At 46.3% G+C, this 230,686-nt stretch carries 218 protein-coding genes, 2 tRNA genes, 3 pseudogenes and 1 riboswitch (1 of these 224 cut by a window edge); of the genes and pseudogenes, 190 read left to right on the top strand and 33 right to left on the bottom strand.

Annotated features, from left to right (window positions below):
* From ACFVQB_RS27435 to ACFVQB_RS27290, 30 genes and pseudogenes are all read left to right on the top strand, one after another.
* On the top strand, window positions 1-96 hold the 3' portion of the coding sequence (locus tag ACFVQB_RS27435; RefSeq protein ID WP_379447057.1) for a hypothetical protein. Its footprint begins 318 nt before the window's first position; 96 of the gene's 414 nt are visible here — the last part of the coding sequence; the start codon falls outside the window, past its left edge; it ends in the stop codon at window positions 94-96.
* Entirely contained in the window at window positions 86-424 is a 339-nt protein-coding gene (locus ACFVQB_RS27430; protein ID WP_379447056.1) for a hypothetical protein, read from the top strand. Before ACFVQB_RS27435 ends, ACFVQB_RS27430 begins: the two co-directional genes overlap by 11 nt.
* A 232-nt stretch (window positions 425-656) precedes the next feature.
* Window positions 657-1,334, top strand: a complete 678-nt coding sequence (locus ACFVQB_RS27425; protein ID WP_379447055.1) for an HAD family hydrolase — start codon at window positions 657-659, stop codon at window positions 1,332-1,334.
* On the top strand, window positions 1,331-1,858 hold the full coding sequence (locus ACFVQB_RS27420; RefSeq protein WP_379447054.1) for a hypothetical protein: 528 nt from the start codon (window positions 1,331-1,333) through the stop codon (window positions 1,856-1,858). The genes ACFVQB_RS27425 and ACFVQB_RS27420 overlap by 4 nt, the downstream gene beginning before the upstream one ends.
* A 38-nt stretch (window positions 1,859-1,896) precedes the next feature.
* Window positions 1,897-2,745 (top strand): adenylyl-sulfate kinase, encoded by an 849-nt coding sequence (locus ACFVQB_RS27415; protein WP_379447053.1) that lies wholly within the window; start codon window positions 1,897-1,899, stop codon window positions 2,743-2,745.
* Between the two features lie 364 nt (window positions 2,746-3,109).
* Window positions 3,110-3,676: a histidine phosphatase family protein gene (locus ACFVQB_RS27410; RefSeq protein ID WP_379447052.1), complete on the top strand. Its 567-nt coding sequence runs from the start codon at window positions 3,110-3,112 to the stop codon at window positions 3,674-3,676.
* 37 nt (window positions 3,677-3,713) lie between these two features.
* Window positions 3,714-4,226, top strand: coding sequence for a nucleoside deaminase (locus tag ACFVQB_RS27405; RefSeq protein WP_379447051.1), 513 nt, complete (start codon window positions 3,714-3,716; stop codon window positions 4,224-4,226).
* Entirely contained in the window at window positions 4,223-4,600 is a 378-nt protein-coding gene (locus ACFVQB_RS27400; protein WP_379447050.1) for a hypothetical protein, read from the top strand. Before ACFVQB_RS27405 ends, ACFVQB_RS27400 begins: the two co-directional genes overlap by 4 nt.
* A 46-nt stretch (window positions 4,601-4,646) precedes the next feature.
* Window positions 4,647-5,228 carry a GNAT family N-acetyltransferase gene (locus tag ACFVQB_RS27395; protein WP_379447049.1) on the top strand — a complete coding sequence of 194 codons (582 nt, stop codon included), beginning with the start codon at window positions 4,647-4,649 and terminating at the stop codon, window positions 5,226-5,228.
* Window positions 5,203-5,841, top strand: coding sequence for a Type 1 glutamine amidotransferase-like domain-containing protein (locus ACFVQB_RS27390; RefSeq protein ID WP_379447048.1), 639 nt, complete (start codon window positions 5,203-5,205; stop codon window positions 5,839-5,841). The genes ACFVQB_RS27395 and ACFVQB_RS27390 overlap by 26 nt, the downstream gene beginning before the upstream one ends.
* Before the next feature lie 18 nt (window positions 5,842-5,859).
* On the top strand, window positions 5,860-6,753 hold the full coding sequence (locus tag ACFVQB_RS27385; RefSeq protein ID WP_379447047.1) for a PhzF family phenazine biosynthesis protein: 894 nt from the start codon (window positions 5,860-5,862) through the stop codon (window positions 6,751-6,753).
* A 27-nt stretch (window positions 6,754-6,780) separates the two neighbouring features.
* Window positions 6,781-7,506 (top strand): annotated as a pseudogene (locus ACFVQB_RS27380) (aminoglycoside adenylyltransferase domain-containing protein); the annotation flags it as partial.
* 30 nt (window positions 7,507-7,536) lie between these two features.
* Window positions 7,537-7,971 carry a cytidine deaminase gene (locus ACFVQB_RS27375; protein ID WP_379447143.1) on the top strand — a complete coding sequence of 145 codons (435 nt, stop codon included), beginning with the start codon at window positions 7,537-7,539 and terminating at the stop codon, window positions 7,969-7,971.
* Window positions 7,972-7,989: 18 nt separating this feature from the next.
* The gene (locus tag ACFVQB_RS27370) at window positions 7,990-8,445 is read left to right on the top strand and encodes a GNAT family N-acetyltransferase (protein WP_379447046.1); all 456 of its coding nucleotides are present in this window, start codon (window positions 7,990-7,992) and stop codon (window positions 8,443-8,445) included.
* A gap of 65 nt (window positions 8,446-8,510) precedes the next feature.
* Entirely contained in the window at window positions 8,511-9,308 is a 798-nt protein-coding gene (locus tag ACFVQB_RS27365) for an inositol monophosphatase family protein (RefSeq protein WP_379447142.1), read from the top strand.
* Between the two features lie 45 nt (window positions 9,309-9,353).
* Window positions 9,354-9,956 carry an HD domain-containing protein gene (locus ACFVQB_RS27360; RefSeq protein ID WP_379447045.1) on the top strand — a complete coding sequence of 201 codons (603 nt, stop codon included), beginning with the start codon at window positions 9,354-9,356 and terminating at the stop codon, window positions 9,954-9,956.
* A gap of 43 nt (window positions 9,957-9,999) precedes the next feature.
* The gene (locus tag ACFVQB_RS27355; RefSeq protein WP_090894908.1) at window positions 10,000-10,449 is read left to right on the top strand and encodes an NUDIX hydrolase; all 450 of its coding nucleotides are present in this window, start codon (window positions 10,000-10,002) and stop codon (window positions 10,447-10,449) included.
* Window positions 10,450-10,469: 20 nt separating this feature from the next.
* Window positions 10,470-10,802 (top strand): HIT domain-containing protein, encoded by a 333-nt coding sequence (locus ACFVQB_RS27350; protein WP_379447044.1) that lies wholly within the window; start codon window positions 10,470-10,472, stop codon window positions 10,800-10,802.
* A gap of 202 nt (window positions 10,803-11,004) precedes the next feature.
* Window positions 11,005-11,781 (top strand): hypothetical protein, encoded by a 777-nt coding sequence (locus ACFVQB_RS27345; RefSeq protein WP_379447043.1) that lies wholly within the window; start codon window positions 11,005-11,007, stop codon window positions 11,779-11,781.
* 65 nt (window positions 11,782-11,846) lie between these two features.
* Window positions 11,847-12,551: a hypothetical protein gene (locus ACFVQB_RS27340; RefSeq protein ID WP_379447042.1), complete on the top strand. Its 705-nt coding sequence runs from the start codon at window positions 11,847-11,849 to the stop codon at window positions 12,549-12,551.
* A gap of 70 nt (window positions 12,552-12,621) precedes the next feature.
* Entirely contained in the window at window positions 12,622-13,044 is a 423-nt protein-coding gene (locus ACFVQB_RS27335) for a hypothetical protein (protein WP_379447041.1), read from the top strand.
* Between the two features lie 27 nt (window positions 13,045-13,071).
* A complete protein-coding gene (locus ACFVQB_RS27330) occupies window positions 13,072-13,632 on the top strand; it encodes a GNAT family N-acetyltransferase (RefSeq protein WP_379447040.1) in 561 nt (186 codons plus the stop codon).
* A 114-nt stretch (window positions 13,633-13,746) separates the two neighbouring features.
* Entirely contained in the window at window positions 13,747-14,244 is a 498-nt protein-coding gene (locus ACFVQB_RS27325) for a PH domain-containing protein (protein WP_379447039.1), read from the top strand.
* The gene (locus tag ACFVQB_RS27320; protein WP_379447038.1) at window positions 14,241-15,776 is read left to right on the top strand and encodes a PH domain-containing protein; all 1,536 of its coding nucleotides are present in this window, start codon (window positions 14,241-14,243) and stop codon (window positions 15,774-15,776) included. Before ACFVQB_RS27325 ends, ACFVQB_RS27320 begins: the two co-directional genes overlap by 4 nt.
* Window positions 15,777-16,050: 274 nt before the next feature.
* Entirely contained in the window at window positions 16,051-16,830 is a 780-nt protein-coding gene (locus ACFVQB_RS27315; protein ID WP_379447037.1) for a Cof-type HAD-IIB family hydrolase, read from the top strand.
* 102 nt (window positions 16,831-16,932) lie between these two features.
* Complete coding sequence (locus tag ACFVQB_RS27310) at window positions 16,933-17,103, top strand: YHYH domain-containing protein (RefSeq protein WP_379447036.1); 171 nt, start codon at window positions 16,933-16,935, stop codon at window positions 17,101-17,103.
* Between the two features lie 123 nt (window positions 17,104-17,226).
* Complete coding sequence (locus ACFVQB_RS27305) at window positions 17,227-17,388, top strand: hypothetical protein (protein WP_379447035.1); 162 nt, start codon at window positions 17,227-17,229, stop codon at window positions 17,386-17,388.
* Window positions 17,389-17,390: 2 nt separating this feature from the next.
* On the top strand, window positions 17,391-18,053 hold the full coding sequence (locus ACFVQB_RS27300; protein ID WP_379447034.1) for an HAD family hydrolase: 663 nt from the start codon (window positions 17,391-17,393) through the stop codon (window positions 18,051-18,053).
* A gap of 55 nt (window positions 18,054-18,108) precedes the next feature.
* Window positions 18,109-18,627: an NUDIX domain-containing protein gene (locus tag ACFVQB_RS27295; RefSeq protein ID WP_379447033.1), complete on the top strand. Its 519-nt coding sequence runs from the start codon at window positions 18,109-18,111 to the stop codon at window positions 18,625-18,627.
* A gap of 161 nt (window positions 18,628-18,788) precedes the next feature.
* Complete coding sequence (locus ACFVQB_RS27290; protein WP_379447032.1) at window positions 18,789-19,370, top strand: hypothetical protein; 582 nt, start codon at window positions 18,789-18,791, stop codon at window positions 19,368-19,370.
* A gap of 60 nt (window positions 19,371-19,430) precedes the next feature.
* Here the strand turns inward: ACFVQB_RS27290 and ACFVQB_RS27285 are convergent, their stop codons facing one another.
* Window positions 19,431-20,591 carry a glycosyltransferase family 4 protein gene (locus ACFVQB_RS27285; protein WP_379447031.1) on the bottom strand — a complete coding sequence of 387 codons (1,161 nt, stop codon included), beginning with the start codon at window positions 20,589-20,591 and terminating at the stop codon, window positions 19,431-19,433.
* A gap of 335 nt (window positions 20,592-20,926) precedes the next feature.
* Between ACFVQB_RS27285 and ACFVQB_RS27280 the strand changes: the two genes are divergently transcribed.
* Genes ACFVQB_RS27280 through ACFVQB_RS27270 form a run of 3 tightly spaced genes read left to right on the top strand, consistent with a single transcriptional unit; the run spans window position 20,927 to window position 22,353 of the window.
* Window positions 20,927-21,493, top strand: coding sequence for a DMP19 family protein (locus tag ACFVQB_RS27280; protein WP_379447030.1), 567 nt, complete (start codon window positions 20,927-20,929; stop codon window positions 21,491-21,493).
* A 29-nt stretch (window positions 21,494-21,522) separates the two neighbouring features.
* Window positions 21,523-22,059, top strand: a complete 537-nt coding sequence (locus ACFVQB_RS27275; RefSeq protein WP_379447029.1) for an AAA family ATPase — start codon at window positions 21,523-21,525, stop codon at window positions 22,057-22,059.
* Between the two features lie 9 nt (window positions 22,060-22,068).
* On the top strand, window positions 22,069-22,353 hold the full coding sequence (locus ACFVQB_RS27270) for a hypothetical protein (protein ID WP_379447028.1): 285 nt from the start codon (window positions 22,069-22,071) through the stop codon (window positions 22,351-22,353).
* A 109-nt stretch (window positions 22,354-22,462) separates the two neighbouring features.
* On the opposite strand, the gene ACFVQB_RS27265 is transcribed toward ACFVQB_RS27270, so the two are convergent.
* Entirely contained in the window at window positions 22,463-23,236 is a 774-nt protein-coding gene (locus ACFVQB_RS27265) for a sporulation protein (RefSeq protein WP_379447027.1), read from the bottom strand.
* A gap of 225 nt (window positions 23,237-23,461) precedes the next feature.
* On the opposite strand from ACFVQB_RS27265, the gene ACFVQB_RS27260 reads away from it, so the two are divergent.
* From ACFVQB_RS27260 to ACFVQB_RS27170, 19 genes are all read left to right on the top strand, one after another.
* Entirely contained in the window at window positions 23,462-24,133 is a 672-nt protein-coding gene (locus tag ACFVQB_RS27260; RefSeq protein ID WP_379447141.1) for a class I SAM-dependent methyltransferase, read from the top strand.
* A gap of 59 nt (window positions 24,134-24,192) precedes the next feature.
* Window positions 24,193-24,633, top strand: a complete 441-nt coding sequence (locus ACFVQB_RS27255) for a cupin domain-containing protein (protein WP_379447026.1) — start codon at window positions 24,193-24,195, stop codon at window positions 24,631-24,633.
* A gap of 20 nt (window positions 24,634-24,653) precedes the next feature.
* Window positions 24,654-25,196 carry a hypothetical protein gene (locus ACFVQB_RS27250; protein WP_379447025.1) on the top strand — a complete coding sequence of 181 codons (543 nt, stop codon included), beginning with the start codon at window positions 24,654-24,656 and terminating at the stop codon, window positions 25,194-25,196.
* Complete coding sequence (locus ACFVQB_RS27245) at window positions 25,196-25,735, top strand: GNAT family N-acetyltransferase (RefSeq protein ID WP_379447024.1); 540 nt, start codon at window positions 25,196-25,198, stop codon at window positions 25,733-25,735. The genes ACFVQB_RS27250 and ACFVQB_RS27245 overlap by 1 nt, the downstream gene beginning before the upstream one ends.
* Before the next feature lie 48 nt (window positions 25,736-25,783).
* Complete coding sequence (locus ACFVQB_RS27240) at window positions 25,784-26,308, top strand: YfiT family bacillithiol transferase (RefSeq protein WP_379447023.1); 525 nt, start codon at window positions 25,784-25,786, stop codon at window positions 26,306-26,308.
* 26 nt (window positions 26,309-26,334) lie between these two features.
* Entirely contained in the window at window positions 26,335-26,808 is a 474-nt protein-coding gene (locus ACFVQB_RS27235) for an NUDIX domain-containing protein (RefSeq protein WP_379447022.1), read from the top strand.
* 30 nt (window positions 26,809-26,838) lie between these two features.
* Window positions 26,839-27,360 (top strand): GNAT family N-acetyltransferase, encoded by a 522-nt coding sequence (locus ACFVQB_RS27230; RefSeq protein ID WP_379447021.1) that lies wholly within the window; start codon window positions 26,839-26,841, stop codon window positions 27,358-27,360.
* Window positions 27,361-27,610: 250 nt separating this feature from the next.
* Entirely contained in the window at window positions 27,611-28,330 is a 720-nt protein-coding gene (locus ACFVQB_RS27225) for a class I SAM-dependent methyltransferase (RefSeq protein WP_379447020.1), read from the top strand.
* 69 nt (window positions 28,331-28,399) lie between these two features.
* Window positions 28,400-29,140 carry an SDR family NAD(P)-dependent oxidoreductase gene (locus ACFVQB_RS27220; protein WP_379447019.1) on the top strand — a complete coding sequence of 247 codons (741 nt, stop codon included), beginning with the start codon at window positions 28,400-28,402 and terminating at the stop codon, window positions 29,138-29,140.
* A 289-nt stretch (window positions 29,141-29,429) separates the two neighbouring features.
* Window positions 29,430-30,119, top strand: coding sequence for a response regulator transcription factor (locus ACFVQB_RS27215; RefSeq protein WP_379447018.1), 690 nt, complete (start codon window positions 29,430-29,432; stop codon window positions 30,117-30,119).
* Window positions 30,116-31,120 carry a sensor histidine kinase gene (locus ACFVQB_RS27210; RefSeq protein WP_379447017.1) on the top strand — a complete coding sequence of 335 codons (1,005 nt, stop codon included), beginning with the start codon at window positions 30,116-30,118 and terminating at the stop codon, window positions 31,118-31,120. The genes ACFVQB_RS27215 and ACFVQB_RS27210 overlap by 4 nt, the downstream gene beginning before the upstream one ends.
* Before the next feature lie 100 nt (window positions 31,121-31,220).
* Window positions 31,221-31,976 carry an ABC transporter ATP-binding protein gene (locus ACFVQB_RS27205; RefSeq protein ID WP_379447016.1) on the top strand — a complete coding sequence of 252 codons (756 nt, stop codon included), beginning with the start codon at window positions 31,221-31,223 and terminating at the stop codon, window positions 31,974-31,976.
* The gene (locus ACFVQB_RS27200) at window positions 31,973-33,898 is read left to right on the top strand and encodes an FtsX-like permease family protein (RefSeq protein WP_379447015.1); all 1,926 of its coding nucleotides are present in this window, start codon (window positions 31,973-31,975) and stop codon (window positions 33,896-33,898) included. Before ACFVQB_RS27205 ends, ACFVQB_RS27200 begins: the two co-directional genes overlap by 4 nt.
* A 157-nt stretch (window positions 33,899-34,055) precedes the next feature.
* Window positions 34,056-34,634 carry a CDP-diacylglycerol--glycerol-3-phosphate 3-phosphatidyltransferase gene (gene pgsA / locus ACFVQB_RS27195; protein WP_379447014.1) on the top strand — a complete coding sequence of 193 codons (579 nt, stop codon included), beginning with the start codon at window positions 34,056-34,058 and terminating at the stop codon, window positions 34,632-34,634.
* A gap of 75 nt (window positions 34,635-34,709) precedes the next feature.
* Window positions 34,710-35,135, top strand: a complete 426-nt coding sequence (locus ACFVQB_RS27190) for a GNAT family N-acetyltransferase (RefSeq protein WP_379447013.1) — start codon at window positions 34,710-34,712, stop codon at window positions 35,133-35,135.
* Window positions 35,136-35,176: 41 nt separating this feature from the next.
* Window positions 35,177-35,614 carry a GNAT family N-acetyltransferase gene (locus ACFVQB_RS27185; protein WP_379447012.1) on the top strand — a complete coding sequence of 146 codons (438 nt, stop codon included), beginning with the start codon at window positions 35,177-35,179 and terminating at the stop codon, window positions 35,612-35,614.
* A gap of 78 nt (window positions 35,615-35,692) precedes the next feature.
* Complete coding sequence (locus ACFVQB_RS27180) at window positions 35,693-36,115, top strand: hypothetical protein (protein ID WP_379447011.1); 423 nt, start codon at window positions 35,693-35,695, stop codon at window positions 36,113-36,115.
* Between the two features lie 190 nt (window positions 36,116-36,305).
* Complete coding sequence (locus ACFVQB_RS27175) at window positions 36,306-37,526, top strand: RtcB family protein (protein ID WP_379447010.1); 1,221 nt, start codon at window positions 36,306-36,308, stop codon at window positions 37,524-37,526.
* 214 nt (window positions 37,527-37,740) lie between these two features.
* Window positions 37,741-38,919 (top strand): DUF4272 domain-containing protein, encoded by a 1,179-nt coding sequence (locus ACFVQB_RS27170; RefSeq protein WP_379447009.1) that lies wholly within the window; start codon window positions 37,741-37,743, stop codon window positions 38,917-38,919.
* Between the two features lie 111 nt (window positions 38,920-39,030).
* Here the strand turns inward: ACFVQB_RS27170 and ACFVQB_RS27165 are convergent, their stop codons facing one another.
* Window positions 39,031-40,071, bottom strand: coding sequence for a LacI family DNA-binding transcriptional regulator (locus tag ACFVQB_RS27165; protein WP_379447008.1), 1,041 nt, complete (start codon window positions 40,069-40,071; stop codon window positions 39,031-39,033).
* A 707-nt stretch (window positions 40,072-40,778) separates the two neighbouring features.
* On the opposite strand from ACFVQB_RS27165, the gene ACFVQB_RS27160 reads away from it, so the two are divergent.
* The 9 genes from ACFVQB_RS27160 to ACFVQB_RS27120 all read left to right on the top strand — a co-directional run bounded on the left by ACFVQB_RS27160 (window position 40,779) and on the right by ACFVQB_RS27120 (window position 53,670).
* On the top strand, window positions 40,779-42,155 hold the full coding sequence (locus tag ACFVQB_RS27160; RefSeq protein WP_379447007.1) for an ABC transporter substrate-binding protein: 1,377 nt from the start codon (window positions 40,779-40,781) through the stop codon (window positions 42,153-42,155).
* Window positions 42,156-42,271: 116 nt separating this feature from the next.
* A complete protein-coding gene (locus tag ACFVQB_RS27155; RefSeq protein ID WP_379447006.1) occupies window positions 42,272-45,199 on the top strand; it encodes an extracellular solute-binding protein in 2,928 nt (975 codons plus the stop codon).
* Window positions 45,200-45,274: 75 nt separating this feature from the next.
* Window positions 45,275-46,186: a carbohydrate ABC transporter permease gene (locus ACFVQB_RS27150; RefSeq protein ID WP_379447140.1), complete on the top strand. Its 912-nt coding sequence runs from the start codon at window positions 45,275-45,277 to the stop codon at window positions 46,184-46,186.
* 2 nt (window positions 46,187-46,188) lie between these two features.
* A complete protein-coding gene (locus ACFVQB_RS27145; RefSeq protein ID WP_024628250.1) occupies window positions 46,189-47,052 on the top strand; it encodes a carbohydrate ABC transporter permease in 864 nt (287 codons plus the stop codon).
* 11 nt (window positions 47,053-47,063) lie between these two features.
* Window positions 47,064-48,530, top strand: coding sequence for an SMP-30/gluconolactonase/LRE family protein (locus tag ACFVQB_RS27140; protein WP_379447005.1), 1,467 nt, complete (start codon window positions 47,064-47,066; stop codon window positions 48,528-48,530).
* Window positions 48,511-49,131, top strand: coding sequence for a YIP1 family protein (locus ACFVQB_RS27135; RefSeq protein ID WP_379447004.1), 621 nt, complete (start codon window positions 48,511-48,513; stop codon window positions 49,129-49,131). The genes ACFVQB_RS27140 and ACFVQB_RS27135 overlap by 20 nt, the downstream gene beginning before the upstream one ends.
* Before the next feature lie 14 nt (window positions 49,132-49,145).
* Window positions 49,146-51,731 carry a DUF5696 domain-containing protein gene (locus ACFVQB_RS27130; RefSeq protein ID WP_379447003.1) on the top strand — a complete coding sequence of 862 codons (2,586 nt, stop codon included), beginning with the start codon at window positions 49,146-49,148 and terminating at the stop codon, window positions 51,729-51,731.
* Window positions 51,728-52,627, top strand: coding sequence for a carbohydrate ABC transporter permease (locus tag ACFVQB_RS27125; protein WP_379447002.1), 900 nt, complete (start codon window positions 51,728-51,730; stop codon window positions 52,625-52,627). The genes ACFVQB_RS27130 and ACFVQB_RS27125 overlap by 4 nt, the downstream gene beginning before the upstream one ends.
* Window positions 52,628-52,659: 32 nt before the next feature.
* The gene (locus ACFVQB_RS27120; protein ID WP_379447001.1) at window positions 52,660-53,670 is read left to right on the top strand and encodes a carbohydrate ABC transporter permease; all 1,011 of its coding nucleotides are present in this window, start codon (window positions 52,660-52,662) and stop codon (window positions 53,668-53,670) included.
* A gap of 222 nt (window positions 53,671-53,892) precedes the next feature.
* Here ACFVQB_RS27120 and ACFVQB_RS27115 read toward each other — a convergent pair whose 3' ends face one another.
* Complete coding sequence (locus ACFVQB_RS27115) at window positions 53,893-55,290, bottom strand: chymotrypsin family serine protease (RefSeq protein WP_379447000.1); 1,398 nt, start codon at window positions 55,288-55,290, stop codon at window positions 53,893-53,895.
* A gap of 251 nt (window positions 55,291-55,541) precedes the next feature.
* Here ACFVQB_RS27115 and ACFVQB_RS27110 point away from each other — a divergent pair, with 251 nt between their 5' ends.
* From ACFVQB_RS27110 to ACFVQB_RS27060, 11 genes and pseudogenes are all read left to right on the top strand, one after another.
* The gene (locus ACFVQB_RS27110; protein ID WP_379446999.1) at window positions 55,542-56,033 is read left to right on the top strand and encodes a hypothetical protein; all 492 of its coding nucleotides are present in this window, start codon (window positions 55,542-55,544) and stop codon (window positions 56,031-56,033) included.
* 289 nt (window positions 56,034-56,322) lie between these two features.
* On the top strand, window positions 56,323-57,285 hold the full coding sequence (locus ACFVQB_RS27105) for a glycosyl hydrolase (protein ID WP_379446998.1): 963 nt from the start codon (window positions 56,323-56,325) through the stop codon (window positions 57,283-57,285).
* Between the two features lie 325 nt (window positions 57,286-57,610).
* Window positions 57,611-58,129, top strand: a complete 519-nt coding sequence (locus ACFVQB_RS27100) for a GrpB family protein (RefSeq protein WP_379446997.1) — start codon at window positions 57,611-57,613, stop codon at window positions 58,127-58,129.
* A 56-nt stretch (window positions 58,130-58,185) separates the two neighbouring features.
* Window positions 58,186-58,722 (top strand): hypothetical protein, encoded by a 537-nt coding sequence (locus ACFVQB_RS27095; protein WP_379446996.1) that lies wholly within the window; start codon window positions 58,186-58,188, stop codon window positions 58,720-58,722.
* Between the two features lie 205 nt (window positions 58,723-58,927).
* Complete coding sequence (locus tag ACFVQB_RS27090) at window positions 58,928-60,505, top strand: extracellular solute-binding protein (protein ID WP_379446995.1); 1,578 nt, start codon at window positions 58,928-58,930, stop codon at window positions 60,503-60,505.
* A 45-nt stretch (window positions 60,506-60,550) separates the two neighbouring features.
* Window positions 60,551-61,498, top strand: a complete 948-nt coding sequence (locus ACFVQB_RS27085) for an ABC transporter permease (RefSeq protein ID WP_379447139.1) — start codon at window positions 60,551-60,553, stop codon at window positions 61,496-61,498.
* A 52-nt stretch (window positions 61,499-61,550) separates the two neighbouring features.
* Window positions 61,551-62,423 carry a carbohydrate ABC transporter permease gene (locus ACFVQB_RS27080; protein WP_379446994.1) on the top strand — a complete coding sequence of 291 codons (873 nt, stop codon included), beginning with the start codon at window positions 61,551-61,553 and terminating at the stop codon, window positions 62,421-62,423.
* Window positions 62,424-62,495: 72 nt separating this feature from the next.
* Window positions 62,496-64,922 carry a helix-turn-helix domain-containing protein gene (locus ACFVQB_RS27075; RefSeq protein WP_379446993.1) on the top strand — a complete coding sequence of 809 codons (2,427 nt, stop codon included), beginning with the start codon at window positions 62,496-62,498 and terminating at the stop codon, window positions 64,920-64,922.
* A gap of 30 nt (window positions 64,923-64,952) precedes the next feature.
* Window positions 64,953-66,470, top strand: a complete 1,518-nt coding sequence (locus tag ACFVQB_RS27070; protein ID WP_379446992.1) for a sulfatase family protein — start codon at window positions 64,953-64,955, stop codon at window positions 66,468-66,470.
* Between the two features lie 6 nt (window positions 66,471-66,476).
* A complete protein-coding gene (locus tag ACFVQB_RS27065; protein WP_379447138.1) occupies window positions 66,477-66,704 on the top strand; it encodes a rhamnogalacturonan lyase family protein in 228 nt (75 codons plus the stop codon).
* A gap of 234 nt (window positions 66,705-66,938) precedes the next feature.
* Window positions 66,939-67,766, top strand: a pseudogene (locus tag ACFVQB_RS27060) (formylglycine-generating enzyme family protein); the annotation flags it as partial.
* Window positions 67,767-67,802: 36 nt separating this feature from the next.
* Here the strand turns inward: ACFVQB_RS27060 and ACFVQB_RS27055 are convergent.
* The 3 genes from ACFVQB_RS27055 to ACFVQB_RS27045 all read right to left on the bottom strand — a co-directional run bounded on the left by ACFVQB_RS27055 (window position 67,803) and on the right by ACFVQB_RS27045 (window position 70,375).
* Complete coding sequence (locus ACFVQB_RS27055) at window positions 67,803-68,909, bottom strand: MFS transporter (RefSeq protein ID WP_379446990.1); 1,107 nt, start codon at window positions 68,907-68,909, stop codon at window positions 67,803-67,805.
* An 88-nt stretch (window positions 68,910-68,997) separates the two neighbouring features.
* A complete protein-coding gene (locus ACFVQB_RS27050) occupies window positions 68,998-69,528 on the bottom strand; it encodes a TetR/AcrR family transcriptional regulator (protein WP_379446989.1) in 531 nt (176 codons plus the stop codon).
* A gap of 76 nt (window positions 69,529-69,604) precedes the next feature.
* A complete protein-coding gene (locus tag ACFVQB_RS27045; RefSeq protein ID WP_379446988.1) occupies window positions 69,605-70,375 on the bottom strand; it encodes a DeoR/GlpR family DNA-binding transcription regulator in 771 nt (256 codons plus the stop codon).
* Window positions 70,376-70,631: 256 nt separating this feature from the next.
* Here ACFVQB_RS27045 and ACFVQB_RS27040 point away from each other — a divergent pair, with 256 nt between their 5' ends.
* The 5 genes from ACFVQB_RS27040 (at window position 70,632) to ACFVQB_RS27020 (ending at window position 75,054) form a co-directional block, all read left to right on the top strand.
* Window positions 70,632-71,597: a metallophosphoesterase family protein gene (locus ACFVQB_RS27040; RefSeq protein WP_379446987.1), complete on the top strand. Its 966-nt coding sequence runs from the start codon at window positions 70,632-70,634 to the stop codon at window positions 71,595-71,597.
* A 42-nt stretch (window positions 71,598-71,639) separates the two neighbouring features.
* A complete protein-coding gene (locus ACFVQB_RS27035; RefSeq protein WP_379446986.1) occupies window positions 71,640-72,497 on the top strand; it encodes a DMT family transporter in 858 nt (285 codons plus the stop codon).
* Between the two features lie 78 nt (window positions 72,498-72,575).
* Window positions 72,576-73,457: a glycoside hydrolase family 43 protein gene (locus ACFVQB_RS27030; RefSeq protein ID WP_379447137.1), complete on the top strand. Its 882-nt coding sequence runs from the start codon at window positions 72,576-72,578 to the stop codon at window positions 73,455-73,457.
* Window positions 73,458-73,718: 261 nt separating this feature from the next.
* Window positions 73,719-74,270 (top strand): nucleotidyltransferase family protein, encoded by a 552-nt coding sequence (locus ACFVQB_RS27025; protein WP_379446985.1) that lies wholly within the window; start codon window positions 73,719-73,721, stop codon window positions 74,268-74,270.
* Between the two features lie 52 nt (window positions 74,271-74,322).
* The gene (locus tag ACFVQB_RS27020) at window positions 74,323-75,054 is read left to right on the top strand and encodes a YdcF family protein (RefSeq protein WP_379446984.1); all 732 of its coding nucleotides are present in this window, start codon (window positions 74,323-74,325) and stop codon (window positions 75,052-75,054) included.
* A 98-nt stretch (window positions 75,055-75,152) separates the two neighbouring features.
* Here the strand turns inward: ACFVQB_RS27020 and ACFVQB_RS27015 are convergent, their stop codons facing one another.
* Window positions 75,153-75,500 carry a helix-turn-helix domain-containing protein gene (locus tag ACFVQB_RS27015; RefSeq protein ID WP_379446983.1) on the bottom strand — a complete coding sequence of 116 codons (348 nt, stop codon included), beginning with the start codon at window positions 75,498-75,500 and terminating at the stop codon, window positions 75,153-75,155.
* Between the two features lie 1,046 nt (window positions 75,501-76,546).
* On the opposite strand from ACFVQB_RS27015, the gene ACFVQB_RS27010 reads away from it, so the two are divergent.
* From ACFVQB_RS27010 to ACFVQB_RS26930, 17 genes and pseudogenes are all read left to right on the top strand, one after another.
* Window positions 76,547-77,104 (top strand): DJ-1/PfpI family protein, encoded by a 558-nt coding sequence (locus tag ACFVQB_RS27010; RefSeq protein WP_379446982.1) that lies wholly within the window; start codon window positions 76,547-76,549, stop codon window positions 77,102-77,104.
* A gap of 40 nt (window positions 77,105-77,144) precedes the next feature.
* Complete coding sequence (locus ACFVQB_RS27005) at window positions 77,145-77,666, top strand: hypothetical protein (RefSeq protein WP_379446981.1); 522 nt, start codon at window positions 77,145-77,147, stop codon at window positions 77,664-77,666.
* Window positions 77,667-77,748: 82 nt separating this feature from the next.
* Complete coding sequence (locus ACFVQB_RS27000; RefSeq protein WP_379446980.1) at window positions 77,749-78,630, top strand: TIGR01777 family oxidoreductase; 882 nt, start codon at window positions 77,749-77,751, stop codon at window positions 78,628-78,630.
* 262 nt (window positions 78,631-78,892) lie between these two features.
* The gene (locus ACFVQB_RS26995; protein WP_379446979.1) at window positions 78,893-79,894 is read left to right on the top strand and encodes a beta-ketoacyl-ACP synthase III; all 1,002 of its coding nucleotides are present in this window, start codon (window positions 78,893-78,895) and stop codon (window positions 79,892-79,894) included.
* The gene (locus ACFVQB_RS26990) at window positions 79,884-81,179 is read left to right on the top strand and encodes an ATP-grasp domain-containing protein (protein ID WP_379446978.1); all 1,296 of its coding nucleotides are present in this window, start codon (window positions 79,884-79,886) and stop codon (window positions 81,177-81,179) included. The genes ACFVQB_RS26995 and ACFVQB_RS26990 overlap by 11 nt, the downstream gene beginning before the upstream one ends.
* On the top strand, window positions 81,176-82,171 hold the full coding sequence (locus ACFVQB_RS26985; RefSeq protein ID WP_379446977.1) for an NAD-dependent epimerase/dehydratase family protein: 996 nt from the start codon (window positions 81,176-81,178) through the stop codon (window positions 82,169-82,171). The genes ACFVQB_RS26990 and ACFVQB_RS26985 overlap by 4 nt, the downstream gene beginning before the upstream one ends.
* Window positions 82,165-83,025, top strand: coding sequence for an MBL fold metallo-hydrolase (locus ACFVQB_RS26980; RefSeq protein WP_379446976.1), 861 nt, complete (start codon window positions 82,165-82,167; stop codon window positions 83,023-83,025). The genes ACFVQB_RS26985 and ACFVQB_RS26980 overlap by 7 nt, the downstream gene beginning before the upstream one ends.
* Entirely contained in the window at window positions 83,022-84,338 is a 1,317-nt protein-coding gene (locus ACFVQB_RS26975) for a F390 synthetase-related protein (RefSeq protein WP_379446975.1), read from the top strand. Before ACFVQB_RS26980 ends, ACFVQB_RS26975 begins: the two co-directional genes overlap by 4 nt.
* A 71-nt stretch (window positions 84,339-84,409) precedes the next feature.
* Window positions 84,410-85,330, top strand: coding sequence for an SDR family oxidoreductase (locus ACFVQB_RS26970; RefSeq protein ID WP_379446974.1), 921 nt, complete (start codon window positions 84,410-84,412; stop codon window positions 85,328-85,330).
* Between the two features lie 51 nt (window positions 85,331-85,381).
* Window positions 85,382-85,963 (top strand): DJ-1/PfpI family protein, encoded by a 582-nt coding sequence (locus ACFVQB_RS26965; protein WP_379446973.1) that lies wholly within the window; start codon window positions 85,382-85,384, stop codon window positions 85,961-85,963.
* Entirely contained in the window at window positions 85,960-86,541 is a 582-nt protein-coding gene (locus ACFVQB_RS26960) for a GNAT family N-acetyltransferase (protein ID WP_379446972.1), read from the top strand. The genes ACFVQB_RS26965 and ACFVQB_RS26960 overlap by 4 nt, the downstream gene beginning before the upstream one ends.
* A pseudogene (locus tag ACFVQB_RS26955) lies at window positions 86,538-87,423 on the top strand (protein kinase family protein). The gene ACFVQB_RS26960 and the pseudogene ACFVQB_RS26955 overlap by 4 nt, the downstream one beginning before the upstream one ends.
* Before the next feature lie 233 nt (window positions 87,424-87,656).
* Window positions 87,657-88,352 carry a GNAT family N-acetyltransferase gene (locus ACFVQB_RS26950; protein ID WP_379446971.1) on the top strand — a complete coding sequence of 232 codons (696 nt, stop codon included), beginning with the start codon at window positions 87,657-87,659 and terminating at the stop codon, window positions 88,350-88,352.
* An 80-nt stretch (window positions 88,353-88,432) separates the two neighbouring features.
* Window positions 88,433-88,576 carry a hypothetical protein gene (locus tag ACFVQB_RS26945; RefSeq protein WP_379446970.1) on the top strand — a complete coding sequence of 48 codons (144 nt, stop codon included), beginning with the start codon at window positions 88,433-88,435 and terminating at the stop codon, window positions 88,574-88,576.
* 4 nt (window positions 88,577-88,580) lie between these two features.
* Window positions 88,581-88,967: a hypothetical protein gene (locus tag ACFVQB_RS26940; RefSeq protein ID WP_379446969.1), complete on the top strand. Its 387-nt coding sequence runs from the start codon at window positions 88,581-88,583 to the stop codon at window positions 88,965-88,967.
* A 254-nt stretch (window positions 88,968-89,221) separates the two neighbouring features.
* Window positions 89,222-90,046, top strand: a complete 825-nt coding sequence (gene murI, locus ACFVQB_RS26935) for a glutamate racemase (protein WP_379446968.1) — start codon at window positions 89,222-89,224, stop codon at window positions 90,044-90,046.
* A gap of 32 nt (window positions 90,047-90,078) precedes the next feature.
* The gene (locus ACFVQB_RS26930) at window positions 90,079-90,630 is read left to right on the top strand and encodes a histidine phosphatase family protein (protein WP_379447136.1); all 552 of its coding nucleotides are present in this window, start codon (window positions 90,079-90,081) and stop codon (window positions 90,628-90,630) included.
* 69 nt (window positions 90,631-90,699) lie between these two features.
* Here the strand turns inward: ACFVQB_RS26930 and ACFVQB_RS26925 are convergent, their stop codons facing one another.
* Both ACFVQB_RS26925 and coaA read right to left on the bottom strand, forming a co-directional pair.
* The gene (locus ACFVQB_RS26925; RefSeq protein ID WP_379446967.1) at window positions 90,700-91,062 is read right to left on the bottom strand and encodes a DUF423 domain-containing protein; all 363 of its coding nucleotides are present in this window, start codon (window positions 91,060-91,062) and stop codon (window positions 90,700-90,702) included.
* A 59-nt stretch (window positions 91,063-91,121) separates the two neighbouring features.
* Entirely contained in the window at window positions 91,122-92,051 is a 930-nt protein-coding gene (coaA, locus tag ACFVQB_RS26920; RefSeq protein WP_094938087.1) for a type I pantothenate kinase, read from the bottom strand.
* 193 nt (window positions 92,052-92,244) lie between these two features.
* Between coaA and ACFVQB_RS26915 the strand changes: the two genes are divergently transcribed.
* From ACFVQB_RS26915 to odhB, 11 genes are all read left to right on the top strand, one after another.
* Window positions 92,245-93,030 carry a DUF3891 family protein gene (locus ACFVQB_RS26915; protein WP_379446966.1) on the top strand — a complete coding sequence of 262 codons (786 nt, stop codon included), beginning with the start codon at window positions 92,245-92,247 and terminating at the stop codon, window positions 93,028-93,030.
* Between the two features lie 356 nt (window positions 93,031-93,386).
* Entirely contained in the window at window positions 93,387-93,896 is a 510-nt protein-coding gene (locus ACFVQB_RS26910; RefSeq protein ID WP_379446965.1) for an 8-oxo-dGTP diphosphatase, read from the top strand.
* 29 nt (window positions 93,897-93,925) lie between these two features.
* Entirely contained in the window at window positions 93,926-94,294 is a 369-nt protein-coding gene (locus ACFVQB_RS26905; RefSeq protein ID WP_379446964.1) for a YybH family protein, read from the top strand.
* Between the two features lie 168 nt (window positions 94,295-94,462).
* Window positions 94,463-94,885: a GNAT family N-acetyltransferase gene (locus ACFVQB_RS26900; protein WP_379446963.1), complete on the top strand. Its 423-nt coding sequence runs from the start codon at window positions 94,463-94,465 to the stop codon at window positions 94,883-94,885.
* Window positions 94,886-95,051: 166 nt separating this feature from the next.
* Window positions 95,052-95,570, top strand: coding sequence for a GNAT family N-acetyltransferase (locus tag ACFVQB_RS26895; RefSeq protein WP_062320254.1), 519 nt, complete (start codon window positions 95,052-95,054; stop codon window positions 95,568-95,570).
* On the top strand, window positions 95,567-95,929 hold the full coding sequence (locus tag ACFVQB_RS26890) for a cupin domain-containing protein (protein WP_379446962.1): 363 nt from the start codon (window positions 95,567-95,569) through the stop codon (window positions 95,927-95,929). Before ACFVQB_RS26895 ends, ACFVQB_RS26890 begins: the two co-directional genes overlap by 4 nt.
* A gap of 228 nt (window positions 95,930-96,157) precedes the next feature.
* On the top strand, window positions 96,158-96,502 hold the full coding sequence (locus ACFVQB_RS26885; protein WP_379446961.1) for an NUDIX domain-containing protein: 345 nt from the start codon (window positions 96,158-96,160) through the stop codon (window positions 96,500-96,502).
* A gap of 331 nt (window positions 96,503-96,833) precedes the next feature.
* Window positions 96,834-98,126 (top strand): S-layer homology domain-containing protein, encoded by a 1,293-nt coding sequence (locus ACFVQB_RS26880; protein WP_379446960.1) that lies wholly within the window; start codon window positions 96,834-96,836, stop codon window positions 98,124-98,126.
* Between the two features lie 708 nt (window positions 98,127-98,834).
* Window positions 98,835-101,819, top strand: a complete 2,985-nt coding sequence (locus tag ACFVQB_RS26875) for a DUF5704 domain-containing protein (RefSeq protein WP_379446959.1) — start codon at window positions 98,835-98,837, stop codon at window positions 101,817-101,819.
* Between the two features lie 678 nt (window positions 101,820-102,497).
* Window positions 102,498-105,371, top strand: a complete 2,874-nt coding sequence (locus ACFVQB_RS26870) for a 2-oxoglutarate dehydrogenase E1 component (RefSeq protein ID WP_379446958.1) — start codon at window positions 102,498-102,500, stop codon at window positions 105,369-105,371.
* Between the two features lie 5 nt (window positions 105,372-105,376).
* On the top strand, window positions 105,377-106,612 hold the full coding sequence (gene odhB / locus ACFVQB_RS26865) for a 2-oxoglutarate dehydrogenase complex dihydrolipoyllysine-residue succinyltransferase (RefSeq protein WP_379446957.1): 1,236 nt from the start codon (window positions 105,377-105,379) through the stop codon (window positions 106,610-106,612).
* A 129-nt stretch (window positions 106,613-106,741) separates the two neighbouring features.
* On the opposite strand, the gene ACFVQB_RS26860 is transcribed toward odhB, so the two are convergent.
* The 4 genes from ACFVQB_RS26860 to mnmL form a co-directional block, all read right to left on the bottom strand.
* A complete protein-coding gene (locus ACFVQB_RS26860) occupies window positions 106,742-107,719 on the bottom strand; it encodes an alpha/beta fold hydrolase (protein WP_379446956.1) in 978 nt (325 codons plus the stop codon).
* An 83-nt stretch (window positions 107,720-107,802) separates the two neighbouring features.
* Window positions 107,803-108,780: a type I phosphomannose isomerase catalytic subunit gene (locus tag ACFVQB_RS26855; protein WP_379446955.1), complete on the bottom strand. Its 978-nt coding sequence runs from the start codon at window positions 108,778-108,780 to the stop codon at window positions 107,803-107,805.
* A gap of 187 nt (window positions 108,781-108,967) precedes the next feature.
* On the bottom strand, window positions 108,968-109,552 hold the full coding sequence (gene mnmM, locus ACFVQB_RS26850) for a tRNA 5-(aminomethyl)-2-thiouridylate-methyltransferase MnmM (RefSeq protein WP_379446954.1): 585 nt from the start codon (window positions 109,550-109,552) through the stop codon (window positions 108,968-108,970).
* 1 nt (window position 109,553) lies between these two features.
* Window positions 109,554-110,507 carry a tRNA modification radical SAM protein MnmL/YtqA gene (mnmL, locus tag ACFVQB_RS26845; RefSeq protein WP_379446953.1) on the bottom strand — a complete coding sequence of 318 codons (954 nt, stop codon included), beginning with the start codon at window positions 110,505-110,507 and terminating at the stop codon, window positions 109,554-109,556.
* A 272-nt stretch (window positions 110,508-110,779) separates the two neighbouring features.
* Here mnmL and ACFVQB_RS26840 point away from each other — a divergent pair, with 272 nt between their 5' ends.
* Together ACFVQB_RS26840 and trmB are read left to right on the top strand one after the other, a co-directional pair.
* Complete coding sequence (locus ACFVQB_RS26840) at window positions 110,780-110,980, top strand: hypothetical protein (RefSeq protein WP_062320234.1); 201 nt, start codon at window positions 110,780-110,782, stop codon at window positions 110,978-110,980.
* Between the two features lie 152 nt (window positions 110,981-111,132).
* Entirely contained in the window at window positions 111,133-111,882 is a 750-nt protein-coding gene (gene trmB, locus ACFVQB_RS26835) for a tRNA (guanosine(46)-N7)-methyltransferase TrmB (RefSeq protein ID WP_379446952.1), read from the top strand.
* A gap of 115 nt (window positions 111,883-111,997) precedes the next feature.
* On the opposite strand, the gene ACFVQB_RS26830 is transcribed toward trmB, so the two are convergent.
* Window positions 111,998-114,244, bottom strand: coding sequence for an AraC family transcriptional regulator (locus ACFVQB_RS26830; protein WP_379446951.1), 2,247 nt, complete (start codon window positions 114,242-114,244; stop codon window positions 111,998-112,000).
* Between the two features lie 401 nt (window positions 114,245-114,645).
* Here ACFVQB_RS26830 and ACFVQB_RS26825 point away from each other — a divergent pair, with 401 nt between their 5' ends.
* The 3 genes from ACFVQB_RS26825 (at window position 114,646) to ACFVQB_RS26815 (ending at window position 118,143) form a co-directional block, all read left to right on the top strand.
* Window positions 114,646-115,551: an ABC transporter permease gene (locus tag ACFVQB_RS26825; protein WP_379446950.1), complete on the top strand. Its 906-nt coding sequence runs from the start codon at window positions 114,646-114,648 to the stop codon at window positions 115,549-115,551.
* Window positions 115,552-115,640: 89 nt separating this feature from the next.
* Complete coding sequence (locus ACFVQB_RS26820; RefSeq protein ID WP_371121667.1) at window positions 115,641-116,480, top strand: carbohydrate ABC transporter permease; 840 nt, start codon at window positions 115,641-115,643, stop codon at window positions 116,478-116,480.
* Between the two features lie 109 nt (window positions 116,481-116,589).
* Window positions 116,590-118,143 (top strand): ABC transporter substrate-binding protein, encoded by a 1,554-nt coding sequence (locus ACFVQB_RS26815; RefSeq protein ID WP_379446949.1) that lies wholly within the window; start codon window positions 116,590-116,592, stop codon window positions 118,141-118,143.
* Between the two features lie 83 nt (window positions 118,144-118,226).
* On the opposite strand, the gene ACFVQB_RS26810 is transcribed toward ACFVQB_RS26815, so the two are convergent.
* The gene (locus ACFVQB_RS26810; protein ID WP_379446948.1) at window positions 118,227-119,375 is read right to left on the bottom strand and encodes an MGDG synthase family glycosyltransferase; all 1,149 of its coding nucleotides are present in this window, start codon (window positions 119,373-119,375) and stop codon (window positions 118,227-118,229) included.
* Between the two features lie 50 nt (window positions 119,376-119,425).
* Window positions 119,426-119,953, bottom strand: a complete 528-nt coding sequence (locus ACFVQB_RS26805; protein ID WP_109999523.1) for a phosphatase PAP2 family protein — start codon at window positions 119,951-119,953, stop codon at window positions 119,426-119,428.
* A 713-nt stretch (window positions 119,954-120,666) separates the two neighbouring features.
* Here ACFVQB_RS26805 and ACFVQB_RS26800 point away from each other — a divergent pair.
* The 9 genes from ACFVQB_RS26800 (at window position 120,667) to ACFVQB_RS26760 (ending at window position 129,518) form a co-directional block, all read left to right on the top strand.
* A complete protein-coding gene (locus ACFVQB_RS26800; protein WP_099854876.1) occupies window positions 120,667-121,905 on the top strand; it encodes a glycosyltransferase family 2 protein in 1,239 nt (412 codons plus the stop codon).
* Between the two features lie 311 nt (window positions 121,906-122,216).
* Entirely contained in the window at window positions 122,217-122,711 is a 495-nt protein-coding gene (infC, locus tag ACFVQB_RS26795; RefSeq protein WP_024628309.1) for a translation initiation factor IF-3, read from the top strand.
* Window positions 122,712-122,735: 24 nt separating this feature from the next.
* On the top strand, window positions 122,736-122,936 hold the full coding sequence (rpmI, locus tag ACFVQB_RS26790; protein ID WP_062320217.1) for a 50S ribosomal protein L35: 201 nt from the start codon (window positions 122,736-122,738) through the stop codon (window positions 122,934-122,936).
* A 77-nt stretch (window positions 122,937-123,013) separates the two neighbouring features.
* Window positions 123,014-123,373, top strand: a complete 360-nt coding sequence (rplT, locus tag ACFVQB_RS26785) for a 50S ribosomal protein L20 (RefSeq protein WP_017689664.1) — start codon at window positions 123,014-123,016, stop codon at window positions 123,371-123,373.
* 577 nt (window positions 123,374-123,950) lie between these two features.
* Window positions 123,951-124,991, top strand: a complete 1,041-nt coding sequence (locus ACFVQB_RS26780) for a BMP family lipoprotein (RefSeq protein WP_379446947.1) — start codon at window positions 123,951-123,953, stop codon at window positions 124,989-124,991.
* A 342-nt stretch (window positions 124,992-125,333) separates the two neighbouring features.
* Window positions 125,334-126,872 (top strand): ABC transporter ATP-binding protein, encoded by a 1,539-nt coding sequence (locus ACFVQB_RS26775; protein ID WP_379446946.1) that lies wholly within the window; start codon window positions 125,334-125,336, stop codon window positions 126,870-126,872.
* Window positions 126,865-127,944, top strand: coding sequence for an ABC transporter permease (locus tag ACFVQB_RS26770; RefSeq protein WP_379446945.1), 1,080 nt, complete (start codon window positions 126,865-126,867; stop codon window positions 127,942-127,944). The genes ACFVQB_RS26775 and ACFVQB_RS26770 overlap by 8 nt, the downstream gene beginning before the upstream one ends.
* Window positions 127,945-128,907 carry an ABC transporter permease gene (locus ACFVQB_RS26765; RefSeq protein WP_379446944.1) on the top strand — a complete coding sequence of 321 codons (963 nt, stop codon included), beginning with the start codon at window positions 127,945-127,947 and terminating at the stop codon, window positions 128,905-128,907.
* Window positions 128,908-129,128: 221 nt separating this feature from the next.
* Window positions 129,129-129,518, top strand: a complete 390-nt coding sequence (locus ACFVQB_RS26760; RefSeq protein ID WP_379446943.1) for a hypothetical protein — start codon at window positions 129,129-129,131, stop codon at window positions 129,516-129,518.
* 6 nt (window positions 129,519-129,524) lie between these two features.
* Here the strand turns inward: ACFVQB_RS26760 and ACFVQB_RS26755 are convergent, their stop codons facing one another.
* On the bottom strand, window positions 129,525-129,968 hold the full coding sequence (locus tag ACFVQB_RS26755) for a GNAT family N-acetyltransferase (RefSeq protein ID WP_379447135.1): 444 nt from the start codon (window positions 129,966-129,968) through the stop codon (window positions 129,525-129,527).
* A gap of 601 nt (window positions 129,969-130,569) precedes the next feature.
* Here ACFVQB_RS26755 and ilvB point away from each other — a divergent pair.
* The 4 genes from ilvB (at window position 130,570) to ACFVQB_RS26735 (ending at window position 135,758) form a co-directional block, all read left to right on the top strand.
* Window positions 130,570-132,321, top strand: a complete 1,752-nt coding sequence (gene ilvB / locus ACFVQB_RS26750) for a biosynthetic-type acetolactate synthase large subunit (protein WP_076289932.1) — start codon at window positions 130,570-130,572, stop codon at window positions 132,319-132,321.
* A complete protein-coding gene (ilvN, locus tag ACFVQB_RS26745; RefSeq protein ID WP_379446942.1) occupies window positions 132,318-132,800 on the top strand; it encodes an acetolactate synthase small subunit in 483 nt (160 codons plus the stop codon). The genes ilvB and ilvN overlap by 4 nt, the downstream gene beginning before the upstream one ends.
* A 300-nt stretch (window positions 132,801-133,100) precedes the next feature.
* Window positions 133,101-134,093, top strand: a complete 993-nt coding sequence (gene ilvC / locus ACFVQB_RS26740; protein WP_024628318.1) for a ketol-acid reductoisomerase — start codon at window positions 133,101-133,103, stop codon at window positions 134,091-134,093.
* Between the two features lie 123 nt (window positions 134,094-134,216).
* Window positions 134,217-135,758: a 2-isopropylmalate synthase gene (locus tag ACFVQB_RS26735; RefSeq protein ID WP_379446941.1), complete on the top strand. Its 1,542-nt coding sequence runs from the start codon at window positions 134,217-134,219 to the stop codon at window positions 135,756-135,758.
* Between the two features lie 230 nt (window positions 135,759-135,988).
* On the opposite strand, the gene ACFVQB_RS26730 is transcribed toward ACFVQB_RS26735, so the two are convergent.
* Entirely contained in the window at window positions 135,989-136,969 is a 981-nt protein-coding gene (locus tag ACFVQB_RS26730) for an aldo/keto reductase (protein ID WP_379446940.1), read from the bottom strand.
* 231 nt (window positions 136,970-137,200) lie between these two features.
* Between ACFVQB_RS26730 and leuB the strand changes: the two genes are divergently transcribed.
* The 15 genes from leuB to zapA all read left to right on the top strand — a co-directional run bounded on the left by leuB (window position 137,201) and on the right by zapA (window position 158,063).
* Entirely contained in the window at window positions 137,201-138,286 is a 1,086-nt protein-coding gene (leuB, locus tag ACFVQB_RS26725) for a 3-isopropylmalate dehydrogenase (protein ID WP_379446939.1), read from the top strand.
* A gap of 273 nt (window positions 138,287-138,559) precedes the next feature.
* Window positions 138,560-139,099, top strand: a complete 540-nt coding sequence (locus tag ACFVQB_RS26720) for a peroxiredoxin (RefSeq protein WP_091001071.1) — start codon at window positions 138,560-138,562, stop codon at window positions 139,097-139,099.
* 357 nt (window positions 139,100-139,456) lie between these two features.
* Window positions 139,457-139,873: a hypothetical protein gene (locus ACFVQB_RS26715; RefSeq protein WP_024628323.1), complete on the top strand. Its 417-nt coding sequence runs from the start codon at window positions 139,457-139,459 to the stop codon at window positions 139,871-139,873.
* A gap of 443 nt (window positions 139,874-140,316) precedes the next feature.
* On the top strand, window positions 140,317-141,420 hold the full coding sequence (locus ACFVQB_RS26710; RefSeq protein ID WP_113051616.1) for an ATP-binding protein: 1,104 nt from the start codon (window positions 140,317-140,319) through the stop codon (window positions 141,418-141,420).
* Window positions 141,421-141,547: 127 nt separating this feature from the next.
* Window positions 141,548-142,516 carry an AAA family ATPase gene (locus ACFVQB_RS26705; protein ID WP_379446938.1) on the top strand — a complete coding sequence of 323 codons (969 nt, stop codon included), beginning with the start codon at window positions 141,548-141,550 and terminating at the stop codon, window positions 142,514-142,516.
* A gap of 3 nt (window positions 142,517-142,519) precedes the next feature.
* Entirely contained in the window at window positions 142,520-143,635 is a 1,116-nt protein-coding gene (locus ACFVQB_RS26700; RefSeq protein WP_379446937.1) for a DUF58 domain-containing protein, read from the top strand.
* Entirely contained in the window at window positions 143,632-144,948 is a 1,317-nt protein-coding gene (locus ACFVQB_RS26695; protein WP_379446936.1) for a hypothetical protein, read from the top strand. Before ACFVQB_RS26700 ends, ACFVQB_RS26695 begins: the two co-directional genes overlap by 4 nt.
* Window positions 144,949-145,031: 83 nt before the next feature.
* Window positions 145,032-145,988 carry an aldolase catalytic domain-containing protein gene (locus tag ACFVQB_RS26690; protein ID WP_379446935.1) on the top strand — a complete coding sequence of 319 codons (957 nt, stop codon included), beginning with the start codon at window positions 145,032-145,034 and terminating at the stop codon, window positions 145,986-145,988.
* A gap of 407 nt (window positions 145,989-146,395) precedes the next feature.
* Window positions 146,396-148,522 carry a bifunctional diguanylate cyclase/phosphodiesterase gene (locus tag ACFVQB_RS26685; RefSeq protein ID WP_379446934.1) on the top strand — a complete coding sequence of 709 codons (2,127 nt, stop codon included), beginning with the start codon at window positions 146,396-146,398 and terminating at the stop codon, window positions 148,520-148,522.
* A 142-nt stretch (window positions 148,523-148,664) separates the two neighbouring features.
* Window positions 148,665-148,738: transfer RNA gene (locus ACFVQB_RS26680), tRNA-Pro, on the top strand.
* Between the two features lie 11 nt (window positions 148,739-148,749).
* Window positions 148,750-148,820, top strand: a tRNA-Gly gene (locus ACFVQB_RS26675).
* A 483-nt stretch (window positions 148,821-149,303) separates the two neighbouring features.
* Complete coding sequence (gene abc-f / locus ACFVQB_RS26670) at window positions 149,304-151,196, top strand: ribosomal protection-like ABC-F family protein (protein ID WP_379446933.1); 1,893 nt, start codon at window positions 149,304-149,306, stop codon at window positions 151,194-151,196.
* A gap of 459 nt (window positions 151,197-151,655) precedes the next feature.
* The gene (pheS, locus tag ACFVQB_RS26665; protein WP_024628331.1) at window positions 151,656-152,690 is read left to right on the top strand and encodes a phenylalanine--tRNA ligase subunit alpha; all 1,035 of its coding nucleotides are present in this window, start codon (window positions 151,656-151,658) and stop codon (window positions 152,688-152,690) included.
* Window positions 152,691-152,762: 72 nt separating this feature from the next.
* Complete coding sequence (gene pheT / locus ACFVQB_RS26660) at window positions 152,763-155,216, top strand: phenylalanine--tRNA ligase subunit beta (RefSeq protein WP_379446932.1); 2,454 nt, start codon at window positions 152,763-152,765, stop codon at window positions 155,214-155,216.
* Window positions 155,217-155,354: 138 nt separating this feature from the next.
* Window positions 155,355-158,063 (top strand): cell division protein ZapA, encoded by a 2,709-nt coding sequence (gene zapA, locus ACFVQB_RS26655; protein ID WP_379446931.1) that lies wholly within the window; start codon window positions 155,355-155,357, stop codon window positions 158,061-158,063.
* Window positions 158,064-158,167: 104 nt separating this feature from the next.
* On the opposite strand, the gene ACFVQB_RS26650 is transcribed toward zapA, so the two are convergent.
* On the bottom strand, window positions 158,168-158,551 hold the full coding sequence (locus ACFVQB_RS26650) for a cupredoxin domain-containing protein (protein WP_379447134.1): 384 nt from the start codon (window positions 158,549-158,551) through the stop codon (window positions 158,168-158,170).
* 214 nt (window positions 158,552-158,765) lie between these two features.
* Window positions 158,766-159,131, bottom strand: a complete 366-nt coding sequence (locus ACFVQB_RS26645) for a phage holin family protein (protein WP_053780442.1) — start codon at window positions 159,129-159,131, stop codon at window positions 158,766-158,768.
* A 187-nt stretch (window positions 159,132-159,318) separates the two neighbouring features.
* Here ACFVQB_RS26645 and ACFVQB_RS26640 point away from each other — a divergent pair, with 187 nt between their 5' ends.
* The 4 genes from ACFVQB_RS26640 to ACFVQB_RS26625 all read left to right on the top strand — a co-directional run bounded on the left by ACFVQB_RS26640 (window position 159,319) and on the right by ACFVQB_RS26625 (window position 164,211).
* Window positions 159,319-161,688: an endonuclease MutS2 gene (locus ACFVQB_RS26640; protein WP_379446930.1), complete on the top strand. Its 2,370-nt coding sequence runs from the start codon at window positions 159,319-159,321 to the stop codon at window positions 161,686-161,688.
* A gap of 73 nt (window positions 161,689-161,761) precedes the next feature.
* Window positions 161,762-162,181 (top strand): DUF350 domain-containing protein, encoded by a 420-nt coding sequence (locus tag ACFVQB_RS26635; RefSeq protein ID WP_236703290.1) that lies wholly within the window; start codon window positions 161,762-161,764, stop codon window positions 162,179-162,181.
* 120 nt (window positions 162,182-162,301) lie between these two features.
* Window positions 162,302-162,868, top strand: a complete 567-nt coding sequence (locus ACFVQB_RS26630) for a hypothetical protein (RefSeq protein WP_379446929.1) — start codon at window positions 162,302-162,304, stop codon at window positions 162,866-162,868.
* Between the two features lie 128 nt (window positions 162,869-162,996).
* Window positions 162,997-164,211 (top strand): MFS transporter, encoded by a 1,215-nt coding sequence (locus ACFVQB_RS26625; protein WP_379446928.1) that lies wholly within the window; start codon window positions 162,997-162,999, stop codon window positions 164,209-164,211.
* 61 nt (window positions 164,212-164,272) lie between these two features.
* Here ACFVQB_RS26625 and ACFVQB_RS26620 read toward each other — a convergent pair whose 3' ends face one another.
* Window positions 164,273-165,493, bottom strand: coding sequence for an NAD(P)/FAD-dependent oxidoreductase (locus ACFVQB_RS26620; RefSeq protein WP_379446927.1), 1,221 nt, complete (start codon window positions 165,491-165,493; stop codon window positions 164,273-164,275).
* A 96-nt stretch (window positions 165,494-165,589) separates the two neighbouring features.
* On the opposite strand from ACFVQB_RS26620, the gene ACFVQB_RS26615 reads away from it, so the two are divergent.
* The 7 genes from ACFVQB_RS26615 (at window position 165,590) to ACFVQB_RS26585 (ending at window position 169,831) form a co-directional block, all read left to right on the top strand.
* Window positions 165,590-165,823: a hypothetical protein gene (locus ACFVQB_RS26615; RefSeq protein WP_379446926.1), complete on the top strand. Its 234-nt coding sequence runs from the start codon at window positions 165,590-165,592 to the stop codon at window positions 165,821-165,823.
* Between the two features lie 35 nt (window positions 165,824-165,858).
* Entirely contained in the window at window positions 165,859-166,254 is a 396-nt protein-coding gene (locus ACFVQB_RS26610; protein ID WP_379446925.1) for a spore coat protein, read from the top strand.
* A 158-nt stretch (window positions 166,255-166,412) separates the two neighbouring features.
* Window positions 166,413-166,913: an Lrp/AsnC family transcriptional regulator gene (locus tag ACFVQB_RS26605; RefSeq protein ID WP_024628343.1), complete on the top strand. Its 501-nt coding sequence runs from the start codon at window positions 166,413-166,415 to the stop codon at window positions 166,911-166,913.
* A gap of 13 nt (window positions 166,914-166,926) precedes the next feature.
* Window positions 166,927-168,135 carry an aminotransferase class I/II-fold pyridoxal phosphate-dependent enzyme gene (locus ACFVQB_RS26600; RefSeq protein ID WP_379446924.1) on the top strand — a complete coding sequence of 403 codons (1,209 nt, stop codon included), beginning with the start codon at window positions 166,927-166,929 and terminating at the stop codon, window positions 168,133-168,135.
* Between the two features lie 189 nt (window positions 168,136-168,324).
* Window positions 168,325-168,546, top strand: a complete 222-nt coding sequence (locus ACFVQB_RS26595; RefSeq protein WP_323374397.1) for an aspartyl-phosphate phosphatase Spo0E family protein — start codon at window positions 168,325-168,327, stop codon at window positions 168,544-168,546.
* 159 nt (window positions 168,547-168,705) lie between these two features.
* Window positions 168,706-169,257 carry a hypothetical protein gene (locus tag ACFVQB_RS26590; protein WP_379446923.1) on the top strand — a complete coding sequence of 184 codons (552 nt, stop codon included), beginning with the start codon at window positions 168,706-168,708 and terminating at the stop codon, window positions 169,255-169,257.
* A 37-nt stretch (window positions 169,258-169,294) separates the two neighbouring features.
* Window positions 169,295-169,831, top strand: coding sequence for a bifunctional adenosylcobinamide kinase/adenosylcobinamide-phosphate guanylyltransferase (locus ACFVQB_RS26585; RefSeq protein WP_379446922.1), 537 nt, complete (start codon window positions 169,295-169,297; stop codon window positions 169,829-169,831).
* A gap of 105 nt (window positions 169,832-169,936) precedes the next feature.
* On the opposite strand, the gene ACFVQB_RS26580 is transcribed toward ACFVQB_RS26585, so the two are convergent.
* Window positions 169,937-170,548 (bottom strand): DedA family protein, encoded by a 612-nt coding sequence (locus ACFVQB_RS26580; RefSeq protein ID WP_024628348.1) that lies wholly within the window; start codon window positions 170,546-170,548, stop codon window positions 169,937-169,939.
* A 226-nt stretch (window positions 170,549-170,774) separates the two neighbouring features.
* Between ACFVQB_RS26580 and ACFVQB_RS26575 the strand changes: the two genes are divergently transcribed.
* The 8 genes from ACFVQB_RS26575 to ACFVQB_RS26540 all read left to right on the top strand — a co-directional run bounded on the left by ACFVQB_RS26575 (window position 170,775) and on the right by ACFVQB_RS26540 (window position 178,278).
* Entirely contained in the window at window positions 170,775-171,356 is a 582-nt protein-coding gene (locus ACFVQB_RS26575) for a cob(I)yrinic acid a,c-diamide adenosyltransferase (RefSeq protein ID WP_379446921.1), read from the top strand.
* Window positions 171,353-172,336: an RluA family pseudouridine synthase gene (locus ACFVQB_RS26570; RefSeq protein WP_379446920.1), complete on the top strand. Its 984-nt coding sequence runs from the start codon at window positions 171,353-171,355 to the stop codon at window positions 172,334-172,336. Before ACFVQB_RS26575 ends, ACFVQB_RS26570 begins: the two co-directional genes overlap by 4 nt.
* A gap of 312 nt (window positions 172,337-172,648) precedes the next feature.
* Complete coding sequence (locus tag ACFVQB_RS26565; protein ID WP_379446919.1) at window positions 172,649-173,020, top strand: arsenate reductase family protein; 372 nt, start codon at window positions 172,649-172,651, stop codon at window positions 173,018-173,020.
* Window positions 173,021-173,417: 397 nt separating this feature from the next.
* Complete coding sequence (locus ACFVQB_RS26560; RefSeq protein WP_379446918.1) at window positions 173,418-174,311, top strand: 5'-3' exonuclease; 894 nt, start codon at window positions 173,418-173,420, stop codon at window positions 174,309-174,311.
* A 5-nt stretch (window positions 174,312-174,316) separates the two neighbouring features.
* The gene (locus ACFVQB_RS26555) at window positions 174,317-175,423 is read left to right on the top strand and encodes a phosphodiester glycosidase family protein (protein ID WP_379447133.1); all 1,107 of its coding nucleotides are present in this window, start codon (window positions 174,317-174,319) and stop codon (window positions 175,421-175,423) included.
* Between the two features lie 29 nt (window positions 175,424-175,452).
* A complete protein-coding gene (locus tag ACFVQB_RS26550) occupies window positions 175,453-176,148 on the top strand; it encodes an MOSC domain-containing protein (protein ID WP_379446917.1) in 696 nt (231 codons plus the stop codon).
* Between the two features lie 66 nt (window positions 176,149-176,214).
* On the top strand, window positions 176,215-177,093 hold the full coding sequence (locus ACFVQB_RS26545) for an ROK family protein (RefSeq protein ID WP_379446916.1): 879 nt from the start codon (window positions 176,215-176,217) through the stop codon (window positions 177,091-177,093).
* Between the two features lie 183 nt (window positions 177,094-177,276).
* Entirely contained in the window at window positions 177,277-178,278 is a 1,002-nt protein-coding gene (locus ACFVQB_RS26540; RefSeq protein ID WP_379446915.1) for an HRDC domain-containing protein, read from the top strand.
* 96 nt (window positions 178,279-178,374) lie between these two features.
* Here ACFVQB_RS26540 and corA read toward each other — a convergent pair whose 3' ends face one another.
* A complete protein-coding gene (corA, locus tag ACFVQB_RS26535) occupies window positions 178,375-179,310 on the bottom strand; it encodes a magnesium/cobalt transporter CorA (protein WP_053780458.1) in 936 nt (311 codons plus the stop codon).
* A 453-nt stretch (window positions 179,311-179,763) separates the two neighbouring features.
* A riboswitch (SAM riboswitch) is annotated at window positions 179,764-179,888 on the top strand.
* 229 nt (window positions 179,889-180,117) lie between these two features.
* Here corA and metA point away from each other — a divergent pair.
* The 6 genes from metA to ACFVQB_RS26505 all read left to right on the top strand — a co-directional run bounded on the left by metA (window position 180,118) and on the right by ACFVQB_RS26505 (window position 187,069).
* Window positions 180,118-181,035, top strand: a complete 918-nt coding sequence (gene metA, locus ACFVQB_RS26530) for a homoserine O-acetyltransferase MetA (RefSeq protein WP_113051738.1) — start codon at window positions 180,118-180,120, stop codon at window positions 181,033-181,035.
* 24 nt (window positions 181,036-181,059) lie between these two features.
* The gene (locus ACFVQB_RS26525; RefSeq protein ID WP_379446914.1) at window positions 181,060-182,244 is read left to right on the top strand and encodes an aminotransferase class I/II-fold pyridoxal phosphate-dependent enzyme; all 1,185 of its coding nucleotides are present in this window, start codon (window positions 181,060-181,062) and stop codon (window positions 182,242-182,244) included.
* Entirely contained in the window at window positions 182,241-183,434 is a 1,194-nt protein-coding gene (locus ACFVQB_RS26520) for a trans-sulfuration enzyme family protein (protein WP_379446913.1), read from the top strand. Before ACFVQB_RS26525 ends, ACFVQB_RS26520 begins: the two co-directional genes overlap by 4 nt.
* Window positions 183,435-183,677: 243 nt before the next feature.
* The gene (gene mqnC, locus ACFVQB_RS26515; RefSeq protein WP_379446912.1) at window positions 183,678-184,814 is read left to right on the top strand and encodes a cyclic dehypoxanthinyl futalosine synthase; all 1,137 of its coding nucleotides are present in this window, start codon (window positions 183,678-183,680) and stop codon (window positions 184,812-184,814) included.
* 267 nt (window positions 184,815-185,081) lie between these two features.
* Window positions 185,082-186,059, top strand: a complete 978-nt coding sequence (locus tag ACFVQB_RS26510) for an aldo/keto reductase (RefSeq protein WP_379446911.1) — start codon at window positions 185,082-185,084, stop codon at window positions 186,057-186,059.
* Window positions 186,056-187,069: a zinc-binding alcohol dehydrogenase family protein gene (locus tag ACFVQB_RS26505; RefSeq protein ID WP_379446910.1), complete on the top strand. Its 1,014-nt coding sequence runs from the start codon at window positions 186,056-186,058 to the stop codon at window positions 187,067-187,069. The genes ACFVQB_RS26510 and ACFVQB_RS26505 overlap by 4 nt, the downstream gene beginning before the upstream one ends.
* Window positions 187,070-187,174: 105 nt before the next feature.
* On the opposite strand, the gene ACFVQB_RS26500 is transcribed toward ACFVQB_RS26505, so the two are convergent.
* From ACFVQB_RS26500 to ACFVQB_RS26485, 4 genes are all read right to left on the bottom strand, one after another.
* Complete coding sequence (locus ACFVQB_RS26500) at window positions 187,175-188,080, bottom strand: YitT family protein (protein ID WP_379446909.1); 906 nt, start codon at window positions 188,078-188,080, stop codon at window positions 187,175-187,177.
* 110 nt (window positions 188,081-188,190) lie between these two features.
* Window positions 188,191-189,429, bottom strand: coding sequence for a cation:proton antiporter (locus ACFVQB_RS26495; RefSeq protein WP_024629027.1), 1,239 nt, complete (start codon window positions 189,427-189,429; stop codon window positions 188,191-188,193).
* Window positions 189,430-189,433: 4 nt separating this feature from the next.
* The gene (locus ACFVQB_RS26490) at window positions 189,434-189,928 is read right to left on the bottom strand and encodes a cation:proton antiporter regulatory subunit (protein ID WP_379446908.1); all 495 of its coding nucleotides are present in this window, start codon (window positions 189,926-189,928) and stop codon (window positions 189,434-189,436) included.
* Window positions 189,929-190,241: 313 nt separating this feature from the next.
* Window positions 190,242-190,646, bottom strand: coding sequence for a hypothetical protein (locus ACFVQB_RS26485; RefSeq protein ID WP_063564231.1), 405 nt, complete (start codon window positions 190,644-190,646; stop codon window positions 190,242-190,244).
* A 180-nt stretch (window positions 190,647-190,826) separates the two neighbouring features.
* Here ACFVQB_RS26485 and ACFVQB_RS26480 point away from each other — a divergent pair, with 180 nt between their 5' ends.
* From ACFVQB_RS26480 to ACFVQB_RS26405, 16 genes are all read left to right on the top strand, one after another.
* Window positions 190,827-191,771, top strand: a complete 945-nt coding sequence (locus tag ACFVQB_RS26480; protein ID WP_379446907.1) for a putative sporulation protein YtxC — start codon at window positions 190,827-190,829, stop codon at window positions 191,769-191,771.
* A gap of 426 nt (window positions 191,772-192,197) precedes the next feature.
* Window positions 192,198-194,135 (top strand): threonine--tRNA ligase, encoded by a 1,938-nt coding sequence (thrS, locus tag ACFVQB_RS26475; protein ID WP_379446906.1) that lies wholly within the window; start codon window positions 192,198-192,200, stop codon window positions 194,133-194,135.
* Between the two features lie 181 nt (window positions 194,136-194,316).
* Window positions 194,317-195,090, top strand: coding sequence for a 3D domain-containing protein (locus ACFVQB_RS26470; protein ID WP_379446905.1), 774 nt, complete (start codon window positions 194,317-194,319; stop codon window positions 195,088-195,090).
* 112 nt (window positions 195,091-195,202) lie between these two features.
* Complete coding sequence (locus ACFVQB_RS26465) at window positions 195,203-195,388, top strand: hypothetical protein (RefSeq protein WP_379446904.1); 186 nt, start codon at window positions 195,203-195,205, stop codon at window positions 195,386-195,388.
* 172 nt (window positions 195,389-195,560) lie between these two features.
* The gene (liaF, locus tag ACFVQB_RS26460) at window positions 195,561-196,616 is read left to right on the top strand and encodes a cell wall-active antibiotics response protein LiaF (RefSeq protein ID WP_379446903.1); all 1,056 of its coding nucleotides are present in this window, start codon (window positions 195,561-195,563) and stop codon (window positions 196,614-196,616) included.
* A 3-nt stretch (window positions 196,617-196,619) separates the two neighbouring features.
* Window positions 196,620-197,657, top strand: a complete 1,038-nt coding sequence (locus ACFVQB_RS26455) for a HAMP domain-containing sensor histidine kinase (RefSeq protein ID WP_379446902.1) — start codon at window positions 196,620-196,622, stop codon at window positions 197,655-197,657.
* Window positions 197,654-198,316, top strand: a complete 663-nt coding sequence (locus tag ACFVQB_RS26450; RefSeq protein ID WP_379446901.1) for a response regulator — start codon at window positions 197,654-197,656, stop codon at window positions 198,314-198,316. The genes ACFVQB_RS26455 and ACFVQB_RS26450 overlap by 4 nt, the downstream gene beginning before the upstream one ends.
* Before the next feature lie 147 nt (window positions 198,317-198,463).
* Entirely contained in the window at window positions 198,464-200,152 is a 1,689-nt protein-coding gene (locus tag ACFVQB_RS26445; RefSeq protein ID WP_379446900.1) for a S1C family serine protease, read from the top strand.
* Between the two features lie 193 nt (window positions 200,153-200,345).
* Window positions 200,346-201,035: a response regulator transcription factor gene (locus ACFVQB_RS26440; RefSeq protein WP_063564239.1), complete on the top strand. Its 690-nt coding sequence runs from the start codon at window positions 200,346-200,348 to the stop codon at window positions 201,033-201,035.
* A gap of 1 nt (window position 201,036) precedes the next feature.
* Entirely contained in the window at window positions 201,037-202,497 is a 1,461-nt protein-coding gene (locus ACFVQB_RS26435; RefSeq protein WP_063564240.1) for a sensor histidine kinase, read from the top strand.
* A 68-nt stretch (window positions 202,498-202,565) separates the two neighbouring features.
* Window positions 202,566-203,519 (top strand): 4-hydroxy-3-methylbut-2-enyl diphosphate reductase, encoded by a 954-nt coding sequence (locus ACFVQB_RS26430; protein WP_379446899.1) that lies wholly within the window; start codon window positions 202,566-202,568, stop codon window positions 203,517-203,519.
* A gap of 231 nt (window positions 203,520-203,750) precedes the next feature.
* The gene (aroF, locus tag ACFVQB_RS26425) at window positions 203,751-204,815 is read left to right on the top strand and encodes a 3-deoxy-7-phosphoheptulonate synthase (RefSeq protein WP_379446898.1); all 1,065 of its coding nucleotides are present in this window, start codon (window positions 203,751-203,753) and stop codon (window positions 204,813-204,815) included.
* A gap of 414 nt (window positions 204,816-205,229) precedes the next feature.
* Window positions 205,230-206,654 (top strand): type I glutamate--ammonia ligase, encoded by a 1,425-nt coding sequence (gene glnA / locus ACFVQB_RS26420; protein ID WP_379446897.1) that lies wholly within the window; start codon window positions 205,230-205,232, stop codon window positions 206,652-206,654.
* A gap of 233 nt (window positions 206,655-206,887) precedes the next feature.
* Entirely contained in the window at window positions 206,888-207,976 is a 1,089-nt protein-coding gene (serC, locus tag ACFVQB_RS26415) for a 3-phosphoserine/phosphohydroxythreonine transaminase (RefSeq protein WP_379446896.1), read from the top strand.
* Window positions 207,977-208,113: 137 nt separating this feature from the next.
* On the top strand, window positions 208,114-208,578 hold the full coding sequence (gene trmL, locus ACFVQB_RS26410) for a tRNA (uridine(34)/cytosine(34)/5-carboxymethylaminomethyluridine(34)-2'-O)-methyltransferase TrmL (protein WP_053780483.1): 465 nt from the start codon (window positions 208,114-208,116) through the stop codon (window positions 208,576-208,578).
* Between the two features lie 169 nt (window positions 208,579-208,747).
* Window positions 208,748-209,002: an AbrB/MazE/SpoVT family DNA-binding domain-containing protein gene (locus ACFVQB_RS26405; RefSeq protein ID WP_024629045.1), complete on the top strand. Its 255-nt coding sequence runs from the start codon at window positions 208,748-208,750 to the stop codon at window positions 209,000-209,002.
* Window positions 209,003-209,096: 94 nt separating this feature from the next.
* Here ACFVQB_RS26405 and ACFVQB_RS26400 read toward each other — a convergent pair whose 3' ends face one another.
* Both ACFVQB_RS26400 and ACFVQB_RS26395 read right to left on the bottom strand, forming a co-directional pair.
* Window positions 209,097-209,528, bottom strand: coding sequence for a GNAT family N-acetyltransferase (locus tag ACFVQB_RS26400; protein WP_379446895.1), 432 nt, complete (start codon window positions 209,526-209,528; stop codon window positions 209,097-209,099).
* On the bottom strand, window positions 209,525-210,442 hold the full coding sequence (locus ACFVQB_RS26395) for a serine hydrolase domain-containing protein (protein ID WP_379446894.1): 918 nt from the start codon (window positions 210,440-210,442) through the stop codon (window positions 209,525-209,527). The genes ACFVQB_RS26400 and ACFVQB_RS26395 overlap by 4 nt, the downstream gene beginning before the upstream one ends.
* A gap of 463 nt (window positions 210,443-210,905) precedes the next feature.
* On the opposite strand from ACFVQB_RS26395, the gene ACFVQB_RS26390 reads away from it, so the two are divergent.
* The 7 genes from ACFVQB_RS26390 (at window position 210,906) to ACFVQB_RS26360 (ending at window position 222,139) form a co-directional block, all read left to right on the top strand.
* Entirely contained in the window at window positions 210,906-211,670 is a 765-nt protein-coding gene (locus ACFVQB_RS26390) for an alpha/beta hydrolase (protein ID WP_379446893.1), read from the top strand.
* Window positions 211,671-211,681: 11 nt separating this feature from the next.
* Complete coding sequence (locus ACFVQB_RS26385) at window positions 211,682-212,641, top strand: ABC transporter permease (RefSeq protein WP_062320079.1); 960 nt, start codon at window positions 211,682-211,684, stop codon at window positions 212,639-212,641.
* An 18-nt stretch (window positions 212,642-212,659) separates the two neighbouring features.
* Complete coding sequence (locus ACFVQB_RS26380; protein WP_076289886.1) at window positions 212,660-213,562, top strand: carbohydrate ABC transporter permease; 903 nt, start codon at window positions 212,660-212,662, stop codon at window positions 213,560-213,562.
* 54 nt (window positions 213,563-213,616) lie between these two features.
* The gene (locus ACFVQB_RS26375; protein ID WP_379446892.1) at window positions 213,617-215,215 is read left to right on the top strand and encodes a type 2 periplasmic-binding domain-containing protein; all 1,599 of its coding nucleotides are present in this window, start codon (window positions 213,617-213,619) and stop codon (window positions 215,213-215,215) included.
* A gap of 137 nt (window positions 215,216-215,352) precedes the next feature.
* Window positions 215,353-217,518 carry a beta-glucosidase BglX gene (gene bglX / locus ACFVQB_RS26370; protein WP_379446891.1) on the top strand — a complete coding sequence of 722 codons (2,166 nt, stop codon included), beginning with the start codon at window positions 215,353-215,355 and terminating at the stop codon, window positions 217,516-217,518.
* A gap of 133 nt (window positions 217,519-217,651) precedes the next feature.
* On the top strand, window positions 217,652-221,023 hold the full coding sequence (locus tag ACFVQB_RS26365; protein ID WP_379446890.1) for a GH36-type glycosyl hydrolase domain-containing protein: 3,372 nt from the start codon (window positions 217,652-217,654) through the stop codon (window positions 221,021-221,023).
* A 99-nt stretch (window positions 221,024-221,122) separates the two neighbouring features.
* Complete coding sequence (locus tag ACFVQB_RS26360; RefSeq protein ID WP_379446889.1) at window positions 221,123-222,139, top strand: LacI family DNA-binding transcriptional regulator; 1,017 nt, start codon at window positions 221,123-221,125, stop codon at window positions 222,137-222,139.
* Between the two features lie 344 nt (window positions 222,140-222,483).
* Here the strand turns inward: ACFVQB_RS26360 and ACFVQB_RS26355 are convergent, their stop codons facing one another.
* Both ACFVQB_RS26355 and ACFVQB_RS26350 read right to left on the bottom strand, forming a co-directional pair.
* Entirely contained in the window at window positions 222,484-223,548 is a 1,065-nt protein-coding gene (locus ACFVQB_RS26355; RefSeq protein ID WP_379446888.1) for a phosphodiester glycosidase family protein, read from the bottom strand.
* A complete protein-coding gene (locus tag ACFVQB_RS26350) occupies window positions 223,545-223,955 on the bottom strand; it encodes a hypothetical protein (protein ID WP_063564256.1) in 411 nt (136 codons plus the stop codon). The genes ACFVQB_RS26355 and ACFVQB_RS26350 overlap by 4 nt, the downstream gene beginning before the upstream one ends.
* 441 nt (window positions 223,956-224,396) lie before the next feature.
* Here ACFVQB_RS26350 and ACFVQB_RS26345 point away from each other — a divergent pair, with 441 nt between their 5' ends.
* From ACFVQB_RS26345 to ACFVQB_RS26335, 3 genes are all read left to right on the top strand, one after another.
* Window positions 224,397-225,053 carry a response regulator transcription factor gene (locus ACFVQB_RS26345; RefSeq protein WP_379446887.1) on the top strand — a complete coding sequence of 219 codons (657 nt, stop codon included), beginning with the start codon at window positions 224,397-224,399 and terminating at the stop codon, window positions 225,051-225,053.
* 142 nt (window positions 225,054-225,195) lie between these two features.
* Window positions 225,196-226,419, top strand: a complete 1,224-nt coding sequence (locus ACFVQB_RS26340) for an aminotransferase-like domain-containing protein (protein WP_379446886.1) — start codon at window positions 225,196-225,198, stop codon at window positions 226,417-226,419.
* A 242-nt stretch (window positions 226,420-226,661) separates the two neighbouring features.
* A complete protein-coding gene (locus ACFVQB_RS26335; protein WP_379446885.1) occupies window positions 226,662-227,288 on the top strand; it encodes an FMN-dependent NADH-azoreductase in 627 nt (208 codons plus the stop codon).
* Between the two features lie 95 nt (window positions 227,289-227,383).
* Here the strand turns inward: ACFVQB_RS26335 and ACFVQB_RS26330 are convergent, their stop codons facing one another.
* Window positions 227,384-228,229 carry a DUF2161 domain-containing phosphodiesterase gene (locus ACFVQB_RS26330; RefSeq protein WP_379446884.1) on the bottom strand — a complete coding sequence of 282 codons (846 nt, stop codon included), beginning with the start codon at window positions 228,227-228,229 and terminating at the stop codon, window positions 227,384-227,386.
* Window positions 228,230-228,590: 361 nt separating this feature from the next.
* On the opposite strand from ACFVQB_RS26330, the gene ACFVQB_RS26325 reads away from it, so the two are divergent.
* Entirely contained in the window at window positions 228,591-230,486 is a 1,896-nt protein-coding gene (locus ACFVQB_RS26325; RefSeq protein WP_379446883.1) for a PrkA family serine protein kinase, read from the top strand.
* The last annotated feature ends 200 nt before the right edge of the window (window positions 230,487-230,686 follow it).

Genomic DNA, 230,686 nt, shown 5'->3' with positions numbered 1-230,686 from the left:
TTTGTCATTACATCATCGTATGGATTAAGTGGCTGGGTATTGGCTAAAAAGGTTGAAATAATAACAAAGATGCGGAATGAACAAGATGAAGAATAGATTTGGTTACGAACCCAACATGATCCGTAAATTACCAGTAGTAATGAGTCTTGTCATTTTAGTTGTCATTATGATTATTGCCAATCCAACCAGAACCGATTTTTATACATGGCTGGAAAGTGAGTATGGTATACATGTCTCCTACGACATCAATGAAACGACGTATACACAGATCACGAACGGCCAGGAAAAGAATCTTATTTTAAGTAGCGGACATATACAGCGTGTGGGAATCTTTACTACGTATAATGAGCTTTTTACGGATGCTAAGGGTAATGAGATTAACATTAAAGCCATTGGTGTAATGTACATGTTCTTTAAAAGATAGTTGGCTTCTGTTCTATGATGATGGAAATGTTTTATCGACATACCACGCTTTTGTATGATGCAAACATGCAGAGTAGCGTGGTTTTTGTGTTGAGCAGAATACGTAAGGGGGGAGGATTACGTTATTTGGTTCATTCGCAAATTCCACATTATGGGTTATGATGTACCTACAGAGAAAATTTAACATACATAGGAAGTTTTTCGGATTAGCGCATTCCAGTGGGAGGGATAGAATGAAAGCCATTTTTCTTGATTTTTATGGGACAGTTGTTCATGAAGATGATGATATTCTTCCAGTGATTTATAAAAAGGTCCAAGCATCTGCGCAGGTTGAATGTACAACGGATGAAATCGGTGCTTATTGGTGGAAGGCTTTTTCAACGTTGTTTTATGCAAGCCATGGCAGCCAGTTTACCACGCAAAGAATGCTGAATGTGCAATCTCTGGCAGAAACGCTTCTCCATTTCAAATCGAATCTACGGGCCGAGTCGCTAAATCGGGAACAGTTAGCTCATTGGCGTAACCCGGGCATATTTGATGATTCGATCCCCTTTCTGCAATCGCTTCAAGTCCCTGTATATATTTTGTCCAATATCGATACTGATGACGTGAGAGCTGCAATGAAGGCGCATAACATTGAAGTGGCCGGAGTGATTACCAGTGAGGATGTTCGATCGTATAAGCCAAGATCAGAGATGTTTGATGAAGCGATCAATTGGTATGGTTTGCAGCGAACTGAGGTGATCCATATTGGGGATTCTCTGACCAGCGATGTACAAGGAGCGCAAAATGCGGGAATTAAGGCTATCTGGTTGAATCGAAAAGGAAAACTCAAACCGCAACAGATTACACCGGATTATGAGTGCAAAGATCTTGCCGAAGTTGTGCATATGTTAAAGGCTGGGATATGAAAAAGTTAACCGCGTTGTCAGTATTATTTCTATTTTTAATCGCCTGTCAGGAAAAAACAACCCATGAAGCTGTGCAGAAACCAACGATTCCAGTGACGGAAAGTGTTACTGAAGAAACAATCGAGCAGAAGGATCATGAAGCAGAAGCACCCAAAGAAGAGAAAGGCATTCCTCCTGTTTACCTTGATGAAACGAACTATACAGGTGATGAACTGGAAATCGTCAAACTTATGAATTCCCGCATGCGTTATTTATGGGAAGGGGATGAACAGGGATATATGAGCCTCATTGATCCACAATCGCCAGTCTCAGGAATGTCAGGCTCAGGCTTGTCAGGTTTTAAAGTTCGCAAGATCATCTCTATGAGCGATATCAACATTCTAGAGCAAAAGAAGCTTTATGAAGCACTTGTGATGGTTACTGAATTAAGAGAGAACGAGGAAGAGGTCAGTTCTAGCATGGTGTTTTGGAAAAAGAAAGCGGATGGCGATGCTGCGAAATGGATTTTTGCAGACATCGATTAACAACAACTGAATGAAATGAAGTAAAGGGTGATGATATCATGACAAGACAATTGATACTTATTGAGGGATTACCGGGTTCAGGAAAGTCGACGATTGCCAAGATGGTATCCGAGATTCTGATTGAGCATGGCAAAAAGGTGCGACTAGTCCAGGAAGGGAACCTGGATCATCCTGCTGATTATGATGGTGTGGCCTTTTATTCTGCAGAAGAGTTCAGGTCTTTGGTGGATGCTCACGAGGCATGTAAACATATATTGGAGAGCAGAGCTACAGCCTATAAAGAGGGTTTCCTGATTCCTTATCGCAAAATGAAAGAGGAATTTGGAGTGGATTTCCCTGATCATGTGGTGCAGGAGATATTTAGCAAAGATATTTATGAACTGCCTTTTGAACAAAATGTGAAGCTGATCATCGAAAAATGGCGGGGTTTTACCGAAAGCGTGATAAGCGCGGATGATAATTCCGTCACCATATTCGAATGTTGTTTTATTCAAAATCCACTGACCATAGGTTTAGTGAAATACAATCAATCCAGAGAAGAAAACGTGCAATATGTTTTGGAATTGGAGCGCATCGTTCAACCATTAAATCCGCTACTGATCTATATACATCAGCAGGATCTGGCATATACCTTTGACAAGGCAATCCAGGAAAGACCCAAGGAATGGTCAGATGGATTCATTCAATATTACACGAATCAAGGATTGGGACTCGCGGAAGGATACCATGGTGTTGAAGGTACAGTGAAGGTTCTTCAGGCAAGAAAAGAGTTGGAGACCGAGATTTATCAGTTACTGAAGATGGATAAACACTGGCTGGACAATTCGGAATATAATCGCGCTGCTTGCCAGAAGGAATTGGAGAAGATTTTGAAAATTTCACTTTGAGATACAAAGTACAAGTACGAGATTTCTTCGTGCGGTAATACATTACATAACGGAGGTTTATTTTCATGTTATTTCTCGAGGCAACACTAATCGTCATTACCGTTCTATTGTTCATCATAGGTGTAAGGAGCAAACGCAAAACATGGATTAGATGGGGTATAGGGAGTTTAACTTTGTTAATTGTACTTTTTATTCCATCGTTTGTTAATGGATTTGTGGAGGGGGTGTCCTCTGGCTGGTCGGCAAAGTAAACCTGGATGCATTTAAAATGATGGAGGTTTATCCGGTATTTCTGAAAAAGGATCTATGCAATCTGCATGATACAGAGCGAATTAAGCATTACGTTCAGAAATAGGAGGAGCTTGTGGATATCACATTTATTCGTCATGGTCACGCTGAACATTTGCTTCATTATCCTCATCAGCTAAATCAGTTGCATCCGGGACTTACCGAACAAGGAAAGAGGCAGGCGATTAAATTACGAAAGCAGATTAAAATCTTACCGGAAGACATCGTTTTAGTGAGTCCTACGAAACGAACGATAGAAACGGCATCCCTCTTAACATCAAGCGATAAACTGACAGTCTGTCCACTCGTTGGCCCGAGAATGTTCCCTCAAAATCCGGAGTTCCCCGTTCTGCGCTGTGATCAAATCTATTCGAAAGACGAATTAAATGCTCAGTATACGGGGTTACGAATTCTTGATTTTGAACTTCATTGCTGGGTGGATGGAATTAATCGAATGGAAGAACATCAATTTGAGGTTTATGCTGGACAGCTAATTCAATGGTGCAGGGAGCAGGGCGGGAGTACTTTTATCATTTCACATGATGGTACGATAACGAGTTTTAGAGCTTTTCTTGGAGAGCAGGGGTTAACCCGAAGTGACTTTCTAGGCGAAGCAGGGCATTACACGATTAGAGATCTCTAATATAGAAGGTCAATATCTACACTAAGGGGGATTTTTCGTGAGATTATCGGACTATGAATATTTAGTTTTGGCTCTGGAAGAGGTAGATCAGGCGTTAATAGAGGGGACATATCCGATCGGTGCGATAATTGTGGATGTGGATGGGAATGTCGTGAGTAAAGGAAGAAACCGAGTCTTCTCCGAATGTGATCCGACCGCACACGCTGAAGTCGATGCTATTCGTCAGGCAGGGCAACATTTGCTGGATGTAAGTAAGAAGCGATACACGAAGAATGACCTGACCCTCTACACTACCTGTGAACCCTGTCCCATGTGTTCATGCACCATATTAATGTCGGGGATCAAAAAGATCGTATGGGCGGCGGATGATGAAGGGTATGGCGGGCTTAGACGTTTTAAGGAGGGCCCTCATTTTATCCATCTGTTCGACACACTATCCTGTGTTGCAGCGCCATATCTTGATTTGGAAAATAGACAACGGGCATTGCTTGCCCAATGGAATATTGGAAGAGGTTTGCTTAATACAGAGTGGGAGACTGCCAAACAATGAAATCCATTCCGATCTCCATTTTACTAGCCAGTGCCATTCTGGGAATATCGTTTATAGTTGGCTGCCTGTTGCTATCAAATCAGGGGAGAGCTAGTGAATCGGCTCAGGCAGTGGAACAGGAAGTGCCGAACAACAATAAAATATTAATGACGATCCAAGAAACGGCGGAGTATCTGAGTATGACTAAAGAACAGGTGATGGACATTATTAAGGCCGAACAAGGGAGTTTCTCGGCATCGGGTTTCTTTGACGGAAAAATGTTTCCTTTCATCAAGGTTCAAGATCAATTTTTGGTTAGTAGAGTCGAGTTGGAATTGTGGGCTCAGGATGCATCTTCAAGTCATAGAAGATATATTAATGGGCAGATGCAATAGTCCTATGGGAACGACGGCATAAACAAACAAAAGGAGATAATTTGAAATGGAGTTCGCGGGACAAAAGATAAGAATAACACCTGTCACAGAACAGGATCTCGACTTTATCTGCAAACTTGAATGTGATGCGAGTATATGGATTTTTGAGGAGACCGTTGAAACGGATGCTGACAAAGTTCGCGATAAATATCGTAGTCATTTCTCCACTGCAGATGAAAAACCGTATGCCTATGATTTCATTATTCGTCGTTTGGAAGATTCCGAAGGTGAACCAATTGGTCTTATCCAGATGTGGGGCTATGTAGATCATAGAAAAAGCTGGGAACTCGGATTCGCGCTGCTTCCGAATTATGTAGGGAACGGCTACGGGAGTGAGGCTACGAATCTTTTATTAAAATTTGCATTCAGGGGATTACACGCCCATAAAGTGGTAGGTATGTGCAATGCTCAAAATGTCCGATCGGCTTCACTGATGCAGCATGTGGGTATGACACGTGAAGCCGTGTTCAAGGAAGAACTTTGGTGGAACAATCAATGGACGGATCAATATTTCTTCTCCATTTTAGAAAAAGAGTTTAGTGAACGAAGAGGGAGGAATTCAGATGACCAAGCTGGTCCTGTTAAGTGATTTATATTTCGAATCTAACCATGAACTAAATCAGAGAATATGGAGCTTGTTCAACTCTGATCAGCCCTCCATCGGTTATGTACCTTCGTGTTCCGACCCGGGACGGAAATATTTGGAGCATACTGTACGTTACTATAATCAACTGGGAATCGAAACAATTGATTATTATGATCTGGACCTGGAGTACGAGGAAAACAGATTTAATACCATTTTTGAAACCGATGCGATTCATTTATCTGGAGGGAATACATTTTATTTTCTAAGTTTATTACAGAAGAGAAATGCATTGGGATTGTTGCGTTCCTATGTGAATAAGGGCGGCATTCTGATTGGAGTTAGCGCAGGTAGTATTCTAACTACACCAACGATTGAAATTGCTGGATATGGCAAAGATGCAGACGAGAACCATGTTGGATTAATGGACAAGCAGGCTTTGGCGCTCGTTGATTTTGAATTTTCACCACACTGGGATGGATCGGAAGAGGCTTTGGATTCATTAAGAGATTACGCGCTTGCCAACTCTACAACAATCTATGCTTGCAAAGATGGCGGCGGGATCGTTATCGATGGTGAAGTGGTAGAGTCATATGGCGATGCACGTCGTATAAACTGAAAATAAGGTGGGTCTACAATGAGTGAAATCACTGTGTATCATTATGATGCTTTTTCGACAGTTCCTGGTAAAGGAAATCCTGCCGGGGTCGTCTTTCATGCCGATTCGCTCAGTGAGGAAGCGATGCAGCAGATTGCGCATAATGTTGGTTTTAATGAAACGGTCTTCGTGATAAGTTCCGAGGTAGCAGATGTTAGATTACGATATTTCACACCAGGTCATGAGATTAATCTGTGTGGGCATGCCACGATGGCATCCATGTATGGATTAAACACTAGAGGGCTACTGGAGGATAAGCAGTCCATCACCATTGAGACTAATGTAGGCATATTACCGATTCAGTTCCAGCAGGATGGCGATACGATCAACATCGAGATGAAGCAGGATCAACCCCGTTTCATGCCATTCCAAGGTGACATAGAAAAGCTGGCAAATTCCATAAATCTAACCATGGATGATATTGATCTATCCACACCCATCGTCTATGGAAGTACGGGCACTTGGACTTTGTTAATACCGATTCGCAAACTGAGTTCTTTCCAACAAATGAAACCGGATTCTTCTCTATTTCCTGAGATATTAGTTGAAAATCCAAAAGCTTCTTTGCATCCCTTTACTCTGGAAACCCGCGATTCAGATGCTCTAATGCATGCCAGACATTTTTCCTCGCCCTTTTCGGGTACTACGGAAGATCCGGTTACAGGAACAGCATCCGGTGTGATGGGTGCCTATTATTTGGAGTATCTGAATCCTGATATGGATCAGGCTCATTTTGTTGTGGAGCAAGGCCATGAGATTAACAGAGATGGGAAAGTTCATGTTAGTGTGGTCAGAGATGGGCATGTCATGGATGTCAGAATTAGGGGAACGGCTGTTTTTGTAGAGGAAATGAAAGTGGAATTGGATACGTAACAATATATTATGAGGGAGTGGCTTTAGGTGGATGAACAGGCGGTACTACATAGAGTTACTCATTTATTAGAAGAAGAATGTTCGGATTCCCTGGTGGGAATTTATTTGCACGGGTCCATGGCTATGGGGTGCTTCCATCCCAATCAAAGCGATATCGATATATTGTTGGTATGCCGGGAGCAGCTGTCTGTTGATACCTATCGAAGTATTGCGAAGAGATTGATGTACATCGAAGATGAAATGCATATTGTCACAGGGTTTGAACTTAGTATTGTTTTGGAGTCCACGGTTGCTAATCTGACGTTTCCGACTCCATTTGAATTTCATTACTCTGCGTATCACCGCGAAAATTATAGAAATGATGATCAATATCTATGTGGTGGATACGAAGATCCAGATCTGGTGGCTCACCTGGCCGTTATTTATGACCGTGGAATAGTGCTTGTCGGCAAACCTATTAAGGAGTTATTCCAGCCCGTAAAACGTGAATATATGCTGGCCTCTATTACATCTGACGTTGGTTCAGCTCTGGAAGAAATAACGGAGAATCCTGTCTACTATGTTTTGAACCTATCACGGGTTCTATTGTATGTGAAAGATTCGGTCATATACTCCAAGCGAGAAGCAGGCGAGTGGGCACTCATTCATATTTTACCGAAATACAAAGAAGTCATCTCACAATGTCTCGCAAAGTATAACGGAGAGCGGGAAAGCGTGAATTTAAGTGATGATTTGCTTCTGGATTATGCGAAGTATATGTTGAACGAGATAAAAGGAGACATCATGATGACCATAACGACAGAGGATTTGGAACTGATTGAAGCAGCAAAGAACGTAATTTCGCGTTTGTATCAGGAGGGCAAGCATCACGTCGGGGCAGCAGTACGAACTCGATCTGGAGAAATATTTACGGCGGTACATCTGGAAGCCTATATCGGTCGTGTCTCGGTATGTGCGGAAGCGATTGCCATAGGTAAAGCCATTTCGGAAGGGGAACATGAATTCGAAACGATCGTGGCCGTAAGACATCCCGAAGTTGATCCCAATGATCCAACGAACGGAGCGGAACTCCAGTTAGATGTGGTATCTCCTTGTGGTATTTGCAGAGAACTGATTAGTGATTATGGGAGAGACACTCAGGTCATTTTGCAGGGAGAAGAGGGTTATTCTAAAACAGCGATTGGGCAGCTATTACCACAAAAATATACAAGAACATAATAAGGAAGGTAGATCGTAATGTTTGAAATTGTTGATATTCGGCAAAAGCCGGACATGCTGCAGGCAATTGTGCAATATTTTTGGAAGCAGTGGGGCTTGGAATCAAGCTATCATTTTTACCGGGATTGCATAGAGCGTTCCGTGGAAACCGAGAGTGATGTACCCAGATTTTATGTACTGTTGGATGGTGACAGAATTGTTGGGGGATATGCTCTGTTACGAAGTGATTTGAATAGTCGGCAGGATCTCTTTCCGTGGTTCGCGTGCCTTCATGTTGATCCAGAATACCGTGGGCAGAGCCTGGGTGGGCAGCTACAGAATCATGCAATTAATGAGGTGAAGGTGAAGGGGTACGACAAGCTGTATTTATGTACGGATTTGACGGATTATTATGAAAAAAATAACTGGGCGTATATCGGTAAAGGATATTTGCTTGATGATGAAGAGACTCGGATCTATGAAATTTGCATATAATGAGCGCTTTAATAACAAAAGAAAAAGGAAAACACGGATCAAGTAACCGAAACGGAGTGATAGTCATCGAACAAACCATTCGATTAGCCCAAGAGATTGCGGAGAAAGCCATTCGAAGAGCAGGGAAGGTTGCTAAAGATCAGTTTGATCAGATCACCTGTGCAGAGGAGAAGGGTATCTTTGGCGACGTAGTTACTGAAGTAGATCATGAAGCAGAGCGGATGATATGTGATGAAATTAGCATTCGTTTTCCCGATCATGAGATCCATAGTGAAGAGCGGGGGCATAACGGACAGAAGAGTGACTGGCTGTGGATGATTGATCCGCTAGACGGAACAAACAACTTTGCCATTGGTCTACCGCTATTTTCCGTTTCCATTACATTAATGTATCGTTCAGAACCCGTTCTCGGGGTTATATACGAACCTCTGGTGGATCGTTTGTTTGTGGCATCACGTGGGAATGGAGCAAGTTGTAATCTGAACCCCATCGGAGTCCAAAAGAAAGAGCAGATTCATAAAGGGACCATTGGCTGGATTCAGGGGCATCTGGTGCAAAATGAGGAGAAGGCTGTACGTCTCCGTCAACATCTGGATGTTCGCTTCAAACGAATGATGCGATTATGGGCTCCGACCTTACAGTGGTGCATGTTAGCTAAAGGGGATGTTGACGGCATTGTGCTCTACAATTCGGAAGGAGACGATTTGTATTCAGGCATATTAATGGCGAAAGAAGCAGGTGCCATTGTTATGGATTTTGAAGGTATTCCCTTTGAAGGTATGAATTCAGAGCCATATCTGATTGCCTGTCATCCGGATCATCGTGAGTATTTCCTGAGTGTCGTTCGGGAGGGAATGAGCTGATGATTAGCGAGCTTAATAAGCATGAATTCTATAATCCAAAGGAGAATGATCGTGAACGAATCATTGCAGGAGCAGATTCAATTTCTTATTGAGATTGACAAACTGAAAACGATTGAACGGAAAACGAGAATCATCCATGGCGACAGACTCGAAAATGATGCGGAGCATTCCTGGCATCTGGCGATGATGGCCTTGATTTTGCAGAGCCATTCCAATAAGGAGGTGGATATTCTCAAAGTCATTAAGATGCTTCTCGTTCATGACCTCGTTGAGATCGATGCCGGAGATACATTTGCCTACGATACGGTAGGGCATACGGATAAATATGACCGCGAGATCAAGGCAGCGCATCGATTGTTTGGGATATTGCCTGAGGAACAGGCCGAAGAACTATTGAACCTGTGGCTGGAGTTCGAGGCAAAGGAGACCAATGAAGCACAGTTTGCCTCGTCTATGGATCGGTTGCAGCCGTTGATCCACAATCATCAGAATGAGGGAGATACGTGGCAGAAATATAATATTACAAGTGAACAGGTGTTAAACAGAAATCGAGAGATTGCGAACGGCTCCGAAACATTGTGGACGTACGCACAGCAGATTATCCAAAATTCCGTAGACAATGGGATTTTGACAAAATCCAAGTCATAGAGACACATTGAACTTATCTGATTCAAGACGGGGGAGAATCTTTATGGGATATATCATGGAGTTGAGAAAGCTGGTGGGTTCGCGCCCTCTAATCATGGCTGGTTCATGTGTGTTGGTCTTCAATGAGCAGGGCCATCTGCTATTGCAAAGACGTACAGATAGTCTGGATTGGGGAACCCTTGGCGGATCATTGGAACCGGGAGAATCTTTGGAGGAAGCTGCTGCTCGTGAATTATATGAGGAAGCTGGACTGAGGGCGGGTGCGTATAAACTCATTACCGTTTTCTCTGGTCAGGACATGTATTACAAGTATCCGCATGGAGATGAAGTATATAATGTCATGGCAGTCTATGAAGCTACAGAGATTCAGGGTGAACCAACTGTCATGGATGATGAAGGGCTGGAACTTCGTTATTTTGATCTGAGCATGCCGATCCCAGAGATTAATCCGTTCACGGAATATGTGCTGAAAAAAGCGGGATATATTAACTAAATAATGAAATGAGGTCGTATATGACACAGGATTTTTATTGTGATGAAGTGCTTAGTGGTAATACCAAAGTAAATATCGTCATGGAATCAGACAAGGTGCTGGCTTACCATCATACCCGACCATACTACAAACATCATATTGTTGTTATACCAAAGATCCATATCCAATCGTTCATTTCACAGGAAGAAGAGAATAATGATGAACTTTTACTGGAGATCATGCGCGTTATCAAAAAGGTTGCTGCGGACATGGTTGTCCAGACGGGTTCTTCCAAAATCGTAACTAACCTGGGCACTTACCAGGATTCAAAGCATCAACACTGGCATGTGGTAAGCGGAGAACGTATTCAGTAGAAAAAGTCTTAAAAAAAGTCTTCCAGCAGGATGTCCGGGGGAAGATTTTGTTGGTTTTTTTATTATTATGAGAAACGAGGAGAACGGTTCTAAGCTGTAGAAATATCACTCAACAATAGAATTATCATTTTTCTCTCAGTGTTTTATTGTTGCTCTATTGATATGATTAACTCATCATTCAACTAAAGAGAGGGTAAATGACATGGATACTTTTTTAGAGCAAATCAACGAATTGCAGGAACTTCAAAAAGATTTGGTCAGTATACATCCCTTATTCAGAGAGCATTATCCCGTGGTTGTGGCATATGAAACTTTGTTATATATCTATGATTATTCGTCCAAGACGCAGCAATATGAATGGGTAAAAACCGTTCCGGATGACCTGAACATTCCCGATGAATGCCTTGCAGCATTTCCGGTGCATCACATGGATGAACGGATATGCGCAGTGGTGACGGATGCGGCGTTTCAAAATTTTGAGCAGAAAGTTTATCTCTTTCATGAATTTGTCCATTGTTATGTATATGAACAGTACACCGACATGGGTGACCGTCTTGAGATCAAACGTAAGATGGAGCAGATCAAACGTGTAACATGGGAACTTGATTATGAGTTTCCTTATGACAATGAGATGGTTGTCCAGCGGATCACGTCTTTGCTGACAGCCTTGAAGAGTAAGGATCTCTTGCAAGTGAAAGAGGCGAGAGTGGCCCTGTTCAGCTCTTTGAGTGAAGAACAAAGGGAATACTTCAACTGGCTGGAGTGGAACGAAGGTTACGCGCGATATATGGAGAATCGGATTCGGGAGAAATTGGGACTCGAAATCAATCATCTTGGGGATTCAGCCCCGTTTAATCGTCTTGTTTTCTATGAATGCGGGTCGGAATACATAAGCCTGCTCGTTAACGAACAGCCGGATCTTCATACGGATTTGGAGCAGTTATTTGAGACGATACAAACAGAGCGAGTGCAGGCTTGAGCATAGGTTACATTGATTTTCTTTTGTATGTGTAGCAGATTTTGCGAAAAAGGAGAATTATCTCTATGCCACTGCCAATGGTGCATTTAAATGTAGCTGTTCTTTTTGCTGAGTCCTTGCAAGGACATGTAGAAGAACGAGGTTCGTTCTATTTGGGGAATATTGCTCCCGACTCTATTCACATGCGCGAGGGTTGGACAAGAGCGGATAAGGAACATACTCATTTCAAACCTAAGGATAAGAATGAAGGAGATTATGTTGAGCAATTAAAAGAACGTTATTCAACCTACATTCAACAACATGCCGATGAGGGATGGAAATGGTTCGTGCGGGGCTATTTTATGCATGTCCTGACGGACTTTTACTGGTTCCGAAGTGTTCATCCTCAATTTGTGGAGCAGGTTACCATTACGGATCAAGATTCGGGAATAAAACGAACCAAGGATGAACTTGGTCGTCTGTATTACCAGGAGACTGATCAGATTGATTTTAACCTCTACCAAGAAGCGAGTTGGAGTGAAGAAGTCTGGCAGATGCTTGAGATTGCGCCTGGCTATGAGGTTGCTGATCTGTTAACCGCAGAGGAGATTCTGCGCTGGCGGGATCGTACATTTTCTTTTTTTAATGAAAGCACCAACGAACCCGGTATCGTTCCCCAATACATCACGGACGTAAAGATAAGTGCTTTCGTGGCCAATACCGCCCAGCATTTAAAAGTACTGCTCCAAGGATGGGACACCGAGTTACGGCATGCCAACATAAGCATTTAGAGCTAAATACAGATGGTTACGTTGAGAGTGAGTACTAAGTGTTTAGTTGAGCCGGGAGGTATATATGCTAATGAAAAAAGCAGGGATTCTCTTAAGTCTCTTCGGGGTGCTCCTTGCAGCCTGCAATCCTCCAAATGGAACTAATTCTAATCCGAAAGAAGCTCTACCTTCGCTCATTACATTAACCTGCAACCCAAACTTCACAACTGAACCGTGTGAGGATGTGGAATTCGAAGATCCTGTTGAGATTGGTATCGTAATCGAGGCTATAAACAAAGCGGAGCGTATATCAGGAAGTCTTGATTATAGCGTGGAGTACAAGATGAATTTAACAGATGCAGATGGCTCCTTAACCAAGTATGATTTTTCCATAGGCAAAGATCCCAAGCAGTCAGCCCTTCTGGTTAACCATGAGGATACCCACGTGGGATATATCATACCCATAGAGGATGCAAACCGAGTAAGGAAACTGATCCAGAGTCATACGGATTAACTAGCATTGAAACGGAGAGACGATCATATGAGTCACCTGATTACCATTCAACCTTTAAAATCATCGGATATGGAGAGTGCCTGCCGGGTATTCGAGACATCCATTACGAAAGCATTTACACAGGAGGGGCTGGGTTCCCTGTACCAAGACATACGGGATGAAATTGAACATAAAAAAGCGATGCTTCACTCAGCTTTGCATCATGACAACAAGCAGGAATCGAGTGTCTTCTTTCTGCTGGCCAAAAGAGAAGACACTGTCGTGGGCACCATTTCGTATGGAACTTGCGGCGAGGAGATTCAAGAATGCACAGATAACCAACTGAACCAAATAGGGGAACTGGGTAGTCTCTACGTTCTGCCAGAGGTTCAGGGTCAGGGAATTGGCTCTGCTCTCATTCAGGCTTTGGCTACTGAACTTCAGAAGCGTGAGATTACGCAATTTTGCCTGGATAGTGGGTACCGGACAGCGCAGAAGAAATGGCAGCGGAAGTTTGGAGAACCCTATGCTGTGGCAAAGAACTATTGGGGTGAAGGCACGGACCATATGGTGTGGTTATGTGATGTGAAGGATTTTGCTGTAAAATAAAATGACCCAAGAGATGACGACCTGTACTGAACAGGGGTCATCTCTTTTACTAAGTCAATCTTTCTGCATCGATAGAGGACTATTCTTCGTACAGTAAGAAAAAGGAGTGAAGATATGCAGTACATACAGAGTACACCCGAGCAACGTTTATCGCCGGATGCCATAACCATATGGAGAATCAGTGCGATTATATCGAACGGAATAGGGTTGATTGTGCTTGCAGCACTGCTGGTTCTGGATTCCATCTATGGATGGAAGGCGTGGATTGGTTGGTTGCTATGGGGAGTGACTGCCATCTCAGTGCTGTATGCGGTGTGGGAGATTTTTATCCGGCCTTCATTGTTATACAAGCATTGGTACTACGATGCGAATGAGGAGTTTTTGCAATTGAAACACGGGGCTTTGAAAAAGGTACATCAGATCATTCCCATGGCCAAAGTACAATCCGTCACGACGAATCAAGGTCCCCTTTTGAGAAAATATGGCCTATATTCTGTATCGATTGGCACGATGGGTTCATCTCATACGATCCCGGCGTTGCCAGAGGGAGTGGCGCTTGAACTGCGTAATCAGATTGCGTCCTATGCAAGGATTAACGAGGTGGATGAATGAACGAGATGAAAAGACAACACCCGTTAGCCATGCTCTGGAGTTTGTGGAAACTGGTGAAAAATTCTTTCGCATTTATCGTTTTTTTATTTATTCTCCGTCATGGCTCGGCGTCCACGTGGATTATGTATGGCAGAATCGTCTTTTATGTGGCTATCGCGTTTAGTGTGATAAGCATCATCTGGAGCTGGTTTACACTACGTTATACCGCAGATGATAAGGCTTTTCAGATCTACAGTGGAGTGTTCAATCGCACAAGAAGAACGATACCCTATACCAAAATTCAGAACGTGAACCGGCATACGTCGCTGTTTCATCGTTTGTTCCGAGTCACATCCATTCGCTTTGAGACGGGCATCAAGGGAGAAGATGCTACTTTTCAGTTGCAAGTCGTTTCACTTGCGGAATCGGATCGGCTTGAAAAGGTTGTAGCAGGGCATATGTCGGAAGCGAATGTCGCCAGTGATGCTGTAGAATCAAAAGAAGAACCAGTGACGCGACCTGAACACGTAACACCCGAAGATGATATTCCCTTGCCTGTAAAAGAGGAGCTTGAACGGAATGTCCATTATAAGTCCACCCGAAAAGATATATTCAAAGCTTCGTTTACGTCGCTAAGCTTTCTGGTACTTATTCCGATTCTGGGGTCGCTCTATTCGTCGGTGAAAGATTTCTTTCCCGATGAAAAAGTGACGGAGAGCATCCTATTAACATGGCTGGATACCTGGTGGATTACCGCATTGATCATCACAGGACTTATTGCTGTTTCCATTATGCTAGGTATTGTCAGAACCTTTGTGAAGTATGGTGATTTCCAAATCTCCTCTGATCGCAAACGTATCTACATTACGAAGGGCATGTTGGAACAGACCGCATTTTCGATTCTGAAAGAACGAGTTCAGGCGGTGAAAATCACGCAGTCTCCGATGAAAAGATTGCTAGGACTGGCAGAAGTGGAACTGACGACAGCAGGTGGTGTGGGAGAATCCGACCAGGAAGTTAACTCGCTCTATCCTTTTCTGCCTGTGAAGCAAGCTTACGATATGATCTCGGAGATTTTGCCATCCTATCAGGTTACGCAGGAGATGCAGAAGCTTCCACGAAAATCATTATGGCTGCGTATGCTGACACCAAGCTGGGTGTGGATTATTGCAACGGGGTTACTGTTTTATTTCAAACCGGTGATTCTGGGACAGAACCAGGCGTGGTGGATAATTTCCGCTATTCTGTTACTATGGATTGTCATATGCAGAATAACTGATTTTCTTCATACAAGATACGTCCTGAATCAGAACTTTATCCAGTTGCGAACCGGTGCATTAACCTCAACCCTATACATCTCCAAGCGGGAGAAAGTCATTGAGGTGCAGATCACCCGGAATCTGCTGCAACGCTGGTTTGGAGTTGCTTCGATTCAAACCGTGAATCGGGCCAAACCTGTCCTGCATCACACGCTAAACGATATTCCGCTTGAAGCCGTAGGGGCGTTTCAGTTGTGGTATATGGAGCGGAGCCAGAACGTCCAGACCCGTTAATGTAAAGGCAAGTGCAGGAAGACTACTAAGTTTACTGTGCACTTGCCTTTAATATTGAGAGGACAGAAATAACCTGAAGAAGCGGAGCTACAAGCTTTCTGTAAAGAAAGCTGCATCGAAAGCATATTCCTCGCCTTTATCCCCGGATTTTCCCCTTTGAAAATAGAAATCAAAAAAAATCTGGGGATAACAGCGATCGGAAGGTTATTCTGTCATCGGAGTGGCAAGTGTAAATATGCTTTAGTTCAATTTATATAGCTTAGGAGGTGTTCCATTGATTAAAATCGTATTTATGGACGTGGATGGTACGTTACTCAGTGAGAAGGATCGAAGTCTTTCCCCAGGTACAGAGGAATCCATTCGAAAATTGGTTTGTAGCGGCATACAGGTCGTTCTGGTCACCGGCAGACCGTATAATTTATGCGGAGATTTCAGGAAACTCGGGATTGATACCATGATTTCGGCTAACGGCGCATTGATTAAGAGCGGTGAAGAAGTGATACATAAATCGGTGCTTTCTGCACGAATGGTTAGAGAATTCAGTGAATTTGCCGAGCTGAACGGAAGCAGTATTTCTTATTTTACAGAGTCATTCGAGATGAATGGCTTATGCACAACGGATGTGCGTGTCACCGATGCATTGAGAGATACGCTCGGTCTGATGGAGTATCCCTTGAAAATCAGTTCTTTGGAACAAGAAGTGTATTGTATTTGTTTATATGCTGATCAAGCCGAAGCGGAGAAATTCCATTCTAGATTTCCTACATTAAAATTCGTGAGGTTTCATCCTTATGTGTCTAATGTACTGGAAGAGAACGAAGCATCCAAATCGATAGCGGCAGGGAAAGTGCTCGCCCACCTGAATATATCGAAAGAGGAAGCGATGGCTTTTGGCGATGGTGAAAATGATATTGATTTGCTAGAGTACGTGGGTCTCGGCATTGCGATGGGAAACGGAGGCGAGCGCGTCAAACAAAGTGCCGACTATGTCACACTGCGAGCAAGTGAGGATGGCATCACATATGCGTTGAGGAAGTTTAAAATCATAGAATAAGCAAATTTTGGAGCAATAAGGATATCCTAATTATGGGTTTTCATGTAGAATGATGGAGATGAATTAAGCCCTAAAGCATAGGGTGAGATCGAAGGGTGACTTATGAAAAAGATTGTCATTGTAATCTTGTCTCTTGTCGTACTTATTGGTGTATCTTCTTCTGCTTATGCCCATCCAGGCAGACTGGACAAACATGGTGGACATAATTGTTCCGCGAAATCCAAACAAAAGGGCCTGTGTACAGGCTACCATTATCACAAAAAGAAGAAATGAAAATGAGTTTTACAAGGTAAACCCAGCCCTGGTCCGATCTGTGGTTGGGTTTGCATGTTTATAATTCATGGTAGTCGCAGCTAACAGAATACAATAAACATTACGTTAGAGGTGAGTGGTATTATGGGGTTTATTGGGATCATTTGTGTAATTATTATGACGATCACACTCATCAGCATAGAAAGTAAAACGAAACGGTTAATTCAAGAGCAGGCCGAAACCAATCGGAAACTGGAGCAACTATTGAGGAAAGAACGTTTTACAGACCAGACAGGAGGAGCATGACGATGGATCATATTAAAGCGATTATTTTTGATCTAGACAATACGATTCTCAACAGAACAAGTACCTTTGAAGGCTTCACCCAGAGCTTGATCAACACTTATTTTGCTCATCTTGAGACTACGGATGATATTCTTAAACGAATTATTGAGCTGGATGAGGACGGTTACAAGGACAAAGGTGTGTTGTTCAACGAGTTGCTCCATGAATTACCATGGGCTGAGAATCCGCCTCACGCGGAGCTTATGGAGTTCTATGGCAGAGAGTATGTGAAAAGTGCTGTTCTGATGGAGCAGGCGCGAGAAGTGGTTCAGCATCTAAGAGGAAAATATAAAACAGGTTTAATCACCAATGGCAAGACGGAGATTCAATACGGAAAAATCGATCAACTCGGCATCCGGGATGATTTTGATCATATTATCGTTTCGGAAGAGGCTGGGGTGAAAAAGCCCGATCCTCGTATTTTTAAATTGGCATTGGATCATTTCAACCTCTCTCCCGAGCAGTGTATCTACATTGGAGATCATCCCGTCAATGATGTTGAAGGAGCGGCAAAAGTAGGCATGAGCACGATCTGGATGAAGGTCAATCAGCCTTGGCAGGACAGCATTACAACCAAGCCATTGCATGCTATTGAGCATCTTGGTGAACTAAAGGGGCTGCTCTAGAAAAGATAGTCAGATTAGTTTCAAACTACACTACATAACAGTGAGGAAGGTGCACATGGAGATCAGACAAATGGCTACGGCGTTTTTGAGTAATGGAAACGACATGTTGATGATGAAGAAGTCAGGCAGCAGGCTGTTCAATTTTGAGTTCTGGGGTGGTATTGGCGGGCATTTGGAGCACGGAGAACTTAACTCACCAATGACTGCCAGTTACCGGGAGATTGAAGAAGAGACTGGGTTCAAGCCAGAAGAAGTGAATCATTTTCGGCTTCGATATATATTGCTAGAGCTTAATGGTGGTGAATTGCGGCAGCAGTTTGTATATTTTGGTGAGACGACACATCGGGGCTTTATTCCATCAGATGAAGGGGGTTTGTTCTGGATACCCAAGGATGAGCTGCTGGATTTACATACATCCATTCTGATCAGAGCTGCGATGCGGCACTTTTTGCAAAATCAGGAGATCGACGGGATATGGATTGGGAATGTCCTGAATGGAGAAGGGGCGGCGGCTAGACCAAGGGTAGAATGGAGTATTATGCAAGACACGATATCATTTGAACCCGTTGTGTAATGTTAGACATCTTGACCGGAAACGAACGGTACCTACTTGGGATCGGAAAACCGTACGTTCAATCAGTAGGCGGCTGTTAAAAGGAGCGAGGATATTGGGCATCCCCGCTTTTTTTCATACCTCGTGTTGAAGACAGATGCTCTCTTTGGAAGGGGAAAGATATGAGATCCAACCTACAACATAACAGATGGTTCAAAGGATGTCTTCTGCTGCTGCCAACAGTTCTATTGTTATATTTGCTGGTTCAGTTATTTCCTTACACGAGTCTAATGAGACTGATCATGTTTCCCCTAATTGTGGCGATCAATGCTGGCGTTATCTTCATAGTAGCCAAAAAAACAGAAAAGAAAGTATCCCACATGTTGAAGGGTAGAGTGCAAAACACATTAATTATAATCCTAACCCTACTGGTTACCATCGTGCTATATCCTCAGGCATCGGATCGACACATTGTCGTTCAAATCAAAGATGGAATACATGCCATAAGGCATTATGAAGATATCACAACAAAGGATCTCAAGCTCAATAAAGATCAGAGTGGCAGAATTATTGGGGATTCCAATGAGCGATATGTTGTAGCGCTTTATAAATTTAGACAGGACATTCCGATAGACGGTTCATTTCACATCTATGAGAAAGCAGGAAACAGGACATTCAATCCGGTGATTATCAATGTGGAGCAAATCCCTGAGAAATTGATGGGCTTTCATAAGCTGATGTGGTGGATTATGGAACATCATTGATCTGTATCAGAATGTGCTTTAATTTTCGATAAACTCGTTAATTCTATACATGAAACCTGTTCAAGCTGTAATAATTCGGTCTTTCGTGTTTCTTTTCCGATTCTCAATGGTCTCCTCATAATCTCCGATTAACCTGTCAAAAATGTGATCCCACGAACGCTGCTCAGCAAGTTTTCGTCCTTCAATGCCCATATTTCTTAGTTGTTCCATATGATCACCCCAAAGGCATATTTCCCGAATCAGTGCATCCGCTTGGCCTGGCTCGAACAGAACACCACTTCGATGATGTGCGACTAAGTCTTTTACACCACCATCATTCGCTGCGAGAACCGGCAATCCTGAAGCCATCGCTTCCAGCACCACATTGCCAAATGTTTCTGTTGAGGAAGGAAACACAAAGAGATCTGCCGAAGCATACATAACAGCAAGCTCTTCTCCATGCAGATACCCTGTAAAGGTGACATTGGTTGGGGATTGCATACGCAGTTTGGGAAGCAAAGGCCCATCACCTACAATAATCCAGTGTACCCGGGATTGCATATATTCTGGCAACTGCTGCATGGCAAGGGTGAGGGTAGCGATATCTTTTTCAGGGGCAATTCGTCCAACGTAGAGTAAAATTAAAGGAGCTGTTATATTGTAACGGTTGCGGATATCGGAGCTCCGTTTATCTGGTGAGTACAGGCTGCAATCGATTCCTCGGGACCATAACTTCAGACGTTGAATACCTTTCGATTGCAATGAGTTTAAGGTCTCCTGAGACGGTGCTAATGTGGAGTCACAGGCCCGGTGGAACCATTGAATGTATTTCCAGTAGAGAGGAATTATACTGTTCAACCTGTAGTATTCGAGGTAACGATCAAAGTGGGTATGGTAGGAGATGACATGAGGAAGCTGATGCTTGAGCGCATATCTGAGACCGAGAAGGCCCATATTGAATGGAGTGGCGATATGCAGCAGATCTGGTTGAAAGGTTTTTAACTCTTGATGGATGGATCTCCGGTTAGGTAAGGCTATTCTACATTCCGGATAGAGGAAAAAGGGGATGTTGGTCACCGAACGGGCCGGTGCGGTGTGATTGCCTTCAATAACTGACTGCGGCGTAAGTAGCAGATGCTCAATTCCTTTGCGGTTTAACTGGTTACTTAAGCGGTGCAGCGTGCCAGCTACACCATTGGTATCCGGAACATAGGTATCGGTGAACAAGGCCAGGCGCATCATTACCCCTCCCATGACTCTTGATGAGATGATCATAACAGCGGATCATTTTCCAGAGGTCAAGTGAAGGTTAACTTTATCTGTATTTCGTGTAAAGTGTGCGTGCAGCGTGATTTGGTGTAAACATACATAGGATAAACTTATATAGTATATTCTGCTATGATATAAAGGCGTTTCTTGACACTAGTTATGAAATGCAGTAATCCAGTGTGAAATTATTCGTTCAGCATATATAGATATGTTCAACACAGCGATCGGAGGTTGTTCTGTCAACGGAGTAATAGTGTAAATATTCATTGAGTTGAACTTATATATAGAGATATACAGGAGGCAGAGAGATGAACAAATTACAGGCAGAATTGCAGCAATTATTACCCTTGGATCAGTTCGACAGCATGTCAGGTGAAGAAGTGGTGGGAAGTGTTGCCATGGATCTGTATCGTGCGGAATTTGCGACCATTCGGGAGTGTGGGCCTGAACTTCCACAAGTATTGCGAGATACCATCCTGATCATAGATCTGGATACAGAGCTGTCCATGAGTGGCATTACTGGTTTTCTTGAAAATGCGAGCGGACAGTTTCTGGGTGAAACGACGGAAGCGATGCAGCGCATAGGCAACGATGCAGATGCAGAGATCCTGAAGAATATCCAGCATATGTTATCCGAAAATGGTGTGACGCCTGAGCAATTAAGAGAAAATGTGAATGCGCTCTCCGAAGAGGATGTGACGACGACCCTGAATACGCATGGACAACAGATCCATGAGGTTTTGCAGCGCGTTGAGCTGGAAGCGGGTCATTTAAGCATGCAATCGGATAATGAAGAGGTGTTTGAACTCCTTTATCAATATGTGGATACGAACAAAGATCGCCTGAAACTGGAGTTGGAGCACCTCTTTGTCTAATTGAATCTGACACGCAGGAGGACGTCACTATGATTGTGATGATTAATGGGGCATTTGGCTCAGGTAAAACCTCTGCTGCAACCAAGCTGCAGCCGTTAATTCCGAACAGTATGATCTACGATCCTGAAGAGATTGGATACATGTTAAGAAACGTGATTGCGGATGACGTCCGAATGGAAGTGGAGAAAACGGACGATTTTCAGGATATGGAGCTGTGGAAAGTCCTTACCGTGAAAGTCGCCCGTGAAATCAGGCAGAAGTATGACAAACATCTGATTGTTCCAATGACCATCTACAAGTCAGAGCAGTTCAGTTATATCCATCGGGGTCTGAAAGAGCTCGACGCCAACCTTTTTCATTTTACCCTGATGACATCTATGGAAACATTACATGAAAGATTGTTGAAGCGCGGGGATGAGCCTGGTGGATGGACTTTTAAACAAGCGGCTAAGTGTGCGGAAGCATTCCACGGAGCACGCTTTGAAGAGTACATTCAGACGGATGGCCAAACAACAGATGATGTGGTGAATGTTATAATCTCCAAAGTGCTGTCAAACCGTAAATGAGGAGGCAAAATGATGAATATCAACAAACGATTAGGTGTGGAATCCCTGTTGGTAACTTTGCTATTCACACTGGGTTTCATGGCTTGGAATGTCGTTCAAGGAATGTTAATGACGCTGAATCATACAACTGAAATGTTGAATACCGATTCATCCGTCATGATGTTGCAGTCCAAGGTTGATTTTGGCTCGATTACCCGTTGGGATACTACTTCGATTCTGATCGCTGCCGTTGGATTTCTCTTGCTTGCTGCTGCATACTACGGACTTCGATCGGGGATACAGCGCTGGACATAGCGTTCCTGATTGTTTATTAATACAAGAATAAACATAGCCAAAAACAGTTCTACACCAATGAAAGTTGGGAGGAGAACTGTTTTTTGTTTTTGGATCTATTTTTAACAGACTATAAATGCTTGGAAATGACTTCTTCCAGACCTTGGGCGACCGAATGTGCACCCCGTGCAAGGTGTCTCTCGTAGAGATGCAGACGGACGAAGCTCTCATCCGTACCCATCGCCTCGGAGAAAATGCCACTGAGTCCACGTGCGCGGCGGTCGATCTGAAGCAACAGTTCCATTGAATCTCCCATCGGGTAGAACAATACTTCTAGCTCATCCAAATAGCCGCGGAACTTGCTCGTTGGCACGAATTCAAATTCCTGTATAAAGGGAAGATTGCCACCAAGCTTTGGAGCATAGTCGTTGGTCACTTCACGCAGCTTGAAATCAAGAATGTCAATCGCATCAAGCACGGTATTCATATCTTTTGTAGGAACTACGTGTAGTCTGTCCCGATCTGAGGGGTCTACGGCGCTCGAGATATCGAGGCCAGTCTCAACCCACACCTCTGCACGATGCAGTGTAATCGGAAGATTTTCTGGCAGATCAAATGAGAAGGATTTCTCCAGTTTGGCTCCAGGCTGTAAAATAAAACCTTCTGTGAGCAAGTATTTGGCTACAACCGCAGTTTCATTTACTTTTCGATCATTGTGCTCCCGTATGTAATGAGTCTTGATCGTAAGGTAGATTCGGTCTACATTCTGTTCCACTTCTCCGCCCTCGATGTACACGATCCCCGAGATGATCCCTCCAGGCGTAACCTCAGGTGTATGTAATTCGGTATTTACTTTGGCTGCTCCAACACCTACACTGGCTAACATTTTCTTAAAAAAAGACATTCGTTCAACCTCCACATTCTATTGGTTTGTCCAAGGCAAAAATACGACTTCGACCTTAATACGGAGCCTGTTAGAGAAGCGTTTCAATTTTTAAAAATCATTACGTTGTGAATAAATAAACTTTTTTGATAGAGAAAAAGTTAACAATTGAAACAGGAGAATCGGATTGTCCGTGTCGAATGTTGTTTAATATGGGATTTTCTTCTGGGGGGATATCTATTGGGCATGGAATGGTATGACATGATTGCGCGGCGTAACGGCGGATACAAGGGAAGAGCTGTATTTACCCTGGAAGGCCATTCGGCAGAAGATGTGTTTGAAGCGCGCTTGATGCAACAGCTGCCTCAATATAAATCTGTGCTTGATGCGGGCTGTGGTCATGGTGAATTTACATTAAAAATGTCGGCCTATACCGATCATATTACGGGGTTCGACAACTCGAAGGAACTGCTGCGCATTGCCCAGGCTGGGCTTGATGCCAGTGACGTTGAAAATGTGAAGTTTGTCTACGCCACAACCAAAACGGATATGCCGTTTGAAGACGAACAGTTCGACCTGATCTATGACCGCAGAGGCCCTACGTCCATTATTAAACATGGGAGATTGCTGCGAAAGGGTGGCGTGATCTTTGGCATTCATACTGATGTAAGTAAGGTACGAGAAAGGCTGCGCACGAATCAGTATGAAGACATCGAGATTGAGGAATTCAACGAGGCTTTAATGGTTTTTCCTGATGAAAAAGAGTTCGCTATCTTTCTTTCCGATATTCCCGGAAACCCGGATTACACACGGCCTGAGTACTATGAACAGCTGCAAGTTAAGCTGAAGGAAAATCAGATTGATGGGAGACTTGCTGTGCGTGAGCACAAATATATCTGGAAGGCCATAAGGCGTTAAAGGAAGATTATAAAATATGAATGCCTGCCTTGGTATTTCAGATCAGGGGGTGTAATGGTTTGGATAGAGAAACTTTAGAACGGAATTTAGGACCAGATAATGTGAATACCAGCTTCGAGCAGATGGCTAATGGGGAACGGAAATACAAGATGGTTTCAGCGGATGGCAGTTATTACTGCAGAACGATAGCTTCATCTCAGGGAGCGTGGCAAAATAGCCATTTTCATAACCATATAACCGAGTTCTATGTTGTGCAGTCCGGTTGGATCGCTTATGCAAATTTTGTGAAGGATCAGACTCTTGAAATCAGAGTTATGGGCGAAGGAGATCATATCATTGTGGAACCGGGAGTACACCATAATTTATATATGTCACCCAATAGCGTTATCCATACGATTAAATATGGTTTGAATACACATAGTGATTGGTCTGCTTCTCCGGAACTGGACAGAGTTACACAGACACTAATGGAGAGCGAATTACTTCAGACTTACAGTTAATCAGCTTGGGGGTTAAATACATGCGAAGAAGTACGATATTCTGGCTAACTGGCGTTGCAATTGTTATTGTAGCAGTTTTTATTGTATATAATAATTTGGCTCCCAGCGTTACAGAGCAGGATGTTAGCATGAAGGGCACGATTCGGCAGACAGCTGCGGATGAATACGAGGTGCAATTAACCATTACACGCACAAAAGTAGATAAGGCTCAGCACATGGTATATCCTCTTGTACCTGGTTGGGGTTCAATATCTTTTGATGACAAACAGGACAACCGATTTATTCGACCTACTTCCGTCGGCAGCACAGGTGCAATGGAAGAGATTCTTCGTCAAGCGTTACAGAGGCAGTCATCAACAGCGATTATTGAATTTGCTGGGTTCTCCATACCTGATGCAGCGGGCACGTATAAGATGCGTTTTACCATTCATCCTTTGGGTGAGCAGGCAGAACTGATTCGGCAACCAATGCTCTATTATGTTCATCAGGAAAAATTACTGGGCAAGGACCTGAGCTGGGTCTCAGGGGAGCCTCTGGAAATCATTAAGGAGTATGCAGAGTGATGCTAATCTATCAATGGAATGAGATTATCGTACGTTTGCTGGATGAAAAAGATGAGCAATACCTTGTTCAATGGTTGTCTGATCCTGTAGTACTTCAATATTACGAAGGCCGTGATCAGCCACATGATTTGCATTTGGTCAGAGAGAACTTTTATGGACAAGACGATGCTGAACATCGTTGTATGGTTGAATACGAGGGTAAACCTATCGGCTACATCCAGTTCTATGAACTGGAGGAGGAAGAACGAAATGAGTATGGCTATGGAGACACAGATGAAATCATCTATGGAACAGATCAGTTTATTGGAGAGGCGGATTATTGGAACCGCGGTATTGGCACACGACTAGTACAATCCATGTTGGCCTATCTGGTCAACGATAAGCAAGCCCGGAAAGTGGTCATGGACCCGCAATCGTGGAACGAACGAGCCATATCCTGTTACGAGAAGTGTGGTTTCAGGAAGGTCAGACTGTTACCGAAACACGAGCTGCACGAAGGACAGATGAGAGACTGCTGGCTGATGGAGTATGCTCCATAGGCAGTGCACTGTGTATATTTAAACTATTTAACCAAGGAGGAATGATCGATGGATTTGAGATACCCGATTGGATCATTTGAACATACAGGCGAGGTCACACCAGCGCAGCGGAAGCAGTGGATTCAGGATATTGCCGAGTTGCCGGAGCGCGCCCGCGAAGCGGTCAAAGGACTGAGTGAAGAACAATTGAGGCTGCCCTACCGGGAAGGTGGCTGGATGCTCAAACAGGTTATACACCATATGGCAGATAGCCATATGAATAGCATGGTTCGTTTCAAGCTGGCATTGACGGAGGATAACCCCACGATAAGACCATATTACGAGGAACGATGGGCTGAACTGAGTGATTCGCGGGAACTGGATGTCGAGTTTTCTCTGCAAATCCTGGATGCGCTACATCGTCGTTGGGTAGCGCTATTAAACACATTAACGGATGTAGACTATGCCAAAACCTTTTATCACCCCGCATCCAAAGAAACGACCAGACTGGACTACTGTTTGGGTGTATATGCATGGCATGGCAGACACCACGTGGCCCATATTACCTCGCTTAGAAGCAGGTTGGGAATCTAGCATTTATATGTGAGGTGTGATTTCTGATGATAGAGAAACAGTGGCTGGATCTCAGTGAATATGATGAATTGGAACAAGAGATTCAGTACGTCATCATGGTTACTCAGTTTCGGGAGAAATACGTTATTATTCATAACCTTAAACGCCAAGGCTGGGAATTCCCAGGAGGTAATCGTGAACCTGGCGAGTCTGTTCTTACGGCTGCTGGAAGAGAACTGTACGAAGAGACAGGGGCATTGAAGTTCATCCTGGAACCCTTTGGAATCTATCAAATGAATGGAACGTTTGGCATGGTTTATTATGCGAATATTACGGAATTCCGTGCTCTATCGCTGGAACCTAACTCCGAAATTGGTGCAATGAAAATGGTAGATACACTACCAGATGGCATGAATTTTGGCGACATGTTTTATTATTTTTTGTACCGATGGAGAATATATTCTGCCAAAGGGACATACGAACACTTTGTGGATTTGACTTTTTGTGAAAGTAACATTTAAATATCTAATAATATTAGGGAGATTACATCGATGAATATACATATCAGACTATTAAATGAGAGCGATCCGGTTGTAATTTCACAGGCGTTTCAGGAACAGGGTTGGGCGAAATCGGCTGAGCAGTACATTCAATATCTGGCAGAACAGCAGAAGGGTGAGCGGGTGACTCTGGTAGCGGAGTTGGATGGAGCTTTTGCCGGTTACGCGAATGTATTGTGGAATTCATACTACCCGTCGTTCAAGGAACAGGGCATTCCGGAGATTAATGATTTCAATGTGCTGATTAAGTATCAGCGCCAGGGAATTGGATCCCGTTTGATGGACCGGGCAGAAGAAGTTATTCAGGAACGAACCGATACAGCCGGTATTGGCGTCGGGGTATTTTCCGATTATGGCAAAGCTCAAATTCTGTATGCCCGTCGTGGATATATCCCGGATGGTCAGGGCATTCACAAGCATGATCGTTATCTAAAGTGGGGCGATGAAACGATCATCGATGACGATGTGGTGCTGTATCTAACAAAGAAGTTAAGCTTAGCCCAACCTGAATAATAATGATTAAACGATGTTTGGAAGACAGGGAGTTACTTTCTTCTAAATGTCGTTTTTTTAACATGTAAATAGGCCGTTTTTGGCTTGAATATTACAAGATAAATAGAGTGAGATTGGATGAAAATGTTATAATAGAGGGTAGCAGATTTAGCGCAGAAACCGTGATGAAGCGGGCGATTTAAAGGGAAGAGATCATACGTAAGAAGGAATGTGTAGGATGTTTTGTATGAATTCGAGGAGGAATGTGGTTATGGAGAAGACGATTAAAAATGTTCAGGATCTATATGACATGCTTGACGCAGAATTCAGATCAGCGAAGCAATTTTGGGAGCCGTTCTATGAAGATCGGGACCGACCGATTCCCTTTTTTCCAAACAAACCGGATGAAAATCTGGTAGCGCATGTGAACTCAGGAATATTATCTGGAGGCAAAGCATTGGAGCTTGGTTGTGGTCCGGGAAGAAATGCATTATATCTAACACGTCAGGGTTATAAGGTAGATGCTTATGATCTTTCGGAGACAGCGATTGCCTGGGCCAAGGAAAGAGCTGTGAAGGAACAGCTTGAAGTAAATTTCGAATGCAAGTCTGTGTTTGAACTCACACCACAGGAAGAGTACGATTTCGTCTATGATTCCGGCTGTCTTCACCATCTGCTGCCACATCAGCGAATTTCCTATATACAGATGATTCACAACGCACTTAAACCTGGAGGGTATTTTGGGATGACCTGTTTTGCTCCAGGATTTGGCGGTCAAGGTGGACCGGAGAGCATTATGGACGATTGGGAGGTATACCGTGAGAAATCGATGAAAGGCGGTCTGGCCTTTACGGAGGAAAAGCTTCGCTATTTGCTTGAAGATCCATTTGAATGCGTGGAGTTGCGCCCGATGAAGACGAAGGGACAGGATGATATGTGTTTTGGCTTGCCCATCCTATGGGTGACGTTGTGGAGAAAACCAAACGTGTAGTCATAGATGAAGGGTCATAGATTTGACGTTTAACCAATATTACACAGAGCGAGAGAAAGGCGGGAGAATATGGGACAAAGGTATTTTATCATTACAGGCACGTCCAAAGGAATCGGCAAACAGCTTGCGGAACTGTTATTGGAAAAGGGAGATCACGTCTACGGTATTGCACGCGGAACGTCTGACTTGGAGGATATTTACGAGCGTTACCAGCATGTTCAGTTTGATCTTGCAGATATCCATAGCATCGACGATCTTGTCTCAGGCATATTGGAACAGATTCAGTCGCAAGAAGTTGAATTCATCGGGCTCATTAACAATGCAGCGATGCTGGAACCGTTGAAATCGATAGATCGGTGCAGTGCAGAGGAGATCAGTCTTAATCTGAACATCAGTTTGGCAGCACCCATGATTCTGACTTCATCTTTTATACAGCAGACCAGTCACCTGACCGCACGGCGGAAAATTGTCAATGTATCGTCCGGTTCAGGCAGTTATCCGGCACCTTCAATGGCATCTTACTGTACCTCCAAAGCCGGGTTGAACATGTTCACTAAGTGTGTAGCGATGGAACAATCCGGGCAGCCCAATCCCGTTGAAGTGATTGCATTCGATCCGGGGATGGTAGATACTGAGCTACAGGCTGTGGCAAGAGGTAAAAGTGCAGAGGAATTTGCACTGTCTGAGGTATTCGGTCAGGTCTATGAAGCTGGCCAATTAAGATCAACACAAGATGTCGCAAAACAATTGATCGAACGGATGGAAGAAATCAGTGATCCAAGCAAGGTCCTCCATACTATGGAGGGATAACAAAATGCATTAATTTGCGTTCGGATTGCTCCACATGGTTCCAGAATTCTATTGATAAATCTGGAACATGTGCTTTGTTTGAGCGCTGACAACGTAGTGGAGGGGGCGAAATCGATTCTGAAGAAACGGAGTGGTCGCCTTTATCCCCGGATTTTAACCTTTGAAAGGTGGAATAAAAAAATCTGGGGATAACAGCGATCGGAAGAACGATTCGTACCTGGAACGGTCATTTTGCTGTACGTTTTATTGTTTGGTCGGCCCAAGAAGAACAGAAACGTGGTGAAGGTATATGTTTAAAATTATGCTCATTGAAGACGATGAATCGTTATTCAGTGAAATCAAAGAACGGTTATCCCAGTGGTCGTATGACGTGTATGGCGTGCAGGATTTTGGCAAAGTCATGCAGGAATACAGTGCCATTCAACCACAGCTGGTGATTATTGATATTCAGCTTCCCCAGTATGACGGATTTCATTGGTGTCGCATGATTCGCGCTCATTCCAATGTGCCGATTATCTTTCTGTCCTCACGGGATCATCCCACAGATATGGTCATGTCGATGCATCTGGGCGCAGATGATTTTATCCAGAAGCCCTTCCATTTCGATGTGCTAATCGCCAAGATCCAGGCGACACTGCGCAGGGTATACAACTACAATACAGAGCGGATTGAACTGCGTACATGGCGTGGGGCTACCATTGAATATGTGAAGAATACACTTACCCATGACAATGAATCAGTCCTTTTGACCAAAAATGAAATGTTCATTCTCAAAGTGTTGGTTGAGCACAAAAATCAGATTGTGACCCGCGAAGATCTGATTCGCAGCTTGTGGGATCATGAACATTTTGTGAGTGACAACACGCTGACGGTCAACGTCAATCGCCTTCGCAAAAAGCTGGAGCCGTTAGGTCTGGATGGCTATATCGAAACCAAAGTTGGTCAGGGCTATATGGCAACGGAAGAGGCGGAAGCATGATTGGTAGGTACATACGCGAGAAGCTCAGCTGGATGTTGTTGCTTATAGGCATACAGCTCATCATTTTATTTGTAGCCTATATCGACACGTCTATTCCATTCCGATCTGTAGCGTACATCGTTGTGCTGAATGTAGTGGTATGCATCGTGTTTATCTGGGCGAGATATCCAAGAGAGACCCGTTTCTACAAAAGATTAACCACCTGGGATCATACCTATGATCCTGGGGATTTGGATATCGCTGAAAGTCCTTATGAAAGGATTGTGCACGATGCCGTGACTTCCCAGACCGAGCGTTATCGGAAAGAGTCCTCGTCTCATTTTATTTTGCTGGAGCAGGAGAAGGATGAGATGTTGGCCTGGATTCACGAGGTGAAGACGCCCCTAACCGCGCTGCAATTAATGATTGAGCGTATGCCGGATGACAAGCTAAAGGGTCAGATGACGTATGAATGGCTGCGTATTCACCAACTGCTCGATCAGCAGCTTCACCAGAAGCGTATTCCATTTATGCATAATGATTTGTTTGTGGAAGAAACAGAGCTTGAACCGATTTTGAATGGCGAGATTAGAACCTTGAAGTCGTGGTGCATATCCAAAGGGATTGGCTTCGACATGTCATTACAGGTGACTAAGGTGTTAACCGACAGCAAATGGTTAGGCTTTATCATACGGCAGCTGCTCAGCAATGCGGTGAAATATAGCCATTCCTCTGACATTGTCATTGAAAGCAAGGAACAGGATGGGCACATCATACTGACCATTCAGGATTATGGACGAGGGATCGAGGCGCAGGATTTACCGCGTATTTTTGATAAAGGTTTTACTTCAACTCAAGGCAGGCTGGAAGGAACGGCAACGGGAATGGGTTTGTATTTGACCAGACAGGTAGCGAAAACACTTCGTATAGACATCCAGGTACAGTCTGCTCCCGGAGAGGGCACTAGTGTTAAGCTGACCTTCCCGCGAAAGAATGACATGATCCATCTTGCAGGCGTGTGACAACATTGTCACATGCTTTTTGGTTTTGTTCGGTGAATCGCACGATAAATTGGAGCATCCCGCCTATGATGGAGATATACCAAAGAGGAGTGAGTGGGATATGTGGATACTGGAAGCCAAAAAAATTCATAAAGTCTATGGTAACAAACTAAATAAACAGGAAGTCCTTAAGGGGATTGATCTCGGGGTAAGTAAAGGAGAATTTGTCGGTATTATGGGGCCCTCGGGTTCGGGGAAAACGACGCTGCTTAATGTTCTTTCCTCGATCGATCGGGTAAGTCAGGGCACGATTGACATTGAGGGTCAGGAGTTCACCGGCATGAAGGAGAAACAGCTGGCTGAATTCCGCAAATGTCATTTGGGCTTTATTTTTCAGGATTATAATCTGCTGGATACCCTCACGGTGAAGGAAAATGTATTGCTGCCGCTCTCGATTACGAGTATTCCGAAGCATGAGGCACACCAGAAGTTCGAACAAATCGCCCGTGAACTGGGCATATATGAGCTGAAAGATAAATATCCGTCCGAAATCTCGGGTGGACAGAAGCAGCGGACTTCGGCTGCGCGTGCGTTTGTGCATGATCCGAGCATTATTTTCGCTGACGAGCCGACAGGTGCGCTCGATTCCAAGTCAGCTTCAGACCTGCTTGGCAAATTGAGTGATATGAACAGCGAACATCAGGCTACCATTATTATGGTTACGCATGATCCATTTGCTGCGAGTTATTGCAGCAGGGTGATTTTCATTCGGGATGGTCAGATCTACACCCAATTAAATAAGGGAGACGAGTCCCGGCAATCCTTCTTCAATGACATTATCAAAACTCAGGGCGTACTGGGTGGTGTGCAGCCATGAGTCTGAACTACATCATTTTTCGCAATCTGAGGAAAAACCTGAAGAATTATTATCTTTATGTCTTCGCCCTGATCTTTAGTGTGGCGCTGTATTTTTCCTTTGTAACGCTACAATATGATCCCTCCATGAATGAAGTTGCTGAATCAACGAAAGGGGCTGCCGCGATAGGCGCATCTTCTGTGTTACTGCTTGTAATTGTTGGCATCTTTCTGCTCTACGCCAATACGATCTTTATCAAGCGACGCAGTAAGGAGATCGGTCTGTTTCAGCTGATCGGACTGACGAAGGGGAGAATATTTGGCATCTTGAGTACGGAAAATTGCATTCTCTACTTTGGTTCTATGGCAATAGGTATTGTTATCGGGTTTCTGGGTTCCAAGCTGATATTGATGATTTTGTTCAAAATTATTGGCGTTGAGGCCATCGCAGAGCTATACTTTTCACCAATGGCCTTGCTGCAGACTGTGATTGTTTTTGCCGTGATGTACCTGCTCATCATGCTGATGAATTACACTTTTATCCGAGCTCAAAGTATCCTTTCGCTCTTTCGGGTATCTTCCACAACGGAGCAGCAGGTACAGAAGTTGTCAGTGGGGCAGATTCTGATTGGTATCCTGGGTATTGCTCTGATCGGTTTTGGATATGCCTTATCTGCACGATTGTTCAGTGGTGAGAAATTGGATATGCAGCAGTTGATGTACACGATGATTTTGATTTTGTTCTCGGTCATTCTGGGAACGTATCTGTTCTATAAAGGTTCCGTCAGTTTTCTTTTTAATCTGATTCGCAAAAGTAAAAAAGGCTATCTCTCCATTAACGAGGTATTATCGTTATCCTCCATCATGTTTCGCATGAAGTCGAATGCCTTGCTGCTGACCATTATTACTACCGTATCGGCACTCTCCATAGGCATGTTGTCGCTCAGTTATATTTCCTATTATTCGGCAGAAGCGCAAGCCAAGGAAAGTCTGCCAGAAGATTTTTCATTTGCCCAAGCTAATGTGAAAAATCGTTTTGTAGCCGAGTTAGATAACAAACAGATTCAATATGAAGAAAAGCACAGACAACCTTTATATATTGAAATTGATGCAAGCAAGGTGATGAAGGATTCCCTGTCGGAAGATCGATTGTTTAGCAGTGTGTTGAGTGACAGCATGGTGGATAACATCGACCTGAAACCAGGTGAAGTGGTCTTCATGGGGTATGGAAATGTGATCCAACAGTTAATTTCAATTCAGGAGAAAGGCCCCATTGTTCTGCATGGGTTGAAGCAAGTAATTGACCAGCAATTGATCGGAACCACGAAACAGGGCGTGCTTCCCGTATATTACACCAAAGGTACGCCTGTTGCGGTAGTGGATGAATCGGTTTATGCGGAGCTTGCGCAGGACCTTGATCCGAAACTTCAAAAAGGGGGAGCGACCGATTATTACGGTGTGCACATTACAGATTCGGGGCAAGACGAGAATGCGTATGCCATTTTTGCAGATCTTAAATTGAAGGCCCCAAGCTTCTCCCAGATTGAATTCAGAAATAATCAACGTACCAGTATGGGCCTAATCATGTTCATTGTCGGTTTCCTGGGTCTAACTTTCCTGATTACATCCGGATGTATCCTCTATTTCAAACAAATGAATGAGAGCGAAGAAGAGAAATCGAACTATACAATTCTGCGCAAACTTGGATTTACTCAAGGCAATCTGTTACGCGGAATTCAATTTAAGCAGTTGTTTAATTTTGGCATTCCCCTTGTCGTGGGACTGAGCCATAGTTATTTTGCCGTGAAATCAGGCTGGTTCTTCTTCGGAACGGAACTTGCCACACCTACTGTAATCGTCATGATTGTGTATACGTTGTTGTATTCAATCTTCGGCTTGTTGTCCATATGGTATTACAAACGAGTGATCAAGGAATCATTGTAAATCAGGGGATTAGGGACATAGAAATACATTAAAAAATTCCGAAGAAGGGGCAACTGTATGAAATACAGTCTGCTCTTTCTTTTTTGTGAAAAAAAAGGAGGATGACGCGAGGGTGGAGAAATCACAACATATGGAGTGAAATAGAGGGAGGTTTCCCATGAATCTGGCTAACAAAATTACCCTGGCGAGAATGGCATTGATTCCTTTGTTTATGTTGTGCTTCATCTCGTTGCCGTCGTGGATACAGGAGTCGAGTGAGCTTATTCGTTTTCTGGATCAGCATGGTCTGGTGATTGGAGTTATTATTTTTGTATTGGCAGCGGGTACGGATAAGCTGGATGGGTATGTGGCCAGAAAATATAATCAAATCACCAATCTGGGGAAATTGCTTGATCCATTGGCAGATAAACTATTGATTTCGGTTGCGCTGATTATGATGGTTCAGGAGGATCTGATTGGTTCATGGATTGCTGTGATCATCATTGGACGTGAAATTGTCATTACGGCACTGCGTATGATTGCTACTGAACAGGGAATTGCCTTGGCTGCTGATCGATATGGCAAGATCAAAATGGTGCTGCAGGTGGCAGCCATCATCGCTGTATTATTGAATAATGTTCCGTTCAGTTTGCTGACTAATGTGCGGGTTGATATGATTTTATTATGGCTGGCGGCAGGAGTTACGCTGTTATCGGGATTGAACTACATCTTAGTGAACTATAGACTACTGAAATAAAGAACTCCTGCCCTGACTGGGACGGACCGATTCAGATATTTACCACGAAGTAATAACGAGAAGGGGGAGAAGAGGATGTCCCAAATAAATATCAATCCAAGTACTTCAGAGGATTCAGAATATGTTCGACAGCAACTCATCGCATTTAATGCTGCGCATGTGAGCGAGGAATTAAGGCATCGGTACGAAGAATTGAATTTCAATATCAAAAACGAGGCGGGTGAGATTGTTGCAGGTGTGCTCAGTACACTTTGCTGGAACTGGCTGGAGATTGATATTCTTTGGGTGGATGCAGAGCAGCGGCATCATGGTTATGGTTCCCGATTGCTGCATGAGGTGGAACGTATTGCACGCGAGAAATCCTGTGACTTCATCCAATTGAACACATTCTCATATCAGGCACCGGAATTTTACAAGAAGCATGGCTACCAATTGATTACAACGATCGAGAATGCACCGACCGGACACAGTCATTATTACTTTAAGAAGGACCTAACTTAAGACAGCATATGTGAAATAGGACAAAAATATGGAGGGTTATTATGGTTACCATTAAAGCAATCGAACTTGAGGATTTACCGGCGCTAAGCCAGCTATACAACGAATTGTTGGGTACACCGACCAATGAACAGCAAATGCAGAAGATGTTTCACTATATCCAGCAAAATGGACACTACCATGTACTCGGTGCATTTTACAACGGGGAACTGGCCGGATCGGTTATGGGTATTGAATGTATGGATCTGGCGGGTCAGTGCAATCCCTTCATGGTTGTGGAGAATGTGATTGTATCCGATCAGGTACGCAGACAGGGAATTGGTCAGAAGCTTATGCTTCAGATTGAGCACATTGCGAGAGATCTTGGATGTGAGTACATGATTCTGGTGTCTGGCGATCAACGCAAAGAGGCTCATATTTTCTATGAAAAACTGGGCTTTAAAGATGAGAAAGTTCAGGGTTACCGGAAGCATTTTAATTAGGTAGAAGGACTACTTAAGGAGCAGGGCGAATAAGGCATAGTCTGGAGATAAATGAACTGATATGAGGGAGGCACTCTCGTGTTCAAAAAATGGGCTAATGTCTTGATGATTCTGAGTCTGGTATTCGCTGTATGCTCCCCAACATCCTATGCCGCTGCCAAAACGGTCAAAGTGACCGTGACGCTTGTCAGTGCAGAACTGGTGGAGAACAATTCCGTTGGTAATGAATGGGCCATAGGGACAAGTGTGAACGGCAAGAGTCTAGAGGAGGGTTCGTCGGTCACGTTGAATCTGAAACCTACAGATACGCTAAAATTACAAGCGAATGCCGAAGAGCAGGACAAAATCCCTGATCTGGGGAGCAAAAGCTTGAACGTTAAAGTTTCCTCCATTTCCAAATCAATCAACAAGACCCTATCGGTTGTTGTGACGGAGAACAGAGGCCGTTATTCGGGTAACACAGCGACGTGGGAGTTCAAGTTTAAGATCAGTAAGAAATAAAATAGGGACTAATCATGTAAAAGAGAGCCTAGCTCTCTTTTTTTGGTTTATACTTATAACTTTGAACTGAAGGAATGTATAGTTTCGGGAAAGGTCTCCCTTTGGTAAAATAAAGAAAGTTATGGGTAGAAATGTACAAATTTCAACGTACATATTTCATTAGTAAAGGCAAAAGGAGGTTAACCATATCATGCGTATCGTGGATAACATTAAAGTTTGGGGGGAGCCGCTGGAGAATGCGGTAAGTCAGGCGGTGACTTGCTCGCAGTATGGGGATGTAATGGGTGTGGCTTTAATGGCAGACCATCACAAAGGGTATTCACAGCCCATCGGGGGCGTGGTTGCCTACCGGAACATGATTAGTCCGTCGGGGGTTGGATATGATATTGCATGCGGTAACAAGGCTGTGCGCACCAACCTGATGTGGGATGATATCCGGGATCAGATTGCTGTCATTATGGATGACATTAATTCGACCATATCCTTCGGCGTAGGCCGCAACAATCCAACACCTGTGGAGCATGAGCTGTTCGACGATGCCAGCTGGAAGCTGTTTGATTCCATTGAGCCTGGATTACAGCACAAGTTGAAGACACCCGCGCGCAACCAGCTCGGGACGGTGGGCAGCGGCAATCATTTTGTGGATATTTTTGTGGAAGAGACGACGGGTAAAGTATGGATTGCGAACCACTTTGGCAGCCGCGGCTTTGGGCATAAGGTTGCCAGCGGTTTTCTGAATCTGGCTGCCGGACGTGCATTCAGTGGTAAAACGCCGGGAGAACCGATGGATCAACCACCGACATTGTTTGACCTCAAGAGTGAAATGGGTGATATGTATTGGGACGGGATGACTCTGGCCGGCCGATATGCTTACGCAGGACGTGATTATGTGATTGAACAGGTCCTCGGCATTCTCGGGGCAAGCGCAGAGTATTCGGTTCATAACCATCATAACTTTGCCTGGAAAGAACAGCATATGGGCGAAGAAGTGGTGGTGGTCCGCAAAGGAGCAACGCCGCTGGCACCGGGCCAGCTCGGTTTTGTGGGCGGAAGCATGGGAGATATCTCGGTAATTGTGGAGGGTATCCACAGTGAGGAGAATACCGAGTCGTTTCGCAGCACCGTACATGGGGCTGGACGCATCATGAGCCGAACCCAGGCGGCTGGTAAAATGAATTACAAGCTGCGTACACGCATGGGCGGCGAGATTAGCGAAGAACAGATGCAAGCGGCGATTCGTGCCTATGGTGTGGAGCTTCGGGGTGCAGGAACGGATGAAAGTCCATTTGTGTACAAAAAGCTGCAGGACGTGCTGAATGCGCATGCCCATACCTTGAAAATCAACCATATCCTGCGCCCTGTAGGTGTCGCAATGGCCGGAGGCAACGAATTCGACCCGTATAAGGACTAGTTATATATGTTCGACTCAACATTTACACAACAACGGAGAGGACAGAAATAACCTGAAGAAGCGAAGTGTTCGCCTTTATCCCCGGATTTTCCCCTTTGGAGAAGGGAATCAACAAAATCTGGGGATAACAGCGATCGGAAGGTTGTTCTGTCATCGGAGTGCCAGTGTAAATATTTATTAGTTGAACTTATATAGAAAGTAGAAGGTGAACCTCATGAGAAATTGTGCGATATACAGCTCCCAGTTTGATCTGGATCAGTTGTTTGAAATGATTCAATCCATATACCCTCAGGATACAATTGAGCGTAAGGAAGACAAAACCCACATTCAAGTTACACGCAAGAAGTTATTTAGTAAGAAGACAAAGGGCTTCAATATCATGACCAGCCAGACCCACCCGGAAGAATTTACTGCAATGATTCAGGGGATGCTGGGATTTCTGAGTCAGATTGAGGGAAAGAATGCTTCGCTACAGGAAAAGGTACTAATTAAATGCGCTACACTGAATATGGTTGTTGGGATCGAAACGGAAGAGTACATTTCCGAAGAATTCTTTAATGAATTATTGCATTTGGCCGATGCCCTGGATGCAGTCATCTTCTGGGGAGGCGGCTCCTTGCTGAATGCGCAAGGTCAGCTGCTGCTGGATGTCAACGGAGAATCCGAAGTGGAGGATTACAAAGTGACAGCGCACACCAGTTTTCTGGATGATGTCAGACCCCCGTCGGAATCTGCAATGCTGCGCAAAGAGCGTTCGGAGCAGCTTCTGACAGAGCAAGGAATCCCATTCAATATTCATTTGCCTGCAAGAGCGGGGGATGAGCATACAACGATTCGCAGTATGGAACAAGTTGCAGAGCGTGCGATAGCCCTCTGTATTGCAGCACTCAAAGGCGAATGCCTGGGAGCGGGGGAGAGCGCAGAAGATACAGCAGCGCTGGTCCAGGAAGTGATCGACAAGTATGATGCGACTTCATTCTTTTCACCTGTGGAGAGAAGATTTATGGAGCAGCATGGGGCAGAGCATCAGGAGGTTATCTCCTTTTCGTGGGGCTATGAGTCTTATCATGTGATGTTATGGGCGCTTGGCTACGTCAAGGAACTTGGAGCTCCGGTAAATCTTTGTAACGTAGGACAGGATGTAGGCTATTTGCAGCAATGTGATGATGTTGAGGCTTTTGTAGCCGGGTCTCAGCTTCGTTCCAAAAGCGAGATTTTGGATGCGGCGGACCTAATCTACCGGTACAACTGGGTGTGTGTGAACAGTCGTGTGAAGGAGCAAACACCTCCCGGGGGTCTGAATGGCGGAGTGGCCTACGAACGTCACCGTGCACTGAATTGGCTGATCTGTTATCTGGATCAGGATTGGGATGATGTGCGGACAGATACGTAGAATGGACTTTTAAAATCAACTATTTTTATATGGTATCCAAACTTGTATACCCCCAAGCCAGTCGAACACTGGTTATGGGGGTCTTTTGGTGTTTCTGAATATCGTACCATTTTAACTGCTATGCCTACCGTATTGTTCCCGAATCATAACATCAGCGAGAATCAGTTTTTTCTCTACATTACTCTCCGGATTCACAATACGCCATAACATCTGGTCCACTGCACGCGCACCAAGCAGTTCCTTGTTCACATTAACCGTGGCAAGCACCGGTATATTGTCGTACACATTATCGAAACCGGTGACTACGCACTGGTCGGGCACACGAATGCCCATACTCTCCAGTGCTTCAATGGTGTAGAGCGCGAAGAAGTCATTGGCACAGACAAAAACCTCAGGCAAGTTCTCCTCGTTAATGACCGATGTAAATGTCTTATGGAAATCATCCACATCGGGACTGCTCAGTTCCGGGATCTGATCCAGATGCAATCCATGTCCCATTAACACAGAAGTATAGGCGACCCAACGTTCATAGAAGCTGTGAGCATCACTGGTGTTCCCAACAAACTGAAACCGTTTGAATCCCTTGCGCAGAAGATAGAGCATAATGTCACGCATGGATGCAAAATTGTCAGTGAAAATACTGTCACTGTGAAAGACGGGGTCCAGATGATCCACCATGACTACGGGAATGCCCAGACGCTTGATTTCAAGCAGAATAGGTGTTGAGATGGAACCAACCGTAATAATGCCCCGAATGGCATCCGGGTTCAGTAACGTAAATAATTGATCTGCAGATGGTTCTGTCAGCGTGAGTATATTGATGCCTTTCTGGTTCAGTCTGGATGATATCCCGTTAAAGACAGGGCCCCAGTATTCGGATTCCTGATTCTGATAACGAACATTAGGAAACAAAATCAAAATCGTTCCACTCCACCGCGTGTTCTGCGGGTCCTGAAGTTCATTGCTGCTATACATATCACCAGACAACATGCTGTTATCTTTGAAGTATCCAAGCTTGCCAGCGGCCTTGAGAATAACGTCCCGTGTCTGTTCACTAACACCTGATTTTCCGGACAGTGCTCGTGAGACCGCAAATTTCGACAGACCTGTAAAATGTGCAATTTCCTGAATAGTTACCTTCGTCTTCATCATACCATCCTTACACTCGTAGTTCTGCCGTATTCCTTACATTGCGAAATAAATCTGCCTCTCTATAAGTTGAACGAATGATTTTACACTAGACCACTACGCGGCCAGAACAATCTTTCGATCGCTGTTATCCCCAGATTTTATGAATCCCTTTTCAAAGGGGAAATCCGGTGATAAAGGCGAGCGCTTCGCTTCTCCAGATTTGTTCTGTCCTCTCCGTTATCGTGTAAATGTTAAGTTCAATTTATATAGTATATCATGATGTATTTCTCTTAATCTAATAACGGCTGTAGAAGTGAAAATGTTAGTGTCCCATACATGTAACGACGGAAATAGACCTCGGTGATGGACATGTTGCAGGAGAAAAGGGCGAATTTTGAATGAGTTATTATCTTTTTGTTATTTTATAAAATAACAAAATAATCAAAATAGTTTTCGTTTTGAATATGGAAGTACTCAGAATGATATGTGAATAATATGCTTTTTCATAAGGGTTTAAAGCGACATAACAGCATTTTATCAGAATAATTAGAAAATGTTAACAATAAAAATGTTGACGCTTACATTATGCTATGTTAAATTTTGTTTGTCAAAACAAAACAATTAAATAACAAATGGTGGTGGTCATCGGATTTCATTAGGGGAAATGGAAGTCAGGGAATTATGCCGGACCATGATTTGTATACACTTTCGGGGAGGTTGTTAAAATCATGACTAGAAAATGGAACGTTTTGCCGCTCATGTTATTGGCCGTAATACTTTTTGTATCCGCTTGCAGTGGTGGGGGGACAGCTGGGCCGGCTACTGATGCAACAACGAATTCAGACAATAATACTGGAACCGCCGAGACAGACAAAGAAGGCGGAGCGGAAGAAGTTGCAGTCGATGTGCCGGATTTGGGTGGACGTGTCATCAAGGTTGCGGCCTGGTGGGATCTGAAGCCGGCGGGGGAGACCGCATCGGATAAGGCGAGACTGGATAAAATCGCTGAAGTCGAGAAGAAATACAACGTGAAAATTGAGTTTGTAAACGTGCCATTCGAAGAATACATGAACAAATTTACAACGACAGCGCTGGCTGGCGAACCGTTCGCAGACATCGTTCAGATGGAATACAAATCCGCACTACCCGCCATCCTCAAAGGGCAACTACTGCCTATCTCCGAATTCACCACAGCTGAGAATAACATCAACCAAGAGGCAAACCTGATCACGAAATACCCTGCCATCGCAGGCAACTACTACGCATTTGAGTCTCCAACCAGCATCGGTCTGGGACTTCACTATAACCGTGACTTGTTCAAGAAGCTGTCGCTACCTGATCCTCAGGAGCTTTATAACAAAGGCGAATGGAATTGGGATAAATTCATGGAACTGGCGAAACAGGCAACCAAAGATACAGATAACGACGGAAAAATTGACGTATACGGGTTCTCCGGCTGGGCTATTGACGTGCTTCGTCACTTTACTGCAGCCAATGGCGGCACGATCGTAGATGACGAACACTCAAAAGAAGGATTGTCCGATCCGAAAACGATTGAAGCTGCCGAATTCGTCAAACGCCTGTATAACGTGGAGAATGTCGTGAAGGTCAAAACAGGCGACAAAACGAACTGGGAGGAAAGCAACACATTCAAGGATGGAGATGTGGCCTTGTTCACAGCTGCGGAATGGCAATTGGGAGACATCACCTTTGCTGCTGGAGTCGTACCGATTCCGAACGGCCCTCAGGGCAACAAGGATGTAACATACGCCAACAACGCCGCCTCAGCCAAATTCATTCCCAAAGGTGTGAAAGATCCCAAAATTGTATACCAGATCTATGAAGAGACTTTTGACATCCCGCAAATTGAAGAGTACCCAGGTCAGGATTACCTGGAAAGTCGTTATACCGACGAGAAGGACATTGCCATGATTCGCGAGCATATCGCGGGAACGGGCCGTATCCTGCTGGATGACGCCTACGCGGGCTATCCAATCGGTGACTATGTAAACGACATTATCAAAAACAATGCTTCCGTTACGGCAACAGCCGAGAAATATAAAGCGCAGGCACAAGCCGCTGTTGATAAGCTTGGCAAACCATAATACCAGCATGATTCAGACAGGGGTGCCTTGTGTCCGGGCTCGCGCACGGGTACCTCTTTTCCTGTATCACCAATTAGGCATTGCTGGCATCAGCCTTGATGAGGAGGGCTCGTAGGATGGCTGGATTTCTACAACGAAAGAAATGGATCCTGCCCATAGTCATTGCAGCAGCGGCAGCCTGCGTCATACTTTTGCTTACTTCCGGTGCAGGTGTAAAGAGTGCAGTTGTGCCTTCTGGCAGTTTGCCTGCCATTGAGGTGGATGCCATCTTGCAGCAGACGAGGCAGAAAAAAGGATATGAACAATATCTGTCCCAAGCAGGCGAAGCCTCACGACCGAATGTGGATATGACCATTGAAGCAGGGGACTACATACGGGCAGAGGGTGAAGAGGTACGCAAGCTGAATGATTATGAAGGCAAGCCAGGTGTATCACTTCATACTGGGGAGACAGGCGAGATCGACTGGGTGGTTGACGTGCCGGAAACGGGGCTGTACAACCTCTCTGCTCTCTATTTTCCCGTAGAAGGCAAGAGTTCCGCAATTGAGCGTGCATTGTATATTGACGGTGAACTTCCGTTTGCGGAAGCCGCCTATTTGCAATTTGACCGGGTATGGGGCAATGAGAAACAAGCTGTTGAACAGGATAATCAAGGCAATGATCTTCGCCCAAGACAAGTGGAGAAGCCCCGCTGGATGGAGGAAACATTTCAGGACTCGGACGGGTACGAACAGGCTCCATTCAAGTTCTATCTGGAAAAGGGGAAGCACACGTTAACGCTGAAATCCTCTCGCGAACCCATGGTGATTCGATCCATACGGCTATTCAATGAGAAACCAGCCGTTCCTTATGCGGATACCGCAGGAGAGCAGCAGACGGACTATTCCAGTCAGCCTAAGAATGTGCTCATCCGAATTGAAGGGGAAGCGGCTGTTGCCAAATCTTCACCTACGCTATATCCAACCAGTGAAAGATCAAGTTCAGCTGTATCTCCGTACAGCGCTTCCCAGGTGCGTATTAATACGATTGGCGGTTTCAACTGGCGTCTGCCAGGACAGTGGATCGAATGGGAAGTTGATGTGCCGGAAAGTGGACTTTATCATATCGGTTTTACCGCTCAGCAAAATTTTGTCAAAGGCATCTATTCTACGCGCAAGCTGACCATCGATGGGGAGATTCCGTTTGCGGAGATGACGAAGGCGCCGTTCCGTTATCAAAGTGATTATCGCATTGATGTGCTGGGCGGTGATGAGGCTTACAAGTTTCAGTTGGCAAAAGGCAAACATGTCATTCGGCTGGAGAACAGCCTGGGCGACTTCGCACCACTTATTCGCAATGTGGAGGACAGCCTGTACAACCTGAACTCCATGTACCGGAGAATTCTGATGATTACAGGCACCAAGCCGGATGAATTCCGGGATTATCGGGTGGAGAAGCAGATTCCGAATCTGCTGGAGGTGTTCAGCGGGGAAAGCAAACGTCTGAAGGAAGTGGCAGGGCAACTTCGTCTCTTGTCAGGTCAGTCCAGCGATCAGGAAGCGTTGATCAAAACGATGGCTCAACAATTGGATGAGATGATCGACAAGCCGGATACCATTCCAAGAAGACTTGCCGCTTACAAAACCAACACAGGCGGACTGGGGACTTGGGTGCAGCAGGCTCGCGAGCAACCACTTGAGATTGATGCACTTTATGTAGCTTCATTAGACAGCAGCATTCCCGGAACGGGTATGGGTCCGCTGGCGAAGCTTGGTCATGAAGCGAAGATATTCTATCATTCGTTCTTTATTGATTATAACCAGATCGGGAACGTAGCCACATCAGAGGATCAGCGCACAGTGACGGTCTGGATCGGCAGTGGCCGGGATCAGGCGAATACGATGAAAGCGATGATTGATGAGACATTCACACCGGAGAGCGGCATCAATGTCAATCTGAAGCTGGTCAACATGGGTACGCTGTTGCCAGCCACCTTATCGGGTGAAGGACCGGATGTCGCGATGCAGATCGGCAATGATCTGCCGGTGAACTTTGCGATGCGTAACTCGGCGGTGGATCTCACCCAGTTCAGTGACTATACCACGGTGGAACAGGAGTTTAGAGACAGTGCCATCGTACCGTACGCCTATGATTCAGGCGTGTATGCCCTGCCAGAGACACAGACCTTTAATATGTTGTTCTACCGTAAAGACGTGCTTGCAGAGCTTGGGCTTGAAGTTCCTCAAACGTGGGATGATGTCGAGAGCCTGCTGGCGATTCTGAGCAAAAACCATATGGAATTTGGCATGCCGGTAGTGGCCCAGGCCAACATGCAGGGTGTGAACATTCCGCCTAACTCGCAGTATGCCACGATGCTGCTCCAGAATGGCGGCTCCTTCTATCGCAATGACGGTAAGGAATCGGATCTGGATTCGCGCATCGGGATTGAGACATTTAAGAAGTGGACAGAGTTTTATACCGATTACAAGCTGGAGCGGGAGTATGACTTTGCCAACCGTTTCCGGACAGGACAGATGCCGATTGGTCTGACGGATTACACAATGTATAACCAGTTGTCCGTATTTGCACCGGAGATCCGTGGATTATGGGGATTTGTTCCTGTTCCGGGGACGGTGCAGCCGGATGGAACATTGAATCGGGACGTTCCGGGTGGCGGCAGCGCTGTCATGATGCTCGAGAGCGCCAAGGATCAGGAAGCCGCGTGGGAGTTCATGAAATGGTGGACCAGTACACCGGTTCAGGCTGAGTTTGGCCGCGAAATGGAAGGGCTAATGGGCGCGGCTGCGCGTTATCCGACGGCCAACATCAAGGCGCTCGATTCACTTCCGTGGCCTGCTGAGGATTATGCGAATCTGAAAGCACAATTCGAGACGGTAAAGGGAATTCCCGAAGTACCTGGTGGTTATTTTACCGGACGCCATCTGTTCAATGCATTTTACAAGACGGTTGTTGGCCAAGTAGAAGCCAGGGAATCCATCATGGATTACACCCAGTATATTCAGGACGAGATTCGAGTCAAGCGTAATGAATTTGGTCTTCCGTAAGCAGAGGGAGGGTTAACAGTGTCACAAATATCACTCCGAGACGGACAAAACAGTCCTCCTGAGAAAACACCAGGTATGGGTATGAAATCATGGTGGTTCTGGAAGCTCAAGGAAATGAAGGCCAGCAAACATTCCTATGTCCTGCTTGCTCCTTACATGATTCTGTTCACCATGTTCACTGTAATTCCGGTGGTCATCTCAATCATACTCAGCTTCACCTATTTCAACATGCTGGAGTTTCCGCGTTTTATTGGCTGGCAGAACTATACCCGGCTGTTTCTGGAGGATGACGTATTTCTGATTGCGATCAAAAATACGTTGCTGTTTGCCATTATTACGGGACCCATCAGCTATATTGCCTGTTTCGTATTTGCGTGGATCATTAATGAATTAACGCCCAAATGGAGAGCGTTCATGACGCTGATCTTCTATGCGCCATCCATTTCGGGGAATGTCTATTTCATCTGGCTGATGATCTTCTCGGGGGATCGCTACGGTATAGCCAATGGACTGCTGATCAAATGGGGCTTTCTGCTGGAGCCAATCCAGTGGTTGAAAACGGAAGCCTATATTATGCCAATCCTCATTCTGGTGCAATTGTGGCTCAGTCTTGGCACAGGCTTTCTGGCGTTTATCGCCGGTTTGCAGACCGTAGACCGGACGTTATATGAAGCAGGTGCGGTAGACGGGATCAAAAATCGCTGGCAGGAGCTCTGGTATATTACCCTGCCTTCAATGCGCCCGCAACTGATGTTCGGTGCAGTCATTCAACTCACGACCTCATTCGCCGTGGCCGATGTATCCATTGCGCTGGCGGGGTTCCCAAGTGTGAACTATGCGGCGGAGACGGTGGTGACCCATTTGATCGACTTTGGTACAACGCGGTTTGAAATGGGATACGCCTCGGCGATTGCAACCGTACTGTTCATGATTATGGTGGGCACCAACCTGCTGGTACAGAAACTGCTTCGAAGGGTGGGAGAATAGCTATGGCTGCAATTGCAACAGGCAAAAAGCGGGTGAACCGCTCTTTATCAGGAAGCATCTCCCTGTTTGTCCTTCTGCTCGTATTTGGTGCTTTCATGGTGCTGCCGCTGATCTATGCGATTAATAATGCGTTCAAACCGCTGGATGAGATTTTTACTTTTCCACCAACACTATTTGTCAAAAATCCAACGTTCAGCAATTTTACAGATTTGCTGAATCTGCTGAGTGATTCATGGGTTCCGTTCTCACGTTATATATTCAACACGGTATTTATTACGGGCATTGGCATCGTGGGCCATGTGCTGCTCGCTTCGGCAGCGGCGTACCCGCTCGCCAAGCACAAATTTCCGGGCAAAGTGTTCATGTTCCAGGTCGTTGTGCTTTCCCTGATGTTCACGCCTGCCGTGACGGCCATTCCCAACTATATGATCATGTCATGGCTGGGCTGGATTGATACGTATTGGGCCGTCATTATTCCGGCCTTCGCCTATTCATTGGGTCTGTATCTGATGAAGCAGTTCATGGAGCAGATCCCGGATGCATTGCTAGAAGCAGCCAAAATTGACGGTGCCAGTGAATACCGGATTTTCTGGTCCATTGTCATGCCCAATGTAAAGCCAGCCTGGCTCACCTTGATCATTCTGCTGTTCCAGATGCTGTGGGGCAGTGATGGCAATGGATACATCTACAGTGAACAGCTTAAGACCTTGCACTATGCGGCGGGTCAGATCATTCAGGGCGGGATATCCCGGGCCGGGGCAGGTGCTGCGGTAGCACTTATTTTAATGAGTGTGCCCATTACGCTATTCATTTTCTCCCAGAGCCGCATCATTGAGACGATGGCGAGCTCGGGCATGAAGGAATAAGGGGGAACGATATGGCACGCACAGTGAAAAGATGGCTTGTTCTCCTGGCGGCAGTATCGCTGCTGCTGGTGAATGCCGTGCCTGCGGCGGCCTCCCCGGCGCCGTATGAGAGCTATAACTACAACTACTGGAAAGAGGCCGTTCCTTCACCGGATGCCTATCTGTCCAAGCAAACCATCTCGGGCAGCGACCTGGGCATTGGCGAATTCAAAGACCCCGGTGATGTAAATGTCTCTCCCTCCGGGCAGATTTATATTTTGGACAGTGGCAACAGCCGAATTGTTGTCCTGGACGCGGATTATAAGCTGCTGCGGGTGATCGAAGGATTTGTGATGGACGGCTTCAAGGAGAGTTTTAATACGCCAGGTGGATTATTCGTGGATGAAGAGGAGCGAGTATACATCGCTGATACGGGGAACAGCCGTGTAGTTGTCCTGGATGCGGAAGGTCAGCTGGTCCATACGATTACGAAGCCAGAGTCTGATATCCTCGCTACCAATTTTCAGTTCCAACCGTTGAAATTGACTGTGGATCGGGTAGGCCGAGTGTATGTGGTGGCTCAGGGGGTTTACGAAGGAATTATGCAGTTTGACGAGCACGGTCAATTCATTGGATACGTCGGTACGAACAAGGTGGAACGCGACTACGGCGAATACATTTGGCGGATGCTCTCAACCAAAGCCCAGCGGGCGCAAATGGTTTTGTTTGTACCAACCGAGTTTTCCAATGTGGATATCGACTCCAAAGGATTTGTGTATGCGACCAATATCGATCCGGGTTCCAGCGAACCGATTAAACGTCTCAATCCATCCGGTGAGGATGTGCTGAAAAGATTTGGTTACTTTGAAGTCAAAGGAGATATCAGATTCCGCAATAACCCGGGCCCGTCCAAACTGATTGATGTAAAGGTGCTGGGTAACGGTATGTACAGTGTGCTGGATGCGACGCAGAACCGGGTGTTTACTTACGATGATGAAGGTCATCTGCTCTACGTATATGGAGGTAAAGGAAATCAGGTGGGAACGCTCAAGACACCAGTCGCCATGGAACAATCCGGGGATCATCAACTGGTGCTGGATCGGGGAAAAAGCAATCTGGTTATCTATGAGCCAACACGGTTTGGAGCCAGCGTGAATGAGGCGGTTGCCCTTCATTATCAGGGTGAGGATACGGAGGCTGTTCATATCTGGAAAGAAGTGCTGAAGCTGAACGCCAACTATGATATCGCCTATATCGGTATTGGCAAGTCCTTGCTGATGGAGAAGAAAAACGAGGAAGCTCTCGGTTACTTCGAACTGGGTATGGATCGCAAAAGTTACTCTGTTGCGTTCAAAAGATATCGGCGAGAGATGATGAAGGAACATTTCGGCACCTTTCTGACACTTGCCATCGCACTGATTTTCATTCTGATCCTGGTCCGAGTGGCGGTTAAATGGAGACGGAGGAGGCAGATTGACCGTGAAGCAGGATTACATTAAGTTTCCGCTGCATCTCATTTTTCACCCCATTGATGCATTCTGGGATCTCAAGTCGGATCAGCGGGGCAGGTTGACCGTTGCTTTTGGAGCACTAGCGCTTACCATTATCATGATGATATTGCAAAAACAATACGCTGGGTTTCTCGTGAATTACATTGATCCTCGCACAATCAACAGCATAGGGGAGATCGCAACGGTTTCGGTGCCGTTTTTTCTTTGGTGCATGGCCAACTGGGCGGTAACCACCTTGATGGAAGGTGAAGGAAAGTTTAAGGAAATTTTTCTGGCAACAGGATACTCGCTTTTTCCGATTATTTTGATCTATGTCCCGATGATTATCATCAGCCGGTTTATGGTACAGGAAGAGACGGCTTTTTATTATCTGTTTAATAGCATCGCGTTCTTCTGGTTCCTGCTGCTGCTCTTCATTGGCACGATGACGGTACACCAGTACACCGTAATCAAAACGATATTGACGATGCTGCTGACAGTAATTGTCATGGGCATTATTGTGTTCCTCGGCGCATTGGTATTCAGTATGTTGCAGCAGTTATATGAATTCGGTTACAACATCTATCGCGAGTTGATTTTTCGGACCTAAAGGAGGCGGCATCCGTGAACAAAAGGCAACGAATATATACGGTGCTGGCCAGTGGTGCTGCTGTGATCCTGATCGCGGCTGGACTGCTGTATATCAATAACAGGGGAGTACCTGCCGTAGAAGCAGCGGCTTATCTTGAAGCAACAACAGAGGCTGTACCAACCGAGACGGAGTCACTGCAATTCCTCACCGATTCTTCACAGGGGGTGCCGGGTATGCAACTTGTCGCCGAAGAACAGGGAATGGCACTCTATTACAACGAGGAAACGACGGAAATTGCCGTTCGTGATAAAGCGAGTGGACAGATCTGGTACAGCAATCCGAACGAACGTAATCAGGATGGCCTGGCTTCCGGTTATGAAAAGGAAGTTCTGTCCTCCCAGCTGAACGTGTCATTCCGGGATTCGATTGGTACGCTGGAGAACTTTCCAAACTTTAGTTCCAGTATCAGTAACAAACAGTTCGCAGCCGTCAATGTGGATCAGGGCATTCGCGTTACATACACGCTTGGGGATACCTCGCTCGGCATTGATGCCCTGCCCAAACTGATCAGCAAACAGCGTCTGGAGGAGAAGGTTCTTTCGAAACTGGATGCCACAGTGGCAAGATATACATCTGCTCGTTATTATCCAACCAAGAACAATCCGGATGTGCTGGAACGGTTGGATGGACAGATATCAAAGCAGCTTGTGCTGAACAAGATGCTGGATGCCTTTGAGGCGGCGGGGTACACCGCAGCCGATCTTGCTTTTGACAATCAGGAAAATGGGGTCGAAGGCGGGGGCACATCAGATAAACCAAGCTTCGTCATTCCGGTGGAATACCGGCTGGATCAAGGTTCGCTGGTTGTAACCGTGCCGCTAAGTCAGGTGAAAGAGAGCGGACAATACCGCATTCGCAATATCGATCTGCTCGCTTACTTTGGTGCCGCGGATACAAAAGGTGAAGGTTATATGTTTGTACCTGACGGTTCAGGCAGTCTGATCCATCTGAATAACGGAAAGGTCAAGGAGGAGCAGTATGTACAGCGTGTGTACGGTGCAGATCCGAATGACAATTCATTCAGTCGCCCGCAGGTCAGTGAATCTGTCCATATGCCTGTCTTTGGTTTGAAGAACGGTGAACATGCCTGGTTTGCCGTGATTGAAAAAGGGGACGGCATGGCCAGTATCTCTGCGGATATTGGAGGCAGGCAAAATAGCTACAACCACGTCTACGGCACGTTCTCCCTGCGGGGTGAGGATGAGCTGGAGATGTATACCTCGCAAAAAATGCAGGAGATTCAGCTATTGAGCGAGGAACCGTTCCGTGGGGATATTCAGGTACGATACCATTTTCTTCATGGCGAGGATGCCAGTTATTCCGGCATGGCCCGCTTGTATCAGCAGCAATTGGTGGGGCAGAAAGTACTGAAACCGCTGGAAGACGAATCGGCACTACCTTTTTACGTGGATGTGTTAGGTACAGTGGACAAAAAATCTTCATTCCTGGGTGTACCTTATCGGACCACATTGGCAATGACGACATATGAACAAGCGGCTGAAATGGCTGCGAAGCTACAGCAGGAGGGTGTGAACCGCGTGCAGATGCGGTATCAGGGATGGTTTGGCGGAGGTTTCAGTCACCATACACCCACCCAGGTCAAACTGGACAGTGAAGTGGGCAGTCGGTCCGAGTTGCATGATCTGTCTGAACAACTGAAGCAGTCTGGCGGAGCGTTATTCCCTGATGTGGCGTTTCAGCGTATTTATCACGACGATTGGAACTTTGCTCCATCCTCCGATGCAGCGCGATTTGTAACCAAGGAGACAGCTGAATTGTATCCATACAGTCCTGCCCTCAACCGGATGGATCAGAGCAAAGACAGTTATTATCTGTTGTCGGCCGCCAAGCTGCCGTATGTGGTGAGCGAGTTTGCCGGGAAAATCAATAAATTGGAGCTCAGCGCATTATCGCTGCGTGATCTCGGGCAGGTATTGAGCTCAGATTATCGCGATAGTCGTGTCATTCACCGGGAGACCGCGAAGAACATCGTGAAGGAGCAACTGGGCAGGCTGCAGCAGGAGTATCCGAACATGATGTTATCATCCGCTAACGCCTATGCATGGGGATATACGCAGCATATTGTGGATGCTCCCTCAGGCTCCAGCCGATTTAACATTACCGATGAGGAAGTTCCTTTTTATGAAATGGTCATTCATGGATACATGGACTACGCTGCTTCCGCAATGAATACGTCAGGAGATCAGGATCTGCGCAAACAGCTGCTCCGCAGTCTGGAGTTGGGCTCAGCTCCGCAATTTCAATGGACGTATGAACCATCGTCCAAGCTGAAGCTGACCAGTTATGATTCGGCTTATGCCACTGACTTTGCATATTGGGTAGATGACGCAGCTGCATTATACAAGGAAGCGAATAAGGTATTAGGTAATTTGAGGAACCAGCCCATAACTGAGCATGAACGAGTTCAGGATGGTGTTGTACGAGTCACCTACAGTGGCGGTGCATCTATCTTGATCAATTACACGGATGATCCGGTAACAATTGATGGAATTACCGTTGGCGGGGCGGACTATGCAGTGGAAGGAGTGAACCGATGAGAACCCTTCGTTTATCGCTGAAATCCCGGAGAGCGCTGCTTGGACTTGCGTTTATTTCGCCATGGCTGATTGGTTTCATCTTCCTGTTCGCCACGCCGCTGCTGCAATCGATCCGGTTCAGTTTGAGCAATCTGTCGGTTGCCCCAGGAGGATATGTACTGGATTTTGTAGGATTGAAAAATTTCAAGGATGCCATCTTGGTCGATGCTTCATTTAACCGGATCTTGGTGGATTCGGTTGGAACGATGCTGCTGAATGTGCCGATGATTCTGTTCTTTAGTCTGTTTACGGCGACACTGCTTAACCAGAAATTCAAGGGCAGAACGATGGCGCGTGCGATCTTCTTCCTACCCGTCATTCTGGCCTCGAGCGCGGTGGCAGCGGCCGAGTCCGCAGGGTTGATCAATCTGATGGGGGACGCCAGTGCGGTTGAATCGTCTACCGAAGGGGGAGCTTCGTTCAACGTCATTTCAATTGTGCGAATGCTGAATGATGTGGGACTGCCAATGGCTTATGTGGATTATATCGTGGAAGCCATTATGCGCATTTACGATATTGTCAGCAGCTCTGGCGTACAGATTCTGATCTTCCTTGCGGCGCTTCAATCGGTACCCGGTTCCATGTACGAAGTGGCCAAGATTGAAGGGGCAACAGCCTATGAATCATTCTGGAAAATTACGTTTCCGATGGTGAGTCCATTGATCCTGACAAATGTAATCTATACCATCATTGATTCCTTCGCAGGCAGCCCGGTGACCGAGTCCATCTACCAAACGGCGTTCAAAACCCAGAACTTCGGCCTAAGCTCGGCCATGTCCTGGCTATACACCCTGGTCATCGGTCTGGTATTGGTTGTTGTCGGATGGGTACTATCACGGCGGGTTCATTATAACTGAAAGTTAACGAACGTTGAAGGAGGCATGAGACTATGGGTGTGTCGGGAACGGATCGCATGGTGGTGGTTCCGAAAGAGAACTACCGCATGCAGAGGGTACGAAACAAGACATCGGACCTCCTGTATTCCATATTCAGATATGCACTGGTTATCGGCATTTCATTTATTATTTTGTATCCGTTATTTCTTAAAATTTCGGTTGCGTTCAAGGATAAACAGGATATCTATAATCCGACTATCTATATGATTCCTCAGCATTTTACGCTGGATAATATCAAGCTTGCGGCGCAGGTGATGGATTATTTGCCTTTGCTGGCGAATACGCTGTTGTTCGTCACGATTACAACGCTGCTCACAGCCATATCCTGTGCATTAGCCGGGTACGGCTTCGCCCGCTTTTCTTTTCCCGGCAGCAATGTGCTGTTTGTATTGGTCATCCTCACCATTCTTGTTCCGACAAGCACCCTGATGGTGCCGATGTATCTGCATTTCCGCAATTTTGACATTCTGGGAATGGTTCATCTGTTCACGGGACGAGAGGGGATCAATCTGCTGAATACATACTGGCCGTCCATGATTACCGCGGCTACGGCAGGTGGGCTGAAGGCGGGGCTGTTTATTTATATTTTCCGCCAGTTCTTCAAGGGCATGCCCAAGGAAATTGAAGAAGCTGCGCTGATTGATGGAGCAGGCGGATTTCGGACATTTGCCCGAATCATGCTGCCGAATGCCATTTCACCGCTAATTACGGTCATTCTGTTCTCTTTTGTCTGGCAGTACAACGATACATTCTATTCCGCGCTATTCATGAGTGAAAGTCCACTCATCTCGCTGAAGGTGGCATCATTGCCTGCCCAAGCCAACCAGTTGATTCCCCAATTAATGGGTTTTGGTTCGAACTCGGGTATGAAGGCAGACCCCAATTATGTTGCCATGATCGTGGATACAGGCATTCTGCTGGCAATTGCACCGCTCATTATTTTGTATTTGTTTGTACAGCGCTATTTCGTGGAGAGCGTTGAACGCTCCGGGGTTGTGGGTTAAGCGGAAGGTTCTCACATTTGGTGGGAGAATGATGAAATGTTTATTGCAAGGCGTCCGATAATCCATCAAAGTGGGGTGGATTATTCGGATATTTCTCAAGTTGTTTAACTGCCATAAACAAGCAAGGTTCAGTTGTTTCTATTTCAGCTACGTGGAAAAGATTTAGAAAACATGAAGGCCCGAGCCCTCTGAGAAGAACTTGGGCCGTATGTTACTTTTCTTTTATTTGGCAATAACTGTTATACCTGATAGGTTTAAATCACTGTAAGTAGTCCAAATAGGCTCATACACTTTATAAGTTCCAGGAGGAATAGGGCTTTGATTACTAGTTAAAGTTACAACGCCAGTATGAGTACCGGCCAAGTCGAATGTCCATCCTTGCAGAGAATTGTCATAGGCATAGTTAGTCAAAATGGGGCCTCCACTGTCACCTCCCATGGAAATGTATCCTGTGGCAAGTACTTCATTATGTTTGTAACCGTACCCAGCTCCTCCCCAATAAATATCAACGTTTGAATAAGCAATTTTTCCTGAAGTGGTAGTACCGCTATTCGCTCCCCTTAAATACACTGTATCGCCAGGGGTATCACTAACATATACGCCGGTAACCATAGCCATATTTGAAGTGGATGGGTATGGAACTCTTGGACGTCCTGAATAATCAGAGTTTAATGTTATATATCCAGCATCCGAGGAAGCATTTGAACCGTCCCCTGAAGATGTTGTTCGAAATGTGAAATTTCCAATAGTAGAATAGCTCCAAGTGGGTTGGTACCAAGCATTGACTGTGCCTGTTGGTTGGCAATGACCAGATGTAACTAGCACCTCTCGGTTATTTTGGTTTACTCCGAAGTACCCAGCGGTACATATGGTGTGTTGATAATTATCTCCACTTACCTTTTCATAATTTCCTCCTATTTTAGATCCCATGGGGAACTGGGGACCGTAATTAGTATTATCGGTTTCAACCTTAAGTGAAGAAGCGGGTAGAGTTGTGAATTCAAGCATATCTGACTGTGTAACAAGATTAGCGACTGATTCTTCGCTTAGGTTGGCTTCTTCATCCATCGCGATGATTAGTTTATTGTTTTGTACATCGGGAATAAGTGCGCGAACGGTACCAGGCTTAACATTTTCTCTAATTGTTTTCTTTGCATTCTCAATATCTTCCCAAGAAAATTTTGTGACTTGAAATTCAATTTTATCGCTATTTTGAACCGAGTTTAGAACCTTTGCTTTTAATTGTTCTATATCTTGGGTAATCTGCACTACCACTGTTCCCTTATCTTCAGAGTAATAATGTCCCGAGAATTTTGTGGGTTCGTTTTCTATTAATTTTTTAATTATAGGAATATCATACTTAATTCTGTTTTTCTCCACATAATTTTTAAAAATGGATGTAGTTTGGAGTTTTTCCTGAGAATCAAACATTTGCAAGGGATATGGAGTTTCATTTAAATTGTTTTTCTGTGTGATTTCTGCAATATCCCAGATAGATCCTGTTAAAGTTTTCCATTGATACTCCTTATTTTCTTCTGCACTTGAAATTCCACCCATATTGAGGCTTAGTAGCATAGACGAAACTAGAGTAACCAAACCTATTAATTTTCTGATTTTCATTTTACCAGTCCTTTCTCTTTTGTATTAAAGTTTTTCAACAAAGTCACAGACGAAGAGTGTAGTAAGTTAAAAATCCCCCTTTCACTTCGTCTTTTATGGAATATTATACAATTAAATGAAATATTTGTGTTTGTTTTCTGTGATTTTTTTGAATTAAATCCCTTTTTATGATTTTTTTATTTAAAAAAAATCTCTGATTATGAAACAAATTATGAAATATCTACGTCTGTTCTAAAAGGAGGTGAGTTAGTTTGAAAATGTTTATAGCATTGTTTGTTTGCCTAAGTTTGTTTGGCTGCCAATCACTAAAAGAGGATAAAGCTATGATGAATGGATGGGAGGGATCACCCAAATTGGAGAAGCAAGAAGACTCTCTTTTCTCGGTCAATATCTCTGCTCCAAAAAAAGTAAAGGCAAATGAAATGTTTACTGTCATAGGTAATTTTGATGTGAAGTCCAAGCAAAAACTGCAAATAGCTAGCAGGGAGAAGGTGTTAACATTTATTGTAAAAAATAGCAGTGGACGACAGATTAATTCTTCGTTTGTCACTGATGCAGGCAAAATTCGTGAAATTTCAGGAAAGACTACCATTCCCGAGGAATTCAATTATAAGATTAAGGAGCCAGGCAACTATGAAATATCTGCTGTTGCCGAATTTACTATAACTAAGGGCGGCAAGGCCAGCAACTACACTATTAAAACAAATACTCAAAGAATTGAAGTTATTGAAGATGAGCAATAGAAAGAGTAAACAGCACCTTTAGCTAAAGATTTAAGGTGCTTGTTTACTTCTGTAATAGATAGTTTGTAAGTTAGGAAGATATTGGCGTTCGAAGAAGACTTTTTAAAAAAGTGCGAGCAGTTTGGCATTGAGAGTGTAAAAATCCGGTCAATACATATCCACACTTTATGACATGAGTACAGGTGATGGTTAAAATCGTGGTAAAGTACCGGATCAAGTAATGTTTCGGTGTTATTGGTTAAGCAGAAGGGAAGTAAGGGTTAGTGAACATTCAATGGAGGTATTCGATATGACGGATAGCAAGATCAGCAGTGTTCTGGTGAATGAAGAAGCAACTTCCGAGGCCAGAGAACTGATGAAGTACTTGGCAGAGCGTTATGGAAAAGGGGTACTGTCGGGTCAGCAGGATATCGGCAATCTGAACTGGATTAATGAGAATACGGGCCGTAAGCCCGCGGTGATCGGATTCGATCTCATGGAATATTCTCCATCAAGGACAGAGCGCGGTGCGATCTCCCAGGAGATTCGTGATGCGATAGCTTGGCATCGGCAAGGCGGAATTGTGACATTGTGTTGGCATTGGAATGCACCTACGCATCTGATAGATGAACCAGGCAAGGAATGGTGGCGCGGTTTCTATACCGATGCCACCACTTACGACCTTGCTTCTGCGTTGGCACATCCCGAGTCGGTGGAGTATACCTTATTGATTCGGGACATTGATGCAATTGCAGTACATCTGCAAGAACTAAAGGATGCTGGGGTGCCTTTGTTATTCAGGCCGCTTCATGAAGCGGAAGGAGGCTGGTTCTGGTGGGGAGGCAAAGGACCTGAACCTGCCAAGCAGTTGTATCGTCTGCTGTATGATCAATTGGTCAACAAGTATGATCTGGGCAATCTGATCTGGGTGTGGAACTCCGAAAAGCCGGAGTGGTATCCGGGTGACGATGTAGTGGACATTGTGAGTGTAGATGTGTACCCAGCAGCAGGGGATCACAGCCCACTAGCTAAACGTTACGAGAATCTGCTTGAACTGGTGAAAGGCAGCAAAATCATTGCCTTAGCTGAGAACGGCTCCATTCCTGATCCGAAGCAAATGAAAGAGCAAGGTGTACATTGGAGCTGGTTCTGTACCTGGACGGGAGAATTCCTAAAGGGTGGCAATCATAATCCAGTAGAGTTTTTAAAAGAAGTGTATAACAGTGACTATGTCGTAACCCTGGATCAATTACCGAAGTGGAGCTGGAAATAGGGCTGTCATCTGAACTATTACTAAACTATAAAAGCGTCAGCAAAGCATAAGGAATTATGCGAGTGCTGACGCTTTTGTATTGATCATTTTCTTTTGTAAAATGGGTGAGTTCCGATTAAATGAGCTACCCAGCAGCGTTGGATAGCATGGCACTGATTTTCGGGAATAAAGCCTCATTGGAAGTAAACAGGACGTAGGATGGCTCTAATATCTGAGATGGGAATTTCTATTTTGGATGAGTTTTTCTGCTACAGTTATTTCCATCAATGTAGACATGATGTACACTATGACTATTAAATGTAAGAGACAGAGAGGCGTAATGGGAATGAAAGAAGTTGTGGTTGTATCTAAGTATGACCCGAATTGGGTAGAGGACTATAACGTAGAACGTGAAAAAATCAAGAGGGTTCTAACAAGTATCTGTGTGGATCTGGAACACATTGGCAGTACATCTGTGCCAGGTCTGGGAGCGAAACCATTAATCGATATGATGGTGGGTGTACGTGCTTTGGACGATGTACAACCAGTACATATTGAAGCATTGGCAGAACTGGGATATGAATATGTGCCCAAGCCGGAGTTTAAGGAGCGCTTGTTTTTTCGTAAAGGACAATGGAGAGCAGGTACTCATCATCTTCATGTATATAGGTATAAGAGCAAGGAATGGAATGATAATTTGCTGTTTCGCAATGCTCTCAGGAGAGACCCTGAAGTTATGCTAGCGTATTATGCATTGAAAAAGAAACTGGAACAACAGTTCAGACATGACCGTGCTGGATACACTGCTGCCAAGGCTCCGTTTATTCAATCCATCATTCAGAAGGCCAGATTGCAGGAGGAATAAACTCTGTATTCGTGAAAGAGAGTGTCTTATATCGTTGAAAAAGAGGCGAGTTTCGAATGACAGACCTGAACGCGTATCATTATTTTGAGAAAAGTATTGGACCATTCCGTAATCTCTCCAGTCTGTCCGAACAGGATGCAGAAGCCGTTGCGCAGAGTATCCGGCAGAAAGGCCGGAATTTTGCCAGTCAGCGTTCAGCAGATTACATGATGATTCGCCGAGCGCTTGAGCAGAAAGCGTACGAGCAGTTTATCGCCAAAGGCGGGGAATCGACCAACCGTTATCCTCACTATATGACTCTGGGTGCATGCGCGTGGTTGGAATCATGGTATACCGAACCGGATTGGGTCACGATCTCGTGGGAGGATCTGCCTGCTGATTCCGTAAGTTTTACTTACGGCGATTTGTTTCCAACGATGCGTTATATGGATGATAAACCTTACCGTAAGCAGGTCTACACGAAAGATGAAATTCTGGACGTTATTCAATCCTATGGATGGCCACAGGAATGGAATCGACAGGGTAATCTCGGCCCGGAGCGTTATATCGAAGTACAGGTATGGAACGAGGTAATTATCAGACCATATCGTTGAGACGCAAGGGTTTAGGGCGCATTTATGCCGATTTTAATAGGTGCAAAAAAGTGCAATTGCAGGAAATACGGGTGTTCGTTATAGTGAGTGAAAGCTTTGACCAGTCCCGAAGATCATTCTTCAAAGGTCTGTATAAGCCCCTTTTTTTAGGTGTTAATCCGATTAATACGATAGGTTTAAGATACTAAGGAGGATGGGAAATCTCATGCAAAAAGTGGGGAAACGAAACACCCGTAGTTTGGCCTGGATCATATCGTTTGTGTTGGTCATGTCCGTTGTACTCAGTGCGTGCGGAAGTAAAGAAGAAGGACAGGCAAACGGAAGCAGTGGCAATGCGGATGATCCATTGGAAGTCAGTATCATGACGATTACGCCAAGTGCGGTTCCAGCGGCTGATGACAATGTAATCAAGCGTGCGATCGAAGAGGCGACGAATTCCAAAATGAACATCCAGTGGGTTTCCAACAATATTTATGGTGACAAGCTGAATTTGACACTCGCTTCCGGGGATATCCCAGATTTGATCATGATTAATGACCCGTTCGGAAGCACGTTTACCAAGATGGTCAAGCAGGGGGCTTTCTGGGATGTCACGCCTTATATCAAGGATTATCCTAATCTGAGCAACGGCATTCCCGACATTGCCTGGGAAACGACGAAGGCAGCGGATGGCAACAATTACGGTATTCCCCGGCCCCGCCCGGTAACCGGCGATTCGTTTTTCATCATCCGCAAGGATTGGCTCGACAAATTGAATTTGCAGGTGCCGGAAACCACGGATGAGCTGTTCGAAGTGATGAAGGCTTTTGTGGAGCAGGACCCGGATGGAAATGGAGCCAAAGATTCGACCGCACTTGCCGCTTATATCAGTCCGGATGATCTGGGCTGGGGAGGCAATCTCGGCCCTGTACTGGGTGCCATTGAAAGTTCATTTATTGGAACCAACAGCAGCTGGAAATGGGATGAATCACAAGGGAAGCTGGTTTATAGGGAATTGCTGCCTGAGGTTAGAGAATCCCTTCAATATCTGACTAAAGCCTACAGCAGCGGCATGATGCCGGAAGATCTGCTTTCGCTCAAGCTGACGCAGGCAAGGGAACTGTTCAAACGTAATCAAGCGGGCATTATTGTGGACAAGACAGGAACGATGCGCAAAATCTATGCTGATGACTTGAAGAAGGTTGATCCTTCTTTCAAATATACGGACTTTTACCCTCTGACCAAACTGAACGGATACAACCCGAAAGGGGCTGGATACAACGGTATTTTGGCAATTCCTGCGAGTGTGCCGGAAGAGAAAATGAAACGTATTCTGAAACTGGTGGACACCTGGATGAACCCCGAAGTATTTGAAATTCAGCAGTTCGGGATCGAAGGCACACATTATGAAGTGGTCGATGGCAAAAAGGTAGCGAATACCGAGAAATTGACGGCCGATAACGCCTCGGATTTCAATCATATCGTCAATGTCATTGACCTGCCTTGGGATACGACAGGCGAAACGGATGAAGAAACACAGGCGAATGAACTGTTCAAGAAAGTGGAGGCCGAGCGGGACAAAACCAGTGTAGCCGATCTGTCTGCTGGCCTTCAATCGGAGACCGGGCAGAAGGTTCTGCCTGAACTCAACAAGAAGATTCAGGATCTGAAAGCGAAGATTATATTGGGCCGAGAGCCTATTGAGGCTTGGGATACCTTTGTGGAGACTCTGCATAATGACCCGAATATTCAAGCGATGAGTGATGAGATGACAGAGGCTTACAAGAAAAGAAACGGACAGTGAATCTGAGGGAAGGAGCTGCAAACCATGAGCATCCATGAGCAACGAATGAACACGATTAAGGGGAAGCAGACTTCAGCCAGAAGCAAATGGTTAAACTTGATATCCGCGCTGCGGCGTGACCAGTCGTTATACTTGCTGGCATTGCCAGGTATCCTGTTCTTTCTCGTTTTCAAATATATCCCGATGTGGGGCATCATGATTGCTTTTCAGGATTATTCCCCTTTTCGTGGCATTCAGGGCAGTGAGTGGGTCGGGCTGCAGCACTTTACTGAACTCTTTGCCAATCCGGATTTTGCTTTGCTGTTCCGAAACACACTGGCGATTAGTCTGTTAAATCTGATTCTGTTCTTTCCTTTTCCGATTCTGATCTCGCTGGGACTCAATGAACTGCAAAGTGTGGCGTACAAGAGACTGCTTCAAACGATTATCTACATGCCACACTTTCTGTCCTGGGTAATTATTGCCGGGCTGACATTGCTCCTGTTCGCCAAAGGAACGGGACTGATTAACGAACTATTCACCTTATGGGGCTGGCCGCGGGTGGATATACTGACGAACCCGGACAGCTTCTGGATCATGGTCACCTTGCAAGCGATGTGGAAGGAAGCAGGATGGGGCACGATTGTGTTTCTGGCTGCCATGGCGAGTGTGGACACCCAACTATATGAGGCGGCACGAATGGATGGGGCAGGGCGGCTGCGTCAGATCTGGCACATTACACTGCCTGCCATCCGTAGTGTCATCATCGTGCTCCTGATTTTAAGACTGGGAGACATCATGGAGGTTGGATTCGAGCAAATTTTCCTTATGTACAACGGTGCTGTATCCGAAGTGGCTGAAGTATTCGACACCTATGTATACCGCACAGGGATCGAGCAGGGAGATTTCAGCTATAGTACGGCGGTTGGATTGTTCAAATCCGTGATCGGACTGGTACTGGTTGTGGTTGCAAACCGTCTGGTAAAACGTATGGGTCAGGAAGGTGTTTACTAGTTTCGGTACCCGTATTCGGGCCAGTCATTGATTCAGGGGAAGGAGGTTTCGAATGCATCATTTGAAATGGAGTGAGAGAGTGGGACAGTCCCTGAACGCTGTTGTTCTTGGATTGTTGGCCGTGGTCATGTTCTTCCCGCTGTATTATGTTTTTGTCGTTTCGTTCACGGATCCAGGAGAGTATTTGCAAAAGAAAATCGTACTCTTTCCGAAACGCTGGTCTGTCGAAGCGTATACGTATTTGTTATCCACGCCTGCCTTTGCGCGCTCGCTGGGAAACAGTGCATTTCTGGCAACCGTGGGCACGGTATGCAGCCTGGCCGTATCGTCCTCTCTGGCATATGCACTGTCCCAGAAGCGGTTTCAATTCAGAAAAATACTGATGTTCCTGATTGTACTGACGATCTTGTTCAGTCCGGGCATTATACCGAATTATTTGCTGGTACGGGAGTTGGGGCTGATCAATAACATCTGGGCGCTGATTCTGCCTGCGCTCGCCAATGGGTGGACGGTATTGTTGATGAAAAATTTCTTCGACAGCCTGCCCGCAGAGATCAGCGAAGCGGCGGCCATTGACGGCTGTAGTGCCATCCGAACCTGGTACACGATTGTATTGCCACTGTCCATGCCGGCATTAGCTGCATTCGGTTTGTTTTTCGCCGTAGGGTACTGGAATCAATTCTTCGCAGCGTTGTTGTACCTGAACGATTCGGCAAAATGGCCTATTCAAGTACTGCTGCAAAATATGCTGCTGAATGCTTCGAACATAGATCTGGTTGCACCTGGACAGCAGGTGCAGACACCGCCGACAGAGATGCTGAAGATGGCAGCGATCATTGTAGCCATTTTGCCTGTGCTGGTTGTGTATCCGTTTATTCAAAAACACTTTGCCAAAGGAGCCTTGATCGGCTCAGTTAAAGGATAAATTTGTATTCAGGATTCAGGCTGCAATTCGGCTGATATTCGGCTTATATTCCCGGGAAGGAGGCACAGACAGATGTTATTCAAGCGCACAGCAGACAACTTGCCCAGAGGGCGCTATTTCAGACGCAGTCTGATGATGATTCTGTTTATCGCCTGCATTCCGGGTGTGATCACAGGTTTGTTGTTGTATGGTTGGGTCACCGTCAAAATGGAGAACATTTTGCAGCAAGCCCATCTGCGACAATTCGAGCAGCGGACCGCATGGGTTAGCGAACAATTGGATGCGCTTGAATTGACCTTTTCCCAGTGGGCCTTCGATCCGGTATTTGATAACCGCCTGAAAGAGCTTGATTTTGTATACAAATATAAGCAGGTACATGAACTGTATCGTTTGCTGCTCATGATTCAGAATTCCAATACACTTATCGGCAAAGTTCAGCTGTATCTGAATGAACCCCGAGCCGTGAAGATGGATTCGGAACGATATGATTTTATGAGTGACCCCAGTGAGATCACAAAGATTGAACGGTTGACCGAACAGCTGCAGGCGACGTATTGGTCCCGCTCCCTGGAGGGCAGTTCCATGATGATGGTGAATCGACTTCCGGGTGGAAGTGAGGATGCGCTTGGTGCGTTGACCGTCACCCTGGATAACGAACAGCTTGGAAACATGCTGCAGACCTTGTCCCCGTATAACGGCGGAACAACCTTTTTGCTGGACGAGCAGGGGAAGCCCATGCTGCCACAGGACAAAGAGTTGGGTGGATTACAGCAAGCTGTTCGGGAACATGTGTTAAATTTTGAAACCAATCCGTCTTCCTTCCTGATGGAGTATGACGACTTAACCTATTCCGTTCAATCAGGGACCTTCCGCAGAATGGGGACGGATTGGACTTATATCTCCGCGGCTCCCCTCAATGAAATTGTCGCTCCAATCGTGTCGGTACCCCGTATCGTGCTGCTTGTGAATGGAGCGGGATTGTTGCTGGCGCTAATTCTGTCCTGGGTCGGTTCACTCCAACTCTATAAGCCTTTCACAAAATTGTTGCGGATCTTTACCGTGACCGAGGCACCGATAGAGGCTAAAGAGCCGGGAGTATCTTTTTTATCCCAATCCAAAGGTTTCTCATCGGCTTCGGTCCGCTCGAGCTCGAATGGACCTGTGCAGCTGGATGAAATCAAGCATATCGAGCAGCGCTGGATCGGCATAAATCGGGAACGGGAATCGTTACAGCAGCGCTTGGAGGAACATCTACCGCTTGCCCGGGAAAGCCTGTTAATCCAGCTGACCCTTGGTCAGCTCTTATTGCCATCAGACCGTGAATGGCGGGAACGACTGGCCCAGCTAGGATGGGATCTAAGGGATGAACAGTTCGTTGTCATGCTGGCCCATATTCGTCCTGAAGTCGTTCTTCTTCAGGGGAGCGAACATCATGGGCGTGAATCCCAAGAGTGGATTAGTTTTGCCGTAACGGACATATTGGGCAGACAGTTACAGGAGCTATCTTATCGGGCTGAGACACTCAATTATCATGATCTGTCGATTGCATTGCTGCTTGCTGTTCCTCCAGAGTTCCAGCCGGATACGACTGAATTTAGAAATGAACTGATCCGTATGGGTCAACAGTGGATGGACAGCGTACAGTTGGAATTGAATATTCGATTGACGGTGGTCCTTAGCAAACTCACATCGGATGCCTCGCACATTCCACAGCTGATTAGAGAATCACGATCCGTATTGAGGAAAAGGCAGTTCTCTTCCAACCTGTCTATCATGGATATGAATGAGGGGGCGGAGCAGGATGTGAAGCAAAAAGGAGCTTATCCGCTTGAATTGGAGCAGGACATCATTTCGGCATTGCGCAGTGGTGATGAGGAATTAGCTCTGGAGCATTTCAGGCGATTTATGGACACATACGCAGGATCTGAATCCTCAGAGGAGCACATTCGTCAGGCGTTATTCCAATTGCTGGCGCGGATACAGCACACCCTGCTGCAATTGGGTGAAGATCCGGTTGAACTGTTCGGCTTGGCAGTGTATGAGGAAGTGGTGCATTTGCATGATCTGGATGAACTGATCCAATGGTTCAGGGAACGAATCGTGCACGTATGTGTGGAGGAATTCACGGGCAAGGAAGAGAAGCAGATACAGATGGCCGTTCATCATATGAAAGAGCATGCCGAGCGGCAATATGCAGAAGCATTATCGCTGGATGAGCTGGCAGACCTTCACGGGATTCATGCCTACACGTTAAGTCGGGCCTTCAAGCAGACATTTGGTCAGAATTTTGTGGATTATTTAACAGAAATCAGATTGAAGCGGGCTAAAGAGCTGCTCGAATCGACAGACGTTAAGATCAATGAAATTGCGGAGCAGGTCGGTTATCAGGCGAGTTATTTTAATCGTTTGTTCAAGAAAAGCGAGGGAACGACGCCGAGTCGGTACCGGGAAGACGTCCGCAAGCAAACCGGGCATTCGTGCGGTAACCGTTCCGTATAATTTTCTGCCGAAAGGAGTGTGGGATCAAACGTGTCACAGCACAAGCCAAACATTATTTTTCTTATGACGGATCAGCAGCGATGGGACTGTATTGGGACGTTTAATGAACATATTCATACACCGAATCTGGATAAGCTTGCAGCCGAGGGCATCACTTTCCAGGATGCGGTCTGCCAATCCCCGATGTGTGCGCCGAGCCGAAGCTCCATGATGATGGGATACTATCCCTCACAGCTAGGGGTTCGAACGAATTATGGTGGTTTGTTTGGGGAAGACAAGTTGCCTTCCGAGCCGCTACCGGAGTTGATGCATCGCGCGGGGTATCAGACGGCCGGGTTTGGGAAAACGCATTGGAACCATAGCGAGGGTGTAGACGAGCCATCCACACGCGGGTTTGAAGTGAGATCGATCGGTCTCTCCCGCCAGAGCGGTCATTATGAGCGGGGGGCAACGATGATGGGGGACTCCCATCCCGAAGCGCTGGAGGCGTATCATCAGGAGACGAAGGATTTTGGCGGCGGGGAGGAAAATGTCAACGGTTATACCGGGTTCACAAGCCGAATTCCGATGAACCAGCATCGGGATGGATGGGTAGCCGAACAGGCACTGCAATTTCTGGATGACGGAGTAGACCCGGAGAGGCCGCTGTTTTTTTATTTGTCCTTTCTCAAGCCGCATGCCGGGTTCAACGTCCCCCAAGAATTTGAAGACCTTTACCGACTGGAGGATATCCCGGACATTCCTCAGCCACCTTGGGCAGACGAACTGCATACCCATCTGGCAGCCTCGGATGATCTGAATGTGAACAGTCGTCAGTCGTATCTGGACAAGAAAGCCGTATGGGAGCAACGTAGTTCGGAGGAGCGCAGACGGACCACACTGAGGTACTGGGCGAATTGCTCCTGGCTGGATCACTATTTTGGGTTGGCACTGGATAAGCTGGAGCAGCTCGGAAGGCTGGAGAATGCGCTGATTGTATTTGTATCGGATCATGGAGAGATGTTGGGGGAACGGCAATACCGCTTCACCAAATATAATCTGTATGACAGCAGCGTAAGAGTGCCCCTGATTTTGTCCGGTACATACATCCCGGAACAGAAGCGAGGAACGAGGGATCAGAAACCCGCCGAATTGGTCGATCTTGTCCCCACATTAACGCAAGCAGCAGGATTAGAGGCCAACCCGATGCTACCGGGCGTGAACTTACTGGGGGAACTCCGGCATCGCGGAACGTTCTGTGAATTTCATGGTAAAGGGGTAACAGCGCCCCATTCGGCCCCGGCTTATATGTGGCGTACAACGGGGTGGAAGCTCATTCTGTACATCGAAGGTTCTGTTGCCGAATCGGCCTCAAGGGTACATCAAACAAAAGGTGAATTATATCATCTGACCGTTGACCCTCATGAATGGACGAATCTATATGATGAAGAGCAGCATGCTACAATCCGGGAGCAGTTAAAGACAGAACTGCTGATGCATCTGGCCGTCAGTTGGGCCAAGGGACCCTTCTTCTATGATCGTGGTGGTACCAAGCCGTTGGAAACGTAAAAGGAGATTCTGTATGAGACGAGTGATTTCCAAGAATTGCGTCTGTACACAACGACGATACCGTCGGATGTCCGCATCTACACACTGCCGCATAATCCGCCATACCGTAACGGACTGGCTGTCAAAGGATATATGCAGTCTTTGCTAACCGATTATTATCTGGGTGAAGGAATGACAACACCACCGTATCCGAATATTCATCCTGCCGTGTACAATAGGGAGAACGAGTCTTAAACCTAACCATAGAAGGGGATGCTTGAGATGCATGATCAGCTGCCAAAGAAACCTTCTTCCTGCTGCTGCGCTGCAAGCCGGGGCGGCAAGCTGGAAGAAAAGAGTCTGCCAGAGGAAACGGCTGCATCGGTAGAGGCTGTTGAGGACAAGCCATCCAGCCATATCAATTATGCAGCTGATTTAGCAATAGAATTAACCGACAAATCAGAGGAAAAAGAAAGCATTCGTATTGAAGGCGGACGATTCCTGATGGGTACAAATGACCCCGAAGCTTTTGAAGCAGACGGGGAAGGCCCCGTCAGGGAAGTTCAGGTGAACTCCTTTTATCTGGATGCCTGTACGGTAACCAATGCGGAGTTTGCACAGTTTGTACGTGAGACGGGGTATCGGACTGAGGCGGAGCGGTTTGGCTGGTCTTTTGTTTTTCATCTGTTCGTTTCTCCGCAAACGGCGACTCAAGTTCGAACCGTGGTACAACAGACGCCCTGGTGGTGGGTTGTCGAAGGTGCGGACTGGGCTCATCCCGAAGGACCCGATTCTAATGTGAATGATCGCTCTGATCATCCGGTTCTTCATATCTCATGGAATGATGCCAATGCCTATTGCCGCTGGGCGGGTAAACGTCTGCCCACAGAAGCCGAATGGGAATATGCAGCCCGGGGTGGCCTGATTCAGAAAAAATATCCCTGGGGCGATACGTTAAGGCCGGATGGACAGCACTATTGCAACATCTGGCAGGGTGTATTTCCGACGAAAAATAATGCAGCCGACGGTTATGCAGGCACCGCTCCATCTCAATCGTTTTCTCCCAATGCATACGGACTTTATAATATGTCAGGCAATGTATGGGAGTGGTGCGCAGACAACTACGTTACAGATCACGAGAAGGTTGCGGCTGCTGACATGGAATTATCTCCTCATGAAGATCGCAAGGTGTTAAAAGGCGGTTCCTATCTATGCCATCGTTCCTACTGCAATCGCTATAGAGTGGCGGCGAGAATCCCCAACACGCCTGATACATCTACTGGGCATATTGGTTTCAGATGCGCAGTGGATGTATAGTCTGTTGGTTTGCTTGTTCGTACAATAAGGCTCTGGCTATTTCACCCGAATAAGTAATCCTAACAGACCCAGTACAGCAAAGGCCAGAAATGCTGTAGTGTTGGAGAACATCTCAATGGTGTAACCCGCTATCGATGACCCTATGAACTGCCCCGCACCAAGCGCGAGAAAAGCAAGGCTGATCCCGATGGACGTATTTGGACGAAATAGCCTGGTCGCCCACACGATGAATACACTGGTTAGGAAAATATAGGTACTGCCAAACATAACGGCTGAGACCAGGCTGGCGGCCATCGATGGAAGAAGGATAACGCCAAGTGAAACAGACAACAGCAGAAGGCCTATCCGATAGGACCATCCAATCCCAATACGTTCAATAATGCGGCCAGCACATCCGCCGAGAATCCCCATAATCCCCATCACAATCCAGAACAGTACGGCTTCCGAATCGGAGGCCCCTTTTTCGTCCGTAAGGAAGTTTCGGGCAAAGGTCCAATAGATCGCAGAACTGATACCTGTCAGAAGGGAAGCCATGAGCAGAGCCACACCCGGTCTGGTTGGCTTCATGCAAGCCCAGAGGGACTTGGTACAAGGCTCTGTTTTGCGTGGGGAAAGAACGCGTCTATTCCACAGCACCACCACAACACCCAGAACAGCGAAGAAGATGTAGGTCAAACGCCAATACTCGGTGAACAGCCAGTAGATCGGACCGGATATGATAATGCCAAAGCTGGTACCTGTGTTAATCCAGCTATTCCCCCTGGCTTGCTGCTCAAGTGCAAGCTCAGCATAGACGGTGTTACCCAATGCAGGAGAGGCTAAGCCTGTACTTAATCCGGCAAGAAATACGCCTAGTGTGAGAACAAACGCGTTTGCAGACAAGGCAATGCCCAATAAACCGAGCACAGCACTAACGCCCGCCATTTGAATGACATAATAGTGCCCAATGCGATTAATTAACAATGGAGCACTAAGTAGAGACAGGCAGTACGCAATGTAGGTTGCGGAATTGATTGCTCCGGACTGTGCATCGTCCAGTTGTAGTGCTTCCGAGATTTCCGGCATAAACAGCCCATAGCTGAATCTCCCGAATGCATAACATACAGCGATAAGGGCAATCCCTGGGAAAATAATTTTTTTCATCAAATCCACCGCCTTTTAGATAGAACGATCATTATATTTTCTTTGAAATAAAAAAGTGAGTTGAACTACTAACTCACCCGGTGTAGGACTACTTGAAACTATTTTGCGTCATGTAAATGAGTTCCCGACATACGCTATTTACATTTTCTGTCTCAGCGAGTGCGGTGGAACCCTCCAGCAGCAGGTTAAATTGCAACACTTCACGGTCGCTTGCGGCAGGATCAAGATTTTTGATCAAGGTCATCACATGTTTCTTATGCGCGTTGACAGTTTGTACTATGACGTTGTCTGGATCTCCGCCAAATTCCTCCTTGGCACGCAGAAACAAACATCCTCTCGACTCATGCTCCATCAACCAGCCTGCATGGCCTTCCGCCAGATTGAGGAATACGGGCTGCGCTTTGTTGTCGCCATACTGCCGCAGCTGTTCCAGATAGCGCTGTTCGCGCCGCCGAAGTACTTCAACAATGAGATCATCCTTGGAGTTGAAGTGATTATATAACGTCATGATGGCGATCCCGGCATCTGTGATAATTCGCTTCAAGCCGATAGAATGAAAGCCGTGCAGGTAGAATAATTCCTCAGCCACGTTCAACAGCATTTCCTTTTTGCTGCTCATAAGAAGTAATACGCTCCTTTCAGAATAAGATAGAACGATCATTATACTCGTAAAATATAGAAAATGGCTCATATTGTCAAATGCTGTGAACCATTTCGATTTCCATTTGGTGAAGAGCCTCTATCCATTCAGTAGGACAGCCGGAATCGGTGATCACCATTGATATTTGATCTATAGGTGCAATCTGTGCAAAGGTGGAGCGCCCAAACTTGGTATGATCAGCAACCAAGATGGCTTCTTCAGCGCGTTCCATCATCTTGCGGGAGATGAGTGCCTCTTCCAGCACATAGTCTGTGATGCCATCCGTTAACGAAACGCCGCCTGCTGAAATGAACGCCTTATTGACTTTGAATTGACTCAGCAATTCATGAGCAATAGGTCCAGTAGAGGCTTGTACGACCGGGGTGACTTCTCCTCCGGCGAAAATGATTTTGCCTGCAAACTCCTCCAGTGCACAGGTAAGAATGGGAACGGAGTTGGTAATGACGGTCACCTGAGACCGATGTCGCAACTGTCGCATAATCTCCAGCGTTGTTGTGCCATTGTCCAGCATTACGGTCTCTCCATCTTCAATCAGAGAGGCGGCTACTACGCCGATGGCCTGCTTTTCGTTCAGTTGAAGTTGCGCACGCTTTTGAAAAGGAGCTTCGATCATGCCTGAGCGTACACGTACAGCGCCTCCGTATACTTTGCGCAATTCGCCTTCCTTTTCAAGTCGGTCCAGATCCCGCCGAATCGTCTCCGTGGATACCTGGAACAGATCCGCCAGAACCTGTACCTGAACCTTGCCCTGAGTAGCAAGTTGGATAAGAATGGTGTGTCTGCGTTCTTCATACGTTAAAGACATGTTTGTGCCTCCTGAAGTTTGATCAAGGTATGTATATTGTAGAATTGTGAGATGGTGTGGATTGTTGTTGTTTTAATAGTTTAAGTTGGAGAGAAGACCTTGTCAATTTTGAAATGGTGATGAGGAGTATATTCTGTTCTTAATATGTATTGACAGTGATATGATGTGACGATAAGATCATATAAAACAACGTAAAACCACAACAAACAACATTAAAATTAATCCATAGTGCATGGATCGTCAGGGAGGAAAAAGGGTGAAACATCAGCTTGCTTTTCAAGAAAATGGAACATTCAAAATCGTGCAGTTTACAGATCTACACTGGAAGGACGGGCGGCCAGAAGATCTTCGGACCCGGCAATTAATGAAAACGGTCATTGAAGCGGAACAACCCGATCTGGTTGTATTTACAGGCGATGTTATCTACACGGGACCTGTTGATCCTGGCAATAAGGAATGTGAACACCCGGAGCAGGCATTCCGGGATGCCGTGTCGGTGGTGGAAGAGCGTGGTATTCCGTGGGCTTTTGTGTATGGCAACCATGATACAGAGAATCGGATTACCCCCGATGGATTAATGGATGTGATTCAGGAGCATGCGCATACCGTGACGGAACCTGGGCCGTGTGAGATTGCGGGCTTGGGCAATTACACACTGGAGATTGCCGGAGCGGATGGCAGTCCGGCGGCAGTGTTGTATTTACTTGATTCAGGGGACTATTCCCAGTTCGAGTCCATTCCCGGTTATGGTTGGATTCAGCCCAATCAGATCCAGTGGCTGATGTCTGAATCCACACGCGTCAATCCCGGCCGCAGCCGCGGGGATAAGCTCCCAGCCTTGGCGTTTTTCCATATCCCGATTCCTGAATATCAGTCCATGTGGGACACACAGATCTGTTACGGTAGCAAGTACGAACCTGTCTGCTCTGCCCAAGTGAACTCGGGTCTGTTCTCTGCACTGCTGGAGATGGGCGATGTGATGGGGACCTTTTGCGGACATGATCATGTGAATGATTTTCAGGGGACTTATCACGGCATTCGTCTCTGCTACGGGCGTTCGAGTGGACACAGTACATATGGAAGGAAAGGTATGCTGCGCGGAGGACGGGTGATTCAATTGCAGGCGGGACAACGCAGCTTTGATACTTGGCTTCGTCTGGAAGACGGATCCGTCGTGAACGAACAGCCAGAACATCAACCTGAGAGCACTTCGGCACATTAGAGAATATAGAAGAGCAAGGGATTAGAGAGGAACGTTTTGATTATGATTTTGCCTATAGTTCTGGTGCTCGCTTCCGGGATGGCTCACGCTGTCTGGAGTATGTTCACCAAACGCAGTTTAAACAAAAGCGTGTTTTTATGGTCCATCATGATGATTCCGACCGTTATACTGCTGCCTGTGCTTATCGTGGAGTTGGTACGGGAACCTTTATCCATGCCAGCCTATACACTACTCTTGTTATCGATGGCGCTGCAAGCCTTGTATTCCTGGCTGCTATCGCAGACGTATGAATTGGGCGATTTGTCGCAGATATATCCGATTATGCGGGGGACGAGCACCTTGTTGGTGCCATTGATTGGTGTGGCTTTTCTGGGGGAAACGTTGTCCATGTTCGGCTGGGTCGGTATTGCCTGCATGATTGTAGGATTTACGGTACTGAGTGGTGTGGGAAGCAGAGACGGCAAATCTGGCTCAAGGGTGAAGGGATCAAAGCCGGTTCTGATGGCCTTATGTGTTGGGTTATGTACAACCAGTTATGTGTTCGTGGACAAATTAAATTTAGAGCATATTTCACCCCTGTCGTTACTTGAAGTGACGAACATTGGCTTTGTTGCCGGATTGACTCCGGCGTTGCTCGCTTCCCGCCAACTGCGTCAGGAGTGGAAGAAGAACCGATCAACCATTATGCTGGGGGCGCTGCTGAATCCGGGCTCGTACCTGTTATTTCTGTTCGCATTGCAGCAGGCGCCAATGGCCAGACTGGGCCCGCTTCGGGAAGTGGGGACAGTATTTGCGGCCTTCTTGGGTATTTTGTTGCTGAAAGAACAGCAGGGGAAAAAGCGTATTCTCTGTTCCATCGTTATTTTTGGCGGCATATTGCTGATTGGCATGTGGGGTTAATGGAATTCCAGTATTTGGGGATATGGTGTATACTCATGGTTAATGAACCGCTTACATGAGGAGGGTGAACCATTGAACGTGCAACGTTTGGAAGATATTCATTTTCGTGATCCCTACATACTGGCCATACCATCGCGCAAGAAGTATTATTTGTACGGCTCTATCGGGCAAAATGTGTGGAATGGCCCAGCCATCGGTTTTGATGTCTATGAGAGCGAAGACCTGATCCATTGGAGCGGTCCTTCCCCGTGCTTCCGTGCACCTGCGGACTTCTGGTCCGATCACCACTATTGGGCCCCGGAAGTCTATGAATGGGAAGGTCGCTTTTATATGTTTGCCAGCTTCAAGGCGGAAGGTGTTCCACGGGTTACAGGAGTATTGGTGGCTGATCAGCCCGAGGGGCCTTTTGATTTGTGGTGTCGCTCTCTGACTCCTCCCGATTGGGAATGCCTGGACGGTACATTGTATGTGGACGATCAGGGTGATCCGTGGATGATCTTTTGCAAGGAATGGGTGCAGGTGGAGGATGGTGAGATGTACGCGGTACGTCTGAAACCGGATCTGAAAGGAACGATAGGAAAACCTGATCTGTTATTCAAAGCTTCCGAAGCGCCATGGTCTGTTGGAGGTGGAGAACAGCGAAACCGTTATGTCACGGATGGTCCGTTTCTATACCGGATGCAAAATGATGAACTCGTCATGATGTGGTCCACATCCGGTCAAGACGGTTATACACTGGGGCTGGCCCGCTCCGTGTCCGGCAAACCGCAAGGTCCATGGAAGCAGGATGACAATCCATTGTTTTCCAATAATGGAGGACACGGGATGCTGTTTCGGACGTTTGAAGGACAACTGTGTCTCACCATTCACGCTCCGAACAATCATCCGCATGAACGCCCCGTTATTTTTCGCATGCAGGAGAAGCATGGACAACTGACGCTTATGGATCATCACACGTAAAATGCTGTAAATGCAGATCACGTATTCGGGAAAGGCACTGTCCTAATTGCTTAATCAAACTCTTCAATTAATCCCCTCAGGGTAAATGATCTTAAGAAACATCTGTTCAGATGAGCTTAGGATGACTGCCTGAGGGGATTTGTTTATTTTATCGAAGGTACTCAAACATGATATATTGGAACAAGCAGTTTGTCGGCAAAGTAAAAGTGAGCAATGATAACTCTACGATTAAAAGGACAGAGTAATAGGGAGAGACGTTATATGCTGCACGAGGAAAAGTTGATCCAGGCGATTACGGAGCATGAACAATTAATGCAAGACCTGCGGCGGGTTCGCAGTCTTGATCTGCCTCAGTGTTACATAGGTGCGGGGTATATTCGCAATTATATCTGGGACGTGCTTCATGGCTATCCTCTTCGTGAACTGCACAGCGATATTGATGTTGTCTACTACGATAAGGAAGACATGCGTGAGGGGCGGGATCTGCTGCTGGAACAACGGCTTCGCGAGCAGACAGGCAATTCCAAGTGGTCGGTGAAAAATCAGGCGAGGATGCATCTGCGCAATGGATACGAGCCCTATCAATCTACAGAAGATGCTCTTCGATATTGGCCAGAAATCGTCACAGCCATAGGTGTACAGTTGGATGGACAGGATCAGGTGCGCATCTGTGCCCCGCATGGGCTGGAGGATCTGTATGCGTTAATCGTACGCCAAAGTCCGTTTTTCTCGGATGCAGACTACTATAATCATCGTGTAGAGAAGAAATGCTGGCAACAACAGTGGCCCAAGCTTACGATCATAAGATCCTGAATCTAGGGCACATGGCGGAAGTGAAAGCCCGAGAAGGAGTGTTACTGGATTTATGAAAAAGTTTATACGAGAAAAAGGCCTGATCCTTGATCTTATTTTCATTGCCTTTTTTGTGTTCTTTCTGGTCTTCTGGGGCTGGAACTTCGCGGTGAAGTTTTTTGGCATGATCACTGTAGCTTTTATCGTGTTAAGGCGGATTGATTATCAAAAGCATATCCTGCTGAAACGCATTCTGCTTACCGGGTTCGGGATCGCTGCGGTTTCATTTGTCATTATCGAAGCGCTTGTGTTTACTCAGCTTAGTGCGAATGATCCGGAAGAAGCGGACTATGTCATCATTCTTGGGTCGGGCATCAAGGGAACGGAATTGTCATTGACCTTGAAACAAAGGCTGGATGCCAGTCTGGACTATATTCGCAGTCATCCTCAGACGCCAGTGATTGTATCCGGCGGGCAGGGGCCGGGGGAATCCATTCCTGAAGCACTCGCCATGAAAAATTACCTTGTTGATCAGGGAATCAGCCCCACACAAGTCATTATGGAAGATCGATCGACGAGCACCCAGGAGAATATGGCTTTTTCCAAAAAAATCATTGCTGCATCCGGGCTGGAGCATCCCAAGATCATGATTGTCACAAGTGATTACCATATGTTTAGATCCAAGTATCTGGCCGCCAAGAACGGTTACGCTGCTGAATACGGCATTTCGGCTCCTTCTCCGGGTTATCTGAAACCGATCAATATGATCCGTGAGTATTTTGCAGCGGTTAAAGCATTTATCTAATGGATAATGCGCGAATTCAGAACTGGATTCAATCCTCAAGATATCAGATCCAAACAGGCAACGATCAACTCCTAATCGAGTGAACGTTGCCTTTTTTGTTATTTCTTATCGTACGTTTTGAAAATTTCAGTGATCACATTGAGAGCCATAGCTATTTCATGCGGTTCATGGGTTCTCAGAATAGTAATTAGTTTCTGAATGTTACTATCATCATAGGAGAGTGCCTCGTTTTCATTCACATATGTAAATAATTGATTAACGCCGACATCAAGAGCATCCGCGATTCTATCCAAATTTTTTAAAGAGATGTTACGCTCCGCGCGTTCAATGAATCCGATATAGCTTGTATTAAATCCTGCTTTCTCAGCTAGAGCCTCTTGAGATAGATCCCTGGATTTCCGAAGATCTCTTATTCTTGCACCAACTAACTCCAAAAGTTCTGACATGGGTACACCTCTCTTTAATTAGAAGTGTAGAGAAAGAATAGAGGTTGATTAACCAATGCTTAATAAGTAATTTGATTAAAAAACTACTATACAGTAATATTTTATCTATATCTTGCCCAAAACATAAAAAATACACACCAGTTTGTTTTGTACAGAGAGTAAAACGGATAAAGGAGTTGATGGACTTGAATGAAATGTACTCCTTCATGAATCGGCAGATCGATAAACCTTTATTGTACTTAACTGATGAGATTTCCAAAGTGAAAAGAGATGTGTTCGATTATCAAAAACTTGCTGGGTATCATATGAAATTGGCTTTTATGATGCATAAGCATAATCAAAGCAAAGCAAAGTTTGCCTGATTCTATGTGACTGGGCTTTGACTGCCATGATCAAGGCTTTGTACATTCATGAGAACCAAACAACAATCTTACCTGACGAATGGACTATGAACGAAATTCTTTCTTTTGTGCATACAGATAAGAACCCCGGACTGGATATTGTCTTATTCATCGGCACGATACAATATATATCTTCAATAGAAAACGGCCCAGACTCTTTTCTTGCAGAGCCAACCAACATTGACAAACTGCTTGAACGAACAGAACAAGTGTTGAGTGAACTATCCGTCCGAATTCTCAGTGAACCAAACACTCCACTTTTTTAATTGCTGAAAATATATAAGAAGTTTGTTTGACTGCGACAGCTTCCGTACGCCAAAGCGGCCTACATGGGGTTGTTTTTTTGTTGGAACACGCCATCAATCGAAAGAATCTTGTACAATGAGGTAGTTGGAAAATTGAAACATAAATGGGGGATAAACATGAGGGGATGCATTAGTTACTAATCAAGAGCATTTTATATGAAATAGAAGAGCAGGATCAAAAAGCATTTTATCCGGCTGGGGGATTCAAATGATGCCCATAACGAATTTATGAGAATGACCCATGATCATCTGATCAGAAATAACCATCAGACTGCTTTACAACGTTTGCGGACAGGAATGTATCGAGAGAAGAAAGATAAAAAGAAGGGGTGCAGCTGATTTGAAAACATACATACTATTATTTGAAGGATACGTATCATTTGAGATTATGTTAGCCTGCTATTTTATGAAAACCCAAGGAGACATCATGACGGTGGCGCTGGAAAAGGGACCGTTACAGTCATATGAGGGATTTTCAGTTAATCCCTCTGCTCTCTTAAATGAGATTGATCCGTCCGAAGTGGACCTTTTCATAATTCCTGGAGGGGATGTTGCGAAGTTGCTCGAACGACCGGACTTGATGAACTGGCTCAAAGCGCTTAACGAGCGCAAGACGCCCATTGCAGCCATCTGTGCAGGAACATTGTTGTTCGGTCAAGCGCAAGTATTGGAGGGCAGATCATTTACGACTAATGCTGAATCCGAGATGAGAGCCGTCACTGCCCAAGGAACATATGTGAATGAAGGTGTAGTAGTGGATGGACATATCATTACAGCAAAGGCGAATGCTTATGTGGATTTTGGAATCGAAATCGGTAAAGTTATGAATATCTATTCAGGTCCTGAAGATCTGGAAGAAACGATTCAAGTGTTCAAATATTTCAACGCCAAATCATGATATAATATACGTCATTAATAGAAGAACGATGTAGGAGTGAATGATTATTACAGCATATATGTTACCTGCTCTCTATGAGCAAAAGAAAGTTTCAGCGCATGACATGGAAGAGATTGTACGTCTGTTGGCGCACGCCCCTTTACTATACGATGACGGGCTGACAATTCAAGTTCAGGACTTCATGGAAGGATTGGAGATCGAGCTTGCGCATGAGGTACGGCGCGCAGTAATCGAACTGTATGAACTGGCTGTGCAAGCTTGTCGTTCCTTCTCCGAGCCATCTGCTTATGAGCAGTTTCAGGATGCACTTGGATTACAGGCCGAACTATGGCAGGAAGAAGTGCTGACGCTTGCCGATTGGATGGAATGGTTGAAGCAGATCGGTAAAGGACAAAGAAAATTGCCTGAATACGATTTTACAGCCATGCTGGGGAATTTGCCTGAAGGGTTCATGATTCATGATTTCCATGATGAGCTCATGTATCAGTTGGAGCAAAACTCAACGAACGCATGGGCGATGGAAGAACGCAATCGCTTATACGCAGCATTGGGCGTAAATTAAAATCAAACAAAACGGTCACAGACGGTGTTAGTCCATATATAGCGTAGTTGCTTTACCCAGTATGGGGAAATGAGGGGATACCGTGAAAAAGGTTGTGTTGGCGGGTGGAACAGGGTTTGTTGGTCAGGATTTTGCCCAAAGATTCAAGGAGCTTGGTTATGAGGTGCTCATTATCTCACGTCAGCCCGGTCATATTGCCTGGGAGAATCAGGCTGGAATCATACAGGCACTTGAAGGTGCAGAATTGCTGATTAACCTGGCCGGAAAATCCGTAAACTGCCGTTACACGGACGAGAACCGTAAAATCATTCTGGAATCCAGAACTCGGACAACCCGCATTTTGGGCGAGTCTGTTCTGGCCTGTAGCAACCCTCCTGAATTATGGATTAATTCGAGCACGGCCACTATATACAGACATGCAGAAGATCGCCCCATGACGGAGAAAGAGGGGGAGATTGGCTCCGGATTCTCAGTGGATGTCGCCAAGGCGTGGGAAAAGGCTTTTTTTGAATTCAGTCTGCCGTCTACACGTCAGATCGCATTACGGATTGCCATTGTGCTGGGGGATGGCGGTGTCATGGAGCCACTGACCAATCTGGTCCGTTTTGGGCTGGGTGGATCACAAGGACCTGGAACCCAGCAGTTTAGCTGGATTTATATAGAAGATCTGTTCCGCATGGTGATCTATGTTCAGCAGCATCCGCAACTGGAGGGTGTATTTAATGCTTCCTCTCCGCATCCTGTCACGAACCGCCAGCTTATGGAGAGTCTGAGGCGGCAGATGGGAGTTCGGATTGGACTACCTTCACCTCGCTGGATGCTTGAACTGGGAGCGCGATTCATTCGGACCGAAACAGAACTGGTTCTCAAAAGCCGTTGGGTGATTCCCGAAAGGCTGGAAAGAGAAGGATTTACATTCAGATATGATACGCTCGATCTTTCACTGGCCGAGATTTTGAAGTAAGAAATGAATCAACGTGACTGAATAAAAAAAAGATAACACAACGGGAGGGGCAGAGGACATCTGCCCTTCTGCTGTATTTTCTTCACTTCGTCATGGCGTTTAGCCAGGCGGGGTGAAGTGTAATTTTCATTTAGATATGTTCGACTAAACATTTACACGATAACAGCGATCGAAAGGTTGTTCTGTCATCGGAGTGTTAGTATAAATATTCATTAGTTGAACTTATATCCATCAGTCAGAAGAAGAGAAAGAGGTAGGTCATATGCAGCTTAGAAGAGTGAGAATTGTTGGGACGGGCAAGTATTTGCCTGAACAGGAAGTCACAGATGAGGAGCTGGATCGCCGTTTGCAGGTGCCTGCGGGCTGGGTCAGCAAAGCAACAGGTGTTGGTGTGCGCCATTACGCTTCCGGTACAGAGACCTCTTCCTTCATGGGAGCGAGGGCTGCCGAAGCCGCACTTGCGGATGCGGAATTGACGTTTGCAGATATAGACTGTCTGGTGTGCACGAGCGGTACGAAGGAACAACCTTTACCCAGTACGGCGGTATTCATTCAGCAGGCGATGGGGCAGCAGGATTCAGGTGTACCGGCTTTTGACATGGATGCGACCTGCTTAAGTTTTCTGAACGGGTTGGATGTTATCTCCTATATGGTGGATGCCGGACGTTATAAAAGGGTGCTGATTGTAGCTACGGAGATCGCTTCGAAGGGATTGAATTGGTCGAACAAGGAGAGTGCGGCCCTGTTCGGTGATGGAGCTGCTGCTGTCGTTATTGAACGCTCTGCTGAAGGAGAGTCTTCGCAGATTGTACATGCCTCGCTGAAAACGTACAGCCGCGGAGCGCGGTTTTCGGAAATTGCCGGTGGAGGTACTCGTCTGCATGCCTCGAATTATGTGGCAGATCAGCCGGAGCCCTATCTTTTTCATATGGATGGACAAGCCATCTTCCGTATGGCTTCCAGATTGCTGCCAGCATTTATTGACGATATGTTGCTAGCAACCGGTAATCAGATGAAGGATTTCCAATTGGTGATTCCGCATCAGGGAAGTGCCATGGCGATGAGGCTGATCCGCAAAAAGCTGGGAATCGAAGAGGACCGTTTTATGGACATTACACGAAATCACGGCAATACCATTGCCGCTTCCATTCCGATGGGGCTGCATGAAGCGATCAAGCAGCAGCGCATTCAGAGGGGAGATCGGGTGCTAATGATCGGAACAGCCGCTGGATTGTCACTGGGAGGACTCATTTTTGACTACTAGATTCACGAAGAATGGACATCAAACATCAGAATCCTTAAAGGTGCTGCTCACGGGCGGCCGGGCTCCGGTAACCCTCGATCTGGCGCGTATGCTTCATTGTGCGGGCCACCGGGTTTACGTCGCGGAGAGCGTGGTGCGTCATTTGTGCAGATTGTCCGGTGTGGTGGAGCAGTGCTTCATGGTCCCATCTCCACGTCATGACACAGAGAATTACTTGTTAGAGATGGAGAGTCTGGTTCAAGCCTGGCAGATCGATTTGTTGATTCCGATGTGTGAAGAAGTTTTTTATATTGCTCAAGGAGCAGAGCGGCTGCGTGATCACTGCCGTGTACTTGTTTCGCCTATAGAGCAGCTACATGAATTGCATCATAAATATCATTTTATCCAGCTTGCAAATTCGCTTGGTCTTTCGGTTCCGGATACCCGTCTGATCAACAGTCGGCAGGAATGGATGGAAGCGCAGGTTGTTCTGAAATTAGAGAGGGAATGGGTATGGAAGCCCGTGTACTCCCGCTTTGCTGTCAGAGTTCGTATGCCGGTATCCTCTACAGCAGACTTTGATGGAGGATCACCTGATCAAAAGATATACGCGGGTAAAATGAAGCAGCACCGTTTACAGAATGATCCTCCTGGCGACACGGAAATATCCTCGGCTTCCCCTTGGGTTGCGCAGGCTTATGTTGCCGGGCAAATGTTATGTACATACAGCGTAGCTTATGAAGGGAAAATCGTTGCACATACGACCTACGACAGTCGCTATCGAACGGGCAGCGTAGGGGCGAGTGTTTTTTTTGAACATGTGGAGCATGAAGAAATTTACGAGTGGGTAAGGCAATTTGTACAGGCGACAGGGTTTAGCGGGCAGATTGGTTTTGATTTTATCGAAACAGAGGACGGACAAGTGTATGCCATTGAGTGTAATCCGAGGGCGACCAGTGGAATCCATTTATTTTACCCTGGTGATGGCTTGGTACGTGCTTTTATTGCACCTGAAGAACTGGTGAAAGCAGCAAAGGTGATCATCCCCAAGCAAGGCAGCAAAGCGATGTTGATGCTTCCGATGCTGGGAAGTGGATTGCAGCAGCTCTGGGGCAAGGGCAGCCTGCGGACATGGATGACAGCCTGGCGGGGAACGAGGGATGTGGTGTATATGAGACACGATGTGAAACCTTTGTTTGAGCAATTTGCTATTGTACTCTCCGCCTGGCGGCTGGCAAGGGAACATAAGTTTTCGCTGACTGAAGCTTTGACTCACGACATAGAATGGAACGGTGAACAACGATGAATAGAGCATTGGTTACAGGAGCAACCGGATGTCTGGGCAGGCATCTGGCGATACGACTTGCAGAGCAAGGCTGGGAAGTTACGGGTATGGGACGGCAGCAAAAGCACGGTGCACAGCTTGAGGTAGCAGGCATTCGATTTTATAACGGAGATATACGGGATCCGGTGGCGGTGAATGAGGCCTGTTCGGGTCAGGATGTTGTGTTTCACTGTGCGGCGTTATCGTCGCCATGGGGCAAATACCGGGATTTTTACAGCAGCAATGTGGAGGGGACACAGCATTTGGTGGATCGTTGTATGAAAGGTGGTGTACAGCGCTTCATTCACGTATCAACGCCGAGCTTATATTTTAACTACAGTCCGAGATATGACATACACGAGAATGACCTCTTGCCCTCCAAACCAGCCAATCATTACGCAGCCACCAAGCGGCTCGCTGAGCAAGTGGTTTTGCAGGCTCATGCCAATGGACTTCCATCGATCATCATTCGTCCAAGAGCTGTTTTTGGCCCATATGACCAGACCCTTTTTCCCAGAATCGTTGCAGCAAATGCCAAATCGGGTGTACCTATGATCGGAGGCGGACAGGCACTCATTGATCTGACTTGTGTGGATAACGTGGTGGATGCGCTGTTGTTATGCAGGGATGCCAAGAGAGAAGCCCTTGGTCGTGCCTACAATATTTCCAATGGAGATCCAAGACCGTTCCAGGATTTGGTGAGCACGTTGTTTGGAATGCTGGAAATGCCTTTACGCCGTCGAAACATTCCCTACAGAGCAGCATACGGAGCAGCCGCAGTGCTGGAACGTGTACATCGCTTGATTCCTGCGTTAGGTGAACCTCAGTTGACGCGGTATACGGTTGGTTCATTATCTATCCCGCAGACGCTGGATATTACGGACGCCCGTGAGAAGCTGGGGTATGTGCCTCGGTTGACCATTGATGAGGGGTTACAACAATTTGCAGACTGGTGGAGGGCTGGATCATGCTGACAACAACTTCGGTAAAGCTTCATTTGGGTGCAGCGGGTTACTGCACACATCCGGAGCTTTTGACGCTGCGTGGTGGAAGTTTACGTCCGGTGGCCTTTCCGGCCGGCTTTGCCTGCATCATTCACCCTGTACATGGTCCGATTCTGCTGGACACGGGATATAGCTCCCGTTTTTTCAAGGAAACCGCTCATTTGCCAAACGCGCTGTACCGTCATATTACACCTGTGGTATATCGTGAAGAAGACAGTGCAGTACATTTTCTGGCTCGTTTAGGACTGAAAGTTTCGGATATTCGGTACATCATCCTCTCGCACTTTCATGGGGATCATATCGCGGGTGTGCGGGATTTCCCACAGGCGCAATTGATCTATCTGCCAAGAGCTTATGACGCCGTGCGTTCACTTGGACCCATTGCGGCTGTAAAGGCAGGGTTTCTGTCCGGGCTGCTGCCAAAGGACTTTGATGCCCGATCATTGCCTGTTACGAAGCAGCCGGAGCGATGGGTGAGAGCGGGTGAGGATTTTCCTTTTCCCGAGGTATACGATATTTTCGGTGATGGCAGTCTGCTGGGTGTTGACGTATCGGGTCATGCGGAAGGCATGATGGGGATTTTGCTCAGTACAGAGTCGCATGACTATTTTCTGTGTGCGGACGCGGTGTGGTCGAGTCGTGCTTTTCAGGAACAACGCAGACCTCACGCACTCGCTGGAATCATTATGTCGGATCGTCTGGCGTATCGAAGAAATTTTGACAGACTGGTTCAGTTGCATCAGCAGTTTCCATCGATTCGGATTGTGCCCAGTCATTGCCGCAAAGCGCTTGATGCTTGGGGTTCAAAGGGTGAGGACATATGAGCAGTACACTGCGTATTGTCTATCATTATGCACTTGCACGGGGATTGAGAAAATGGAAAACACGAGCGCAGCTTGAACGCTGGCAGGAACGCCAGATCATTCGTCAAGTGGAACGGGTTCGTGACAAGTCACCTTTTTACCGGGAGTGGTGGGGTGATGTTGATGCATCCAACTGGAGAAGCCTTCCGCTGATTGACAAAACAATCATGATGCAGCATTTTGATCGGCTCAACACGGTGGGCATTTCCAAGGACGAAGCGATGGCTCTCGCCGGGAAAAGCGAGGAAAGGCGTGATTTTAAGCCATCCGTTCAGGGCGTGACGGTAGGCTTGTCTTCAGGTACATCAGGCAACCGGGGGTTGTTTCTGGTGAGTGATCAGGAGCAGGATGCGTGGACAGGGGCAGTGCTGGCGAAGCTCCTGCCTGGCGGACTGTGGAAGCCTGCCAAGATCGCCTTTTTCCTGCGGGCCAACAGTAATCTGTATGAATCGGTGCAGCGGGGTAAGCTGCAATTTCAATATTTTGATCTGCTGGAGCCTGTCGATATCTTGGTTGAACGTATGGAAACATACCGGCCCACCGTATGGGTAGCGCCGCCCTCCATGCTGAGAATGCTGGCTGACGCTTATACGTCAGGCACATTGACCGCTATACCGGACAAAATCATTTCAGTTGCTGAAGTGCTGGACCCGCTGGATCGCAAGGTGCTGGAACATGTTTTTGGACAAACGATTCATCAGGTGTACCAATGTACGGAAGGATTCCTGGGCGCAACCTGTCGCTTTGGCACGTTGCATTTGAATGAAGATATCGTTCATATTGAAAAAGAGTTCATTGATCCCGCGACCCGGAGGTTCGTGCCTGTAATCACGGACTTCTCCAGAACCTCACAGCCGATTATCCGTTATCGGCTGAACGACATTTTGACCGAGGCAGCGGCTCCTTGTGCCTGTGGGTCTTCGTTCACTGCCATTGAGCGGATCGAAGGCCGCTGTGATGACACGCTTTATTTTCCACATCGGCAATCGGGCGAAGCCGTACCTGTATTTCCGGATTTTGTTACGCGTGCGGTGATTGCAGCCTCTCCGGCTATTGAGCATTATCGCGTCGTGCAGCGAGGTAACGGGATGTTGGAAGTATCGCTTCGGCTTGCAGGAGGAGAAGGGATGCAGCAGGTGGAAGCCAATGTGCAGCGTGAGCTGATGAAGCTGGGAGAACGGCTGGAATGCACCGTACCTGATATCAGATTCGTTCCTTATACGTTTGGACCGGGAATAACGAAGCTGCGCCGAGTGGAGAGACAGCACACTTGAGTGAAGCGTTGTGGTGATAATTGGTAACGAAGATCAATCCACTAAATCCACCGAGGGAAGAGGTGAAGCAGATGACAGAACAGAAGATACAGACAGAGGATGATCATATACAGGGCGGAACAGGATCAACAGTGAAAAAGTTGAGAGAATTCGACCCAAACGCTCCCGTGGCATTAATTACAGGTACATCGAGTGGATTCGGCATGCTTACGGCCATTACGCTGGCTAAACAAGGATATCGTGTTGTGGCAACGATGCGTGATTTGAGTCGGAATGCAGAATTGGCAAGGCTGGCGGAGCAGTCGGGTATTTCGGATCGATTGCAGGTTATTCGCCTGGATGTAACGGATGCTGATTCGGTGCAGGAGGCTGTTCAGACGGTACTTCAAAACAATGGGCGGATCGATATGCTGGTGAACAATGCGGGTTTTGCGCTTGGCGGATTTATTGAGGAAGTATCCATGGATGATTGGCGTAGGCAAATGGAAACGAATCTGTTTGGCTTGATTGCCGTTACCCGTGCGGTCCTGCCTGTCATGCGTGAGCAAAAACAGGGATTGATCATCAACTTGTCCAGCGTCAGTGGATTGTCCGGTTTTCCAGGTTATGCGCCGTATGCTGCGTCCAAATTTGCTGTAGAGGGTTTCACAGAAAGCTTGCGTCATGAGATGTCTTCGTTCGGCGTCCGGGTTGTGCTGGTAGAGCCAGGTGCTTATCGCACACCCATCTGGAGTAAAGGCTTGGGTGAAATTCATAGGAGCGATCATTCTCCCTATAAAGATAAGCTGGACGCGGTTCTTCGTTATTCCCAGCATGCTGGAGAGACTGCACCTGATCCGCAGGAAGTGGCCGATCTGATCGCTCGCATTGCACGGATACGTGCACCAAGGCTTCGTTATGCGCTGGGTAAAGGCTCACGTTTGCTTATCATCGGCAAGTTGCTGCTTCCATGGAAATGGCTGGAGTGGATTATTGCGCGTGGATTGAAATAGAATCAACTACGAAACTCAATCACGAAATAAAAAACACTGGAGGACTTTCATATGAAAATCGCTTTTGTTTTGTTTGATGGTTTGACTTTCCTTGATTTTGCAGGATTTTATGATGTGATCAATCGGTTGAATTTCTTTGAACAAACCAAAGGCACGACGTGGGAAACCTGTGCGATGACAGATCAGGTCACGGACGAATCAGGCCTAACGTTGAAGGTGGACCGGGTGAAGCCAAATTTGGAGGAATATGATCTTGTTTTTGTGCCTGGTGGCATGGGAACCCGCAAGCTTCGATTCGATGAGGCTTTTGTGGGATGGCTGAGACAGGCCGAGAATGTTCCACTGAAGGTATCCGTGTGCACAGGCTCTCTGCTGATGGGGGCGGCGGGGTTTTTAACAGGTAAAAGAGCAACTACGCATCCTAATGTCTATGACCTGCTTGAGCCTTATGTTGCAGAGGTGATTCAAACCCGGATTGTGAAAGACAGAAATGTGATTACAGCCGGAGGGGTAGCGACGTCCATTGATCTTGGGATCTATGTCGTAGGTTTGCTTGCAGGCGAGGAAGCCGCGGCGAATGTAAAGCTCCAGATCGATTACCCTTATGAAATGCAGGGAGTGGTTGAAGAATGAATGAAGGTCAAAAGGAGAACGTGTTCATTCTCCGCAATATACGCAGAGATGAGGCAGATAAGTATTGGCCTTTGCGGCTGGAAGCGCTGAAAAATCATCCGGAAGCCTTCGGGGCTTCATTTGAAATGTCGATTCAGCTTCCCATGAGTGAAGTGCAGGAACGTATACATAATGAAACTGATGATTACATTCTGGGGTCATACACAGAAGAAGGCATCCTCGCAGGAACGATGGGATTCAAACGGGAACATGGACTTAAGCTGAGGCACAAAGGATACATCTGGGGAGTCTATGTCTCTCCATCTTATCGTGGATGTGGACTTGCTTCCCGATTGCTCCGCGAAGTGTTAGATCGGGGCAGGGAACTGGAAGGCATAGAGCAAATCAATCTCAGTGTGGTTACCACAAACGAGTCAGCAAGGCGATTATATGAGCAGTATGGATTTGAAACCTATGGCATTGAGCGTAATGCGCTGGTAGTTCAGGGTAAGGGTTACGATGAGGCTCATATGACGTACTTTTATGCTGATCATTTGAATGTGAGCGATAAGCATGTTGAAGCAGGTGGTGACATATGATGGACACAATTCAGCTTGAACTTGACGGCATTTATTTTGAGTTAAAAGAACCTCATTCATTCGAGTGGATCGCGCGCCTAGGTACCGTATTTCGTGTGTTTGATCAGCAGGATTCCGGCAATTTGTCCTTTGGTATTCTGGGTCAGGACGGAGAGCGGAAATTCGTGAAATATGCTGGAGCACGCACGATACATGCGAGTAGTATAGGGGCGCCTGCCGAAGCGATTCATTATTTGAAATCATCTGTTTCAATATACGAAGATTTGGCACATGACACATTGATTCATTTAAAAGACCATTTTGCAACGGAACATGGCTACGCCTGTGTATTTGATTGGGTGGAAGGAGAATGTCTGCATTCCCATTGGGATTTTCCACCACCAGCCAAGTATGAGGACCCTCGTTCACCCTATTATCGATTCAGACAGCTTCCGGTAAAGACACGTATTCAGGCGATGGAGCATATTCTGATTTTCATATCGAAGTGCAGCGGAGAGGGTATGTGGCTGTTGATTTTTACGATGGCAGTCTGATCTATGATTTTGACAAACAGACGATGAAGATATGCGATATTGATTTGTATCGGAAGGGATCTTTCACGAATACGATGGGACGGATGTGGGGATCAACCCGGTTTATGTGTCTCCTGAGGAATTAGAGTTGGGTGCGCCAATTGATGGAGTCACGAATGTGTTCAATATGGGGGCGATGGCTTTCTCGCTGCTTGGTGGAGAGTTGGAGCGTTCATATGCCAGATGGGATGCTGGAGAAGCGTTGTACCAGGTGGTTATTCGTGCGGTAGACCCTGAGCGGGCAAATCGCTATGCGTCGGTTGCTGAGTTAGGTGCTGCATGGAAAAAAGCTGTGCTACAAGATAAATAAGCTATATTGGATCATAGTCTGGCTCGTAAAATCCTCTCGTATATTACCCGTACGCAATTGTGCACATTGGATTCGTATCTGCACGGAATATACCGTATAATGGAAATTAATGAGGGGGTATAGCCAATGTGCAAACATACAATATCAGGATTATTACCTGAATTTCTGAATCAGCATGACGCTGGAAAAAGAAGTATAGGCGAACCATTATTGCAGAGGTTCATTCCGTAATTATGAATCCCATATCAAACCTTTCACCTATGGATATGATGAAAATACAGGCAGATACGTTGTATACGATGGACGATCAGCAGCGTTTGTTAAGTATTAACGAACCGGATGGTGGGCAGGCCCCGGCCTTATTTATAGGGATGACTTCTGTCGGGCAATGCTCCTATTATCATGAGCAGTTATCGTCCACTCTGATTGAGGAGCTGGGCTGTGACACGAAGCTTCCGCTCGATATTGCGAAGCTGATTCAGAGGGTTGAGACGTTTAAGCCAGTGAAGAGTGTATGGATGGGCCCGGCCTATGCATTTCCCGAGAAGTGCGGCGAATGGCATCCAAATGTTCAGCTTATAGAGAGTCATCGTACTTTTTTGCTGGAAGAGCATTTTCCTGATTTAATAGAGCGTCTGCATGAAAAAATGCCCGTTGCCGCTTATGTTATTGAGAATTCGGCTGTCGCTGTATGTTGTTCAGCCCGTGTATCCAAACAGGGTGCTGAGGCGAGTTTGTATACGGCGCCTAATTTCAGAGGACAGGGTTATGCAGCAGAGGCGGTAAAGTGCTGGCAGTATCACGTTAAAGAGAGCGGGCGCATTCCAATCTATAGTACATCATGGGATAATATAGCTTCGCAGATTGTTGCCCATAAGCTGGGACTAATCCAGTTTGGTATGGATTTCAGCATCACGACTTCGTCATAAAGGATGCATTCATTTATGATAAATGAAGGGCATCAATCCGCTGCGTTGGTTACCCGGAATTAAAAGGGGGTATTGCAGCAATGATTAGGATTTTTGTACAAAAGGACCTGCAATATGTCATTGAAGCGCATATCCGTATCTATCGGGATGAGTATAATTATGATCATAGCTTTGTCGAGTTTATTGAGAATGCTGTTCATAAGTTTGAGCAGGGACAGGAGTGATTCCATGATTCGCAAACGTATTGCAAGCGGCACGGTGATGCTGTGTACAGCATGGATGTTGGTAGCATGCTCGAATCAGGTGGAAAGTCAGGGCGTAAGCTGGAAGATTGAAAGCAATCTTCAGCAGATCGTGAGCAGACCTGAAAGTATGATCAGCAGTAACCCTAATGATTATATCGCTGACAGCCCAGAAGCGTGGGAGCAGATCTTGAATACTGGGGAAGATGGGCTAAACGTCCTGATTCAGCAGCTGGACTCCAGTGCAGATAATGGCCTTAAGGAATGGCTTATGGCTGAGGCAAGTACTGAGCTACTCGGAGAGCGTAACCCAGTGGAACACTGGCAAAGTGGCAAAGACTGGCTGAGACAGTATAAAATGAATGAAGAATAATGATAATGACTCATCATCATTAGTGTATGATTTACAGCGGAAGTAGTGGAGGGAACGGAATCGATTCTGAAGAAGCGGTAGCGTTCGCCCTTGTCTCCGAATTTGCACATTTATAAAATATATCAAAAAAATTTGGAGACAACAGCGATCGAAAGAACGATCCGTAACCGAAACGATCACCGCAGGTCGTCAAGCGTTAACGTCTGTGATGACCCGGAATAACATAACTCACCTCCCAGTCATCATGAGCAGGAATGAGAGGTTCCAGGAACCTGAAAGAATACGTTATAGAGGTGAAACCCTTGAAGAAGAAAATTGCATTTTTTGACTCGGGAATCGGTGGTTTAACCGTCTTGCACAAGGCTTTGCATCAATTCCCTGAAGAAGCGTTTCTGTATTATGCCGATACGTTACATGTTCCTTATGGGACCAAGTCCGCCAATGAGGTTAGAGGACATATCTTCAATTGTGTGGAGGCTATTGTTCAGGAAAATGTGCAAGCGATCGTGATTGCCTGCAATACTGCGACCAGTCTGACCGTGAAGGATTTGCGTGCCAAGTATGATATCCCTGTTATCGGGATGGAGCCTGCTGTGAAACCGGCTGTCGAGATGAACCGAAGAAGCGGCAAAAGGGTGCTTGTATTTGCTACAGCCCTGACCTTGAGTCAAACGAAATATCATGAATTGGTATCCCGTGTGGATGACCACCACAGTGTCGATTCCATTCCATTACCTGAACTTGTGGAGTGGTGTGAGCAGTTGGACTTTGATCCACAGAAGATTGCGGCGTATTTCCGCCTCAAACTGGCTGATCTTGATCTGGACTTATACGGTACAGTTGTACTTGGCTGCACGCATTATCCGTTCTACACATCCATTCTTCGTACAGTTCTGCCAGATCATATTCAGATTATTGATGGCAGTACGGGAACGGTTAACCGCTTGAAGCAGCTTCTTGGGTTGGCAGACCAAAAGGGCGTGTGGACAGAGGATAAGGTTACTTTTCTTAGTTCATCTGGCCGTTCGGAAGACCGGGAGAACATGCATATTGCACTGAGATATCTGGAGAAGCATTGAATGTAAGTTGGATCAACAGGAGGTGAGGGGCGATACAGTCTATTTATCTCATCCGTCATGCCAAAGCAACAGGGCAAGAACCGGATGCCGAGCTTACCGATGAAGGACTTCGTCAGGCAGAAGAACTTGCTGAGATGTTGGGGGAGCACCCTATACAATACATTGTGTCCAGTCCGTGGAAAAGGGCACTTCAAACCGCTGCCCCACTGGGCAAAACCGTCCTGCAACATATACATACGGATGAACGTCTTCAAGAAAGGGTGCTTAGTACCTTTCATCTGGATAACTGGATGGATGTGCTTGAACGTACATACACGGACGAAGACTGGACGGAAGAAGGTGGTGAATCTTCTCGTTTCGCGACAGCTCGGGGCCTTGAGGTGCTGGACGAGCTGTGGAGCCGACCGGAGCATAGCGGGGCTGTGTTTACACATGGCAATATGTTATCTCTGCTCATTCGCAGCCATGATGCATCCTTTGGATTCGATGAGTGGAAAAATCTAACTAATCCTGATGTATATGTCCTGGAAAAACAGCAGGGAGATGAAGTCTCACACAGCATTCGCCGTATATGGCGAAGTTAAACATAAAGAGAGTGCTCCAGCGATTTTGAAGATCGGCTAGAACACTCTTTTCAGTTCACGATGTTGGTTTTACAAAGCGGCAATTAATAACATGACCCATCCGACCAAGAAAGCTACTCCGCCCAGGGGTGTGATCGCCCCCAGTTTTCGAACGCCAGTTACACTTAGGGCATACAGACTGCCCGAGAACAAGAGGATGCCGGCGAATAGCAGCCATCCGGCCAGCAACACAAGAGAAGGCTGCTCCAGTCGATCAGCGAGCAGTCCGAGCAGGATGATTCCAAGTCCATGAACAAGGTGATACTGAACGCCAGTCTCGTATATTTTGATCATGTCAGCAGACAATCTGCGTTTGAGCGCATGTGCACCGAATGCTCCAAGGGCAACGGCAAGAAACATCATGATACTTCCAAGAACAATCAAGGTCTGCATGTGGTCTTGTCTCCTTTTTTAATGAGTATTAAGCAGAATGTTTCTGCTCATTATGACGCTTACAGCTTACGCAATTGAATGCGCTGAATCGAATGGTCCGCTTCCTTTTTCAAAATCAGTCTGGCTCGTCCCTTGGTTGGAAGGATGTTTTCGTGCAGATTTTTGGCATTGATATCTTTCCAGATCTGGCTTGCCGTAAGAACAGCCTCATCTTCTTCCAGATTGGCGAAACGACTGTGGAAGAAGGAGTTCTCATTCTGAAACGCTGTATTGCGTAGCAACTTGAAACGCTCAATGTACCAGTGACGGATATGCTCCTCTTCCGCATCGATATAGATGGAGAAGTCGAAAAAATCACTGACCAGCAGTGGGGTTTCCTTTTTGACCTGGAGCACGTTAATTCCTTCAATAATGAGGATATCCGGCTGACAGATGGCCTTCTCCTCACCTGCAATGACGTCGTAGGCAAGATGAGAGTATACGGGAGCCATCACTTCAGGTTTGCCTGATTTGACATCACCCATGAATTGAATCAGTGACTTGATATCGTAGCTTTCCGGGAATCCCTTTCGGTTCATGATGCCTTTCTCTTGCAGCACGGCATTGGGATACAGGAAACCATCCGTTGTGACCAGATCCACCTTGGGGTTTCCTTTGCCTCTTGCAAGCATAGCCTGAAGCAGGCGGGCGGTTGTACTTTTGCCCACGGCAACACTGCCCCCAATACCGATAATGTAGGGAGCATGATGTGCTTCTTTTTTTAAAAAAGATGCCGTTAAGCGATTCAGCTCTCGTGAAGCTCCTGCATATAAGTCAATAAAGTGGGTAAGAGGTAGGTAAATATCCTCAACTTCTTGAATGGATACCTCTTCATTTAATCCCTTTAGCTGTTCCAATTCCGCTTTCGTTAGTGGAAGAGTGGTCTGATACTTCTTCAAGTCAGCCCATTCCTTGCGGTTAAACTCGGTGTAAGGAGAGTATAAATTCATGAGATCCCGCTTTCTGTATGTAATGTTATGTTGGCACAATCATTAGTGTACCAAATTTCAGGGAACTGACAACACCTTTACATGGATGGTTCCTTAGTATATTCCCTGAAAGTTGAATGAAAAGCAACTTATAGGAAATTGTAAACCAAATTATGTTAAAGTCAACGTATACCATGCGGAAGGGTGACAGCAAATGATCGTATATGAGAGAGAGCATGATTTTGTTTTGACCGCACAGCATGAGCATGGACTAGTAGCCGGAGAAATGGCTTCCCATTGGAAAACGGAAATGTTAATTGATGAAGCGCATCGGGAAGATCTGATTCTTGCTGCAAGAGAGCATGATCGGGGATGGATTGAACTGGATTCCGCGCCATTCTGGAATGATTATAGTCAGATACCGTATTCGTTTCGTGATTTTCCGCTACGTCCGCGATTTGTATTTTACCGTAAAGGTATTGAAGAGGTTCGTGAGAAAAACCTGTATGCCGGGTTGTTGTGCAGCATGATGTATACAGAATTGTTTCAAAACAATCTGGGTGCTAACGCCAATGATGATGAAGACATCAGGGAGTATCTAAACGATGAACGGGAGCACCAGTTACGTTGGGAACAGCAGCTTGGTGGTAGTGAGGCATTGAAGCTCAGGCTGAAAAATGATGTGGAAATTATGCTTTTTTGTGATCAGCTCAGCCTTTTTCTCTGTATGGAGGAACCCGGAACACCTGCTGCACGTTATGATTTTTTCGCTGAGGGACTCGGTTGTACCTTCGATGCCTGTTCAAGGCAACCCATTCAGGCCGAGTGGCTCTCCAATGAGAAAGTAGGATTATCTTTTGTGCCGTTTGATAAGGAATTTACGGTTATTATGCCTTACAAATCGGTGCCAAAAGCAAGTATCCGCAAATTTGGTCTGCTGCAGGCTTATCGCCGTGCCGAGTGGAAAGAACGCCGGGTGCTAATTACAGGCATGAGCTGAGTATCGTCTATTCGATATTCGGTTCAAAAGAAAAACATCGCATACATCATAAAGAGGCGGGCCTCCGAAATTTCCGGTGTCCGTCTTTCGTATGCGTTTATATCAAAATTGAATTTGCAAATAGTCAGGAAAGTTAAGATAGAATAGGAATAGAGATTGAAGCAGGAGAATCTATCTACGTACCAGAAGTGTTAGTGTACAACGAAGTATATAAGCTTAATTCAACAATTACACAAGAACGGAGAGGACAGAAAAAACCTGGGGCTAAAAGGAATCGGAACATTTTCTGTTGTCATAGTGAATATGTGTGAATTGCAAAGGATTAGGTTTTGTATAAGGCAACTGGGAGGAAAAAAATGGACACTAGAACTGAGATTTTAACGATGTGTATGGTATGGGACAAGCAGAATGATCAGGTACTATTAATGAATCGACCGAACCGGAAAGGATTTCCCGGATATATTGCTCCTGGAGGGAAAGTCGATTTTCCGGAAAGTATTGTGGATGGTGCCGTGCGAGAGGTTAAAGAGGAAACAGGACTTGTGGTGAAAGAAATTACATATAAAGGTCTTGATGAATTTTGTGATCCGGAGCAAGGATTGCGTTATATGGTTTTCAACTACGTGGCTACTTCTTTTGAGGGGGAGTTACTAAGTGATCCACCGGAAGGCGAACTGTTGTGGGTTTCTTTAGGGCAAGCGCTGGAGTTACCCATGCAGGATTGGTTTGCGGAACGTTTCCCGCGATTTTTTCAAGCAGGTACGTTTGAGCGGAGTGTGATCTGGGAGAAATCAACGGGGCGTACACTGAAAGAGACTTTTATGGTGTATAGCGATTCGGTTCTTGAACAGAGTGAAGTTAAATAATTCAAAACGCTCAGGAGGCGGAAGAAATTATGGGATACGAGCATGCACTGGAAGGATACATTGCAGCGACCAATACACATCGGTTTGATGAGGTAAGCAAATGGTTATCACCGGATGCCGTATATTGGTTTACCGGAACATCTTGCACTACACCTGACGAAGTTCGGGCTTATTTTGAAAACGCTTGGGAGACAGTCAAGGAAGAGGTATATCGTGCAGAAGATGTCACGTGGATTACAACTGGCCAAGAGCAGGCGGTCTGTATTTATACCTATCACTGGAAAGGAATTTATCAAGGGGAGCCGGCTTTTGGAAAAGGTCGGGCTACCAATGTATTTGTTGCAGGCATTAACGGAGAATGGAAATTAGTCCACGAGCACTTAAGCACGGGGGTTTAACGTGAGGAATAGGACGTTGCATTTTTAGAACAGTTTACTTGAATAAAGCAAATAAATGAGGCCTGTATTTGAACTGTGTCTCATATTTTATCAGCCAATTCTATATATTTATATCCAGATATTATGATATAATGAAGTTTACTTTTTAAAAGGAGATGACTTGTAATTATGGAGATTTCATATCGTGAATCGCTGGAGGGAATAGGTATCGACCAACTTGGAGGGAATTTTTTTGAAGGTTGGCCAAACCCTCCGTCTACGCCTACTTTTCTGAAGCTGCTGGAACAATCCTATGCTGTCGAATTGGCTGTTGATGAAGAAACCGGGAATGTGGTGGGCTTTATTCAAGCCATCTCCGATGGAGTTCTTAGTGCATATATTCCCTTGTTGGAAGTGCTTCCGGAGTATCAAGGTAAAGGGATCGGAACAGATCTTATCAAGCGTATGTTCAATCGTCTGGGTGATCTCTATATGATTGATCTTTTGTGCGATAACGAACTTCAGGGGTTCTATGAGAGACAGGGCATGCAAAAGGCACATGGCATGGTGATTCGTCATTATCAAAATCAAGCTGGAGCGGTAAATAGCTAATAGATTTGGTGAACTAGATGGGTGAAATAAAGGATAAAAATCGTTCCGGAGTAACCGAGGTTATAAAAAGAGAAAAATATGAATTCAGACCCAAACATTTATATACGGAAGGTTGTTATATATTTGGTGATCTAGCCATACATAGGCTTCTGCAAACGGGACGTAAATGAATATGTACGAGGAAAAGGTGGAGATTGGTGTGAAATTGTCGTTCCGGATTTTGGACTGGGAAGAAGAAAAACCTTATGAACTTTTATTGATGGCTGATCCGTCCAAAGCTATAGTTGACGAATATCTGAGTCGCGGTGTTTGTTTTATCGCTGAATATGAAGGAGAAATGGTAGGAGAGTTTGTCTTGCTGAAAACGCGTCCAGAGACGGTAGAGATTGTTAATATTGCCGTGCAGGAAGAATTACAGGGACAGGGCGTTGGCAAACACATGATCAAGGAAGCGATAGAAGCAGCACGCAGGCTCGGTGGTCGAACGGTAGAAATTGGGACAGGCAACTCAAGTTTTCATCAGTTGAAGCTGTATCAGCGCTGCGGTTTTCGCATTATAGGGGTCGATCGGGATTTCTTTGTGAAACATTATGAAGAAGAGATTATAGAAGATGGCATTCGCTGCGTCGATATGATCCGTTTGGCTCTGGATCTGGATACCGTGGCAGAGGAGAACAAGAAGTGAAGATATATCGCCTCAAACCAGAGGACTATCGCAGCATCACCGCATTTGGCAGTGAGGGAGCAGAAATTACGCCGATACTCCGAAGCACAACAGCCTGCCACGTAGCCCAACTGAAACTATCTGCAGGAGGAAGTGTGGGTTTGCATCCAGCGGTGGGTGAGCAGGTGTTTCTGGTGCTTGAAGGGGAAGGTTGGGTGGAAGGCGAGACAGGCAAACGGTTAGTTGTCCGTTCGGGAGAAGCCGCGTATTGGACCAACGGAGAGAATCACCAATCTGGCTCGGACAAAGGGTTAACCGCATTGTTGATTGAGGGTGAAGAACTGATTGTTCGGTTATCGCTAGAGTTGGGAGACTCTTAAGATAGGGGCTGATTATTTGAGTGTCTGGGTCATTATCATTATTGGAGCGATTTTTACTCCATCGTTCTATCAGATGAATAAGCGCATTCGTAGATTGGAAGAGCAAGTTAGGCATCTTTCAGACGAGAGGAAGAACCTTTAAGTGGATCGGTACACACACATGGGGGTATATGGTTTAGCCACCTGGGAGCAAAAAGTTCTGTTAATTCATAAGGCGAGAGGAGTTATTTGGGGAAATGGGATTTGCCTGGAGGAAGGTTGGAGTTTGGTGAGCAACCGGAGACCGCCCTACACCGTGAGATTGAAGAGGAGACGGGCCTTTCCAATCTACAATTGGTGATTCGTTCTGCGGAATCGAACGTATTGGAGTGGGTTTACGAAGGCGAGCCGGAAGAGCTGCACCATATTGGAATTCTATACGATGTATATTTGACAAGCGAAAGTCGGCCTTATGAGATCAAAAGGGAACCGGATGGCGAAGATTCACTGGGCGCACAATGGTTTACTGTGGAAGAGGTTGAAGCGTTATCGTTGACGCCATTTGCACAGTATATGATTAACAAACCTATTTGATTTGAATTTTAGGACTGGTCAAATGGAACAGAATCGTTTATTCTGTGATAGATAGATTACAATTTTTTTCAATTGAATAGGACTGACACCTTAAAGCATAAGGCTATGAATCTACGGATTCGTGGCCTTTTTTTGTGTTTTCAGGGGTGAATTGGGTCTTTGGAAGGGGAGGTTGCATGCCTTGTGGTGATGGGGATCGCTGAAAAATAATACCAATAGCCTAGATTTGCATGGTAGAATATTGATGATTATTACAAATTTAGGATTTGGCTTGAAGAGTAGTACGAGTGATGAAGAAGCAAATTTGCCCCATACTAAGGTACATAGGAGAGTGAGTAGATTGAAGAAGCAGATGAGATTAAACGGCAGGAAATCAAAAAGGAGCGTGTTGATAGTTGGTTTGTTGACGACGGCTTTGATGGCAGGAACGCTGCTGACTACTGGAACAGAGGGTCTGGTGTCTGCTGTGGATGCTGCTACAAGCACGAGTGGAGCGGGCACAGCGGCTTCTGCGCTTACAAAGTTCAAAGATATCAAAGGGCACTGGGCGCAAGCTACAATTGTCAAAGCCTATGATAAAAATCTGATTTCCGGTTATCAGGATGGTACCTTCCGTCCCAATGCCAAAATCACCCGTGGTGAGTATGCCACACTTCTCAGCCGTGCAACCAGCTTGGAAAAGGTACAAGGGGAGAATCCTTTTGCTGATCTCAAGGGACACTGGTCTGAATCAGCGGTGACACAGTTGGTCGCCCAGGGCTTCATTCATGCTAGTGATTATCCGAAAGGATTCAATCCCAATGCCGAACTGACACGCTACGAGATGATGAAATGGATTGCGAACGGACTGATCAAGTCAGGAACCAGTTTCCAGGATGCTTTTGACGACACCAAAAATACACTGCTACCTACCCCTGAAGTTAATCGGGGAACGATTCGTGCAGAGCAAATTCCTTATCTTGCACTTGTTCGCGGGACTGGCATTGTCGGTGGATTTGAGGACGGTTCTTTGAAGCCTGCTGATCCAACAACGCGAGCTGAAGTGTCTGCCATTTTGCTGCGTTATATGGATGTCGAGGGTACGGATGCAGGGAAGTACAGTGATCTGAATGAAATGCGTGAGGTTGGCACGACGGGAACGAATTTAACGACGATAAGTAATTACTTTTATACTAAAAATTCTGTTACGGTAAGTGATCTATCTAAGGGAGATATAAAGTTATCTAATAATTCCGGCATACTCCGACTGCATCGAATTATTGTAGTAGATGTTACGAAAGGCAAGCCGAAAGGGGTTTACTCATCACTGTTTATTGGTCCCAATTCCATTCAGTTTCCAGGAAGCTACATGACATTTGCCGATATATCGTTTACATCCAATATAGAAAAATCAAACCTCTTGGCCTTTAGCGGCGGTCTAGACAGTGCATTGTTAAGATTTAATCGTATGGATGTTAAACATGCCGAAAAAAATGGATTCATAACTATTCCAGAGATGTCTAGTAAACTTATAAAGAAAGATGTTAAAAAACGTTTTTGGACATCCTCTGTGCTCGTGGCTAAAGGTGGCTCTTATTATTTAAAAGCTAACAACAATGATTTAGTTCAAATTCAGAACATGTAGTTTCTTCAAGGCGGTGAGTGAGTACTGAAACTCTATTATAAATTAATATTAGTATTTATAGTTATGTTCTTAATTTTAGGTGCTATGGGTACATTTTATCTTCCAATTCAAGCAGCTACTAATGACCCTTACGGTCCAAAATCAATGAAGAGTCCATCTGTCCTGACTGTACAATCTGCACCAAGAGTTGCCAATCCAGGTGTTTATTGGTATCAACTTGATGATGGAAGTTTTAAAGCTGATCATACTACTGGGCCTACTTTTTCTAGAAACATGAATCCCTTGTCTTGTTCGTCTCCTTATCCTGACGAAAAAGATATACCCAATGAAGTTGACTTTTCCAATTGGCCTGCTACTCAATGGAATGAATATAATGGATATCCTATTATTCCATCAGTTCTTAAGTCTATAAGAATAAAAAGTGTTACTTATCAAACTAGATTACAGCAAACTTCCTATACAGGAATTGGTGAAACAGTTATACGAAGAGATAGTACTATTGTAAAAATCAACACAAGAACAGGAGGGAATCATTCAGTAAGTGATCGAACAGAGTTCGAAAATGGTGGTAAAACTAATCAAAATTGTGTGAAGCAAGTAGTAGCCTACCATACGCCTATGGATATCATCTGGGAAGGGGATCTAGAAGAAGAAAAAGAAATCGACGTAACCCCAGATTCCACCCTAACGGTTGGAGAAACTAAACAGATGGTAGCCAAAGTTAAAACGAAAAACTATGGAGCAACTCAATTCAGTGAAGGCATCGACGTAAGTCGGCGCGAAGCTGAGACCACCTGGTGGTCATCTGACCCGAGTATTGTGAGTATTGAACCCAAAACCGGAATGGTGAAGGCCGAAAAGCCGGGTACTGCTTTTGTTCGTGCAATCTGGAACAACGGTACATATCTTATCTCGGATACTGCTGACATTACGGTAACGTCCGAACCAGGACTCATTGTGAACCTGCCAAACGCCTGTAAAGCAGACACAGCTACACCGCTGCAAGCTAAAGCTATCCTGACCAAGTCAGACCTTTCTGTTCATGAGCTTACTGCTCATCCCAAATTGACCTGGCAAAGCTCCAATCCAGCAGTAGCAACCATAGGTGCAGATGGGAAAATGACGATCAAGGGTATCGTCGGCAGCACCACCATCACCGCGCGATTTTTGGACCCTTCCCAGCAGTTGGATGAGCGGGGGACGCAGGTGTTAGATGTAAAGGATTGCACAGGCAACGGAGGAGACGGGGGAACTGACCCAGGTAACGGGGGTGGCGTTGTGGGTTGCCCCGTGACCATCAGTCCACCTAATAAAGGAGCGTTGATCGAATCGTCTGCCATGGACCCATCCGTCCGGGGCGTGCTGAAAGCTGATGATCGGGGATCTGAAAAATTTGATGTCACCCGCGGCATCCCGACTTCTGAAGATCTCTATGCAAATGTCATGGCTAGAGGATACTTGTTCCAGCACCGTTGGGTGAACATGACAGGAACAGTGACTTATACGGTCAACGTAAAAAAGAAGTATCACAAAACATGGACGATTCCGGGCAGAGCCTCGACAGGACCGAATGATCCAGGCACACCTCCACAACCTAAGGAACTCGACGTTCCTGTGGAAAAACCAATGCAGGTCATCCGACAATATAGTTATTGGCAGATTGATAATTTGGAAGTCTATCAGCTAAATCAAGCTACGATATCCAATTATGCACTTGGTGGCTACGGTGGTACAGTAACGCTGACTCCAAACGGATATACACCGCCGACCTTACAATCGGCTAATGATGATGCCGTTACCGCACATGTGAAACCTGCACCTTGCAAGGAAATCGACCTTGGCACTGAAACAAAGCCAGGCGGTGACAGCGAGCCGCCTACACCTGATGAAACGTCATTGTTTCAATCCAAAGCGGAGACTGAGGTCAAAGAGAACACTGTAAATAATGACAAGGTAGTGTTTAACGGTACCACTGTGATGGATCCTGCTCCGATGGATAAGACTGCTCCGCGACCTGGGACAATCCCTCAACCTGGTATGATCGGTGACAACGTGCTGTACCAGAATCGTTTAACTATTCAGAATACACTGGTCAACAAGGCGGACCAACCGACAACGGGCGAGATCGCATATGGCTTGATTCCTGGCAACATTAAAGGCGGTCAAGATCAGAAGTTTTCTATTCAAGGGATTAATTCAGTCACGGTGCACACGCCTGTCGTTAACTACGCCTCGGTGTCTGATGATCAGCCGCATAACCAGAAAACGGTGCCTGATCCGACCAGCGCGGCGCTTATCTTGGAACGGCCGTTTATCGTACGCATCCCGACCTCAGGGCAGCACCTGGACGTAAGCAGTTACCCGGGTTATGGCAATAGGGACTATGCCAAGTATTTTCGCATCAAGCAGATTCGTTTCCCCTTTGATGTCTATACCGCCGATAGGAGTCAGTTCATTCCAGCCAAGACCTGGGTGGACATTCCGGTCAACCAACTGGATACCGTTTTCTATCTTCCAGTATGGGTGGATGAAGGACATTACCGAATTGAATTTCGAAATATTGCGGAAAATGCTCCTTCGACATTCACCGAACAGCAGGATGCCAACACAAATCTGACCCATCATGTTGCGGCAGATACGGTTCCGGTGGAAGTTATTGGGCGATTGTATGATTTTCACGTTACGGATATCGCCGATTATAATTGGGAGAACGTATTCCGCAAGCAGCTCGGGAGTTCAGAGTCGACAGGGGTAAGCTACTGGACAGGACTTAACAGTATTGATGGTGATCCGCGAGGGAATCTGGCACCGTTTGTGTTACCTGTTCGCCCAGGCAGTCATCCTGTGCAGGGTTTCAGCAATGTTGCGGTGAAAACGGGCTACCATATCAAGTTCGACCTGAAAACAAAAGGCAATATGTTTGGCAAACAGGATGGTGTTCGAATTACTCCAACATTCTACTTTGTGAGCAAAGATGGTTCTTCCAGACAAGAAGTCGATCTATACTACCACCGCGGTCAAGAGCGACTTATCAGAATAGGATCGGCGCAGGATTTAGAGAAAAGGTTTGTTGTCCTGAACTCGAGGCTGCGTAATGTACCCGGTACGGAATTGGGGGATAAGGCGCGTTATCAGTATACGTATGAACTGACCGCCGATGAACGCAACCAGAGTTCGCTCGCTGATTATATGGTTACGCTTGTCGATCAAATTTCTCACCAGAAAACGTGGGTAGGCCGCTATGACTGGATGATTCTGCCCGCTTCCATTCGTACACTGATTGGACCCAAGACAGACATTCCTTCGGGTGTTAGTGTGGACCGAGCGAATGCGGCGATCCAGCGTTGGTACGGAGAATACAGTCTGCCTGCAGATGTATACGCCGTGCCAAAGGGAACCAATCTCGAATTGCTTGCCAGACAAAATCAACTGGATGAAAAGGCTTCTGTATTTCTGAAGGACGGATATATCGTGGTCAACTTCAATATCGAGACACTTCGGGATGGGAATACAGAAGCTCCACACCTGCAATACATTTATGCTCCACTGATGAATCAGTGGCAGATGGAAGGTTTCAACAATCGCCCAGTAGACAGTCAAGGTAGAACTTGGCCCCTGAAGGATGGCGATGTGGTCTTTTACCATTCAGATCAGTCCAGCCGGGGCGATTTTCAGTCTCAGGTGCCACATTAAACAATAAAAAGTCTGTCAGCCTAAATAAACCAAGTCAAAAAGAAGCCGCCCGGATGCTTTTACGCATTACAGGCGGCTTTTGGTTTATAACATTGAATTGCAAGAAACACCCATTTTTTTGTTGAATACCAAGCCAAATGGTTAATATTTATCTTGACGGTTTGTTTTTGAACATTATGGACCACAATTCTAAATAAGGAGGCTGCAAATCGGGCGAAACCTGAAAATGTGTAGAAACCATCGTAGGATAAGCGATTAACAACAAAACGCCATACAAAGAGAGCACATTTGTGGGTCGGAAATGTTCCAATTATTCGATTCATCTAATTTATGCATCAATTGAACTAAAAATAGGAAATGCTCCTGAGCGTAAAAGTTTATAGAATAGATATTAGAACACGGACTTCACTTGAAAAAGTGGAGGAAGGTGTAACCCTCGAACGGATCAGGACAGTATTCGACATCTGTGCGACGGTATATACAATCATCAGTTTACTATGATTTTGAAAACGCAGACAAACCTTGACGGGAGCGTCGGAACAACGTTACTACCACCAACAGCACGATTATTGGACTTCATGAAAAATTTAGCTTAAAATGTTGAACGAACGCAAATTACGGCTTAGTCAATGATTTCCGTCAAAAACTTATGACTAAATCAAGACGGAGGGAACGTCGATGACGATCGAGGAAGGCAACAAGAAACCCTGGGAAAGTTACTATGGCCCGAATATGGGATACGTACAGGAACAATATGAATTATACTCCCAAGACCCGGGTGCAGTTACACCGGCTTATCGGGAATTATTTGAACAATGGGGTGCTCCGCCGATGTCTGGCAGGGATGCACATACAGCCTCGTATTCTGGCAATGCCCAAAAGGCTTCCGGAAGCGTGGATATTCAATTATTACAGAAAGCGGTTACAGCAGGGAAACTGGTAATGAATATTCGTACCTATGGTCACCTTGCGGCCGATATTGATCCCCTTGGAATCAGTGAAGATTCAGATACTTCTTTGCTTGAACCGAAGCATTTTGAATTGAATGAAGAAGATTTGAAAGCTCTGCCAGCTTCCCTGATCTGGGAAGGTGCAGATGGACAGACGGTAACAGGATTGGATGCCATCCAGCGCCTGCGGCAAATATATACTGGTCCTATCGCTTATGAATTCAGCCATGTGCATGAAGTTCATGAGCGGGAGTGGCTGAACCGCCGTGCAGAATCTCGTACTTCGCCGGCACCGCTTAATCCAGAGGAGCGTAAAGCTTTGCTGGAACGTTTGGTTGAAGTGGAGCAATTTGAAGATTTCCTCCACAAAACATTTGTTGGGCAAAAACGTTTTTCCATTGAAGGTAACGATGTGCTTGTCCCGATGCTGGATGAAGCAGTCCGAATTATGGCGCACGCAGGTTCAAGCCATATTCTGATGGGGATGGCTCACCGTGGTCGATTGAACGTACTTGCTCATGTACTGGGCAAGCCGTATAGCAAAATTTTCTCTGAATTCCATCATTCTCCGAACAAGGATTTGGTTCCTTCCGAAGGGTCAACAGGAATCAATTACGGTTGGACGGGGGATGTCAAATATCATCTGGGCGCAAACCGTTATGTAAAAGACGGCGAAACAGTACAAGCGCGTCTTACGCTTGCCAATAACCCAAGTCATCTGGAATATGTAAATCCGGTTGTACAGGGCTTTGCACGTGCAGCGCAGGATGATCGCCGTGATCCGGGATATCCGAAGCAGGATGTAACCAAAGCAGCAACCATTCTGATGCATGGTGATGCGGCTTTCCCTGGAGAAGGTATTGTAGCAGAAACGCTCAATTTCAAAGCATTGCCTGGATACCAAAATGGCGGAACAATTCATATTATCGTGAACAACCGTCTTGGATTCACAACAGACAGCAGCGATTCACGCTCAACGTATTATGCGAGTGACCTTGCCAAAGGATATGAGATCCCCATTGTGCATGTCAATGCAGACAATCCGGATGCATGTATCGCAGCTATTCGTATGGCAGCAGAATACCGTAACCTGTTCAAAAAGGACTTCCTGATTGACCTGATCGGTTACCGTCGTTATGGTCATAACGAAACGGATGATCCGGAAACAACACAGCCGACGGTGTATGACAAAGTAAAAGCTCATCCAACGGTTAGTCACTTGTACCAGGATCATCTGAAAGAGGAATCGGTTATCGACGATGCTTCCATCAACAGCATTCGTGAGGCTGTGACGAACCGCTTAAAAGAAGCTTACGAGCAGATGAAGAACAATGAAGTACATGAATATTACCAACGTCAAATTAGCGAGCCGGAAGCAGTTTCGATTATTCCAACTGCGGTACCATTGGAAAATCTGCGGGCAATCAACGCAGACTTGCTGAAATGGCCAGAGAATTTTAATGTGTATCCGAAGTTGCAGCGCATTTTGCAGCGCAGAAGCACATCTCTGAACGAAGGGGAGAAAGTAGACTGGAGTCTCGCAGAGACGCTTGCGTTTGCTACCATTCTTGCGGATGGCAAACCGATCCGGATCAGCGGACAGGATGCAGAACGTGCAACGTTTGCCCATCGGAATCTGGTGTTGCATGACTCCGAGAATGGTGCGAAATTCTGCCCACTGCATCATCTGCCACAGGCAAGGGCTTCCTTCGCTATCTACAACAGTCCGTTGTCTGAGGAGTCTGTTGTTGGTTTCGAATACGGATATAACGTCTATTCACCAGATACGCTTGTAATCTGGGAAGCACAATTCGGAGATTTTGCCAACTGTGCACAGGTTATTTTTGACCAGTTCGTATCTGCCGGCCGTGCCAAATGGTCACAAAAATCCAGTCTGGTCATGCTGCTTCCACATGCGAACGAAGGTCAGGGCCCTGAGCATACAAGTGCTCGTCTGGAACGTTTCCTGCAGCTTTGTGCAGAAGACAATATGACCGTTGCGAACTTGACAAGTGCATCGCAATATTTCCATCTGCTGCGTCGTCAGGCTTCGTTGACTGAAACGGAAGATGCTCGTCCACTGGTTATGATGTCGCCGAAAAGTCTTATTCGTAATCCTCGTGTCGCATCACCTGCAACAGAGTTCAGCGAAGGCAAGTTTGAGCCTGTGTTGGAGCAAGCAGGATTGGGCACGAAACCGGATCGCGTAGAGCGCATTATTTTGTGCAGTGGTAAAATCGCCATCGATCTGGAAGATGCTTTTGAGAAAGATAAAGCGGATTGGTCCTGGCTTCACATTATTCGTGTCGAACAGCTGTATCCGTTCCCGGCGGAAGAAATCAAGCGTGTACTTGCACGTTTCAGCAAGCTGAAAGAGCTGGTGTGGGTACAGGAAGAAAACAAAAACATGGGTGCCTGGACATACATGGAGCCTCGTCTTCGTGAAATTGCGCCAGAAGGAACAACCGTTAAATACGAAGGTCGCCCGGAACATGCGAGTCCTTCCAGCGGTTATCAACTTGTGCATGGCATGGAGCAGCAACAGATCATTACATCCGCATTGAAGCAAACGACGAAGAATAATATTCCACTGGGGAGGTAACAGCTGTGAGTGAAATTAAAGTACCTGCAATGGGTGAGTCGATAACGGAAGGAACCGTATCCAGATGGCTGGTCAAAGAAGGCGAAACCGTTAATCAGGGTGATGTTCTTCTGGAACTGGAAACGGATAAAGTAAATATTGAGATCAGTGCTGAAGAGAGCGGTGTTCTTGAGAAAATTGTTCGCCAGGAAGGCGAGACTGTAGAAATCGGTGAAACGATTGGAACACTCTCGGCAGGAACTGGAGGAGGAAGCGGCGCGCCCACTTCCCAACCAGCAGCGGCAGAGCAGAAACAAGCAGCTGCTCCAGCACCGGAATCTTCGGATAGCAGCTCGAAAACAGCTTCACCGTCTGCTCGCAAGCTCGCACGTGAGCGTGGTATTGAGCTGGATCAGGTACAGAGCAAGGATCCGATTGGCCGGGTTTATCAGGATGATGTGAAAACTCACAACACTCAGGCTGCTGCTCCTACACCGCCTCCTGCTAAAGCTCCCGCTGCAGCACCTAGTGCTCCGGCAGCAGGTGGTTCCACGTATACCAAACCAGTTGAGCGTCAACGTATGTCCCGCCGTCGTGCTACCATTGCGAAACGCCTGGTAGAAGCACAGCAGACTGCAGCGATGTTGACTACGTTTAACGAAGTGGATATGACGGCAATCATGGATGTTCGTAAACGTCGTAAGGACAAGTTCAAAGAGAAACATGAAATCAATCTCGGCTTCATGTCCTTCTTCACCAAAGCGGTTGTAGGTGCTCTGAAAAAGTTCCCAACCATTAACGCGGAAATTGATGGCGAAGATGTAGTTCTCAAAAAGTACTATGATATCGGTATTGCGGTATCTGCCAAAGAAGGTCTTGTCGTACCGGTTGTACGTGATGCAGATCGTCTTGGCTTCGCTGAGATTGAGAAAAGCATTGCTGACCTGGCGTCCAAAGCGCGTTCCAACACGCTGGCTTTGTCTGATCTGCAAGGAGGAACCTTCACCATTACCAATGGCGGAACATTTGGCTCCCTGTTGTCCACACCAATTTTGAATACACCTCAAGTAGGTATTCTGGGTATGCACAAAATCCAGCTTCGTCCAGTAGCGATTGATGCAGAGCGGATGGAGAACCGTCCGATGATGTATATCGCCCTGTCGTACGATCACCGTATCATTGATGGTAGCGAAGCCGTACGTTTCCTCGTAACGGTGAAAGAATTGCTTGAAGATCCAGAGTCTTTGCTGATCGAAGGGTAATCCATAACGTTTAACATTTAATTGCCATCTTATAAATAAAAAAAGTAAAGCCTCTGAACATGGTACACAGCGCAAGCTGCTAACCGGTTCAGAGGCTTTTTTCATCATTGTGTGAATGTTCGTATCGCATTACACGGAATCGGTGGTTTCTGCATGTACTGTGTAATGATGGGCGCTATAGTCGGGCGTATGCCTCTCCAGCCACTCCACGACATGCCCTGCAACCTCAGTCCGATTCGTCTCATGCAGCATTTCATGGCGTCCCCCCGGATAGAGGCGGTATTCGATATCCTCAAGCTGAAGCTCCCGATATTGGGAGACCAGGTTAAGTACTCCTTTGCCATGAAGCCCCACCGGATCTTGTTCACCCGAGAACAGATATACAGATTTATCCTTGGGAATGCGTTTCATGTTGCGTGGCAAGTGAATGTCCAACAGCAGTTTGAAAAAGTCACGGAAAAAACCTGCGGAGCAGACGGCTCCACACAAAGGGTCATCCATAAACCGCTTGACCTCTTCGGGGTCCCGAGACAGCCAATCAAACGGCGTGGTTGCCGGACGGAAAGAACGGTTGAATCCGCCAAATACGAGCGCATTGAGCAGCATACTTGGATGAGCAATGCCCTGAATGCCACACTGCAGGAAAGCCAATTTCTCTCCAATCCGAAGAAGACCACGTTTGCCATTGGTGCCGGACAAAATAAATGCATGGTAACGCTCGTGGCCTGCGTACATTAGATGCTGTACTAAAAACGAACCCATGCTATGCCCCATGAGAAAGAGGGGCACATTAGGGTTTTCTTTGGCGGCAACTTCGCCCAGATTCATCATGTCACTCGCCATCCAGCGGAAAGCATCGACGCCGGCATTGCCCAACAAATTCGAGTTTTCTACCGTTTTACCATGACCACGATGATCATTCGCGTAGACCACGTAGCCGTGCGTGGTGAGATGTTGGGCAAATTCAGCATATCGGGCAGCAGTCTCGCTCATGCCATGTGCAATCTGGACCACACCTTTGATGTTGCACTCCGGATCGGGAAGCCAGCGGTACACATGAATACGGGTACCTTCATTGCCAACCAGGCTAAAGGTAGATTCCTGCATCTCGTGTAAATCCTCCTTCACAGGTCACATTAAAGCCAGTTCAATTTAGGGAATGCACCTTGAATAGATATTTGATTATTCGATTAAGGCAAATAAGAGCGAAGAACAGTAGTGTTGCCATCCAGCGTATAGGAGCCCAGGTTGGCAGGCAATAAGTAACATTGTCCAGCTTTTAATTCAATTTTATCCGATTCCGCGTTATCCCACTCCAGCGTTCCACTACCTTCACAGACAACAAGAATAGTGAAGCTTTCAGGATTTGTAGAGAGTTCCCAGCGTTCTGAAACAATCCCTTTTTCCACCACAAAATAAGGGCATTCCGCAAGCTTCAGCCACTCACCTGGAGTTGCGTTGTTGGTCTTCATCGTCGTGGCGCCAGCACCCTCATAAGCCGTTACATTCAGTGAATCCTCAACATGCAGCTCACGTGGTTTGCCATCCAGGCCTGGACGATTGTAGTCGTAAATCCGGTATGTTGTGTCCGAGTTTTGCTGGATCTCAGCAACAACGACACCTGCACAGAGAGCATGTACCGTTCCTGCAGGGATAAAGAACGTATCTCCAGCCTCCACAGGTACTTGACGAAGGGTGTCCATGACCGTACCATTCTCCAGCGCTTCCTTCAGTACTTCACGATTAACGCCTTCATTCAAGCCGTAGATGATGTGTGCTCCTGGTTTGGCATCCAGCACATACCACATTTCCGTTTTGCCAAGCTCGCCGGGAGGGAGCGCTTCGTAATCATCTGTTGGATGAACTTGTACGGACAGATCATCGTTACAGTCAAGCAGTTTGATCAGAAGGGGGAATCGTCCGCCCTTTTCCGAAACTCCTTTGGTTCCAAGCCATGCTGTGCCCAGCTGTTCACGAACTTCGTCCAGGCCTTTTCCAGCAAGTGCTCCATTTAATACCTTGGTTGTACCATTGGGATGATCCGCAATCATCCAGCCTTCTCCTATATGTCCTTCAGGCGGCGTCAGGCCGAATTGCTCCAGCGCGCGACCTCCCCATACACGTTCTTTAAACTCTGGTTGAAATTGCAGTGGGTATGGCGTAGGCATTCCTAATCTCTCCTCTAGTATATGAAATGGTGAATCGCTTTAATCAATCATGACCGCGTATGCGGCATGAATGTAACAGTGAATACGGTTGCACATCTTTATGTAGAACACAAAATGCATAAATGGCACCCAAAGAGTGCTTTGTTGCGATTGTGTCTAGTTTATTGCATTTGTGGATTAAAGGAAATTATTTTTTCTCGATACCAATCAGAAAAGGGGAGGCATCACGCTGCAATTGGCGATAGATCACCACTTGTGCCTGCTCTACATGCAGAGCAGAGGACCACTCCAATACCGCATCCGCTTCCTGTGATCCTCCATCATGACCAGGATACAACACAACGGTAATAATGCCGCGCGGCTTGAGCAATGCCAGTGCAGCCTGAAGTGCAGCAATGGTACTGTCTGTTTCCGTGATTATGGTGGAGTCCGCACCTTCCGAAGGCAGGTACCCCAAGTTGAACATTACAGCACCGACATTACCCTGCCACGTTTCAGGAACGGCTTCGGCCATTCGATCATGGCTTAATTGAAGCAGGGAGATGGAGCCCAATTTGGCATTGCCCTCTTGTTTGCGAATACGGGCTTGTGTCAGGGTAAGTGCCTCGCTCTGAATATCGAAACCAATGACTTGACCACGTTTACCAACTTTTTGTGCCAGAAACAGAGTATCCGCACCCGTGCCTACCGTTGCATCAATAGCTAAATCTCCAGGCTGTAGACGGGAAGAAATCCACTGATGGGCACAACTTAAAACCGAAAGAAAACCCATCTTATGCACCCCTCCAGAATTTTCCCTGCCAGGAATCCCGCTCACGCAGCTCTCGATCAATGGAATTCAACACTTCCCATTTGTTCATGGACCACATCGGTCCAATCAATAAATCACGCGGGGCATCCCCTGTAAGGCGGTGTACAATCATTTCAGGTGGCAGCATCTCCAGCGTATCGACGATCAGTTTAATGTACTCGTCTTGTTCCAGGAAACGAAGAAGCCCGGCTTCATACTGCTTCACCATTGGCGTTTTGCGCATCAGATGAAGTAAATGAATTTTGATCCCCTGCACATCCATGTTGGCAACAGCCCGTCCGGTATCCAGCATCATTTTATGGGTTTCCTGCGGCAGTCCGTAAATAATATGTGTACACACCCGAATATTCCGTTTGCGTAGCTTCGCAACGGCTTCCTCATAACACTGAGTATCATGCGCACGGTTAATTAGGGTTGACGTGGACTCGTGAATGGTTTGCAGACCCATCTCAACCCATAGGTAGGTGCGTTCATTCAATTCAGCCAAGTAATCAACGACGTCATCCGGTAAACAATCAGGGCGAGTAGCAATGGACAGACCCACGACACCGGGCTGCTTCAAGATTTCTTCAAAGTATTCACGCAGTTCTTCAACGGGTGCGTATGTGTTGGTATAGGCTTGGAAATAGCCGATGTAATGAGCTGAAGGCCATTTCAGATGCTGTTTATCCCGAATGGTATTAAACTGGGTGACCAAATCATCCCGTCTGCTACCGGCGAAATCACCAGATCCACGAGCGCTGCAAAATGTACAGCCCCCTTTGGCGATAGACCCATCTCGGTTGGGGCAAGTGAAACCCGCATCCAGCATCACTTTGAAAACTTTATTGTTAAATTCGTCTCTCATTTCGTAATTCCAGGTATGGAATCGTTTATCTCCCCACAGAAGAGGAGGTTGTATTGATGGTGCATTCATCTTCAGGGTACTCCTTTGGCTTACCTAATGGCTTGCTTATTATATTACCGAATTTGACTCTTTTTGAACTTTTACCATTGTATCAAAAAACTCAAAAAAAGGGGAATCTAGTCGCAAAAATAGGCCGTAGAAACGAGGTTTTATCCTTGCTATAGTTTACACATTATGTTATATTTAAACCAGCGTCAGACACCATCTAATGGGTACTATTCATCATAGCATTTGAATCAATGTTGACGTCATGGACCATACTATACCGTGAGGTGATATGAATGAATTCCCAAGTTAAAAATAATGATCTTCATCATGTTTCTGTAGAACTGACGGCAGAAGAAGCTCTGGCTTTGACAGGTGTTCGTTTCAATGGCAATCCGAAAGTGAAAGCGGCTGCAAGACAAAAAGTTCGCGATGCTTTCGAAAAGACATTTGATTTTTCACACCAAGATAAGGTAGACTATGAACTATTAAAGTAGTTGGACCCCAATTCCAAATAAATCGAAGAGGGAATCTTTGAGATTTGCCCCAAAGTGGCAGATCCGAAGATTCCTTTTTCATTGCTCTTTACAATTAGCCAGTTCTTCGGCAAAATGATTCTGAGACAAGTATGGATAAACGGAGGAATAAGATGCGTTTACGTGGCAGAAAAGGGATTCGTGAAAATCTGGAGCAACAAGTTGACCTCGTTGTTCTTGATCCCAAACAGTACAAAGGAAAATGGTCTGAACTGTTTGGCAATGACCATCCGATCTTTGTGGAATTTGGCATGGGTAAAGGTCAATTTATCAGCCAAATGAGTTATAAATATCCGGAATTTAATTTTATCGGTATTGATATGTATGATGAATTGGTGCGTCGTGCCAGCGAGAAGGCCCGGAAAGCATGGAGTCAGGCAGAAGTGCAGACACCGCCTAACCTGAAGCTGGCGCTGGCTAATATCGAACAGATTGAGGATGTATTTGCACCGACAGAACTGGAACGCATTTATCTGAACTTCAGCGATCCTTGGCCAAAAGCCAAGCATGCACGCCGTCGTTTGACACATCCACGCTTCCTGAAGAAATATACGGAACTGCTTAACACCAAAGGACAGATTCATTTCAAAACAGATTCGGAGACATTGTTTGATTTCTCTCTCAATGCGATTGCCGACTTTGGTCTGCAAATGACCAATCTGTCCCTGAACCTGCACCGCGATGGATTGAATGAAGAGCATGTCATGACAGAGTATGAGCAGAAATTCATGGGCAAAGGCATGAACATTCACCGGGTGGAAGTCATCGTTGGTGAAGAGGCTTTGCGCGAGTATCAACAAATCCGCTTGGACAAGTATAAAGTGCGGGAAGCTACGGACGAGTCTGGCGAAGATCAAGAGTAATATTATAAAAAAGCGTGATATGCATCTGGCTACCAGACTCTCATATCACGCTTTTTTGCTATTTTGATCGAACTAAACCTCATGACAACGCTTGTGGCTCTTCGCTTTACTGCTACTAAAGCTCCGAATGAAGCTCCTTACGTCGATAATCGTTTGGAGTAACTCCGTTGAATTTCTTAAACATCCGATAGAAATAAGAGCTGTTGGTGAATCCGGTTTGCTCGGCAATATCAGCTACAGAGTTTTCTGTCTCAATGAGCAGATATTGTGCTTTGGCTATGCGGGTCTCGTTAATGACATCGGTGAGTCCTTTTAACGTTAGTTGTTTATAGAGCCTGCTGACATAGATGGGTGACATGGCTAGTTCATCCGCAATCGAGGTCAGACAAAGATTGGTGTCTGCGTAATCTCGTTCAATAATGCAGTTAATTTTGCGAATCAGTTCTTCATGTTTGAGTGTTCTTTTTTCCTCAACTTTGGATCCAAGCTCGTCGAACATGCGATAAAAGTGTTCGTGAACTTCACTGAGATCCTCGGCATCATGGATCGGAAGCATTGAACGGTCAGAGATGGATTCAAGTGTAAGCTGGTTGTTCTTTTTGAGTGTGTTTCTCACATGATTCAGAGTCATGGTCAGATGGGACAGAGCCAGTTGAAATACGGTAAATGGATATGTTGCCGTTTCGCTCACGATGTCTGCATAGACCTGTTTGGCTTCGCCTGTTTTGCCCGTCATCAGGCAATCAATCAACTGTCTCTCTTTTCCAACAGGGAAAGCATATTCTTTGGCATGGTACGCCATGATGTCCGAGGTGTAAATCAGGCATCCAGGACCCATGAACAAACGATGAAGCGATGCTTCCGCGGATCGGGTATAAGAAGCAATACTGTTTTCCAGTGAATCTTCCGCTGGCCCGATGGTAAATGAAATGGAACATCTTAGATGTGTCATCACGGCAGCCTGCATCATGCGCAGCAGTTCCTCAATGGAGCTATGCTCATAATCAGCCTCATCCTGAATTTTATCATTAAAGATAAGTGTAATCAGATCACCGCCCATATCCACAGCTTCGGTATGGTAGTAGAGGTCAGCCGTCTCCGTACAAATGTTCATCATCGCATACTTTACAAGTTGGACTTCATCCCGGTAAGTATCGCTGAAATCGGTAAAATGATCAATACGAAGCAGTACCAGTCTGGTTAGACGATGAACATCAACAGAAGAGCCATAGAACTTCATTCGTTCCTCCAGCATACCTCCCGTTACCGTTTCTCGGCCTTGCAAAGCCCCGCGCAGAAAATCCTGTCGCAAAAGATGCAGACTGCCACGACGCTCCGCTTCCATCACACGCATACGGACAAGCACTTTATCAATGGGGTGATATAGCTTCCGTGAAACGAGGTAGGATAAAAGCACTCCTGCAATTAATAGCCCAAGGCAAAAAAGAACGGTGTGTGTTCGCATATTACGAATATCTGTGGTAATCAGGTCATAAGGTGTGATTCGTACATAGCGCCACCCAAGATTGTCAGGAGCGGTGTAGGTAATGAGAGACTTCTCCCCATCAACCTCTGCGGTAAAGTAGGCGGACTGCTCCGTATTTTGCAGGATTGGCTGCATAAACGTTTCATTGGACAGGTCTTTCATCAACGCACGATTACTGAAATCGGACAATAACTGTCCCTGTTCATTGATGATAAACGTTTTTCCTGGCTGATCGGCTGAGTTCATATTGGGACTGAGCCAGTCGTCCTTGATATTTACAACAACCGCATAATTCAGTGTGGCATTGTCATTGATTGTGTCATAACAGAGGTACGTATAGCTGCTGACCTGAGTTTCCTCGGTGGAGCCAACTTGGTATGTACGCGGAATGGGGACAAAAGGCTTGTAATCATGGAACCGGTCGAGAATGCTTTTGATCCCCCGATCATCAATTTCAGAAATGGATTGCTGTCCATCTCGGACTTCATTGGAACTGATAAAGAACTCATCATTTTTGGAGTTGTATACATAGATGGATTCGATAAAAGGGAGGGACATGCGATAGTTATCAAGTTGTTCCATCGCTGACGTAATTTCATAGATACTCGGATTCGAATAGAGCAGCAGGGCAGAGATGGTGTAATCCTGATAAATCTGATAAGACAGTGATTTGGCGGTCTCGGTCATCTTGGAGACTTCCCGACTGGTCTGAGTGAGACCGTTCATATCTGTTCGGTAGACCTGGCGAAGGGCAATACGATTATAGTTGACGTATAAAATGGTAGAAGCCACAAGCAAGGTGGCAACGGTACTAACAATTATGCCGATGAGAATCCGTGCAAACACCTTCTGGCTGTCCTCTGAACGTTTACGCATGACCTTTCCTCCCGTGGACCTCCTGTTTTGGATGAACAAAGTTAGACTTCATAGCGAAGGATAAGATTTCATATATGGGCGTGGTGAATTACGGATGTATCTTGAATTATATAATATGTATGCGTTTACATCAACGATTGACGGCTTGCTATGCCCGATTTCCTTAGCTAAAGTTCAACTTTCGCTGTATTGTTCACTAGGTTCAACCTATGCACGATATCAACTTTTGTGAACGCTCAGGCATTCATTTCAGTGTTCGTTCATATTGTTCATATTCTGTTTCGCAGAATCGTTCATGATCCAGCCGAATGATTCAGTATCCGGTAGCGCTTAGGGCATCTACAATAAAAACAGAGCTCCACTGCGCGCCGCGCCGTAAGAAATTCGGGAGGGATCGAGCCATGCTCAAAGAATTGAACAAAAACAAAATCATGTTCCTGATGCTGCTGCCTACACTGATCTTTTTTCTGATTAACTCGTATTTTCCGATGGTCGGCATCTATTATGCGTTTACCCGTTATGATTTTGAAGGTGGTTTGTTCGGTAGTCCATTTGTTGGACTGGAGAACTTCAAGTTTCTGTGGCAATCCGGAATGCTGTTGAAACTGACAACCAACACCGTGGGGTACAATCTGGCCTTCATTATATTGGGAAACGGGCTAGCGATCTTCTGTGCTATTTTGCTAAGTGAAATTCGGGGGAAAGTGTTTAAGAAAATTACGCAGTCGGTCATGTTTTTACCGTATTTCATCTCGTTTGTACTATTAAGTGTAATCGCTTACAACATGTTCAACTATGAATCCGGTTTTGTGAACACGGTACTCAAACGTTTTGAGGCAGGTCCAATCGATATTTACAACACACCCTGGATTTGGGTGCTCCTGATCATCATTTTTTATCTGTGGAAAAATCTCGGGTACAGCATGGTCATCTACCTTGCAGCCATTACAGGTATCAGCGATGAGTATTACGAGGCGGCCCGGATTGACGGGGCCAATATCTTTCAGCGCATTTGGTACATCACCGTACCGATGCTAAAACCGACCTTTGTCATCCTGTTGTTGTTCTCGCTCGGGAGCATTATGAAGGGACAGTTTGATCTTTTTTACCAACTCATTGGAAACAACGGTGTCTTATACAACGCTACTGATATCATCGATACGTATGTGTACCGTTCCCTGAAAGTGACGTTTGATATTGGAATGGCTACCGCGGCTGGTCTGTATCAATCGCTGTTTGGTTTCATCCTGATCATGACCGTGAACTATATCATCCGTAAAGTAAATGAGGACTACGCCTTGTTCTAATACGCCTATAGGCAGAAGGGAGACCCACTATGCATACTCGTGCCCGAGATACGGAATTTACCTTGTTGTTTCAAATCATCGCTTACAGCATGATCCTGATTCTTTCCTTAATCTGTATCATTCCATTTCTTTTGATTTTATCCGGCTCATTCAGCAGCAACGAATCGATTGTAAGAGATGGGTATCACCTCTTTCCCACCGATTTTTCCCTGGAAGGTTATAAGATGGTGTTCAAATTTCCGACCCAGGTGCTCAAAGCTTATGGTGTAACGGTTTTTACAACCGTTGTGGGTACGGCCCTTGGACTGTTTCTCATTACGATGGCGGGATTTGTACTGCAACGCAAAGATTTCAAGTACCGGAACGCCTTCTCGTTTTTCATCTACTTTACTACTCTCTTTGGTGGGGGACTGGTTCCTTGGTACATCATGCTGGCAAACTATTTCAATCTTACGGATACGTATACCGTGTTGATTTTTCCGGGACTGATGACGCCATTTCTCATTATCCTGATGAAAAACTTCATTCGTTCAGCCGTTCCGGATGAGCTGATTGAGTCCGCCAAAATCGATGGGGCGAATGACTTCCGCATTTATTTTAGCGTAGTGCTGAAGCTGGCGATGCCCGGCATTGCCACTGTGGGGTTATTTCTGGCACTGGGATACTGGAATGACTGGTTCACATCATCATTATTCATTAACAACCCGGATATGTACCAGCTGCAATTCTACTTGTATAACACCATGAACACGATTACCTTCATTGACCAAATGGCGATCGGAACCGGCATAACACTTAGCCAGGATGTACCTACCGAATCGACCAAAATGGCGATGGCTATTGTGGTTACTGGACCCATCTTGTTCCTGTACCCATTTGTGCAGCGTTATTTTGTTAAAGGGCTTACCATTGGTGCGGTGAAAGGTTAGAACGTGCACGCGCTGTGGGGGCAGATTGCGGGATAGCTGTATGTCCGTCTGCGTCTGAACCATGGCGAGTCTGCGCTAACATATAAGGTTGATCACAAAAAAAGGGAGGATGCGTATGCGTAACAAAACAATTCGGCACCTGTCTATGGTACTTGCCCTGATGCTGTTCGCCGGGGTGCTTGCCGCATGTAATAATGGTTCGGGGGGATCTGCGCAAGGAAGTGAGCAGTCAGGTTCTACTGAAAACAAAGGGGAGAAGGTAACACTGCAATTCTACATGCTTGGAGATGCACCCAAGGACCTGCCTGTAATTGAATCGGAAATCAACAAGCTGGCTGAGGCAGATCTGAACGTCAATGTAAAATTCAACTATACCTCCTGGACAGACTGGGATCAAAAATACAAACTACTGCTGTCCTCCGGTCAACCGATTGATCTGATCTTTACCGCGGATTGGACGTTCTATCAGTCCTATGCGAAAAAAGGAGCATTCCTGCCTCTGGATGAACTATTGCCTAAGGCAGCACCAACGCTCAAAGCTTATGTACCTGATGACATGTGGAACGCGGTAAAAGTCAACGACAAGATCTACACTGTACCATCGACATGGACCGAATATGTTACTGAGGGTATTGCGTACCGTGAGGATTTGCGTGAGAAGTACAATCTGCCCAAACCGGATTCTCTGGAGACACTCGAAGCCTATCTGGAGGGAATCAAAGCCAATGAACCGAATATGATTCCAATCGCGGATAGCAATGCAAACCATACCCATGGTATTCGACAATTGACATCCAAGCTGGTGAATACAGCAGGTCAGCTTCCTTATGGACTGGATATCATGTATGATACACCATCCAATATCACTTCCTATTGGGGATCTGCACAGCATCTGGAAGACCTGAAAACGTACAAACGCTGGATGGACAAAGGCTTTTTCCCGAAAAACGTGCTGAATGTTAAGGATACGTCCAACTCATTGCTGCAAAATGGCAAATCGGCTGTTGTACTGTCGGGTGAAAACCCGAACAAATTTAATGCGGATGTGATTAAAGTTCAGTCCACTCACCCGGATTGGAAGCTTGGTTATTTCCCTTACCCGAATGCAAAAGGGTTTGCGCAACCAGTTCACCCAATCCATAATGGTTTTGCAATTCCGCGCAGCAGCAAAAACCCGGAGAAAGCACTCGCATTCTATGAGAAACTGGTTACCGACAAACGTTACAACTGGCTTACCGAATATGGTGTGGAAGGCAAAAACTTTGAAGTGCAAGACGGTTATTATAAAATGGTGGGCGATGCCCAGACCAATGGATTCCCGCGCGAAGGCATGAATGGTTGGGCTTGGCGTAATCCGGAATTCATGCTCTATGATAAGAGCTTTGATGATGTGCTTGCTATTTTCAAAGAGCTGGACAAAATGAAAAAGCCGGATATCTACACCGGATTTGCTGAGGATTGGACACCATACCAAGCTGAGAAAGCCGCTTTGGAGCAGGTAGAGAAGCAGTATCTCTATCCATTAAATGTGGGATTGGTGGAGGATGTGGAAGCGGGGCTGAATACATTCATGGAAAAAGCCAAACAGGCAGGACTTGAGAAGATTCAGAGTGAGTATACCAAACAGTGGCAGGATTACTTGAAGTCTGCGGGTATTCAATAGTTTGTACTTTTCTTCATATTAAAAAAAGGTGCCTTCGATTCGAAGGCACCTTTACTGTGTACATGCGGGCTTGTTTGAAGCCGTTAGAGTCTGGCTTGGTCTGCCGAGTAAGGACGCAGGTCCAGAAGGTCGATAATACTCTGTGCGCTCTGCATCGGGTGATACTTGGCAATCTGCGCCATGTGGCGTTTGCGTTTGCGAACAATGTCAGGGTAGTTATGAAGCAGTTTATTCATCCATTTTACAACAACGTCAAGGGAAGTAATGGGTTCCCCCAAACCTCGTGCGGTGAAATACTGAACATTCTCTTCTTCCTGGCCCGGTATGGGATTATGAAACAACATGGGGATTCCCTTTGCCAAACCTTCACTGCATGTCATTCCGCCCGGTTTGGTGATCAGGAGATCAGATACTTCCATTAATTTGTCCACTTCATTGGTGTACCCGATGATATGGATATTCTCTTTTTGATACAACGGATTTTGTTCCATGCTGATTCGGCTTTTGTCATTGCGGCCAAGGCAGAAAATAATCTGAACATCCTCATGCCAGCGTGTCAATAATTGGTTAACCACTTCATCACTAAGCATTCCCCAACCACCGCCCATCACAAGCACAGTAGGCATGTTCTTCAAATTGAATTTGCCTCGGATCTCGTCCCGCCCGGGGTGTTCCCAGAAGTTGGGGTGGATCGGAATGCCGGTAACCCGAATTTTGTCTAAAGATACACCCCGCAGCATTAATTTGGACTTTACCTCATCTGTAGAAACAAGATACAGGTCCACTTCTGGGCTAATCCATGTCCCGTGCGCGTCATAATCGGTGATGACTGTACAAAGTGGAACCTGTACACCCAGACGTTTCAGTCTGGATATGACGGCACTGGGAATAGGGTGGGTGCATACAATAACATTCGGACGAAGCTGACGCACAATACTGCGTGTATGGGTATAAAACAGTTTATGCAACGCGAGTGTAGTCAGCCGGTTCAGGGATTTTTTATATTGGTGCCTGTATACATACCCGATGAGCTTGGGCTGGTTAATGACCGTTTTTTTGTACGCTGTAATGATGAGTGGCGCAACTCTGGGGTTCAGAAAACTTCCCAACTCAAGTACTTTGGTTTGCACATTCGGCGAAAGTTTCCGCAAACTGCTGGACAGCGCATAAGCGGCTTGAGTATGACCAGCGCCAAAGCCTTCAGATAATAGTAATACTCTTTTTTTCTCCACGCTTGCTTCACCTGTTCCTGCTAGGTTTTCCTTAGTCTAACATATTCACATTATGTCCATAAAGCAACTGTTGCAAGTGCGACTAAAGTACCGATCGTAGCACCTGCGAGCACATCTGAGGGATAGTGTAATCCCAGGTAAATTCGTGAAAATCCGACAATTAATGCAACAGGGAGTAACAACAGCAACAGGAACGGCTCCATTGCCATAAAAGGAACCGTAACCGAGAATACGGCAGTAGTATGCCCTGAAGGGAACGAATGGTCCGTCAGGGGATTGCGGAACGTAATCGTATCCGGCAGGGCCAGGTAAGGCCGAATGCGCGGATACAGTTTTTTGGCGATTGCTACGGGAATGTGGCTAACCGCCAGAGCGATGCATGCCTGAAGTCCTGTTGTACTCCAAGGAGCCGGAGCCAGCAGCCAGATTAGTAAGGATACTGCAATAGAAGAAGTTGCTCCGCCCAGGTGGGTGAAATAATACAGCCAAAAGTTCATAAATCGATTATGAAGTCGACCATTAATCCACATAAATACATTTCGATCATACTCTTGAAACTTTACGAATAAACGGCTCATATTGGCCTCCTGCCAGTCAGGCCCCATGTTGGCGGCAGTATTTCCGGTAAATTGCTGTGTCCGGTTTCGTCCTGATTAGTATATAACCGTTTTTTCGTGAACTTGAGGTTATTTCAGGTATATGTTTATCATATTTTTAAATGTTGTCCTTTTCAAGAAGAACACATGTGAAGAAGGTAAAATTCATGTTAAAGAGTGGATATACACCCAACTTAACTTTTTGACTCGGACGATCTAAAAAAGATACAATGATTCAACATGGCTGAAATGAGGTTAAAAAATTGTGAGTTTAAGACTGAACTTTTTGAGGTCTGTTTACGTTATTTGATATAGAGTCTCTGTCGATATGTATCAGCCTAATGAAAAAAGCAGGGACTTTAGAAATAAAAATCAAGTAAACGGCTGAAAATAAGATATAACAGGCATGAATGCGAGGTTGGAGTATCACGAGGTGCCTATTCAGCGTTTAAAGTTCACATTTCTGCTTCAGGAAGTGGAATTGCGGTTTTGACAAATGGCTGAAAAGAATACAAAATCGATAAAGCAGCCAACTGGCATCAACCATGCTTGAAACATTGTCTGAAATATTTGCGTAGTAAACAAAAGAACAGGGTCATATTCTGCGCATCACAAAAAAAATAAAAGTGCAGAATCCAGGAAGAGAAACGTTTTAAAGTAAACTGGTTTTGAAAAAAAGGGGGTAACAGAGAACGATGTTGGACGCTATATTCGTCACGATGCAGGTCATTCTGGCACTGCTAGCCGTGTACCAATTCACGTTTTCGCTGTTCGGTCTGATTAAGAAAAAGAAAAAGAAACATTATCCGGCGACAAAATCATTCGCTGTACTCGTCGCAGCACACAATGAGGAACAAGTTATTGGTGCTTTGATGGAGAACTTGAAACAACTGGATTACCCGGAAGATCTGTACGATGTGTTTGTCATTTGTGACAACTGTACGGATGGAACGGCTCAAATTGTAAGACAGCATGGACTGAATGCTTGTGTACGTACCAATGCTGATCTTAGAGGTAAAGGGTATGCCATCGAATGGATGCTTAAATACCTGTGGAAATTGCCACGTCAGTATGACGCAGTTGTCATGTTTGACGCGGATAACCTGGTTGACCGTAACTTCTTGCTCGAGATGAATGACGACTTGTGCAATGGTTCGCGTGTTATTCAAGGATACATTGATACGAAAAATCCGGAAGATTCCTGGATCACTGCAGCATATGGCGTATCTTACTGGTACATCAACCGTCTGTGGCAGTTGTCCCGTCATAATTTGAATATGGCGAATTTTCTCGGAGGTACTGGAATGTGCTTCGAGACCAACCTGCTCAAGGAAATTGGCTGGGGCGCTACAAGTCTGGTTGAGGATTTGGAGTTTACGATGCGGAGTGTTCAGCGTAATGTATATCCTGTTTTTAACTATGATGCCAAAGTATTTGATGAGAAGCCGTTAACCTTTAAAGCTTCAGCACGACAACGTCTTCGCTGGATGCAAGGTCACTTTACGGTTGCGCGCAGATATTTCTTCCCGCTGCTGTGGCAGAGTATCAAGGAAAGAAGCTTGGTGAAATTTGACCTTGCTGTGTATGGCGCAAACGTATACGTTGTTTTGCTTACGTTCCTGATGACAGCTGTCCTGTGGGTGGATACGGCGATATTCAGTGGTCCACATATCGCAAACATATACGGGTATTTCCCGCTTTGGGTAGGATTCGTAGCGATTGGTCTGAATGTCCTGACATTCTTGTTGTCCATGGCGCTGGAAAAGGTTACTTTTGCCAAAGTGTATCTGTACCTGATCCTGTTCCCGATTTACCTTCTTTCATGGTATCCAATTACGTTCTACGCGTTCTTCACGCAGAACAACAAACAATGGAGCCATACCCAACATACACGTGTTGTACGTTTGGATGAGGTGCAGAGCAAGCAGGGATAATGAATGATCGACTTGGATGAAAGCATGTCTGTAAAAAAATATTGTAGAGACGTTGACAATGGTTTTGCAGGATGTTATAGTATTCAAGTGCGTTAAATGAATAGCTATGGAATCACAAGTAGAAGTCCGACTTCTCACCTGATCAACAAACATGTTGACTGGTCAACGATCCCAATAATTTATGAAGTGTATACTCATGAAGAATTGTGTTGATTACAGGGATGTCGGTAGCTTAACCGGCATCCCTTTTATTTTTGTGTAACAGGATATTCAAAATGACCTGGAGGTGGACGGTTATTAGTAAAGATCACATGATTAATGATGAGATTCGGGCGAAGGAAGTACGCCTTGTCGGAGCTGAAGGAGAACAAATTGGGATCACGCCGATTCGGGAAGCACTGCAAATGGCGATTGACCTGAACTTGGACCTGGTCAATGTGGCACCACAGGCTAAACCGCCGGTATGCCGCATCATGGACTATGGCAAATTCCGCTATGAGCAACAAAAGAAAGACAAAGAAGCCCGTAAGAACCAGAAAATTGTTGATATTAAAGAAGTATGGTTCCGTTCCAATATTGAGGAGCATGATTATCAAACGAAGCTTCGTAATGTAGTTAAGTTCTTGAAAGAAGGCGACAAGGTAAAATGTTCCGTTCGTTACCGCGGACGTGAAATTGCGCATGCCGCCATTGGTCAACGGATTTTGGAGCGCGTTAAGGTGGAGGTTGCAGAACTCTGCACCATCGAACGTCAGCCAAAATTGGAAGGCCGCAGTATGATCATGATTCTGGCTCCTAAAGCCTGATAACATTGAAGGAGGAAACACAAAATGCCTAAAATGAAAACACACAGCAGTTTGAAAGGACGCTTCAAAATTACCGGTTCCGGTAAAGTCCTGCGTTACAAAGCTCACAAAAACCACTTGCTTTCCCACAAATCAAAACGTGCTAAGCGCGTTCTGAACGGTAACCCAGTTATGGCTGCCGGGGACGTAAGACGTTTGAAACAAGGTCTGGCTAACTTGAAATAGTAAATCCGTATGGGGGATCGGCCTAGGCCGTACACATACCACGGATACATTTAATATTTATTGGGAGGTTCTTTAATATGGCAAGAGTAAAAGGCGGTTTTGTAGTACGTCGTCGTCATAAAAAGGTTTTGAAACTGGCAAGAGGTTATTTCGGTTCCAAACACCGTATTTTTAAAACAGCTAACGAGCAAGTAATGAAATCCCTGGTATACGCATACCGTGACCGTCGCAACACAAAACGTAACTTCCGCAGACTGTGGATCGTTCGTATCAATGCTGCAGCACGTATGAATGGTTTGTCTTACAACAAACTGATTCATGGATTGAAACTTGCTGGTGTAGACATGAACCGCAAAATGTTGGCTGATCTGGCCGTTAATGACATCAATGCGTTCAACTCTTTGGCTACTGTAGCTAAAGGCAAAATCAACGCTTAAAATTGTTTATGCAAGCCGCCGTACCTAAGGCGGCTTTTTTTACGGCTTAAAGATTGATCTACTCAAAAGAGTCGAGTTGTGCGAAACGAATATGCTGCAGCTTGTAAGGACACAATGAAGCATATAACGGGTGAATAACAGGCTGTGATAATACATAAAATACGAACGGTAAAATAATGCAAACAAAAACAGTGGTATTTCACTTTCTGCTATGAAGTATGATAAGGATTTGTAATGTAACATCACATCGTTGTAACGTTAGTGTGTTAAACCATTAAAATATTAAGCGCTTTCAACAAAAAAAGAACAAAAATAAGTGATAATTGGTGATGAAACATCTGGATTTTACCACGGGTTGAATGTATAATCACCTCTAGTAGGCTAGTCCTAAACTTTTCTCTTCATGTCATAATGTTCGGTTTTTCGACAGGTGATCCGATTGTTTAGGGATAAGAATGCGCTTTTAATGTCGAAGAAACCATACATTCTGCATAAAAGCCATATTATCGATCTGTTGATCCGTTCCGTTTTGGCCTGAACAGGAATTAGGTATATATCATTAAGGGGGAACAGAGAAATGAAAAAGATGCTCAGCTTGTCTTTGGTCATGTTGCTGGCAGTATCGGTTATGCTCGCAGGTTGCGGTAGCAAACCGAAAGAGGAAACAAATGCCGGAGGAAATACAGGTGGCGAAAACACTGAAGCCAAATCCGATTTGAAAATCGGTATGGTTACTGACGTAGGTGGCGTTAACGATAAATCGTTTAACCAATCCGCTTGGGAAGCTCTGCAAGCCACTGAAACTGAAACAGGTGTAGCTGTTAAATACCTGCAAAGTAAATCCGATGAAGAGTACATTCCAAACCTGAACGAGTTCGTTAAAAATGGATATGATCTGACTTGGGGTATCGGTTTCCAATTGGCTGATGCAATCAAGACTGTAGCTGAACAAAATCCTGATTCCAAACTCGCGATCATCGACAGTGTTGTTGATGCTCCTAACGTTAAATCGGTAACATTTGCTGAAGATGAAGGCTCTTTCCTGGTAGGTGTTGTAGCTGGTCTGACAACGAAATCGAACAAAATTGGTTTTGTTGGCGGTATGGAAAGCCCACTGATCAAAAAGTTTGAAGTAGGTTTCAGAGAAGGGGTTAAGGCGGTTAATCCTGACGCCGAGTTCATTCCCAACTACACAGGTGCATTTGATAAGCCTGACCTGGGTAAAGCAGCAGCAGCTACACTCTATAACAAAGGTGTAGATATCATTTTCCACGCTTCCGGTGCTACGGGTAATGGTGTGTTCAAAGAAGCAATCGCTCGTAAGGAACAAGGTCAAGACGTTTGGGTTATCGGTGTTGACAAAGACCAATCCCTGGAGTTTGGTGATGATGTAACACTGACTTCCATGATCAAAAAAGTTGACGAGGCTGTTAAGCGCGTAAACGCTGAAGTCATCGATGGAACATTCAAAGGCGGAGCTGAGAACCTGACTTTGAAAGAAAACGGTGTAGGTATCGCTGATACTTCTACGAAAAATGTTTCTGCTGATGTACTTGCCAAAGTGGACGAGTACAAAGAAAAAATCATCAACGGCGAAATCAAAATTCCTACAAAATAATCTGATTCACCCTGCATAAATGAATAATCATCGAGGCCGGTCTTGACCGGCCTTATGATTGTCAGGACAGGAAAATTTGCTCAAGTCATCATAACAATTGTACAAGATATGCAGTGCGTGCTAGGGGATAACCCATGGCAAAAGAAAGAAGACTTCGTATCAACGCTCCGGTAGGAGCTTTTCTTAAGATTATGGAATGCAGAAGTTTCCGGTGAAACTGAAGGATTCGATCATCTCAAGAAAAAGTACCGCTAAATTGCGGTCATCTTCCTTAAATAAACGTCGATAGACGTTTTTCTTACGTTTGCAGAACCAAACTATATCAGGTATAAGGGTGATTACATGGGTGCAGCAACCCCCGTCGTTGAGTTAAAACAAATCACGAAGCGTTTCCCAGGCATTGTTGCCAACGACGCCATCAGCCTTCAGCTTCGTAAAGGCGAGATCCATGCTCTACTGGGCGAAAACGGCGCTGGTAAATCAACGTTGATGAATATTGTCTTTGGTCTCTATCAGCCGGATGAAGGTTCCATTGAAGTGAATGGCAAGCCTGTCATCATCGACAGCCCTAACAAAGCCATCGATCTTGGCATCGGCATGGTGCATCAGCACTTTAAGCTTGTACAGCCGTTCACGGTAACAGAGAACATTATTTTGGGATCTGAACCAAGGAAAGGTCTCAACATTAATTATAAAAAGGCTGCTGCTGAAGTACAGCGTCTGTCTGAACAGTATGGACTCAAGGTAAACCCGCATGCCAAAATTCATGATATTTCCGTCGGTATGCAGCAACGTGTGGAAATTGTGAAGACGTTGTATCGTGGTGCAGACATACTCATTTTTGACGAGCCTACAGCGGTATTAACTCCTCAGGAGATCAAAGAGTTGATGGTCATTATGAAAAAGTTGGTGGCCGAAGGCAAATCGATTATTTTGATCACACACAAACTGAAAGAAATCATGGAGATTTCCGATACGGTAACGATTATTCGCCGTGGTAAAGTGATTGATTCGGTTACAACGTCCGAGACGAATCCGAACGAACTCGCCGAAAAAATGGTTGGCCGCAATGTCACATTTAAAGTGGACAAAAAGCCGGCAACACCTGGAGTAAACGTGCTTGAGGTTAGTAAATTGACCGCAAAAAATAAAGAGGGCATTTCGGTACTTAACGGACTTAACCTGAATGTACGAGCAGGAGAGATTGTCGGTATCGCTGGTGTCGATGGCAATGGGCAAAGTGAACTCATTGAAGCTCTTACCGGACTTCGTAAAGTGGATAGCGGTTCGATCCTTCTTGAAGGTAAGGAGCTGTCCAACCATTCTCCACGTCATATTTCGGAATCAGGGGTAGCCCATATTCCAGAAGACCGACACAAACACGGACTTGTTCTAGATTTTTCAGTGAGCGAAAATATCGTTCTAGAATCATATTATAAAGCGCCTTATACCCGTAAAGGATTCCTTAACTTCGATGCCATCAAAAAGCAGGCGAAGCGGCTTGTCGAGACATTTGATGTGCGTACACCAAGCATCGAGACAAAAGCCCGTTCTTTGTCGGGGGGGAACCAGCAGAAGGCCATTATCGCACGTGAGGTTGATAAAAATCCTGAACTGCTTATTGCTGCCCAGCCGACTCGTGGCCTGGATGTAGGGGCTATTGAGTTTGTCCAGAAACAGTTGATTGCACAACGTGATCAGGGGAAAGCGGTTTTGCTGATCTCTTTTGAGCTGGATGAAATTATCAACGTATCCGACCGAATTGCGGTCATTTATGAAGGACAGATCGTGGGCGAGGTGCTGCCGGAAGAAACCAATGACAGGGAGCTCGGCTTGATGATGGCGGGCAGCACCCAAAAGAGAGGTACTGTGCATGAGTAACGTATTGAAATGGTTTACCCGTGATTCATTTATTTTACCTGTTGTAGCCATCATTATGGGGCTGATCCTGGGCGGTATTGTCATGTTGATCGGCGGATACAATCCGATTGAAGCGTACAGTGCATTGTTTACGAAGGTTTTCGGAGACATGTATAACTTTGGTGAAGCCGTGCGGGAAATGACACCGCTGATTATGACAGGACTTGCATTTGCATTTGCGGCACGTGCAGGACTGTTTAATATCGGGGGAGAAGGACAATTTCTCGTCGGCATGACTGCAGCGACTTTTGTAGGCGTGAAGTTTGCAGGTCTGCCAATCTACATTCATGCTCCACTGGCTTTGATTGCTGGTGCAGTATTTGGTGGTCTGTGGGCAGCTATTGCTGGTTACCTGAAAGCAGCACGTGGGGTTAACGAAGTTATCAGTAGTATCATGCTGAACTGGATTGGTCTATATTTAGCCAACCTGGTTGTACGTCAATTTCTGCTGTTAAAAGGCGAAAACCGTTCGGTGGACATCAGTGATACCGCATCGATTAGTCTGACATGGCTTTCCGAGCTGATGGGCAACTCTCGTGTTCATATGGGAACATTAATTGCGCTTGTCATGGCTGTGCTCTTTTATATTTACATGTGGAAAACAAAGCAAGGTTATGAAATTCGTGCTGTAGGTCTTAACCCAAATGCGGCAGAGTATGCGGGTATGCATGTCAATCGCAATATCGTTAAAGCCATGTTTATCAGTGGTATGCTTGCTGGTCTTGGTGGTGCATTCCAGGTGCTCGGGGTGTTCCAATATCAGACCGTTATGTCAGGTTCACCGGGAACAGGTTTTGACGGCATCGCGGTTGCACTGATTGGTTTGAATCATCCGTTTGGTGTGCTGCTGGGCGCGGTGTTGTTCGGTACGCTCACTTATGGATCTGCGGGAATGAGCTTTGCTGCGGATGTACCGCCCGAGATTATTCGGATTGTGATCGGTTCGATTATCTTCTTCATTGCGGCACAAGGCATCGTGCGCTGGGTACTTAAACCGTTCTATTCCAAGCGCAAGAAAGAGAAGGTGTTGTAGATGGACTTGTTGACAATTGGGCAAATTATCAATACGACGCTTGTCTTTGCCACGGCATTGATTTTTGCATCCTTGGGCGGAATTTTTTCGGAGAAATCAGGTGTTACCAACCTTGGACTTGAAGGTTTCATGGTATTTGGTGCCTTTGCTGCAGGGATTGCTGCGCATTATGCACAAGAAGCTGGCATGGGTGGAACGACATCTGCCTGGATGGGGGTTTTGTTCGCAGTCGTGTTGGGAGTAGTGGTTTCCCTGATCCATGCGGTTGCCTCAATTACGTTTAAGGCTGACCAAATTATAAGTGGTATCGTCATTAACTTCCTGGCAGCAGGAAGTACACTTTATTTGGTAAAACTGCTGTTTGAAGGATCAGGAGATTCGCCTTTGGTACAAGGATTTAGCAAGTTTGATGTACCGCTGTTAAAAGATATTCCGTTGCTTGGTGAAGCTTTCTTCAAGAGTGTGTACCCGACAACATATCTGGCTGTTCTGTTTGTCTTCCTGACTTATTACATCATGTACAAAACCCCATTCGGTCTTCGTCTTCGCTCGGTTGGTGAACATCCAAGTGCTGCGGATACCGTGGGTGTTAAGGTGCGTCGTTATCGTTATGTTGCGGTAATGATCAGCGGTGCGCTGGCTGCTATTGGTGGAGCTGCAATCACGCTGACTACGACAGGCACATTCTCTCATAATACAGTTTCCGGTCAGGGTTACATTGCGATTGCAGCGATGATCTTTGGTAAGTGGAATCCGATTGGTGCCTTTGGGGCGGCTGTGTTCTTTGGTTTCTCGCAAGCGATCCGGAACTATGTACAGCTGTTCGAATGGTCTCAAAGTATTCCCCAGGAAATTATTTATATGCTGCCTTACCTGCTCACCATCATCGTACTCGTTGCGGCTGTTGGACGCTCTTCTGCTCCGTCCGCACTCGGGGAACCGTATGATCCGGGGAAAAGGTAACGACAGAAATGATGTTCTCCCAAATATTGTTTGACTTAAAAAGGTTCGCCTCGTGCGAACCTTTTTTTGTTTCTCAAAGACAACAAAAATATCAGATTACCAGCTTTCTTAACTCTTATAGAGAAAGAGGCACCCATATTTTCATTTAGGGACAAAGAAACAGGCGAATCCGGCTCTGGACGAATACACTGTTTTGAACGATCCGAGGAGGAGGGGATAGTATGAAACAACAAGTTACGCGTGATGAAGCGATGAAATTAATAGGCAAAAATATTGTCGCGATCAAAAAAGACGGTACTCGGGTGACCGGAAGACTTTTGAAAGTATCGGGCAATAAATTGGTGCTGAAACGTGCAGTTGGCAAAAAAGTACACACCAAAGCCATTTTACCATTGGTATTATTTGATTTACTCGCTATCGCAACGCTGCCCTATGCTTATGGCCCTGGCCCTGGCTTTGGCCCCGGATATGGCCCTGGACCGAAACCTGGCCCTGGCTTTGGTCCAGGCTATGGCCCGGGATTTGGCCCTGGAGGTCCTGGCGGTGGATTTGGTCCTGGCCCAGGATACGGCCCTTATGGTCCGGGACCAAGACCACCAGGTTTTTTCTAGACCGATTTATAGCGTTTTTTCCAACTCATAACAGCGGCTTAACATAATGTATCGAATTGTACTATATCCATTTTTATGGTAAAATCTGATACCTTTTGTATTGCCTTCGTCAACCATCACTTTGGATCTTTTGCAACCACGAGATGCTGCAAAGTTCTCTGCTTTGAGCAGCAAGGTCTGACCATATTTCTTTCGCTGTTCTTTTGTGGCAACAGCCATCATATCCACATACAGCAGTTCACCGTGCATGAGAAAGTGGATGAATGCGACAGCTTCGTTGTCAGGATTTTGTGAGACAACAAAGGTCATGCCCCTGTTCATTCGCAGGGGTATTTCTTTGCGTATTTTATTGATTTCACTTTCACTCATATGAGATAGAGGAACAAGTTGAGAGTCAATCAGCCTCATTATGGCGGCATCATCCAGCTTGGATTTGCGTTGCCGAATCACCATCGGAAGCCTCCTTTCAGGACCAGTCGTGCTGCTCGTATATCCTATGCCTGAGGGAAGTTGAAAGGTGACTGAATGAAGCGTTGGGATTGGGGTAACGTTAAAGATGGAGAGTGAAGGATTAGGGACGTTCTGAATTTTTATACAAAAGGGGTATTGACTTATCGGTTGGAGGAATCATATAATGTTCCTAACATTTAACGAGAATATTTCATCGGCTATGAAGAGGACGAAGTTTTAAGGGCTCTTTTGCTCAGAGAGTGGCTGGAATTGCTGAAACCACCACCATTACCCCTTATATACGAGCTCACCTCGGAGCTGTTTTCCTGAAAAGCATTGGATGTCACTCCATTGGGTTATTAGGGAAAATCGTATGTCTGCGTTACAGACAACAGGTATGGAGAACGGGTATATCCGTTTGATCTATCGTTTTTTGTACCTGGTAAGGTCCGTTATTGCGAAATTTCGGACAAAGTTGGGTGGTACCACGGAAGCAACAACCTTTCGTCCCTCGCAAGCATAAACTTGTTTGCAGGGATGGAAGGTTTTTTTTGTAACTTTAAATGTCAGAATGATGTAAATTCCGAGAGGAGGATGACTGATGGGAGCTCAAATTCCAGAAGTACGATCGACAGATGAATTACGTGAAAAATGGATGAAGCCGGAGGTCATTAGCGGTTCCGAAATTCTGCTGAGAAGCTTGTTGCTGGAAGGTGTAGAGTGCGTTTTTGGTTACCCGGGCGGCGCAGTGTTGTACATTTACGATGCGATGTATGGTTTCGAGGATTTCAAACACGTGTTAACCCGTCACGAACAAGGTGCCATTCATGCAGCTGACGGATATGCACGGGCAAGCGGAAAAGTGGGTGTCTGTATCGCTACCTCCGGACCTGGAGCAACGAATCTAGTTACCGGTATTGCAACAGCGTATATGGATTCTGTACCACTCGTAGTCATTACGGGGAATGTAATTTCCAGCCTGATTGGCTCAGATGCTTTCCAGGAAGCGGACATTACTGGAATCACAATGCCAATTACCAAACACAGTTACCTGGTAAAAGACGTAGAAGATCTGCCACGTGTCATTCATGAGGCATTCCATATTGCGAATACAGGTCGTAAAGGTCCCGTATTGATCGACATTCCGAAGGATGTATCGGCAAACAAAACGTTGTTCGAACCCGTGACTGAACCTGTTATATTGAGAGGGTACAACCCACGGACTGTACCGAACAAACTTCAGGTTGATCGTCTGGCTCAGGCGATTCAGGAAGCAGAACGTCCGATGATTCTGGCAGGCGGCGGTGTAGTTTACTCCGGTGGACATGAAGCGCTGTTCGAATTTGTGGAGAAGACAGGCATTCCAATCACGACAACACTTCTCGGACTTGGAGCATTCCCAAGTGGTCACGAATTGTGGACCGGAATGCCGGGTATGCACGGAACATACACTTCCAATCAGGCAATTCAAAAATCGGATTTGCTGATCAACATCGGAGCACGCTTTGATGACAGGGTAACAGGCAAGCTGGATGGATTCGCTCCACATGCCAAAATTGTGCACATTGATATTGATCCGGCTGAAATCGGCAAAAACATCGCAACCGACATTCCAATCGTTGGTGATGTGAAAACGGTTCTGGAAATAGCGAACAAAGAGGTTCAACGTGCTGAACGTGCGGATGCTTGGAGAGATCAGATCAAACAATGGAAACAAGAGAAACCTTACAGCTACACAGATTCAGATGAAGTATTAAAACCGCAGTGGGTTGTGGAAATGCTGAATGATACAACCAAAGGCGAAGCCATCGTGACTACGGATGTTGGACAGCATCAAATGTGGGCTGCTCAGTATTACAAATTCAACCAACCACGTTCATGGGTAACCTCCGGTGGACTGGGAACGATGGGTTTTGGATTCCCTTCTGCAATTGGTGCTCAAATGGCCAACCCGGACAGACTCGTTATTTCCATCAACGGTGACGGCGGTATGCAGATGTGTTCTCAAGAACTCGCGATCTGTGCCATTAACAACATCCCGGTGAAAATTGTTATTATCAACAATCAGGTACTTGGAATGGTACGTCAGTGGCAAGAGATCATCTATGAGAACCGTTACAGTCATATCGATTTGGCAGGCAGCCCTGATTTTGTAAAACTCGCTGAAGCCTATGGCGTAAAAGGATTGCGTGCAACCAACAAGGAAGAAGCCGAGCGTGCTTGGCAAGAAGCCCTGGATACACCAGGACCGGTCGTTGTTGAATTCGTAGTACGCAAGGAAGAAAACGTATATCCAATGGTTCCGCAAGGAGCGACAATTGATCAAATGCTGATGGGGGATGCTGAGGAATGATAAGACATACAATTTCGATATTGGTCAACGATCAGCCTGGCGTCCTGCAGCGGGTATCAGGGTTGTTCGGTCGACGTGGATTCAACATTGAGAGCATCACGGTAGGTCAATCCGAGGAACCGGGTTTGTCCCGGATGGTCATTGTGACGATCGGTGATGACAAAACGTTGGAACAGATTGAAAAGCAACTCTACAAAATCATCGATGTCATCAAAGTGGTTGATTTCAGTCTGAAGCCGATGGTCGCCCGTGAACTTGCATTGATCAAGGTAAAGGCAGAACCGTCCGAACGTCCAGAAATTCTGGGTGTGGTGGAGACATTCCGCGCATCCGTTGTAGATGTTGGTCCAGGCAGCCTGATTGTACAGGTGGTCGGAGATTCGGATAAAATTGATGCGATGATTGAATTGCTTAAGCCATACGGCATTCGCGAACTGTCACGTACAGGCGTAACTGCATTGGTACGAGGCAACGTATAAGCAATCATATTGAAAAAAGCATGGTCTGATGCTTGTCAATGGAACGACAAAGGTATGTTAGCAGCATCGAGCTGAAATATACCGTTAATCTTAGATGAGGTGCCAGTCCCGTACAAGTTGCAATTTAACATTTTAGTGATGTAACGCTTGACAATATAGCCACACACCCGCATTAACGGGCGGGTGTCTGAACGGATCGGATCAGACCAGAGACGCTAAAGCAGGAAAAGCGTGCCGGTCCCTTGAGACACCCGCTCATTAATGAAGGGTTCTTTACAATACAAAGGAGGACTTATAAACATGCCAGTAACTACTTATTATGAACAGGATGCAGAGCTTAGCGTATTGAAAGGAAAAACGATTGCGGTCATCGGTTACGGTAGCCAGGGCCATGCCCAAGCTCAAAACCTGCGTGACAGTGGATTGAACGTAGTCATCGGACTTCGTGAAGGTAAATCTTTTGACACTGCAAAAAATGACGGATTTGAAGTTCTGTCCCCGGCTGAAGCAACTAGCCGTGCAGACGTAGTTCAAATTTTGCTGCCTGACGAAACACAAGCTTCTGTATACAAAAACGAAATCGAACCAAACCTGAAAAAAGGCGCTGCATTGCTCTTCTCCCACGGTTTCAATGTTCATTTCGGTCAAATCGTTGCTCCAAAAGACAGCGATGTATTGCTGGTAGCTCCTAAGTCCCCTGGCCACATGGTACGTCGTACCTACGTGGAAGGATTCGGTGTACCGGGCCTGATCGCAATTGAGCAAGATGCAACAGGTAAAGCAAAAGATATCGGTTTGGCTTATGCCAAAGGTATCGGTTGCACGCGTGCAGGGGTTATCGAAACTTCCTTCCGTGAAGAAACAGAAACAGACCTGTTCGGTGAGCAAGCTGTTCTGTGTGGTGGTGTAAGCGCCCTGGTAAAAGCTGGATTCGAAACATTGACAGAAGCGGGTTACGCTCCTGAAATGGCATACTTCGAGTGTCTGCACGAATTGAAATTGATCGTTGACCTGATGTATGAAGGTGGACTTGCAAGCATGCGTGATTCCATCAGTAACACAGCGGAGTACGGTGACTATGTAACTGGACCTCGCGTAGTAACTGAAGATACGAAGAAAGCAATGAAAGAAGTTCTAACAGATATCCAACAAGGTAAATTTGCACGCGATTTCATCCTGGAAAACCAATCCGGCCGTGCATTCCTGACAGCAACTCGTCGCAACGAAGCTGAACACCCAATCGAAGTGGTTGGCGGACAATTGCGTGAGATGATGCACTGGATCAAGAAGTAAGCATGCACTTTAACGTAATCTAGTAAACTTACAGCTTTAACCGGGAATAGCGGCCGTGCATATGCGTGTGCCGCTATTACTGGTTTAGAGGAACATACAATACAAGTCTAGGAGGTGCGAGGCGTGCGTAAAATCTATGTATTTGACACAACGCTGCGTGATGGAGAACAATCCCCGGGGGTCAATCTGAATACTCGTGAAAAGGTGGAAATTGCGCACCAGCTCGAGCGGCTTGGTATTGACCGGATGGAAGCCGGTTTCCCCGCGGCCTCTCCAGGCGATTTGGCGGCAGTTAATGCAGTAGCCAAAGCGGTCAAAAACGTTACCGTCATTGGCTTGTCCCGCTCCAGAGAGCAGGATATCGATGCGGTGAAGGAAGCGTTGAAGGGCGCTCAAGACCCGTGTATCCATATCTTTTTGGCAACTTCACCTATTCATCGTCAGCACAAATTGCGCATGGATCGAGCCCAGGTTCTTGATACAGCTCGTTCCGCGATTCGTTATGCGAAGAAAACTTTTTCGAAGATCGAATTCTCGTTGGAGGACGCAGGTCGTACCGAATATGATTTCCTTGTAGAAATGGTGAATATGGCTGTGGAAGAAGGTGCAGCCGTTGTAAATATCCCGGATACGGTGGGCTATCTGAGCCCGTATGAGTACGGAAATATTTTCAAACATCTCAAGGAAAACGTACACAACATTGATAAGGTGCAGCTGAGTGCACACTGTCATAATGACCTGGGAATGGCAACTGCCAACACGCTTGCAGCCATTCTGAATGGAGCCGATCAAATTGAGGGCACCATTAACGGCATTGGTGAACGTGCAGGTAATACCGCGATTGAAGAAATTGCCATGGCACTGGAGACACGTCAGGAATTTTTCCAGGCGAAAACTTCGCTGCAACTTTCTGAAATTGCTCGGACCAGTCGTCTCGTGAGTCGTTTGACGGGTATGGTTGTGCCTGGCAATAAAGCGATTGTTGGTGCGAATGCGTTTGCACACGAATCTGGAATTCACCAGGATGGCATGCTGAAAGAGAAAACAACCTACGAAATTATGACCCCAGAGACCATCGGTCTGAAGGAAAGCAAGCTCGTACTGGGTAAACATTCGGGGCGTCATGCCTTCCGTGAGCGCTTGATTGAGCTCGGTTATGAACTGGAAGATGAAGCATTGAACCGTGCTTTTGCCCAATTCAAAGATCTGGCTGATAAGAAAAAAGAAGTGACTGATGAGGATTTGCTGGCGGTCATCGAAGAGAAATTACAGGATGCACCTGAGGTGCTTAAACTGGAATCCATCTTTGTGACGTATGGTGATGAATCCACTCCAACAGCTAAAGTTCGTATTGCTACACTTGATGGTGAGACGGTGGAACAACAAGCAGAAGGAAATGGATCGGTAGATGCCATCTATAATGCGATTGACCAAGTGAGCGGAGAAGAAGTAACGTTATCCGACTACTCAATCAAATCCGTTACGCATGGTAAGGACGCATTGGGTGAGGTACACGTCGTACTTACTCAAAACCAAATATCTGTACAAGGGCGTGGTGTAAGCACCGACATTCTGGGTGCCAGTGCACGTGCTTATGTTGATGGATTGAACAAGTTGATTGAGAAACGCAAGACCTACACGAATCGCGTTAATGTGAACCTGTAACACATCATTTGCAGTAAGTAAAGCTCTTCATTGGACTGGAATTCGTCTGGCTGGAGAAGCTAAGATGGAGTTCCCAGCCCTATGTATTGTAGTTCAGTGAGGTACATAAAAAGTCTGACCCTCAAAATAAATTTGAAGGTCAGACTTTTTTGTTGTTACGTATAGGATAATTGCATTATTCTATAGAGCATTCTCATTGAAAAGACGTATTCAGTTAGGCCGATAAGCTTTTACCAAGCATAAGCGTTCGGAGCTTGTCCTCCCGGACCCGGGAAGATTTCATCCAAACGTTTAAGGACGGCTTCTTCCAGAGTGACATCCAAACATTTGAGCGCAGTTTCGAACTGCTCCAGTGTACGCGGCCCAATAATGGGTGCGGTAACTGCCGGATTGGCGGCAACCCAGGCCAAAGCTATGGTATCCTGTGGTTCGCCGAGTTCGCGGCAAAGTGATGCGAATTGTTCCAATTGAGTTTGATGGGACTCAATCCGTTCAGCAATGCCTCCACTGCGTGTACCTTCCAGCTTCTGGAGCGCATTGCGTCCAAGTAACCCACCGTCAAGCGGACTCCATGGAATAACGCCAAGGCCCAGTTCTTTCGCTGCGGGCAGCACTTCGAGCTCAGGCAAACGGCAGTTAAGACTGTATTTATGCTGCTCGGATACAAGACCGAGGAAATGGCGGTTTTTGGCTTCACTTTGAGCCACGGCAATCTGCCATGCAGCAAAGTTACTTGAACCTACATAACCAATTTTGCCTTGATGAACAGCGTTCTCAAACGCACCCCAAAGCTCGTCCCACGATATGGCGGGATCAACATGGTGCATTTGATACAGTTCAACATGATCTGTTTGCAGGCGGCGGAGGGAACCTTCCAGATGGCGTCTGATTTTGTAAGCGGAGAGACCTGCATCGTTGTTTGGACCGTCTGTATCGTCGTGCATGGAGCCATAGACTTTGGTCGCAAGAACAACTTTTTCACGTCTGCCGCCGCCTTGTTTAAACCAGCGTCCAATGATCTCCTCGGTGAGACCCGAATTTTCGCCCCAGCCGTAAATGTTAGCGGTATCAAAAAAGTTCACACCGGCATCGAGTGCCGCATCCATGATACGGAATGCCTCTTTTTCGTCTGTAGCAGGACCAAAGTTCATCGTGCCGAGACAGATCCGGCTGACTTTAAGACCTGATTTTCCCAAGTACGTGTATTGCATGATTGCAATCCCTCCTGAGTTACCTGAATTTGTCTTCAGGCTTTATTTTAACTCAGTCAGAGGTACAGAACAACCAATCCAAAACCACTTATAGGCAAAAACTATTAAAGTCATAGATTGTATATCTTGGTCAAATGACCTCCGAATATGATACAAAAGAGAGAGTTAAAAATGACACGTTAATCATTGAAGTGAATAACCGAATGAATGGATATAAGGAGTGGACAACCCATGGCAGACGTGAAAAAAATTGCAGTTATCGCAGGTGACGGAATCGGTCCAGAAGTTGTAGCGGAGGCAGAGAAAGTTCTCAAACGTACGGAGGAAGTTTTCGGATACCGTTTTGAGACAGAGCATGCGCTGTTTGGTGGAATCGCCATTGATGAGAAAGGTACACCGCTTCCTGAAGAAACACTGACAGTATGTAAGAGTGCGGATGCTGTGCTGCTCGGAGCGGTTGGCGGTCCAAAGTGGGACAACAACAGCAAGGAATTGCGTCCGGAAACAGGCTTGCTTGGCATTCGCAAAGCGCTCGGACTGTTCTCGAACCTGCGTCCGGCAGTGGTATTTGATTGCTTGAAGGATGCTTCCACCTTGAAACCGGAAGTGCTGGAAGGTACGGATCTGATGGTCGTGCGTGAGTTGACCGGGGGAATCTACTTTGGTGAAAAGTTCAGACGTGAAGGTGCACAAGGCGAAGAAGCAGTGGATACATGCGTATATAATGTAACGGAAGTGGAGCGCATCGTTCGTCAGGCGTTTGAAATTGCTCAAGGACGTAGCAAAAAGCTGGCTTCTGTAGATAAGGCTAACGTGCTGGAAACTTCCCGTCTTTGGAGAGAAGTCGTTAACCGTGTAGCACCGGAATATCCGGATGTTGAAGTGGAGCATGTGCTTGTAGACAACTGTGCAATGCAATTGCTGCGTCGTCCATCCAGCTTTGACGTTATCGTGACTGAAAATATGTTCGGAGATATCCTTAGTGATGAAGCAGCGATGCTGACAGGTTCGATCGGCATGCTGGCATCTGCATCACTGGGTGAAGGCAGCTTTGGTCTGTATGAGCCGGTACACGGTTCAGCACCGGATATCGCAGGCCAAGGACTGGCGAACCCAATCGCAACGATCCTTTCGCTGGCGTTGATGTTCCGTACAACTTTTGGTTATGCGGAAGGTGCTGATGCAATTGAAGCAGCTGTATCTGATGTGCTCAATGCGGGACATCGTACAAGCGACATCGCTGTAGACAAGAGCAAAGCGATCAGCACGACAGAAATGGGCGATCTGATCGTCGCGGCAATTCAGAAACAGGCTTAATAATAATAACTACAGAACAGCCCTTTGCTCCGATCCGGAATTGCAGAGGGCTGTTCCTTTACGATTTTTGCCACGAAAAATCCTTATTTATAATTATTATAAAAAAACAACGATTATAATCTTGACTTTGAGAAGTCCGGATGATAACATTTTACTTGTACTTGTTATCAAGTAACAAACTCATTTTAATTACAGGAAAAGCGTTCTCGTTTTTCTTGATGATGAGCATTCAACTTGAGTGCTTACATAATCCCAAAGGAGGAATTGTTAGTTATGGCAGAACGTTTGGTTGGTAGACCCGCACCGGATTTTGCAATGGAAACAGTATCGGGAGATGGACAAGACTTTGGTTCCGTAAAACTGTCCGATTATCGTGGCAAATGGCTCGTATTTTTCTTTTATCCTTTGGATTTCACTTTTGTGTGCCCAACTGAAATTACAGCTTTGAGTGATGCTGCTGAGCAATTCAAAGCTTTGGATACTGAAGTTCTTGGCGTAAGCGTTGACTCCGTACACAGCCACAAAGCTTGGATCAACACACCTAAAGACAGCAATGGTCTTGGTCAATTGAACTTCCCGCTTGCTTCCGACATCACGAAACAAGTTGCTAAAGATTATGGCATTTTGATCGAAGAAGAAGGCGTTGCACTGCGCGGCTTGTTCATCATCGATCCAGAAGGCGAATTGAAATACCAAGTGGTTAACCACAATGATGTAGGCCGTAGTGTTGAAGAAACACTTCGTGTACTGCAAGCTCTGCAATCCGGTGGATTGTGTGCAATGAACTGGAAACCAGGCGACAGCAACCTGTAAGTCTGATTGAACTTGAACGTTTATTGTTCAAGCCCTCATCCCTCATGGGATTGAGGGCTTTTTGCACCCTTTTGCGAGAATATAGGCCCTAAAGGAAGAAAAGTGTTTAAACAGGGACGTAAACGTGGTAATGATGTAATAGAAGAAAGCCTTCATTTTATCTCTGGAAAGAGGAATCGAAGGGCCTCAAGGCGAATAGGGTATGGAAACCCGGTAAATATTCCGGTGCTCTGCATTTATAATTTGTACATGAATGTGATACACTGATGGAACTATTCCTTTTTCGGAAGTGCTTGAAGTGTACGGGACTGCTATCCATTAAAAAGTCTCGGCACGTTATAAGGAGGGTGAACAAAAATGAGTTACTGTTGTGGGGCAAGTATGGTGGGAACAAAGGGCACGCTGAAGCATTACCGCACCCAGGTTCATAATGTTCCCCTGCTGTTTTGTCCGGTGTGTCACCGGGTAGAAGTGCATTATAAAGTGGAAAATGAATATGAAATTTTGGCTGAATATGCGCATGGAGATGGTGCGTCGGAGATTGATTTCCAAGATTACGTGACGGAAGATGAAGATGCGATTTTTGAAAATTGCGTGAATCGTGAAAGCGAGGATGCTATGGTCATTGTGCAGCGTCAGATCGACATGTCTCTGGATCTACTTCGTCTTGCCAAGGAAATGAAGGATGAGAAGTGGGAAAGCGAACTCAAGCGTCGCTTAGCCGTCATGAGTCAGCGCAGACTCAAAATTCAGCATAACAAGAGTGGATTATAGATTGAATTTAATTATTTAAAATTTAAACTATACGAACGAAGCTTATTCGCTAATCGAGCGAAAAAGCTTCGTTTTTGTTGTATATAGAAACTAATTCACGGTTTTTCTTAAAATAATTTCCATTCGACACTTTCTCCGATTGACTCCCTTCTATAAACTTGTCTATGATAAAAACAGACTTGCAAAAGAGGCGGAGCAAAAAATGTTCGTGTTTGGGAATAGGAGAAGGTTAGAATGGAACAGACGTATAATGTTTTCCGGATCGACTCTTGGTTACCCGGAATAGATCAGCTTGGGTTCCGGACATGCCATCCATATTTTCGGCTCAGCCCCCTAATGAAAGGGCACCGGTAATGAAAAATATAATCGGCCCTTCCTGTTTCTGTGATGATATGATGTCCGAATGGCAAGTTTATCATTTACGTGAAAAGGAGGAACCTGACATGATTAGTGAATTTCAGGATACAGTGCCTCGACCAACGGATGGATTCCCGCCTGTACATCTGGATAACAACAAGTATGAGAATGTCCTGGAACATCTGGATAGCGGTATTATGTTGTTTGACAGTAACGGTGTATTGACGTTTATTAACGTTCAGATGGCAAAATTGTTGGAGCTTCCTAGGAGTCTATTGAGCGGCTGCACCCTGATGCAAATGCTGCATCATCCACAGATGAGCCGATTCAAGAAAAAGAAAATTTTACGCATCTATCGGGAAACTATCTTTCATCGTAAGCGCTATCATGAATTGATTGACGAGTATGGCAGGCATTGGCTGGTTACAGTAACGTACGGGGATCAGATGGATGGGGACTTCCTGTTCAGTGTGAAGGATGTTTCCGATTATAAACAGATTGAGCAGACCGCTTATCAAAATGACAAACTTGCAATGTTGGGGCGGATTTCGGCATCTATTGCCCATGAAATTCGGAATCCTTTGACGGCTATCCGCGGATTTATCCAGTTGCTTCGGCCTCATTTGCTGCAATTGGGGAAAGACGAGTACGCTCGAATCATTCTAACGGAAATTGACAGGGCGAACGACATTATCTACGAATTTCTGAATTCCTCGAAACCGTCAGCTCCTCAGAAGACCATTATGTCTGTTAACTCTTTGCTCAAAGAGGTGGTCTTGCTGACAGAAAGCGAAGGATTAATGAAGGGGTGCGAGATCACCCTGGATGAAGCAGAAGTCCCGTTAAATGTGTCCATTGATGTCAAACAGATTAAGCAGGTCATTTTGAATATGGTTAAAAACGCAATGGATGCCATCGAGGATGTGGGTGAAGAGCACACAGGCTTGATTCAGATCTCCACGGGAACCGAGAACAAGTATGTGCAGATCTCCATTGCTGATAATGGACAGGGAATGGACCACAACACCCTTGTGCGCCTGTTTGACCCGTTTTTTACCACCAAGGAGAGCGGAACAGGGCTGGGACTTTCCGTGAGTTACCGCATTATCAAAAATCACGGGGGCAACATCTCTGTGGATAGCAAAAAGGGGGAAGGCACCCGGTTCATCATCATGCTTCCCTTGGTGTAAAGAAAAGAGTTATGCGAACAGGAATTGGCTAACCCGCCGATTCCTGTTGTTTTTTGTTGGGACGATTAGGGTTATAGTTAGAATGAATGCGAATACATAGCTCAATTTACGGGAGGAAGAACCAATTATGAATATCCAGGGAATGGAACAAATGAACAAACAGTTAATGGACCATGTAGGGAAGATCATTGTGGGCAAAGACCATACGATTGAGCTTGTGATGACAGCCATCATCGCTTCAGGACATGTCCTGCTGGAGGACGTGCCCGGTACGGGGAAAACTTTGTTGGCAAAATCCGTAGCATCTTCACTGGATTGTACCTTCCAGCGTATTCAATTCACACCGGATCTGTTGCCATCTGATTTGACGGGTATTCATTTTTTTAACCAAAAAGAAGGTGACTTTGAATTCAGACCTGGCCCCCTGTTTGCCAACTTGGTGCTGGCAGATGAGATTAACCGGGCTACACCGCGTACCCAGTCCAGTTTGCTGGAATGTATGGAGGAACGGCAGATTAGCATTGATGGTTCGACCAGACAGCTGGAACGACCGTTTATCGTCATTGCCACACAAAACCCGGTAGATAACCAGGGAACTTTTCCGTTACCAGAGGCACAGATGGATCGTTTCATGATGAAGATCCGGATGGGCTATCCAAGCAGTGAAGAAAGTGTAGAAATTCTGAGACGTACGGTAGCGAGCCGTTCTGTTGCTGATCTGTCCGCTATCCTTAGTCGCGAGCAGCTGCTCGAGGCACAGGGCACTTATACATCGGTCCAAATCGACGAAGATCTGTTGCGATATATTATCCGTCTGACAGAAGCGACTAGGCAGCATCCCGAGCTTTCACTGGGCGTAAGTCCACGAGGAGCTCAGGCGTTGCTCAAGGCAAGTCAGGCCTGGGCTGCATTACATGGCAGAGACTTTGTTCTCCCGGATGATATTAAAATATTGGCGGAGCCCGTGCTAGCCCATCGACTTGTATTCCGCAACCGCGTGAGGCAACAAGAGGGCTTGGCGGAACGTATTATTCAGGAGCTTCTGAGCCAGACTGAAGTGCCGACGGAGAATCTTGCTGCAGGCAGCGGGCTATAACATATGGCATTACTATGGCTAGTCATTGTCGGAGGCATTGTTATCGGAGTACACGGCATATGGTTCGGCCGTCCGGCTTTACGCAAGCTGACGTACACCAGACAGTTCAGCAAAATGCGTTGTTACGCCGGGGATGAGCTGGAGATGGTAGAGACAATTGCGAATGAAAAACGAATATCGGTTCCATGGCTCAGACTTGAGGCTATGATGCCAGTATCATTTGTATTTCGTTCCGGTTCAGGCATGGATATCAGTCAGGGAGATATCTATCAGAATCATAAAAGTATCTTTACTTTGAAACCGATTACCCGTATTACGCGCAAGCATCCTTTTGTATGCAGTAGACGTGGGATCTACACGTTAAACACCGTAACCATGACCGGAGGGGATCTGTTCGGCCTTTGGCGTACGTCGAAGCCAATTCCCGTTCATCTATCCATGGTCGTATACCCTTCACTTGTTCATGCGGAGGATCTGCCTGCGATCTATCAGGTATGGCAGGGGGAGGTTGAAGTATCCCGGTGGATTGTTGAAGATCCCTTTCTGATTCTCGGGGTACGTCCGTATGGTGCAGGTGATCCGATGAACCGTATTCATTGGAAAGCGAGTGCACGTACGGGAGAATTACAGGTTTACAAGCAGGGATGGACTGCGGATCCTCAATCCTGGATTGTGGTCAACATTCAGGAGTCGGCGGACATGTGGAGTGTCGTTACCCGCCCGGAGATGATTGAACGAGCACTCCGTTATGCGGCAACCGCAGCAGTAGATGCCATTGGAAGAGGGTTACCCGCAGGGTTTGCTCATAATGGCTACCGTGTGAGTGGAGGGCGTGATCCATTGCGGATTGAGCCGGATTACGGCAGTCCTCATCTGGAAATGCTGCTGGAGGCTATGGCAGAGACAGAGTTGAAATGCATGGTTCCCATGGAGCAGTTCCTGAGTGATGAAGTAGAACGGAATGAAGAAGCCCAGCAGGTTCGCAGTTATCTCTTAATTACGTCCTATGTATCTCCAGCCATGGAGCATGAAATTGCGCGTTTGCATGAGCAAGGCCACCGTGTGACCATACTCCCGGTAGAGGGCGGGAAAAGCGATGCTAAGGCGGTGAGTGCATGAATGAGTCCAACAGCAACAGTACCAAAGAAAGACTGCTGTTATCCATGTCGAGCGTTCTGTTGATTGGTGTATATTTCTATCCGCTTTTAACGCTGACTTCCCTTTATGCAACGTGGCGTTTGCCATCCACATTAATGGCTATCTTTGTTATTGCTGGCTGGTTAGGTCAGTGGGTACAGCACAGGTTACCAACCATCAGCGAAAAAAACACGTTTATTCGATGGGGTGCAGCGTTGCTTATGGGACTGCTGCTCTCATTGGTCATCGCAATATTATGGGCACTTCCTTTACCTGATTTGCTGACGGCAGTGGTATGGGGTGTAATTTCAGCCTATATTGGTTTGAACTTTCAACCTGCCTTCCGTTCGATTTTGATTTGGCGCTTGCAGATTTGGGGTGTACTCAGTGCAATTGTGCTCAGTGGGGCGGCCAATGGAATTGAATTCATGCAACCTCTTCGGGCTTACACTGGAACTATATATACAGCGGGACTAATCAGTTTTGTTGGCTGGTTGGTAGGTCAATACAGTGTGCAGCTGGATCGTGCGATATTAAATGATGGCTCAAGAAGGATCGTGTTACGTGAGTTTGCCCGGGCGAATCACCAGCGTCTGTTATGGATGCTGATTGTGATCGCAGGGATTGGCGCTTTTCCCAGTCTTGTTGCCTGGCTAGGACCACTGCGTGACCGTCTGCTTGCATGGATCAGAGGTTTGATAGGCTCGAGTTCCAATCAGGAGCCACCTATTACGCCTACAGCTCCAAATGAACCACCAATGATACCTGAAGGAATGGAACCGGCAGGGGAGCCCTCTATTTTCTGGGATATCCTGGGTTGGGTAGTCATGGGGGCTGTAGCAGTTGTGATCCTGTGGCTTATCCTACGTCTGGGGCAGAAGGCCATAAACAAACTTATGGAGCGCTTCAAAGGGCTGCTGCAGCCCGGTCAGAAGAATGTAGAACCCCGGACGGAGTATGTGGACATCAGCGAAACGTTAGAAGTACCTGCAAAAACGCGCAAATCCTGGTTTCGCAAGAAGGAGTCGCTGCCCTCACAGGAAGCTGAACGTATTCGATACTATTATCGGAAGTGGATGGACAGAGCTACACACCGGGGAGTGGATATACAGGGTGCACATACGCCACTGGAGGCTGCGGAGACGATTGTTCAGCATGGGGCCAGAGAAGATGATCAGAAGCTCTCTGCAATGCTACCAGATACCTATAACGCTGTACGCTATGGAAAGAAATCTCCTGACGTTTCCGAGATGAGTGAGATTGATCGGATATGGAAATCTTATCGAAGTAAATAAGTCGGGAATCCCTTTACTTTTCTTGTTACGTTCAAGTATCATGAGAGGAATACACAAGTTGGTCAGAAAAGGAGCAGACATTAATGAAGACAAATCATTGCAAAATAGTAGATTGTACAATTCGTGATGGCGGATTGGTAAATAACTGGGACTTTAGCGTGGACTTTGTTCAACAGCTCTATGCTGGATTGAATGAAGCTGGCGCTGATTATATGGAAATTGGATACAAAAATTCACCTAAGCTCTTGAAAGGTGCAGAAGAAGCAGGACCATGGCGTTTTCTGAATGATGATTTCCTGCGCAAGGTTATTCCGCAAAAAGGCAACACCAAATTGTCTGCATTGGTTGACGTTGGACGTGTGGACGAGAATGACATTTTGCCACGCAGCGAAAGCATGCTGGATCTGATCCGTGTAGCTTGCTACAGCAAGGATGTAGACAAGGCACTTGCTCTGGTTCAAACGTTCCACGATCGTGGATATGAAACGACACTGAACATTATGGCATTGTCTAATGTTATGGAAAATGAACTGCTGGAAGCATTTGAACTGATCAAGGAAAGTGCTGTGGATGTTATATACATAGTAGACTCCTATGGAAGCCTGGATCATAACGATGTGAAATATCTGGTGGAGAAGTTCAAAACTCATCTGCCGAACAAACGTCTTGGCGTTCACACACACAATAATATGCAACTGGCGTTCTCAAACACGTTGGTAGCAGCTGAACTTGGCGTTGAACTGCTGGATGCTTCCGTATACGGTATGGGACGTGCTGCAGGGAACTGTCCGACTGAACTGCTTGTTGCTCATTTGAAAGGCACGAAATACAATCTGCGTCCAGTACTTGGTGTATTGGAGCAATTGATGGTTCCTCTCCGTGAAAAAGAAGAATGGGGTTACATTTTGCCTTATATGATTACAGGTACATTGGACGAGCATCCTCGCTCAGCGATGGCACTGCGTTCGTCGGAAGACAAAGATAAGGTTGTTGATTTCTATGATAAATTGACAACACCAGAAGTGAATTTTGACAAATAAGCTTGCCGCATGATTCTTGAAATGGATTTCAAGTCAACAAGAGACGGATCTAATACGTCTATAACTTTAGCGCATTAGCGTTTTAAGTCGAAAGGTGCACATGGGGCGGAAAATAGTCTAAAATACATTTGCAAATATAAAAAAACATGGACTCCGATGGAGAGTTCATGTTTTTTTAGTTCTTATTGCCTTGTTTTTCTACATATCTATGAATAAATATTCCTAGGAGTGCTTATTTTTTTGTTCACGTCTGCGGAAATAAATGTTATTATGTACCAGATAGCATGTTTCCACATGTGAATTGAGCGTTGGTAGATATAAAAATGTCGAATATTGTAACAATGTAGATTTATATATATCGTTAAGGTTATTTCAGGATAGGTGACCCCGGGAAGGAAAAACACGGCATGAAGGCTAATCAGCAAGATCAGAGAAAAATAGGTTGGGTCGCGATAGGCGGCTTATTGTGTTTCCTCGCAAGTCAATGGTTTCGTTCTTCTGCAAGCTCTGATCTGATCATATCGGGTTACCCGGTGTTGACACTCTTGGGTGGCTTCGCTGCGGCAGCGGCCTGTATCGGCATTTATAATCAAAGCTGGTTATTTCAGACTCAAAGATTGACCCTCCGAAGGGTCCTTATGACTATACTGTTTTTATTGATTGGTTTGTTTGAATTAGTTCACATCGTTTCTTTTGCCGAAGAAATGCCGAATGGCGCGATGGTGGAGTCGGAGTTCTCATTGAAGATGATGTCGCTTGGAGCTCTTGTTTGTGCGGCAGGTTTGCTGTTCATATATGCAGTCCGTGAGAGGGGAATTGCGTTACCACGCAAATTTTTAATCTTCAGTGGAACACTCGGTATTTTTGTTGTTTTGTATACAGTGTCTATCCAGGAATGGGCTGTACTGCCGAACTTGCTGGAGGGCAATGTGCTTGGCGGCATGTTTACCCGAATTCATTTTCTGATTGGAATCCTGTATGGTGTGACTGCGGTCGTGTTATTCGTTCAATGGAAAAAAGGAAAAGATGGTGATCTGCCTACCATTCTTTGTGCAATCCTCTGTTTTTTCTTTGGAGAATGTTACTTTGTCTCTGCTACGAAGATTAATGACCTCAATCTGTTGCTAGGTCTGTTAAGCAATTGTTTGGGCTATTTCTTCATCCAGAAGGGACTGTATTCGTCTGTAGTGGATACACCTTTCCTCAAACAGCAGGTGGCTGAAGCGAAAATGAACTTTATTGCTCACCATGATGATGTGACAGGGCTGCCGAATCGCCGTCGTCTTTCTCAGCGACTGAAAGTGATGATGAATGCAGCTATGGTAGAGGAGCAGCTTGTCGGTGTACTGGTATTGAACATTAACCGATTCAAAACAATTAATGATTCACTGGGTCAACAAGCAGCTAACCGTGTACTTCGTCAGGTAGGACAGCGTTTGAAGCATTCTTCGCTCCCAGGAGAGGAAGTGTTCGGACTGGGAAGAGATGAATTCGTGCTGACAATGACAGACTTCTGTACAACCGATACAGCGTTAAAGCGGACAAGATCGATCTTGCAGTTGTTTGAAAAACCTCTAACGGTTGATGGGAACGAATATCATCTCACGCTGGGTATCGGTATGGCGATATTCCCGCATGACGGAGACTCACCGGAGGAGATCATCCAGAATGCGGATACGGCGCTGCATAATGCCAAAGAGCAGGGAATGGAGCTAAACCGATATGCCCATGCGATGCAGATGAAAGCCCAAGAATGTTTGCAGCTTGAGAATGACTTGCGCAAAGCGCTGGATCGTGGGCAATTCTATCTTGTGTATCAGCCGCAGGTTAATCTGGCGAGTGGTTTAATTGTGGGGATGGAGGCTTTGGTACGTTGGCAGCATCCGCTGAGAGGGACGGTATCCCCTGCGGAATTTATTCCTCTTGCTGAGGAGAGCGGGCTGATCGTGCCGCTTGGAGAATGGGTATTGCGTGAGGCGTGTGCACAGAACAAGCGCTGGCAAGAAGCGGGTTATCGCAAGCTGTGTGTATCGGTTAACTTATCCATGAGACAATTCAGGCATTCCCATTTGCTGGACAACATCAGCGGCATTCTCAAGGAGACAGGTTTGGAGCCTGTGTGGCTTGAGCTTGAGATTACGGAGAGCATGACATTTGACAAGGATCGTGCGTTTGAGCAGTTGCGCAAAATTAAGGAAATTGGAGTGCACATCAGTATTGACGATTTTGGCACCGGGTACAGTTCACTGCATTATTTGAAAGATCTGCCGATTGACCGTCTCAAGATCGACCGTTCCTTTGTCAATGAAGTGATGGAGGACAGTAATAACGCGGCAATTGTGTCGACTATTACGTCAATGGCTCATCACCTGCAGTTGAAAGTAACGGCTGAGGGCGTTGAAAATGAAGACCAGCTTTCATTTCTTCGTGATCAGCATTGTCATGAGGCTCAAGGGTACTTTTTCAGCAAACCGATTGTGGCAGACGATTTTGAAAAAAAGTTTTTGAGGGATGTGGATAAACCCACGGGGTAAGGATAGACAGGGGCGTGGACACGCTTCTGTCTTGTTTTGTTTTGAAAGGTTAGGGGCGAAATGGTAAAAAGAAGTTGCAAGCGTTGGATGATCATGGTATATTAATTTTGTAAAATTCATGTTAATGTTCCTCGGAACTTGACGGGACGTAGCTCAGCTTGGTAGAGCACCTGGTTTGGGACCAGGGGGTCGCATGTTCAAATCGTGTCGTCCCGATCGTCATTCGCGCGGGTGTAGTTCAATGGTAGAACTTTAGCCTTCCAAGCTAATAGCGTGGGTTCGATTCCCATCACCCGCTTAACTAATGTAACACCTAAAAGCCCTTGTGATAACAAGGGTTTTCTTTTTTTTTTCAAAGATAGTGTATTTTAAGTCATGTTTAAATGGAGAATATCACTGAATCCGAATTCAAAACCTTTGCTTTTCCCCCATCTTCTGGTACAATAACGGAGAAATCGATACTACACATGAATGAGAGGTAACCATACGTCCCATGAAGTAAAACACATGAATTGAACCCCAGTAACTGCAGAGAGTTTATTGACGCAGTCAGCCAAAGCGGCTGAGCAATGAGGGGATTCGTGTGTCCAAATTCAGCTATGGGATCAGGTATGGAAACGGGCAGGCTGTTCTGGCTTGTGTGACCCTTTTTTTGGGTTCTTTGTTCATACCGTGGGGTATCTTATGCTTGTTTTTGACGCTTTATCCAATCCTAAATTGCCAGACCGCCGGCTGATGCCAGCGGTTTTTTTATTTTGAAATGCAGGAAGGATGAGGCCTCATGATGACAATGGTACGCCTACATGAAGTATCGAAAGAGTGGAACGGGAATGAGTTGTTCGCAGGATTGAATCTGGAAATAAATGAAGGGGAGCGGCTTGCCATTCTGGGTCGCAACGGCTGTGGCAAGACCACCTTATTACGCATCATTCTGGGAGAAGAAGAGGGTGGTGGACGCATCGAACGCCACATTCCGCAACAGGAGTGGGGGTTCATGCGCCAGCGCTCCTTGATCGAACCTGAGTTGAATGTGCTTGATGCCGTCCGGCAGGAAAGTGGGCGGATCTACGAGGTGAAGCGTGACCTGGAAGAACTGGAACAACGGATGGGCAACAGTGAAGCGGCAGATGAGCAGCGGCTGCTTGAAGCTTATACAATAGCGATGGAACAATATGAGCAATTGAACGGGTATATGTGGGAGACTGAGGTAGAGAAGGTACTGACGCGTCTGGGGTTATCGTTGGAACATTGGAGTCGGCCGTATCATTCTTTGAGTGGTGGGCAAAAAACGAAGGCTCGTCTCGCAGGACTATTGGTGAGTAAACCCAAATTTCTGATCCTGGATGAACCGACGAATCATTTGGATGAAGAGAGCATGCGCTGGCTTGAAGAATGGCTTTCCGCCTATGCCGGAACATTGTTGTTTGTCTCTCATGACCGGACCTTTATTGATCAGGTCGCAACGGGTGTCATTGAGTTTAGCCCGGATGCACTGACCAAATATAAGGGAGGCTACACTGACTACAAAGGCCATAAGGAACGCGAATTGCGTGAGCAGGAAGCAACCTATCGCAAGCAGGAGCTGGAACGGAAAGCGCTCGAAGAGACAATCCGCAATTATCAGCAGTGGTTTCATCAGGCTCATAATTCAGCGACCGATGTGGAGGTCAAAATCACCCAGAGCTTTTACAAAGCGAAAGCCAACAAGAACATTTCCCGCTACCATGCCAAGCAAAAACAACTGGAGCGTCTGGAGAAGGAACGCGTGGATAAACCCCGCGAAGCTGCAAAATTGAACATGGAGCTGCAAGTGAACACGCTGGCTGCCCGCCAGCTCCTTGCATTGGAAGACGTTAGCTTTGGTTATCCAGGAAGCCCAACATTGCTTCACAATCTCCGGATTGCGGTCGAACGTGGAGATCGTCTTGCCGTACGTGGTCCAAATGGCACAGGCAAGACGACACTGCTCAAACTGATGATTGGGGAGCTGGAACCTTCTCAAGGCAAGGTGACACGTCATCCACAGCTGAAAATTGGTTATTTTTCGCAAGAGCTTGAGGGGTTACCGGAAAGTCAGACGCTTCTGGACAGTTTGCTCAGTCTTCCATCCATGACACAAAGTGCTGCACGTACCATTCTGGGATGCTTTTTATTCTCAAGAGATGATGTGTTCAAGCGTATTGGGGATTTGAGTATGGGGGAGAAGTGCAGGGTTGCGTTCCTGCGGTTGTATTTCGGGGGAGCCAACGTGCTGGTGCTGGATGAGCCGACCAATTATCTGGATATTGACACACAGGAAGTGATGGAGAATATATTGAAGCAGGCATCCGGAGCACTGGTGCTCGTATCCCATGACCGTATGTTGACTAAAGTACTCGCCAGCCGCTTGCTTGATCTGGAACCCGGTGGGAAAGCTACACTGTTCGAAGGCGGGGTAGAGGACTGGGAGCAATCCATTAAAATGCGAGAGTCTGTCCTTGAGGTTCGGGAGTCAGATGATGAACGGCTGCGGCTTGAGATGCGTTTATCCGAGTTGTTATCTCCGATGAACAGTGCGGGCAATGATGTATTGACGAAGCCTGATGACGTAATTCAAAGGGCGACTGAAGTTGCCGAGGTTCGCGAAATTCAGTGTCGTTTGAAACAGTTGCACGAGCTGCGAAAACAGAAGTAATGGATTGATGAAGCTTATGCCGTTTTACTTTTTGGCTTAACGTTTGATCCTGCGGCTTTACGGCTTGCTATTTCGAGCGATTTTGCATATAATAATGGACGATCATCAGTAAATTTGAAGGTTTATCTGACATGCAAACGTGATGATGGAGACAAGTAAGCAGTGCCTCTGGACAGGGAGGAAGCGCCGTAGATTGAGAGCGTTTCTGTAGAACAAGGCTGCTGAAATTCACTCCGGAGCGGTTCCCTGAACCAGATTTTGCGATTCATCGCAGGAGTTAGTAGGGGGTAACGGTTAACGGTCGTTATTCCGTATAGAGTGAGGCAAACATGTTGCAGGCCGGAAGGGCCGGGCAGCACTGAATGTCTAACAAGGGTGGTACCACGGTCTTTTCGTCCCTTCAGGGGAGAGAAGGCCTTTTTTTGTTGCATTAACACCACATAAAGGGGGCATTTACACATGAAAGAACGTTTGGAGGCATTAAAGATCGAAGCGCTGGAACAGCTGTCTGGCGTGAACGATCCACAGACGCTGAGTGATCTGCGTGTGAAGTATTTGGGGAAAAAGGGTGCATTGACCGAGATTTTGCGCGGCATGGGTGCGCTTAGTGCAGAGGAACGTCCGGTAATCGGTCAGGTCGCCAATGATGTTCGCGGCGCGATTGAAGAAGTCATTGACAGCAAGCAGGAGCAGTTCCAGAAGGAAGAGACGGCGAAACGTCTGCAATCCGAAAAAATTGATGTGACCCTGCCAGGACGTCGTGGACGTCAAGGCGGACTGCATCCACTGACCAAAGTGGTACAGGAAATCGAAGATATTTTCATCGGTATGGGATACCGCGTAGCGGAAGGTCCTGAGGTTGAAATGGATTATTACAACTTCGAAGCCCTGAATCTGCCGAAGAACCACCCGGCCCGTGATATGCAGGATTCCTTCTATGTAACAGAAGACCTGTTGATGCGTACGCATACGTCACCGGTTCAAGTTCGCACCATGCAAAGCATGAAAGGTGAAGTGCCTGTAAAAGTCATCTGTCCGGGTAAAGTATACCGTCGTGACGATGACGATGCGACGCATTCGTTCCAGTTCAATCAGGTTGAAGGTTTGGTTATTAGCGAGAACATTCGCATGAGTGACCTGAAAGGTACCTTACTGCAATTCGTACGCGAAATGTTCGGTTCACACACCGAAATTCGTCTGCGTCCAAGCTTCTTCCCGTTCACCGAGCCAAGTGCTGAAGTGGATGTCACTTGTGTGCAATGTGGTGGCAGTGGCTGCCGGGTGTGTAAACAGACAGGCTGGCTTGAGATTTTGGGCGGCGGTATGGTTCACCCGAAAGTGCTTGAGATGGGCGGTTATGATCCGGAGAAATACAGTGGGTTTGCATTCGGAATGGGCGTAGAGCGTATCGCCATGCTGAAATACGGCATTGATGATATTCGTCATTTCTACAACAGTGATATGGCGTTCCTGAAACAATTCGGACGACTGTAATTACCGAAGTAGCATACAGGGCGAACGCCCTTCATTTGCAACACCAATTCATAGATTAGGAAGTGAACGTCCATGAGAGTATCGACAGAGTGGCTGTCTGATTATATCGCGCTGGAAGGCGTGGAACCGCAGGAGCTGGCAGAGAAAATCACTCGTGCGGGGATTGAGATTGATGTAGTGGAGAACCGGAACCAGGGCGTGAACAACGTGGTTGTCGGTTATGTGAAGAGCAAGGAGAAGCACCCTGACGCTGATAAGTTGAATGTATGTGTGATTGATGCCGGACAGGAAGAAGATCTGCAGATCGTATGTGGTGCAAAAAATGTGGATGCCGGTCAAAAGGTAGTCGTTGCCCTGGTTGGAGCGAAGCTCCCTGGTGGACTCGATATCAAAAAAGCCAAGCTGCGCGGCGTTGTATCCCTTGGCATGATCTGCTCTGCGAAAGAACTGGGCATGAACGACAAGTTGCTGCCTAAGGATCAACAGGAAGGTATTCTCGTTTTGCCAGCACAAACGGAAGTGGGCACACCAATCAGCCAAGTGCTTGGTCTCGATGATCATGTTCTTGAACTGGACCTGACACCGAACCGCTCCGACTGTCTGAGCATGCTGGGTGCAGCTTATGAAGTAGGCGCAATTCTTGGTCGTGAAGTGAAACTGCCTGATCCAACTCAAAAGTTGGTGGAGATCGGTGATGCGGCTGCGAATCATATCTCGGTTGAGATTACAGCTGGCGAACAATGCAGTCATTATGCAGCTCGCTATGTAACTGGGATCAAGCTTGGAGCTTCCCCGCAGTGGATGCAAAATCGTTTGATGGCCGCTGGCATCCGTCCGATCAATAATATCGTTGACATCACGAACTATGTCATGCTGGAATACGGACAACCGCTGCATGCTTTTGATGCAGATAAGCTGGAGAAGGGCCACATTGAAGTGCGGATGGCCAAAGAAGGCGAAACGATCGTGACGTTGGATAGCCAGGAGCGCAAGCTGGAGCCGCATATGCTGCTCGTTACCGATGGCGTGAAACCGGTAGCCATCGCGGGTGTTATGGGTGGCGAGAATTCCGAGGTAACGGAAACCACAGTAAATCTGTTGCTGGAATCCGCCAAGTTCGACGGCGGAACCGTTCGGAAAACGTCGCGCCAACTGGGGCTGCGTTCCGAAGCAAGCATGCGTTTTGAGAAAGAAGTTGATCCGGCTGCTGTCATTACGGCATTGAACCGTGCGGCTGAATTGATTCAGCGTTATGCGGAAGGCGAAGTTCATCAGGGGATCGTGGAAGCTGGAACAGCCGCTGCGGATAAACATGTTGTGCAGCTGTCGCTGGATAAACTGAATCGCTATCTGGGAACTGAGTTGTCCCTGCTTGAAGTGAAAACTATCTTCGCTCGTTTGCACTTTGCGTGTGGTGATGCGCAGCAAGGTCTGCTTGATGTTGAAGTGCCTAGCCGCAGAGGGGATATTACACTTGATGTGGATCTGTTTGAAGAGATTGCCCGTCTGTACGGATACGACAATATTCCAACTACATTGATTGAAGGACCAACAACACCAGGTGCTTACACGCGTTCGCAAGCGATGCGCCGCACCATTCGTGGCCTGTTTGCAGGTAGTGGCTGGCAGGAAATGATCAGCTATTCATTCGTACACCCGGATAAAGTATCCCTGTTCCCTGCTTTGACAGAAGGCAGTAAAGCCGTGAAGCTGGCTATGCCAATGAGTGAGGATCGCAGCGTGCTTCGGAAGAGCATTTTGCCACAAATGCTGGACGCAACGGTGTATAACATGAACCGCAAGCATGATTCACTGGCTGTATTTGAAGTAGGCAGTGTGTTCTTCACCGAAGAAGAAAAGCTGACGAAGCAACCGCATGAAATTCCGGTCCTGAGCTTGTTGCTCACTGGAAACCGTGCATCCCAGCAGTGGAATGTGGGAGCAGAGAAAGTGGACTTCTTCGATCTGAAAGGTGCACTTGAGAACCTGTTCGCCTATGTGGGTCTGGAGCAGCGCATTCGCCTTGTGGCAAACAGTCCAGAAGGTTTCCATCCTGGTCGCTCCGCATCGGTATACCTGGAAGCAAAAGATGGCGGAGAGGGCAAACTGATTGGTACAATGGGTCAATTGCATCCTGAACTGCAACAGCAATATGATTTGAACGATGTGTACCTCGCGGAAATCGGACTTGAAGCCATCTATAGTGAAGCGGATGCGGAAATCCGTTATCGTGAGCTTCCACGTTTCCCAGCAGTTGAGCGGGATATCGCGGTTGTTGTAAGTAAAGATATCGAAGCTGGGGATATGCTGCGTGCGATTCGTGAATCTGCCGGTGAGCTGCTGCAAACCGTACAGGTATTCGACGTGTTCACAGGCAGCAAGTTGGGTGAAGACAAGAAGAGCGTAGCGATGGCTCTTGTTTATCGCAACCGTGAACGCACATTGACAGATGAGGAAATTACCGAGGTTCATGCTCGTGTTGTTGCTCGTCTGGAGGAGCAATTTGGAGCCGAATTGCGTAAATAGAACATAAGTCAATTTTTTGAACAAAGATTAGCAGGAATTGCTTGAAGTCACATCGAATCCTTAGCATTAGAGGATCGATGTGACTTTTTTTGTTTTACAGCTTAGAATCAACATACAGACTTGAAGGAGGGCACAACTGTGACTACACCTGATCGTACACGCGTCACCGTAGAGATCTACGGGACTTCCTATAAACTGGTTGGCAGCAGTGCCGACTATATGAAACAAGTAGCTAACCTGGTGGATGAGCGAATGAGCGCTATCTCCAAACATCATTCCCGACTGGATACCCCGCGTATTGCAGTTCTGGCAGCTGTACATATGGCTGAGCAGTCTCTTCAGACTCAGGAAATTCGGAATGAGTTGAAAATGCTGACCGGTGAACGTACCGAAATGAGAAATGAACTTAATCGGCTGAATGCCATACAAAATGAACATCAGCAGGAACTGGAACGCCGCGACCAAGCACTCGCTGAAGCAACGAAACTTAAGGCTGAGGCGGAACAGGCCATCGCGAAGCTCCAGAAGGATCAGCAGGCAGAAATAGCCAAGCTGAATACATTGCTGGAGCAGGAACGCACTCAGGCAGCAGGTCGCGAGCAAAAGCTTCAGGCTCAAACTGCGGCGCAGCTGAAAGCGGCTGAGGAGAAAGCGCAGGCGCGTCTGAAAGAAGCAGAAGAAAAAGCAGCGAATCAAATCAAGAATGCACAGACGCAAGCGGCAGCCCAACTGAAGGAAGCACAGACACGTTCAGCAAATGAGTTGCAGCAAGCCCAGGCCAAAGCGGCTGCACAATACAAGGAGCTGCAGGATAAGACGGCAGCTCAACTGAAAGAAGCAGAAGCTCGGGCCGTGGCAGAACGTCAAAAAATTGAGGTTCAAGCCGCACAGCAAGTACAAACGGCGAAGGAACAAGCAGAAGCAGCAATTTTGTCTGAATTGGAACAAGCCGAGGCCCAATTGCAAAAGGTTCAGGAAGAAGCTCAGCTTCAATACCGTGAACTTCAATCTGAGATGGAGCAGCGTATACAGCAGGCAGAGCAAGCTGCCGCGAATCAGGCTCGAGAACTGACTGAAAAGGCAAAAGAAGAACAATCCGCCCTGCAGCAACAAGCAGAGCAGAAGCGACTGGCTGAGATTAAACAGCTGAATGCAACGTTTAAGGAGTCATCCGAACAGGCCGAATTGGAATGGATGGAAAAAGAAGCGGCCTATGAAGAGCAGCTTCAGCAAATCCATGAAGCTGCCCAGACTCAGGCGAGCGAAGCTGCGGTAACTACTGAGTCTTTGCTGCAAGAAGAACGAGGCAAGCTGAAGCAGCAGTTGGAAGAAGAACGTAAACAGGCCAAATCGCGCTTAACCGATGTCGAAGGGCAATTAGCCGAGGTGCGTAAGCAGCTCAAGAATGCTCAAGAGGTTGTTGTGGATCAGGAGCAACAGCTCCAACACGAGCGTAGTCAAACTGAAACGCTGCGCAATGAAAAAGCCGTATACAAACAGGAACAGGATGTTCAGCTTCGTCGAATTACGGAATTGGAGAAGCAGCTGGAACAATTAAAAGCTGATAGTGCTCAGCTGACTGAACAACTCCGCAACACAGAAGCTGAGGCCGAACATTTCCGGGAAGCGGAACAGCAATGGAAAGAGCAGTATAACGAGACCGTTGAACGTGAATCTTCACTGACAGCACAGCTGCGAAAAGTACAGGATCAGCACGGCCAGCTTGAACAGGAAATCAAGAAACTTCGTGAAGCCGAAGTGAAGTCCGAGGATGAGCAGCGCAGGCTGCAAAAAGTGCTTGAGCAGGCCCATGCGGCAGTACGCACATTACAACATGAACTTGGTGCACTGACGCAGAGCGAGCAGTCCTGGAAAGAGCAGGCTGAACAACGTCTGATCGAGATCGGTGAACTGGAGACACAGGTACTTGAAGCTGCAGAACAGAATGAAACGTTGGAGTCTGGTGTACAGTCCCTTCATGATGAATTATCCGTTGTCAAAGAAGAAGCCCGTCACGCCAGCGAAGAAGCAGAACATTATATTGCGCAAGCAGGTCGTCTGGAGCTAGAACAGAAAGAGCTCGATGGTGAATTGAATGAAGCTCGTGAAGAACTGAACAAGCTGCAGGAAAATTATAAACAAATCCTCAAGGATTATGGTGATGCACTGCAGCGTGAAGAGGACTACACTCGCAAGCTGAATGAAATGAGCGAAGAAAAGAAAGAAATCATGCGTGCGCTTGAAGGATCCAAGCAGAATGCCAATCAGCTATCCGCCCGGGTGGATGAACAACGCAGCTTACTGACTCAGACAGAAGAAGAAGCACTTGAGTGGCAGATTAAGCATGAAGAATTGTCTGCCAAACAGGCAGAGCTCGCCTCTCGCCTGCAAGAGCTGACTGCTCGGGAAGTGGAGCTAAGCTCCAGGGTAGAACAAGCGGAACAACAAGATCAGGTTTGGCAACGTCGTGCTGATGAATGGGCGGCTCAGGAACAGTCCTGGCAAGATCGATGGGCTGCACTGGAGAATGAATTAAACCTCTGGCAGAAAGAGAGTGCTGCCAGTGTGGAGAAGGTAGAAGAGCTGGAACAAGAGCGACAGCAGCTTGCTCAGCAGCGTGCAGAAGCGATTGAAGAAAAGCAGACGATGGAAAATGAACTGCTGGAGATTGGTGACAGGTACGAGCTCGCGGCCAATCAGTTGCGTTTGCTGCAGGTTGAACGTGAGATGGAGCAGGAGAAGGCGGAGCAACTGAATACGGATTACCGCCAATTGCGGGATGAATATACGAAATTGCAGACGGAATATAACGAATGGATTGAATTGATTGAGCAGGATCAGACCTAGCGGATGATTACGTCATACCTGGAATCCTGGACAGCGCACTCTTGTACAATTTGTTATAATGAAGAAAGAGCTCCCGTCGCTACGGGGGCTCCTTGTCTTGAACACTATTCTTCAACAATAATTTTGGAGATCATACTGCTGTGACCGCTTCCGCAAAAGACGGAACAGGACATTTCAAATTCCCCTGCTTTGTCGGGAGTAATCACTTTGGAACTGTTCTTGGTATCCAGCTGAAGGTTCAGCTCGGGTACGAGAACGCCATGGTTGCCGTTTGTATTTTCATAAACAATCTTAACCGGGACACCTTTTTTTAAATGGTATTCAGGTTGGTCAAATTCATAGTTGCTTGCTTTGATTACCAGTTCTTCGCTTGCAGTTGCACCCGAATCGGACTCGCTGTTGGATTCCGCGGATTGTCCAGTTCCACCACATGCGGCAAGGACCAAAATCAACATACAGGCTGCAAGCCATGCCATGCCTTTCTTCATCATATGCCTCCTTAAAAGCGTGATATGGATAAAATTTGAATGATTTCTCCAGTCATCATACCGCAAATTGACGATGCCTGTACATGCTGCCTATGTCGTTTTTTTGAACATCAGCATGCACATAACCTAAAAAAATAAACCTCATCAGGCGTTTAAGCCATCAGAGGTTTAGGGGAAGTGAGCAACAGTTTACGGGGAGTAGGTACTTTGGAGCCTATGCGTGATCTTTGGATCTTCTTCCGGCATCAAAAGGGGTGGAAACCGGGATGAACAGATCGATGATCCCAATGACCAATGCAGCCAGAACTGCCCCAAGCAGACTGACATGCACATGATCTACGACATATTGACCAATCCAGATTACCAGTGCGCTGACGATGAAGCCGACAATACCGCGGCCAAAAGGATTAACCCTTTTACCGAAGATGCCTTCAACAACCCAGCCGAGCAGTGCGATAACCAGAGCAAGCATCAGTGCGCTCCAGAAACCACCTACTGCAAATCCAGGTACGATCCAGCTGACGACCATCAAAACAATTGCCGCGATGATAAATCGCACGACATGTCCCAGAAAATTCATGGTGTTATACCTCCTTTATTCAGATCGGATTGAGCATTGTACATCCTGTTCAATGGCGAGGTTGCACAATCCTGACACCTCTAGTTTGCGGCGCGATGTCCCAAGTTATGTGTGGAAGGATTCGTTAAATAGCGCTAGAAAGTTTCTTTCGTTATAATACAGTTATAGTTTGGAAGGAGTTGTACACTTGGACACGAAAATTTTACAGACATTGGAATATCGCAAAATTTTAAATACATTGCAAAGCTTTGCCCAGACTACGATGGGAAAAAAGAAAGCGGAACAATTGGAGCCGATCAGTGAACTGGAAGAAGTGAAGAGGCTGCTCCAGCAAACAGATGAAGCTTTTACATTTGATCGTCTGAAAGGCTCTCCATCTTTTGGGGGAATTGTGGATATTACCGCTTCCATCAAACGTGCTGAAATAGGGGGCACGTTGAACCCGCATGAGTTATTGGGAATTTCCAACACCACTTTGGCAGCACGACGATTGAAACGTCAGATCGCTGCGCTGCACGATGATGAAAAAGTGGAATCGATTTTCTATATCAGTGATCAGTTATCTGAGCAAAAAACGCTTGAAGACGCAATTCGTATCTGTATTGACGACAATGCCGAAGTCTCAGACAGCGCGAGTGTAACACTGGCGCAGATTCGTCGTGAACTGCGCGGCGGTGAAGCTCGGATTCGCGAGAAACTGGATTCGATGATTCGTTCTTCAACGGTATCCAAAATGCTGCAGGATCAGCTGATTACAATTCGGGGAGACCGTTTCGTGATTCCCGTGAAATCGGAATATCGCTCGTACTTTGGCGGGATTGTACATGATCAATCCGGTTCAGGAGCAACGCTGTTTATTGAGCCGGAATCCATCGTTGCGATGAATAACAAATTGCGCGAGACCCGGATCCGGGAAGAACGCGAAATTGAAGTGATTTTACAGAAATTAACAGCACTTGTCAGCGAACAGGCAGAGTGGTTATTGTATGATGTTGACTTGCTGGGATCGCTGGATTTCATTTTTGCCAAAGCACGTCTTGCCCGTGAATTGAAAGCCACATTGCCACGTATGAATGATCGCGGATTCATCAAGCTCAAAAAGGGACGCCATCCGCTGATCTCCATTGAAAATGTGGTGCCAACCGACATTGAACTTGGCAACGATTATACGTCTATTATCGTAACGGGTCCAAATACGGGTGGTAAGACCGTAACACTCAAAACGATTGGATTACTGAGTCTTATGGCGATGTCAGGTTTGTTCGTTCCGGCCGAAGACGGCAGCCAGCTATGCGTATTTGATGCGATTTACGCGGACATCGGTGACGAACAGAGCATTGAACAGAACCTGAGTACGTTCTCCAGTCATATGACGAATATCATTCGGATATTGAAAAACATGACGACCAAGAGCCTGGTGCTGCTCGACGAACTTGGGGCAGGTACCGACCCGGCAGAAGGGTCTGCACTGGCGATCTCCATTCTGGAGCATATGCATCAAACTGGATGCCGCATGGTAGCAACAACGCATTACAGTGAGCTGAAAGCATATGCTTATGAGCGCAAAGGTGTTATTAATGCCAGCATGGAATTCGACGTAAACACACTGAGCCCTACCTACCGATTACTCGTTGGTGTGCCGGGACGGAGTAACGCGTTTGCAATTGCAGAGCGACTGGGTCTGCCGGGATACATTCTGGATTACGCCCGTGGCGAAGTGAAAGAGGAAGACCAGCGCGTAGAGCATATGATCGCTTCCCTGGAAGAGAACCGGCTTACGGCGGAGCAAGAACGTGAGAGTGCGGAGCGTCTTCGCCAGGATATGGAGAAATTGCGCAGCCGTCATCAAGCCGAATTGGAGAAGCTGGAACAGCAGCGTGACCGCCGCATTGAAAAAGCGGAAGAAGATGCCCGCAACATTGTGGACAAGGCCAGAGCGGAAGCTGAGAAGATTATCGCCGATCTTCGTCAGCTCGCAATGGAAGAAGGCGCATCCGTGAAGGAGCACAAACTTATTGCTGCTCGCAAACAACTGGATGAAGCAGAACCAGAGAAACGCAAGAAGACGGTTAAGCGCACTTCAACGGCAACGAAGTCTCGGGCCATCGGCCCGGGCGACGAAGTACTTGTCTACAGTTTGAATCAAAAAGGTCATGTGGTGGAGATGTCAGGCACCAAGGAAGCTATAGTTCAATTGGGGATCATGAAAATGAAAGTATCCCTGAATGACCTTGAATTACAGCAGTCTGCCACAGCAGAAGCCAAACCGAAGCAGAAACCGGTAACAGGCGTGAAACGAACTCGCGATGACAATGTGAAAAGTGAATTGGATTTGCGGGGGACGAATCTGGAAGAAGCCTTGATGGAGACAGATCGTTTCATTGATGAAGCTTTCCTTGCTAATCTGGGTCAGGTTTATATTATTCATGGTAAAGGAACAGGAATTTTGCGTTCCGGTATTCAGGATTACCTGCGTAAGCATAGACATATAAAAAGTTATCGGCTGGGCAATTACGGAGAAGGCGGGAACGGTGTGACCGTCGCAGAATTGGAATAGCCCGACCGAGAATCAAAGATGTTCTGCCTCCTGAGTGAGTTCAGGCAGCAGAATGGGGGAAGGGGAACGATGAGTGAAAGGGACGATTGACCAATTGCTGTCTCATCCCTTGGGGATGGTGCTCGGATTTTTCTCCGTAGCGATTATGGAGCTGCTTGTATTTCTTGCTTGCTTTGAACTGGTGACCAAGTACAAATGCTGGCATGAAATCAAGAAGGGCAATGTGGCGGTTGCGATGGCTACAGGAGGCAAGATCTTTGGAATCTGCAACGTGCTTCATTTCTGCATTCAGGCCAAATCATCGGTGTATGAAGCTATGACGTGGTCATTTGTTGGGTTTGTCCTTCTGCTCATTGCCTATTTTCTATTCGAGTTTCTGACACCGGTGTTCTCCATTGACAAGGAGATTGAAGCGGATAACCGGGCTGTTGGATTGATATCCATGATTATTTCCGTCTCGTTGTCATTTGTTATTGGCGCGAGCATCATGTAGGGGGACCGTTCATGAAAATATTGATACGGATTCTGTTTGCTGCATCGATTGTATTTTTTGCCATAGGCGTCATTTATGTGTTGAACACATGATTATCTGAAAGAGAAAGGTTGATTCAATATGGAACCAACAGTATGTCCATGGTGCCACACCGAGATTGTATGGGATGAGGAGCTAGGGCCTGAAGAAGAATGCCCTTACTGTCACAATGAATTAAAGGGATATCGTACACTAAACATCAATATCGGGGATGAAGAGAACAGTGAAGCCGAGGAAGACATCTATGATATGGATGATGTCGAGGATGATGAACAAACTACGGATCTCGCCAATCTGTGGGGAGATGAAGTAGAACTGAAATTGCCGGAGCTTCGTACATTGACAAAGTATGCAGATGAGGGCAATGATCTGATTCAATACGAAGAAGGCGTGGAAAAGCAGCTTGATTTGCAAGAAGAAGTGCCGGAATGCCCACACTGCCGTGAATTCATGATCCTCACGGGCACACAGAAGGCATCCAAGGATACGTTCAATCCTGTTGCCAATGCTATCTCTGGTACGGGCTCGTTGCTGGATGCGCCGTTCTCTGTACAAATGTATGTATGCTCAGGCTGCTTCCAGGTTCAATATAACTTGTCCGAAGATGACCGTCTGCGTCTGATCCAGAATTTGAGCGCGCGGAAATAAGGGAGTATAACGTTCTGAAAATATAATATTTCGGGAAATTCATCATGTTTTCCTTCTGCTTGGGGTACGTTAACCCTTAGACCTTGCCTGTGAAGTGCTGAACTTCAGGTGGAATAAGGAGGGAGCAGATGAAGATTTCTCTGGGCCGACAATCCATTCTGCTACTAGGCGTGAATGGATTGTTTGTGTTAGCCGGAGCTTTGTCGGGGACGTTTCTGAATGTGTATCTGTGGAAAAGCCGTCCGGACTACGCCATGCTGGGATGGTTCACGATCAGCCAGCAAATTGCACTCGGACTCACGTTTTGGCTTGCGGGAAAGTGGGTCAAGGAACATAACAAAATGAGTGCGTTGCGATTGGGAACGGCCTTGTCAGGTATTTTTTACATGCTTGTGTTATGGGCAGGGCCAAAAGCGGTTGACTGGATATGGCCTTTGGGGATTTTGTTTGGATGTGCACTCGGATTGTTCTGGATCGCGTTCAATGTGGTTTACTTTGAAGTGACTGACCGGGAGAATAGGGACCTGTTCAATGGCTGGGTGGGTCTACTGGGTTCCATGACAGGCATTATCGGCCCGTGGTTCTCAGGTCTTATTATTTCACGAATGGCTGACAATTCGGGTTATCGCCTTATTTTTACGGTATCGTTGGTGATATATGTGATTGCCGTCGTGTTCAGTTTTTTTCTGAAAAAAAGGGAAGTCAGCGGCACATACCGCTGGTCTGAACCTTGGCGACAGTTGTCTGCCAAAGATAGCGCATGGAGACCACTTGGCATGGGACTGTTTGCACAAGGCGTGCGGGAAGGGGTATTTGCCTTTCTAATTGCATTGCTCGTCTATGTGGCTACTCAGCAGGAATATAAGCTTGGACAGTTCTCGTTAATCACTTCAGCCGTAGCTCTGGTGAGTTACTGGGCCGCTGGAAAATGGTTTAAGCCGCAATACAGGTCCAGGGGGATGTTAGCCGGAGCGATATTGTTATTCATCGTGTTGATCCCGCTATTATGGAAGGTCAGCTATGGAACGCTTTTGATTATGGGAATTGGATCTGCCTTGGCGATGCCATTGTATATTTTGCCGATGATTTCGGCAGGATTCGACCTGATGGGAACGAGCGGCGAAAATGTAGAGAAAAGGGTTGAACTTGTCGTATTAAGGGAGCTTTGTTTGATGGTCGGTCGTTTATTTGGCCTTGCTGTATTTATTCTGACAGTCATGAATGGCCCTTCGTTACAAACGTTAACCTGGCTTATTGTGGCGCTTGGGGCTTTCCCGCTCATCGGATGGATATTTATGCGCAAAATGCTAGTACATCCGGATCAGCAAGAACCCTCTGCATAGGAAAAGGGTACAGTCCAGGGTTTTAATCCTGAGCTGTACCCTTATTTATTTGAGACGTTGCTTACACAGGAGACGGTTTACTCGTTCTCGTTAATGAGAAAAGCTCCATATCGCGATTCTCAACTCCTGTAACAGCATCTGCCAAAATAGAAGCAGCGAACATACTGTACACCGTTCCGTTACCACCATAACCCTCTAGAAAATAAGAATGTGGGTATTCAGAATGTGGGCCGATAAACGGAAGACCGTCATGTGTATTGCCAAACACGGCACCCCAGGCATAATCAATTTCTAGACCGTCAAATGGGAAATAAGAGCGGACTTCTTCCAGGAGTGTGTCTCCCCGGTGTTTTGCCCGAATCTCGCGCTGATCTTCCCTCGGTGTCTCTTCATCCAGACCGCCAGCAATGATCCGTCCGTCTGGTGTGGTTCTCATGTACAGGTAAGGGCGTGCTGTCTCCCAAATCAGACTGTGCTCATACCATTCCTTCAGATCTGGCAACGGTTTAGTAGCAATAGCATAGGTGGTTTGCAGGTAGGCTCCTTGATCCTTCTTGATGGCCTGTGTCTCATAACCGGCAGCAAAAATAACCTTGCTGGCCCGGATTTTCCCACCTGAAGTATGACACAGCACACCACCATCATTGAATTCACAATGAATCATCTCAGTCTGTCCATAGATTCGCGCTCCTCGTTTGCTTGCCGATTCAAACAAGGCATGAACAAAGCGATACGGGTTCACTTCGGCATCCCCCGACGTATACAGTGCGGCAGGTTTGCTGAAGGGAAAATGGCTGCTGATTTTGTCGGAATTCCACAGCTCAGCTTCAAAGCCATAGCGCATCAACGTTTGATATTCTTCCTCCAGCATGGCTACATCATCAATGCAGCTGGCAAAACAGAGACTTGTGCGCGGAATAAACCAGGGATCCGTATCCAGCCTGTCCGCAATTTGTGTGAGCTTCTGCATGGCTTCACGACATAGTTCATAGAACCGCAAGCCAGTCTTTTCACCAAAGGTATTAATACAGGAGGTCAGTGTTTTGTCGTTTGTGTACTGCAAAAGGCCTGTATTGGCTGAGCTGCTACCATGCGCAATCTTTCTCTTATCAATAACAACCGTTTTAACTTCACGCTCCGTAAGTAATTCGGAAGTCAGTGCGCCCCCCATACCACCGCCTATGATCAAGCAGTCACATGAGATGTCGGTTTGTAGCGAGGGATAGGTGGAATTTGTATTAAAAGTGGAAGGCCAGAAAGGTGTACCATAGAGCAAATCCAATAGAAATATCTCCTCCGTGATTACGTTTGTATACTTTTGAGTGACCGGGTTAACAATAATTGCGCATAAACTTTATGCCGAGGAGGTCAACGAAACATGCAGAATCAATCCATGCAAGCGCTGAGTCCGAAAGAATTGAATTATATTGCGGATTCAATAACCAATGAAGAACTGCTGATCAAGCAGTGTGCAGCCACAGCCTCCATCACACATAATCCGCAAATTCAGCAGGCACTGAATCACTATGTTCGTTCCCATGAACAGCATCTGAACACACTCGTCAATGCTTTGCAGCAACATCAATCTATTGCTCCAACACAAGCACAATAGTAGCATGAGAATTTAACCGTATAGGAGGAAACTGTGTGTATTCTCAATCTCTATCATCAAATGGATCTTTTATGCAGGAGCAGGATTTGTTGAAGTCGATTCTTGCGGATTTAAGACGAACCGCGCGCGAATATACGACAGCAACAACTGAAGCTTCCTGCCCAATTACGCGTCGGATGTTCACAGACTTGACCAATGATACTCTCCGTCTGCAAGGGGATCTGTTCAATCTGATGCAGCAGAACCACATGTATTCAGTAGGTTCGAAGGCATTGCGCCAGGATGTAGACAAGCAGATTCAATCGGCCCACCAGACCCAACAGAAATGTCAGCAGTTCATTCAGGAAAAGAATACGCAGGCCAGTGCTTACAGCCAGGCGCCTAATGTACCCCAGCATCAACCGAATTACGGTAACCCTTATTACATGTAACCTTTGTCATTATGGTTTGAAGCAGGTACTGTTGCAGACCATACCACCGCTTGCCCGAATTCAGGGCGGGCGGTTTTTGTCTTTGCATGATCGTTGAATTCATGTAATATAAGTATTAATTCATTTTCAGGAACCTGGATGACGCTGGAGGGAAAGACATGAAGGATCTGAACGATTTGCAATTAAAAGTTCTGGATTTGTTGAAGGAAGACGCGAGAAGGACTCCCGCACTGCTGTCGACGCTGCTGGGGGAGTCGGAAGATAAGATCAAGAACGCCGTGGCACAGCTTGAACAGGACCACGTTATTGTGAAATACGCAACCGTTGTAAACTGGAGCAAGATTGATGATGAGAAAGTAACAGCCTTGATTGAAGTACAGATAACGCCTGAGCGTGGTCGTGGCTTTGAAGGGATCGCTGAACGCATTTATCTGTATCCGCAAGTGAAATCGGTATATCTCATGTCAGGTGCATATGATCTGCTCGTGGAAGTAGAAGGTGGCAACCTGCGCGAAGTCGCTAATTTTGTATCGGAGAAATTGTCTCCGATTGACTCAGTACTTTCAACCAAAACGAATTTTATTCTTAAAAAATATAAGCAGGACGGGATTATTTTTGAAGACCATCAGGAAGACAACCGTCTCATGATCTCGCCGTAAAGGAAGATGCGTCATGATAGTGAATGAACAGACAACAGGAAACAACAAGAAAATGACTTCGTATCTGGCACCATTGGTTCAACAGATACCGCCATCTGGCATACGGAAATTTTTTGATTTGGTTGGCGATAACAAGGATATCATCACACTGGGTGTAGGCGAACCGGACTTTGTAACACCATGGCATATGCGTGAAGCTTGTGTATATTCACTCGAAAGAGGCATGACCAGTTACACTTCCAATGCGGGTATGCCGAAACTGAGGGAAGCTATTAGCGAATATCTGGATACTCAATTTGATACCAAGTACGATCCAAAAGACGAAATTATCGTTACTGTTGGTGGCAGTGAAGCCATTGATCTGGCATTGCGTGCATTAATCGTACCCGGAGACGAGATTCTGATTCCAGAACCTTCGTATGTGGCATATTCTCCAATCGCATCGATTGGTGGAGGCATACCGGTTGGTGTAGAAACGTATGCAAAGGATCAGTTTAAACTGACTGCCGAGGCGCTGGAAGCGGGAATTACGCCGAAGTCCAAGGTTCTTATCCTATGTTATCCGAGCAATCCGACAGGTGCCATCATGACATATGAAGAATGGCTGCCTATTGCTGAAGTGATCAAAAAGCATGATCTGATCGTCATTGCGGATGAGATTTATGCTGAGCTGACGTATACGCAAAAACATGTTAGTTTCGCTTCGATTCCGGATATGAAGGAACGTACCATTTTGGTTAGTGGGTTTTCCAAGGCTTTTGCGATGACCGGCTGGCGAATCGGGTATATGTGCGGACATCCTGAACTGATTGCAGCCATGCTCAAAATTCATCAGTATACGGTGATGTGTGCACCTGCCATGGGACAGGTGGCCGCGCTTGAGGCATTGACGAACGGTTTGGGTGAGAAGGATAGAATGGTTGATTCCTATAATCAGCGCAGACGCCTTATCGTGCAGGGTTTTAGGGATATTGGACTGGACTGCCATGAACCCCAGGGAGCATTTTATGCATTTCCTAGTATCCAGAAGACGGGGCTGAGTTCCGATCTTTTTGCTGAGCGCTTGCTAACGGAAAATAAAGTGGCGGCTGTTCCGGGTAATGTATTTGGTCCACAAGGTGAAGGATTTCTTCGTTGTTCCTATGCAACATCCGTTACCCAATTGAATGAAGCATTGGAACGAATCGGAAACTTTGTTTACAAACTGAAAAAAGAGGGTTAATAGGGAGTAGAAGCCTTCGAGAGATATGAACATTCTCCAAACTAGAAAAAAATAACTTTCTTTTACAAAATATTGTGATATAATTTCAATTTGAAATATGTTTTCTTGTATTTGGAAACTAATTTTTCCAAGGAGGGGTTGGCTTTGTTTTGTGTTGAATATGATTTACCGACTAATCGTGGGCATTATTTGGCAGAAGGCGATCATGGCGACCGATGGTCGGTGAAACCGGATCACGCATCTTTGCATAACGTTTCCTTGGAAGATGAGATCCATATGCTACGCCGCAAGATGGAACAGATATTCCTTGAAGAGAAATCATTCACATCCGATATTGTAATTGAAATTAGCAGTTTGCTAGATTTGAAGATTAATGAATACATGAAGGCTAATCCGATTAAAGGAAAATAATTTTTCGTTGTATCGAAACGTTACGCATATGCAATTCGAAGAAGACCCGGAGGGGGTCTTTTTTGATTTATGAACAGATTGCTTCGGATAGGCAGGGTTATTTTTTTGCGTGGAACAATTGTGATATATTGTACATAGGAGACTAAAGGGGGAACTGGAATGAAGAGATTTTGGGGGCTTACCGCAATCATTTCTATGATTTTTCTGCTTGCTGGCTGTGGCGGTAAGGACGGTTTTACTATTTTTATCATTGACAACCAAGGAAATCCATCCGTGATCTCGGAGCAGTTGCAAGCTAATTTGCAGCAGAAGTTGGGCGAGGAGCCTAAGGTGGAGGTTATCACCAGTGCGATGTATGATGTTCAGAAAATTATGGTAGAGTATGCGGCTGGCGGACATGATATTTTCATTTTGCCTGAGGCTGATATGAAGCAGTACGGAAGTAACGGCTCCAATATTCCGCTTGATGATACATTTGATCCGAAGAAGTATGAACGCGGTGTATTTGAAGGCGGGGTCTTGGTTGAGAAGGGTGAAGGAGATGAAGGTTCAGATATCAAGAAAGAATCACATCTCTATGGCATTCCGCTGGAAGACATGCAAATGTTCAAAGATGTAGATTATGCTGCGCAAAATCTGTTTGCTACCATTCCGGTGTCGGCGTCCAATGTCGAAGAATCCAAGAAAGTGCTGAAGGCGCTGACAGAGTAAATGCAATCTAGTATGGCTACTGAAGGAGGGGAGCGGATTGCTAATTACGGTCACAGGCGGCATAGGCAGTGGTAAAACCCGATTTGCGCTTAGATACGCAGCCCGGATTAGCCGGGAGGGCATCTATTTATCCACTGGTGATCATGATCCCGTGATTCCCGAATTGCCATCCGCTCATTATCGTGCCATCCAGGCTGGAAACGGCCAGCACCTGACGGAGGTGCTTCACCAGATTAATCGGGAATCCAATCTCTTCCTGGCAGATCAGCGAATCGTTATTGTAGATAGTCTGACAGCATGGATGGCAGCGGGGTTCAGGGCAAGTGATGATCTGGATCAGCAGCGTTCAGAGACGCAGTTGTTGCTGGACGCCCTTCTGTCTTACCAGGGAAAGCTGCTCGTGATTACCAATGAAATGTACGGTTCTTTGTATCCTTCAGAGGAAGAACGAATTTTTGCGGCAAGAATGGCGTCAGTTAACCGGGCGTTGCAGGCGCATTCGGAACAGATGTATCTGTTGATATCTGGCTTACCTGTTGATCTCAAAGATCGAGGGCTTCGATATGAAGATTAACTTTTCATAACATTAAACGATGGACGAGCCTAAAGAAGCCTCCGTCACCACAAATGGTGGTGCGGAGGCTTTAATTTGTGACAAAAGCTATGCGTGTAAATTTCTTTATTTCCGAGTTTTATTTCGTCTGATCCACCAGATTATACAACCCACAACAATAATCGCCAGAAGTACATATACGACTAGGGAGTACACGTCCATAAAGTGCAGGATACTCTCCCATGACGCACCGAGAGCCGCACCAACCGAGACGAGAATAATATTCCAGGCCAAGGTTCCAATGGTGGTGAAGAGAAGGAATAAACCAAATTTCATGTTGGACATGCCGGCAGGAATCGAGATCAGGCTGCGAACAAGGGGAACCATGCGACAGAATAGCACGGTCCACATTCCATATTTGTCAAACCATGCATCGACACGGTGGATATCTTCTTTTTTGATCCGCAGAATATGACCCCAACGTTCTACAATCTTCTCCAGTCGATTGACATCAATCAGTAGTCCGATCCCATAGAGAATGACAGCCCCAAGCACAGAACCAATGGTAGCAGCAATAATGACACCGGGAAGGGTCAGGCTGGTGTAGGTGGTCATGAAGCCGCCAAAAGGTAATATGATTTCGGAGGGGATGGGGGGGAATACATTTTCGAGCGCAATAATGAGTGCAATGCCTATGTAGCCGTATTGTTCCATGAAATCGGTTATCCAGTTTTGCATAATCGTCTCCTCTACTTTTGGTTTGCAAGGATTTGGCGTATACTCGGCAGAGTACACCAATTCATATATACGTGTGAAGGATCTCACTGGTTTCTGAAAATAATAGCATTCCCGTATTCATAGCAGGTCAAGTATACTGATTAAGTTAAACTCAAGAAGGGCATGCATTTATATTTAACCCCAGCGTTCTACCATGCGAATGATATTAACAATAGGAGGGATTACAATGGGCATATATACACGAACAGGTGACGAGGGGCAGACCTCAGTCATTGGTGGACGGGTCATCAAGGATGATGACCGGGTTGAAGCTTACGGTACAATTGATGAGCTGAATTGTTTTGTTGGGCAGGCCATCAGTTTTATTGATCAAGCAAATGGGGAATTTGAAGATTTGCGTGAACACTTGCTCGAAATTCAACAAGAATTGTTTGATTGCGGGTCCGATCTCGCCTTTGTAAAAATCAGCGAAACCAAATATAAAGTGCGGGATGATATGGTCACCCGGCTTGAGCAATGGATTGATCAGTATGATGCGGAAAATCCGAAGGTGGAACGGTTTATTTTGCCTGGGGGGAGTCTGCTCTCTTCGACATTGCATGTTTGCCGTACAGTATGTCGCCGTGCAGAGCGTCGCGCCGTAACACTCGGACAGCATACGGATATCAACCCTTCTGTGCGACGTTATTTGAATCGTCTGTCTGATTATTTCTTCGTAGTTGCACGGACTGCCAATGCGAGACAACAGGTAGCTGACATTGAGTATGTGCGGAGCAAAAAAGTATTCCGCCACAAAGACAAAGAATGAGCGATTATTATTCACCACTTACTTACACGGTTCCCGAACAGGAAGATGGGTGGCTGCTGAAGACCGTGCTTCAGCGGCGTCTACAGGTTTCACGCAAGCTCCTGTCGAGACTCAAACTTACAGAGCAGGGAATTATGTTGAATGGCGAGCGGGTATACATCAGTGTCAAAGTTAGTGCAGGTGACGTCCTGGAAGTCCGGATGGAACAGGAAGAGTCGGATGATATTTTACCTGAGCCGATTCCCTTTACGACACTGTATGAAGATGAGCACTTGCTTATCGTGAACAAGGATTCCGGTGTCATCGTACATCCAACACATGGGCATTACACAGGTACTTTGGCAAACGGAGTTGTCCATTATTGGAAGTCCAAAGGCGAGCGTTTCCGCTTCAGACCGATTCATCGACTGGATCAGGAAACATCAGGTGTGCTGGCAATTGCGAAAAATCCATATGTGCACCAGCATGTGTCTGAACAGATGATCGCCGGAACGGTGGATAAAAAATATATTGCCTTTGTGCACGGTAGTCCTGCCCAAGAAGAGGGGGCCATCGATGGCCCAATCGATCGTGATCCCGAGGAGCCGCATCGTCGAATCGTTACACCTGACGGGTATGCGGCAAGAACGTTATACACGACAGTCGCCCGATGGGCGGGGGGCAGCGCCAGTGCGGTGAACCTGAAGCTGGAGAGCGGCAGAACCCATCAAATACGGGTACATATGACATCGATCGGCTGCCCGTTAATTGGGGATGGGATGTACAAGACCCTCCCCGTGCATGAGATCGATGAGCAGACCATGGCTGTACGGGAGGAACGAGACACTTGGATTGCACGTCAGGCATTGCACGCATGTGAGCTGGCGTTTGACCATCCCATTTTGCACAATCGGATGACATTCCATGCGCCTTTACCCGCAGATATGGCTGTCCTGGAGGCGCGTTTGGATGCCGAGGCCTCCCCTAGAGAAACGTTGTGAAATGCTGTCAAACGGCCTGTGATTCGCGCTGTGTGTAGTACCTCAGTGTATTGTGTCCTGCTGTAAGTCAACGGTTAGTTAACTTAACCCGTGTGAGGCATGCAAACTGCATCAGAACAAAATGCTGCAGGCTAAGGTTGTAAGGTTGTATAGCCGAATGGACATTTTTTCATTCGCGAAAAGGTTTGAAGTTAAAAATTACAGTGCGATGGTATCGGTTTGGAGCGACTTTTGGATTTGCGAAGCAAACCAAGGGAAGCGAGAAATCGAAACCGGAGCACCACCGGAGCAATTCCAGGAGGACAAGTAACGATGAGTAATCTAAAAGTATATCAATACGCCAAATGTGGCACGTGCCGCAAAGCGGTAAAATGGCTGGAAGCTCAGGGGCATGAGCTGGAATTAATCCCTATCTTTGACACACCACCATCCGAAGTAGAATTAACAGAATTGATTCAAAAGAGCGGACTTGAAGTGAAGAAGTTCTTCAATACGAGTGGGGAAGTATACAAGGAGCAGCAATTGAAGGACAAGCTGCCAGGGCTATCCACAGAAGAGCAGATTCGTTTGCTGGCTTCCAATGGTCGTCTGATTAAACGGCCAATCGTTACGGACGGTCACAAAGTGACCGTAGGTTTCAAGGAAGATACGTATGAGCAGGAATGGAACAACGCGAATTTATAGACGAATGATTTCATTGATTGTTAAATGAACCAAGGTGAAAAGGCTCTGAATGTTCAAATTTCAGGGCTTTTTTGGCTGGTCGATGCTTGGCGGAACTATGCTATAATGATAGAATTAGTTCGATATTTTATTTGCTATAGAAACTTAGCTAAAGATTTACACGAGAACAGAGAGGACAGAAATAACCTGAGGAAGCGGAGCTAAAAGCTTTCTAAAAGAAAGCTCCATCGGAAGCATACACTTCGCCTTTATCACCGGATTTTCCCTTTTGAAGAAGGGAATCAAAAAAATCTGGGGATAACAGCGATCAGAAGGTTGTTCTGTCATCGGAGTGGCAAGTGTAAATATTCTTTAGTTCAATTTTCTATGGAATCAGGACAGGAGAGAACAAATTCAAGTGAATCAACGTAATGAACCTACTTTGTTGCTGGTAGATGGTATGGCGGTGTTGTTCCGTGCGTTCTATGCAACATCTGCAAGCGGATATATCAGACGTACAAAGGCAGGCGTGCCAACCAACGCAGTATACGGATTTATCCGTTATTTCTGGGATGCGGTTCAGACCTTTGGGCCAAGTCATGTCGTATGCTGTTGGGATATGGGGGGCAAGACGTTTCGCGGTGAAGAGTATGCAGCGTACAAGGGAAACCGTCCGGAAGCCCCGGATGATCTGATTCCTCAGTTTGCTCTGATTCGCGAAGTGATGGATAGTTTGAACATTCCGAATATTGGCGCTCAAGGATATGAGGCTGATGATTGCATCGGTACGCTTGCCAAGTATTACACCGAGCAGACGGATATGAACGTGATGGTACTTACGGGTGACCACGATATGCTGCAACTGATTAATGATCGTACAAGCATTATTATTATGAAAAAAGGTCATGGCAATTACATGGTGTATACGCCTGAATCCCTAATGACGGAGAAACAACTGACACCTCGTCAAGTGATTGACATGAAAGGTCTGATGGGCGACGCAAGTGACAATTATCCTGGGGTACGGGGCATTGGAGAGAAAACGGCTTTGAAGCTTGTACAGGAGTTTGGCTCCATTGAAGGTATTTTGGATAATATGGATAAGCTTACCCCTTCGGTACGTAACAAAATTGAGAATGATCTCGACATGCTTCATCTGTCCCGCAAACTGGCAGAAATTCACTGTGCAGTTCCGGTAGCCTGTGCACTGGATGTATGTGAATTGCGTCTTGACCCGGATATGGTGATGGACAAGTTCGAACAACTTGAGATGAAGAGCCTGGGCTCTTGGATGGGAGTGGCAATTGGGTGAGTAGTATGCAGACAAAACGGACGGGCAAAAAGTGGTGGACAGGGGCTATGGCCCTCGTCCTTGCTTTGCCTGTGATCCTTTCAGGAGCGGTGAGTGCTCCACAGACAGCAGATGCCAAAGCGGCAATTAGCACCAAAGTACAGAAAGTAAAAGCAGCAGGACGCAGTTTTACCGTACAGACGGTTAGTATTCCCAAGGGTACACCAGTTACTGTAGGATTAGCGAAGAAGCAGGTCGGTCAGACCGCAACATTACCTTCGATTGTTAAGGCATATGGCGCGCAAGCGGCCATTAACGGAGCGTTTTTTGAAGCTTATAACGGAGCTCCAGATCCATACGGCATGTTAATAGCAAATGGAAAGGTTATACATATTGGAAGATACGGAACAACGATTGGATTTAAGGAAGATGGCTCAGCCATCATGGATTCGCTTCAAGTGAGCCTGACGGGTAAAGTAACAGATACAGAAGGAAAATCACGCAGTTGGTATGCGACCTTTATTAACCGAACACCTTCCCCGAATGCGAGTATTACGATGTTATACACACCAGAGCGGGGATCTACAGTCGGGTTCAAAGGGGGCACGGCGGTTGTGATGGAGAAAGGGATTGTCACCAAAAAAGTACCGAATACCAATGTAGCCATTCCGAAGAATGGCTCGGTGCTGGTCTTCACGGGGAATCAGAAAGCTTCGTCGGACCGCTTTACCGTTGGATCAACTGTAGAGATGAATTATAAATACACCAATGCAGCGGGCAAGGAGATCCCTTGGCAAGATGTAGTCACCGCTGTGGGCGCAGGTCCACGTCTGGTGAAAGACGGCAAAGTTGCCGTAAATCCAGCGAGTGAGGGCTTCAAGGATACCAAAATTCTAAATGCCTCAGGCGCAAGAAGCGGTATTGCCATTATGGCCGATGGTTCAGTTATGCTGGCAACCGTTTCGGGAGCGACAATCAAGGAATGGGCTGCTGTCATGCAGAAGCTCGGTGCGAAGCAGGCAATGAATCTGGATGGTGGTGCATCTTCAGGGATGTATGCTGGCGGCAAAATGCTTACTTCCCCTGGCCGCTTGTTAAGCAATACGCTTGTTTTTGGTGGCTCTGTTCGTTAAAAGAAAGCTAATATGGGAGGTAGGATCAAATGACACTCACACATAATCGGAAGCCAGACGAAAGCAAAACGGCGGTATTAGCTGTAAACGTAGGGCAACTTCGGGCTTTGCCTGGCCAGAAGCGCGAAGTGATGAGCGGCATTGTGAAACATCCCATATCCAGCCCGGTCTTCCTGTCATTCACTGGAATGACAGGGGATGCCCAGGCGGATCTGGAGCATCACGGTGGGCCTGATAAGGCGGTTTGTGTATACGATTACAGTCGTTATCCGGCCCTTGAACAACGGATGGATCGCAAGCTGGACTGGGGAGCTTGTGGAGAAAATCTGACCGTTGAAGGCTGTATGGAGGAAGAAGTCCGGATTGGTGATGTGTATGAATTGGGGGAAGCCAAGGTACAGGTAAGCCAGCCAAGACAGCCTTGCTTCAAGCTTGGTGCACGGTATGACTACAAAGACCTGCCTGTATATTTTCAGGAGAGCGGACATACCGGATTTTATTTTCGGGTGTTGCAAGAGGGCGAAGTAACTCCCTCAGCAACATTCAGACGAATCAGCACTGATCCTGCATCAATGACCATTCTGGAAGCTAATCGAATTATGCATCAGGGGAAACATGATGCCGTTGGTATGCGTGCTTTGCTGGCCATTTCAACGCTGGCCGACAGCTGGAAGCAGTCCTTGTTGAAGCGATTGGCCAAGCTCGAAACTACTGAACTGGATTAATGCCCTCGTTCAGAGAACAGATTCGAAGATCATTTTAATTTTAATCTACTTGGGAGTGTGACTAACATGACGATTTTAGGCGCAATTGAAGCTGGAGGAACCAAATTTGTATGTGGTATCGGTACGGAAGAAGGAGAAGTTCTTGAACGCGTAAGCTTTCCAACAACGACACCGGAAGAGACGATGGCTCAAGTCATTGCTTTTTTTGAAGGTAAAGGAATTGAAGCTTTGGGTGTAGGTTCATTTGGTCCGATTGATCCGATTGAAGGAAGCCCGACCTATGGTTATATCACAACAACACCGAAACCACATTGGGGACAGTACAATCTGATTGGTAAGCTCAAGGAACACTTTGATGTACCGATGACGTTCGACACGGATGTAAACGGTGCAGCACTCGGGGAAGCAACCTGGGGAGCTGCACAAGGCCTGGATAGCTGTCTGTATATTACGGTTGGAACGGGTATTGGTGCAGGTGCAGTTGTAGGTGGCAAAATGGTCCAAGGATTGTCTCATCCAGAGATGGGACACATCATTGTACGCAGACATCCCGAAGATACGTATGAAGGGTTCTGTCCGTATCATGGAGACTGTCTGGAAGGCCTTGCTGCAGGTCCTGCCATCAATAAACGTTGGGAGCAACCGGCTTACGAATTGCCAGCCGATCATAAGGCTTGGGAGATTGAAGCACATTACCTGGCGCATGCCCTGATGAATTATGTATTAATCCTCACTCCGCAGAAAATTGTAATGGGCGGCGGTGTGATGAAGCAGGAGCATCTGTTCCCAATGGTTCGCAGCAAATTGCAGGAATTGCTAGCTGGATATGTTCAGCATCCTGCACTTCAGTCCGAAATTGACCAGTATGTCGTTTCACCGGGACTTGGCGATAATGCGGGGCTGTGTGGTTCGCTTGCGCTGGCGAAATTGGCTTTGAACAAGTAAATAGCTTTACAAACAAGTAGTTGACGAATTTTTCCATTGTGGTAATATATGAGCAACAGCATAGCACGGTTAATGAGGAAGCACCTCTCTTGCATGGATTTTGCAGGAGAGGTGTTTTTTTTGCTGTTTCAGACAGCAAAATAGGGACTGTGTCGAGCTGAACTATTGAAGGAGGGACAAGAAATGGAAGTCATTTTCATGAACAGGTTATCCAGAATGTCAGATCAGAATGAAGAGCATGCCCAGCTGTGGATTGGTGAAGTAGAAGGGGAGTGGCATCTGGGATGGAGTCAATATGAGGAAGGAGATCGTACGGATGCCATATGGTATGACGGGAGTTCATGGGACGAGCTGTTACATGTATATCGTCATCAGCTAGCGATACAGATGGGCGACGGGTATCGTCCGTTGCTGCAAGGATTGTTTCACGAAAATGATGATTTGAAGTCGCGCAGTTATGGCGGTCAGCGTCTTCATTGTTACAGTGAATTATATGGTAATGAGGAACTGTATATGGATCTTTGCATATGGCGCAGGAAGAGAGCAGCGTCTGACCGAAAGGCCCCTTATTTTATTGCAACGAACCGGTTGTTGCGCCTGATCAGTGCATTTGTTCCACAAACCATTGATGAATTGATGCAACTGCCTGGCGTAGGAGAGAGCAAGGCTTCCGAGTACGGAGCTGAATGGCTGGAGCTTACGAATGGACTGGAACGTCCCACATCTTTTCCGTTAGATTGGGTGAACACGGCTCTAAAGGAACAAGAGTATGAGAGCTGGCTGTACAAACAGAGAGAGCAGAAATACAAGCAGGAGCTAGACAGATTTACCACACGCAAGCAGGTTCTCGAAGGCATGAAGGAAGGGTATACGCTCGAGGAAATCGTGAATCGTTCCGGATTGTCCCGGCGGGAGCTGATTGAGCTGTTGGAGACACTGGATTTGGAGGGGTATGACACAGATTGTCTTCTCGATGCTGAGCTTGCTGTTATGCCCGATGAGGAGCAAGAGGCGGTATGGAGCGCCTACGAGGAGCTGGGAGATACGTTTCTGAAGCCTGTGTTACATAAGGTGTATGGAGAAGAGAAGCCTGGCGGGAGCAATCTGGAGCAGGTCTACGAAAGACTTCGCATGATACGAATTCGGTTCCGTCGTCACACAGAGACAGAGCAGAATGCAGGCTAGAATTGGGATAGATCAGCAGATATTCATTCTAAAATAGATAAAAATAAAAAAAGACGAGGCGTTTCTCCAGATGTGGAGCGCTTCGTCTTTTCTATTTCAAACCCAATCTTTTTTGCGGAAAATAAAGAACATGCTCAGGCCCAGTGTAACCATCAGGCCAATGACCACAAAATAACCATACTTCCAGTCCAGCTCAGGCATGTTCGTAAAGTTCATCCCATAGATGCCCGTGATAACGGTCAGCGGCATGAACACCGTGGTAATGGCGGTGAACACACGCATGATCTCATTCGCCCGGTTGGCGATACTGGATTGGTAAGCTTCTCGCAAGTTCCCCATCAAGTCGCGATAAGTCTCAAAAGTTTCGGATATTTTCACAGCATTCTCATAAATGTCACTGAAATACTTCTGCAGTTGATCATCAATAAGACGCAGATCTTTTTTATTGAGTGTGTTAATGACCTCTTTCTGAGGCCCCAGCACTTTCTTCAGCCATAAAATCTCACTGCGCAGCCCGATAATCTCATTCAGATGAGATTTCTTGGTATGCATCAGGATGTCTTCTTCAAGCTTCTCGATGCGCGCTTCAATTCGGTCACCGACGGTGAAATAATTATCAACAATCAAGTCAACCAGCAGATACAGCAGCTTATCCGGCGTACTGATTTCCTGTTCCCACAGGATCGGTTTCAATGTCCGCAATTCGCTGACTTTCTGTTTGGTAACACTGATAATAAAGTGTCTGCCAAGGAACAAGTTGACGGCACGTAAAAAAATCTCTTCATCATCGAAACGAATGCTATTAATAACAATAAAATAATGGCTCTCATAAATTTCAATCTTCGGACGTTGTTCTTCGTCACTCAAACAGTCTTCCACGGCCAGATCATGCATCATGAACAGCGGTTGAAGTACCGCCAAATCGTCTACGTCCGCATCAATCCAGTAAAACCCCTCCGCTGGTGGAGTCAGCGCCTGCTGAATGTCATCCACCGGAATAAATACACCGTTATTTACCAACCGGATTTTCATTGTTCATCTACTCCTTCTGCACCCGCCAAATGGGCGGATTTCATCAATATGGGCGCAAAAAGAACAGATCAGCCGGTCGGCAGCGGAGCCTGGAAGTCAGGACTGCGTTCGCTTTATAATCAAACGGAAGTAACGTCCCGCTGCCGGCATGCTGATATCAATTCTCTATGCAGTTTGTCGGAATTCGGCTGCCAGTCAGGCCTCGGGTCGCCATCCATTGAATATGTCACCTCTCACATAAGGGTTTACAACACTTGTCTAGTATACCGCTGGTACAGGGTCCTTTCAAGCGCAAAAATGTGTCGATTTCGCGCCCTGGAGCAGTGTATGACAACGGATGATGAACGGTTCCGATCCCGAGGAACAGACATTGAACTACACCTTGACGTGAGGGGATTAATGTCTTAAAGTAAAAGGTGAACCACACTAGTTTTTACAATTGAATAAAGCGAAATCTTATCAAGAGTAGGTGGAGGGACTGGCCCGATGAAACCCGGCAACCGGCGGTATACCGCACGGTGCTAATTCTTGCAGCGACCAAGTGTCCAAGTGACACTGTTGTAACTGAGAGATGAGAGAGGCGCATATCTATTTACATATGACCTTTCTCGGAATCCGAGGAAGGTCTTTGTTATATGCACCGACTTCTCAGCAGTGATTTTCGCTAAGGAACTTGAGCTTGCCGCCAGCAATGTGGTTGCAATTCAGCGCCAGGCAAGCTCATGGCAGCCTATAACTGTAGGGATGCGAATTATCGCACCCGCAGTGGCTGCATCTATTTATGCACAAGGAGGAGTTAGAACCACCATGCCAATCAAAATTCCAGACACACTGCCTGCCAAGGAAGTACTCGCAGGAGAGAACATCTTTGTCATGGACGAGACATCTGCTTATCAGCAGGACATTCGTCCACTACGTATCGCTATATTAAACCTGATGCCCACAAAGGAAACGACAGAAACTCAATTGCTTCGTCTGGTGGGTAACACACCCATTCAGGTAGATATCGTTCTGGTTCATCCGAAGTCTCATACGTCCAAGAACACTTCCCAGGAATATTTGGACTTGTTCTACAAAACCTTTGATGAGATCGAACACCGCCGTTTTGACGGCATGATCATTACAGGCGCTCCTGTAGAGCAAATGGACTTTGAAGACGTGAACTATTGGAAAGAAATCCAGGAGATCTTCGAATGGACCAAAACCAATGTGACTTCGACCATGCATATATGTTGGGCTTCCCAAGCGGGTTTATACCATCATTTCGGAGTTCCCAAAGTTCCGCTGGATGAAAAATGTTTTGGCGTATTCTCACATACGATCAACAGATCCAATGTGCAGTTGCTGCGCGGATTCGATGAAGTATTCAACGTCCCGCATTCCCGCCATACGGAAGTGCGACGTGAAGATATTGAAAAAAATGATAATCTTGAAATATTGGCTGAATCAGAGGAAGCAGGTATTTTCCTGGTTGCTACCAAAGACGGCAAACAGATTTTTGCAACCGGACATGCCGAATATGACCCGCTTTCATTGAAATGGGAATATGACCGGGATGCAGCTAAAGGCATGGACATTGCGCTGCCTAGACATTATTTCCCGAACGACGATCCTTCCCGTGTTCCCCCGGCCACTTGGCGGGCCCATGCAAACTTATTATTCTCTAATTGGCTCAATTACTATGTGTATCAAGAGACACCTTACGATATTGGTCCGCAAATCTAATCGACATTACAGGAGGATGCTGCAATGGAAGACAACAAGTTGAAAATCGAAAGCCGATTGGCCCAAATTGGGTCTGTCAATGAACCGGTAACGGGCGCCATTAATTTTCCGATCTATCAATCCACTGCGTTTCGACACCCGAAGCTTGGACAAAGCACGGGATTTGATTATATTCGGACGACCAATCCAACCCGTAAAGTGTTGGAAGAAGCAGCGGCAGCGTTGGAATCCGGTGATGCAGGGTTTGCCTGTAGCTCCGGCATGGCTGCTTTGCAAACGATTTTTGCTTTATTCGGACAAGGGGATCATCTGATTGTATCGCTGGATCTGTACGGCGGAACGTATCGTTTGCTTGAACGCATCCTGTCTCGATTTGGTGTGACGGCAAGTTACGTCGATACCAATGACCTGGCAGCTCTGGAGAGTATTCGTCAGCCGAATACAAAAGCGGTATTTATTGAGACACCAACTAATCCACTAATGATGATTACGGATGTGGAAGCGGTCTGCTCTTGGGCCAAGAGCCATAACTTGCTGACCATTGTGGATAATACACTACTGACTCCGTTCTTCCAGCGTCCAATTGAACTCGGTGCTGATATCATCATCCATAGTGCCACGAAGTATCTGGGTGGTCATAATGATGTACTTGCTGGATTGATTATTACCAAAGGGGAAGAATTGTCGGCCGAAATGGCATTTCTGCACAATTCCATTGGAGCAGTGTTGTCTCCAAGCGACTCCTATCAGCTGATGAAAGGCATGAAGACACTCGCTCTTCGCATGGAGCGGCATGAGTATAATGCTTTGACGATTGCCAAGTACCTTTTGGAGCACCCAGCCGTTAATGAAGTGTATCACCCTGGTTTGTCGGATCATCCCGGATTTGAAATACAGAATAAACAATCCAGTGGAAATACAGGCATTTTCTCTTTCAAAGTAAAGGATGCTCGTTATGTTGAACCGTTGCTTCGTCACATCAAACTGATTGCTTTTGCGGAGAGCCTCGGGGGTGTAGAGTCATTGATGACTTATCCTGCGGTACAGACCCATGCCGATATTCCGATTGAAATTCGTGACGCTGTAGGTGTAGATGATCGTCTGTTGCGCTTCTCTGTAGGAATCGAGCATGCCGATGATCTGATTAACGATCTGGGCAATGCACTCACAGCTGCACAGCAGGAGATAGAAGGGGGGAACGCATCATGAGTGAGCAAAACAATAATGCCAACAATCATGAACGGAATGTTCATTCTGACCTGAAGTTCGATACCAAGCTGCTGCATTTCGGTGACGAAATCGATAAAACCACCGGGGCTTCCAGTGTACCAATTTACCAGGCCTCCACATTCCATCATTTTGATATTTTTAATCCACCTCAACATGATTATAGTCGTTCGGGTAATCCGACTCGTCAGGCATTGGAAGATTACATTACATTATTGGAAGGTGGAGCACGCGGATTTGCCTATTCCTCAGGCATGGCTGCCATCTCCAGTGTGTTCATGATGTTCTCGGCAGGAGATCACATGATTGTGACGGAAGATGTATATGGAGGAACGTATCGACTGCTTACTTCCATTCTAAGCCGGATGCAGATTGAGACTACCTTTGTGGATATGACCAATATTGAGGAAGTGAAGGCAGCACTCAAACCGAACACGAAGGCAGTTTATATGGAAACACCATCCAACCCGACACTTCGGATCACGGATATTTCTGCTGTCACCTCTTGGGCACAAGAACATGAGCTAATCTCCATTCTCGATAACACCTTCATGACGCCTTATTACCAACGTCCGATTGAGCTCGGGGTGGATATTGTCGTACATAGTGCGACCAAGTTTCTTGGCGGCCACAGTGATGTGCTGGCAGGTTTAGCCGTTGCTCGTACGGAGTCATTGGGAAGACAGCTAAAACAATTGCAGAATGGACTTGGAACCGTGCTCGGTGCGCAGGAATCCTGGCTTCTGATGCGCGGTATGAAAACCTTGGGTGCCCGCATGGCACACAGTGAACAGAGCACAGCCAAGCTGGCAGCTTGGCTTAGTGGACGCAGTGATATTACAGCTGTATTTTATCCGGGGCTGCTGGATCATCCCGGCCGTGAAGCTCACGAACGTCAGTCAAGCGGATACGGCGCTGTTGTATCGTTTGACGTAGGTTCAGGAGATCGGGCCAAGGCAGTACTTAACCGTGTGAAATTGCCGATTGTTGCCGTGAGTTTGGGTGCGGTTGAAAGTATCTTGTCTTATCCTGCGATGATGTCTCATGCGGCTATGCCGGCTGAGGTTCGCCGTGATCGAGGTATAACTGACGGATTACTGCGCTTCTCGGTTGGTCTGGAAGACATCGATGACCTGATTGCCGATCTGGATCAGGCACTTCAGGATTCGTAGAGTTGGCTGTATTGAAACACGGGTGTTAAAGCCCGCTGAAAAAGAAATCAAATAGATGGCATATGTAAACATTTTTATTAATTTTTAAAGCACCTGCTCATAAGGTGCTTTTTTTCACATGTAACCTGTGTTACGATATGTGGAGTACAGAAATGCGATGTTGCCACCAAAACTTTCATCTATATGAGCAAGTTGGGACGGATCGTGATTATATTTTCTCTTCATGAGGGAGGCTTTTTTACGATGAGTACGGTAGACCGTATCTTAGATAAAGCCCTTCGGGGCGAACGTTTGGACTTGGAAGACACGATTCAGCTGTTTGAATCAAATGAAGTAGACAAAATCGGGGCCGCCGCCAATGTGATTGTAAAACGCATGCACCCCGAACCATACAGAACATTTGTTATTGGGCGTAACGTCAACTACACGAACGTGTGTGATGTGTACTGCCGTTTTTGTGCTTTCTACCGCAGACCTGGCTCTGACGAAGGGTATGTACTTCCCGATGAAGTCATTTTCCAGAAAATCAAAGAAACCGAAGACGTGAATGGTACCGAGATTCTGATGCAAGGTGGAACGAATCCGAATCTGCCGTTTAGCTATTACACCGACCTGCTCAAAGCGATCAAGGAGCGTTTCCCTAACATTACGATGCACTCCTTCTCGCCAGCTGAAATTATGAAAATGGTCGAAGTGTCCGACGGTCTTACTCTGGAAGAGGTTGTACGTGCAATTCACGAAGCGGGACTGGATTCCCTGCCTGGTGGTGGTGCCGAAATCCTGGATGACCGTACACGCCGCAAAATTAGCCGTCTGAAAGGTTCATGGCGCGATTGGATGGACGTTATGCAGACAGCTCACCGTATCGGTATGAACACAACGGCAACGATGGTTATCGGCCTTGGTGAAACGATGGAAGAGCGCGCACTGCATCTGCTTCGTGTACGTGAAGCTCAGGATGAGTGCATTGCGAACAAGTATGATTCCGAAGGATTCCTGGCGTTCATTCCTTGGACATTCCAACCGGATAATACGAACCTGAAGCTGGAGCGTCAGACGCCAGAAGAGTACCTGAAGACGGTAGCGATCAGTCGACTGGTATTGGACAACATCAAAAACATTCAATCCTCATGGGTAACGATGGGACCTGAAGTCGGCAAAAAATCACTCGAATTTGGCTGCAACGACTTTGGTAGCACCATGATTGAAGAGAACGTGGTATCTGCTGCAGGCGCAACGTACAAAGTCAACATTGGTTCGATTACGCAACTGATTCGGGAGTCCGGTTATATTCCGGCACAGCGTAACACAAGATATGACATCCTGCGGACGTTCGATGAAGAGAATGCCATTCAACAAGATTTTGTAATGCAGAACTAATATTTATTTTATAGTACATCACGCTGATGAATTGAATCGATAAGATCATTTAGTCAGTTTGAATACGAAGTCCGTTGAATACGAAGTCCGTTGATTACTCTTTATAAGGGTAATCGGCGGACTTTTTAGTTTTTCTTCACACCAAGCGATTATTTATTCACAGATCATCAAACAGTACATATTACGCATTTGGCGATATTTTATATTGAAAATGAACTGTTACAATAAAAGGGCACGTAAGCAGACATGCTGGGAAGGGGCAGGCCGATGAAAACAAGAAAACTTGGAAAGACGGGACTGGAAGTTCCTGTATTGAGCTTTGGAGCATCCTCTCTAGGTTCGGTATTTCGTGATATTGACCGAGGTGAGGGTGTTCGTACGGTTCACGCCGCTGTAGATGCAGGGATGAATTATATAGATGTTTCGCCCTATTATGGATTAACGAAAGCCGAAATCGTGCTTGGAGAAGCCCTACGCAGTTTGCCACGCAGCTCGTTTATGCTGTCCACCAAGGCTGGACGTTATGGGGAGAATACATTTGATTTTTCGCGTAAGCGGATACACGATAGTGTACAAGAGAGTCTGAATAGACTGCATACCGATTATATCGACATCCTGTTCTTGCATGACATTGAGTTTGTCTCGGCCGATATTATTATTGAAGAAGCTTTCCCAACGTTGCTCCACCTGAAAGAGCAGGGAGTCATTCGCCATGCAGGAATTTGTGGATTACCGCTGCCGTTATTTGAAAAGTTACTGCCTCAGATTGATGCCGACGCCATCATTTCCTACTGCCATTATGCATTGAATGATACTTCACTGCTGTCCTTGCTGCCCCTCTTGGAAAAGAAAGAAGTTGGCCTTGTGAATGCTTCGCCTCTTTCCATGGGTTTATTAAGCACAAGAGGCACTCCTGCCTGGCACCCGGCAGATGATCGGGTGAAGCAGATCTGTCTGCAAGCAGCACGGTTCTGCGCGGAACAGGGCAGTGATATTGCGAAGCTTGCCGTGCAGTTTGCAACAGCCAATGAGCGGATTCCAACGACACTGGTCAGCAGTGCAAGCGAACATAATATCCGCAACAATGCAGTCTGGATTGAGGAACCACTGGACCAGGAATTGTTATCAGAGGTGCTGCGTATTCTGGCTCCAGTTCATAATGAGAGCTGGGCCAGTGGGCGCCCTGAATATAACATTGAACATAACTTTAAGTCACAAGCATCATCGAAGGGGGAACAGGAATGAGAGCAGTTATATGTGAAGAAATAAATCGTTTGGCTTTGCGAGACATAGCTGAACCCGAAAGAACCGAAAATCAGGCCCTGGTTACCATCCGACGAATTGGAATCTGTGGCACAGATTTGCATGCCTACAAAGGCAATCAGCCATTTTTCACCTATCCCCGTGTACTGGGTCATGAGCTTGCAGGAATTATTGAAGAGATTGGGGCAAATGAAGCGGGCCTGAAGGCAGGAGATCAGGTTAGTATTATTCCGTATTTACATTGTGGACATTGTATCGCTTGTCGATCAGGGAAAACGAATTGTTGTGTGTCCATGCAGGTGATGGGTGTACATGTGGACGGCGGCATGCGAGAGAGGATCGTTGTGCCTGTCTCCCATCTGATTCAAGCCGAAGGACTTACACTGGATGAAGCAGCGATGGTAGAACCGCTGAGTATTGGTGCTCATGCGGTCAGAAGAGCAGCCCTAAAGCCCGGAGAGCAGGTTGTTGTCATTGGAGCTGGACCGATTGGTCTCGGCGTGATGGCATTTGCAAAACAGGCGGGTGCTCGGGTCATTGCCATTGACCGGAATCTGGACAGGCTGGAACTTAGCCGCATGTGGGCGGGAGTGGATGCTTTGGTTCAGGCCAATGAACATGCGGCACAGCAAGTTGCTGAAATCACGGATGGGGACTATGCGACGGCTGTCTTTGATGCAACTGGAAACAAGCATTCGATGAATGATGCGATCCAATATGTGGCTCATGGTGGACAATTAATCTTTGTTGGACTGGTCAAAGCCGATATTTCCTTTCATGATCCAGACTTTCATAAGCGGGAGATGAGCATTCTGGGCAGCCGAAACGCCACGCGGGAAGATTTTGAGCAGGTCATGTCGATCTTGCGGGAGAAAAAGTTGAACATGGATGATTACATTACACACCGGACGAGTTTTGAGCAATTGCCTGATTCGATCGACACCTGGTTACAACCGGATTCGCATGTAGTGAAAGCAATAGTAGAGTTATAAATAAGTACAAAATGAATAAAAAACTCTCTTTGATCCCTGAATGAATGGTTAACATCCATAGGAATCAGAGAGAGTTTTTGTTTGCCTTGCCTATATGAATCTAGATTATTTCTCCGGGTTTGTCACAATACCTGCATGTGGGTCAATATGACGCACAATGGATTTGAGCCAGATCATTTCGAGGAAATGAATCTCATAGTAGAGTGCTCCCGGAACGTGTTGGATCCATCCTTCAGCGACAGCAGGATGACCTGAATCCGTTGAAGAATCCAATGTTCCAGGTTCACGGCGCAGCCGTTTACGGACGGCTTTTTCAACTTGAGCGCTTTGTGTGGTTAAAATACATATTTTGCGCTTAGCTGTGAATCCGCGGAATGCAATATACACCATTTCATATGCAATGAGATAAGCAATTACCGAGTACATCGCTTGATCCCAGCCGAAGACAACACCAGCAGCAGTTAGAATCAACAAGTTGAGCAGCATGATTATTTTTTCGATAAGCATCCGTTTCCCGCTAAACACGCGTTCAGGTGGACGGGAGGACGGATCACCGATTTCCAGCGTATCCAGTGTCCCACCATACCGCACGACTAGACCGATTCCTAGACCGAGACATAATCCGCCAAACAAGGCGGCAGCCAGCGGGTGCTCGACAAGCGGCGGCATGGGGTGAAGCACAATGGCACCAATCGAAAAGACAACCAAACCCAGAACAGTGACCAGTACGAATTTCTTTTGCACGAGTCTGTAGGACAGAAAAATAAACGGAACGTTGAACAAAAACAGGAACAAACCAATCCTCATTTCGGTCCAGTGGGCGAACAACGAAGAGATGCCCGTAATGCCTCCAATAATGATCTTATTGGGATGTAGAAACAATTCAAGTCCCACGGAGGCCAGAATTCCACCCGCAATCACAAACAATAAATTCAAGATGCGACGGGTAGATGACAATCTGGTCTTGGCGGCTTGTGGCACCGGATTAGCCGATATCAGAGGTGCTTTCATAGGTCATCCTCCTTTGTGCGGTTCCGTGCCATTCTCCCTGGGTTAATCACAGAAAGATCGGCGGTAGAGCCGCGAGTACGATACGTTGTCTGTTCTGAACAGACAAGGGGTTATCCTTCTTTCTGCAGAACCTTTGGTTCTTCTTTCTTCTTCCGAGGGTCTTTGAACTTAAATATTTTATCCAATAATCTGAACACATGTTTGGACTCTTTCGTTAATAACGGTCCAAGGATTGCCAGAATGAGTACATATAATGCGGCGAACGGTTGCAGCAGCGGGAGAAGTCCTCCGGCTTTACCCATGTTGGCCATAATGATGGAAAATTCACCACGTGACACAATGGTCAAACCGATATTGGCTGATGCTTTTGGTGATAATCCTGCACTGCGCCCAGCGAGCATGCCTGCAAGGAAGTTACCGAATAGTGTGAGCACAACTGCGATCAAAGCAAGCCATACAGCTTCGCCGCCAAGAGACAACGGATCGATGGACAATCCAAAGCTGAAGAAGAACACTGCTCCGAAGAAATCACGGAATGGCAGAATCAAGTGTTCAATCCGCTTGGCATGTTCCGTCTCAGCCAGAACCAAACCAACAAGCAAGGCACCAATGGCTTCCGCGACATGAATGGTTTCCGAGAATCCGGCTACGAGGAACAATGCACCGAAAATCACAAGGGAGAACAACTCATTGGAGCGAATCTTAAGCACCTTGTTGAGCAGAGGTGTTGCTTTACGTCCAAGAATAATGACAATGAGCATGAATCCAAGCGCGACGAGTGCGGATACAATGACACCTCCGATGGAGGATGAATCACTGAGCACAAGTCCAGACAAGATGGATATATATACAGCGAGAAACACATCTTCAAACATGATAATTCCGAGAATCATTTCCGTCTCTGGATTCGCTGTTCGTTTCAGATCAACGAGAACCTTGGCGACGATGGCACTGGAAGAAATAGTTGTAATTCCGGCAATGATAAGAGCTTCGGCAGCTGGGAAACCGGAAGCAAAACCAAAAATCAATCCCAGCGTGAAGTTAATCCCAATATAGATGGAACCGCCGACTGCAATGGATTTACCCGATTTGATCAGACGACCAACTGAGAATTCCAGCCCAAGATAGAAGAGCAGGAAGAGAATGCCGATTCGGCCCATAAACTCAATAAACGGCTGACTTTCAATAAAGCGGAAGTCCAGATGCCAGATTTTCATGGCATGAGGTCCAACGGCCATCCCGATCAGGATGTAAAATGGAACGACCGAAAATCTCAGTTTTGCGGATAAGAGTCCGGCTGCTGCAATGAGCACAAGTGCCAGACCCACTTCGAATATCAGATGATCCATTGACTCACCCCCTTCCGGTCAGGAGGAGGGATTTGAATAGCTTCTGCTGATTGCGTTCGCCAACGGCTACTACCGTGGACTCTGCACTAATCACGACCTCCGGACCGGGGCTGATATGTTTTTTGTGATTCTTCTCTACAACAGCAATAACCGTTGCCCCTGAATTTTGACGTACGTCCAGTTGACCAATAGATTTACCGATACATCCGTAGGATGGTTCGATTTTGTACCATTCAATAATCAGATCGTCAAATGTTACTTCAATATTTTCAAGCTGCTTCGGTTTATAGGTCAATCCACCAACGATGGCAGCAATCTGTCTTGCTTCATAGTCATCAAGCGTGATCATGGAGATGCTTTGGTCTGGATCATCGTACTCAAAATGGTACATTTCCCGGCGACCGTCATCGTGAATAATGACAATGATTTTATCTCCACTGCTCGTTTCAATCTGAAATTTCTTGCCGATTCCCGGCAAATCTGTTTCGCGTACATCCATGGATAGTATGCCTCCTTAAATTGAGGGCTGGCCACAGAAGACAGGCTTATTTCCCGAAAATAGAATGATCTGCTGCTCTTAGGAACATTAAATGATGCGGGTAAACAGAGCCAGGGACTCCTGACACACAGCCTTGTGTTGTGAATTTGAAATGAAAATGGGGGTAACAAAATAGATGCTAAACAAATAGGTGTTGCCAATGAAGCTGATCGATATCTAACATTTGCTAAAAGGGTTATAAGTTATGCACAAGCACACCGTCTTTCAGACAGAGGTGTCTCCATGCAAAGCAACCTAAAATACGGTGTAACGGCTAGTTAAGAGCGTTCACGTATTTTGGTGCTATAGGGGTGGGAGATACATACATACTGGTGAATTTGATGGGTAGCAGAAATAATCTGCGTTTAAACAGACAAATCAACGGTTTAAAGGGCAGACGCGGTGTAGGAATTCGCAGCATTAGCAACAAAGCGAGCACAAGAAAGACAGGTTTGTTATGCGTGACCGCAATCAACTTCGACATGACTTGTGGGTACTTGCGAATGGCAGGTTTCTGTTGAGACTCCAATGTGTGAACAAGCACTTCCTTGTTGGAAGTCGTCTCAACGGTTACCTCGACAGCGGATTCCGACTGCATCGGAATAGGGAAGGACAACGCTTGGAATACGCACAAAATGATAATAAAAGCGTAACGGAGTATTCTTGGTTGTTGTCTCATTTCGGCTTCCCCCCTTTTCCGTGAAACATACTGTTATAAAAATAATAACACATTTTTGTCTTAACTCCAAACGGATTGATAATATACTGAGAAATCATGACACGCTTTCCATCAATCCGCTTCGTATATCCCTATCAGCCTTGCCATATACTTTGAACAGGAAGGAAAGGAGTGATTCTTATGGAACTGTTCGCCGTATGGACCGATGTATCAGGGCAGGAGGAAGCGGATCAATTTTATCGTTGTGTGAAGGAAAAAACCAAAGGTTTACATATAAGCAAAAGAGGATTTCGGCTCACCTTCAAACATAATGACGGAAGAGCGGCTTGGGTATGCAGAGGCAATGAGAATCACACTGACTTCCAGCAGTGGCTGCCTCAGATCAGTGATTTGCTTGCTATGGGACTTGCAGATTTCATCATGGATACACGTGAACGTATTATGGTGGAAGAGATGATCTCCAAAGCCTGCTCAGTCATGGATGAACATGAGGTGGAGAAGGTAAACCGGATATGCATGCCTTTGTTGTTCAATGGTGACTTGGATCAGCCAGGACTGCGCGAGTGTCGCCGTACCACTCTGGCAAATGGATTGAAACAGGATTTGGAGGAGGTTCATTTTTTTCAACTTGAAGGCATTCTTAATTTCCGGATTCGGCAGTATAAACAGGAACTTCATGAGCTGGTAGAATATGCGCTGGATGAATTCTGGATGGATCGTCAATATGAAGAATTTATGGGGCTGCTCAAGTACTTTGTGTTCTTTCAGGAAGCGAAAGTCCCGCTTGTACATTTGATACACAAAGGTTTACATGAATTTCAGGTACTGGATGCTGCGCTTAAAGTGCTGCCCGTACAAAAGGATGAACAGGTCGTTGTGGAGATGCCAGGACTTGAATTGGAAATGGATATTGAAGATATGATCGTGAGTACGCTGATCTCCATCTCGCCTGAAAAAGTCATGCTGCATACGCGCACTCCAGATCTGCCCATCATCTCTACGATCCGTCAGATCTTTGAGGACAAGGTGCAATTATGCCATCATTGCCCCGAGTGTGAAGTGCTGCGCTCCGGATTGCTGACAGGTCTTGACGCAAGTGATCTCGGCAATTATAATAACTGTTGATCCATGATTTATTAGAAATTATTATGGAGCAATAAACAAAAGCGTTGACAAAGACAAGAACCACACGCACGGTCGGTGCAGAGAGAGGGAACCAGGCTGAAATTTCCTCCGGATGCCACGTTTGGTTTACCCCTTTGTAGCTGCAGTTTTGAAAATGGAGTATGAAGGTTACCTCTATTATACAGGTAGTCATCCATGAGTAAGGATATGCCGGGTCATGCCCGTTACCGTCATGCCAATGAGGGCTGTACTCCAATATGGATGAAGCAGCTGAATTAGGGTGGAACCACGAGAGTATACAACACTCGTCCCTTTGCCGGGACGGGTGTTTTTTGCGTTCCTTTGCAAAAATCGCAGGAACAGCAATAGATTATCCATCCATGAAATACATGGACAGAGGTTGAATTTACAGGAGGAATGAGACAAATGGCAGTTAACATTAAACTACCCGATGGTTCGGTTCGTGAGTATGCCGACGGAAGCAGCATTGAAGATGTGGCCGCTTCGATTAGCAGTGGACTTCGCAAAAATGCCGTAGCCGGCAAACTGGATGGGATCGTCGTGGACTTGTCCACAACACTTCATGAGGGAGCATTGGTGGAGATCGTAACACTGGATTCACCAGAAGGTCTGGAAGTAATGCGTCACAGTACAGCTCACTTGTTGGCTCAAGCTGTGAAGCGTTTATACGGAAACAAAGAGGTACATCTTGGCGTTGGTCCGGTCATTGAAGATGGTTTCTACTATGATATGGATCTGGAACAACCGCTCAATCCCGAAGATCTGCAAAAGATTGAGAAGGAAATGGAACGTATTGTTAATGAGAACTTGCCGATTGTACGTAAGGAAGTTAGCCGCGCGGAAGCGATCAAAATCTTCGAAGAAGTGGGCGATCCTTATAAGCTCGAATTGATTCGTGACTTACCGGAAGACAGTGTCATCACTATTTATGAGCAAGGTGAATTCTTCGACTTGTGTCGTGGGCCACACGTACCATCCACCAGCAAAATCAAAGTATTCAAACTGATGAATGTTGCCGGTGCTTACTGGCGCGGAGATAGCAAAAACAAAATGCTGCAACGTATTTACGGTACGGCTTTTGTGAAAAAAGCACAGCTTGATGAGCATTTGCACTTCCTGGAAGAAGCGCGTAAACGAGATCACCGTAAACTGGGTAAGGAACTCGAAATTTTCACATTCTCCCAACTGGTTGGACAAGGTCTGCCAATCTGGTTGCCTAATGGTGCCAAGCTGCGCCGGACGTTGGAGCGTTATATCGTCGATTTGGAAGAGAGCCTCGGATATCAGCATGTGTACACACCAGTGCTTGGTAATGTTGAATTGTACAAAACATCCGGACACTGGGAGCACTATCAAGAAGACATGTTCCCAAAAATGGTTATGGACAATGAGGAACTCGTTCTTCGTCCAATGAACTGTCCTCACCACATGATGGTGTACAAGTCCAGCATGCACAGCTACCGTGATCTGCCGATCCGGATTGCCGAGCTTGGCATGATGCACCGTTACGAAATGTCGGGCGCATTGACAGGTCTGCACCGTGTTCGTGCGATGACGCTGAACGACTCGCACATTTTCGCACGCCCGGATCAGATCAAGGAAGAATTTGCACGTGTTATTGAGCTGATTCAAACGGTTTATAAAGATTTCGGCATTCACGAATATCGTTTCCGTCTGTCCTATCGTGATCCTCAGGATACCGAGAAATACTTCCAGAATGACGAGATGTGGGAAATGTCCCAACGCATGCTGCGTGAAGTTGTGGAAGAACTCAACCTTCCATTCTATGAAGCAGAAGGCGAAGCGGCATTCTACGGTCCAAAACTGGATGTTCAGATCAAGACAGCACTAGGCAAAGAAGAGACATTGTCTACCGTTCAATTGGATTTCCTCTTGCCAGAGCGGTTTGAGCTTGAATATGTGGGTGATGATGGACAGAAACATCGTCCGGTCGTTATCCACCGCGGTGTAATCAGTACGATGGAGCGTTTCACTGCATTCTTGCTGGAGAACTTTGCAGGGGCTCTGCCACTGTGGTTGTCTCCTGTACAGGCGAAGGTTATTCCGGTATCCGGCAACTTCGACGACTATGCACGTGAAGTGGAAGCGAAGCTGAAACGTGCAGGGATCTCTGCTGAAGCGGATCTGCGTAACGAGAAGCTCGGTTATAAAATCCGTGAGGCACAGCTTGAGAAAATGCCTTACATGTTCGTCGTTGGTGAAAATGAACGTAATGCAGAGGGGGTATCTGTGCGGAAACGTGGAGAAGGCGATCTCGGCATGAAACCTTTGGACGAAATTGTAGCCCAGCTCAAAGAAGAGATCACAACAAGACAGGTGTAATCCTGAATTGTTGGTTCTATGGTAGAAAACCGTTTGAATCATATTGGAGTAAATCCAATGGTTCAGACGGTTTTTTGTTGTTTTCAGGTTTTTTTGGACATCTGACTTAGAAGCCTACATAGAGAAAAGTATAGAATTTTTTCATTTTGGAAAACCTTTGCAGTAAGGGGGAGGTTCTATAATGAAAAAGCAATTCTTAATTCAAAAGAAAAACATAAGGTTCATCATCTCATGCAGTGTAGTGCTCGTTGGAGTAGTCTTGGGGTGGAATCAGGTAGAAGCTTATACCTTTGAAGAGGAAAATGAAGTCATGTATGTGGAGAATCGGCACAGCGAAACTTCAGATGAGCGTGAGGGCGTCTATCCAGAAACGGCAGTTTATGAATACAGTGATCAGGCTCAACTCACAACCATGGTCTATATGGGCTTTTTATGGTCTCCGCAGCCCATTGTCATTCCGCGACCTGAAATTCCGAAGAAGCAGATCGGGGTTGACCCGTCCATGCCGGTGCTCGCTCCGCGTACAGAACAGGTATTGGACACGCACAAGGTGACGGCTACCGGATACACTGCAGGTGTGGAATCAACTGGAAAAGGGCCAAAACATCCCCAATACGGAATTACGTATTCAGGTGTAAAGGTGCGCCGCGATAAAGAAACGGTCTCAACGATTGCAGCTGATCCGAAGCTGTTTCCACTGGGCTCCATTTTATATATTCCCGGTTACGGTTACGGTATCGTTGCAGACACGGGCTCGGCGATCAAGGGCAATAAAATTGATCTTTATTTCCCTACAACAAAGCAAGTGTATAAAGAATGGGGCAAAAAGGATGTCGAAGTACAGGTGATCAAACAAGGTGCTGGAAAATGCACTGAAAAAATGCTGGAAGAGTTATCCGAAGCCATTGATGTGTACAAATCCGTACCGGATTCATGGCTGGACAAGGCCGTTTAATAATGAATTTTAATAAATGAATAACGCACGCGCACTCTTCACATAATACTCTCTGGGGACGAACCCCGCATTGCAGACATGCAATGTAAATATGAAGAGAGAGGTGATCGTCGTGGCTAAGAAATCTCAAGGTTCACAAACGCCAAACGAGAAGTACAATGCAGAGTTTGGAGAAGAGAATGCAGCAAGCAAAGTGAAACAATCGCAACAAAACAAAGTGAAGGATAACTTCCAAACACCTGATGAAAAATACAATGCTGAGTTCGGTACTGAGAACACAGGCAAAACACAAAAGTAAATCAATGATGCACAGACACCTTGGAGAATTCTCCAGGGTGTTTTTAATATTTTACAGAAATATCCTTCCATCTCCGTCTGGAGACCGAGATCAATTCCATCTGCCGCCGCTGTTAACTAACCCTTGTCTGATGTACACTGGATACAGAATACAGACAAAGGAGACATGAGTGATGAAACGATCTACGCGGGACCGCTGGTGGGTTGGCATTCCTCTTATTGCGATTGGCGCAATAATATTGTTCAGGCAATTGGGCTATGACATAGATATTGGATACATGTTCAGAACATATTGGCCGTTATTTTTGATTTGGTGGGGCGTAAAAGGTATAACCGAAATTCGGCGTAATGGGAGTCATGCATTGATAGGACCCGCCATTGTATTGGCCATCGGTGGATACTTTCTGGCACGCAATCTGGGATGGATCGATTACTCCATGGGTGAGTTTATACGCTATTTGATACCGGTGATGCTCATTGGTGGGGGATTGTTCGTTCTGATCGGACCTCGTCGCCGTGACCGGAAACATCATGACCAAGTACAACCGCCTCCACCGCCGGAGCCACCTTATAAACCATTGTCCCCTGAGGACCTGGAAATGCCGTCTTCGTTTGACGAACAGTTCGAGAAAACATTTGGCAAACCGAAACAGGAACAAAATAATGATTCGCATGGCTCATTTTATACAGATAAGGAAGACCATACATCACACGGACATCAACACCATCATAAACATCAACATCATCATCACAAGCATAAAGGTTACGGTTCAAATAAAAAGGCATATGGAACATTTGATGACGATGACCACTATGATGATGATCCGAATTATTATGGCGGCCATGGGAATACGATTAACAAATCGGCATTTATCGGTGATTTGTATATGGGACAGGAAGTGTTCTCCCTGAAACCGATGAACATATCGGCATTTATTGGCGATACGGTGATTGATTTGACGAAGGCGCAAATACCTTATGGTGAGACGAAGATTAACATTTCCTCTTTTATTGGGGATGTGAAGGTATTTGTACCGGAAGATATGGATCTCGGTGTGACTGTGACGACGAATTCGTTTATTGGGGACATGTCGCTGTTAAATCAAAAACGGGGCGGATTCCTAAGCAGTGCTCAGGCTGAAACGGCGCATTATCGCGAAGCAGGGAAAAAAGTACGGATTGTCGTTAGTGTGTTTATTGGAGATGTCAAAGTGAACAAGGTGGGTTAACGCATGATTCGAACGATTCTCAAAGCAAATAAGTGGGAACTGATGATGTATTTTGCGCTGACCGGACTCATTACTTTGGCCGGGTTTTACTTGCTGTACGGGGAAGTGCTGATGGGAACAGGGCGTCAGCGTGCGTGGACCTATGTTGTTGTTGTCCTCCTGGCTACCGTAATCACAGGCTATATTGCCGCCTTGCGACTTCAACGAAAGATTGATCTTCTGGATCTCAACATGCTGAAAGTGTCCAAGGGCAATCTCGCCGTTCGCATGCCTGAGGCAGACGATGCCTCCTTTGGGCGTGTATATCAGGAATTCAATGTCATGATGGATTCGATTGAGAAAAAAATGAGATTGCTTCAGCGGCTTGGTGAGCAGGAAGTCATTGAAAAGGAACAGGCATCTGAACGCGCTGTAATTGAAGAACGCAAACGGATGGCAAGAGATTTGCATGATACGGTCAGCCAGCAGCTTTTCGCCATGCATATGTCAGCTTCCTCCTTACCACGTCTGCTGGAGATGAATCCCGAGCATGGCAGCAAAGTGCTGGATCAACTTATTCAGATGTCGCATATCGCACAGCGGCAGATGCGTGGGCTTATTGCTCAGCTTCGCCCAGTGGAGTTGGAGGGAAGAAATCTTGGCGAAGCGCTGGATAGCTGGTTCCCGGATTATTGCAGGCAGAATGGTTTAAAAGGAGTGAAAGAGCTGGAACTGGATGGCGGAATTTCCGATGCCATCGAGCACCAGCTGTTTCTTGTTATTCAGGAAGCGGTCGCTAATGTGGTAAAACATGCGGAAGCGGGTCTGGTCAGTCTGTCTATACGAGAGAGTGAACATCAGATCAGCATGAGCATTAGCGATGATGGTCAAGGTTTTTTGCAGCAAGCGGAACGCCCTGGTTCATACGGATTATCAACGATGCGTGAACGGGCAGAGAAGCTTGGGGGTCAGGTTCAGATTATATCGAAGCCGGGAGCGGGGACGACGGTGCGGGTATTCATCCCGAAATTCCCGAATGAACCAGAGGGGGAAACGGAATGAGCGAAAAAGTGAATGTAATGATTGTGGATGATCATGATATGGTGCGAATGGGGTTAAAAACGTATCTTATGCTGGAACCCACATTTCATGTGATGGGGGAAGCCGGTAACGGACAGGATGCATTGAATCAACTGCGCAAGCTGGGAGAAAACGAACTGCCTGACCTGATCCTGATGGACCTGATGATGCCGGTGATGAATGGCGCGGAAGCGACACAAGCGATCATGACCGAATTTCCGGGGATGAAAATTGTGATGCTGACCAGTTTTCTGGAGGATGACCTTGTGGTACAAGCGATTGAAGCCGGAGCTGTCAGTTATGTGCTGAAGACTGTATCTGCTGAAGAGTTGATCTATGCTCTGCAAGGAGCATACCGAGGTATGCCTGTGATGACAGGCGATGTATCACAGGCACTGACCCGTGGCATAAGGCAGCGTACAGCAAGAGAGAACGAATCAGGACTGACGGAACGGGAAAAGGAAGTCCTTTTGCTGATTGCAGAGGGCAAGACCAATAAGGACATCGGGGAAGAACTACATATTAGTATCAAAACCGTCAAAACCCATGTGAGCAACCTGTTGATGAAATGTGAAATGGACGATCGGACACAGCTGGCAATCTACGCTCATCGTCAGGGCTGGGTGAAGAATAAGGGTTAGAATGCAGATTTGGCGGGAAAAATGTTCTATAACGGCGTGCTTTTATCTCCTTTTTAATTGTTTTTAAGGTACGGTTAAGGTTTAAAGTACAAAATAAGGACAGTTAAAGAATATCTCTTGTGATAAGAGATTGGGAGGTAGAGAGGCATGTACGAACGTAATTACAGAGCGAACCGTCAAGACGAGGAAAATGAAACTAAACAAGCGGAGAATCGCAATTCATCCGGGACGGACGATTCCTCCTATTATTATTCTTATGGACCTTTTCAGTCCGTGAATCAGGAAGATACAGCAAGTCATAATGGGGAACATAATCAGCGTGAAGAAGGAAATGTAGAGATTACAAGACCTGACCCCGTGAAGCCAGTACCTACTTACTACAGTAATTACAGTAACGACTCATCTGATCAAGCCAATATGTCATCCAGAGGGGGCGGCAATGGTTCAGGCAATGGAGGAGACCAGGGGAACGGCGGCAAGAACAATGGCAATTGGAATTATAATAACCGTCGGCCACGTTCTTCCGTAAGATCGCTCTTGTTCTCTTTCATCGCCGGGATGCTGGTCATTACAGTGCTGATGTATACAGCAGACAGAACAAACATGTTTACACCACAGGAAGCGCTGACAAGTGCAGAAACCAGTCAGTCATCTTCTCCTACCAATTCAGGCAGCAGCAATAACGTGACAGCGTCATTACTGCCAACGGGCAAAGAGGATGTATCCTCAGTAGTAACGAGTACAAGTCCGGCTGTCGTCAAAATCGAAACACTTGCCAAGCAGTCTACACGCAGCAGCAGCCAGGGTGGTTCTACGATGAGTGATCCATTGTACCAATACTTCTTTGGTAATGGAAGCAATGGCGGAACAGATAGCTACCAAGGCCAAAACCAGCAGCAGCAGCAACAAAGCAGCAATCAGTTGGTTCCACTTGGCATAGGCTCCGGATTTATTTTTGACAAAGAAGGCTACATCCTGACGAACCAACACGTGGTGCAGGGTGCAGATGTGATTCAGGTAACGTTGGAGAACAACAGCAAACCGTATGAAGCGAAATTGCTGGGAAGCAGCTTCGACCTTGACCTTGCCGTGTTGAAAATCGAGAAAAACAGCGGCGATGATGCTTTCCCTGTCGCTCCACTGGGTGATTCCAACAGTACACAAGTGGGTGAATGGCTTGTAGCTATTGGTAACCCGGAAGGATTTGAACACACAGTTACTGCAGGTGTGTTGAGTGCGAAAGAACGTACCATCAGCATTCCGGACGAAGAAACAGGCAAAACTCGTGAGTACAGCCATTTGTTACAAACGGATGCTTCCATTAATCCTGGTAACTCCGGTGGACCGTTGCTTAACCTTAATGGTGAAGTCATTGGTATGAACGTTGCGGTTAGCGCGGATGCACAGGGCATTGGGTTTGCCATTCCTTCGAGTGTAATTTCGGATGCGGTTAAATATCTGAAAGAAAACAAACAAGTTCCCAAAGAGCCCGTACCGTTCATTGGTGCATCTCTGATGGCCCTCACTCCAGAAGTGGCTAAACAGATGGGAACGGATATCACTGAAGGTTCAGTTGTAGCCAGCACGATTTATCAATCTCCTGCTTACCAAGCAGACCTGCGTGCATATGACATCATCACAGGTGCCAATGGCACATCATACAGCACAAGCCAGGATTTGATTGATTTCATCAAGAAACAGGAAATCGGCAGTGAAGTGACACTGAATGTTGTTCGGGACGGCAAAAAAATGGATGTAAAAATCAAAATCGGCAACAAAAACGATTACGATACTACACAAACGACGGATCAACAACAACAGCAACAACAACCATAATGCCGAATCAGGGGTTATAAATAAGATTTAGAAGAGCGGAAGGGTTCGAGGGCCCTTTCGCTTTTTTGCACTATATACGTTTGTCTCCATCAAGGGTGGACTTGAAATGCAACAAGGTATTTGAAGAAGATGCAGATTGCGCTTTTGGCTGTTACAATAAGATTAAAACGTTAAGGGATAAAGGAGAAAGACCATGCGCTCAACTATTCTGATTGTTGATGATGATGAAAAAATCGTGTCCATGCTTCGGCGGGGGCTTGCTTTTGAAGGATATGAAGTACAGACAGCTTCGAATGGGGCAGAGGGCCTCAGTAAGCTGATGGATAAAGAGCCAGATATCGTGGTTCTTGATGTCATGATGCCGCAAATTGACGGGTTTGAAGTGTGCCGCAGACTCAGGGAAGCGGGGAGCAAGGTGCCCGTGCTCATGCTCACTGCCAAAGATGAAGTACAGAGCCGGGTAATCGGGCTGGATACAGGTGCAGATGATTATCTGGTGAAGCCGTTTGCACTTGAAGAATTGTTGGCTCGTGTTCGTGCCTTACTGCGTCGTAAAGCAGATATAGCGGACACGCCTGATAATCGTCTTATGTATGAGGATATTATTCTGGATAATGATTCTCGTGAGGTGCTGCGTGACGGTCAGCGTCTGGAACTGACTGCCAAGGAGTTCGAATTGCTGAATCTGTTCATGCAAAATCCGAAACGTGTGCTGTCCCGTGATCTGATTATGGATAAAATCTGGGGTTATGATTACAGTGGTGAATCCAATGTGCTTGAAGTGTATATTGCCATGCTCAGACAAAAAACAGAAGAATACGGCGGCAAACGTTTAATCCAGACGATCCGGGGAGCCGGCTATATTTTGAGAGGTGACTCCTGACATGTCCATTCGGTTAAGATTAACCGCGTGGTATTCAGGCATCTTGGCAGCCGTGCTCATTTTTTGGGGAGTTGTGATCTACGCTTTTGTTTATTTTAATACGTATCAAGAAGTGGAACAGCAACTGAAAGATAAAAGTGAACGAATTACGAATCAGATCGGTGTCAATCCGCTTTCACAGTCGCTGGACCTCGACCCTTTTACGGAAAGTCAGCTTCAGGAAGCTCAAATATACATCCAGTTATGGGACTACCAGAGCAGATCTGGTAAAATCTCAGGCAATATGGAGAAGCTTCAGATTCAATTTCCCGTTGTGAAATCCAATGAGATCCAGAAAAAGCGTGGAATATCCAAGATCTATGTAAATGGGACCCCTTTCTTGGTGAATCAGCAGCCCCTGTCTCTTCAGGGAACCAATGAAATAAGGGGCCTCCTTCAAGTCGGCGCCAATGTTAGTTCCCAAGAACGATTGCTGGAAGCTCTGCGAAATATTCTGGTTTTTGGCTGGCTTGTCGCGATGGCGCTTGCGATTACTTCGGGGCTGATTCTGGCTCGCAAATCTATGCGTCCACTTGTCAATGTGATTGATGCCGCCAATCAGATTCAATCAGGGGATGATCTTAGTGTGCGCATTCAATATACGGGTCCCAAGGATGAGATTGGACGTCTGATTGAAACCGTTAATAATATGCTTGAACGAACAGAGCTGTCATTCCGCGGGCTCGAGGAGACGAATAAAGCTCAGCGCAGATTTGTGTCTGATGCCTCGCATGAGCTGCGTACACCGCTGACCACAATCCGTGGCAATGTGGACTTCCTGAAGAAGCTGTGGGACCAGGAGAGCACGGACCGACCGAATCTGGACGAAGAAACGGTTAAACAAATGTCGCTCGAAGCGATAGAGGATATGGCGGATGAAGGCAAACGCATGAGCAGGCTGATTAGTGACATGCTGTCTTTGGCGAGAGCCGATACAGGACAGAAAATCGAACTGAATCCGATCCCGTTGCAAATTCTGGTGCAGGAAGTGGCTCGCAGATCCCAATTCCTTGATCACCAGGCTGACTGGCGTCCAGGCGATCTATCGATTCTGAATGGCATATATGTGAACGGCAGCAAGGACTATTTGCAGCAGATGCTGTTTATTTTTATCGAGAATGCTTTCAAGTACACTCCAGATGGCTCGGTTACGCTTGATGCAATACTTTATAAAGGTCAGGTAGGACTGCGCATCAGTGATACGGGAATCGGAATGGATCGGGATGAAGTTCCGTTTATCTTTGACCGGTTCTATCGGGCGGATGAGTCCCGCGGTGCCACACCTGGTATAGGTCTGGGACTGTCGATCGCCAAGTGGATCATAGAAGAACACCAAGGATCTGTCGAGGTTGTAACCAGACGTGGAGAAGGAACGACCTTTATCATTTGGTTGCCGGTTGTCTTTGCTCCGCCTATCGAATAAGGTTATAATAGACAGGACTGCAATTACATCGGCTATCTTTGCCGAGAAAGAAAGCGGGTGGCAACCAAGTGGAAGTACTACGAATTTCGCCGCGGGGATATTGTTACGGAGTTGTGGATGCGATGGTGTTGGCGCGCCAGGCGGCACGCAATTTGGACCTACCACGGCCTATTTATATATTGGGAATGATTGTGCATAACCAACATGTGACGGACTCTTTTGAAGATGAGGGCATCATTACACTGGACGGACCGAACCGGATTGATATTCTGAGCCAGGTAGAGAGTGGAACAGTGATCTTTACGGCCCATGGTGTATCTCCGGAAGTACGCAAGATGGCACGTGATAAAGGACTGACTACAGTGGATGCAACATGTCCTGATGTAACCAAAACCCATGACCTTATTCGGGAGAAAACGGCTGAAGGATATGACATTATCTATATTGGGAAAAAGAACCACCCAGAGCCGGAAGGTGCGGTTGGTGTTGCACCCAATCATGTTCATCTGATCGAGAAGGAAGAGGAGATTGACGGACTGAACGTACCTCCCGGCAAAATCCTTATTACGAATCAGACAACGATGAGCCAATGGGACATTAAACACATTATGAGCCGTCTTCTGGAGAAGTATCCAGGCGCAGAGATTCATAATGAGATATGCTTGGCTACCCAAGTCCGTCAGGAAGCTGTTGCTGAGCAGGCAGGGCAGGCAGATCTGGTCATCGTTGTTGGTGATCCTCGCAGTAATAACTCCAACCGGCTTGCACAAGTCTCGGAGGAAATTGCGGGTGTAACGGCATATCGTGTATCAGATGTGGCAGAGATTCAGCAGGAATGGCTGAAAGGTGTGAATAAGGTGGCGGTTACTTCAGGCGCTTCAACGCCAACACCGATCACAAAGGAAGTCATCCTGTATCTGGAGCAGTATGAACATGACAAGCCGGAAACATGGGAAATCAAACGTACGGTGAACATGAGCAAGCTATTACCTCCTGTAAGGGAAAAGACTCGTACGACGTAAACGAACATTAGAATAAGAATCTTGGAGTACAGAGCCGGAATCCGGTGACTGACGCAGGATTCTTTTTTTTTGAGGGGATAAGAGCTGGCTTGACTGAAAAGGGTGAATATGTTATATTTACTTTAGTGGATAAAAGCTTAAAAGCGAACAAGCGTTTAAGTGGAGAAGAGTTTTGAAGATTAAATCAGATGCGCTTAAGGCGCTCTCATACAAGGAAGGATGGGAATTATAATGATCGTTATCGCAGGTAAAGCTACTCCGGAGGAACATATTCAGGATATCGTCGCTACAATTGAAAAGGAAGGACTTCAGGTTCATATCTCGCGTGGAGAGGACCGCACCATCATTGGTTTGATTGGTAAAGTAGAGCCGAAAATGGCTGAGCATCTTCGCCAAATGAAAGGTGTGGAGAATGTCGTCAAAATTTCGAAGTCCTACAAATTGGCAAGCCGTGACTTCCATCCTCAAGATACCGTGATCTCCATCAAAGGTGTAGATATTGGCGGGAAAGAACTCGTCGTTATGGGCGGACCTTGTGCGGTTGAATCAGCTGAACAGATTGATGAAATTGCTGGACTGGTTAAGGCTGCTGGTGGACAGGTGCTGCGCGGTGGTGCATTTAAGCCACGTACAGGCCCATACAGCTTCCAGGGAACGGGTGTTGAAGGTCTGATCATGATGGCAGAAGCAGGCAAGAAACATGACCTATTGACCATTACAGAAGTCATGACGCCTGAATATGTAGATATTTGTGCCGAGTACGCAGACATTCTGCAAGTAGGTACACGTAACATGCAGAACTTCGATTTGCTGCGCAAGTTGGGTGAGTGTGGCAAACCGGTACTGCTGAAACGTGGTTTTAGTGCAACTTATGATGAGCTGTTGAATGCTGCTGAATACATTCTTGCGGGTGGAAACCCGAATGTAATGTTGTGTGAGCGTGGTATTCGTACTTTCGAATCCTACACACGCAATACGCTCGACCTGTCGGCCATCCCTGTCCTGCAGTCTCTCAGTCATCTGCCAGTTATTTCGGACCCAAGTCATGGTACTGGTCGTCGTGAACTGGTTGAACCGATGACGAAGGCTTCTGTTGCTGCTGGTGCTAACGGCCTAATTATCGAAATGCATACAGATCCGGATAACTCCATGACGGGTGACGGCGTGCAGTCTCTGTTCCCTGACCAATTTGCCAACCTGCTTCAGGATCTGGAGAAATTGGCACCAATCGTGGGTAAAACATTCAACACAGCCAAACAACCGGCTGAGTTCTTTCCTGCACGAGTTGGCGTATAACTGATCTTCATAGTATAGGTAATATATATCATCCGGGCATCTGTCCTGGCTCCGTTCAATGAGAAGGGGGCTAGGACAAAATGTCCGGTTTTTATGTTATTTGGAGCATTGAACGCATTTATTAATCATAGGTGATAAGAAACATTTATGATGTAATGTTATTTCCATAATTTAGGGTAAATATACCCCTGCTTTACCGCATTAAACCAGTTAAATGTAGTATATATTCGTTGTTAAGTGAAATGAGTGGATTTATAAAATGTGAGCATAGCTTACATAATCGCAAAAAATACCTTACATAAGTATTGACGATGTCACATTTGAGATTTTATAATGACGACAGAAAAAAATTCGAATATGGACATTTTCTTAGCGGGGTTGTTTAATGTTCGGAATATTTGGGAGGACGAATACATGTCGGTTGAAAACGTATTGAAATCAATTCAAGAGAACAACATCGAGTGGGTAGATTTTCGTTTTGTAGATTTATCCGGTCGTGCGCACCACATCTCGTTACCAGCTTCGGCAGTTGACGCAGACACTTTTGTAAATGGAGTAGCCTTTGATGGTTCTTCTATTCAAGGTTTCCGCGGAATTGAAGAGTCCGATATGGTTATGATTCCAGACCCTGAAGCGACTTTCGTCGATCCGTTCACAGCACACCCTACATTGAATGTTATGTGTGATATCTTCACTCCGGATGGCGAGCGTTATGAGCGTGACCCACGCGGTATCGCAGTCAAAGCGGAAGAGTTCCTCAAAGAAAGCGGAGTAGGTACAGCAGCATTCTTCGCGCCTGAATCCGAATTCTTCATCTTCGACGATGTACGTTATGAGAGCGGCACAAACAGCTCTTCCTATTTCGTAGATTCCGAAGAAGCTTCATGGAACACAAACCGTAAGGAAGACGGCGGTAACCTGGGCTTCAAAGTTCGCACCAAAGGCGGATACGTACCTGTAGCTCCAGTGGATACGCAACAAGATATTCGTAGTGAAATGTGTCGTATTTTGGAAGAAGCGGGTCTCTCGATCGAGCGTCATCACCACGAAGTGGCGACAGCAGGTCAAGCCGAAATCAACTTCCGTTTTGATACGTTGAAGAAAACAGCAGATAACCTGCTTGTATACAAATACATCGTGCATAACACTGCACGTCAATATGGTAAAGTAGCAACATTCATGCCAAAACCACTGTTTGGTGACAATGGTAGCGGAATGCACGTTCACCAATCCATCTTCGATGGCGATTCCCCATTGTTCTATGACAAAACGGGATATGCAAACCTGAGCGAAATGGCTCTGCACTACATCGGAGGAATTTTGTACCACGCACCAGCTCTGATTGCTTTGACTAACCCTAGTACGAACTCATTCAAACGTCTCGTACCTGGTTATGAAGCACCGGTTAACCTGGTTTACTCCAAAGGGAACCGTTCGGCAGCAGTACGTATTCCGGTTGCAGCTGTGACACCGAAAGGTTGTCGTATCGAGTTCCGTACACCGGACTCCACAGCTAACCCTTACCTGGCGTTCGCTGCAATGCTGATGGCAGGTCTGGATGGTATCAAACGCAAAATCAACCCAACTGAGCTCGGATATGGTCCGCTCGACAAAAACATCTATGATTTGTCTGATGCAGACAAAGAAAATATCCGCAGCGTGCCAGCTTCCCTGGAAGAAGCGCTTGACGCTCTGGCAGCGGACAACGAATTCTTGACCGAAGGCGGCGTCTTCACGAAAGAATTCATCGAAAACTATATCAACCTCAAACGTGACGAAGCGAAAGCAGTAGCAATCCGCATTCATCCGCATGAGTACAGCCTCTACTTCGACTGCTAATCCGGTCGGAACAGAAACTGTTCCCAATGTAAAGCCTCCGGGGCTCGCTCTCGGAGGCTTTTCCTTGAATGAAACGATGTAGTGCATTAACTTTGCAGGGTGATAAAGGAATTTGATAACCCTGATTCGCAGCTTCGGTGCTTATTGCCCTTGAAGCAGATAAGGAATACTGATATCATAGCGATAATATTCACTTCATATGTCAGCTACGGATGGAAAGGGCGGGGGATTTTGTGACAAAGAGAGCGTATAATTTTAATGCAGGACCTGCGGCGTTGCCACTTGAGGTTCTAGAGCGTGCTCAGGCAGAATTTGTTGATTTTCGGAACACGGGGATGTCGATTATGGAGATGTCTCACCGTGGAGCGGTGTACGAATCTGTACATAATGAAGCTCAGGATCGTTTGTTGTCTCTGCTAGGCAACCCCAAAGGATACAAGGTTCTATTTCTACAGGGCGGAGCCAGCACTCAGTTCGCCATGCTGCCGATGAACCTGCTCGGGGAAGGGCAGACAGCCAGTTACGTCATGACAGGCAGCTGGGCCAAGAAGGCACTGTCTGAGGCGAAACTGATTGGGGAGACACAGGTCGCTGCATCTTCCGAAGCGGATAAATACATGAAATTGCCGGATGTGTCGAATCTTAGTTTCCCGGATCGCACAGCTTATGTTCATTTGACGTCTAACGAAACGATTGAGGGAACACAATTCAAGTCATTCCCGGACACCGGTTCAGTTCCGCTTATTGCCGACATGTCGAGTGACATCTTCTGCAAACCGTTTGATCTTAATCAATTCGGCATGATCTATGCAGGTGCACAGAAGAACCTGGGCCCATCAGGGATTACGGTTGTTATTGCTCGCGAAGAACTGGTTAGCGAATCTCCTAAAACGATTCCGACGATGCTTCGTTATAGTACACATGTGGACAACAATTCTCTCTATAATACACCACCGTCTTTCTCCGTATACATGGTGAATGAGGTTCTGAAATGGATCGAGGAACAAGGCGGATTGGCTGGAATTGAACAGAAGAACATAAAGAAAGCAGATTTGCTCTATAATGCGATCGATTCCTCCGGAGACTTCTACCGCGGTTGTGTAGATCCGGCAGATCGTTCCCTGATGAATGTGACCTTCCGCCTGGCTAACGAGGAGTTGGAGAAACAGTTTATCAGGGCTTCGGAGCAAGAAGGATTTGTTGGTCTGAAAGGGCATCGGAGTGTTGGCGGCCTGCGTGCTTCCATTTACAATGCTGCTCCATATGAAAGTGTTAAAGCACTGACGGACTTCATGGGCCACTTCCAGAAGACAAATGGATAAAGAACCTGGCAGCGAGTTGTGAATTCAAGCGTTCACACTTGTGCTTTACCAGAGCCTTCCACATTGACGTGTGGAGGGCTTTTCTTTAAGATTAGAGAATTGTCGTTTATATGAAATGAAAAGGAGATTGAACACATATGGCTTTACATATCGTTCTGGTTGAACCGGAGATTCCGGCAAATACGGGCAATATTTCTCGTACATGCGCGGCTACAGGCACACATTTGCATCTCGTGCGTCCACTCGGATTCCGTACGGATGATGCCACACTGAAACGCGCGGGTCTGGATTATTGGCATGCCGTTCATATTGAATATCATGATTCGTTTGCCGAGGTTCAGGAACAGTATCCTGAAGGGCGTTTCTTCTACGCAACCACGAAGGCGAAGAACCGTTATAGCGATTTTAATTTTCAGGATGGAGATTTTCTAGTGTTCGGTAAGGAGACAAAAGGCCTTCCTCCAGAATTAATTGCTGCTAATCCAGATACTTGTATGAAGATGCCAATGACAGGTGATGTCAGATCATTGAACTTGTCAAACTCAGCAGCAATCATTGTGTATGAGGCATTGCGTCAACTTAATTTCCCGGGTCTGGATTAATCTAATCCGTGTATAGTGACGGTTAGAATTCGCTAAAAAAACATTTTTCAAAAAAAAGGACAAAAAATGTTTATTTCCAGCAGGATTCGACAAAATCTTGGCGAATTAATAAACATAGTACAAATGTACCTAGAAATTTAGAGTAAGATAGGAGAGGTGTGCCGTAGCTATGAAGCCAGCTGGAGTCGTTCGCAAAGTTGACCAATTGGGTAGGATCGTATTGCCTAAATCTTTGCGTAAAAGGTATCAAATGAATGAGGGGGATCCTGTAGAGATCTTAGTACAAGGGGACCATATCATTCTGGAGAGATACCGTCCAAAATGTATTTTCTGCGGATCGATGGAAGAAGTCAATGAGTTCAAAGAGCGTTACATATGCGCACAATGTTTAGATGAAATGACCCAGCTTCCACAGCACGGGTAAAATAAAAAAGTATCATGGCCTCTGAAGGTCATGATACTTTTTTTGTGTGAAAAAACATGTCCACTTCTAGCTTACCGGGATCAAATGAATGGAATCAGCTGTTAGTGTCGTACTCCATCACCCAATATTTCGCCCCGGGTGTACCTTCTTCAATGACTTTTTTCCAACCCTGTCGTTCGTAAAAGCCAATCGCTTTATGATTATCAGATACGCATTTCAATCGAACAGGCTGCTGCATGAGTGAAATTGACGCATCCAGTAAGCGTGAACCTGTACCCCCGCCAATAAACCCGGGATGGATAAACAGAAGGTGGACAAAGTTCTCGGGAAGGTACAGCGAAGCGAAGCCGAGAAGCTGTCCATCTTCATTTTCAGCCACGATGATATGCTCATCCACGGTATCTGCGTCAAAATCCTGCAGGGACAGTTCTTCCGGCTTAGCCCAGTGGAATCGGGCACGTCGCGATTCTAGATAAATGTTCCTTAACTCCGCATAATCTGCTTGAGTGGCTGCTCGTATATTCAAATGTTCCCCTCCAGAATAGGTAGTATATCCGACCATAAATGGTCAAGAATGGCTTGCATATTTTGTTCATCACTATTGATGGCAACGACGGACTCCAGCTCCGGTAGGACAACGCATAGTTGACCATTGGCGCCATCAGCACGGTAAGCGTTATGAGAACATCTCCAGAATTGATATCCATAACCTTGTCCCCAGTCACCGTCTCCTGGTGTAAGGATCTGCTGTGACGTCACCAAGCGGATCCATTCCTCAGGAATGAGCTGCTCGCCATTCCAGTGGCCCTCCTGAAGCAACAATTGACCGAATCTGCCTAATTCCTCGTTAGTGAGCTGCAGGCCCGCACAGCCCAATGTAATGCCCAAGGGAGAAGTCTCCCACTCTACATTTGTGATGCCCAGTGGCTCGAATAGTCGAGGAATCAGATAGTCCTTAACGGTTTGACCAGAGGCTGCCTGGAACATGGCTGAGATCATAAACGTATCTGCACTGCTATATGTAAACGTTTCACCAGGAGCTCTGTTCAAAGGAAGGGACATGTAGTATTTCGCCCAATCTTTCTCAGGTAGGGCGGCTCGCTCTTCTGCCCATAACACGGGTACGTCATGCCCCGAGGACATTCGCAGCAAATCGTACAGGGTGAGATCCGCAGGAGGGAAGGCTGTCAAATGAGAAGCGGGTGTTGGTGATGAGAAATAATCACCGAATCTGGATTCAAGTGCAAGTGTGCCTTCATCCAAAGCCAATCCAATCGCCATGCAGGTAAACGATTTGCTGACGGAATGTTGTAAGCGGCGCATATCGCTGGTGCGATCCCACGCTCCAATTGTAATCCCTTTCTGCAATACGCGAACAGAATGTACGTTTAACTGCTGTTCATCAATATGTTGAACAAAAGAATTCATAATACTCGACATTTTAACATCCTTTCTAAAAAGAAGAATTATTACTATTGGTGAAACGTTTCCGCAATCCGGATCAAAAATTAGAACTTATGTTAGTACAAACGAGGTTCAATGTCAATGAAGATGTGCAAACGGTTACTTAACGGATATTGTTATACATTAAAAGTGCCTTTTGACGCAAATTTTATCACGAAAAGTCAGTTTTTTGAGAAAAAAGCGCGAAATTTGTAAAAAGGTTATTGACAGGGTTTGCACTTCGGGATTATGATTTATTCGAAACGATTCGAAGAAATCGCTTCCACGTAAAAAGTGTTGTAATCAAGTCCAAGTAAATCAACGTTGGCTATGTTTTGAAACGATTCGAGAAAATCGTTTCGATAACCGAGCGAAATACGGGGGAATCAATGGAAGTTGCAACAAAAAGGCAGAGAAACAGAAGTTTACAGACAGTAGCCGACGATGAAAGGGGTTACATATGGCGCATATAACGATCGAAACCGGATCGCCTACGTTATGCATGAATACAAGCATACATGTAGTGTCCAGTGACTCCGGAGACACTTCAGGCGGTACGCTATATTTGCTACATGGGGCAGGCGATAATGCAAGTACATGGCAACGTTTGACTACAATTGAAATGTACGCAGAGCAATATGGCTGTACCATCATTATGCCGGAAGCGAACCGAAGCTATTACACCGATATGGAATACGGCCTGAATTACTTCCATTACATCACTCAGGAGCTGCCTGAATTCTGTAGGCGTCAGCTCAATCTCAATACAGACCCGGCAAAGACGTACGTCGCCGGTCTATCCATGGGTGGGTACGGTGCATTGAAATGTGCACTGACATATCCCGAGAGGTACAGCAAGGTGGTGTCCTTATCAGGTGTAACTGATATCCAGACCCGGCTTCATGATCCGGAAATGCCATCAGGCATGATTAAGGAAATGAAAGCGGTTTTTGGAGAACGGTTACAGGTAAAACCCGATCAGGACCTGTACGCACTGTCTGCCAAGCTGTTGAAGCAAGGTGGAAATTTACCGGATATTCTGAGTTGTTGTGGTGACATCGATCCGTTTGTGGATATGAATCGCAAATTCGCGGAATACATGCAGGAAACGGACTTTGAGTTTCGGTATGTTGAAACACCGGGTACCCATGAATGGAGATTCTGGGAGCAACACCTGAGAACCATGTTTGATTTTCTGTATAACGACAAGACCAAAGTAGAGTGAGGAGATGCAATTTGAAACCTGCAGCCGAAGGACCTAGCAAAAAGCTGAAGGGAAACTTGAAAGGCAATTCGCTCTGGAGTGAAATCTGGAAGCACAGAATGACGTACACCCTGCTTATTCCAGGGCTCGTGTGGCTGATCCTGTTTGCCTACATGCCAATGGGTGGCCTGTCTCTTGCGTTTAAAGACTACAAGGCGAACCTGGGGATTTGGGGAAGCCCATGGAGCGGATTTGAGAATTTCAAATACGTTTTCCGGGATCCCACCTTTATTGACGCAGTATGGCGGACGCTGTACATCAACATTCTAAAACTGATTATTCAGTTCCCGTTCCCGATTATTCTTGCCCTGTTGCTGAATGAATTGCGGATGCGCAGAGGGAAGAAGTGGTTCCAGACAGTTCTTACGTTCCCTCACTTCCTTTCATGGATCATCGTATCCGGGGTAGTTATCAACGTCCTGGCTTATGACGGACTGGTAAACAGCGCACTTGGGTTGCTTGGATTGCCAACCATTAACTTCCTAGGTTCCGAGTCCAACTTTGTACCGATGTTGCTGTTGACGGATATTTGGAAATCAAGCGGATGGGGTGCGATTATCTTCCTGGCTGCCATTTCCGGTATCGATCAGGATCAGTATGAATCGGCGCAGATTGACGGCGCTTCCCGTATGCAGCAGATGTTCCGGATCACATTGCCAAACATTCTTCCAACAATCACTGTCATGTTCATTCTGTCGGTTGGTGGATTGATGTCTTCCGGTTTCGACCAGATCTTCAACTTGGCGAATGCCGCGACCAAAAATGTATCGGAAGTATTGGATGTATACATCTATCGGATTACGTTCCAGTCTTCAACGGACTTCTCATTCTCGACAGCGGTCAGCTTGTTCCGTTCCCTCGTGAATATGGTCTTGCTGCTTCTCGCAGACAGATTTGCCAAGTGGCTTGGCGGAGACGGTTTGTTCCGATAAGAGAGGAGGAAAAATGAAATGAGCAAGAAAGCTAACAAAAAACCGAGAATTGGTACAGAAAAAATGACATTTCTCGATTACATTATTTTCGCCATATTACTTGTGCTTGCCCTGATGATTCTGATTCCGTTCTGGAATGTCATCATGATCTCGTTCGCAACACAAAAAGAATATGCTGACAATCCATTTTTGATGTTCCCTAAAGAATGGACATTGGATTCCTATAAGGCGTTGTTCGCTGACGGAACGATTCTGTCGGGGTACAAAAATACAATTATTTTGCTAGTCATCGGCTTGCCACTCAGCTTGTTCCTGACAACAAGCATGGCATATGGCCTCAGCCGCAACAAATTTCCGTTCAAGAAATTTCTCTTTTTCCTAGTACTGTTCACCATGATCTTCAATGGTGGTATTGTACCGCTGTACCTGATCATGAAATCACTTCACCTTACAGGTACGCTGTGGTCCGTTATCCTGGCGGGAAGCTTCAGTGCATTCAACATGATTCTAATGATGAACTACTTCTATACCTTACCTGAATCGCTGATGGAATCGGCGAGACTGGATGGAGCAGGAGAGTGGAGAATTCTGTTCTCTGTTGTTCTTCCGCTAGCTACACCAATTATGGCTACAATCACGTTGTTCTACGGTGTGGCATACTGGAACAGTTGGTACGATGCGATGATATTCCTGCGAAAAGCGGATCAGTTGCCGCTCCAGAATGTACTCAGAAACATTATCGTCACATCCCAGACGAACGCATCCAATGCATCCAGTGTGGATGCTGCCCAAGCAAGCAATTTCTCAATGGGTATGAAGATGGCGGCGGTATTTGTCACCATGGTACCAATTATGTGTTTCTTCCCAATGCTGCAAAAACACTTTGCCAAAGGGGTATTAACAGGGGCTATCAAGACCTGATTATACGTATAGGATTTTGCATTAAAATTCTACTAAAAAACATGGGGGTAAAACATGAAAACGAACAAAAAGTTGTCAGTAAGAGCTCTCTTTGCCATCACGCTTAGTGTAGTTATGCTGATGGTGACCGCTTGTTCCAGCCAAGGAGCTTCAGGTGGTAACGAAAAAGATGCAGAGGGAAATTACAAAGACAACCTGACCATCTCTGTAGCTAACCTGACAGAAATTAAAAACGGGAACTTGGATAATGACTTCCATAAGTTCTGGACAGACAAGTTCAATGTAACATGGGATTACAACTATATCGATTGGGATTCATGGGGCGAGAAGCTTCGTCTGTGGATCAACTCTGGCGATTTGCCGGATGTAGCAGTATGGAACTACGTGCATGGCGATGCCATGAACAGTATTGATCAAGGCCTGTTCTACAAATTCCCGGATGATTGGAAAGAACGCTGGCCTAACGTGGCAGCAGCCTACAAGTTGACCGGTCTTGGAGACAAGCTGGAAGAATTGACGGGTGGAACATACGTCCTGCCAAGACCAATCTATTTCGAGAACAAACCTGCTGACCCATTGACGAACCAAATTGGTGTCATTGCGCTTCGTAAAGACTGGGCTGAAGCCGTTGGTTTCGAACTGAAAGATGCATATACAACAACTGAATTGAATGAATATGCCGAGCTTGTGAAAGAAAAAGATCCAGGCAAAGTGGGCAACAAACTTGTACCTCTGTCCTACAATGCGGCAGATGCCATGACGAACATCATTATGCCGAACAGTGTGCATGCCATGACCGACACGCCGTTCTACAAAGGTGAAGATGGTCAGTTCCACTGGGGACCAGCAGATCCCGAGACTCTGACAGGACTTAAATTGATGCAAAAAGCCTACAAGGACGGCCTGCTCAATCCTGAGTTCTACACATGGAAAAACAACGAAGGTCAAAACAACTTCAAAGTAACAGGTACAGCTGCAGTAACAAGTCTGGGCGGATTGGCTTCGTACAGACAAGGTCTGGATTCCGATATGAGAAAGAATCTGGGTGTTGATAGTGATGAACTGGTACACACAGCAATCGTAGTGGGCGACGACGGAAAATACCGTAACATGGAGCAAGCCAACTTCTGGTCTGCATTGATCTTCAATCCGGACATCAGTGACGAGAAATTTGAACGGATCATGGATCTGATCGACTACTCGACGACCAAAGAAGGACAACTGCTGATCAACATGGGCTTCGAAGGAACAGATTGGAAATATGATGAAAACAACGAACTGGTTAGCTTGCTGCCAGAAGGAACTGTTCTTGAAGATAAATACCCAGCACGTTTCGAAGGTCTCTATCTTCTGGGCGATGACTTCAGTGTTGTAAACCCTGCAATCAAAAAGGATTATCGTGATAGAGCTGTGAAGCTGTTCGAGGAAAAAGCAAAACTCGGTACAGAAGGTCAATCACTCGCAGCATATGACTGGGATGTAAACCTGTACGATTCCAAAGCTAAAAGTCAGGCTTCATTCGACTACCAGAATGAATATGCCAACTTGATCCTCAAAAGTGGGGATCTGGAAGCGAACTGGAAAGAATGGGTAAACAGCAAAATGTCCCTGGTTCAACCTTATCTGGATGAACTGAACAAAGAATTCAAGTAATCATTCAGTAGTTAGCAAGATGGGATAGGACAGGTGTGTTCTGTCGTCCGTCCCATCCATTCGAACCCGGTGCGCGGTCTCTCCCCGAACGCAGCCGGGTTCTTTCTTTCAACAACATGCAGTGGAGGATAATGTCTATGAATAACGAGCAGTTGCTAGACCTTGTAAAACAGATGACCCTGGAAGAAAAAACGGCCCAGCTGCTTCAGCTGACCGCTAACTTTTATGAAGGAACCAATGTCGAAGGTCAGATCACTGGTCCAATGGAAGAGATGGGAATCACGGAGCAGTCCGTGGAAGCCAGTGGCTCCATTCTCGGATTGTCCGGTGCACAGGCCATTATTGATGTACAGCAAGCTTACCTGAAAAAAAGCCGTCTCGGCATTCCGCTCTTGTTTATGGCGGACGTGGTGCATGGTTTTAAAACTATTTTCCCCATCCCGCTAGCCATTGGCTGTTCATGGGACACCGAACTGGCTGAGAAAAGTGCTGAGATTGCGGCACGCGAATCCGCTGTATCTGGCCTCCATGTTACTTTTGCACCGATGGTCGATCTCGTTCGTGATCCGCGCTGGGGTCGGGTAATGGAGACAACAGGCGAAGATCCTTATTTGAACAGTCTGTTCTCTGCGGCATTTGTACGTGGCTATCAAGGCGACAATTTGAAGGATGAGCCGGATCGTCTGGCGGCTTGTGTAAAACACTTTGCAGCTTATGGGGCAGCAGAAGGTGGGCGTGATTACAACACAGTCGATATGTCTGAGCGCAACCTGCGTGAGTACTATTTACCGGCTTACAAGGCAGCACTGGATGCAGGTGTCGAAATGGTCATGGCTTCGTTCAATACGGTAGAGGGTATTCCGGCGAGCGGAAATGAGAAGCTGATGCGTGATATTTTGCGTGACGAGTGGGGCTTTGATGGTGTATTGATCTCGGATTGGGCTTCCATTCGCGAGATGATTGCTCATGGTGCAGCTGAAGATGACCGTGAAGCCGCATATCGCGCCATTCGTGCAGGAGTCGACATCGAGATGATGACACCTTGTTATGTCCATCATTTGCCGGAGTTGATCAAGAACGGAGAAGTGGAAGAATCGCTCATTGATGAAGCGGTGCTGCGTATTCTGCAGCTGAAAGAAAAGCTGGGATTGTTCGACAATCCACTGCGTGCAGCTGATCCGGAGCGTGAGCGCGAGATTGTGTTCTCAAAAGAACATCGTCAGGTATCATATGAGCTTGCAACCAAATCGGCTGTATTGCTGAAAAACGATAATGACGTGCTTCCGCTGAAGCCAGAAGCCAACGTTGCGTTAATTGGACCTTTTGCCCAAAGTGAAGACATTCTTGGATGGTGGTCCTGTGAAGGTGTCAAAGAGGATGCCGTTAAGCTTGGAACGGCTTTGCAGGAGCGTCTTGCTGCGGGGAAAGTTCATGTGGCTCAAGGCAGCAACGTTCACACGATCACCACTGAACAGATTGCTGAAGCGCTTGAAGCAGCAAGCAAAGCCGATCTGATCGTGCTTGCGCTTGGAGAAGATTCCGAAATGAGTGGTGAAGGTGGATCGCGTACGGATATTCGTTTGCCGGCAGCTCAATTGGAATTGGTTAAACAGCTCAAAGCAGCGGGTAAACCAATCGCCAGCGTTATCTTCAACGGTCGCCCTCTGGACTTGCATGGTGTATTTGAAGAATCCGATGCTGTGCTTGAAGCGTGGTTCCCGGGCAGTGAGGGTGGAACGGCCATTGCTGATGTATTGACAGGTGTGGTGAATCCGTCTGCGCGTCTGACGATGTCATTCCCGCAATCAGTAGGTCAGATACCGGTATATTACAATCATTTTAATACAGGACGTCCACTCAATCCGCAAAAGACGGAAGAGCGTTATGTTTCCAAATATATTGATAGTCCGAATGACCCGCTGCTTCCGTTTGGCTACGGCTTGTCATACACTTCGTTTGAGTATGGTGACCTGGAAGTATCAAGCAATGAAATGACTGCTGATCAACCTCTGACAATCCAAGTGCGTATAACCAATGCTGGCGAACGTGCTGGTGTGGAGACGGTGCAGTTGTACGTACGAGATGTTACTGGTGAAGTTGTGCGTCCAATGCGTGAGCTGAAAGGGTATGTTAAGCTGTCACTCGCACCGGGTGAAAGTGGTACGGCTACATTTACATTAAACGAAGAACAGCTTCGTTATCATCATTCCGATTTGAGTCATCGCAGTGATAAGGGAACATTCCACATTTTCGTAGGACCGAATAGCCGCGATACATTGGAGAGCACGTTCAAGCTGGTGTAATGGGATACACCTCATGTCGATGAATAATTGAACTCATCATACAAAAGTAGCAAAAGCAGCAAATCTGCACTGCCTTGTCCTCTTCTGTTCAGCAGCAGGGAACAAGGCAGGTTAGGAGGATATGAATAGAAATATGAAGACCATGAATAAATCTCAAATCAACGTACAATCCGGCGATCTGTGCTTTACGTTCTGGGAAAGCGGTGATTTGTTCAAGGCTGTAAGTGGAACAACAATGATTAATCAGTGGATGGCTAGTCCGGTGGACGGCTCCATGAATAACCTGTACTTGCGGTTTCACAGTGATTCAGGTATCCGATTTGTCCCAATGCTTGGCATCCACTCCGACAGCCAGGTGAGCACCGACGGCAGTCGTATGGTATGGACAGGTACCGCTGAGGGCATAGGCTATCAGGTTGTATTTGCTCCAACAGCACAAGGTGTATGGTTCTGGGATGTGACCGTAAACGGTAACGGAGAAGAGGTCGACGTGGTCTATGGCCAGGATGTCGGCAATGCAGATCCGGGTGCGGTACGCAGTAATGAGGCTTACTTGTCACAATACATTGACCATGCCGTATTCGAGGATGCGAAGCTGGGATATATCGTAGCTTCACGGCAGAATCAACCACAGGGCGGGGCTTTTCCTTATCTTCAACAGGGTTCACTAACCCGTGCAGCAGGTTACTCCACAGATGGATTTCAGTTCTTTGGCTTGAGTTACAAGGAAACGAATGTCCCTGAAAGTCTGGGCAAGCCGACACTTGCGAATGAAGTGTACCAGTATGAATTTGCATACACAGCTCTGCAGTCCGAAAAAGTGGTGTTGGGTGGCGAAGCTCGTTTTGTGTTCTATGGACTTTTTCAGGCCAACCACGCTGAAGCGGTGAAGGAACTCGAATACCAGGATGTTGTCCAACAGGCTTGGGATGATTATGAAGCGAAGCGTCAAGAGTCTGCAAGCGCAGTACAGGCAGTATCCAACGTATTTCCAAAAGTATCTCTCCATCCGGTAGTGGGTGAACCCTTGCCTACTTTATCGATGACCGAAGAAGAAGTGAACTCCCTCTTCCCGGCTTCGAAGAGACATCAGGAAGAGCGCGCGGATAGTGAATTGCTGGCGTTCTTTACAGATACGTATGAGCATATTGTGCTCAAGGAAAAGGAAATGCGCGTGGAACGTCCGCATGGACACATTCTGATGAGTGGCAACAATGTGAAGTTGGGTCAGAACGTAATCACTACGTCTTCCTATATGTATGGTATCTTCAATTCCCATGTGGTTGTGGGTAATACGAACTTCAATAAAATGATGAGCAATGCACGTAGTGCACTCAACATACCCAAATCATCTGGCCAGCGGATCTACGTTGAGATTGAGGGAATCTTCCGCCTGCTCACGATGCCTTCCCTGTTTGAAATGGGCTTCAATTATGTTCGCTGGTATTACAAAACAGCTGAGGATACGCTGATCATCACGAATTATACAACGTTGGATACGCCTGAAGTACATCTTCATGTGAAATCGGAAAAAGGAATAGCTTACCGATACCTGATCACCAATCAGATTACGATGAATGTGAATGAATATGAACTTCCTGTTCATGTTACGGAGCAGAATGGTGAACTGAGCTTCACGGCAGATCAAAGCTCCCTTAGCGCCGAAGTGTATCCGAATCTGGAGTACCGCATGCGGGTAAGCGGAACAGGAGTGAAGGTTGGCGATGAGACTGAACTGGCTAGTGGAGTAAACGCAGGTGACGCATCACTGACGACTTTACGGCTGGACAGCAGCGCTGAATGGACATTGACCATTCAAGGTCTGTTGGAAGGTGGACAGATTTCATCATCGACACGCAGCTTCGAAGAGGAAGTAGCAGCTTATCGTACCTTCTATGCAGAAGTGATGAATGGGTTCCATTTGTCCCAGCCTCAGAAGCAAGGAGCAGACGAGCTGTTCAAAGTGAATGCTCTTGCCTGGTGGTACACCCACAATATGCTGGTGCATTACTCTGTTCCTCACGGACTGGAGCAATATGGCGGTGCAGCTTGGGGTACACGGGATGTATGCCAGGGTCCGGTCGAGTACTTTATGGCTACACAAAAGTATGAGCAGGTCCGCGACATTCTGAAGACGGTCTACTCGCATCAGTATGAGGATGATGGCAACTGGCCGCAATGGTTCATGTTTGATCGGTATTTCAAAGTTCAGCAGGAAGAAAGCCATGGTGACATTATTGTTTGGCCTCTTAAAGTACTAAGTGATTATCTGATTGCCACCAAGGATTATTCGATTCTGAATGAGGAAGTACCTTATACCGTAAAACATGGCTTTGACTTTACGGATCAAACAGCCAGCGTGCTGGAGCATGCCCAGAAGGAATTGGAGTACATTCGCAGCCATTTCCTGCATGACACATTCCTCTCATCATATGGTGACGGGGACTGGGACGATACATTACAGCCTGCCAATGCTCAGTTGAAGCAATATATGGTCAGCAGCTGGACAGTAGCGCTCACCTATCAAACGTTGAAGCAGCTTTCCAGAGCGCTTGCGCCTGTGAAACCGGAGCTTTCTTCCGAATTAAGCGACATGGCAGCGGGTGTGAAAAGGGACTTCAGCAAGTACATGCTGGATACCGACGTGATTCCGGGCTTTGTATATATGGAAGATCCTGCACAAGCGAAACGTATGCTGCATCCGGATGACAGCGAGACAGGTATTCAGTACCGTTTGCTGCCGATGACACGCAGCATGATTGCCGAGTTGCTGGAGCCTGAGCAAGCGCAATCTCATTATGAACTGATCAAGGACAAGCTGTACTGCCCGGATGGTGTCAGATTGATGAATCGTCCAGCACAGTATGATGGCGGCGTCAGCACTCATTTCAAACGTGCAGAGCAGGCATCCAACTTCGGACGTGAAGTGGGCTTGCAATACGTTCATGCTCACATCCGTTATATTGAAGCCATGGCGAAGCTGGGCAACCCGGATGAAGTCTGGAATGGCCTCGGTATTATCAATCCAGTGGGTATTCAGGAAGCTGTTCCTAATGCAGATCTACGCCAAAGTAATGCCTACTTCAGCAGCTCTGACGGGAAATTCAACAACCGTTATGCAGCGCAGGAGCAGTTCGATAAGCTTCGCACCGGAGATGTGCAGGTGAAGGGCGGCTGGAGAATTTACTCCAGTGGACCGGGAATCTACATGAATCAGCTCATTTCGAATGCCCTGGGTATTCGTCAGGAGGAAGAAGATCTGGTTCTGGACCCTGTGCTACCTGTCAGCTTGGATGGCTTGCATTTTAATTTCCAATTTGCCGGCAAAAAAGTAACCTTCGTCTATCATCTCAGCGGAGAGGCCGTACAACGTATTGTGCTGAATGGCAAGGAACTGGATGCGACAAGGTTGCAACAACCTTATCGTCTTGGTGGACTGCGTATTTCACGCACGGCTCTTGAACAGAGTCTGAGCGAGAATAATGTGATTGAGATTTACAGTTAATCGTGTAAACGTTAGTCCATTTTATCAAGTATAAATATTTTAGATGTCAGGTCCTTCGATTTCGAAGGGCCTGATGAACATAACAGGGGAGCGAAGAATGTGGTCAGTATCAAGGATATCGCCAAACAGGCGGGAGTGTCGATCTCTACCGTGTCATATGCTCTGAATGGTAGCAACAAAGTGACAGATGAGACCCGTTCCAAAATTTTGGCTATCGCCAAAGAGCTGAACTATGTTCCCAATGCTGCTGCCAGAACTTTGAAGAAGAGAGAGTCCAAAATTCTGGGTGTATTTCTGACGGATTTTAGCGGGGATGTATATGGAGACTTGCTTAGTGGCATGAAGTCTGTATGCAACGCGCAAGGGTACGACCTGATTGTGTGCAGCGGGAAACAATCTCATCGAATGCTTCCGGAGCGAATGATTGATGGTGCTGTCATTCTGGATCATACATTTGCGAGCAAGGAACTATTACAATATGCGGACAGAGGACACAAGATTGTCGTGCTTGACCGGGAACTGGATCACCCGAATATTAATCAGGTTCTGCTGGATAACAAGGCAGGAGCAACCCTTGCGATGGAGCATTTGATTGAACAGGGGCATACGAAGATTTATGTCGTGACAGGTCCTGAAGGCTCATTTGACTCGGCTCAGCGGTTGAAGGCTGTGAGGCAGGTCTCGGAGCGGGAAGCGAATGTGGAGTGGATTGAGATCACCGGAGATTTCGAGAAGAGTGGCGGAGAACGGGCAGCTGAACGTATTATTCAGGAATATACTCAACCGGTTGGGGTGTTTTGTCTCAATGATGAGATGGCGATTGGTATGTGTGACCGGCTCGCTGACAGTGAGTTAAACATTGGTCAGGAGATTGATATTATCGGATTTGATAATATTGAACTTAGCAAGTATGTGCAGCCAAGACTGGTCACGATTGATTATTCCAAACGAAAATGGGGCGCACTGGCAGCCGAGCAATTAATCAAGATTATTGCCGGAGAGCCTGTCGATCATGAACGCATCTACGTGACTCTGGTGGAGGGCGGGTCGGTAAACAGCAAGGTTCAGTCAGAATATCTTGCGCAAGCCCAGGGTGAAAAGGCGGTTAGCTATTGACGACGCTGCCCCTTCTTCATTCCATGGATGTTGTGTCAAACGACGACTGTACAGCAAGAGACAAGGCTTAGAAGAATTGAAGCATTCTTTTAAGCCTTGTCTCTTGTTTAGCTTGTTTATTTGACCTTATAAAATGAAAAAACCTCTCACCAGGAGAGGCTTGGCCCTTAAAGGCCCTTGGTTTTGTCATTGTTGTAGGATGAAGTGAGAATGCCTGTAAGGAAGAGAGCCAATACAATTGCAATAATCCAAAATGTCAGTGAAAATGACATACCATAGCACCTCCTGCAAAATCTTTACTTCTATTATAACCATTATAAGAAGAAAAGGAATGCTTCACTCCATCATTTGTAAAATAAAAAATGAGTAGGTACTGGTCGGAGGCTCCCATCCGAAGGGTTATTCACAACCCGATTGTTCACGATGAGTGAGGACGATCCGCCGCCATCCAGATTATAGGCGTCCACGACGCCAAGCTTGTACAAACGTCCTTGCAGCTCTTCCAGGGTGGCTCCTGAGCTGCCCCCTTCGTTATACCCGTCAACAACGATAATCAACAATTGATCGTCCTTATAGTTGCCGATTACGGTGCGTGGAGCCCGCTTGGGTGAGACTTTCCATTTTGCGGGAATGACAGTCTTTTGTCCATTCTGCATAAGCACGGGAACAAATGTGGCACCAAATTGGGGTTGTAGGCGATCCAGAGAACTTTTGTCGAAAAATTTACCGCCAACCAGCTTACCGGCATCATCAAGACCTACAAAAAACAGATCCTTAAAACTGGCCTGAAAACCATTCACATATTTGCCATCCATAACCGTTGTACTCAGCGGATATCGTTTACCGCCACTGTCGGCAAATCCGCCGGCATTAATTCCGGCAATGGCACCGCTGCGCTTAACCGCCTGCATGGTTGTCTCAGATCGGCCTGGCTCGCTATCCAGAGCCATCTTCATGGCCGTGGGATCTTTTAGCTTGATTTTCATCGCATAGCCCTTATAGGCGCCTGGATTGACTCTATAGAGTTCAATCGTAAGTCGATCGCTGTCTATCCGTTCAAACGGAACGCCCAGCTTGGATGAGATCCGTTGATTATAGATCGTTTCTGGGCGAGCGGCTTGAACCGTAGCCTTCTGTACAAGCGTCGACATCGTACTTGTTGTCTGATTGTACAACTGTGTTGTTCTTTTAATAGAAGAAGAAGTCTGAACAGCAGCTTCTTTTGCCCCTGCAAGCTCCTGGCTAATTGCCTGGGTCCGGGGTGTAACGGTCTCTTCGGCCAGACCGGAATCGATGAAATCTCCGGGTTCAAGTGGAGGACGAATCAGCAGCATGCATAACATCAATCCAACAAAAGGAGCAATTGCAAGCATAAATAAACGATTAACCTTTTTTACGGGTGTAATCATTTGAGCAGGTCCATCTTTTTCTGGAGTGTCTCCAGTTGTTTTTTGACTTCGCTCAACTGGGTATACAATTTGTTGCTGTTGTCGGTTTTATCGTTTGCATTATCCTTGGTGAAAGTCAGCAATTCATTAAAGGACTGCACCTGGCCCTGCAGGTCTGCTACTTCCTTGGATATCGTTGTTAGCTGCTTTTCGTAGTCGGCTTTGAGCGCTGCAATCTGCTGCTGATTATGGGTCTGAAGCTGATTAATCATCTGTTGCTGGAGGTGGTTACTATAATAGTAGGTTCCGAGTACTCCAAGTGCAATGAGAACAATCCACATGACCAGAAACAGCTTGACTGAAGATCCGGCCTTACCTTTGGCGCTCCGGGTGTGATGGATGTCAGAGGGTTGGACAGAAGGTTTCATATCATCACTCCTGGTTATTTATAGGTACAAAAAATTTTCCAGTCCTCATTCTATCACGCCCCTATTGATTACGCAAAAATGAAATTCTTTGAGTAATAGGATAAAAAGAGATTGCATCGGAAGGAAGTCCTAGGATACAATTTCTTATAGATGCAATAAGTAGGAACTTTGGGCAAGTTTTTCGACTTTTTTAGATAGAAAAGCAGGAAATTTATACTATATTTTGATCTTTCTTCGCTTGGGAAGACAAAAGTCCTGATGCGGCGACAGCAAAATACAGTAGAAATAGAGCTGTTCTTACAGCTGTATCAGGTGTTTTTCTGTTTTTCGACATTATCCGACTCTTACTTCTTCTATACACGGACTGTCGCAAGGATAGAGGCATCATCATGGCTGATGGTAGAAAAGGAATTTGTCCAATACATAACAGGGGGAACAACAATGAAAAAAGTATGGCAGGTGGTCATCGTAGATATCCACCCCACCAGCATGCTGGGTACGAAATTGATTTTGGAAGAACAGCAGGATCTGTTAGTACGGGGGATGACTTCGACTGGGTCCGAAGGTCTTGACCTGGTGAACATTCACCAGCCCGATCTGATTTTGATGGATTATCGGCTTCCTGAGGGCCAGGCGGATCAGTATATAGCCCAAATGAAAAATCTGTCGGCTCATAGTCACATCATAATTCTAACGGACGAGGACAATGTAAAGTTATTTCGTCATCTGATCAGTCTTGGTGCAAGTGGTATGCTGTCCAAACAGGCTTCCCCTAGCCAGCTGATTCATCTGATTTCCGGGCTGCGTGAGGGATATGTATCCATTCCATTATCCTGGTTAGCCAGTTCGGAATGGGCCCAGCCCGTCGAATCTCCGGCAGAAGAACTTATTGTTGAATTAACAGAAACCGAAACTTTTATCATGGAAAGAATTGTTCAGGGCGTAACCTATGATAAAATAGCCAGTGAGATTAACGTTAGCAGACGTTCAATTGATAATTACCTGCGTAAAATATACGTCAAGTTGGATGTAAGCAGCAGGGCACAGGCGATTGAACGTTACGCTTTATATGCGAGGCAGACCAAAACCGTATCCTGACGAGCATGGTTCCATGAATCCCTATGTTCGATGACTCGTCAAGTGTCCGGTCTGGTCATATTCAGTGTCCAACATGAATAGGTTGTAGGGGGCTACGGACTGCGAGCACAGTTCGGATTAGGGATGAAAGGGGAACGGACCGATGAAATATTTCTTCGCCTCCCGTACAAACAGGCTTTTGACATCACCGCTGAGGGACATTCGTGAGATGTCTGGCCGGGATTATTTCATTTCTCTGGCAGAAGAACTGCCTGCGGAGGAGCTGTTTCCATTCAAATTGCTGGAAGAAGCAGCGGTGTCTGTATTTAGTTCCGGACCCTCCGCATTGCAGTATGGCGAACCGGCAGGGTACAGACCGTTGAGAGAATGGCTGGACAAAGATTGGAATGCTCGCAAGGGCATACGGACAGTCCCAGAGCAGATTCTATTGACCACAGGGACCCAGCAGGCCATCGATCTTGTGATGCGTTTGCTGCTAGAGCCTGGAGATTCCGTACTGGTCGAGCATCCTACCTCTCCAGGCTGTCTCGAGGTTCTGGAGATGCAAGGTGCCAAAATCGTGCCTGTCACAGGCGATGGGGATGGCATTTTGCCTGACCTTTTGGAGCATCACATGCAGCAGGTGAGACCGAAGCTGCTTTTTGCTGCACCCAGTTTTTCCAATCCAACCGGCGTGCTGTGGAGTATGGAACGACGTGAGGCTGTGCTTGATCTGTGCTCACGCTACGGTGTGCTGCTCGTGGAGGATGATTCCTATGGTGAACTTCATTTCGATGGATTGGAACCGGGAGACTTCTACCGGAAGTATCCTTCCCTCTTTGCGCTGGATACAGCGGATCAGGGTGGACATGTTCTCTACATTGGTTCGTTTAGCAAAACTGTAGCACCTGCCCTGCGTACAGGTTGGGCTGCCGGACATCCGGCCTTGATCCGGGCTATGGCCTCAGTGAAACGGATAGCAGACGGACAGTCCAGTCCCATGAATCAGCGGTTGCTGTATCAATTGCTCGCCCATTCTCCTTTTAAGTGGAGCGATCATCTCTCCATGCTGAACCGGGAGTATAAGACCAGGCTCAAGCTTATGCTCGAATTATTGAAGCGTCCGGGTTGGAAAGGCAGTCAGTACAGCATTCCTGAAGGGGGAATGTATCTGTGGGTACAGTTGCCGGATGGATTGGACAGCGGGGCTCTGCTCAAAGCAGCTCTGTTAAAAGGGGTGTCCTTTCTTCCAGGTTCCCTCTGCTCCACTGGTGAACAGGATCATCGGTACATCCGATTGAACTTCAGTCATCCCGGCCGGGATGAGTTGCTCCTTGGCATGAATCTGATCAGTGAGTCCATAACAGAGTTTACAGCCCGGAGCTAAACCGGATATAGAAAAGAAAGAATGTATGTATGGTCAAATTTATGCCTGGAACCTGAGCCGGCAGAAGTTCCAGGCATTGAATTTGGAAGCAAATATGTTACCCCAAAGTAATTACGTTATTGCATCCACTAACATTTTTATATATAATATGTATTAATGAGTTGTTGTTTTCTTTATATAAGCTGCATTCATTGCAAGTTCAGGAGAAGCACTCATATATTTTAACTAACGGGGGAACGAACATGTCCAACATTTTATTTGTCAAAGCAAACGACCGTCCTGCAGATCAAGCAGTCAGCGTACAATTGTACGATGCATTTCTGAGCGCATACAAAGAATCCCACCCAGGTGACACCGTTACCGAACTGGATCTCTACAATACAGATATTCCTTACTACGGCAACACTGTAATTACAGGTGGATACAAAGCCGCTAATGGTATCGAAGCAACTGCAGAAGAGCAAAAAGCAGCTGCACTGGCAGCACAATTGCAAGATCAATTCTTGGCAGCAGACAAAGTAGTATTTGCATTCCCACTGTGGAACTTCACTGTTCCAGCACCACTGGTGAACTACATTTCCTACCTGAGCCAAGCTGGAAAAATGTTCAAATACACTGCTGAAGGCCCTGTAGGTCTGGTAGGCGACAAAAAAGTGGCATTGCTGAACGCACGTGGCGGAGTTTACTCCGTAGAGCCTATGGCATCCGCTGAAATGTCCGTGAAATATGTAACGAATGTACTGAACTTCTGGGGTATCCAAAACCCTGAACTGGTTATCGTTGAAGGTCACAATGCTTCACCTGACCGTTCCCAGGACATCGTAGCAGCAGGTCTGAAATTGGCTTCCGAAGTAGCAGCAAGCTTCTAATAGCCTAATATATAGAAAACACGAAAAGCCTGTTATCTCCAATGGAGATGACAGGCTTTTTTGCATCTTCATTTTTAGCATAAAGCTATGTTGCCTCAGTCATCCATTCCATGGATCAGGTAGGGCTCCGCGACTTCCGCAATATGCTCCAGCCTACTGTCGTCATGTTGAATCAAGGAAAAATCCATTTCTAGTTCATTTATACTCCGTTCAATCATATCATTATCCTCAAGCATGTGAGCATGCTCGGTCAGTGCCTGCACACCCTTAACCGTCAGCACATATCGTCCACGGGATAGACGCTCGAACCAGCCGTAATAATTTTTTTGCAAAATGGCCGCAGCAGAACCCACACTTGTCTGTTTGCTGATCAAGGCAGGGGAGGCTTCTCCCTGAGCGCGAAGGGCGGAAGCCACACGTAATGCCTTTTCCCTGTAAGCGGTGACCAGCTGTCTGCGTGTGCTTCCTCCCGTGTTGTAATCACCACTGCGCTCGTCGAATTCCTTCAGCAGTCGTTGCCGCCGGATACCACCTTTACGGACACCGGTGCCGTTACCAGGCATATGACCTTGGACAGCAGGTTCGCACAGCACATCAATCAGAGGTGATTTGGTTTTGTAGAACGTAACGGTGATAAGCCCCAATCCAAGTTGTCTGCACAGTGTGATCAATTCACCCCATCGCTGGTTCACGGCACCACGCTTGCTGCGGTTCCGCTCAACAGCCAGATACACGAAGGGGCTGAGCTTCAGACGCTGCATTCCCTGTAGCAGCAGAGACAGATTAAATGTTTTTTTCATCTCCACAATGAGTGGTTCATTCTGATCCGATCTGACCCCAACCAGGTCACAATGTTTGACTTCAGCCTTCACGTCGTAGCCACGGCGTTCGAAAAAAGCCTTTACAGGCGAATATAACTCGGTTTCGTACTTTACTGCCATCGTTTCTGCTCCTTCCCTGAAGTGGCTCGTCTCTGGCCATCTATTGTCCCGTTTTCTGAATTTAGAACCTTCATTATATCATATCCGTTCTTTTTTTTCTGAGTGCACAAGATGTCTGATAGAACAGGGAAAGCCTCAAATTAAGACCTGCGGATTGAAAAAAAGAGGTCAACTTATCCGATTTGCCGCATAGGTATGTAATACACTTTTCACAACAATACATGATGTTTGGACAGAGGATGGCGGGACTAATCCGGACCGCAAGATTGGTATTCAAGCACAAGCCGTAATTCTATTGATTTCTTCATACCATTCGGAATGGTTGACAATCACACTAAAGGAGCCATAGGAGGTACCAAGCATGAATATTTTTGAACGCGTTGCGGAACATCGGGCAGAGAGTGACCGTTTATCATGGAACGGGACATTTGAAGATTATATTGCACTGCTGAGAGAGGACCCGACTCCGGCAATGACGGCTCACGCACGAGTGTACCAGATGATTGAATCGTTCGGCGTGGAAGAAGTTGGGGGGCACAAACGGTACAAGTTTTTTGAGCAGGAGATTTTTGGGCTGGATCGGTCCATCGAAAAGCTGGTGGAAGAATATTTCCACTCGGCAGCACGCCGCCTCGATGTTCGTAAACGGATTCTGCTGCTTATGGGTCCGGTCAGCGGAGGGAAGTCAACACTGGTAACGCTGCTGAAACGTGGCCTTGAACAATTCTCCCGCACGGAGAAGGGTGCTGTATACGCTATTGAAGGATGCCCAATGCATGAAGAGCCCCTGCATCTGATTCCGCTGGAGCTTCGTCCCGAAGTGGAAAAGGAGATCGGTGTCCGCATTGAGGGCAATCTTTGCCCATCCTGCCAGATGCGTCTTCGGACTGAATATGGCGGTGATATCAGCAAGGTACGGGTGGAGCGGGTCATCATTTCCGAGGATAACCGGGTGGGAATCGGAACATTCAGCCCATCCGATCCGAAATCTCAGGATATTGCCGATCTGACGGGAAGTATCGACTTTTCAACCATTACCGAATTCGGCTCCGAATCCGATCCGCGCGCCTATCGTTTTGACGGTGAATTGAACAAGGCTAACCGTGGATTGATGGAATTTCAGGAGATGCTGAAATGTGATGAGAAGTTTCTGTGGAACCTGTTATCGCTGACGCAGGAAGGTAATTTTAAAGCAGGCCGATTTGCCTTGATTAGTGCGGATGAGATGATTGTGGCGCATACGAATGAATCCGAGTACAAATCATTTATTTCCAACAAAAAGAATGAAGCCTTGCAATCCCGGATGATCGTCATGCCGATTCCCTACAACCTGAAGGTCTCCGAGGAAGAGAAGATTTACGGCAAGCTCATTCAGCAAAGTGATATGAAGCATGTCCATATTGCCCCGCATGCCCTGAAGACTGCAGCCATTTTCTCCATACTTACCCGCTTGAAAGAAACGAAGAAACAAGGCATGGATCTGGTCAAAAAAATGCGGATGTACGACGGTGAAGAAGTTGAAGGGTACAAAGAAGCCGATCTGCGTGAGATGCAAAATGAATATTTGGATGAAGGCATGTCGGGCATTGATCCGCGTTATGTCATCAACCGGATATCCAGTGCTTTGATTAAGCAAAACCTTCAGTGCATTAACGCGCTGGATATTCTCCGGGCGATCAAGGATGGTCTGGATCAGCATGCTTCGATCTCAAAAGAGGAACGTGAGCGTTATCTGAACTTTATTGCCCTGGCTCGGAAAGAATATGATGAGCTGGCGAAGAAGGAAGTGCAGAAAGCATTTGTCTACTCGTTCGAAGAGTCGGCCAGAACGCTGTTCGAAAATTACCTCGATAATATCGAGGCATTCTGCAACTGGTCCAAAATTCGTGATCCACTGACGGATGAGGAGATGGACCCGGATGAGCGATTGATGCGTTCGATCGAGGAGCAGATCGGCATTTCCGAAAATGCCAAAAAGGCGTTCAGGGAAGAAATATTGATCCGCATCTCGGCCTATTCCCGCAAGGAACGGAAATTTGAATACAGCAGTCATGATCGTTTGCGTGAAGCGATTGAAAAGAAATTGTTCGCTGACTTGAAGGATATTGTGAAGATTACAACTTCAACCAAGACACCAGACGCGACTCAACTAAAACGAATGAATGAAGTGATTAAACGATTGATTGAAGAACATGGATATACCGCAGCCAGCGCGAATGAACTGCTCCGTTATGTGGGCAGTCTGTTGAATCGCTGATCTGCAACGAACCATTCCGGATCAGGCTCCTGACGCCTGCTGTGAGGCTCCTTCACAGCAGGGTCAGGGGTCTTTTTATATGGGCAGATATACAATGAAGACTAAGTGTGACTTGTTCCGCTATAACCGAACAACTCGGGAAAAGCGGGGACTTAATTAAATAAGTCCAACTTTGCGACCGAGAATTGGAAAGAGGGAAC

This window comes from Paenibacillus sp. NPDC057886, from assembly GCF_042796655.1.
Taxonomy (GTDB): Bacteria; Bacillota; Bacilli; order Paenibacillales; family Paenibacillaceae; genus Paenibacillus.
Note: the sequence above shows the minus strand (reverse complement) of the source record. Positions and strands in the feature narration are given on the sequence as shown.

What these genes read in the sequence shown, in the direction of transcription:
- ACFVQB_RS26485 (WP_063564231.1), bottom strand. Translation starts at nt 190,646, where the DNA reads ATGAGACAACAACCAAGAATACTCCGTTACGCTTTTATTATCATTTTG.
- ACFVQB_RS27165 (WP_379447008.1), bottom strand. Translation starts at nt 40,071, where the DNA reads ATGATGAAGACGAAGGTAACTATTCAGGAAATTGCACATTTTACAGGT.
- ACFVQB_RS26820 (WP_371121667.1), top strand. Translation starts at nt 115,641, where the DNA reads ATGATCCTGATTCTTTCCTTAATCTGTATCATTCCATTTCTTTTGATT.
- ACFVQB_RS26550 (WP_379446917.1), top strand. Translation starts at nt 175,453, where the DNA reads ATGACACTCACACATAATCGGAAGCCAGACGAAAGCAAAACGGCGGTA.
- ACFVQB_RS26590 (WP_379446923.1), top strand. Translation starts at nt 168,706, where the DNA reads ATGAAGAGATTTTGGGGGCTTACCGCAATCATTTCTATGATTTTTCTG.
- ilvC (WP_024628318.1), top strand. Translation starts at nt 133,101, where the DNA reads ATGCCAGTAACTACTTATTATGAACAGGATGCAGAGCTTAGCGTATTG.
- ACFVQB_RS27220 (WP_379447019.1), top strand. Translation starts at nt 28,400, where the DNA reads ATGGGACAAAGGTATTTTATCATTACAGGCACGTCCAAAGGAATCGGC.
- ACFVQB_RS27415 (WP_379447053.1), top strand. Translation starts at nt 1,897, where the DNA reads ATGACAAGACAATTGATACTTATTGAGGGATTACCGGGTTCAGGAAAG.
- ACFVQB_RS26940 (WP_379446969.1), top strand. Translation starts at nt 88,581, where the DNA reads ATGATTCGCAAACGTATTGCAAGCGGCACGGTGATGCTGTGTACAGCA.
- ACFVQB_RS27050 (WP_379446989.1), bottom strand. Translation starts at nt 69,528, where the DNA reads ATGAGCAGCAAAAAGGAAATGCTGTTGAACGTGGCTGAGGAATTATTC.
- ACFVQB_RS26555 (WP_379447133.1), top strand. Translation starts at nt 174,317, where the DNA reads ATGCAGACAAAACGGACGGGCAAAAAGTGGTGGACAGGGGCTATGGCC.
- thrS (WP_379446906.1), top strand. Translation starts at nt 192,198, where the DNA reads ATGGCAGTTAACATTAAACTACCCGATGGTTCGGTTCGTGAGTATGCC.
- ACFVQB_RS27275 (WP_379447029.1), top strand. Translation starts at nt 21,523, where the DNA reads ATGATTGTGATGATTAATGGGGCATTTGGCTCAGGTAAAACCTCTGCT.
- ACFVQB_RS26970 (WP_379446974.1), top strand. Translation starts at nt 84,410, where the DNA reads ATGACAGAACAGAAGATACAGACAGAGGATGATCATATACAGGGCGGA.
- pgsA (WP_379447014.1), top strand. Translation starts at nt 34,056, where the DNA reads ATGAATCTGGCTAACAAAATTACCCTGGCGAGAATGGCATTGATTCCT.
- ACFVQB_RS27425 (WP_379447055.1), top strand. Translation starts at nt 657, where the DNA reads ATGAAAGCCATTTTTCTTGATTTTTATGGGACAGTTGTTCATGAAGAT.
- ACFVQB_RS26830 (WP_379446951.1), bottom strand. Translation starts at nt 114,244, where the DNA reads ATGCGTAAACGTTCAGAGGACAGCCAGAAGGTGTTTGCACGGATTCTC.
- ACFVQB_RS26925 (WP_379446967.1), bottom strand. Translation starts at nt 91,062, where the DNA reads ATGCAGACCTTGATTGTTCTTGGAAGTATCATGATGTTTCTTGCCGTT.
- abc-f (WP_379446933.1), top strand. Translation starts at nt 149,304, where the DNA reads ATGATGACAATGGTACGCCTACATGAAGTATCGAAAGAGTGGAACGGG.
- rpmI (WP_062320217.1), top strand. Translation starts at nt 122,736, where the DNA reads ATGCCTAAAATGAAAACACACAGCAGTTTGAAAGGACGCTTCAAAATT.
- ACFVQB_RS26855 (WP_379446955.1), bottom strand. Translation starts at nt 108,780, where the DNA reads ATGCCTACGCCATACCCACTGCAATTTCAACCAGAGTTTAAAGAACGT.
- ACFVQB_RS27370 (WP_379447046.1), top strand. Translation starts at nt 7,990, where the DNA reads ATGTTTGAAATTGTTGATATTCGGCAAAAGCCGGACATGCTGCAGGCA.
- ACFVQB_RS26395 (WP_379446894.1), bottom strand. Translation starts at nt 210,442, where the DNA reads ATGTCGAGTATTATGAATTCTTTTGTTCAACATATTGATGAACAGCAG.
- ACFVQB_RS26545 (WP_379446916.1), top strand. Translation starts at nt 176,215, where the DNA reads ATGACGATTTTAGGCGCAATTGAAGCTGGAGGAACCAAATTTGTATGT.
- ACFVQB_RS27185 (WP_379447012.1), top strand. Translation starts at nt 35,177, where the DNA reads ATGGTTACCATTAAAGCAATCGAACTTGAGGATTTACCGGCGCTAAGC.
- ACFVQB_RS26365 (WP_379446890.1), top strand. Translation starts at nt 217,652, where the DNA reads ATGAAGACCATGAATAAATCTCAAATCAACGTACAATCCGGCGATCTG.
- ACFVQB_RS27335 (WP_379447041.1), top strand. Translation starts at nt 12,622, where the DNA reads ATGAAAAAAGCAGGGATTCTCTTAAGTCTCTTCGGGGTGCTCCTTGCA.
- ACFVQB_RS26605 (WP_024628343.1), top strand. Translation starts at nt 166,413, where the DNA reads ATGAAGGATCTGAACGATTTGCAATTAAAAGTTCTGGATTTGTTGAAG.
- ACFVQB_RS27270 (WP_379447028.1), top strand. Translation starts at nt 22,069, where the DNA reads ATGATGAATATCAACAAACGATTAGGTGTGGAATCCCTGTTGGTAACT.
- ACFVQB_RS27375 (WP_379447143.1), top strand. Translation starts at nt 7,537, where the DNA reads ATGATGACCATAACGACAGAGGATTTGGAACTGATTGAAGCAGCAAAG.
- ACFVQB_RS26505 (WP_379446910.1), top strand. Translation starts at nt 186,056, where the DNA reads ATGAGAGCAGTTATATGTGAAGAAATAAATCGTTTGGCTTTGCGAGAC.
- ACFVQB_RS26975 (WP_379446975.1), top strand. Translation starts at nt 83,022, where the DNA reads ATGAGCAGTACACTGCGTATTGTCTATCATTATGCACTTGCACGGGGA.
- ACFVQB_RS26695 (WP_379446936.1), top strand. Translation starts at nt 143,632, where the DNA reads ATGAATGAGTCCAACAGCAACAGTACCAAAGAAAGACTGCTGTTATCC.
- ACFVQB_RS27285 (WP_379447031.1), bottom strand. Translation starts at nt 20,591, where the DNA reads ATGATGCGCCTGGCCTTGTTCACCGATACCTATGTTCCGGATACCAAT.
- ACFVQB_RS27085 (WP_379447139.1), top strand. Translation starts at nt 60,551, where the DNA reads ATGAACACGATTAAGGGGAAGCAGACTTCAGCCAGAAGCAAATGGTTA.
- ACFVQB_RS27045 (WP_379446988.1), bottom strand. Translation starts at nt 70,375, where the DNA reads ATGTCTTTAACGTATGAAGAACGCAGACACACCATTCTTATCCAACTT.
- ACFVQB_RS26875 (WP_379446959.1), top strand. Translation starts at nt 98,835, where the DNA reads ATGGTAGCCAAAGTTAAAACGAAAAACTATGGAGCAACTCAATTCAGT.
- ACFVQB_RS26720 (WP_091001071.1), top strand. Translation starts at nt 138,560, where the DNA reads ATGGCAGAACGTTTGGTTGGTAGACCCGCACCGGATTTTGCAATGGAA.
- ACFVQB_RS26495 (WP_024629027.1), bottom strand. Translation starts at nt 189,429, where the DNA reads ATGGATCATCTGATATTCGAAGTGGGTCTGGCACTTGTGCTCATTGCA.
- ACFVQB_RS27105 (WP_379446998.1), top strand. Translation starts at nt 56,323, where the DNA reads ATGACGGATAGCAAGATCAGCAGTGTTCTGGTGAATGAAGAAGCAACT.
- ACFVQB_RS27420 (WP_379447054.1), top strand. Translation starts at nt 1,331, where the DNA reads ATGAAAAAGTTAACCGCGTTGTCAGTATTATTTCTATTTTTAATCGCC.
- ACFVQB_RS26490 (WP_379446908.1), bottom strand. Translation starts at nt 189,928, where the DNA reads ATGGATGTACGCGAAACAGATTTGCCGGGAATCGGCAAGAAATTTCAG.
- ACFVQB_RS26325 (WP_379446883.1), top strand. Translation starts at nt 228,591, where the DNA reads ATGAATATTTTTGAACGCGTTGCGGAACATCGGGCAGAGAGTGACCGT.
- murI (WP_379446968.1), top strand. Translation starts at nt 89,222, where the DNA reads ATGAGAGGTTCCAGGAACCTGAAAGAATACGTTATAGAGGTGAAACCC.
- ACFVQB_RS27305 (WP_379447035.1), top strand. Translation starts at nt 17,227, where the DNA reads ATGGGGTTTATTGGGATCATTTGTGTAATTATTATGACGATCACACTC.
- ACFVQB_RS27075 (WP_379446993.1), top strand. Translation starts at nt 62,496, where the DNA reads ATGTTATTCAAGCGCACAGCAGACAACTTGCCCAGAGGGCGCTATTTC.
- ACFVQB_RS27140 (WP_379447005.1), top strand. Translation starts at nt 47,064, where the DNA reads ATGGCACGCACAGTGAAAAGATGGCTTGTTCTCCTGGCGGCAGTATCG.
- ACFVQB_RS26350 (WP_063564256.1), bottom strand. Translation starts at nt 223,955, where the DNA reads ATGAAACCTTCTGTCCAACCCTCTGACATCCATCACACCCGGAGCGCC.
- ACFVQB_RS27080 (WP_379446994.1), top strand. Translation starts at nt 61,551, where the DNA reads ATGCATCATTTGAAATGGAGTGAGAGAGTGGGACAGTCCCTGAACGCT.
- ACFVQB_RS26440 (WP_063564239.1), top strand. Translation starts at nt 200,346, where the DNA reads ATGCGCTCAACTATTCTGATTGTTGATGATGATGAAAAAATCGTGTCC.
- ACFVQB_RS26685 (WP_379446934.1), top strand. Translation starts at nt 146,396, where the DNA reads ATGAAGGCTAATCAGCAAGATCAGAGAAAAATAGGTTGGGTCGCGATA.
- ACFVQB_RS26565 (WP_379446919.1), top strand. Translation starts at nt 172,649, where the DNA reads ATGAGTAATCTAAAAGTATATCAATACGCCAAATGTGGCACGTGCCGC.
- ACFVQB_RS27035 (WP_379446986.1), top strand. Translation starts at nt 71,640, where the DNA reads ATGATTTTGCCTATAGTTCTGGTGCTCGCTTCCGGGATGGCTCACGCT.
- ACFVQB_RS26455 (WP_379446902.1), top strand. Translation starts at nt 196,620, where the DNA reads ATGATTCGAACGATTCTCAAAGCAAATAAGTGGGAACTGATGATGTAT.
- ACFVQB_RS27210 (WP_379447017.1), top strand. Translation starts at nt 30,116, where the DNA reads ATGATTGGTAGGTACATACGCGAGAAGCTCAGCTGGATGTTGTTGCTT.
- ACFVQB_RS27090 (WP_379446995.1), top strand. Translation starts at nt 58,928, where the DNA reads ATGCAAAAAGTGGGGAAACGAAACACCCGTAGTTTGGCCTGGATCATA.
- ACFVQB_RS27300 (WP_379447034.1), top strand. Translation starts at nt 17,391, where the DNA reads ATGGATCATATTAAAGCGATTATTTTTGATCTAGACAATACGATTCTC.
- ACFVQB_RS26650 (WP_379447134.1), bottom strand. Translation starts at nt 158,551, where the DNA reads ATGAAGAAAGGCATGGCATGGCTTGCAGCCTGTATGTTGATTTTGGTC.
- ACFVQB_RS27325 (WP_379447039.1), top strand. Translation starts at nt 13,747, where the DNA reads ATGCAGTACATACAGAGTACACCCGAGCAACGTTTATCGCCGGATGCC.
- ACFVQB_RS27345 (WP_379447043.1), top strand. Translation starts at nt 11,005, where the DNA reads ATGGATACTTTTTTAGAGCAAATCAACGAATTGCAGGAACTTCAAAAA.
- ACFVQB_RS26945 (WP_379446970.1), top strand. Translation starts at nt 88,433, where the DNA reads ATGATTAGGATTTTTGTACAAAAGGACCTGCAATATGTCATTGAAGCG.
- ACFVQB_RS26900 (WP_379446963.1), top strand. Translation starts at nt 94,463, where the DNA reads ATGGAGATTTCATATCGTGAATCGCTGGAGGGAATAGGTATCGACCAA.
- ACFVQB_RS27295 (WP_379447033.1), top strand. Translation starts at nt 18,109, where the DNA reads ATGGAGATCAGACAAATGGCTACGGCGTTTTTGAGTAATGGAAACGAC.
- ACFVQB_RS27155 (WP_379447006.1), top strand. Translation starts at nt 42,272, where the DNA reads ATGGCTGGATTTCTACAACGAAAGAAATGGATCCTGCCCATAGTCATT.
- ACFVQB_RS27265 (WP_379447027.1), bottom strand. Translation starts at nt 23,236, where the DNA reads ATGTCTTTTTTTAAGAAAATGTTAGCCAGTGTAGGTGTTGGAGCAGCC.
- ACFVQB_RS27240 (WP_379447023.1), top strand. Translation starts at nt 25,784, where the DNA reads ATGGATTTGAGATACCCGATTGGATCATTTGAACATACAGGCGAGGTC.
- ACFVQB_RS26825 (WP_379446950.1), top strand. Translation starts at nt 114,646, where the DNA reads ATGCTCAAAGAATTGAACAAAAACAAAATCATGTTCCTGATGCTGCTG.
- ACFVQB_RS26815 (WP_379446949.1), top strand. Translation starts at nt 116,590, where the DNA reads ATGCGTATGCGTAACAAAACAATTCGGCACCTGTCTATGGTACTTGCC.
- ACFVQB_RS26480 (WP_379446907.1), top strand. Translation starts at nt 190,827, where the DNA reads ATGGAACTGTTCGCCGTATGGACCGATGTATCAGGGCAGGAGGAAGCG.
- ACFVQB_RS27250 (WP_379447025.1), top strand. Translation starts at nt 24,654, where the DNA reads ATGCGAAGAAGTACGATATTCTGGCTAACTGGCGTTGCAATTGTTATT.
- ACFVQB_RS26985 (WP_379446977.1), top strand. Translation starts at nt 81,176, where the DNA reads ATGAATAGAGCATTGGTTACAGGAGCAACCGGATGTCTGGGCAGGCAT.
- ACFVQB_RS26330 (WP_379446884.1), bottom strand. Translation starts at nt 228,229, where the DNA reads ATGGCAGTAAAGTACGAAACCGAGTTATATTCGCCTGTAAAGGCTTTT.
- ACFVQB_RS27115 (WP_379447000.1), bottom strand. Translation starts at nt 55,290, where the DNA reads ATGAAAATCAGAAAATTAATAGGTTTGGTTACTCTAGTTTCGTCTATG.
- ACFVQB_RS26340 (WP_379446886.1), top strand. Translation starts at nt 225,196, where the DNA reads ATGAAATATTTCTTCGCCTCCCGTACAAACAGGCTTTTGACATCACCG.
- ACFVQB_RS27160 (WP_379447007.1), top strand. Translation starts at nt 40,779, where the DNA reads ATGACTAGAAAATGGAACGTTTTGCCGCTCATGTTATTGGCCGTAATA.
- ACFVQB_RS27120 (WP_379447001.1), top strand. Translation starts at nt 52,660, where the DNA reads ATGGGTGTGTCGGGAACGGATCGCATGGTGGTGGTTCCGAAAGAGAAC.
- ACFVQB_RS26690 (WP_379446935.1), top strand. Translation starts at nt 145,032, where the DNA reads ATGAAGACAAATCATTGCAAAATAGTAGATTGTACAATTCGTGATGGC.
- ACFVQB_RS27400 (WP_379447050.1), top strand. Translation starts at nt 4,223, where the DNA reads ATGAAATCCATTCCGATCTCCATTTTACTAGCCAGTGCCATTCTGGGA.
- glnA (WP_379446897.1), top strand. Translation starts at nt 205,230, where the DNA reads ATGTCGGTTGAAAACGTATTGAAATCAATTCAAGAGAACAACATCGAG.
- ACFVQB_RS26730 (WP_379446940.1), bottom strand. Translation starts at nt 136,969, where the DNA reads ATGCAATACACGTACTTGGGAAAATCAGGTCTTAAAGTCAGCCGGATC.
- ACFVQB_RS27020 (WP_379446984.1), top strand. Translation starts at nt 74,323, where the DNA reads ATGAAAAAGTTTATACGAGAAAAAGGCCTGATCCTTGATCTTATTTTC.
- ACFVQB_RS26375 (WP_379446892.1), top strand. Translation starts at nt 213,617, where the DNA reads ATGAAAACGAACAAAAAGTTGTCAGTAAGAGCTCTCTTTGCCATCACG.
- ACFVQB_RS26445 (WP_379446900.1), top strand. Translation starts at nt 198,464, where the DNA reads ATGTACGAACGTAATTACAGAGCGAACCGTCAAGACGAGGAAAATGAA.
- ACFVQB_RS27175 (WP_379447010.1), top strand. Translation starts at nt 36,306, where the DNA reads ATGCGTATCGTGGATAACATTAAAGTTTGGGGGGAGCCGCTGGAGAAT.
- ACFVQB_RS26575 (WP_379446921.1), top strand. Translation starts at nt 170,775, where the DNA reads ATGGGCATATATACACGAACAGGTGACGAGGGGCAGACCTCAGTCATT.
- ACFVQB_RS26765 (WP_379446944.1), top strand. Translation starts at nt 127,945, where the DNA reads ATGGACTTGTTGACAATTGGGCAAATTATCAATACGACGCTTGTCTTT.
- ACFVQB_RS26910 (WP_379446965.1), top strand. Translation starts at nt 93,387, where the DNA reads ATGGACACTAGAACTGAGATTTTAACGATGTGTATGGTATGGGACAAG.
- ACFVQB_RS26700 (WP_379446937.1), top strand. Translation starts at nt 142,520, where the DNA reads ATGGCATTACTATGGCTAGTCATTGTCGGAGGCATTGTTATCGGAGTA.
- ACFVQB_RS26965 (WP_379446973.1), top strand. Translation starts at nt 85,382, where the DNA reads ATGAAAATCGCTTTTGTTTTGTTTGATGGTTTGACTTTCCTTGATTTT.
- ACFVQB_RS27200 (WP_379447015.1), top strand. Translation starts at nt 31,973, where the DNA reads ATGAGTCTGAACTACATCATTTTTCGCAATCTGAGGAAAAACCTGAAG.
- ACFVQB_RS27225 (WP_379447020.1), top strand. Translation starts at nt 27,611, where the DNA reads ATGGAGAAGACGATTAAAAATGTTCAGGATCTATATGACATGCTTGAC.
- mqnC (WP_379446912.1), top strand. Translation starts at nt 183,678, where the DNA reads ATGAGTACGGTAGACCGTATCTTAGATAAAGCCCTTCGGGGCGAACGT.
- ACFVQB_RS26860 (WP_379446956.1), bottom strand. Translation starts at nt 107,719, where the DNA reads ATGCAGGAATCTACCTTTAGCCTGGTTGGCAATGAAGGTACCCGTATT.
- ACFVQB_RS26840 (WP_062320234.1), top strand. Translation starts at nt 110,780, where the DNA reads ATGAATTCCCAAGTTAAAAATAATGATCTTCATCATGTTTCTGTAGAA.
- ACFVQB_RS27360 (WP_379447045.1), top strand. Translation starts at nt 9,354, where the DNA reads ATGATCGTGAACGAATCATTGCAGGAGCAGATTCAATTTCTTATTGAG.
- ACFVQB_RS26435 (WP_063564240.1), top strand. Translation starts at nt 201,037, where the DNA reads ATGTCCATTCGGTTAAGATTAACCGCGTGGTATTCAGGCATCTTGGCA.
- ACFVQB_RS27170 (WP_379447009.1), top strand. Translation starts at nt 37,741, where the DNA reads ATGAGAAATTGTGCGATATACAGCTCCCAGTTTGATCTGGATCAGTTG.
- pheS (WP_024628331.1), top strand. Translation starts at nt 151,656, where the DNA reads ATGAAAGAACGTTTGGAGGCATTAAAGATCGAAGCGCTGGAACAGCTG.
- ACFVQB_RS26905 (WP_379446964.1), top strand. Translation starts at nt 93,926, where the DNA reads ATGGGATACGAGCATGCACTGGAAGGATACATTGCAGCGACCAATACA.
- ACFVQB_RS26870 (WP_379446958.1), top strand. Translation starts at nt 102,498, where the DNA reads ATGACGATCGAGGAAGGCAACAAGAAACCCTGGGAAAGTTACTATGGC.
- ACFVQB_RS27235 (WP_379447022.1), top strand. Translation starts at nt 26,335, where the DNA reads ATGATAGAGAAACAGTGGCTGGATCTCAGTGAATATGATGAATTGGAA.
- ACFVQB_RS26780 (WP_379446947.1), top strand. Translation starts at nt 123,951, where the DNA reads ATGAAAAAGATGCTCAGCTTGTCTTTGGTCATGTTGCTGGCAGTATCG.
- ACFVQB_RS26540 (WP_379446915.1), top strand. Translation starts at nt 177,277, where the DNA reads ATGGAAGTCATTTTCATGAACAGGTTATCCAGAATGTCAGATCAGAAT.
- ACFVQB_RS26520 (WP_379446913.1), top strand. Translation starts at nt 182,241, where the DNA reads ATGAGTGAGCAAAACAATAATGCCAACAATCATGAACGGAATGTTCAT.
- pheT (WP_379446932.1), top strand. Translation starts at nt 152,763, where the DNA reads ATGAGAGTATCGACAGAGTGGCTGTCTGATTATATCGCGCTGGAAGGC.
- liaF (WP_379446903.1), top strand. Translation starts at nt 195,561, where the DNA reads ATGAAACGATCTACGCGGGACCGCTGGTGGGTTGGCATTCCTCTTATT.
- ACFVQB_RS26995 (WP_379446979.1), top strand. Translation starts at nt 78,893, where the DNA reads ATGCAGCTTAGAAGAGTGAGAATTGTTGGGACGGGCAAGTATTTGCCT.
- ACFVQB_RS26805 (WP_109999523.1), bottom strand. Translation starts at nt 119,953, where the DNA reads ATGAGCCGTTTATTCGTAAAGTTTCAAGAGTATGATCGAAATGTATTT.
- ACFVQB_RS27025 (WP_379446985.1), top strand. Translation starts at nt 73,719, where the DNA reads ATGCTGCACGAGGAAAAGTTGATCCAGGCGATTACGGAGCATGAACAA.
- ACFVQB_RS26760 (WP_379446943.1), top strand. Translation starts at nt 129,129, where the DNA reads ATGAAACAACAAGTTACGCGTGATGAAGCGATGAAATTAATAGGCAAA.
- ACFVQB_RS27190 (WP_379447013.1), top strand. Translation starts at nt 34,710, where the DNA reads ATGTCCCAAATAAATATCAATCCAAGTACTTCAGAGGATTCAGAATAT.
- ACFVQB_RS26645 (WP_053780442.1), bottom strand. Translation starts at nt 159,131, where the DNA reads ATGAATTTTCTGGGACATGTCGTGCGATTTATCATCGCGGCAATTGTT.
- ACFVQB_RS26335 (WP_379446885.1), top strand. Translation starts at nt 226,662, where the DNA reads ATGTCCAACATTTTATTTGTCAAAGCAAACGACCGTCCTGCAGATCAA.
- ACFVQB_RS26625 (WP_379446928.1), top strand. Translation starts at nt 162,997, where the DNA reads ATGAAGATTTCTCTGGGCCGACAATCCATTCTGCTACTAGGCGTGAAT.
- ACFVQB_RS27290 (WP_379447032.1), top strand. Translation starts at nt 18,789, where the DNA reads ATGAGATCCAACCTACAACATAACAGATGGTTCAAAGGATGTCTTCTG.
- ACFVQB_RS27150 (WP_379447140.1), top strand. Translation starts at nt 45,275, where the DNA reads ATGGGTATGAAATCATGGTGGTTCTGGAAGCTCAAGGAAATGAAGGCC.
- ACFVQB_RS27350 (WP_379447044.1), top strand. Translation starts at nt 10,470, where the DNA reads ATGACACAGGATTTTTATTGTGATGAAGTGCTTAGTGGTAATACCAAA.
- ACFVQB_RS26915 (WP_379446966.1), top strand. Translation starts at nt 92,245, where the DNA reads ATGATCGTATATGAGAGAGAGCATGATTTTGTTTTGACCGCACAGCAT.
- ACFVQB_RS27005 (WP_379446981.1), top strand. Translation starts at nt 77,145, where the DNA reads ATGATTATTACAGCATATATGTTACCTGCTCTCTATGAGCAAAAGAAA.
- ACFVQB_RS27015 (WP_379446983.1), bottom strand. Translation starts at nt 75,500, where the DNA reads ATGTCAGAACTTTTGGAGTTAGTTGGTGCAAGAATAAGAGATCTTCGG.
- coaA (WP_094938087.1), bottom strand. Translation starts at nt 92,051, where the DNA reads ATGAATTTATACTCTCCTTACACCGAGTTTAACCGCAAGGAATGGGCT.
- ACFVQB_RS26950 (WP_379446971.1), top strand. Translation starts at nt 87,657, where the DNA reads ATGAATCCCATATCAAACCTTTCACCTATGGATATGATGAAAATACAG.
- trmL (WP_053780483.1), top strand. Translation starts at nt 208,114, where the DNA reads ATGGCTTTACATATCGTTCTGGTTGAACCGGAGATTCCGGCAAATACG.
- ACFVQB_RS27100 (WP_379446997.1), top strand. Translation starts at nt 57,611, where the DNA reads ATGAAAGAAGTTGTGGTTGTATCTAAGTATGACCCGAATTGGGTAGAG.
- ACFVQB_RS27245 (WP_379447024.1), top strand. Translation starts at nt 25,196, where the DNA reads ATGCTAATCTATCAATGGAATGAGATTATCGTACGTTTGCTGGATGAA.
- ACFVQB_RS26980 (WP_379446976.1), top strand. Translation starts at nt 82,165, where the DNA reads ATGCTGACAACAACTTCGGTAAAGCTTCATTTGGGTGCAGCGGGTTAC.
- ACFVQB_RS27390 (WP_379447048.1), top strand. Translation starts at nt 5,203, where the DNA reads ATGACCAAGCTGGTCCTGTTAAGTGATTTATATTTCGAATCTAACCAT.
- ACFVQB_RS26450 (WP_379446901.1), top strand. Translation starts at nt 197,654, where the DNA reads ATGAGCGAAAAAGTGAATGTAATGATTGTGGATGATCATGATATGGTG.
- ACFVQB_RS26630 (WP_379446929.1), top strand. Translation starts at nt 162,302, where the DNA reads ATGGAACCAACAGTATGTCCATGGTGCCACACCGAGATTGTATGGGAT.
- ACFVQB_RS27385 (WP_379447047.1), top strand. Translation starts at nt 5,860, where the DNA reads ATGAGTGAAATCACTGTGTATCATTATGATGCTTTTTCGACAGTTCCT.
- ACFVQB_RS27330 (WP_379447040.1), top strand. Translation starts at nt 13,072, where the DNA reads ATGAGTCACCTGATTACCATTCAACCTTTAAAATCATCGGATATGGAG.
- ACFVQB_RS27055 (WP_379446990.1), bottom strand. Translation starts at nt 68,909, where the DNA reads ATGAAAAAAATTATTTTCCCAGGGATTGCCCTTATCGCTGTATGTTAT.
- trmB (WP_379446952.1), top strand. Translation starts at nt 111,133, where the DNA reads ATGCGTTTACGTGGCAGAAAAGGGATTCGTGAAAATCTGGAGCAACAA.
- ACFVQB_RS26895 (WP_062320254.1), top strand. Translation starts at nt 95,052, where the DNA reads ATGAATATGTACGAGGAAAAGGTGGAGATTGGTGTGAAATTGTCGTTC.
- ilvB (WP_076289932.1), top strand. Translation starts at nt 130,570, where the DNA reads ATGGGAGCTCAAATTCCAGAAGTACGATCGACAGATGAATTACGTGAA.
- ACFVQB_RS26405 (WP_024629045.1), top strand. Translation starts at nt 208,748, where the DNA reads ATGAAGCCAGCTGGAGTCGTTCGCAAAGTTGACCAATTGGGTAGGATC.
- ACFVQB_RS26715 (WP_024628323.1), top strand. Translation starts at nt 139,457, where the DNA reads ATGAGTTACTGTTGTGGGGCAAGTATGGTGGGAACAAAGGGCACGCTG.
- ACFVQB_RS27260 (WP_379447141.1), top strand. Translation starts at nt 23,462, where the DNA reads ATGGAATGGTATGACATGATTGCGCGGCGTAACGGCGGATACAAGGGA.
- ACFVQB_RS26775 (WP_379446946.1), top strand. Translation starts at nt 125,334, where the DNA reads ATGGGTGCAGCAACCCCCGTCGTTGAGTTAAAACAAATCACGAAGCGT.
- ACFVQB_RS26390 (WP_379446893.1), top strand. Translation starts at nt 210,906, where the DNA reads ATGGCGCATATAACGATCGAAACCGGATCGCCTACGTTATGCATGAAT.
- leuB (WP_379446939.1), top strand. Translation starts at nt 137,201, where the DNA reads ATGGCAGACGTGAAAAAAATTGCAGTTATCGCAGGTGACGGAATCGGT.
- ACFVQB_RS26470 (WP_379446905.1), top strand. Translation starts at nt 194,317, where the DNA reads ATGAAAAAGCAATTCTTAATTCAAAAGAAAAACATAAGGTTCATCATC.
- bglX (WP_379446891.1), top strand. Translation starts at nt 215,353, where the DNA reads ATGAATAACGAGCAGTTGCTAGACCTTGTAAAACAGATGACCCTGGAA.
- ACFVQB_RS27205 (WP_379447016.1), top strand. Translation starts at nt 31,221, where the DNA reads ATGTGGATACTGGAAGCCAAAAAAATTCATAAAGTCTATGGTAACAAA.
- infC (WP_024628309.1), top strand. Translation starts at nt 122,217, where the DNA reads ATGATTAATGATGAGATTCGGGCGAAGGAAGTACGCCTTGTCGGAGCT.
- ACFVQB_RS27320 (WP_379447038.1), top strand. Translation starts at nt 14,241, where the DNA reads ATGAACGAGATGAAAAGACAACACCCGTTAGCCATGCTCTGGAGTTTG.
- ACFVQB_RS26380 (WP_076289886.1), top strand. Translation starts at nt 212,660, where the DNA reads ATGAGCAAGAAAGCTAACAAAAAACCGAGAATTGGTACAGAAAAAATG.
- ACFVQB_RS26525 (WP_379446914.1), top strand. Translation starts at nt 181,060, where the DNA reads ATGGAAGACAACAAGTTGAAAATCGAAAGCCGATTGGCCCAAATTGGG.
- ACFVQB_RS26570 (WP_379446920.1), top strand. Translation starts at nt 171,353, where the DNA reads ATGAGCGATTATTATTCACCACTTACTTACACGGTTCCCGAACAGGAA.
- aroF (WP_379446898.1), top strand. Translation starts at nt 203,751, where the DNA reads ATGATCGTTATCGCAGGTAAAGCTACTCCGGAGGAACATATTCAGGAT.
- mnmL (WP_379446953.1), bottom strand. Translation starts at nt 110,507, where the DNA reads ATGAATGCACCATCAATACAACCTCCTCTTCTGTGGGGAGATAAACGA.
- ACFVQB_RS26600 (WP_379446924.1), top strand. Translation starts at nt 166,927, where the DNA reads ATGATAGTGAATGAACAGACAACAGGAAACAACAAGAAAATGACTTCG.
- ACFVQB_RS26510 (WP_379446911.1), top strand. Translation starts at nt 185,082, where the DNA reads ATGAAAACAAGAAAACTTGGAAAGACGGGACTGGAAGTTCCTGTATTG.
- ACFVQB_RS27310 (WP_379447036.1), top strand. Translation starts at nt 16,933, where the DNA reads ATGAAAAAGATTGTCATTGTAATCTTGTCTCTTGTCGTACTTATTGGT.
- corA (WP_053780458.1), bottom strand. Translation starts at nt 179,310, where the DNA reads ATGAAAATCCGGTTGGTAAATAACGGTGTATTTATTCCGGTGGATGAC.
- ACFVQB_RS27340 (WP_379447042.1), top strand. Translation starts at nt 11,847, where the DNA reads ATGCCACTGCCAATGGTGCATTTAAATGTAGCTGTTCTTTTTGCTGAG.
- ACFVQB_RS27395 (WP_379447049.1), top strand. Translation starts at nt 4,647, where the DNA reads ATGGAGTTCGCGGGACAAAAGATAAGAATAACACCTGTCACAGAACAG.
- ilvN (WP_379446942.1), top strand. Translation starts at nt 132,318, where the DNA reads ATGATAAGACATACAATTTCGATATTGGTCAACGATCAGCCTGGCGTC.
- ACFVQB_RS26710 (WP_113051616.1), top strand. Translation starts at nt 140,317, where the DNA reads ATGATTAGTGAATTTCAGGATACAGTGCCTCGACCAACGGATGGATTC.
- ACFVQB_RS26800 (WP_099854876.1), top strand. Translation starts at nt 120,667, where the DNA reads ATGTTGGACGCTATATTCGTCACGATGCAGGTCATTCTGGCACTGCTA.
- ACFVQB_RS26705 (WP_379446938.1), top strand. Translation starts at nt 141,548, where the DNA reads ATGAATATCCAGGGAATGGAACAAATGAACAAACAGTTAATGGACCAT.
- ACFVQB_RS26355 (WP_379446888.1), bottom strand. Translation starts at nt 223,548, where the DNA reads ATGATTACACCCGTAAAAAAGGTTAATCGTTTATTTATGCTTGCAATT.
- ACFVQB_RS26960 (WP_379446972.1), top strand. Translation starts at nt 85,960, where the DNA reads ATGAATGAAGGTCAAAAGGAGAACGTGTTCATTCTCCGCAATATACGC.
- ACFVQB_RS27355 (WP_090894908.1), top strand. Translation starts at nt 10,000, where the DNA reads ATGGGATATATCATGGAGTTGAGAAAGCTGGTGGGTTCGCGCCCTCTA.
- ACFVQB_RS26580 (WP_024628348.1), bottom strand. Translation starts at nt 170,548, where the DNA reads ATGCAAAACTGGATAACCGATTTCATGGAACAATACGGCTACATAGGC.
- ACFVQB_RS26615 (WP_379446926.1), top strand. Translation starts at nt 165,590, where the DNA reads ATGCAGAATCAATCCATGCAAGCGCTGAGTCCGAAAGAATTGAATTAT.
- ACFVQB_RS27215 (WP_379447018.1), top strand. Translation starts at nt 29,430, where the DNA reads ATGTTTAAAATTATGCTCATTGAAGACGATGAATCGTTATTCAGTGAA.
- ACFVQB_RS27280 (WP_379447030.1), top strand. Translation starts at nt 20,927, where the DNA reads ATGAACAAATTACAGGCAGAATTGCAGCAATTATTACCCTTGGATCAG.
- ACFVQB_RS27430 (WP_379447056.1), top strand. Translation starts at nt 86, where the DNA reads ATGAAGAATAGATTTGGTTACGAACCCAACATGATCCGTAAATTACCA.
- metA (WP_113051738.1), top strand. Translation starts at nt 180,118, where the DNA reads ATGCCAATCAAAATTCCAGACACACTGCCTGCCAAGGAAGTACTCGCA.
- ACFVQB_RS26500 (WP_379446909.1), bottom strand. Translation starts at nt 188,080, where the DNA reads ATGAAAGCACCTCTGATATCGGCTAATCCGGTGCCACAAGCCGCCAAG.
- ACFVQB_RS27145 (WP_024628250.1), top strand. Translation starts at nt 46,189, where the DNA reads ATGGCTGCAATTGCAACAGGCAAAAAGCGGGTGAACCGCTCTTTATCA.
- ACFVQB_RS26770 (WP_379446945.1), top strand. Translation starts at nt 126,865, where the DNA reads ATGAGTAACGTATTGAAATGGTTTACCCGTGATTCATTTATTTTACCT.
- ACFVQB_RS27095 (WP_379446996.1), top strand. Translation starts at nt 58,186, where the DNA reads ATGACAGACCTGAACGCGTATCATTATTTTGAGAAAAGTATTGGACCA.
- mnmM (WP_379446954.1), bottom strand. Translation starts at nt 109,552, where the DNA reads ATGGGTTTTCTTTCGGTTTTAAGTTGTGCCCATCAGTGGATTTCTTCC.
- ACFVQB_RS27230 (WP_379447021.1), top strand. Translation starts at nt 26,839, where the DNA reads ATGAATATACATATCAGACTATTAAATGAGAGCGATCCGGTTGTAATT.
- rplT (WP_017689664.1), top strand. Translation starts at nt 123,014, where the DNA reads ATGGCAAGAGTAAAAGGCGGTTTTGTAGTACGTCGTCGTCATAAAAAG.
- ACFVQB_RS26345 (WP_379446887.1), top strand. Translation starts at nt 224,397, where the DNA reads ATGAAAAAAGTATGGCAGGTGGTCATCGTAGATATCCACCCCACCAGC.
- ACFVQB_RS27125 (WP_379447002.1), top strand. Translation starts at nt 51,728, where the DNA reads ATGAGAACCCTTCGTTTATCGCTGAAATCCCGGAGAGCGCTGCTTGGA.